Below are 230686 nucleotides of genomic sequence, written 5' to 3' on the forward strand. Positions count from 1 at the left end.
GCGTGCGCCCCGGAGTTTTCGAGGTTCGCGCAAGACTGGCGTGCGTCAGCGTGTTCAACGCGCTGGACTTGCCGGCGTTGGAACGGCCCGCAAAGGCCACTTCAAAGCCTTCATCGTCCGGGCATTGATCGACTTTGGCAGCGCTGAGCATGAAGGTGGACTGTTGGCACAGGCCGAGGATGGGATTCTTGAGTTGCATGGGATTTCCGATGTGGGCGGCGCCGGGAATGGACGCGGCAAGCGGTGTCGTTTCCGTTTCAGTGACGCCAGTATATAATGCCGCAGATTTTGTGTGCGCTTTGTCCCAGCGAAGGATGAAGTTCACGAGAGCGATTGACCATGATTGCGCACTAGAACGCAGCACGCTCTCAACCCTGAAAAGGTCGTTTTATGACGAAATGGCTGCTAGCTGCCGGTGTCTTGATACCGCTTTACAGCGCTCAGGCTACACAGGATCCGGAAGCTGTGTACAACCGTGTTTGTGGTGCCTGTCATTCTGGCCAACTACCCATGGCGCCCCAAAAAGGCGATCAGGAAGCTTGGACGCCGAGGTTGGCGAAAGGTATGGAGACGCTGGTGCAACACGTGACCCAGGGTTTCAAGGCGATGCCGCCGCGTGGTTTGTGCATGGACTGCAGTGCCGAGGATTACCAGGCCATCATCCGGTGGATGAGCGAGTGATCCCGGTCCATAACTCTTTAACCCTTAGCCGTAGTTGGATTAGCTGATGAACAAACTGATCGTGAGTCTGCTGTTGACCGTGGGGATCTCTGGCATTGCCCATGCTGCAGATGGTGCAGTACAGCCCGGTGACGCAAAAGCCGGCCAGGCAAAAGCCGCCGTCTGTGGCGCCTGCCACGGCCCGGATGGCAACAGCATGGCGCCTAACTTTCCAAAACTGGCCGGGCAAGGTGAACGCTACCTGACCAAGCAACTGCACGACATCAAGTCGGGCAAGCGCACCGTTCTGGAAATGACCGGCCTGCTGACCAACCTGAGCGACCAGGACCTGGCCGATATCGCCGCCTACTTCGCCAGCCAGAAAGGCAGCGTTGGCGCCGCCGACCCGAAAGTCGTTTCTCGCGGTGAAGCACTGTTCCGCGGCGGCGACCTGGCCAAGGGCCTGCCAGCCTGCACCGGTTGCCACTCGCCGAATGGCACAGGCAACGCAGCTGCCGGCTTCCCGCACCTGGGCGGCCAACACGCTCAATACATCGCCAAGCAACTGACCGACTTCCGCAAGGAAGAAGCCGGCCGCACCAACGATGGCGACACCAAGCCGATGCAGAGCATCTCCAAAAAGCTGAGCGACGAAGACATCGCGGCAGTGTCCAGTTACATTCAAGGCCTGCACTAAGGCCGGTTGATCGAGCGTTGCGAGCGATGGACACCTCCTGCAACGTTAACGCTCGATTAATCCGTCGATGCAAGCATAAAAAGGGTGGCTTTGGCCGCCCTTTTTTGTGGCCGCTGCCGTTACACTACAGAACTCACGCCCGCCATGACCTGTCTTAAAACAGGTCGCGCGAGGCGACTAAAATTGTCCAGGAGTAAAGCATGCGTAATCTGATCATCAGCGCCGCATTCGTCGCTGCCAGCCTGTTCGGCATGACTGCCCAAGCCGCCGAAGCCCCCGCCGCCCCTTACGTCGAACTGAGCAATCCGGTTCCGGTCGCGGTGCCTGGCAAGATCGAAGTCGTCGAGCTGTTCTGGTATGGCTGCCCACACTGCTACGCTTTTGAACCAGTGATCAATCCATGGGTTGAGAAACTGCCTTCCGACGTCAACTTCGTCCGCATTCCAGCCATGTTCGGCGGCCCTTGGGACGCACACGGCCAGATGTTCCTGACCCTTGAAGCCATGGGCGTCGAGCACAAGGTTCACGCTGCCGTTTTCGAAGCGATCCAGAAAGAACACAAAAAATTGGTTACTCCAGAAGAAATGGCAGAGTTCCTGGCCACTCAGGGCGTCGATAAAGACAAGTTCCTAGCCACCTTCAACTCCTTCGCCATCAAGGGCAAAATCGTTCAGGCCAAAGAGCTGGCCAAGAAGTATGAGATTTCTGGCGTACCCACCATGATCGTCAACGGTAAGTATCGCTTCGACGTGGGCTCTGCCGGCGGTGCCGAGCAAGCCCTGCAACTGGCCGATAAACTGGTCGACAAAGAGCGAGCGGCTAACAAGGCTGCCGCCAACTAAGGGCTGCCTCTGCCATGCGCCGATGGGGTACTGAACGCATCGTTGGCCTGCATGATCCACGGGTCAACGAACATCATCTGGAGTCGACGGGCTTGCCCGCAGACAGTCGTCTGCGCTTGCTCAGTTTTAATATCCAGGTCGGCATCAGTACCGAGCGGTACCGGCATTATCTGACCCGGGGTTGGCAACACGTGTTGCCGCATACCGGGCGTGCCGACAATCTGCAAAAAATCGGCAACCTGCTGGGCGACTTCGATCTGGTCGCCTTGCAGGAAGCCGATGGCGGCAGTCTGCGCTCAGGCTACGTCAATCAAGTCGAACACCTGGCCCAACTCGGCGCCTTTCCTTACTGGTATCAACAACTCAACCGCAATCTCGGACGCCTCGGCCAGCACAGCAATGGCGTGCTCAGCCGCCTGCGCCCATGGGTGATCGAGGACCATCCGCTGCCGGGGCCCAAGGGTCGCGGGGCGATTCTGGTACGTTTCGGCGAAGGTCCGGAAGCGCTGGTGGTGGTCATGATGCACCTGGCGCTCGGTGCCCGCGCCCGCAGCATGCAACTGGCCTATATCCGCGAGTTGATTGGCGGCTATAAACACCAGGTGCTGATGGGCGACATGAACACCCATGCCAGCGACTTGCTGCAAAACTCCCCGTTGCGCGACCTCGGCCTGCTCGCGCCGCAACTGGAAGCGACCTTCCCCAGCTGGCGCCCACAGCGCTGCCTGGACCATATTCTGCTAAGCCCCACGCTGACCCTTGAAAAGGTCGAGGTCTTGGCACAGCCCATTTCCGATCACCTGCCGGTCGCGGTAGAAATTCGTCTGCCGGGTTCGCTCACGGCCGATGCATTGCCCGCGTTGAGTCCTGCCCTTCGCGGATCCCATGAATGAGCGACGAAACACAGCGCTGGAAAGAGAAATACCTTAAAAACATCGAACAACAGGAAAAGCTCGAACGTCGCTGGGACGCCCGGCTCGACCTGTTGCGCCGTGGGCTGGTGCGTAGCACGCTGGCGGCAGAAGGTACGGACCGTGCCGTCGACCAATGCATGAAGGAAATGCGCGAAGTCGTGCGTACCGATGACATGGACGCCGGTTTGGCCGCCCTGCTGCCGCGCCTGGAAAAAGCCGTACTCGATTCCGAGCAGCGCCGGGCAACCCGGGTCAATCAAACCAGCGCCGCACTGACCGCACTGGTCACGCAGCTGCAATCATTGCCGCTGCCCCGGGAAGTGAGTCGACCGCTCAAGAGCTTTGCCAAAAGGCTCGATGGAAGAGTCAGTCAGGCCCGTGAGATTCCGTTACTGCTCAGTGAACTGAGCGGCCTGCAAGGCAAAGCCTTGAACCAATTGGAGAACCCTGCCGAGCCTGAACGCCCCGGTTTTCTGCAGCGACTGTTCGGCGGTCGCGAAGCGGATGAGGACATTCCGCAAGTGGTTGCTCAAGCCGTGCACACACCGGCTGCGCAGCCTGTGGAAACGGCTGCCGAAATCGCGCCCGTCGTTCCCACACCCAACGAGGACACGCAGTCAACCGAGCAGCCGGCAATACATGCTCCTCTCCCCGACGCGGCTGCACCTGAGCCACTGGAAACTGAAGCGTCACCGGTAGTCACTGCTGAAGTGGTGGCGTTTGTCCCGCCCGTCCTTCACCCAGACACCCCATGCGCGTCCGCTGCAGAACCACACACGCCGTCAGACATTGAAGTCCTGGAAGTGCCCGCCCTTCCCGTCCTTGCGCCAGCCACTTCGGCAATCAATCCTGACGAGTTGACCCATACGGAACACACTGAACCAGAGCACTTCCTCTACGTCTTGCCCGACTCACCAGAGCCGTCCTATAGCTCCGTCGCCAAGCACATCGAAGACACGCTGCTGGGTCTTCTCGAGGACCTGACGTTACCGGAACGCCACCGCCCACAAGCTGAAGCGATGCGCGATCGCCTTCAACACGGTTTGAACTGGTACGAATTGATCCCGATCCTCGACGATCTGGCGACCTTGATGCTGGCGATCAACGACAGCGGTCAACACGAATTCGAAGTCTATCTACAGCGACTCAATGAACGCCTGGAGTCCTTCCAGAGTAACTTGCAGGCCGCCAGCGAAGGCCACGCAGACAGCCGTTCAGCGGCGCGCCAGATGGATTCGCAAATCCGCGAACAGGTCGATGGCCTGCAAAGCAGCATGCACGAAGCGGCGGACCTGGACGATCTCAAGCAGGTACTGGAGAGTCACCTTGAAGGCCTGCTCGGCACCATGGACCATCACCAGAAACAACGCGACGAGCGTGAGCAGGAGGTTGCGGCCCGGTTACACAGCCTGGCCGAACGGGTGGCGCACATGGAACAGGAAGCGCTGGGTTACCGTGAACACCTTGAAGAGCAGCGCCAGAAGGCCTTGATCGACCCGCTCACTGGCCTGCCCAATCGCGCCGCCTGGAGCGAACGCCTGGAGCACGAAATCGGCCAGTGGCAGCGGCACGGCAATACCTTGCTGCTGGCCATGCTTGATCTCGATCATTTCAAAAGCATCAACGACAACTATGGCCATCTGGCCGGCGACAAGGTGCTGAAAATCATCGCCAATGTGCTGCGCAAGCGACTGCGCGGGACTGATTTCATCGCACGATTTGGCGGCGAGGAGTTCGTTCTCATGATGCCCGGCACGGTGCCAGCAGTCGGTGCAAAACTGCTGGAAACCTTGCGCGCCGCGATCGAAGCCTGCCCTTTCCACTTCAAAGGTGAGCGAGTCACCATCACTATTTCGATGGGGCTTACAGCATTCAAACCCGGCGAACATAGCGATATGGCGCTGAAAAGAGCCGATCAGGCGCTGTATCGTGCGAAAAACGCCGGGCGCAATCGTGTGGAGGCCGGCTAACGGCCAATTGTTCCATTTTGTTTAAAACCGAGCATTTGCCGTCGGCACACAAGGCAGTACGTTACACTGTTGCATTACTGTCTTGTGTGTACTGTCTCTTGCCATGAAATATCTCGCTCTCATTGTGTCGCTGCTGTTGGCCGGTTGCGCCAGCGGCCCCCGGATCGACACCAGCCATCCTTCGGCCAATTACGACAGCCGTATCCAGTTCGTGGTGGTGCATTACACCAACGCCTCGCTAGAGCGCTCACTGCAGTTGCTGACCCATGGCGAAGTCAGCAGTCATTACCTGATTGGCGACGACAAGGGCGCCACCATCTATAAGCTGATGGATGAAAATTATCGCGCCTGGCATGCGGGTGAAAGCGAATGGCAAGGCCGGACGTGGCTGAACTCCAGCTCCATCGGCATCGAGATCGTCAACCCTGGCTTCAAAGACACTCCCACCGGGCGCCAGTGGTACCCCTACAGCGAAGATCAAGTGCAATCGTTGATCGTCCTGCTCAAGGACATCAGCAAGCGTTACCACATCAATCCCCGCGCCATCATCGGCCACAGCGACATTGCGCCGGGACGCAAGCTCGATCCCGGCCCGCTGTTTCCCTGGAAACGCCTGGCCGCCGAAGGCCTTGGTATCTGGCCAAACCAACAGGCCGTTGCGCGCCAGCAAGTACGGTTTGCCGCACAACTGCCGAGCATCAGCTGGTTTCAGGGGCAACTGGCAACGCTGGGTTATGCCACGCCACAAACCGGTGAGCTGGACGTAGCGACGCGTCAGGTACTGGCGGCTTTTCAGATGCATTTCCGCCCCTCCCGTTTCGATGGCACCCCGGACGCTGAAACCGCGGCGCTCCTGCAAGTCTTGAATCAGACAAAATAATGGCACCCGTCCGACGGTAAGAGCTTTTTCCCCATCAGCAGCTATAACTCATTGGTAATTCTTCGGATATCTATGATGGCTGTAGCTCGAGAGACACTCCGTAGCTGGTTCTATCGCCCCTGGTTTTTGGCGATACTGGCTGCTGCCCTAAGCGCGGCTATTTTGATGGCAGGCAGCCTGTTCGTAGCGATGCATCAGGTCGAACAGAGCGAAAGCGAGGAAATGAACGCTCAGGGCGAGCGTTTCCTCGCCCGCCTGGAACAGCTGTTCGGGCAGCTGCGCGAAAGCCTCGACGACCTGGAAGCCCAGCCACTGAGAGGCTGCGATGATGAAATGATCGCGACCTTGCAACAGGTCAGTTTCAATTACCGCTTTGTCTACGAAGCGGCCTACATCGATGCGTCACGCTTGTGCTCCAACCGTCCTCGCCAGGAAGGCCTTTCGCGCCTGCGACCTCCCGATATCAGAGGCCCCACCTACAGCTACTGGCTGAATACCACGACCGAGCCCGATGAAAACCGGGCCGCGCTGATGCTTGGCAGGGGCAATTTCCGGGTGGCGACGTCTCGCGGGCATTTGACGGATATGGTCGACTTGTCGCCCGGTAGCAGTTTGCTGGTGGTGCTGGACCATGGCACTCGCGCCATTCCCGTCCTGGGTGCCGCCCAAGTCTGGCCGCCGACGGAATCCTGGGCCCCCAAAAGCCGCGACGCACTGCAAGTCACGCAAACTCGTTTGATTTACCGCATGCCGACCGACAATCCGGAATACCAATTGGTCCTGATCACACCGCGCACCGGCATGCACGTGCCGGCGGTGTGGTGGTGGCTTCTTCCTGCCAGTCTCGTGTTGGGCATTATTGTCGGTTTTCTGGTGTTTCTACTGGTGCGTCAGCGCCAGTCGCTGGACGCAGAGCTACACGGAGCCATACGGCGAGGCGAGCTGCAGGTGTTGTACCAACCGATCTTCGATCTCGACAGCCGCAATTGTGTCGGTGCCGAAGCGTTGCTGCGCTGGCGAAGGCCCGACGGCTCACTGACCAGCCCCGATCTGTTTATTCCGATGGCGGAAAACACTGGCCAGATCCGGCAGATGACCGATTTCGTACTGCAGCGCCTGCTCGAGCAACTGGGTCAATTGCTACGCGCAAACCCGCAGTTGTACATCTCGGTTAACCTGGCGGCATGCGATGTGATGGTGCCACGTATTGGCCAGGTGATGGCCCGCCTGCTGTCGCTACACCGCGTCGCTGCCAAACAGATTGCCTTCGAGGTGACCGAACGGGGTTTGATCGACGTGGTGGTGGCCAGGGATAACCTGCAAGCGTTGCGCGATGTCGGGCATCAAGTGCTGATTGATGACTTTGGCACCGGCTATTGCAGCCTCGCGTACCTGCAAACCCTGCCGGTGGACTGCCTGAAGATCGACAAGGCGTTTATCGACGCCCTGGGCCATGACGCCGCCAGCAGCGGCGTGGCACCGCATATCATTCACATGGCACAAGCGCTGCAACTCAGGGTGATCGCCGAAGGCATCGAGCATGAAGCCCAGGCGGCGTTTCTAAGCAGCGAAGGGGTGAAATTCGGTCAGGGCTGGCTATTCGCTCATGCCTTGAGCGCCGTGCAGTTCATAGAACTGATTACCCGTGGGCGCCGAATGTCGGGCCGACGCATGAACGACGAACCGTGAAAACAACTTACACCGCCAGCGCCATGTAGAACTGCGTGCCCTGCCCCGGCCGTGAATAGACGCCCATCCGCCCACCATGCAACTGCACGATTTCCTTGCACAGTGCCAAACCCAACCCGGCCCCGCCCTTCTTGCGGCCGACCTGGACAAAGGGCTCGAAAATCCGCCCTTGCTGGCCATAGGCGATTCCTTCGCCGTTGTCCTCGACACTGATAATCACCCGCTCGCCGTGGCGCCGTGCCTGCAACCGAATCAGCCCTTCCCGTGCGGTATGGCGCAAAGCATTGTCGATCAAGTTGTCGAGCACCCGATCCAATTGCGGTTGATCGGCCTGCAGTCGGGGCAGCGGCCCCTGTACTTCAACCCGCAATTCAATCCCCTGCTCTGCTGCGGCTTCGGCAAAACGCGCCTGAGCCTGCGACAGTAAATCTTCGATGGAACATGGTGCCAAAGTCAGTTTCTGCAATCCGTTCTGGTAGCGAGAGAAATTCAGCAGGTCGTTGATCAATTGCATCAAGCGCTGCATTTCTTCATTCACGGTATCCAGCAAGTCGGCTTCGCGCGAATCCTGCGCAAATTTCGCCCGCTCGCGAAACAGACCGAAGGCCATGTGCATGCCGGTGACCGGCGTTCGCAACTCATGGGACGCGCGCAGGACAAACTCGCTGCGCACCCGTTCAAACGCACGCTGTTCGGTCACGTCATGCAACACCATCACCGCACCAAGGATGTGACCTTGGGTATGGCTGACCGGCGTCAGGCTGTAGGTCAGCAACCTCGACTCGCCATCGACTTCGATGCTCAAGTCTTCCGGTGCACGCTCCAGCGTTCCACCTCGCAGCACCAGTTGCAGCTGTTCATCCAGCTCGGGACGTTCGAGGGCTGCGCCCAGCCCTTGGCCGAGACGATCGGTTTCCCAACCCAACTGGCGCTGAGCCACCGGATTGAGGTGTTCAAGATGACCTTCGCGATCGATCATCAACAAGCCATCGTCGATGCTGTCGAGTACAGCTTGCAGGCGTTGTTGACCGGCGAGCAACTCGTCGACGTTGGTGGCCTGGTGTTCACGCAATGCCTCGGCCATGATCCCGAAACGCTTGGTCAGCAGATTCATTTCCACGGCGGATGAAATCGGCAGGGTCACCTCGAAATTGCCCCGGCCAATATTATCGGCGGCCTGGGCCAAGGCTTCGATCGGAGTCCCGAATCGCCGTGCAATCCCATGGGCTGTCACGAACCCGATGATCAACACGGCCAATCCCACCAACCCGAGAAGCCCGGCGATCAGCAGCGCGCGCTCCCGGGACTGGCGCTCGGTGTCATTGATGTTATCCAGTGCGCGTTTGTGTTCAGTGAGCAGACCATTGCGCAGGGTGTTGAATTTTTCCGTCAGGACGTCATTGCCATTCAATACCTTGGTGGGATCCGTGACGTGGTCGTAGGCCTGAATAAAACTGAGATAGTCATCCTTGGCCTGCCTGAACCCGTACTCACTACCATTACCGGATTGCTCGAGTGCGATACCTTCCTCGAGCAATTCCATATAGTGCTTTCTGGCCGCCTCGAATTTTTCGGCATCAGGCTTCTCGCTGACCATGACCATCAATTGATCGCCCAAGGCCTGGCGTAGTTTGAGTCCCAGGTCCAGGGTGACGAAGTTGTCGCGAACAAGCACTTCCTGAGAGCCGGCCATCTGCATCACGCTGACCAGTCCGAGCAACAGCCCCAGCAGCGCCACGGTGATCAGTGCAGAAATACTCAAAAACAGCCGAGTACGCAGCTTCATCGCCAGTCTCATCGGTCAGCAGCTCACAAGTTGTACTGCTTGCGTTTGCGGTACAGGGTCGAGGCATCAATACCCAGTGTCTTGGCTGCCTGATCCAGTGTATCCGCCGTGGCGAGCACTGCACCGATGTGGGCTTTTTCCAGTTCATCCAGGCTCAACGCCGCACCGATGCGTGGCGCATTGTTGACCGGCGCTTCGGCCATGCCCAAATGGCTGATTTCGACTCGTTCTTGCGGACAGATGATGCTTGCCCGCTCCACCACGTTGCGAAGTTCGCGGATGTTGCCGGGCCAGCGATAACCCAGCAACGCCTCGCGGGCCTCATCGCTGAAGGCCCGGGCCGGGCGCGCGTATTCCTTGACGAAACGGGCCAGGAAACGGTCGGCCAGCGTCAGGATGTCTTCACGGCGTTCGCGCAGCGGCGGCAGGTGCAACGTGATCACGTTCAGGCGATAGAGCAAGTCTTCGCGGAATCGGCCGTCGCGCACCATGTCTTCAAGGTTCTGGTTAGTCGCCGCGAGAATGCGCACATCGGCGCGGCGGGTCACCGGGTCGCCCACCCGCTCGTATTCCTTGTCCTGAATGAATCGCAACAGTTTGGGTTGTAAAACCAACGGAAAATCGCCGATCTCGTCGAGAAACAGCGTGCCACCGTCAGCCTGATTGACGCGCCCCAACGTGCTTTCGCTGGCACCGGTAAAGGCGCCACGACTGTGACCGAAAAGTTCGCTTTCCATGAGCTCGGCGGTCAAGGACGGGCAATTGATCGTGATGCAGGACTTTTTCTGACGCTTGCTCCAGCCGTGGATGGCCTGGGACAGTTCTCCCTTACCGGTGCCGGACTCCCCCAGAATCAGAATGTTGGCATCCGTGTTGGCGACCTGGCGGGCGGTTTCGAGCACCACCTTCATGGCCGGGCTGTGGGAATCCAGACCATCCTTGGGTTTACGCACCTCCCCCTCAAGGGCCTCCAGGCGAGCGGACAGCTGCCGCACTTCCAATTGCTTGGCGGTGGCCAGGCGCAATTGATCGGGGCTGCACGGCTTGACGAGGTAGTCGGCAGCCCCTGCCTGAATCGCATCGACTGCAGTGTCCACGGCTGAGTGCGCAGTGACGATCACCACCCGCATCCATGGCGCCTGGATGCGCATTTGCGCCAGGACATCCAGGCCATTGTCCTCACCGAGGCGCAAATCAAGGAAGCAAAGATCGAACACCTGACGCTGCAACAAGGCGTCGGCCTGGGCCGCGCTGGTCGCGGTGGAGACGCTATAGCCTTCATCTTCGAGGCAGTAACGGAAGGTTCGCAGGATCGCGGACTCATCGTCCACCAGCAGAATGCGGCCTTGATGCACAGTGGCTGATTCCATGTTCCTACGCTCCTTTAGTGATTATCTTGGTTAGTCCCGGATAAATCGGGCAAGTTGCATGGTCGATTCTGATCCATTCCAGCACTGGCAGGGTAGCTATCTACTGTCACCTTGCCTAATCCACTGAATAGTCTGGTTTTTTACCCAAACATCGGGTTCCAGGCGAATGCCCGCCTCCCTCTCTGACATCTGCGCTGGTCGCTCAATTCAAAAATAATCAAAGCGGCGGTGAATCTATCGTGCAATTCGCACGACCCTGCCGGGGTCATCGTGCAGGATGCGTCGCAATCGATTTGCACAAACTTTATAACTAATTGTTTTTGTTGATTTTTATTTGCAAAAAAAGCTGGCATGCCGACTGCAATGGTCTGGGTAATCAGGGCATTTAAATAACCGCCTGACAAGATCACCACCAAAGTGGGAGGAGCTACAGGATGAATAGCCACCGTGCCGCCCAAATGCGTATCTCGCCACTGCACATCCAACAAGGCTTGTTTGTTGTGCTGGCATTGCTGATCACGCTGATCGCCGGCCAACAGTTCCTTCGTTGGGAACAGAGCCAGCAGCCAGAGACGCCGCACGTGTCGATTCAACATGCAGCCCAAACCCACTTCAGCGCCGCCAGCAGCAACCTGGCTGACACCGCTCCCATGCGGATGATGGATGTCGACCAGCCTCAACCGCTGGATGAGCTGCCGCGCCAGGAGCGTTGGGTGTTCTAGGTAAACGAACTTGGCGTGCACCGCGCGCCGGGAAAAGCACCACAAGCGACACTTCTAAATAATGAAGCGTAAGGAGAATCACCATGTTGAGCTGGGCAATCACATTCTTGATCATTGCCATCATCGCTGCAGTACTGGGCTTCGGTGGTATCGCGGGCACCGCCACGGGTATCGCCAAGATTCTCTTTGTCGTGTTCCTGGTGATGTTCATCGCCTCCTTCTTCTTTGGCCGTCGCGGCCGAGGGTGAACTTTAGGGTTATGTCAAAAGACACTGGCAGCCGCCCAGCTTCTGGGCGGTAGTGCCGTCGCAAAAGCGGCGTGGTGAAGGAAGTGCGATCAGGGCATGCAGGACTGATTGATGGAACGGCTCAAAAAAATCCGCACGGGTACCGAATTTGTCATATGAAAGAAGCACCATGCTTCTTTCTACTGCGCTACCCGAGGAAGGTAGACGCATGACCATGGGGCCGGGACGTTTTGACTGTTACAGGGTCGGAGTGACCTACGGGTACAGGGAGTACCTGCGCAAGGGCCGGGTCAGGCAAAAGCTGCGACGCAAGTTCGCCGGGTCATCGGGACTCGGCGAATTTGCGGAGAGCTTCACTCGCTGCACGCATTGTCCCCCAGACAACGGCTTTTATATCCCTATGCTGTTTCCGCTAAATCCTCGCAAAAACATTACGCAGTGTTTCTTATGGTTCTTCGCGACCGTATATCGAGAAAGCTGTGAACAAATAACACTGATTTTTCGCGGCTAAACGTAGGTTTTTTCTGAATTTTTAGCCCGTGATCCTTCGCACGAAAAATACCCAACCTCCTCTGAAATGGCCGGTTCGCGGCACTTATAGCTGCCGAAATGTCGTATTCGAACCGGTTGGGACGCCAGTTTCATTTAGAAAAGCTCATGCCGATTCGGCATAGGGTAGGCGTTTACGGCATTAGACGTCGCCCCCTTGCATCGGAATAGTTGCGCCTTTTTTCGCCTGCCAGAGAGCCATAACAAGCGCTCCGGGGCTCCTTATACGGGGGCAGATGCAAACACTTTTTCGCCACAAGCGTTCCAGTGACCGCGTCTGTCTGAGTCAAACGCAAGTAAGGGTAATGATATGAAGAAGGCAAAGCTTAGCCTCGCCTGGCAGATCCTCATCGGTCTGGTATTGGGGATTGCAATTGGTGCGCTGCTCAACCATTTCAGTGCCGAAAAAGCCTGGTGGATCAGCAACGTCCTGCAACCGGCAGGCGATATCTTTATCCGTCTGATCAAGATGATCGTGATCCCGATCGTGATCTCCTCGCTGATCGTCGGTATCGCTGGCGTCGGCGACGCGAAGAAGCTCGGGCGCATCGGCCTGAAGACCATCGTCTACTTCGAAATCGTCACCACCATCGCCATTCTGGTGGGTCTGGTGCTGGCCAACGTGTTCCATCCGGGCACCGGCATCGACATGAGCACCCTGGGTACCGTGGATATTTCCAAGTACCAGGCCACGGCCGCCGAGGTTCAGCATGAACACGCGTTCGTCGAAACCATCCTCAACCTGATCCCGTCGAACATCTTCGCGGCCATGGCGCGCGGCGAGATGCTGCCGATCATCTTCTTCTCCGTGTTGTTCGGCCTCGGTCTGTCGAGCCTGCAATCGGACCTGCGCGAGCCGCTGGTGAAGATGTTCCAGGGCGTATCGGAAAGCATGTTCAAGGTCACTCACATGATCATGAACTACGCCCCGATCGGCGTGTTCGCCTTGATCGCGGTGACCGTGGCCAACTTCGGCTTCGCGTCCCTGCTGCCGCTGGCCAAGCTGGTGGTGCTGGTGTACTTCGCCATCGCCTTCTTCGCATTTGTGGTGCTGGGCCTGATCGCTCGCCTGTTCGGCTTCTCGGTGATCAAGCTGATCCGCATCTTCAAGGATGAGCTGGTGCTGGCCTACTCCACCGCCAGTTCCGAAACCGTGCTGCCGCGTGTGATCGAGAAAATGGAAGCCTACGGCGCGCCGAAAGCCATTTGCAGCTTCGTGGTTCCAACCGGCTACTCGTTCAACCTCGACGGCTCGACTCTGTACCAAAGCATCGCGGCCATCTTCATTGCCCAGCTGTACGGCATCGACCTGTCGATCAGCCAGCAGTTGTTGCTGGTACTGACCCTGATGGTCACCTCCAAAGGCATCGCCGGCGTTCCAGGCGTGTCCTTCGTGGTGTTGCTGGCCACCTTGGGCAGCGTGGGGATTCCGTTGGAAGGCCTGGCATTCATCGCCGGCGTCGACCGCATCATGGACATGGCCCGTACCGCACTGAACGTCATCGGCAACGCCCTCGCCGTGCTGGTCATCGCACGTTGGGAAGGCATGTATGACGATGCCAAGGGTCAGCGCTACTGGAACTCCCTGCCGCACTGGCGCAGCAAGGAAAAGCTGCCGGCAGGTGAAACCACCCGCAACTGATCACGCCCTCTGTAGGAGCATGGCTTGCCCGCGATGAACGATGACGCGGTTTAACTGATACACCGCGGCGCCCGCATCGCGAGCAAGCTTTGCTCCTACAAGAAGAGCCAAACCAAACCCCGGAGAAATCCGGGGTTTGTCGTTTCTGGCTACCCCGCTATCATTCGCCGCATCTTCCGGGGGATTTGACTGATGCTTAATGGCCTGTGGCTTGGCTTTTTCATCGTGGCGGCCGTTTCGGCGCTGGCGCAATGGCTGATTGGCGGTAACGCCGGGATCTTCGCGGCGATGGTGGAAAGCATTTTCGCCATGGCCAAGCTGTCGGTGGAAGTGATGGTATTGCTGTTCGGCACCCTCACCCTCTGGCTCGGTTTTCTGCGCATTGCCGAGAAAGCCGGGATTGTCGAGTGGCTGGCCAAGGCGCTGGGGCCGTTGTTCCTGCGATTGATGCCGGAAGTGCCGCCCGGTCACCCGGCCATCGGCCTGATCACCCTGAACTTCGCCGCCAACGGCCTGGGCCTGGACAATGCCGCCACACCGATCGGCCTCAAGGCGATGAAGGCGCTGCAAGAGCTCAATCCCAGCGCCACCGTGGCCAGCAACGCACAGATCCTGTTCCTGGTGCTCAACGCCTCCTCCCTGACCCTGCTGCCGGTGACGATCTTCATGTACCGCGCCCAGCAAGGTGCGCCGGACCCGACGCTGGTGTTCTTGCCCATCCTGCTGGCCACCAGTTGTTCGACCATTGTCGGCTTCCTCTCCGTAGCGTTCATGCAACGCCTGCGCATCTGGGACCCGGTGGTGCTGGCGTATCTGATTCCCGGCGCCCTCGTCCTCGGTGGCTTCATGGCGCTGCTGGCGACGATGTCGGCGACGGCGCTGGCCGGTTTGTCGTCCATCCTCGGCAACCTGACGCTATTCGGGCTGATCATGCTGTTCCTGGTGATTGGCGCGTTACGCAAAGTGAAGGTCTACGAAGCGTTCGTCGAAGGCGCCAAAGAAGGCTTCGACGTGGCCAAGAATCTGCTGCCGTACCTGGTGGCGATGCTCTGCGCGGTGGGCGTACTACGGGCGTCCGGCGCGCTGGATTTTGGCCTGGATGGCATTCGTCATCTGGTGGAGTGGGCCGGTTGGGACACGCGGTTCGTCGATGCCTTGCCGACTGCCATGGTCAAACCATTCTCCGGCAGCGCCGCGCGGGCGATGCTGATCGAAACCATGAAGACGTCCGGCGTAGACAGCTTCCCGGCGCTGGTGGCGGCCACGGTCCAGGGCAGCACCGAGACGACGTTCTATGTGCTGGCGGTATACTTCGGCGCGGTAGGCATCCAGCGCGCGCGGCATGCGGTGGGGTGTGCGTTGCTGGCTGAATTGGCCGGGGTGCTTGGCGCCATCGGGGTTTGTTACTGGTTCTTCGGTTAACCGAGATCCCCTGTGGGAGCGAGCTTGCTCGCGATAGCGGCGTGTCAGTCGACTCAGATGTTGCCTGTTAGACCGCAATCGCGAGCAAGCTCGCTCCCACATTTGCTCCGTGCTGGTTTCAGGGTCTCGGTGGCGGGGCGCCTTTCTGCCCTTGCTCAACCGCCCAATTCACCACCTGCACCGTCAATTGGTCACTCGCCTGGCCAAACCCGACCACGACCGCTGGCACCTTCACATCGCTCAACGGCTGGCGCACTTCGAAGCGCCGGCTGGCGAGGATTCGCTGATCGTAGCCACGCACCAGCACGGCATCCAGGCTCACGACCACGCTAGCGGTCGTGCCCTGATATTCGGTCTGAAACGACTGCAAATGGCCACCCAACTCCAGGTCCGCGTGGAAAATACTGTCATCGGTGCTCAGCAGCGGTACCCGGCCGTCCTGCTGGAAGCCGTCCAGCAGACGATTGCGCAGTAGCACCGGTGCCGGGTCACTCCAGCGTGAGCCTTTGTAGGTGCTGATCAAATCGCCTTGAGGAATTACCGCAATGTTCGGGCCGTCCAACGCATCGCTGGCGTGGAGCTTATTCAAGCGCAACGACCAGCGTTGCGGCGTGCCATGACTGGCTGACACGTTGCTCTGGGCCGAAGGCAATCGATACACATCGAACGGCTCTGGCTTGGGCAGAATCGAGCACGAACTGATCAGCGTGAAGCCGGCGAGGAGGGCGATACGAGTCAGTTTCATGGGGTGAATTCCTTATTCTTGTCGCTGCCCAGCAGGTAACCGCTGGGGTTTGCCTCCAGGCGCTGAGAGATGGCGCGCAATGAAGTCAGGGTTTCGCGCAACTCGCGAACCGCCGGGGCCAGGCCGTTGAGGCCCTGCATGCCGTTGTTGAGTGACTCCTGATTGGTGACGAGCAACTTGTTGATCGTCGCCGTGGACTGCTCCAGCGACTTCATTGCCTGTTCGGCGCTGCCGATGGCCTGCTTGCCATGGTCATTGAGCAGGCCATTGGCGTTGCGCATCAGCGCGGTGGTTTGCTCCAGCATGGTGTTGGCTTGCTTGCCCACCGACGCCAGTTGCTGCATCGCCTGACGGATATCGCCACGCTGATCGGCAATGGTGCCGGTGGTCTGTTCCAGATGCTCCAGCGTCTTGCTGATGCGCTCGACGTTTTCCGTGGAGAACAGCTGGTTGGCGTTATGCATCAACGTGTTTACGCCGGCCATCAACTCGTTGCTGTCACTGAGCAGGAGTGCGATGGGCGAGGGTGAGGCGATGATGGTCGGCAGGTTGCCGTCCTTGCCCTTGAGCGCCGAGCTCTGTGGCGTGCCGCCGCTGAGCTGGATGATCGAGGTGCCGGTCACGCCGGTCAGCGCGAGCTTGGCCTTGGTGTCCTCCTTGACCGGGGTGTCACCGCCCAGGCGAATTCGCGCCAGCACCCGGCGTGGGTCTTTGGGGTCCAGGCGCAACGTCACCACGTCGCCAACCTTGATCCCGCTGTACTGCACGGAACTGCCCTTGGACAGGCCGCTGACCGCCTCGTTGAAGACGACTTCGTAATCCTTGAACTCGGTGTCGACGCTGGACTTGGCCAGCCACAAGCCGAAGAGCAGGGCGCCCGCCACCACAATCACGGTGAACAGGCCGATCAAAACATGATGGGCTCGGGTTTCCATGTCAGACCTCATTAAGCTGTTGAGCGGCCGTCAGCGCCGCGCGGCCGCGAGGGCCATGGAAGTATTCGTGAATCCACGGATCGTCGGTTTCCGAGACCTTGTCGATGGCGTCCGCCACCAGCACTTTTTTCTGCGCCAGCACCGCCACGCGGTCGGTGATGGTGTAGAGCGTGTCGAGGTCGTGGGTCACCAGAAAAACACTCAGCCCAAGCGCGTCACGCAGGGTCAGGATCAACTGATCGAATGCCGCCGCGCCAATCGGGTCGAGGCCGGCGGTGGGTTCGTCGAGAAACAGGATGTCCGGGTCCAGCGCCAGCGCACGGGCCAGCGCCGCACGCTTGATCATGCCGCCGGATAGCGCAGCGGGGTACTTGTCAGCTGCCGACAGCGGCAGCCCGGCCAGTGCCAGTTTGACCGCCGCCAGGTGTTCGGCATCTTCACGACTCAGGCCGGCGTGTTCGATCAGGGGCAGGGCGACGTTTTCGGTCACGGTCAGCGAAGTGAACAGGGCGCCTTGCTGGAACAGTACGCCGAAGCGTCGCTCAATCATCGAGCGTTCATGTTCCGACAATGTCGGCAGGTTTTTCCCGAAAACCCTCACCACCCCTTCACTGGGCTGCCGCAAACCGATAATGCTGCGCAGCAGCACCGATTTGCCGCTGCCGGAGCCGCCGACCACGGCGAGAATTTCACCTTTGTACAAATCGAGGTCGAGATTTTCGTGCACGCTCTGACTGCCGAAGCGATTGCACAGCCCGCGGACTTCGATCACCGCCTCAGTAGGCGCTCGGGGTAAACGACTCACCAGCCCATCTCCATGAAAAACAACGCGGCCACGGCGTCAAGCACAATCACCACAAAAATCGACTGGACCACGCTGGACGTGGTGTGAGCCCCCACCGACTCGGCACTGCCGCTGACCTTGAAGCCTTCGAGGCAGCCAATCGCGGCAATCAGGAAAGCGAAAACCGGCGCTTTGACGATCCCGACCAGAAAGTGCTGAACGCCGATGTCGGTTTGCAGCAGCGACAGGAACATCGCCGGCGAAATATCCAGCGCCACCGCACACACCACGCCGCCGCCGACAATCCCCGAGACCATTGCCAGGAAGGTCAGCATCGGCAACGACACCAGCAACGCCAGGACGCGCGGCACCACCAACAATTCCATCGGGTCGAGGCCCAAGGTGCGGATGGCGTCGATTTCTTCGTTGGCCTTCATCGAGCCGATCTGCGCAGTGAACGCACTGGCGGTGCGCCCGGCCATCAGGATGGCTGTGAGCAACACGGCAAATTCACGCAAGAATGAAAAGGCCACCAGGTCCACGGTAAATACCGTCGCGCCGAAATTGGCCAACACGGTCGCCCCGAGAAACGCCACCACCGCGCCCACGAGAAACGTCAGCAGGGCGACGATGGGCGCGGCATCGAGACCGGTTTGTTCGATGTGCGCCACCATCGGCGTGATGCGCCAGCGCTTGGGACGAAACAGCCCGCGAACGATGGTTTCCAGAATCAGCCCGACGAAGCCCAGCAGTTGCAGGGTGTCTTGCCATACCGTGTCCACGGCGCGGCCAATTCGGGTCAACAATTGAATACTGACGCTGACTTCCGGTTCCTTGATCGGTACGCAGAAATTGGTCATTGAGCAGTAGATGGTTTGCAGCAACGCGCGATCGGCAGTGGAGAGCGTGCAATCGGGATGTTCGGCGGAGCGACCGAGCCGCTCGGCCCCCAGCAGCTCCACCAACAACGAGGCGCCGGCCGTATCGAGGGCGCCCAGATGATTGAGGTCGATGTGGGTGTCGTCGTTGTATTGGCCGCGAAGTTTTTCGCACAGGTGCTTGAGATCAGCGTAATGGGCGAGCGTCCAGTCACCCGTAACCCGCAGCTGTGCAGGGGAGTGAGAAGCGTCCAGTTGGACATTGCCGGCCATTGTGCTGCTGGTCATAAACTCCGTGCTTGTTCGGTAAATGCGTAGAGCTACGTAATAGCACGAACCGCGTTACTTTTCTTTGGTCGGTGTGCTGTCCGTTACGGTGAAGCGCAGCACACCGATAACCTGACCGTCTTCGGTCAGCACCCGGACCTGCCATTTACCTGCCGGGTTGCCCGGGAAGTTCTGCTTATGCGTCCAGGCGCGGTAGCCTTCCTTGCGTCCACCGTGGATATCCAGCGGGATGCGGTCAACTTCTTTACCGTTGAACTGCCACACGTGATAAATCCGCTCATCCAGGCCGCGCGGGGCGTTGATCGCGGTGTAGGCGTACAACCCGTCACCACGGATCTGCTCGGCGCTGACTTGATCCAGACTCTTGCCGGGGGTGCGGTCTTGCATTTGCGTGCTGATCGCCACGTCGGTCATCCACAGGGTCGCCGGCGGCACCCACGAACGCATGACCCAGCCGAGGCCACCGATGCCCAGCGTGATACTCAGAATCGCCAAGGCGTTGCGCACTGTACGGATCGGGAAGATCGACGCCAGGCTCGGGAACGACAGCAGCACGGCGATACCCAGCGCCCACTTGAAACTCTGGGACGTGGTGAGGTGCATGATGACAGGCAGGGCGGTCAGCAACGCGGCAAACAGCGTCAGCGTGTGCAGCGCCAGGAACGCCCAACGCCGGGGGGCCAGCCATTTGTAGTAGAGCGGGTCGGTGATGGAAATCAGCGCCGCGATACCCAGCAGACCGGTGAAGAACAATTGGCCGCTGTTCCAGGTGGTGGTGATGAAGAAGAACGGCAGGACAAAGAACAGGCTTTCCTGGTGGATCATCTGCGTGGCGTAACGCAGCAGCGGCTGGGGAATTTCGCGCTTGAAGATTTTGGCGAACAGCTTGGTCAGGCTGTTTTCCAGCATCAGCCAGACCCAACTGAGCACCATGATGATGGTGATCCAGGTCGCCAGGCCTTGCTGGCGATCCACCAGGATGAAGCTGCCGACACCGGAAATGAACCCGCCGAGCGCAATGACCCCAGGATAGCGCTTCATCAATTCCAGGATGCGCTGGACGAAAAGGGTCAGGGTCGGCATTTGGCGGTTCACATTCGTCGTAGGAAAAATCCTCGACAGGTTACCCGCCGGGGGGCGGTGTGGCGAGGCCCGCGGCCGGAGCCGGAGTCCGTGCAGCAGCTGCCGAAGGCTGCGTTCGGCTGCGCAGCAGTCGCAAATCTATTGTGTCAAATATTCCTGATACACCGTGGTGAAGGGTTTAACGACTGCTTCGCAGCCGAACGCAGCCTTCGGCAGCTGCTACTCAGTCGGCGGCGATTTTCGGTGCAAGCGCCAGCTCAGCAGTATCAGCGCAATCAGCGCCAACACCCCGCCAATCACCCAAACCAACTGGTCATCACTCATCAGTGGCTTCTCGATCCGCAAATACCCCGGTTGCAGCAACAACTCGCGCAACGCCTTGTTGGCTTCCTCCAGTGTTACGCCTTGCAGTTCTTTGGCCGGGTCAGCGAAGCGTCCGTCCTCGTAATCTCCAAGGGCACTCCAGTAATAATCGGCCAACGCGCTATTGCCCTGCACGGCCCAGGCCTGGCGGGCAATAGCCGCCTGTTTGAGACGGTTGAACGTGTCGCTGTCGAGGCCGTCCTTGAGCAACCGGGCTTTCAACTCATCGAGGACTTGTTCAGCCTCCGACACATTGTCACGCTCAAGGTCGGCGTTCAGGCTCATGAAGCCCACACCGCCAAACAGCTCGCGCTCGGCGGAAGGCCCGTAGGACAAACTGTGGACCAGGCGCATTTGGCGATACAGCGCCCAGTCCAGATAGTCCTTGAGCAGGTCCAACGTTTCGTCTTGCTGATCGTCCAGTACAGGCTCCGGCACCAGCCAGTGCAGCTTGGCCGCGCCGCCAAGGAAACCGCTACTCAGCGTGCGCTCGTGAGCGGCACTGGCGCGAATTTCCGGCAGGGGCATGTGTTCGCTCGGGTCGACCGCTTTCAACTCACCCCATGCCCGCTCCAGATAGGCCGGCAGCAATCGGTCGAGGTCGCCGACCATGATCAGGGTCATGTTGTTGGGCGCGTACCAAAGCTTGCGTACTTTCTCCAGTTGCTCGCGGGTCAGGTGATCGACTTCGGCGCGCTGCGGGCATTTGAGGCCCAGCTCCACCGCCAGTTGATTACTAGCCGTGTGACCGAGGTCCTGACGATCGAGCCAGCGTTGCAGGTGTGTGTAATGACCGCCATCTTCGCGCTCGACCACTTGCTTGGCAGCGTTGATGGCGTTGTCGTCGATTCGGGTCTGGGTCAACAGCGCCAGCAACAGGTCGAGGACCTTGCGCTGGTTTTTTGCCGGTGCCTCGATGACGAATGTCGTGTCGGCGTTACTGGTGAACGCGTTCCACTCACCCCCCAGCGCTTGCATGCGCTCTTCCAAGCCGCCTTCGCCGGTGGCATCGATACCACTGAACAGCAAGTGCTCCAGCAGGTGGGGCAGTTCTTTGTCTTCGCAGCTGAAATCATCCAGACCGACGCCGACGACCAGACGAATCGCCACATGCCCGCGCTCGGTGCCCGGCTTGAGCAGCAATTGCAGGCCATTGGGCAGCGTATAACCCTCGACCTGAAAGCGATCCAGGGCAAACGAAGGGAGTGAGCCAAGCAACAAACAGGCGAACAACAGGCAACGCATAACGAGCTTCCATACGGCGAGCGCAGTTCAACAGACTTCAGACAACGGTGGACGTTCAGGGTGAATGCGTGATGTCAGCCAAATCGTCGACCGCCAGCGCGCCGGTGTCGGACGTTTCAAGCACCACGTAAGCACTGCTGCAGAACAGCGAATTCAAACGTTTCATGTCGGCGATCAGCTCCAGATGCAACGAGCTGGTCTCGATACTTTGCACAATCTTAAGCTGCAACCGGCTGACATGGGCATGGGCCAGACGCCGCTCCTGTGCGCGAAAACGGCGTTTCTCACGCAGTAACTGGCGAGCACTTTCCTTGTCAGCGCTCAGGAACACCGACAATCCTAGCCGCAAATTGGAGATCAACTGACGTTGCAATCCTGACAACTCCTCCAGCCCGACCTCGGAAAAGGACCGGCGGTGTGAGGTTTTCTGCTGCTGAACCTTGCGCAGCATGCGTTCAATCAGGTCGCTGGCGAGCTTGAGGTTGATCGTCAACTCAATGATTTCTGCCCAGCGCCGGCTGTCCTGGTCGCTGAGGTCTTCGCGGGGCATTTGCGCCAGATAGAGCTTGATCGCGCTGTAGAGCGCGTCGACATCATCGGTCAGACGACGCACTTCCTGGGTAACGGCCGTTTGCTTGCCATTCAACACATCGAGCATCGCTTCCAGCATGTTGTCGATCAGATCGCCCATGCGCAGGGTTTCCCGGGCCGCATTGGCCAGCGCCAGGCTCGGTGTGACCAGCGCGGTGAGATCGAGATGGCGGGGTTTGGCGGTTCCGTTGACTTCCGGCCGCTCTGGCAACAGCCAGGCGCACAGCCTGGCCATCGGACCGACGGTCGGCAGCAGGATCAAGCAGCGGACGCTGTTGTAGAGCAAGTGAAAGCCAATGACTGTTTCCTGGGGACTGAAGTCCAGGCTATCGAGCCAGTGTACCAATGGGTTCAGCACCGGAATGATCAACAACAGGCCGATCAGTTTGTACAACAGGCTGCCCAGCGCCACTTGGCGCCCGGCGGGGTTCTGCATGCTGGTACTGAGGAACGCGAGAACGCCGCTGCCAATGTTGGCGCCAATCACCAGACCGATGGCCACCGGCAAGCTGATCACCTTGGCACCGGCCAGGGTCGCGGTCAGCAGCACGGCGGCCAGGCTCGAGTAGGAGATCATCGCGAACAATGCGCCGACCAGGGCATCGACCAAAATGTCGCCGGTCAGCGAGGCGAAGATCACTTTTACCCCTTTGGCGTGGGTGATCGGCGCAGCAGCCTCCACAATCAGTTGCAACGCCAGAATGATCAGCCCAAGGCCAATCGCCACGCGCCCCATCTGCCCGAGTCGGGTCTGTTTGCGCGACAGAAATAAAATCACCCCGACAAAGATCAGCAGCGGCGACAGCCACGACAGGTCCAGGGTCAGCACCCGCGCCATCAGCGCCGTACCAACATCCGCCCCGAGCATGGTTACCAGTGCCGGAGTCAGCGCCATCAGGCCCTGGCCGACAAACGAGGTGACCAGCATGGCGGTGGCGTTACTGCTCTGGACCATCGCGGTCACCGCGATCCCGGAGAGAAACGCCAGCCAGCGCTTGGACATGTTCTGGCCAATCACATGGCGCAGGTTGGACCCGTAGACCCGCAAAATGCCGGTTCGGACAATGTGCGTGCCCCAGATCAACAAGGCCACGGCCGATAACAAATTGAGCAGGGTGAGCATAAAGGCCCCCTGTGATGGTCGCGCCCCAGCGGGGCAAGTTGACGGTACCGCGCGTTTTTCTACGTTCTGTACTTAAGCTGTAGTTGGCTAACGGTCTGAGCGCCAGCATTACATAGCCAAGGAAGTGATTGAAACAAAAGTGTCATGAAAACGGTTTTATGCAGGCGTGAAAAAGGGGCCCGAAGGCCCCTTTTTCTATCGCATGACAATCGGGTTATTGGCCCGGAATGTCCTTACGCAGTTTCACCGGATCTTGCTGCTTCTTCTTTTTCGCAATCGCGGTGCGCATCTTGATGTTGATCGCTTCAACCGCCAGCGAGAACGCCATGGCGAAGTAGACGTAGCCTTTTGGTACGTGTACGTCCAGGGACTCGGCAATCAGCACGGTACCGACGATCAACAGGAACGACAGCGCCAGCATTTTCAGCGACGGGTGTTTGTCGATGAACTCGCTGATGGTGCCGGAAGCCCACATCATCACCAGTACGGCAACGACGATCGCCGCGACCATGACCGGAACATGGGAGACCATGCCGACAGCGGTGATCACCGAATCCAGCGAGAACACGATGTCGATGATCGCGATCTGCACGATGGTGTAGAGGAAGTTGCCGCCCTTGCCGCTCGGTTCCTCGTTGGTTTCGTCTTCGCCTTCCAGCGCGTGGTACATCTCTTGCGAGCTCTTCCACAGCAGGAACAGACCACCGAAGAACAGAATCAGGTCGCGGCCGGAAATGCCCTGGCCAAACACCACGAACAGGTCCGCCGTGAGGCGCATGACCCAGGTGATCGACAGCAGCAACAGGATCCGCGTGATCATGGCCAGCGCCAGACCGAAAATCCGGGTGCGCGCCTGCATGTGCTTGGGCATGCGGCTGACCAGGATCGAAATCATGATGATGTTATCGATGCCCAGAACGATTTCCAGGGCGGTCAGGGTAAAGAAGGCAACCCAGATTTCAGGGTTGGTCAGCCATTCCATGTGTATTCCTTTGAGCGATTGTTAAACCGCAACGGGCCCAGGCTTCAAACCGCGAAGCCGGGACCCGTTGTGGTGAGTCTTGGGCTTATAGAGTGCTGAAGAGCGGAAAAATCCCCATCAGCAACGCTGCAACCAGTATGCACATGCACACCAACACTGCCCATTTCAGGGTAAAGCGCTGATGGTCACCGAATTCGATACCGGCCAGAGCCACCAACAAGTAGGTCGATGGTACCAGCGGGCTCAACAAGTGGACGGGCTGACCGACGATCGAGGCACGTGCCATTTCAACTGCGGTTATACCGTAATGACTGGCGGCTTCGGCAAGTACTGGTAACACGCCGTAATAAAAAGCGTCGTTCGACATGAAAAACGTGAACGGCATGCTCACCAGCGCAGTAATGACTGCCAGGTACGGACCGAGGAATTCAGGGATGACCGCCAACAGGCTCTTGGACATCGCATCGACCATACCGGTGCCGGTCAGGATACCGGTAAAGATACCGGCCGCGAAGATCAGGCCGACCACCGAGAGAACGCTACCAGCGTGGGCCGCAATGCGATCCTTCTGCTGTTGCAGGCACGGGTAGTTAACGATCATCGCGATACTGAACGCCACCATGAACAGCACTGGCAGCGGCAACAGGCCGGCGATCAGGGTGCACATCAGCGCCAGGGTCAGGAAGCCGTTGAACCAGATCAGCTTCGGACGACGTGCATCCGGGAACTGCGAAACGCTGATTTCACTGTGGTCGATTTCATCGCCGACCAGGTGCAATTCACCCAGGCGAGCACGCTCGCGCTTACCGTAGAAGTAGGCAATCGCCAGGATCGCCACCACACCGGCCAGCATGGCTGGAATCATCGGTACGAAGATATCGGACGGGTCCACATGCAGTGCACTGGCCGCACGTGCGGTCGGGCCACCCCACGGGGTCATGTTCATCACGCCACCGGCGAGGATGATCAGACCGGCCATGATCCGCGGGCTCATGCCGATGCGGCTGTAGAGCGGCAGCATCGCGGCCACGCAGATCATATAAGTGGTCGCGCCGTCACCATCGAGGGAAACAACGAGCGCCAGAACGGCGGTGCCGACCGAAACTTTCAACGGGTCGCCCTTGACCAGTTTGAGGATCTTGCGCACGGCCGGGTCGAACAGGCCGGAGTCGATCATCAGGGCGAAGTACAGAATGGCGAACATCAGCATCACACCGGTCGGCGCGAGCTTGGTGATGCCTTCGAGCATCATCGGACCGATCTTCGGTGCAAAACCGCCAAACAGGGCAAAGAGGATCGGGATGATGATCAGGGCGATCAGCGCGGACAGGCGCTTGGTCATGATCAGGAACATGAACGTGATGACCATGGCAAAGCCAAGGAAAGTCAGCATGGGAATACTCCAGGCGTAGCGCGGCGAGGGGAAATGGGCGAACCGGGTGGGGTCAGCGCAGAACGGGGAGCACGAGGCGTACGGACGGAGTGACAGCGAAGCGGCGGGTAGCAGAGAACATCAGGATCACCATTGTTGTTGTTAAATGGGCCGTGCGAGCGATAAAACACTCATTGGCCAACCGGTCTGTTGCCGGCAGTGGGGCGATCCTAATCGGGGAAGCTTTCAGCCAGCTTTCGCCGATGAAAGCTTTGCGCGGATGTGCGACCGGTCGTCGGACGGGTTCAAAGCCCCTGAATACGGGGCAGGAGGCGAAATATGGGTGAAATTCATACAGGCGGATGCCACTGCGGACACATACGCTACCAATTCAGCGGGCCGCTGCACGACATCGCCCACTGTCATTGTTCGATTTGCCGAAGGGTCAGCGGCGGGATCGTGACCACCTGGATCACTGTGCCGACATCGGCGTTTGAATGGGTGAACGGCACACCGGCGCAGTACGATTCTTCAACAACCGGCGTACGTTACTTCTGCCCGAATTGTGGGGCGCAACTGGCGTTTATGACCCGTCTCAGCCCGCAGAGCATCGACCTGACCATCGCCACCCTCGACCACCCGGAGCAGGCCCCGGCCGAGCGGCATATCTGGATGGACAGCCGCTTGCCCTGGTTGCACCTGGACGAGCACTTGCCGGGCGAAGCCGAAGAAAGCCTCTGATCAAAAAATAGACAGATCCAGCGGCCGGATTGCACCCATCCAGATCGCGTGCTCGGTGTGGTCGAGCAAGTCGTCGCCGGTGTCCGGGTGCAGGAACACCACCAACCCCTTGCGGTTGAGGGCCAGCCACGGCAATACATCGCCGATGAGTTCGGGGCCGAACGCCAATTGGCAGCTCCAGTCCGGGTGCGGGCCGACCAGGCGTTCATGCACGCGGCCCATCTTCAGCGGGAACAACTGCGCCGCCTGCTCGCACAAGGCCCGTGCCTGGTCGACCGTCCCGGCATCGAAATAAACGTGGGCGTGATAACCCTTGATCGGTTGCATCTGAATCCCTCAAATCCTGTTCGAACCCTCGACGATCCCCGCAGGTCACACGTCATATACTCAAGGGAGGAGGAGTCTCAGCCATGAAAAACGCGGAAACCCCGGTGGTCAAAGTAGTGCTTTATGGTGCCATGAGTAGCTTGGGCAGTGCGCTGATTGCGCAAATGCTGCGCCGCCAACATGAAGTGATCGCCATTCTGGATGACCTGACGGCGCTGGCGCCGCGCCCGGGCCTTCGAACTAAAACCGGTGACCTGTTCGAGGCACAACGCGTTAAACAAAGTGTGGCGGGCTGCTCGGCCGTCATCTGCCTGTTAGACGCACCCGGGTTGCCTTTCAACAGCGAATACGTGGAAAAAACCATCGTGGTGGGCCCGGTCGAACAAGTGCTGGCGGTGGATGCACTGATCGACGGCATGCAAGCCGCCGGGGTGCACCGGCTGTTTCTGGTGGGCGATTTTGAAGTGCTGGATGATTCAGAAACAGAGGATCAGCTGCAACTCCACGCCGCCGAAGAAATCCGCGAGTCGCTACAAGCCAGTGCCTTGAAGTGGACCCTGGTGAATGCGCCACGCGGGGTGCCCGGGTTGAGCATCGAACATTTCAGCCATGTCTCCAGCCATCTGGAGCCGGGGCTGGCCGAACCGCTGGAGCGTCTGAACCGGGTCGCGGTGGGCATCGCCGATGAGCTAAAGCTGAACCTGCACATCCGTGAACACGTGAACTTCATCGCCACCGATCCTAAATAGCGATGGAAGGCAGCGCCAGGCCATTGAGCGATTGCGCGCTGCTGGCCTGCTCGGCCATCAACCAGTCCACAAACTGGTGAATCAACGCCCCGCGCCGTTTGCGCTGGGGCACGACCACGTAATAGCCGAGGCTGGACATCGCCGATTCCGCGACGGGACGACACAACAAACCCTGCGCCAGCAAGTTATCCACAAGGTGCCGCCAGCCGATCGCCACGCCCTGGCCGCCAATCGCCGCTTGAATCAGCAGCGTGTAATTGTCGAAGCGCAGTTGCCCCGGCGCCGGCGCCGAAGTTATCCCCAATTGACGAAATACACCGCTCCAGTCGAACCAGTTGCTGCTGTGTTCTCCCCGCAAGTGCAGCAAGGGAAATTCCAGCAGCGACTTGGCCGGCAAGGGCAGGGGCCGATCCTTGAGCAACAGCGGGCTGCACACCGGAAAGACTTCTTCGCTGAACAGCCAATGGCTTTCACCCTGTTTGAAACGCCCATCGCCAAACAACACCGCCACATCGATATCCGTGCGCAGCATGTTGTGACTGCGCTCGCTGGTGACCAGGCTCACATCGACGTGCGGATTGGCGGCATGGAAGCGGTGCAGACGTGGCATCAGCCAGTACGCGGCGAAGGCAAAGTCGGTCGCCACTTGCAACACTTCATGTTGCTGTTGTGCGCTGATTGCGCTCAATCCTGCGTCGATATTCTGCAAACCGAGCTGAACCTGATCAAAAAGTATGGCCCCGGCCTCGGTCAGTTCGATACCTCGGTAGATGCGGTCGAACAGCCGCGTGGCGAGTTGCTCCTCCAACCGTTTGATCTGCTGGCTGACCGCCGGCTGCGTCGTGCCAAGCTCCACCGCCGCAGCGGTAAAGCTGCGATGGCGGGCCGCCGCTTCAAAGGCCCGCAGCAGGTCCAACGACAAGTCACCAAGGGCGTCATACATAAGCTGTGCTAATCCTAGTCATTGCCTGGCGTGGGCTTTACCACAATATGCGTGGGTTACATGCTCGATCGCAGCACTCTCGCATAAATATTCACTATGGAATGCCGCGATCACATGAAGCGCAAGAACATTCTTTTCATCATGGCCGATCAAATGGCCGCGCCAATGTTGCCGTTCTACGGTCCTTCGCCCATCAAACTGCCGAATCTGAGCCGCCTCGCCGCCGAAGGCGTGGTGTTCGACGCTGCTTACTGCAACAGCCCGCTGTGCGCGCCGTCGCGTTTTACCCTGGTCAGCGGCCAATTGCCGAGCAAGATCGGCGCGTACGACAACGCGGCCGATTTCCCCGCCGATGTGCCGACCTATGCCCACTACCTGCGTCGACTCGGTTATCGCACGGCGCTGTCCGGCAAAATGCACTTTTGCGGCCCGGACCAACTCCACGGCTACGAAGAGCGCCTGACCAGCGATATTTACCCGGCTGATTACGGCTGGGCAGTGAATTGGGATGAACCGGACGTGCGTCCTAGCTGGTATCACAACATGTCGTCGGTGCTGCAAGCCGGGCCGTGCGTGCGCACCAATCAGCTGGATTTCGATGAGGAAGTGGTGTTCAAGGCCCAGCAATACTTGTTCGACCACATCCGCGAGGACGGCGACCAACCGTTCTGCCTGACCGTTTCGATGACCCACCCACACGATCCGTACACGATTCCCAAGGCTTTTTGGGATATGTACGACGACGCCGACATCCCGCTGCCCGAAACACCGGCGCAAACAGAACTCGATCCGCACGCCCAGCGTTTGCTCAAGGTTTACGACCTGTGGGACAAGCCATTGCCTGTGGATAAAATTCGCGATGCGCGCCGCGCCTACTTTGGTGCTTGCAGCTATATCGACAGCAACGTCGGCAAACTCCTGCAAACGCTTGAAGAAACGGGGCTGATCGACGACACGATCATCGTCTTCTCCGGTGACCATGGCGACATGCTCGGCGAACGCGGGCTCTGGTACAAAATGCACTGGTACGAAATGGCTGCACGAGTACCGCTGCTGATCAGCGCGCCAGGGCAGTTCGGGGCAGGGCGAGTCAGCGCGGCTGTTTCCACCGCCGATCTGCTGCCCACCTTCGTAGAACTGGCTGGCGGCTCACTGGAACCTGGCTTGCCGCTGGACGGTCGTTCGCTGGTTTCGCACCTGCAAGGGCAGGGCGGTCACGACGAAGTGTTCGGCGAATACATGGCCGAAGGCACCATCAGTCCATTGATGATGATCCGTCGCGGCGCCTACAAATTCATCTACAGCGAAGACGACCCTTGCCTGCTCTTCGACGTACACAACGACCCGCGAGAACAGGAAGAACTCAGCCAGTCACCGCAACATCGTTCTTTTTTCGAAGAATTTCTTGCCGAAGCCCGGGCCAAATGGAACATCCCGGCGATTCACCAACAGGTGCTCGCCAGCCAGCGACGCCGGCGTTTCGTTGCCGATGCGCTGACCCTCGGCAAGCTGAAGAGCTGGGATCACCAGCCGCTGGTGGACGCCAGTCAGCAGTACATGCGCAACCACATCAACCTCGATGATCTGGAGCGCAAAGCACGTTATCCACAACCCTGCCAAAACCAATAATCTCAAGGGGAAGTCCATGCAAAAGTTATCCACAGCACTGACGGTCGGGCTGCTGGCTCTGGGCAGTGCATCGGCGTTCGCCGATCAGAGTTGCGAGACGGTAAAAATGGCCGACCCGGGCTGGAGCGACATCGCCGCGACCAACGCCATCACCGGGTTTCTGCTGGATGGCATGGGCTACAAGGCAAAAGTCGACACCCTCGCGGTGCCCATCACCTTCGGCGGCCTGAAGGATGGCCAGGTCGATGTGTTCCTGGGTAACTGGATGCCGGCCCAGCAGGGTTTTTACGACAAGTTCGTGGCCACCGGTGATGTCACGCAATTGGCGAAAAACCTCGACGGCACCGAATTTACCCTCGCGGTTCCGGATTATGTGTGGGACGCGGGTGTGCATAACTTTGCCGACCTGAATAAATACGCCGACAAGTTCGACCATAAAATCTACGGCATCGGCTCCGGCGCCCCGGCGAACATTTCGCTACAGGAAATCATCAAGAAGAATGATTTCGACTTGGGCCAATGGAAACTGGTGGAGTCCAGCGAGCAGGCGATGCTGGCCGAAGTGTCTCGCGCCGTGAAAAAGCAGAAATTCGTGACCTTCCTCGGCTGGACCCCGCACCCGATGAACGTGCAGTTGAAAATGCACTACCTCAAGGGTGGCGAAAAGTATTTCGGTGACACCGGCAGCGTCCATACCCTGACCCGCAAGGGCTACGCCGAAGCCTGTCCGAATGTGGGTAAGTTGCTGACCAACCTGAGCTTCACCCAGGACATGGAGAACAGCATCATGGCCGAGGTGGTGAACAAGAAGGTCAGCAATGCGGAGGCGGTCAAGGCGTGGATCAAGGCCAATCCAGCGGTGCTGGATAAATGGCTCGATGGCGTGAAAACCGCCGATGGCAAGGACGCGTTGCCGGCGGTAAAAGCCAAACTCTGAACCCCCGCCACCGATCGTTCCCACGCTCTGCGTGGGAATGCATCCCGTGACGCTCCGCGTCACATCTCCAAGCGGACGCAGAGCGTCCATGGCGGCGTTCCCACGCGGAGCGTGGGAACGATCGGCGGCTAGTCCTGCTACCCTTGCGCAAAAACCCACCCGAGAGGACCCATGGCCTTCCCCAGCCGCCATTCACTCTTTCCCTTTCTCAGTTGGTTGCCCCGGCAAACCCGCGCCAGCGTTGGTCGTGACCTGATCGTCGGCCTCAGCGGCGCGATTCTCGCGTTGCCGCAGTCCATTGCCTACGCACTGATCGCCGGTCTCCCACCTGAATACGGGTTGTACGCGGCCATCATCCCCGTGTTGATCGCCTGCTTGTGGGGTTCCTCGTGGCATTTGATCTGCGGTCCTACAGCGGCGATCTCCATTGTCCTGTTCGCCAGCGTCAGTCCTCTGGCCGTCCCCGCGTCACAGGACTACATCACGCTGATTTTGCTGCTGACACTCCTGGCCGGCGTTTTCCAGTGGCTGTTGGGCCTGCTGCGTTTCGGCGCCTTGGTGAATTTTGTCTCGCATTCCGTGGTGCTGGGTTTCACCCTCGGTGCGGCGGTGGTAATTGCCATCGGCCAGTTGCCGAACCTGTTGGGCCTGGACTTGCCCAGCCAGGCCACGGCGCTCGACAGTTTCCTGATGCTGTTCAAGCACCTCGGCGCCCTGGATAAACCGTCGTTGGCGCTGGGGCTGGCGACGGTTGTTGTCGGCGCGGTGCTGAAATCATTGCTGCCTCGCTGGCCGACGCTGTTGATCACGCTGGTCCTCGCCGGGCTGCTGGTGTGGCTATGGCCCTCCATGTTCGGCCATGTGAAATTGGTCAGCGCATTTGTCGGGCGCTTGCCACCCTTGAGCCCCCTGCCGCTGGATCTGGACCTTATCCTGCGTTTGCTGCCGAGCGCGGTGGCAGTGGGCATGCTGGGGCTGGTGACCAGCCTGTCGATTGCCCGCTCGTTGTCGGCCCGCTCCCAGCAGTTGCTCGACGCCAATCAAGAAGTTCGCGCCCAGGGCTTGTCCAACATTGTCGGTGCGTTTTTTTCCGGTTCGCTGTCCGCCGGCTCCTTCACCCGCTCGGGCCTGAGCTATGAAGCCGGCGCCTGCTCACCCATGGCCGGGGTGTTCTCGGCGGTGTGGGTCGCGCTGTTCGCCATCTTCGGCGCCGGGTTGATCGCCCACATCCCGATCCCGGCCATGGCCGGCAGCATTTTGCTGATCGCCTGGGGATTGGTGGACCATCGCGGGATTCGTGCCCTGTTGCGCGTCAGCCGTGCCGAATTCGCGGTCATGGCCCTGACCTGTGTCGCCACGTTGCTGCTGGAGTTGCAGACGGCGATTTATGCCGGGGTGCTCGCCTCGTTGTTCTTCTACCTCAAACGAACCTCGCAACCGCGCGTGCAGCATTCGCGCGATGGGGATGAAGACATTCTGCGGGTGGGCGGTTCGATTTTTTTCGGCGCCAGCCATTACCTGCAGGTGCGCCTGCAACGCCTGCACGGTGCGCGCGTCGTGATCGAGGCGCAGCAGATCAACTTCATCGATTACTCAGGGGTGGAAATGCTGCATCAGGAAGCGCGGCGGCTGCTCAAGCAGGATCGCAGCCTGACCCTGCGACGCGCGCGGCCGCAGGTGGTGGACGAATTGAGGAAGCTGGAAGGGGCCGACAAGTGCCCGATCCGGTTTGAAGACTGAAACACGCCTTTGTAGGAGCAAGGCTTGCCCGCGATAAACGATAACGCGGTATGCCTGAGACACCGCGGCGCCTGAATCGCGGGCAAGCCTTGCTCCTACAAAGTTATATGGCGAGCTGGCGGCGCAGTTCGGCCAGCACTGGCGCCGTATCCGGGCGCACACCGCGCCATAGGAAGAAGGCTTCTGCCGCCTGTTCAGCGAGCATGCCCAAACCATCCATCGACACCGCCGCGCCATGCTCCGTGGCCCAACGGCAGAACGAAGTCGGCTCCTTGCCATACATCATGTCGTAGCAAACGGTTTTGCCCGGCTCAATCAAACTGCCGGAAATCGGCGGCACGTCACCCGACAGGCTCGCCGACGTCGCATTGATGATCAGGTCCACCGACTCTTTCAACCAGTCGAAACTACTGGCCGAGACCGGGCCCAGGTCTGCGAACAACTCCGCCAGTAACTCGGCTTTTTCCACGGTGCGGTTGGCGATCACCAAAGAGGCCGGTTGTTCGGCCAGCAACGGTTCCAGAGCGCCGCGCACTGCGCCACCCGCCCCCAGCAACAGGATGCGTTTGCCCTTGAGGCTGAAACTGGCGTTGACCGTCAGGTCCCGCACCAGACCGGCGCCGTCGGTGTTATCACCCAGCAGGCTGCCATCGACGAGCTTGCTCAAGGTGTTTACCGCACCGGCCCGCTGTGCCCGCGCCGTCAGGCTATTCGCCAGCCGATAAGCCTCTTCTTTGAACGGTACGGTCACGTTGGCGCCGCGACCTTCGAGGAAAAATGTCCGGGCGCAGGTGGAGAAGTCGTCAAGTGGCGCCAGCAGCGTGTTGTAGTCCAGCTTTTGCGCGGTCTGCTCGGCGAACAGGCGATGGATCAGAGGCGACTTGCTATGGCCAATCGGGTTACCGAATACAACGTAACGGTCCATAAGAACTCCTCGTTCAGGCCTCGGCCAACCAATCGCGGTCTTGCAGGAAGTACTCGGTCAGGCGGGCTTCTTCGCTGCCTGGTTCGGCTTTCCAGTCATAGCCCCAGCGCACTTGCGGCGGCAGGGACATGAGGATCGACTCGGTACGCCCGCCCGATTGCAGGCCGAACAAGGTGCCACGGTCGTAGACCAGGTTGAACTCAACGTAACGGCCACGACGGAATTCCTGGAATTCACGCTGCTGGGCGGTGAACGCATCGTGTTTGCGGCGCTGCACGATCGGCAGATAAGCGTCGATGTACGCATCACCGATGGCGCGCATGAACGCGAAGCTGGTGTCGAAGTCCCACTCGTTCAAGTCATCGAAGAACAGGCCGCCGATGCCGCGCGGCTCGTGACGATGCTTGATGTGGAAATAGCTGTCGCACCAGGCTTTGTAGCGCGAATAGACGTCCGGGCCGAACGGCGCGCAGGCCTGCTCGGCGACGCGGTGCCAATGCACGCAATCGTCTTCATTGCCGTAATAAGGGGTCAGGTCGAAGCCGCCGCCGAACCACCAGACCGGTTCTTCACCTTCTTTTTCAGCGATGAAAAAGCGCACGTTGGCGTGGGAAGTGGGTACGTGCGGGTTGTGCGGATGAATCACCAGCGACACGCCGAGGGCTTCGAAGCCACGCCCGGCCAGTTCTGGCCGATGAGCGCTGGCAGAAGGCGGGAGGCCGCTGCCGAAAACGTGGGAAAAGTTGACACCACCCTTTTCGATCACTGCACCGTTTTCGATCACTCGCGTGCGACCGCCGCCACCGGCAGGCCGGGTCCAGGCGTCTTCGACGAAGCGTGTGCCGCCGTCTTCAGCTTCGAGGGCCGCGCAAATGCGGTCTTGCAGGTCGAGCAGGTAGGCTTTTACGGCCTCGGTGCGGGTCGTCATGTCATCACCTTGAATCGGGCAAAACTACGCGGCGCTCCATCAGAGCGGGGACCGGCGCAAATGGGCGCGTAGCATAACATCGCAGACAGGCCTGCCGCAGTTGACGAAGATCAGGGTTAGGAGTTCGATAGGGCGCTTCGCGCTACAACCCCAGTAGCTAAGACCTAAGGAGAGTTCTGATGGCCAAGCGTATCCAGTTCCGCGCCCATGGCGGCCCCGAAGTGCTCGAGTATGTCGATTACCAACCCGCCGAGCCCGGCCCGCATCAGGTCCGCGTCACCAACAAGGCCATCGGCCTGAATTTCATCGATACCTATTACCGCAGCGGCCTCTATGCACCACCCGCCCTGCCATCGGGTGTGGGTTCGGAAGGCGCGGGCGTGGTCGAGGCAGTGGGCAGCGAAGTCACACGCTTCAAGGTCGGTGATCGCGTGGCTTACGGCAGCGGTCCGTTGGGCGCCTACAGCGACGTTCATGTGTTGCCCGAGGCCAATCTGGTGCTTCTGCCGGACGCCATCAGCTTCGAAACGGCGGCCGGGGTCATGCTCAAGGGCCTGACCGTGCAGTACCTGCTGCGTCAGACCTATGAACTCAAGGGTGGCGAAACCATTTTGTTCCACGCTGCCGCCGGTGGCGTTGGCTCCCTGGCTTGCCAATGGGCGAAGGCGTTGGGCGTGAAGTTGATCGGTACGGTCAGCTCGCCCGAGAAAGCCGCGCTGGCCAAGGCCAATGGCGCCTGGGCGACCATCGATTACAGCCATGAAAACGTCGCACAACGCGTACTGGAATTGACTGACGGGAAGAAAGTGCCGGTGGTGTATGACGGCGTTGGTAAAGACACCTGGCTGACATCGCTCGATAGCGTTTCGCCAAGGGGGTTGGTGGTGAGCTTCGGCAATGCGTCCGGCGCGGTGGACGGGGTAAACCTGGGGATTTTGTCGGCCAAAGGCTCGCTGTACGTAACCCGGCCAACGCTGGCGACTTACGCCAACAATGCCGAGAACTTGCAGCGCATGGCCGATGAACTGTTCGAGATGATCATCAGCGGGAAGCTGAAGGTGGACATCAGCCAGACGTTTGCCTTGGAAGACGCGGCGAAGGCGCAGACCGAATTGTCGGCGCGGCGCACGACGGGTTCGATAGTGCTGCGGCCATAAGACATTCGATGTCAGTCAGGACCTCATCGCGGGCAAGCCCGCTCCCACAGGTCCGAGTCGTACACAACTTATGTGAACGACCGAAACCTTGTGGGAGCGGGCTTGCCCGCGATGAGCGATGACGCGATCTTAGTCCGGGCGCACAACGTGCCCGGTCGCGAGATCTCGAATCACGCTCGGGTTCTTTCGCCCCCCCAGATTCCCGCCCAACACCAAATCCAGCTCTCCGCGGAAGTACTGCTCCACGCGAAGCCGCGTGCGCGCCGCTGGCCGGCCCTGCGGGTTGGCCGAGGTTGATACCAGAGGCCCTACCAGCGCGCATAAATCGCGCACCAGCGGATGATCGCTGACCCTGAGCGCCACCGTTTCATGCACCCCGGTGATCCACTGCGGCAACAGATTCTGATGCGGCACCAGCCAGGTGTTCGGCCCCGGCCAGGTACTGGCCATGCGGTCCATCCACAGTTCCGGGAAGTCTTCGAAGAGGAAGTCGAACTGACGAATGTTGTCGGCAACCAGAATCAGGCCCTTCTCCATAGACCGACCCTTGAGCATCAGCAGACGATACACCGCTTCTTCGTCCCACGGATCGCAACCCAGCCCCCAGACCGCTTCGGTCGGATAGGCAATGACCGCCCCTGCGCGAACGGCTTGCGCGGCTTGTTGCACACGCCAACTGTTGACCATGAAAAACTCTCCAGAATAAGGCTCTGCGCAGTTTACCGATCTTCCTTATAAAACCTAGCTCACCCGCGCAAACCAACGCCCGCTTTCGCAGATTGCGCGACCGTCCATCTCCAGCTCCGTCAGCGCGGCCAGCACTTTGGACAACGCCCAGCCGCTGGAGACGGACAACGCCTCACTGGTGTGCGGCGCGGCGTGCAACAGTATGAGCAACGGATGGGTCACCGAGGGTTTCTCGCTGGATAACGGCAACCGTTGCCAGCCACGCAAGGCTTCGAGGATATGTTCGACAGTTTCCACCAGTATCGCACCGTCACGGATCAGCCGATGGCAGCCCTTGGCGCCTGGGTGATGAATCGACCCGGGAATCGCATAAACCTCCCGACCTTGCTCCCCTGCCAGTCTCGCCGTAATCAACGAACCACTGGCAACGCTGGCCTCGACCACCAGCACGCCGAGCGACAAACCGCTGATGATTCGATTGCGCCGGGGGAAGTTGCTGGCGGTAGGGCCGGCGTCCAGCGGGAACTCCGAAAGCACTGCGCTCCCCGACGCAATCATGGCGTCAGCCAGACGTCTGTTGCGCTGTGGATAAAACTTTTCAAGTCCCGTGCCAAGCACCCCGACCGTTCGCCCGCCCACATCCAGAGCGGCTTGATGCGCGGCGGCATCAATACCCAGCGCCAGACCGCTGGTGATGACAAAACCGGCCCCCGCCAGGCTGCGGGAAAACGCGGCGGCGGTGTCCATGCCCGGACGCGAGGCGCGACGACTGCCGACCATCGCCAGCTGCGGTTTCTCCAGAATCCCGGGGGCACCTGCAACGAACAACAATGGCGGCGCATCACTGATTTCTGCGAGCAGCGCCGGGTAGTCAGGTTGGTCCCACATCAATAAATGCTGGCCCGGACGCTCTAGCCAGGCCAATGCGTGGCTGGCGCCATCACGTACTTCATTGGTACGGCGAGCTTCGGCGCACGCCAATGGCAAGCCCAGCGAACGCCAGGCACTGGCCGGCGCGCTGATGGCTTTTGAGGCCGAGCCGAAGGCTTCGAGCAGTTTTTTGAAACGCGCCGGGCCGAGTTCAGGCAAACGGTGCAAACGTAAACGAGCTTCCAGCTCCGCAGGGGACACCGGTGTAACAGCAGGCAGCGACATGGATCATCCTTGATCGTTATGAGCCCCGTCGAAACGGGAATAAGCTGTGGATAACTCTGTTGGTAACTTGTGGAGCAGGTTAAGGATTTCGCACCTTGTCCATGACGGCCAGTGAGCGCGAAGCGTTGAGCACAAGCCCGTAGCTGAGCTTGTCGTAAGTGCGGAAAACCATCAGCAGACCGGCACGCTCATCGGGAATTTTCAGTGGCTGACCGGTGATCCGGTCGCGTACGGTTTCGCCGGTTTTCATCACCACCAGCACGTTGCCTTCGGCCAGGCCATCACGTTGCCCCTTGTTCAGCGTGACCACGTCCAGCGCGCCGATCTGCGTCACCCCTCGCGGCACATCGATGATCACCCCGTTGACCTGGGTTTTCGGTGCACTGGGCATAAAGGTCGAGTTGATCGAGCGTTCTTCGCCACTGAACAAGCGGTCACCGAGACGCACCTCTTGAGTCGTGCGTTGTAGCGCCAATGTCGCGACGTCGCCTTCGGTGGCGACAATTTCGCCGCCGCCGATGTCGTCGGCGTTGATCCCCAGGAACTCCTTGCTCTCGGGATCGGTGTAGACCTTGCCTTGGCGGAAAATGCCGTAGACCGGCTGGTTCGGGTCAAAGTGGCCACGGGCGAAGATGCGGTCGCCCATGCCGCTGAGCACGCGCTCCGCATCGCCGGCGACGATGTAAGGCGCCTTGTCGAAATCCTCGACCTTGTCGACGATGCGGTTGCTCAACAGAAAGCTGTTGATCGATCGCAGCGCAATGCTCGGGATGGCCTCGGCCACTGGCGAGCTGCGCACCTGTGGCGAGAGTTTGATGGTGCCGCGCGATGCCCCGCGATTGAGGGTCAGACGGGGCTGGCCGTTGACGTAGACCAGCGACAGTGAGTCGCCGGGGAATATCAGATTGGGGTTTTCGATTTGCGGATTAACCTGCCACAGCTCGGGCCATTGCCACGGCTGGCGCAGAAATTTTCCCGAGATGTCCCAGAGTGTGTCCCCCGCAACCACTGTGTATTGCTGTGGAAAACCTTCCTTGAGTTGCACTTGCCCGTGCGCCAAACCGGCCGAGGCCAGAAGGAGCAAGGCGAGTAGTGATTTCCTCATGCGGTGAATCCCTTTATTATGTGCGTTCGCGTAAAACGCCAGAGCCTTCGTGGCTCGCTCCCTTTTTCTTTCCTGAACAGAAAAAGAGAGCTACGTTTTACAACGGTAGCCTGCATCTTCGGACCCGCCAGGCCATCGACCCGACTTCCCTCACACGTGCAGCAATTGAGCTTATGGCCATTTTAAACATCCTCGAATTCCCCGATTCGCGCCTGCGCACTATCGCCAAACCTGTGGCCGTAGTGGACGACGAAGTGCGTCAGTTGGTCGATGACATGTTTGAAACAATGTATGAAGCGCCAGGCATCGGCCTCGCCGCGACCCAGGTCAACGTGCACAAACGCATCGTGGTGATGGACCTCTCCGAAGACCGCACCGAACCACGGGTGTTCATCAACCCCGAGTTCGAAACCCTGACTGACGAGATGGAGCAGTATCAGGAAGGCTGTCTCTCGGTGCCGGGCTTCTACGAAAACGTCGATCGCCCGCAGAAGGTCAAGATCAAGGCCCTGGACCGCGACGGCCAGCCTTACGAACTGATCGCCGAAGGCCTGCTCGCGGTGTGCATCCAGCATGAATGCGACCACCTGAACGGCAAATTGTTCGTCGACTATCTGTCCAGTCTCAAACGCGACCGAATCAAGAAGAAACTGGAAAAGCTCCATCGCCAGAACGCTTGATGCCCTCCTTTCAAAGGCTTGCTGCGGCAAGCCTTTTTCTTTTGCGAGACCTTCTATATGACTGAGCCACTGCGCATCGTCTTTGCCGGCACCCCGGAATTCGCCGCCGAACACCTCAAGGCCCTGCTCGACAGCCCTTACGAGATCGTCGCGGTTTACACCCAGCCGGACCGTCCGGCGGGCCGTGGGCAAAAGCTGATGCCTAGCCCGGTCAAACAGTTGGCTCAGGAAAACAACATCCCGGTGTTGCAACCGCCAACCCTGCGCAACGAAGAGGCTCAGGCTGAACTGGCCGCGCTCAAGCCGGACTTGCTGGTGGTGGTCGCCTACGGCCTGATCCTGCCGCAAGTGGTGCTGGATATTCCGCGCCTGGGTTGCATCAACAGCCACGCCTCGCTGCTGCCACGCTGGCGCGGGGCGGCGCCGATCCAGCGCGCCGTCGAAGCAGGCGATGCTGAAAGTGGCGTGACCGTGATGCGCATGGAACTGGGCCTGGACACTGGCCCGATGCTGCTGAAAGTCACCACGCCGATCACCGCTGAAGACACCGGCGGCAGCCTCCACGACCGTCTGGCAGAGATGGGCCCACCGGCAGTGATTCAGGCGATTGCCGGTCTGGCTGCCGGCACGCTTGAAGGCGAAGTGCAGAACGACGAACTCGCCACCTACGCGCACAAATTGAACAAAAGTGAAGCTCGTATCGACTGGAGTCGGCCAGCTGTAGAGCTGGAACGCATGATACGAGCCTTCAACCCTTGGCCTGTTGCGCATTGTCAGCTTAATGGTGAAACGTTGAAGGTCTACGAGGCAGAGGTCATTCCTGAGCTGGAACATCCCTGTGAACCGGGTCGACTTTTGGGCATGGGTGCATTCGGTGCAGTGGTTTCCTGTGGTCAAGGAGCATTGAAATTGCGCTTTCTGCAACTGCCGGGGGGTAAACCGATGAAGTTCTCCGACATGTATAACAGTCGTAAGGACAAATTCATTGAAGGCACATCGCTCATCGATCCGGCGGACGCTCAATGAACCCGCGCCTGGCCGCCGCCAAGGCACTTGCCGCTGTTCTTAACGGAAAAGCCTCACTCAACAGTTCTCTGCCCACGCAAATGGACAAGGTGGAAGACCGCGACCGCGGTTTCACCCAGGACCTGGCGTTCGGCACCGCGCGCTGGCAGCCGCGTTTGTCGGCGCTGGCGGCCAAGTTGCTGCAAAAACCCTTCAAGGCTGCGGATGCCGACGTCGAGGCGCTGTTGCTGGTCGGCCTCTATCAACTGCTCTACACCCGCGTTCCGGCCCACGCCGCCATCGGTGAAACGGTCGGTTGCGCTGACAAACTGAAAAAGCCTTGGGCCAAAGCCTTGCTCAACGCTGTGCTGCGCCGCGCCCAGCGGGAAAGCGAAGCGTTGCTGGCCGAGCTGGAGCACGACCCGGTGGTGCGCACCGCCCACCCGCGCTGGCTGCAAAAGTCTCTGAAAGCGTTCTGGCCGCAGCAATGGGAAGCCATTTGCGCGGCGAACAATGCGCATCCACCGATGATTCTGCGGGTCAACCGTCGTCATCACACTCGCGATACTTACCTTGGGTTGCTGACCGAGGCCGGGATCGCCGCGACGCCGTGCGTGTACAGTCAGGACGGCATCATCCTGGAGTCCGCCGCCGATGTGCGCAACCTGCCGGGGTTCGCCGAAGGCTGGATCAGCGTGCAGGATGAAGCGGCGCAACTGGCTGCCGACCTGCTCGATCTGGCGCCGGGCCAACGGGTACTGGACGCTTGCTGCGCACCGGGCGGCAAGACCTGCCACATCCTTGAAGCCGAACCGAAGCTGGCGGGCGTGGTAGCGGTGGACCTTGAAGCCAAGCGTCTGGTGCGGGTGCGGGAAAACCTCGAACGCCTGAAACTCAGCGCCGAGCTGATCGCCGCCGATGGCCGTGACACCGCCACCTGGTGGGATGGCAAACCGTTTCAACGCATCCTGCTGGACGCGCCATGCTCGGCGACGGGGGTCATCCGTCGTCATCCGGACATCAAGTTGACCCGCCAACCCGACGACATTGCCGCGCTGGCGGTGCTGCAAGGTGAACTGCTCGACGCCCTGTGGATAACTCTGGAAGTGGGTGGCATTCTGCTGTACGCCACCTGTTCCACACTGCCGACCGAAAACACCGAAGTCATCGAAGCCTTCCTCGCCCGCACGCCGGGCGCTCGTGAACTGGACCTCGCCACGACGGCCGGGATCAAACAACCGCATGGTCGCCAATTGCTGGCCCAGGAAGGCGGGCACGACGGGTTCTACTACGCCAAGCTGATCAAGATTGCCGCCGCGCGGTGATAAACGGATTTAATGGAGTGACTGGATGAAAATCATCATCCTCGGTGCAGGGCAGGTTGGCGGTTCGCTGGCAGAACATTTGGCGAGCGAAGCCAATGACATCACGGTGGTCGACACCGACGGCGAACGCTTGCGCGACCTCGGTGATCGCCTGGACATCCGCACGGTGCACGGCCGCGGCTCGCTGCCGACGGTACTGCGCCAGGCCGGCGCAGACGATGCCGACATGCTGGTGGCCGTGACCAACAGCGATGAAACCAACATGGTTGCCTGTCAGGTCGCACACACGCTGTTTCATACGCCGACCAAGATCGCTCGCGTACGCGAAGCCTCCTACCTTACGCGCGCCGACGAGTTGTTCGACAACGACGCGATCCCGGTGGATGTGCTGATCAGTCCCGAACAAGTGGTGACCAACTACATCAAGCGCCTGATCCAGCATCCAGGCGCCTTGCAGGTGATCGACTTCGCCGAAGGCAAAGCACAATTGGTGGCCGTGAAGGCGTATTACGGCGGGCCGCTGGTGGGTCAGCAACTGCGGCAATTGCGCGAACACATGCCGAATGTCGAAACCCGTGTCGCTGCGATTTTCCGCCGTGACCGGCCGATCCTGCCGCAGGGCGACACAGTCATCGAGGCGGACGACGAAGTGTTTTTCATCGCGGCCAAGGCGAATATTCGCGCCGTGATGAGCGAAATGCGCCGGTTGGATGAAACCTACAAACGCATCGTGATTGCCGGGGGCGGGCAGATCGGCGAGCGCCTGGCCGAGGCCATCGAAAGCCGTTATCAGGTGAAAATCATCGAGATGAACCCGGCACGCTGCCGTCATCTCTCGGACACCCTCGACAGCACCGTGGTGTTGCAGGGCAGTGCCTCCGACCGCGACTTGTTGATGGAAGAGAACATCGCCGACGCCGATATCTTCCTGGCCCTGACCAACGATGACGAAGCCAACATCATGTCCTCGTTGCTGGCCAAGCGCCTGGGCGCGAAGAAGGTGATGACCATCATCAACAACCCGGCGTATGTGGACCTGATTCAGGGCGGTGACATCGACATCGCCATCAGCCCGCAATTGGCGACCATCGGCACGTTGCTGGCCCACGTGCGCCGCGGCGATATCGTCAGCGTGCACTCATTGCGCCGGGGCGCGGCAGAGGCGATTGAAGCGATTGCCCACGGTGATGCGAAATCGAGCAAGGTGATCGGCAAGGCCATCGAGAACATCGGTTTGCCGCCGGGCACCACCATCGGCGCGATTATTCGTGATGAAGAAGTGATCATCGCGCATGACAACACCGTGATTGAAACGGGCGACCATGTGATTTTGTTCCTTGTGGATAAAAAGCATATTCGCGATGTGGAGAAGCTGTTCCATGTGGGGCTGAGTTTCTTCTGAGGTTTTAACTGATCGTTCCCACGCTCTGCGTGGGAATGCAGCCCGGAACGCTTCGCGTCCCTGCCGAAGCGGACGCCGAGCATCCATTGAGGCATTCCCACGCGGAACGTGGGAACGATCACTGACTGAGGGGTAGTGCTGATGATCGAATCCCTGGAAAAAATGCTCGCCAAGGGTGTGGATAACTCATTGCTGCGCTTTGGCCTGGGCAAGGGTTATCTGGATCTTGGGGAAAACGCCAAGGCTGCCGAGCATTTCCAGCGCTGTGTCGAGTTCGATCCGAAGTATTCGGCGGCCTGGAAACTATTGGGCAAGGCCTGGCTGGCGCAGGAGGATTTCGCGGCGGCCCGGCAGGCGTGGGAACAAGGTCTGGATGCCGCTCGCGCCCATGGCGACAAGCAGGCAGAGAAGGAGATGACGGTGTTTCTGAAGAAGCTTGAGCGCAAGGCTCACTGATCAGAGATAACGCAGGCCGATCCCATCGGCATCCACCTGAATCACTTCCATGCGCACACGCGGCGCGCCTGTGGGTAAGTCCTGCACCTGCCCATAGACCACCGCGCCCTTAGGTAGCGACGACAGCCCCGGGTGCTTGACGTAGACACCCGTGGTCGAAAGGTTGCGTGTCTGGCCCAGGCATTCACCGAAGCTTTCATGACTGATTTTGATGCGAAACGATTTGCGGTGTTCGGACATCTGCTGCGCCCTTTAATGAACAGTTGTGGATAACCCAGGCTCGGGAATTATCCACAGATCATGCCAATCAACTCAATACCAGCGTTCTTCACCCGGTGGACGCTTCTTGAAGCGCTTCATACTCCACATGTACTGGCTCGGGTACGCCCCGACATAACGCTCGACCACTTTACTCATGGCCGCACAGGACTCCGCTGTGTCGGTGCTGTACATGGCCTCTGGCGCGGCTTCCAGGATCACTTTGTAGCCCGAACCGTCCGGCAACCGCAGGGCATGCAGGAACACGCCGACCGCTTTGCCGCCGGCGAGCATGTTCGGAACGAACTTGCTGGTCAGCGCCTGGGTCGCGAAGAAGGGCACGAAAATTCCGGCGGATTCGGCCGGTTCCGGGTCAGCGGGAATGCCCACTGCACCACCTTTGCGCACTTCTTTGATGACGCTGAGGATGCCTTCCTTGGTGGAAGCGGCCACTTTGTTGCCAAGCTGTACCCGTTGCTTTTGCAGCAATTCATCCACAGCCTTCAACTTCGGTGGACGATAAAAAATGATCGGTTTGCACTGGCTGCAATAGAAGTGATTGAGCACTTCCCAGTTGCCCAGGTGGCTGGTGATGCCGACCACGCCTTTGCCGGAGGCGAGGGCGTCCTTCAATATGTCGAGGCCTTCGACTTCGCGCACCAGGTCAATGGAGCGCTGGGCCGGCCAGATCCACGCGCAGGCGCTTTCGGTCAGGGACTTGCCGATGTCCTTCAAGCTCTGGCCCACCAGGCGCTCACGCTCGGCCGGGTCCATCTGTGGAAAACATTTGGCGAGGTTGATCCGCACCACGTCGCGGGATCTGTTCGGGGTTTTCCACATGACCCAGCCAATCGCCGAGCCCACGGCCTGTACGGCCCGCCACGGAAGCAGGGCAAACAGCCGCAGAGCGCCTACCAGCAAGGCGCCTTTCAACTTATCCACAGGTCACTCCTGAATTTGTGCTGTGCGCGAGGCGGCTATTCTAACCGCCGTTCGCTAAAGTCGCGTAGCGATCGCAATCGCGGGTGTGGTCCATGACCATGCCCGACGCCTGCATCAGCGCGTAGCAAATCGTCGGGCCGACGAACGTGAAGCCGGCCTTTTTCAGGCCTTTGCTCATTTCCACGGCGGTCGGCGTGACGGCCGGAACTTCGCTGCGATCCTTGAAATGATTGATCACCGGCGTACCGCCGACGAACGACCAGAGAAACGCCACCGGGTCCTCCAGCGCCAGCCAGGCCTGCGCATTACGCCGGGCCGCGTTGAGCTTGAGGCGGTTGCGGATGATGCCCGGGTCGAGCATCAATTCATCGATTTCCGCGTCGCTCATTTGCGCCACGCGCTGTACATCAAACCCAAACATCACCTGGCGATAATGCTCGCGTTTGCGCAACACAGTGATCCAGGAAAGACCGGCCTGGAACCCTTCGAGCAAAAGCAACTCGAACAATCCCTGCGCATCGCGTAGCGGCGTGCCCCACTCCTGATCGTGATAAGCCATGTACAGCGGATCTTCGGAACACCAAAAGCAGCGTGGCATAAGGCTCCAGGGGGCGTGCGCAGCAACGAATCGGGTATACTCCCGCTCTTTAAATCGCAGCCCAAGAAACAGGTGAATTTCGTGAGCCAGCCTACGCCAGCCGTGCGTACCTTCCAAGACTTGATCCTCGCCCTCCAGCAATACTGGGCCGAGCAAGGTTGTGTGGTACTTCAGCCCTACGATATGGAAGTAGGCGCCGGCACTTTCCACACCGCGACCTTCCTGCGCGCCATTGGCCCGGAAACCTGGAACGCCGCCTACGTGCAACCAAGTCGCCGTCCGACTGACGGCCGCTACGGTGAAAACCCGAACCGTCTGCAGCACTACTACCAGTTCCAGGTTGTGCTGAAGCCGAACCCGGACAACTTCCAGGAACTGTACCTGGGCTCCCTCAAGCATGTCGGCCTGGACCCGCTGGTCCACGACATTCGCTTCGTCGAAGACAACTGGGAATCGCCAACCCTCGGCGCCTGGGGTCTGGGCTGGGAAGTCTGGCTCAACGGCATGGAAGTGACCCAGTTCACTTACTTCCAGCAAGCGGGCGGCATCGAATGCTACCCGGTGACCGGCGAGATCACGTACGGTCTGGAGCGTCTGGCCATGTACCTGCAAGGCGTGGACTCGGTCTACGACCTGGTCTGGGCTGACGGTCCGTTCGGCAAAGTGACCTACGGCGACGTGTTCCACCAGAACGAAGTGGAGCAGTCCACTTACAACTTCGAACACGCCAACGTCGAGAAACTGTTCGAACTGTTCGATTTCTACGAAAGCGAAGCCAAGCGCCTGATCGAACTCGACCAGCCGCTGCCGTTGCCGAGCTACGAAATGGTGTTGAAGGCCTCCCATACCTTCAACCTGCTGGATGCACGCCGGGCGATCTCGGTGACCGCGCGTCAGCAATACATTCTGCGAGTACGCACCCTGGCGCGTTCCGTTGCGCAAGCCTACCTGCTGGCTCGCGCCAAGCTGGGCTTCCCGATGGCGACCCCGGACCTGCGTGACGAAGTACTGGCCAAGCTGGAGGCTGCACAATGAGTGCTCTGGATTTTCTGGTTGAACTGGGCACTGAAGAACTGCCACCCAAAGCCCTGAACACCCTGGCCGAGGCGTTCCTCGCCGGTATCGACAAGGGCCTGCAAGCCGCCGGTCTGAACTACGAGACCAAAACCGTCTACGCCGCGCCGCGTCGCCTGGCCGTGCTGATCACGTCGCTGGCCACCCAGCAACCGGATCGCAGCATCAACCTCGATGGCCCGCCACGTCAGGCGGCGTTCGATGCCGAAGGCAACCCGACCCAGGCAGCCCTGGGTTTTGCCAAGAAGTGCGGCGTCGAGTTGAGCGAAATCGATCAGAGCGGCCCGAAACTGCGTTACAGCCAAAGCATCGCCGGCAAGCCGACCGCGAGCCTGCTGCCGACCATCGTCGAAGATTCGTTGAACGACCTGCCGATCCCGAAACGCATGCGTTGGGGCGCTCGCAAGGAAGAATTCGTTCGTCCGACCCAATGGCTGGTGATGCTGCTCGGTGACGAAGTCATCGATTGCACCATCCTCGCCCAGAAGGCTGGCCGCGATTCCCGTGGCCACCGCTTCCATCACCCGGAAAATGTACGCATCACCTCGCCGGCCAATTACCTGGCCGACTTGCGTGCCGCTTACGTCCTGGCCGATGCCAACGAACGTCGCGAGATCATCAGCAAGCGCACCGAAGAACTGGCCACCCGTCAGGAAGGCACGGCGATTGTTCCGCCGGCGCTGCTCGACGAAGTGACCGCGCTGGTCGAATGGCCGGTGCCGCTGGTGTGCTCGTTCGAGGAACGTTTCCTCGACGTGCCGCAAGAAGCGCTGATCACCACCATGCAGGACAACCAGAAGTATTTCTGCCTGCTGGATGCCGACGGCAAGTTGCTGCCACGTTTCATTACCGTGGCCAACATCGAAAGCAAAGACCCGCAGCAGATCATCGCCGGTAACGAGAAAGTGGTTCGCCCACGACTGACCGACGCCGAGTTCTTCTTCAAGCAAGACAAGAAGCAAAAACTCGAAGACTTCAACCTGCGCCTGCAGAACGTGGTGTTCCAGGAAAAACTCGGCAGCGTCTATGACAAGGCCGAGCGTGTTTCCAGACTCGCTGCGTTCATCGCCCAGCGTATTGGCGGCAATGCAGCCTGGGCGTCCCGCGCCGGCCTGCTGTCCAAGTGCGACCTGTCGACCGAGATGGTCGGTGAGTTCCCGGAGATGCAAGGTGTTGCCGGTTACTACTACGCCCTCAACGACGGCGAGCCGGAAGAAGTCGCCCTGGCACTGAACGAGCAGTACATGCCGCGCGGTGCTGGCGCTGAACTGCCGTCCACCCTGACCGGTGCGGCCGTGGCCATCGCGGACAAGCTCGACACGCTGGTGGGTATCTTCGGTATCGGCATGTTGCCAACCGGCAGCAAAGACCCGTATGCCCTGCGCCGTGCAGCGCTGGGTGTGTTGCGCATCCTGATCGACAAGAAGCTGGATCTGGACCTGACCGACGCCGTGGCCTTTGCCGTCGATGCGTTCGGTGCCAAGGTCAAGGCTACTGGCCTGAATGACGCGGTGCTGGAATTCATCTTCGACCGCCTGCGTGCCCGTTACGAAGACGAAGGCGTCGACGTCGCGACTTACCTGTCGGTTCGTGCCCTGAAGCCGGGCTCGGCGCTGGATTTCGACCAGCGTGTGCAAGCGGTAGAAGCCTTCCGCAAACTGCCGGAAGCCGCTGCCCTGGCCGCGGTGAACAAGCGTGTGTCGAACTTGCTGAGCAAGGTAGAAGGCTCTGTGCCGACCGTAGTTGAAGCGAAATACTTCGATAACGCCAACGAGTTCTCCCTGTACTCGGCGATCCAGCAGGCGGACCAGGCTGTTCAGCCGATGGCCGCGGCCCGTCAGTACAGCGAATCGCTGGCACGCCTGGCCGCATTGCGCGAGCCGGTGGATGCCTTCTTCGAAGCCGTGATGGTCAACGCGGAAGATGCCAAGGTGCGCGCCAACCGTTATGCGTTGCTGGCACGTCTGCGCGGTCTGTTCCTGGGCGTCGCTGATATCTCGCTGCTGAGCTAAGGGGCTGCTGTTGAAACTGCTGATTCTCGATCGCGACGGGGTGATCAATTACGACTCCGACGCTTACATCAAGTCGGTGGAGGAGTGGATTCCACTTCCCGGTTCGATCGAAGCCATCGCGCAGTTGAGCAAGGCCGGCTGGACGGTAGCCGTGGCTACCAACCAGTCGGGCATCGCTCGCGGCTATTACGACATTGCCACCCTGGACGCCATGCACGAGCGCTTGCGCTCATTGGTGGCGGAGCAGGGCGGTGAAGTCGGGCTGATCGTCTACTGCCCGCACGGGCCGGACGAAGGCTGCGATTGCCGCAAGCCGAAACCCGGGATGTTGAAAACCATCGCCGGGCATTACAACGTGTCGCTGACCAATCTCTGGTTCGTCGGCGACAGCCTTGGTGACCTGGAAGCCGCCAAAGCCGTCGATTCACAACCAGTTTTGGTAAAGACCGGGAAAGGCGAAAAGACTCTGGGCAAGTCCCTACCGGTGGGCACCTTGATTTTTGACGATCTGGCGGCGATTGCCGCAGAACTTATCCACAATTAAAGTGCTTCGATTGTTCCGATTAAGGACTGATCGGGAGTGCGCTTATAGACGGGCAGAGCCCGCACGGTAAACGTCACCATGTCGATACTGCAGGCCATCAGAACGTTCCTCTTTTATCTGTTGCTGGGCACCAGCTCTTTGCTTTGGTGCAGCCTGAGCTTTTTCATCGCGCCTTTTCTGCCGTTCAAGGCGCGATATCGCTTCATTAATGTGTACTGGTGCCGCTGCGCCTTGTGGCTGAGCAAAGTGTTCCTGGGCATCAGCTACGAGGTGAAGGGCGCCAAGAACGTGCCTGACCAACCCTGCGTGATCCAATCGAACCACCAGAGCACGTGGGAGACGTTCTTTCTCTCCGCTTACTTCGAGCCGTTGAGCCAGGTGCTCAAGCGTTCATTGCTGTATGTACCGTTCTTCGGCTGGGCCATGGCCATGCTGCGACCGATTGCTATCGACCGCGACAATCCAAAAGCCGCGCTCAAGCATGTGGCGAAGAAGGGCGACGAATTGCTCAAGGATGGCGTCTGGGTCCTGATCTTTCCGGAAGGGACACGGGTTCCGTTTGGCACCATCGGGAAATTTTCTCGCGGTGGTACCGCCTTGGCCGTCAACGCTGAGCTTCCCGTGTTGCCGATTGCGCACAATGCCGGCAAGTTCTGGCCAAAAACCGGTTGGGCGAAGAAGCAGGGTGTCATCACGGTGATCATAGGGGAACCGATGTACGCAGAGGGTAGCGGGCCTCGCGCCATTGCCGATCTGAACGACCGGGTGCAAGCCTGGAACGAGCAGATGCAGCGGGAAATGGGTTCACTTCCGGCAACCCCGGCGGCGCCGACTGCCAGTGATCAAGTGACTGTCTGAGATTCTGTGGATAACCTGTGTACCGTTTTGTCGAAAAGCAGCCTTATTATTTTATAAGCTTATGATTTATATACATATTTCTTAAACACATAAAACGCAGAAAATGGTGCATAAGTTTTTTTCGGGCGCAAAAAAACCGGCTGATATAGCCGGTTTTTTTATGCCTCGGATTTGCGGTTTTCCACTCTATGAACTATGGGAGTGGACGACCTGAATCGAGGTGTTTTTAGTCCATAAAAAAGGCCAACGCTAAGCGTTGGCCTTTTTGGTTTGGCAGGTTCGCTGGATCAGAAATCCAGGTTGGAAACCGCCAGGGCGTTGCTTTCGATGAAGTCACGGCGAGGTTCGACCGCATCACCCATCAGGGTGTTGAAGATCTGGTCTGCGCCAATGGCGTCTTCGATGGTCACTTTGAGCATCCGGCGCTGGCTTGGGTCCATGGTGGTTTCCCACAGCTGATCCGGGTTCATTTCGCCCAGACCTTTGTATCGCTGGATGGTGTGACGCTTGGTGCTTTCAGCCATCAGCCATTCAAGGGCTTCCTTGAACTCGGTCACCGGCTTCTTACGCTCGCCACGCTGGATGTACGCACCGTCGTCCAACAGGGTGCTCAGTTGCGCGCCCAGGGAAACGACAGTCCTGTAATCGTTGCTGCCGAAGAAGTCGCGGTTGAAGGTGACGTAGTTCGACAGGCCGTGGGAGATCAGTTCGACCTCTGGCAGCCAGACGTTACGTTCGCGGTCTTCACGCAGGCTGGCTTTGTAAACCAGGCCGGACTTCTCGACGGTACGCAGGCGAACTTCGTACTGAGCCAGCCAATCCTGCATCGCTGCGTGATCGGACAGTTGCTCCATGCTCACCGCGGGCAGGTAGATGAAGTGCTCGGTCAGCTCCTGTGGGTACAGGCGCGACAGACGCTTGAGGGTCTTCATCACCAGACGGAAGTCATTCACCAGACGCTCAAGCGCCTCGCCGGAGATACCTGGGGCTTCTTCGTTCAGGTGCAGGCTCGCATCTTCAAGGGCCGACTGCGTCATGTACTCTTCCATGGCGTCGTCGTCTTTGATGTATTGCTCTTGCTTGCCTTTCTTGACCTTGTACAGCGGTGGCTGAGCGATGTAGATGTAGCCGCGTTCGATCAGCTCTGGCAACTGACGGAAGAAGAAGGTCAGCAGCAGGGTACGGATGTGCGAACCGTCGACGTCAGCATCGGTCATGATGATGATGTTGTGGTAGCGCAGCTTGTCGATGTTGTACTCGTCGCGGCCGATGCCGCAGCCCAGTGCAGTGATCAAGGTGCCCACTTCTTGCGAAGAGATCATCTTGTCGAAGCGCGCCTTCTCGACGTTCAGGATCTTGCCCTTGAGCGGCAGGATGGCCTGGGTGCGACGGTTACGCCCCTGCTTGGCGGAGCCGCCAGCAGAGTCACCTTCCACGAGGTACAGTTCGGAAAGGGCAGGGTCTTTTTCCTGGCAGTCAGCCAGTTTGCCCGGCAGGCCGGCGATATCCAGCGCGCCTTTACGACGGGTCATTTCACGGGCTTTACGCGCCGCTTCACGCGCACGCGCTGCGTCGATCATCTTGCCGACGACCAGTTTGGCTTCGTTCGGGTTTTCCAGCAGGAAGTCGGAGAAGTACTTGCCCATTTCCTGTTCGACCGCGGTCTTCACTTCGGAAGAAACCAGCTTGTCTTTGGTCTGAGAGCTGAACTTCGGATCCGGTACTTTCACCGAAATGATCGCGGTCAGGCCTTCACGGGCATCGTCACCGGTAGTCGCGACTTTGTGCTTCTTCGCCAGGCCTTCAGCTTCGATGTAGGTGTTCAGGTTACGCGTCAGTGCGGAACGGAAACCCACCAGGTGAGTACCGCCATCGCGCTGTGGAATGTTGTTGGTGAAGCACAACAGGTTCTCGTTGAAGCTGTCGTTCCACTGCAGGGCGATTTCCACGCCGATGCCGTCTTCACGCTGAATGTTGAAGTGGAACACCTGGTTGACCGCAGTCTTGTTGGTGTTCAGGTATTCAACGAACGCACGCAGGCCGCCTTCGTACTTGAACAGCTCTTCCTTGCCGCTGCGCTCATCCTTGAGGACGATGCCGACACCGGAGTTGAGGAAGGACAGTTCACGAATCCGCTTGGCCAGGATGTCCCAGCTGAAGTGGATGTTCTTGAAGGTGTCTTCTGAAGGCTTGAAGTGAATCTGGGTACCGGTGGTTTCGCTTTCGCCAACGATTTTCATCGGCTCTTTCGGAACACCATGGATGTAAGTCTGTTCCCAGATTTTGCCACTGCGGCGAACGGTCAGGACCAGTTCTTTGGACAGGGCGTTCACCACCGACACACCTACACCGTGCAGACCGCCGGATACTTTGTAGGAGTTGTCATCGAACTTACCGCCGGCGTGCAGCACGGTCATGATGACCTCGGCTGCCGAAACGCCTTCTTCTTTGTGCACGTCTACCGGGATGCCACGACCGTTGTCGCGAACGGTGATGGACTCATCCGGGTGAATGATGATGCTGATGTCGTCGCAGTGGCCGGCGAGAGCTTCGTCGATCGAGTTATCGACCACTTCGAACACCATGTGGTGCAGACCGCTGCCATCGTCGGTGTCACCAATGTACATACCGGGACGTTTGCGTACGGCATCCAGGCCTTTCAGCACTTTAATGCTCGTTGAGTCGTACGTATTTTCTTCGCTCAATGCCTTCACTCCCGATGGTCGTGGGTCTGGGTGATACGGCCCTGTTCCACGTGGAACAAAGCGACTGGCGTTTCCGTCTGCCAGCCTTCCCTCAATAATTCGTGATCTACACAGGTGATAAAGACCTGGCAGCGTAAGTCTTCCAGCAAGCGGCAAAGCGCGCGTCGGTGGTGCTCGTCCAGTTCGGACGGCAAGTCATCCACCAGATAAATACACTGTCCGCGTCGGGCCTGGCTTACCAGGTGCCCTTGGGCAATCCGCAAAGCACAGACCACCAACTTCTGCTGACCCCTGGACAAGATGTCCGCGGCATTATGTGCGCCCAGTCTGAGACGCAAATCAGCGCGTTGTGGTCCGGCCTGGGTGTGACCCATTTGCTGGTCCCGTTGAAGGGACCCAGCGAGTACGGCACTCAGTTCGCGGTCTTTGTCCCAGCCTCGGTAATAGCTGAGGGTCAAGCCTTCAAGCTCGACCAATTCGCTCAAGGTCTGTTCAAAGACTGGTTTCAAGGCTTTGATATAGGCGCGGCGGTATTCATCGATTTCAGCGCTGGCCTGGCACAGTTCCCTGTCCCAAACCGCTTGCGAAACGGCGTCAAGTGTACCATGTCGCAGCCAAGAGTTTCTCTGGCGCAGAGCCTTCTGCAAGCGCTGCCAGGTGGACATGAATCGCGGTTCCACATGGAACACGCCCCAGTCTAGAAACTGTCGGCGAATCTTCGGCGCGCCTTCAAGCAAGCGGAAACTGTCAGGGTTGATCAGCTGCAGTGGCAGGATCTCCGCCAGTTGCGCCGCGCTGCGGGCGTTCTGACCGTCGATGCGGATCTGAAATTCCCCCTGACGGTCGCGCGAGATGCCTAGCGCGCTGTGTCCACCCTCGGCCAATTCAACCTGGCCAAACACCGTGCACGCCAATTGCTCGTACTGGATGACCGGCAACAGACGGCTGCTACGGAACGAACGGGCAAGCCCCAGCAGATGAATGGCTTCCAGAACACTGGTTTTACCGCTGCCGTTGGCGCCGTAAAGAATGTTGATTCGGGGGGAGGGGGAGAAGGTCACCGGGTGCAAATTGCGCACCGCGGTGACCGAGACGCGACTTAGCGACATCTAGCTTCTGCTGAACATGATTACAGGCGCATCGGCATGACAACGTAAGCCGAGTCGTCGTTGTCGGATTCCTGCACCAGCGCACTGCTGTTGGAATCGGACAGGATCAGGCGAACTTGCTCGGTGGTCATCACGCCCAGTACGTCGAGCAGATAGCTGACGTTGAAGCCGATTTCCAGATTGCCGCCGTTGTATTCAACGCCCACTTCTTCTTCCGCTTCTTCCTGCTCCGGGTTGTTCGCCTGGATTTTCAGCTGACCGTTGGCCAGTTGCAGACGGATACCACGGTACTTCTCGTTGGACAGAATCGCGGTACGGCTGAAGGCTTCACGCAGCGCTTGACGGTCGCCCAGTACAAGTTTGTCGCCACCTTTAGGCAGAACGCGCTCGTAATCCGGGAATTTACCGTCGACCAGTTTCGAGGTGAACGTGAACTCGCCGGTGGTCGCGCGGATGTGGTGCTGGCCCAGGACGATGCTGACGATGCCGTCCGGCTCGGTCAGCAGGCGCGCCAGCTCAAGGATGCCCTTGCGCGGAACAATGACCTGATGGCGATCCGGCTGACCGATATCGGCCTTCATCGAGCACATGGCCAGACGGTGACCGTCGGTGGCCACGGCGCGGATGATGCCGGCCGACACTTCCAGCAGCATGCCGTTCAGGTAGTAACGAACGTCCTGCTGAGCCATGGCGAAGCTGGTGCGTTCGATCAGGCGACGCAGTTTGCTTTGCTCCAGGCTGCACGTCAGCGAGCCCGGGCCTTCTTCCACTGTAGGGAAATCGTTGGCGGGCAGCGTCGACAGGGTGAAGCGGCTACGGCCAGCTTTCACCACCAGCTTCTGCTCGTCGACCTTGATGTCGATCAGCGCGTCATTCGGTAAGCTCTTGCAGATGTCCATCAGCTTGCGCGCCGGCACGGTGATGGAGCCTGGGTCTGCCGGCTCTTCGAGTTGCACACGACCAACCAGCTCGACTTCCAGGTCGGTACCGGTCAGCGACAGTTGCTGGCCTTCGACAACCAGCAGCACGTTGGAGAGCACCGGCAAGGTCTGTCGGCGTTCGACGACGCCTGCGACCAGTTGCAGGGGTTTCAACAGGGCTTCGCGTTGAATGGTGAAATGCATGGTCTAGTCCCTTGCCTTAATAAGCTGCGCTGGTGTTCATCATGTGGTCAGTGTACGCAGCAGGTTCTTGTAGTCCTCGCGGATGTCCGCGTCGGATTCCTTAAGCTCGTTGATCTTGCGGCAGGCGTGCAAAACCGTCGTGTGGTCGCGGCCGCCAAACACATCGCCGATTTCCGGCAGGCTGTGGTTAGTCAACTCTTTGGACAATGCCATTGCAACCTGACGCGGACGTGCGACCGAACGTGAACGACGCTTGGACAGCAGGTCGGAGATCTTGATCTTGTAGTACTCGGCGACCGTGCGCTGAATGTTATCCACAGAGACCAGTTTGTCTTGCAGCGCCAACAGGTCTTTCAGGGATTCGCGAATCAGCTCGATGGTGATGTCGCGGCCCATGAAGTGCGAGTGGGCGATCACGCGTTTCAGCGCGCCTTCCAGCTCACGGACGTTGGAGCGAATACGCTGGGCAATGAAGAACGCCGCGTCATGTGGCAGATCGACTTTGGCCTGGTCGGCCTTTTTCATCAAGATCGCCACGCGGGTTTCCAGCTCTGGCGGCTCGACGGCAACCGTCAGGCCCCAGCCGAAGCGGGATTTGAGACGCTCTTCAAGGCCTTCGATCTCTTTCGGGTAGCGGTCACTGGTGAGAATGACCTGCTGGCCACCTTCAAGCAGGGCGTTGAAAGTGTGGAAAAATTCTTCCTGCGAACGCTCCTTGCGGGCGAAGAATTGAATGTCATCGATCAGCAACGCATCCACCGAACGGTAGAAGCGCTTGAACTCGTTGATGGCGTTCAGTTGCAGCGCCTTGACCATGTCGGCCACGAAACGCTCCGAATGCAGGTAAACGACCTTGGCATTCGGGTTCTTCTTTAATAGGTGGTTACCCACAGCGTGCATCAAGTGGGTTTTACCCAAGCCGACGCCACCATAAAGGAATAGCGGGTTGTAACCGTGCTTGGGATTGTCCGCCACCTGCCAGGCCGCGGCCCGGGCCAGTTGGTTCGACTTACCTTCGACGAAGTTTTCGAAAGTGAAGGTGCGGTTCAGGTAACTGGTGTGCTTGAGCGCGCCTTCAACCTGAACAGTACGCTGTTCGGCACGAACCGGAGCCTGTTGAGAACTGGCGCCGGCCATCGGGTCGAAACTGTCGCGGGACGGCTCTTCACTGACCTCGGCAACCTTTTGGGTAGCCCGCTTGGTCGGTGCAGCTGTCGGAGCGGGTGCCGGTGCGCTAATCGGCGCTTGAGCAGCCTGAGCCTGGGACGCTGCAGCAGCCAGCGGAGCATTGGGTGCGGCGCGCGGTGCTGAACTGCGTTTACTGCCTATTAATAAGGACAGCGCCGGCGCCATGCCGTTGCCATGCTCATCCAGCAGTTCGAGGACGCGGCCCAGGTACTTTTCGTTGACCCAGTCGAGAACAAAACGATTCGGTGCGTAGACACGCAACTCGTCGCCTTCGGCTTCGACCTGTAGTGGACGGATCCAAGTGTTGAATTGTTGGGCAGGCAGCTCTTCGCGCAAAAGCTCCACGCACTGCTGCCAAAGTTCCACTGACACGGATATCCCCTAAGTTGAAAGCCGGTGAGGCAAAAACAAGCCGCCATTGTAACGACCAGACGCCCACTTATCCACATGCAGGTTGCGCACAGGGCATGAATTATCAACGCCTTAACCGACAAAAAGCAGACCAATGGTCTGTGCATAAGCTCTGTGGATAACCGGTCCTGAGGGCATTGGACAAGTGGGGGCGAAACTCGGTGGATAACAAGCCTGTGGATAACAAGCCCTTTCACACACAGCTTATCCGACAGCGCAGCACAGGCTTACCACCGTTTTCCACCGTAGTTGTCATTCTCTGTACATCACGGATTAGAAGGCTTAAAGCTAGTTATCCACAGATGATCGCCCCCCTAGCTTTTATAAGCTTTACAGAAAAGCTTTAAATAATTCCCTTCTTTATTCTTATATCTGGCGAATGACCATCGATGAACAAAACGCCTGGAGATCTATTTATAAGGAAACGCTGGTTGGAAATTGACCTAGAGGCTTGCTTTCTCTAGAATCCCCGGTCTCTTAAAACGGGGGCCATTCCGGCCCGTTGTGGACGAACCAGGTAACACGACAATGAAACGTACTTTCCAACCAAGCACTATCAAACGCGCTCGTACCCACGGTTTCCGTGCTCGCATGGCTACCAAGAACGGCCGTGCCGTTCTGTCGCGTCGTCGCGCCAAAGGTCGTGCGCGTCTGGCAGTTTGATAAGCCGGCACTGGAGGTGAGTCAGGACTTCAGTCGGGAAAAGCGTCTGCTTACTCCCCGGCATTTCAAGGCAGTCTTTGACTCCCCTACCGGCAAGGTTCCGGGGAAAAATCTCCTGCTCCTTGCGCGCAACAACGATCTTGATCACCCCCGTCTCGGGTTGGTTATCGGGAAAAAGAGCGTAAAGCTCTCCGTTGAGCGCAATCGCCTCAAACGTCTGATGCGCGAATCGTTCCGTCTGCACCAGGATTCACTGGTCGGCTGGGACATCGTTATCGTCGCGCGCAAAGGTTTGGGTGACGTAGAAAACCCCGAATTGATTCAGCATTTCGGCAAACTCTGGAAGCGTCTGGCACGCAGCACGCCAGTACCAGCAGTCAAAACCGAAACTGTAGGGGTAGACAGTCCCGATGCGTAAACTGGCACTCGTTCCGATCCAGTTTTATCGCTATGCCATTAGTCCCCTGATGGCCAACCACTGTCGCTTCTACCCCAGTTGTTCCTGCTACGCGTTAGAGGCCATAGAAAATCATGGTCTTCTGCGCGGTGGCTGGCTGGCCTTTCGTCGTTTAGGTCGCTGTCATCCGTGGAATCCCGGTGGTTATGACCCGGTTCCACCTATCCCTACCTCCCGTTCTTCTTCGATGGCCGAGTAATCATGGATATCAAACGCACGATCCTGATCGTCGCCCTGGCAATCGTGTCCTACGTTATGGTTCTTAAATGGAACCAGGACTATGGCCAGGCTGCCCTGCCGACTCAGAATGTTGCTTCCAGTACGACCGCACCGGGCCTACCGGATACGGCTACTGGCAATAATGCTTCTGTCAGTGACGACATTCCACGCGCTGCAAGCGATACCAGTGCCACTGCACCTGCTGAAACACCAGTAGCTGCAAGCAAAGACCTCATCCAGATCAAAACGGATGTGCTCAACCTGGCTATCGATCCACAAGGTGGTGATGTTGCCCAGCTGACGCTGCCGCTGTATCCACGTCGCCAGGACCATCCGGAAATTCCGTTCCAGTTGTTCGATAACGGCAATGAGCGGACTTATCTGGCTCAAAGCGGTTTGATTGGCACTGATGGGCCGGACGCAAGTCCAGCCGGTCGTCCGGTTTATTCCTCGGAGAAGAAGGTTTATCAACTGGCTGACGGTCAGGACCAATTGGTCGTAGACCTGAAGTTCAGCAAGGATGGCGTCAACTACATCAAGCGTTTCACCCTGAAACGTGGCCTGTATGACGTAACCGTCTCCTACTTGATCGACAACGAAAGCGCCAAGCCTTGGTCGGGTGCGATGTTCGCCCAACTTAAGCGTGACGCCAGCTCCGATCCTTCTTCCAGCACTGCCACCGGCACCGCGACTTACCTGGGCGCCGCCCTGTGGACAAGTAACGAGCCGTACAAAAAAGTGTCGATGAAGGACATGGACAAGGCTCAGCTGAAAGAAACCGTCAACGGTGGTTGGGTTGCCTGGTTGCAACACTACTTTGTGACCGCGTGGATTCCGGCGAAGGGCGAAAACAATGTCGTCCAGACCCGTAAAGACAGCAAAGGCAACTACATCATCGGCTATACCGCCCCGGCAATGACTGTTGCGCCAGGTGCGAAAGCTGAAGTCAGCGCTGTTCTGTACGCCGGCCCGAAAAGCCAGGCTGTGCTGAAAGAGTTGTCCCCAGGTCTGGAACTGACCGTCGACTACGGCATTCTGTGGTTCATTGCCCAGCCTATCTTCTGGCTGCTGCAACACATCCACGCACTGGTCGGTAACTGGGGCTGGTCGATCATCTTCCTGACCATGCTGATCAAAGGGCTTTTCTTCCCTCTGTCGGCCGCCAGCTACAAATCCATGGCGCGCATGCGTGCAGTGGCACCGAAACTGGCCGCACTGAAAGAGCAACATGGCGATGACCGGCAGAAAATGTCGCAAGCCATGATGGAGCTGTACAAGAAGGAAAAAATCAATCCGCTGGGTGGTTGCTTGCCAATCCTCGTGCAGATGCCGGTTTTCCTTTCTCTGTACTGGGTTCTGCTGGAAAGCGTTGAAATGCGTCAAGCGCCTTTCATGCTGTGGATTACTGACCTGTCGATCAAGGATCCGTTCTTCATTCTGCCGATCATCATGGGTGCAACCATGTTTATCCAGCAGCAGTTGAACCCGACACCTCCGGACCCGATGCAGGCCAAGGTGATGAAGCTGATGCCAATCATCTTCACCTTCTTCTTCCTGTGGTTCCCGGCTGGTCTGGTGCTGTACTGGGTTGTGAACAACTGCCTGTCCATCGCCCAACAGTGGTACATCACTCGTAAAATCGAAGCGGCTACTAAAGCAGCTGCCTGATTTACACTGTGGATATCCACTCAAAACGCCCCCTAGTGGGGCGTTTTGCTATCTGTCACTTTTGTCTGGATACCGGTGTATGAGCGTTCCTCGTGAAACCATTGCAGCCGTTGCCACCGCCCAAGGTCGTGGTGGTGTAGGCATCGTCCGTATTTCCGGGCCGTTGGCGAGCCTTGCGGCCAAGGCCATCAGCGGTCGGGAACTGAAACCCCGGTTTGCCCATTACGGCCCGTTCCTCAGCGAAAACGAGGAGGTACTGGATGAGGGGATCGCGCTGTATTTCCCGGGACCCAACTCCTTCACCGGCGAAGACGTGCTTGAGCTGCAGGGCCATGGCGGACCGATCGTTCTGGATATGTTGCTCAAACGGTGCCTGGAACTGGGTTGCCGTCTCGCCCGTCCCGGTGAATTCAGTGAGCGCGCCTTCCTGAATGACAAACTCGACCTGGCTCAGGCTGAAGCCATTGCCGACTTGATCGAGGCGAGTTCTACACAAGCAGCGCGAAACGCCCTTCGGTCCTTGCAAGGCGCATTTTCCCAGCGTGTGCATAACCTCACCGAGCAACTGATAGGCCTGCGCATCTATGTCGAGGCCGCCATCGACTTTCCAGAGGAGGAAATCGACTTCCTTGCTGACGGTCATGTATTGGCCATGCTCGACAAAGTGCGCAATGAATTATCCACAGTGCTCCATGAAGCAGGGCAAGGCGCCTTGCTTCGAGATGGGATGACGGTGGTGATTGCCGGTCGGCCAAATGCCGGTAAATCCAGTCTGTTGAATGCTCTGGCGGGTCGAGAAGCCGCGATCGTGACCGAGATTGCCGGCACAACCCGGGACATTCTTCGTGAACATATCCACATTGATGGCATGCCGCTGCACGTGGTCGATACCGCTGGTCTGCGAGATACCGATGATCAGGTGGAAAAAATCGGCGTCGAACGCGCGTTGAAAGCCATCGGCGAAGCGGATCGTGTGTTGTTGGTGGTCGATGCTACGGCACCGGAAGCGCTTGATCCGTTCGCGCTGTGGCCCGAGTTTCTGGAAGTGCGTCCCGATCCCGCCAACGTCACGCTGATTCGTAACAAGGCGGATCTGACGGGCGAAGCCATTGCCCTGGAAGTCAGCGAAGATGGCCACGTCACCATCAGCCTGAGTGCCAAATCTGCTGGTGATGGCCTGGAATTACTGCGCGACCACCTCAAGGCCTGTATGGGTTACGAGCAAACGTCGGAAAGCAGCTTCAGTGCCCGCAGGCGTCACCTCGAGGCACTTCGTCATGCCAGCGCATCCCTTGAGCATGGCCGCGCACAATTGACCCTGGCAGGTGCTGGCGAGTTGCTGGCCGAAGATTTGCGTCAGGCACAGCACTCTCTTGGTGAAATCACCGGCGCATTCAGCTCCGATGACCTGTTGGGACGAATCTTTTCCAGCTTCTGCATCGGCAAATAGTCCTTCCGTTGTCCACAGACAGGCCATTCGTGCCTGTCTGTTCCCTCCCTTTTCAACAATCTTCCCTTAGTACCGAGCAGATTCTTTCTGCTTGAGCGGTTTTCCCGCGCCCCGAATTCACTCGATCGAGCCTTTTCTGTGGATTAAGCCCTGTGAATAACTGCCACTGAGGGCAGTTGATAACAGGGCCTCAAAACTGAAGATAACCGCCCCTGTGGATAACCACCTCTTTCATCCACAGGCTTACACCGGTTATCCAAGGGCCTCATTGGCACATGACCACAGGGTTTTGAATCTCTGTACATATTGAACATAAAGGCCTGTAGAGATCTATCCACAGAAAGGTGTCTCAGTAGAAATAAACATAAAAACAAAGATTTAATAAATTTCTTTCTTTTTAATTTCTATAACCCCGACTTCTCCACAGCTGGTTAAATTTTGTGCAGAGGGTTCTTTAGGAAGGGCGAAGTCCCTATACTTGTCGACCAGGTCCAGAAACCTGAGCTCAAACTATTCCTGATTACCTAACTGAAGCAGGCACGAGGTGCGTGGTGGATTTCCCTTCCCGTTTTGAAGTGATCGTCATCGGCGGCGGTCATGCCGGTACCGAGGCAGCACTGGCCTCAGCACGTATGGGTGCGAAAACCCTGTTGCTGACGCATAACGTGGAAACCCTCGGAGCAATGAGTTGCAACCCCGCCATTGGTGGGATCGGTAAAAGCCATCTGGTTAAAGAAATCGACGCCCTTGGCGGCGCGATGGCCATGGCTACCGACAAAGGTGGTATTCAATTTCGCGTGTTGAACAGCCGCAAAGGCCCGGCCGTGCGTGCAACTCGCGCTCAGGCAGACCGGGTTCTGTACAAGGCCGCTGTCCGCGAAGCATTGGAAAACCAGCCGAACCTGTGGATATTTCAACAAGCCGCTGACGACCTGATCGTCGAGCAGGAACAAGTGCGCGGTGTTGTTACCCAAATGGGTCTGCGTTTCTTCGCTGATTCCGTGGTGTTGACCACTGGCACATTCCTCGGTGGACTTATCCACATCGGTTTGCAGAATTTCTCCGGCGGTCGCGCCGGTGATCCGCCATCAATCGCTCTGGCTCACCGTCTGCGTGAATTGCCACTGCGTGTGGGTCGTTTGAAAACCGGTACTCCGCCGCGTATCGACGGCCGGTCTGTGGATTTCTCGGTGATGACCGAGCAAGCGGGCGATACGCCGATCCCGGTGATGTCGTTCATGGGGTCCAAAGAGCAGCATCCGAAACAGGTCAGCTGCTGGATTACCCACACCAACGCCCGTACCCACGAAATCATTGCAGCGAACCTCGACCGTTCGCCGATGTATTCCGCTGCCGGCGAAATCGAAGGCATCGGCCCGCGTTACTGCCCTTCGATCGAAGACAAGATTCACCGCTTTGCCGATAAGGAAAGCCATCAGGTCTTTATCGAACCGGAAGGCTTGACCACCAACGAGCTGTACCCGAACGGGATATCCACATCCCTGCCGTTCGATGTGCAATTGCAGATCGTGCAATCGATCCGAGGCATGGAAAACGCCCACATCGTGCGGCCGGGCTACGCCATCGAATACGACTATTTCGATCCGCGTGATCTGAAGTACAGCCTGGAAACCAAAGTCATTGGCGGGCTGTTTTTCGCCGGGCAAATCAACGGCACCACCGGTTACGAAGAAGCCGGCGCCCAGGGTTTGCTGGCCGGCGCCAACGCTGCGCTGCGCGCCCAGGGCAAAGACGCCTGGTGTCCGCGTCGCGACGAAGCGTACATCGGCGTATTGGTCGACGACCTGATTACGCTCGGAACCCAAGAGCCGTACCGGATGTTCACGTCCCGTGCCGAGTACCGTCTGATCCTGCGCGAAGACAACGCCGACCTGCGTTTGACCGAAAAAGGTCGCGAACTGGGTCTGGTCGATGACGCGCGTTGGGCGGCGTTCTGCAAGAAGCGCGAAAGCATCGACCTGGAAGAACAACGCCTGAAAAGTACCTGGGTTCGCCCGGGCACCGAGCAGGGCGATGCGATTTCCGAGAAGTTCGGTACGCCGCTGACCCACGAATACAATTTGCTCAACCTGCTGAGCCGTCCGGAAATCGACTACGCTGGTCTGATTGCCGTGACTGGTGGGGGCGCAGAAGATCCACAAGTCGCCGAACAGGTCGAAATCAAGACCAAGTACGCCGGTTACATCGACCGTCAGCAGGATGAAATCGCACGCCTGCGGGCCAGCGAAGACACCAAACTGCCTGTGGATATCGATTACACGAATATTTCCGGACTCTCCAAAGAGATCCAGAGCAAGCTCGGCGCGACCCGACCTGAAACCCTGGGCCAGGCGTCACGTATCCCGGGCGTCACCCCGGCAGCCATTTCGCTGTTGATGATTCATTTGAAAAAACGCGGCGCGGGCCGTCAGTTGGAGCAAAGCGCTTGAGTTCGTTGGTAACCTCGCAACACGCAGAAGAGTTATCCACAGGTGCTCGCCAGCTCGGTGTCACGCTGACAGAAACCCAGCATGCCCAGCTGCTGGGTTATCTGGCCCTGTTGATCAAATGGAACAAGGCCTACAACCTGACCGCCGTGCGCGATCCGGACGAAATGGTTTCCCGTCATTTGCTCGATAGTTTGAGCGTGATGTCGTTCGTCGAAAACGGTCGCTGGCTGGACGTTGGCAGCGGTGGCGGCATGCCGGGCATTCCGTTGGCCATCCTGTTCCCAGAGTCCCAAGTGACCTGTCTCGACAGCAATGGCAAGAAAACCCGCTTCCTGACTCAGGTCAAACTCGAACTCAAACTGGATAACCTGCAAGTTATCCACAGTCGCGTCGAAGCCTTCCAGCCTGCCCAGCCATTCAACGGGATCATTTCCCGGGCGTTCAGCAGCATGGAAAACTTCAGCAACTGGACTCGCCACCTCGGCGACGCCGATACACGCTGGCTGGCAATGAAGGGCGTTCATCCGGCCGATGAGCTGGTAGCATTGCCGGCAGACTTCCACCTCGATAGCGAACACGCCCTGGCCGTACCTGGTTGCCAAGGCCAACGCCATCTGCTGATACTGCGCCGCACGGCATGATTGGGAACACAAGCAAGAATGGCTAAGGTATTCGCGATAGCGAACCAAAAGGGTGGTGTGGGTAAAACCACCACCTGCATCAACCTCGCAGCTTCCCTGGTCGCTACCAAGCGTCGGGTGCTGCTGATCGATCTCGATCCACAGGGCAACGCCACCATGGGTAGCGGTGTGGATAAACACGGTCTGGAAAACTCGGTCTACGACCTGCTGATCGGCGAATGCGACCTGGCCCAGGCCATGCATTTCTCCGAGCACGGTGGTTACCAGTTGTTGCCGGCCAACCGCGACCTGACGGCAGCCGAAGTGGTTCTGCTGGAAATGCAGATGAAGGAAAGCCGCCTGCGCAGTGCGTTGGCGCCGATCCGTGAAAACTACGATTACATTTTGATCGACTGCCCGCCGTCGTTGTCGATGCTCACATTGAACGCACTGGTTGCCGCCGATGGGGTGATTATCCCCATGCAGTGCGAGTACTTTGCGCTCGAAGGTCTGAGCGACCTTGTGGATAACATCAAGCGCATTGCCGAATTGCTGAACCCGAACCTGAAAGTCGAAGGGCTGTTGCGCACCATGTACGACCCGCGCCTGAGCCTGATGAACGACGTATCTGCCCAGCTCAAGGAACACTTCGGCGAGCAGCTCTACGACACTGTGATTCCGCGCAACATTCGCCTGGCCGAAGCGCCTAGTTATGGCATGCCGGCGTTGGCGTACGACAAGACATCGCGGGGTGCCATTGCCTACTTGGCACTGGCGGGCGAAATGGTTCGCCGTCAACGCAAAAACTCACGCACCACCGCTGCTCAGGCAACTTAAGGAATCCCCATGGCCGTCAAGAAACGAGGTCTCGGACGTGGACTGGATGCACTGCTGAGTGGTCCGACTGTCAGCTCGCTTGAAGAACAAGCGGTACAAGCTGATCAGCGTGAGCTGCAGCATCTGCCTCTGGACCTGATCCAGCGGGGCAAATACCAACCGCGTCGGGACATGGATCCGCAGGCGCTGGAAGAATTGGCGCAATCGATCAAGGCCCAAGGTGTGATGCAGCCGATCGTGGTTCGCCCGATTGGCAGCGGTCGCTTCGAAATCATCGCCGGTGAACGCCGCTGGCGTGCAAGCCAGCAGGCGGGCCAGGAAACCATCCCGGCGATGGTTCGCGATGTTCCGGATGAAACGGCCATTGCGATGGCGCTGATCGAGAACATCCAGCGTGAAGACCTCAATCCGATCGAAGAAGCCGTGGCGTTGCAGCGTTTGCAGCAGGAATTCCAGCTGACTCAACAGCAAGTTGCCGAGGCCGTGGGCAAATCCCGCGTAACTGTGGCCAACCTGCTACGCTTGATCGCGTTGCCGGAAGTTATCAAAACCATGCTGTCACACGGCGACCTGGAAATGGGTCACGCACGTGCTTTGCTCGGTTTACCGGAGAATCAACAGGTAGAAGGGGCGCGACATGTTGTCGCACGGGGGCTGACTGTGCGCCAAACTGAAGCACTGGTTCGCCAGTGGTTGAGTGGTAAACAGGAGCCTGCCGAACCGGTAAAACCGGACCCGGATATTGCCCGACTCGAGCAGCGCCTGGCTGAACGCCTAGGCTCTGCGGTGCAGATTCGCCACGGTAAGAAGGGGAAAGGGCAGTTGGTCATTGGTTACAACTCCCTCGACGAATTACAAGGTGTGCTCGCACACATTTGTTGAAACATTTCCTCATGTAGCGTGCAGTCGGAAATCACTACCTGACAGTTGAATAGGGGCCGAACCGCCCCTATACTCTGCGCGCATTTTGTCGGCACAAATTATGCCAAGTTATTGATTTCTGGCAGCCGACCATTGGAGAGTAAACGTGATGGAAACCCGCACGCCAAACCGCTTGCCGTTCCATCGCCTGGCAGTTTTTCCGGTGTTAATGGCTCAATTTGTCGTTCTGCTGATCGCTGCTTTGGCGCTTTGGCAATGGCGTGGAGTCGTTGCCGGGTACTCGGGACTTTGCGGAGGCCTGATAGCCTTGCTTCCCAATGTTTATTTCGCTCACAGGGCATTTCGGTTTTCCGGCGCCCGAGCAGCTCAAGCCATCGTCCGGTCATTTTATGCCGGTGAGGCGGGCAAACTGATTTTGACGGCAGCGCTCTTTGCGCTGACGTTTGCAGGTGTGAAGCCATTGGCGCCGCTAGCTGTATTCGGCGTCTTCGTGTTGACCCAACTGGTCAGCTGGTTCGCGCCCCTGCTGATGAGAACAAGACTTTCGAGACCTTAGGGCGTTTGAGGCAACCATGGCAGAAACAACCGCTTCGGGCTATATCCAGCACCACTTGCAAAACCTGACTTTCGGTCAGCACCCAACTGGCGGGTGGGGTTTTGCCCACACCGCAGCAGAAGCCAAAGAAATGGGCTTCTGGGCTTTCCACGTCGATACTCTCGGCTGGTCGGTCGCGTTGGGTTTGATCTTCGTTCTTCTTTTCCGTATGGCGGCAAAGAAAGCGACTTCCGGTCAGCCTGGTGCTTTGCAGAACTTCGTTGAAGTATTGGTCGAATTCGTCGATGGCAGCGTGAAAGACAGCTTCCATGGCCGTAGCCCGGTGATTGCACCGTTGGCACTGACCATCTTCGTCTGGGTGTTCATGATGAACGCCGTCGACCTGATCCCGGTCGACTGGATTCCTCAACTGGCCATCCTGATCACCGGCGACCATCACATTCCGTTCCGCGCCGTGTCGACCACTGACCCGAACGCAACGCTGGGCATGGCCCTGTCGGTGTTCGCGCTGATCATTTTCTACAGCATCAAGGTCAAGGGCATTGGCGGCTTCGTCGGCGAACTGACCCTGCACCCGTTCGGCAGCAAGAACATCTTCGTTCAAGCCCTGCTGATTCCGGTGAACTTCCTGCTGGAGTTCGTGACACTGGTTGCCAAGCCAATCTCCCTGGCACTGCGTCTGTTCGGCAACATGTACGCCGGCGAACTGGTCTTCATTCTGATTGCTGTGATGTTCGGCAGCGGTCTGCTCTGGCTTAGCGGCCTGGGCGTTGTTCTGCAGTGGGCGTGGGCAGTGTTCCACATCCTGATCATCACCCTGCAGGCGTTTATCTTCATGATGCTGACCATCGTTTACTTGTCGATGGCGCACGAAGAGAACCATTAAGACCAGTTTCGACTAGTCTGATGTCCCACTCGGTAAAACGAGTGGGTGCCCGAACAGGGCTATGAAACGATTTGTTTTACCGCTTTAAAATCTAAAAAACCTAAACCATACGACGTAAAAGTCGGGAGGAAAGATGGAAACTGTAGTTGGTCTAACCGCTATCGCTGTTGCACTGTTGATCGGCCTGGGCGCACTGGGTACCGCAATTGGTTTCGGCCTGTTGGGTGGCAAGTTCCTGGAAGGCGCAGCGCGTCAGCCAGAGATGGTTCCAATGCTGCAAGTTAAAATGTTCATCGTTGCCGGTCTGCTCGACGCCGTAACCATGATCGGTGTTGGTATCGCTCTGTTCTTCACCTTCGCGAACCCATTCGTTGGTCAACTCGCTGGCTAATTACTCGAACCTTCGAGTAATTGGTGTGATGTGTAACGAACGAGCGAGGTGTTGGCGTGAACATTAATGCAACCCTGATTGGCCAGTCCGTTGCGTTCTTCATTTTTGTGCTGTTCTGCATGAAGTTCGTGTGGCCTCCGGTCATCGCGGCTTTGCACGAACGTCAGAAGAAGATCGCGGATGGACTGGACGCTGCCGCCCGAGCAGCTCGCGACCTGGAATTGGCCCACGACAAAGTGGGTCAACAACTGCGCGAAGCTAAAGCTCAGGCAGCCGAAATCATTGAGCAGGCCAAGAAACGCGGTAATCAGATCGTTGAAGAGGCTGTTGAAAAAGCCCGTATCGACGCTGACCGTGTGAAGGTTCAGGCTCAGGCCGAGATCGAGCAGGAACTGAACAGTGTCAAAGACGCGCTGCGTGCCCAATTGGGTGCTCTGGCCGTTGGCGGCGCCGAGAAGATCCTGGGTGCCACAATCGATCAAAACGCGCACGCGGAGCTGGTAAACAAACTGGCTGCTGAAATTTAAGCGAGGGCGATCATGGCAGAATTGACCACGTTGGCCCGACCTTACGCTAAGGCAGCCTTCGAGCACGCCCAGGCCCACCAGCAACTGGCCTCTTGGTCAGCCATGCTCGGCCTGGCTGCAGCAGTGTCGCAAGACGACACTATGCAGCGCGTGCTCAAGGCCCCGCGACTGACGAGCGCAGACAAGGCCGCCACGTTTATTGACGTGTGCGGCGACAAGTTTGATGTCAAGGCACAGAACTTCATCAACGTCGTTGCCGAAAACGACCGTCTCCCGCTGTTGCCGGAGATATCCGCTCTGTTCGACCTGTACAAGGCCGAACAAGAGAAGTCGGTAGACGTTGAAGTGACCAGTGCTTTTGCATTGAACCAAGAACAGCAAGACAAACTCGCCAAGGTTCTCAGTGCACGACTCAACCGGGAAGTGCGCCTGCAAGTCGAGGAAGACAAATCCCTTATTGGGGGCATTGTCATCCGCGCCGGCGACCTGGTTATCGATGGCTCGGTTCGCGGCAAACTCGCGAGCCTTGCCGAAGCATTGAAATCTTGAGTTTGAAGGGGCAGCAGAGCAATGCAGCAACTCAATCCTTCCGAAATAAGTGAAATTATCAAGGGCCGCATCGACAAGCTCGATGTGACCTCCCAAGCCCGTAACGAAGGCACTGTCGTCAGCGTATCTGACGGTATCGTGCGGATTCACGGTCTGGCCGACGTAATGTACGGCGAGATGATCGAGTTTCCGGGCGGCGTCTTCGGTATGGCCCTCAACCTTGAGCAAGACTCTGTAGGCGCTGTTGTATTGGGCTCCTACCAGTCTCTGGCTGAAGGCATGAGCGCCAAGTGCACTGGCCGCATCCTCGAAGTTCCGGTTGGTAAGGAACTGCTGGGTCGCGTAGTCGACGCACTGGGTAACCCGATTGATGGCAAAGGTCCACTGAACAACACCTTGACCGATGCGGTCGAGAAAGTTGCTCCAGGCGTGATCTGGCGTAAGTCGGTAGACCAGCCTGTACAGACTGGCTACAAGGCTGTCGATGCCATGATCCCTGTCGGCCGTGGCCAGCGTGAGCTGATCATCGGTGACCGTCAGATCGGTAAAACCGCTCTGGCGATCGACGCGATCATCAATCAGAAAGACAGCGGCATTTTCTGCGTCTATGTAGCCATCGGTCAGAAACAATCGACCATCGCTAACATTGTTCGCAAGCTGGAAGAAAACGGCGCACTGGCTAACACGATCATCGTGGCAGCGAGCGCTTCGGAATCTGCAGCACTGCAATACCTGGCACCTTATGCCGGTTGCACCATGGGTGAATTCTTCCGCGACCGCGGTGAAGACGCGCTGATCGTTTATGACGATCTGTCCAAGCAAGCAGTGGCTTATCGCCAGATTTCCCTGCTGCTGCGCCGTCCACCAGGCCGTGAAGCTTACCCAGGCGACGTGTTCTATCTCCACTCCCGTCTGCTGGAGCGCGCATCCCGCGTTTCGGAAGAATACGTTGAGAAGTTCACCAACGGCGCAGTGACCGGCAAAACCGGCTCCCTGACCGCACTGCCGATCATCGAAACCCAGGCTGGCGACGTTTCCGCGTTCGTTCCGACCAACGTGATTTCCATCACTGACGGTCAGATCTTCCTGGAATCGGCCATTTTCAACTCCGGGATCCGTCCTGCAGTGAACGCCGGTGTTTCGGTATCCCGTGTGGGTGGTGCCGCTCAGACCAAGATCATCAAGAAGCTCTCCGGTGGTATCCGTACCGCTCTGGCTCAGTACCGTGAACTGGCGGCATTCGCCCAGTTTGCATCTGACCTGGACGAAGCGACCCGTAAGCAACTTGACCATGGTCAGCGTGTTACCGAGCTGATGAAGCAGAAGCAATACGCACCAATGTCGATTGCTGACATGGCGCTGTCGCTGTATGCCGCTGAGCGTGGGTTCCTGACTGACGTCGCAATCGCCAAGATCGGTAGCTTTGAACAAGCGCTGATTTCCTTCTTCAACCGCGATCACGCCGATTTGATGGCGAAGATCAACGTGAAGGGCGACTTCAACGACGAAATCGATGCGGGCATGAAAGCCGGTATCGAGAAGTTTAAGGCGACCCAAACCTGGTAAGCCGCAGCGGGAGCCGCAAGGCTCCCGCTTGCTAACCTGATAGGTGTTACATGGCAGGCGCAAAAGAGATTCGCAGTAAGATTGCGAGCATCAAAAGCACGCAAAAGATTACCAGCGCCATGGAAAAAGTGGCGGTCAGTAAAATGCGCAGGGCACAAATGCGCATGGCTGCTAGCCGTCCTTACGCGGAGCGCATCCGCCAGGTTATTGGTCATTTGGCCAACGCCAACCCGGAATATCGCCACCCGTTCATGATCGAGCGTGAAGTAAAGCGCGTCGGTTACGTTGTGGTGAGCTCTGACCGTGGTTTGTGTGGTGGTTTGAACACCAACCTGTTCAAGGCCCTGGTCAAGGACATGGCGGTAAACCGCGAAAACGGCGTCGAGATTGATCTGTGTGTAGTGGGTAGCAAGGGTGCGGCTTTCTTCCGCAACTTCGGCGGTAACGTCGTAGCAGCTATCAGCCACCTGGGTGAAGAGCCGTCGATCAATGATCTGATCGGCAGCGTCAAGGTGATGCTGGATGCCTACCTGGACGGCCGTATTGACCGCCTGTCCGTGGTGTCCAACAAGTTCATCAACACCATGACGCAATCGCCTACCGTGGAGCAGTTGATTCCACTGGTGGCAACCCCGGATCAAGGACTCAAGCACCACTGGGACTATCTCTACGAACCGGACGCCAAAGAGCTGCTTGACGGCTTGATGGTTCGTTACGTGGAGTCGCAGGTCTACCAGTCGGTGGTCGAGAACAACGCGGCTGAACAAGCTGCGCGGATGATCGCGATGAAGAACGCTACCGACAACGCCGGTGATTTGATCAGCGATTTGCAGCTGATCTACAACAAGGCGCGTCAGGCTGCGATCACCCAAGAGATCTCGGAAATCGTCGGCGGCGCTGCCGCGGTTTAACGGTTCAAATATTCAGAGGATCCAGCTATGAGTAGCGGACGTATCGTTCAAATCATCGGCGCCGTTATCGACGTGGAATTCCCACGCGACAGCGTACCGAGCATCTACAACGCGCTGACTGTACAAAGCGCGGCCGCAACCACTCTGGAAGTTCAGCAACAGCTGGGCGACGGCGTGGTTCGTACCATTGCGATGGGCTCCACCGAGGGCTTGAAGCGTGGTCTGGACGTCATCGACTCCGGTTCCGCCATCTCCGTACCGGTCGGTAAAGCGACGCTGGGCCGGATCATGGACGTACTGGGCAACCCGATCGACGAAGCTGGCCCGATCGACACCGAAGAGCGCTGGGGCATTCACCGTCCTGCGCCAACCTTCGCTGAACAAGCGGGCGGCAACGACCTGCTGGAAACCGGCATCAAGGCTATTGACCTGGTTTGCCCGTTCACCAAGGGTGGTAAAGTCGGTCTGTTCGGTGGTGCCGGTGTAGGCAAAACCGTAAACATGATGGAACTGATCCGTAACATCGCCATCGAGCACAGCGGTTATTCCGTGTTCGCCGGTGTGGGTGAGCGTACTCGTGAGGGTAACGACTTCTACCACGAGATGAAGGATTCCAACGTTCTGGACAAAGTGGCACTGGTTTACGGTCAGATGAACGAGCCGCCGGGTAACCGTCTGCGCGTAGCACTGACCGGCCTGACCATGGCCGAGAAGTTCCGTGACGAAGGTAACGACGTTCTGCTGTTCGTCGACAACATCTATCGTTACACCCTGGCCGGTACTGAAGTATCCGCACTGCTGGGCCGTATGCCTTCCGCAGTAGGTTACCAGCCGACCCTGGCCGAAGAGATGGGTACTCTGCAAGAGCGTATCACTTCGACCAAGAACGGTTCGATCACCTCGATCCAGGCGGTATACGTACCTGCGGATGACTTGACCGACCCGTCGCCAGCGACCACTTTCGCCCACTTGGACGCGACCGTCGTTCTGTCCCGTGACATCGCTTCCCTGGGTATCTACCCAGCAATCGATCCACTCGACTCGACTTCGCGCCAGCTGGATCCGAACGTAATCGGCCAGGACCACTACGACACTGCTCGCGGTGTACAGTATGTTCTGCAGCGTTACAAAGAACTGAAGGACATCATTGCGATCCTGGGTATGGACGAGCTGTCGGAAGAAGACAAGCAGTTGGTAAACCGTGCTCGTAAGATCCAGCGTTTCTTGTCGCAGCCGTTCTTCGTGGCTGAAGTCTTCACCGGTTCTTCGGGTAAATACGTTTCCCTGAAAGACACCATTGCTGGCTTCAAAGGCATCCTCAACGGTGACTACGACCACCTGCCAGAACAAGCGTTCTACATGGTCGGCGGCATCGAAGAAGCGATCGAGAAAGCCAAGAAACTGTAATCCCGGCGCCCGGAAACGGGCGCTAATTTAGGTTGAGGCAATCAGATGGCTATGACAGTCCATTGCGATATCGTCAGCGCGGAAGGAGAAATCTTTTCCGGTCTGGTCGAGATGGTGATTGCGCACGGTGCACTGGGTGATCTTGGTATCGCCCTGGGTCACGCGCCGCTGATCACTAATCTCAAGCCGGGCCCGATCCGCCTGATCAAGCAGGGCGGGGAAACCGAGGTGTTTTACATCTCCGGTGGTTTCCTCGAGGTTCAGCCGAATATGGTCAAAGTACTTGCCGATACCGTGCAACGTGCTGCCGACCTGGATGAAGCCTCTGCTCAGGAAGCCGTCAAGGCTGCCGAGAGGGCCTTGCATGACCGTGGTTCGGAATTCGACTACGGTGCTGCTTCTGCACGTTTGGCCGAGGCTGCAGCTCAGCTGCGCACCGTCCAGCAGATCCGCAAAAAGTTCGGCGGTTAATCCGTCATCGACTTGTTGCGCGATTGATTAAAAAGGGTAGCCTCGGCTACCCTTTTTTCTTTTCCGACTTTCTTAACCTGGTCGCAGCCGCTGACCACCCAGGATTGGTAGCCAGTCATGTCTCTTGAAATCGTTATCCTCGCTGCTGGCCAAGGCACGCGCATGCGTTCGGCATTGCCGAAAGTTCTGCACCCGATTGCCGGCAACTCGATGCTTGGCCATGTTATCCACAGCGCCCGACAACTTGATCCACAGCGCATTCATGTGGTGATTGGTCATGGCGCCGAAGCCGTGCGTGAGCGCCTGGCGGCGGACGACCTGAATTTCGTCCTTCAGGACAAACAATTGGGTACCGGTCATGCGGTGGCTCAGGCTGTGCCGTTCATTGAGTCCGATACCGTACTTATTCTCTACGGTGACGTGCCGCTGATTGAAGTCGAAACCCTGCAACGCCTGCTCAAGAAAGTCGCACCGCAGCAACTGGGTTTGCTCACCGTTGAACTGGACGACCCCACCGGTTATGGCCGCATCGTCCGCGATGCCGGCGGCAAGGTCACGGCCATCGTCGAGCAAAAGGACGCCAACGAAGCCGAGCGCGCGATCACTGAAGGCAACACCGGCATTCTCGCTATGCCGTTTGAACGCCTGGGCAACTGGATGAGCCGTCTCTCCAACAACAATGCCCAGGGCGAGTATTACCTGACAGACGTGATCGCCATGGCGGTCAGCGATGGTCTGATCGTGGCCACCGAGCAACCTCATGACGCCATGGAAGTGCAGGGCGCCAATGATCGCAAGCAACTCTCCGAACTGGAGCGCCATTATCAACTGCGCGCCGGTCGTCGTTTAATGGCTCAAGGCGTGACCCTGCGTGACCCGGCCCGTTTCGATGTGCGCGGTGAAGTCACTGTTGGCCGCGACGTGCTGATCGATATCAACGTGATCCTCGAAGGCAACGTCGTCATCGAAGATGACGTGGTGATCGGCCCGAACTGCGTGATCAAGGACAGCACCCTGCGTAAAGGTGTCGTGATCAAGGCCAACAGCCACATTGAAGGCGCCATTCTGGGTGAAGGCAGCGATGCCGGCCCATTCGCCCGCCTGCGGCCAGGCACTGTGCTTGAAGCTCGCGCGCATGTGGGTAACTTTGTTGAACTGAAGAACGCTCACTTGGGCGAAGGCGCCAAGGCGGGTCATTTGAGCTATCTGGGTGACGCCGAGATCGGTGCGCGGACCAACATTGGCGCGGGCACCATTACGTGCAACTACGATGGCGCCAACAAGTGGAAGACGGTGCTGGGTGAAGATGTGTTCATCGGTTCCAACAACTCGTTGGTGGCACCTGTGGATATCTTGTCAGGTGCGACCACGGCGGCCGGTTCGACGATTACCTCGACTGTGGATAAATCCCAGTTGGCGGTAGGGCGAGCTCGTCAGAAGAACATCGATGGCTGGAAACGGCCGGAGAAGATCAAGAAGAGCTGAGTTATCCACATACCTGTTGTCAGCCTGATTTATTCACAGGCTGCACAACTGCATTCGCGGGCCAGCCCGCTCCCACAAGGATCTCCCAATTCCTGTGGGAGCGGGCTGGCCCGCGATGCTTTTATCCATAGACATTTTATCGCTATCCGCTTGACGAACTTTCGCTGATAGGTTTTGATTGCTTCCGTTATCTTTCGAATCGAAACTTACAAACCCATGTCGAAGCGCAATACACCCCAACGCCGGCACAATATTCTCACCTTGCTCAATGAGCAGGGTGAAGTCAGTGTGGATGAGCTGGCGAAGCGTTTCGAAACGTCTGAAGTTACGATTCGCAAGGACTTGGCAGCGCTTGAAAGTAACGGCCTGCTGCTGCGCCGTTATGGCGGAGCGATCACCATGCCTCAGGAACTGGTAGCCGACATCGGCCAACCGGTCTCCAAATACAAACAAGCCATTGCTCGCGCCGCCGTCCTGCGCATTCGCGAGCATGCACGCATCATCATCGACAGCGGCAGCACTACGGCGGCCATGATTCCGGAACTCGGTCAGCAGCCGGGTCTTGTGGTGATGACCAACTCGCTGCACGTTGCCAATGCCTTGAGCGAACTTGAACACGAGCCGGTGCTGTTGATGACCGGCGGCACGTGGGACCCGCATTCCGAGTCCTTCCAGGGGCAAGTCGCCGAGCAAGTATTACGCTCTTACGACTTTGACCAATTGTTCATCGGTGCCGACGGCATCGATCTGGTTCGCGGTACGACCACCTTCAATGAATTGCTGGGTTTGAGCCGAGTCATGGCCGAAGTCGCCCGCGAAGTCGTCGTGATGGTGGAGGCCGACAAGATCGGCCGCAAAATTCCCAACCTGGAGCTGCCATGGAGCAGTGTCCATACCCTTATCACCGATGATCGCCTGCCCCTGGAGGCACGCAATCAGATTCAGGCGCGCGGAATCAATTTGATTTGCGCAGCTATCAGTCAGGAGAAATAGCCATGTGTGGAATTGTCGGCGCAGTCGCAGAACGTAACATCACCGCCATCCTGCTCGAAGGCCTCAAGCGCCTGGAATACCGTGGCTATGACAGCGCCGGTGTGGCGGTCTTCACCCACGATGAAAAACTCGAACGTATGCGTCGTCCGGGCAAGGTCAGTGAGCTGGAACTGGCGCTCGAAGCCGAGCCACTGGTCGGTCGCCTCGGCATCGCCCACACTCGTTGGGCCACACACGGCGCGCCATGCGAGCGCAACGCGCACCCGCATTTCTCTGGCGATCTGGCCGTGGTGCACAACGGGATCATCGAAAACCACGAAGCCTTGCGTGAGCAGCTCAAAGCCTTGGGTTATGTGTTCACCTCGGACACCGACACCGAAGTCATCGCTCACCTGCTGAACCATAAACTCAAGGATCTGCACGATCTGACAGCCGCCCTCAAGGCGACCGTCAAAGAGTTGCACGGTGCTTACGGTCTGTCGGTTATCAGCGCTCATCAACCTGATCGCCTGGTTGCGGCCCGCAGCGGCAGTCCGTTGGTGATTGGCCTGGGCCTGGGTGAGAACTTCCTGGCTTCCGACCAACTGGCACTGCGTCAGGTCACCGACCGTTTCATGTACCTGGAAGAAGGCGATATTGCTGAAATTCGCCGTGACAGCGTGCAGATCTGGGACGTGGATGGCAAAGCCGTCGAGCGTGAAACCGTACAGTACCGCGACGGTGCCGAAGCCGCGGACAAAGGCGAGTTTCGCCACTTCATGCTCAAGGAAATTCACGAGCAACCTGCCGTAGTTCAGCGCACCCTCGAAGGTCGTCTGAGCCCGAACGGCGTGTTGGTACAGGCATTCGGCCCACAGGCCGCCGAGCTATTCGCCAAAGTACGCAACGTACAGATCGTTGCCTGCGGCACCAGCTATCACGCCGGCATGGTTGCCCGTTACTGGCTCGAAGAACTGGCCGGTATCCCGTGCCAGGTTGAAGTCGCCAGCGAATTCCGCTACCGCAAGGTGGTGGTGCAGCCAGACACCCTGTTCGTGACCATCTCGCAGTCCGGTGAGACGGCCGATACCCTGGCCGCGTTGCGCAACGCCAAGGAATTGGGCTTCCTCGCCAGTCTGGCGATCTGCAACGTCGGTATCAGTTCGCTGGTGCGTGAGTCCGACCTGACCCTGCTGACCCAGGCCGGTCGTGAGATTGGCGTGGCGTCGACCAAAGCCTTCACCACCCAACTGGTAGGCTTGCTATTGCTCACCCTGTCCTTGGGTCAGGTACGTGGCACATTGGCCAAAGGCGTCGAAGCCACGCTGGTCGAAGAATTGCGTCGCCTGCCAACCCGCTTGGGCGAAGCCCTCGCCATGGACAGCACCGTGGAGAAAATCGCCGAACTGTTCGCCGAGAAAAACCACACGCTGTTCCTCGGCCGTGGTGCGCAATTCCCGGTAGCGATGGAAGGGGCCCTGAAACTCAAGGAAATCTCCTACATCCACGCTGAAGCCTACCCGGCTGGCGAACTGAAACACGGCCCGTTGGCACTTGTGGATAACGACATGCCAGTGGTGACCGTGGCGCCGAACAACGAGCTGCTGGAGAAGTTGAAATCCAACCTCCAGGAAGTCCGCGCCCGGGGTGGCCAACTGATTGTCTTTGCAGACGAAAAGGCTGGCATGACCAACGGCGAAGGCACGCACGTTGTCCACATGCCGCACATCCACGACATCCTGTCGCCGATCCTCTACACCATCCCGCTGCAATTGCTGTCGTACTACGTGGCTGTCTTGAAAGGCACGGACGTTGACCAGCCGCGTAACCTGGCGAAGTCGGTGACGGTGGAATAAGTTATCCACAGGTGATCGAAACGGCTGTTTTTGAACGTCCGGTCACGCATCAGTAGAACGCCGGTCAGCCATCGTCTGGCTCGACCGGCGGTCAGGTGCAAGTCAGTTGTTCACCAGCAGTTCCGGGCCAAGATAGTCGTTGATCTGGTCGATATCGTCGTCGCCCAGACTGCCCACCGAAGAGGCCAGGCGCAGACGCGACATCAAATAGCGCAACTTGGCTTCGAACAGATCGTGGCGTGCAACGAAGAGCAATTCTTCGGCATTGAGCACGTCCGAGTTGGTACTGGTACCCCCCTCTTTGAAGCCCTTGCGGGTCGAAGCCAGTGAGCGTTCGTTGGATTCCACAGCCTTCTCCAGTGCACGAACACGTTTGGCGCCGCTCTGTATGCCGTAATACTCACGGGTCGTACCGGAGATGACTTCCTGTCGTGTGGCGTCGAGTTCGTCTATGGCCTTATCGCTATTGGCACTGGCCTGGCGTGTCAGCGCGCTGACGCCGCCACCACTGAACAGGGGGAAATTGACCTCCAGCCCGATCGAGCCGTATTGGTTGCGTTGATTCAACTCGGAGAGTGATTGGCTCTTGCCCGCGGTGTAGCCGGCAATGAAATCCAGTGTTGGCCAGTGGCCGGCCCTGGCGCGTTTCACTTCTTCTGCTGCGAGGTCACTGCTATAGCGGCGTGCATGGATCAGCGGGCTGTCGACCTGGGCTTTGACCAGCCAGTCCTGCAGGTTGCTCGGTAGCAGCGGTGGTGTATTGAAGCCCGGACGCAGGGTGGTCAGCGATTCGGGAGTTTCACCGATAAATTCCACAAGCTTGCGGCGCGAGTTGATCAAGTTGTCCTGTGCTTCGATCAGCTCAGCCTCGGCGAGGTCGCGACGAGCGACTGATTCGTCGATGTCTGTGACGGTGCCGGCCCCTAGTTCCATGCGCCGTTTCGCCGAGGCGAGTTGCTCCTCGAAGGCGTTCAGCTTGGACTTGGCCAGGACGATGGTTTCGCTGGCCAGGAGCACGTCAAAATAGCTTTCGGCCAGGCGCACGGCGGCGTCCTGAGTCTTGGCATCGAACACCGCGACACTGTAGTCGGCACGCTGTTGGCCCTGACGGTACTCGGCCATCTTCTGTTTGTTGAACAGTGGCTGGCGCAGGCGCACGTTAGCGCCCTTGGAGTCATAGTCGAGATCTCTGTCGATGCCGTTCTGGCGTTGGGTGCCATTGACCTTGTTGTCATAGGCCGAGGCATTGATCTGCGGTAGCAGGCCGGCCAGGCCGATGGCACGGTTTTCCCCTCCAGCCTTTTTTTCATGCACGGCAGCCTGGTAGATAGGGCCCTGGAATTGCAACAGGTCCCAGGCTTCTTTCAGGTCCATGGCGCTAGCCGGCAGGGACAACCCCAGCAGGCAGAAGAACAGGCAATGACGGTCCATTTCATTGTTCCTTGAATGAGCTGTCCACACGTTCGAGCATTGGTTTGAGAAGATAGCTCATCAGGTTGCGCTCGCCAGTCTTGATGGTGACGCTGGCGGGCATGCCGGGGCGAATGTGATTGCTACCCAGCAGGCCCATGCCATCGGGCGTGACTTCCACCTGAGCCAGATAGAACGGCTGCTTGCTTTCTTCGTCCATCAGGCGGTCGGCGGAGATGGTTTTCACGCGACCGGGGATGTTGGGCGTCTGGGCATGGTTGAAAGCCGGGAATGAAATGTCCACGGGCAAGCCGGGAACCATCTTGTCGATGGCCTGTACTGGAATCATCGCGTCGACCTGCAGCGGTTCGTTGACCGGAACGATTTCCATGATCTTGAAGCCGGGCTGAATGATCCCGCCGACCGTGGCGATGCTCAGGGACTGGACCATGCCATCGATGGGCGAGCGAATCACCGTGTGCGTCACTTCATAGTCCAGCGCGCGCAAGCGGTCGGCCAGGGTGGTGTTTTCCTTGGCGGTGTCGGTCAGCATCGATTCCACTTCCTTCAGGTAGTCGTGCTGGCGTTGCAGGATGCGCAGCTTGATTTCCGTGGTCTGGCTGCGTGTGCGAGCGATGTTGTTGAGGTTCTCGGCCTGTCCGGCGGAAAGGTCGGCATTGCTGCGTTCCAGCTCAAGCAGGCGGTTGCGCGGGATGTAGCCTTCGGCCGCCAGAATGCGTGTGCCTTGCAGTTCCTGGTTGAGGAAGTTGATCTGCGAGGCGCGGGCGCTATAGACCTGTTGCAAGCCCTTGAGCTGCACAGCCGACGCTGCCAGGTTTTCCTGCAGGATGCTGATTTCGCCGGCGAGACCGGCGCGGCGGGTGTCCAGCAGGCGCTGTTGCAGGTCCATGGCAGCCGTCAGGCGGTGGTCATTGCCGAAGCGCTTGAGCAACTCAGGGTCGTAGGCCACCACATCGCGGTTGTCCCGTTCCGCTTCCAGGCGGTTTTCCACGGTCTTGCTGACGATGTATTGGGCGCTGACCGCACCCTGTTCGGCAACGGCGCGCAACGAGTCGAGGCGGACCACTTCCTGGCCTTTGGTCACCAATTCGCCTTCGCGAACGAGAATGGCCTCCACGGTGCCGCCACTGAGATGCTGCACGGCTTTGCGATTGCTGGTGATTTTGACCGTGCCTGTCGCGACCACGCCAGCATCCAGCGGCGCCAGCCAGGACCACAGGAGAAAGCCGCCGAACCCGGCGAGTACCAGCCACATGCCCCAGTGCGCGGGTCTGCCGACGTCCAGATCGACCACGCTCTTGGATTCGTTGAGAATCATCTCGGTGTGTTGGCTCATTTGCATGATCGATCACTCCCGTGCTTTGACGGAGGCCAGCGGGGTCGGCGCGTTTGCAGGCATCACACTGGCCTTGCGCAACGCGGTGAATACTTCTTCGCGCGTGCCGAGCATTTGCACGCCTCCGTCACGCAGCATCAGCACCTTGTCGACGGCGCAGAGCACGTTGGGGCGGTGGGAAATCAGTATGACGGTGGCGCCACGGCCCTTGAGTTCGGCCAGCGCATCGACCAAGGCCTTTTCGCCGACGTCGTCGAGGTTGGCGTTCGGCTCATCCAGCACGATCAGATTGGGGTCGCCATACAGCGCGCGGGCCAAGGCAATGCGTTGCTTCTGTCCCCCGGAAAGCGGGCTGCCATCGGTGGCCAGGCGGGTGTCGTAACCCTGAGGGAAACGCAGGATCATCTCGTGCACCCCAGTGCTCTTGGCGGCACGGATGACTGCGTCGCTGTCCACTTCGCCAAAGCGCGCAATGTTGTCGGCGATGGTGCCTTCGAACAGCTCCACATCCTGTGGCAGGTAGCCGAGCCATGGGCCCAGTTCGCCCTTGTTCCAGGTGAACATGTCCGCGCCGTCCAGGCGCACCTTGCCGGCCTGTGCCGGCCAGACGCCCACCAGCAGGCGGGCGAGGGTGGATTTGCCAGAGGCGGACGGACCGATAATGCCAAGGCTTTCGCCGGGGACAAGGCTGAAGCTCACCCCGCGCAGAATCGTGTTGTTGGTACCGGGGGAACCGGCGTACACATTCTCCACGGCCAGCATGCCCATCGGCCGCTGCAGCGACATGCTCGGTGGCCGGCGCGGATAATCGCTCAGCATCTCGTTGAGTCGACCCCAGGCCGAGCGGCAGCCGAGCAGTTGCTTCCACGACGCGATGACCTGTTCCACCGGACCCAGCGCGCGGCCGGTGAGGATTGAGCAGGCAATCATCATCCCCGGAGTGATCTTGCCTTCGATCGCCAGCAGTGCGCCGGCGCCCAGGATCAGCGATTGCAACGTGATCCGCACGAAGCGTCCGGTGCTGCTGATCATGGCGGCGCGATCGGAGGCCAGGGTCTGCATTTCCAGAATGCGCAAATGACTTTGGTACCAGCGCTTGCTGATCGACGGCAGCATGCCCATGGCCTCGATGACCTCGGCATTGCGCAGGTTGTTGTTGGCGTACAGGGCGGAGGAGATGGCGGCCTGATTGGCTTCGGCCAGCGGCTTCTGCGTCGCCTTTTCAGTGAGATAAGCCAGGCCCACCAGAATCATCGAGCCGATCAGCGTGACCAGTCCGAGCAGCGGGTGGATCAGGTAGGAGACCAACAGATAGATCGGCGTCCACGGCGCATCGAAGAACGCAAACAGGGCATTGCCGGTGAGGAACTGGCGAACCTGCGCGAGATCTTGCAGGGCCTGGGCCGGATTACCACCGGCGCGGCTCAGGTTGCGCTCGAATGCAGCGGTGAAGATGCGTCGGTTGAGGTCCATGTCGAGGCAGTTTCCGACCCGGATCAGCATGCGGGTGCGGACCATTTCCAGCGAGGACATCAGCAAGAACAGGCCTATCACCAGAAAGGTCAGCATTGTCAGCGTCGTGACGTTGCGACTGACCAAGGCTCGATCATAGACCTGCAGCATGTACACGGCGGGAGTCAACATCATGACGTTGATGACGCCGCTGAACCCTGCCAGCAAGTAAAAACTGCGGCGCAGGCGAAAGAGCGTGTCGGCGATTTCGGAGCGGGTGCTCGATTGCTTTTGCATTTGGGTCACCCCTCGTCGAAAAACCGATAGCCCTTGCGGCGCACCAGCTAGTAGTAGATGTCGTTCTGGAGGTAGCTAGTCGACGCAGGCTGGTCGCTCTATAGGCGGCGAGTCTTCCGAAAACTCTGCGTTGCTCTCCTATGCAGGAGAGTAGGTGGCGGTGAAACACTCTGAAATATCATTTCGCTCTATAGCTGAGTCTGTATATCTATATATCCATTAAAAACAGCTAGTTGGACGGCCTGACACCGATCGTCTGTTTTAGCGACGCAAAATTGACATTCTTTTGCTATGGAACTTTAGTCTTACTTGTGGGGGGTCACCCGCCAGAAATTTGCCATCAGTTTGGCAACGCGAGGCTCGGTGATTTTCCTGAGGAGCAGAACATGTCGATCATTTCGATCCTTTGCAGAGTGAAGGGGCTGTTTAGCAAGTTTGCCTTTACGTCCCGTTTCCATGGCCCGCCTAAGTAGGGTCCGGATTCGCTTTGCCTGATCGCTCAGCGAGCCATTCAATTCGCGAATTCCAGGTGCGCACCCGGGGAACGGCTTTGCCTTTCCCGCGCCTGCTCTCGCCAAAAAAATGCACCAACAAACCGCGTTAGCCAGCACCTGACTGGGCGTGGGAGGATTTCTATCGTCCCGTGCTCTCCCCCCAGATACAGCGAGGACAACCGAAATGGCCAATTTCAACAAGGCGGACCTGGAATTCATCCTCAAGCAAATATTTATTGCAGAAGCCCATTCCAATGGCGCCAGCCTCAGTGATTTGCTCCCCAATAGTCAGGTGCCCTTTGGCCTGCGAACCGTCGATGGCAGCTACAACAACCTGGTTGCCGGGCAAAGCGAGTTTGGCGCGGCGGACAATTCGTTCCTGCGCCTGCTTGATGCCCAGTATCGAGCGGCATACGCCGCGTCAGGGAATGTGGTCGATCCGCAGCCTCGGATCATCAGTAACCTGATCGTCGACCAGACCGCCAACAACCCGGCCGCGGTGGCGGCGAACGGCGGTGCAGCCCCGGTAATCAGCCCCGGTCTGGATGGTGTGTTTGGCACGGCTGACGACAAAGAAGTGTTCTTCATTCCCAATGAATCACCGGACGTCGGTTTGACCGCTGGCTTCAACGCGTGGATGACCTTCTTCGGCCAGTTCTTCGACCACGGCCTGGACCTGGTTACCAAGAGCAGTACCGACGTTGTGTTTATTCCGCTGCAACCGGACGATCCGTTGTACGTACCGGGCGGCCCGACCAACTTCATGGTGCTGCCACGAGCAGTGCATACCCCCGGCGCGGACGGAATACTCGGCACTGCCGATGATGGCCAGCCCAACACCACCTCGCCGTTCGTGGACCAAAGCCAGACTTACAGCTCGCACCCCTCGCATCAGGTGTTCCTGCGCGAGTACGTCATCAACGCAGCAGGTGACCCGATTGCAACGGGGCGCTTGATTACCAACCGCGATCTTGGCGGCGATGGCAAATTCGGCACGGCCGATGATGGCGACGGCACCAATGGCGGCATGGCGACCTGGGCCGTGGTCAAGGCCCAGGCCCGTGACATTCTCGGCATCAACCTGACCGACGCCGATGTGCACAACGTGCCGCTGCTGGCCACCGATGCCTATGGCAACTTCATCCGGGGACCGAGCGGAATGCCCCAGGTGGTGATGAAAGGGCTTGATGGTATTGGCGGCACGGCGGATGACGTCCTGGTCGAAGGCAACCGGGATGCTCCGATCAGCCTCGCCAACGCCGTCAGCGCCGGGCATGGCTTCCTCGACGACATCGCCCACAATGCTGCACCGGTCGTCGTCGGCGGGGTTCTGCAGGCGGATGCTGATGCGCTTGTCGGTAATGCGCAGCCGGCTGATGGAGCCGGCAACAACCTGACCTATGACAACGAGCTGCTCGACGCCCACTACATTGCCGGCGACGGCCGGGTGAACGAGAACATCGGCCTGACCACCGTGCACCATGTGTTCCACTCCGAGCACAACCGCCTGGTCCAGCAAACCAAGGACACCCTCCTGGCTGCTGGCGATCTGGCCTTCCTCAATGAGTGGCTGGTGGACGACGTGGCCGCGATACCCACCACACCCGCCGAAATCGCGGCGTTGGTGTGGGACGGCGAACGCCTGTTCCAGGCCGCCAAGTTCGGCACCGAGATGCAGTACCAGCACCTGGTGTTCGAGGAGTTCGCTCGGACCGTTCAGCCTCAGATCGACGAGTTTCTTGCACCCAACGGGTATGACACCTCGATCAACCCGGCCATCCTCGCCGAGTTCGCCCACGTGGTGTACCGCTTCGGTCACTCGATGTTGACCGAGACTGTCGATCGTTTCGACCCCGAGTTCAATCCGCTCCTCACTGACCCGAACAACCCGGACGCACAACTCGGTCTGATCGCGGCCTTCCTCAACCCGCTGGCGTTCGCCGGTAGCGGGGCGACGGCGGACGAAGCGGCAGGGGCGATTATTCGCGGTGTGACCCGTCAGCTCGGTAACGAGATCGACGAGTTCGTCACCGAAGCCTTGCGCAACAATCTGCTCGGCCTGCCGCTCGATTTGCCGGCCTTGAACCTGGCCCGTGGTCGCGACACGGGCATCCCCACGCTGAATGAAGCACGCCGTGAGATGTACCACTCAACCGGCGACAGCCAACTCAAGCCTTACATCAGTTGGGCTGACTTTGCCGACCACCTCAAACACCCCGAGTCGTTGGTCAACTTCATTGCGGCCTTTGGCACGCATGCCACGATTACGTCGGTGACCTCGTTGGCAGACAAACGCGCTGCAGCCCTGGCGCTGGTATTCGGCGGCGCGGGCTCGCCGGCTGACCGCCTGGACTTCCTGAACAGCACCGGTGCCTATGCCAACATGACGCTGGCCGGCGCGGACGGGCTGTTGGGCACTGCCGACGACGTGACGGGTGTGACGATCACGGGCCTGGACGATGTCGACTTCTGGGTCGGTGGCCTCGCCGAGCAGAAAATGCCGTTCGGCGGCATGCTCGGCTCGACGTTCAACTTCGTGTTTGAAACCCAGCTGGAGGCGTTGCAGAACGGCGACCGCTTCTACTACCTGTCGCGTACTGCGGGCCTGAACTTCGGCACCGAGTTGGAGAACAACTCCTTTGCCAAGCTGATCATGCTCAACTCCGATGTTACCCACCTGTCGAACACCGTGTTCCTGACACCGACATTCACTCTCGAAGTGAATCAGGCCAATCAGTTCACGAACCTTGGCGTGGACGGCAAAGCAGATCCGACGGGCGGCATCATGATCAACGGCGTGGAAGTCGTGCCGCTGGTGATCCGCGACAACCCCAACACCCCGGGGGCGGACAGTAACTATCTGCAATACACCGGTGAAGACCATGTCGTCCTGGGCGGCACGGCCGGCAATGACATCATCATCTCCGGTGACGGCGATGACACCGTTTACGGCGATGGAGGCAACGACCGCCTCGAAGGTGGCGCCGGCAACGATGCGGTACTCGGCGGCGCGGGCGATGACATCATCACCGACTCGTTCGGCGACAACCGTCTGGAAGGTAATGCCGGTAACGATGTGATCGTGGCCGGTAGCATGCTGGCTTTAGGTAACCTGATCCTGGGGGGCGATGGCCAGGACTTCATCGTCACCACCGAAGACATCACCACGACCTTCGGCGGTCAGGGTGACGACTTCATCCTCGGTGCCAAGACCAACCTGCCGCCTACCGGCAACGAAGGGGATGACTGGATCGAGAAGGGCGCCCAGGACGGTGCGCCTGGCGATAACTTCGCGCCGTTGCTCACTGACGATGTGGTCGGCAACGACATCTTTGTCGGTGGCGGTGGCTTCGACGAAATGATCGGCGAGGGTGGCGATGACATCTTTGTCGGCAGCGATGCCCAGGACAAGATGGACGGCATGTCCGGCTTCGACTGGGTGACCTACAAAAATGACAAGGTCGGCGTGACCGTTGACCTGAGCCTGGCCGCGCTGGCGCAGCCACATGGCAACGCGCCAAACCAGAACGCCGGGGTGTTCAATCCGGTCGGCGCCTCGCCGGCCTCGATTCTCGACCGTTTTGCCGAGGTCGAAGGCCTGTCGGGTTCGCAATTTGGCGATGTGCTCAAAGGCGATGATGTGGATGCGGTCACCATCGTCAACCACGGCGGCGCCACGGGCAGTGCGCTGACCAATGTGGCGTTGATCCGCGGACTGGACCAGTTCCTGGCCGATGCCGGTTTGCCAACCACAGGCTTTGCCACCGGCAACATCATCCTCGGTGGCAATGGCAGTGACCTGATCGAGGGCCGCGGTGGCGATGATCTGATCGACGGCGACAAATGGATCAACGTCAGAATTGCCGTTTATGCTCCCGGCGACGTCAACCATACCGGCCCAGAGATCGCCACCTTCGACAGCATGGTCGATATGATCCCGTTCATGCTGGATGGCACCTATAACCCGGGTCAGCTCAAGGCCGTGCGGGAAATCCTGCCCGGTACCTCAACGGGCGGGGCGGCCTTCGACACTGCCATTTACTCCGGGGTTCAGTCCGAATATACGGTGGTTCAAGACACGCGCGGCACGGCCAATCTGGCGGATGATGTCTGGACGGTGACCGATACCGTCGCCGGTCGCGACGGCACCGATACGCTGTTGCATATCGAACGCCTGCAGTTCGCCGATAGCCAGCGAGTGCTGGTGCCTGGGCTGAATCTACAGCCGACGGGCAGTCCGACCGTCACGGATGGAAACGGCGGAGCGATCACGGTGGGCGACACGCTGACGGTCAGCTCGGCCCTGGTGCGCGATGGCAACAACATCGCACCGGGTAATCCGCTGGGTACTCTCAACAACACCTCGGTGTCCTACTACTGGCAGTTCGAAGCCAGTCCAGGCAGCGGTGTATTCGAGGACATCATCCTGTTGCCGGCCGGCGACCTGGCGTTCCAGAGTGCCGACGGCACCGCGTTCAAGGTCTCTCCTGACCTCGTCGGGTTGTCGTTGCGGGTCAAGGCGATCTACCAGGATGGTCATGGCACGACCGAAATCGTGTTCTCGGCGCCGACTACTGTGGTGGCTCCCGGTGCGCCGGTTGTGCCAACGGCGCAGGTGCCTGTCGTCGATGCCACGGCGGGTGGCGAAGGCCTGCACATGGTTCGCTCCGACCTCAACTTCATCCTTGATCAGATCAAGATTGCCGAGGCAGACGCGAACGGGCAGGACATCCTCTCGCTGATCCCGAACATCCGCGCGCCGTTGGGCCTGCGTTCGGTCGATGGGTCGAACAACAACCTGATGAACCTCAACGGCAACAACCACACCGAGTTTGGTGCTGCCGATAACATCTTTCCGCGCTTGACCGATCCGGTCTTCAATCCAGCGGAATTGGGAACGACGTATGCGAGCAACGGCGGCCTTGTGATTGACTCGCAGCCTCGTACCATCAGTAATCTGATCGTTGACCAGACGGCGAACAACCCGGCGGCCTATGCCACGGCTTACGACCCGGGTGTGGACGGAGTGCTCAACTTCGGCCTGGCTGGTAATGACGATGTGCTCAAGGATGGCGTACGGATAGTCGCCAGCCCTGGCCTGGATGGTCAGTTCGGTACGGGCGACGACCATGATGTGTACCTGTTCGAGAACACCGCGGCGGATGCGGGGCTGTCTGCGCCGTTCAACGCCTGGATGACCTTTTTCGGGCAGTTCTTCGATCATGGTCTCGATCTCGTGACCAAGGGCGGTTCGGGCACGGTCTTCATCCCGTTGAAACCGGATGATCCGCTGTATGTGCCAGGCGGCAACACTAACTTCATGGTGTTGAGCCGCGCGACCAACCTGCCAGGGGCGGATGGCGTTCTCGGCACGGCAGACGACATCCATGAGCAAACCAACACCACGACGCCATTCGTGGACCAAAACCAGACCTACAGCTCGCACCCCTCGCATCAGGTGTTCCTGCGCGGTTATGTAATGACCGACGACGGCCCCATAGCGACCGGTAGGCTGATCACTAACGTTGACCTGGGGGTGGATGGCAAGTATGGCGGCGGAGATGACACCGAAATCGGTGGCATGGCGACCTGGAAAGTGGTCAAGGCGCAAGCCAACGACATCCTGGGTATCCACCTGACCGATGCCGACGTCGATAACGCCCCGCTATTGGCGACCGACGCCTATGGCAATTTCATCAAGGGGCCGAACGGCTTCCCGATGGTCGTGATGAAAGGGCTTGATGGTATTGGCGGCACGGCGGATGACGTCCTGGTCGAAGGCAATCCGAATGCCCCGATCAGCCTGACCAACGCAGTGCGCACCGGTCACCAGTTCCTCGTCGACATCAACAACAATGCCGTGCCGGTAATCGTCGGCGGGGTTCTGCAGGCGGATACTGACACTGATGTCGGCAATTCGCAGCCAACTGGCCCAGGCGGCAACAACCTGACCTATGACAACGAACTGCTCGACGCTCACTACATCGCTGGCGACGGCCGGGTCAACGAAAACATCGGCCTGACCGCGGTGCATGCGATCTTCCACGCCGAGCACAATCGGCTGGTCGCGCAGACCAAGGATACGGTGCTCGATTCCAATGACGTGGCCTTCCTCAACGAGTGGCTGCTCACTCCGGTGAGTGCATTGCCAGTCAACCAGGCGGAGATCGATGCGCTGGTGTGGAATGGCGAGCGCTTGTTCCAGGCGGCCAAGTTCGGCACCGAGATGCAGTATCAACACCTGGTGTTCGAGGAATTTGCGCGGACCATCCAGCCTCGGGTCGACCTGTTCTTTGCACCGACCCAAGTCTATGACGTCGACCTCGATGCTTCGATCGTCGCCGAGTTCGCCCACACCGTGTACCGGTTTGGGCACTCGATGCTGACCGAGACCGTCGATCGCTTCGACGTCAATTTCAACGTGGTGGGCGATCCGAACAGTGCTGATCCCAATCAGCAACTGGGCTTGATCGCGGCGTTCCTCAACCCGTTGGCGTATGCCGCCAGTGGTGTGACGCCTGAGGATGCGACCAGCGCGATCATCCGCGGGGTGACTCGCCAGGCCGGTAACGAAATCGACGAGTTCGTCACCGAGGCGCTGCGCAATAACCTGCTCGGTTTGCCGCTCGACCTGCCGGCGATCAACATCGCCCGTGGCCGCGATGTGGGGATTCCCTCGCTCAACGCGATCCGCCGCGACATCTACAGCCAAACCGGTGATACCCAACTCAAGCCGTACAACAGCTGGGTCGATCTGGTGCAGCACCTCAAACATCCGGAGTCGTTGATCAACTTCATCGCAGCCTATGGCACGCATGACACGATCACGTCGGCGCTCACTCTGCTAGACAAACGAGCTGCAGCCATGGCGCTGGTGTTCGGTGGTGCGGGTGCGCCGGCTGACCGCCTGGACTTCCTCAACGGCAGCGGTACCTGGGCCAACATAACGCTGGCCGGCAAGGATGGCGTGCTGGGCACTGCTGATGATCTGAAGGGTGTGACGATCACAGGCGTCGATGCCATCGACCTCTGGATCGGTGGCCTGGCCGAAGAGAAAACCCCGTTCGGCGGCATGCTCGGCACGACCTTCAACTTCGTGTTCGAGAACCAGCTGGAGAAACTGCAGGACGGCGACCGCTTCTATTACCTGGAGCGCACCTCTGGCCTGTCGATGAATGCGGAACTTGAAAGCAACTCGTTCGCCAAGCTGATCATGGCCAACACCTCGGCCACGCACTTGCCGGGCCTGGTGTTCTCGGACCCTGGGTACTATCTGGAAGTGGACCAGTCCAAGCAGTACAACGATGGCCTGGGCAACGCCGATCCGCTGAGCGACAACAACCAGCAAGTGGTGTTCCGCGACAACCCGCTGACGGTGGGACCGGACACCAACTACATCCGCTACTCGGGTGATCAGCACATCGTGATGGGCGGCACCAACGGCGCAGACATTCTCATTGCCAGTGAAGGCGATGACACGGTCTGGGGCGATGGTGGCAACGATCGCATCGAAGGCGGTGACGGCAACGACCAGCTGCGGGGTGGCACCGGTGACGACATCATCACCGACACCGGCGGCGACGATAACATCCAGGGTGGCGACGGCAACGACGTGCTGCACGGAGGCAACGGCATCAACCTGATCATTGGCGGCTTCGGCAACGACTTCATCGTGACCGGTGAGGACGCCTCCGAAGCCATTGGTGGCCAGGGCAATGACTTCATCTTGGGCAGCAAAGCCAACGAACAGGACATGGGTAACGAAGGCGACGACTGGATCGAGAAGGGCACATCTGACGGTGCGCCTGGCGACAACTTCGACCCGCTCGGCAACGACCCGGTGATCGGCCACGATGTCTTCATCGGCGGTAACGAGAACGATAAGTTCAACGGCGAAGGCGGCGACGACATCATGGTCGGCAGTCTCGGCATGGGTGACCGCTATATCGGCGGCTCCGGCTATGACTGGGCGACCTTCAAGGATCTGGCACAAGGCGTGACCATCGATTACAGCGACCGCTTTTTCGATGTACCGCCAGTACCGGGTTCGGGTGCCTCGGCGCTCGTGCGTTTCGACATCATGGAAGGTCTGTCGGGTTCCTCGCACGGCGACTTCCTGCGTGGTGATAACGAAGATGCAACTTCGCTGCCTACCGCGGGTGCAACCGGCAGCGTGCTGACCAACATCAGCCTGATCAACGGCCTGTCCGATCTGCTGGCAGCCGGAGCGACGTTCTACGACGGTGGCAACATCATCCTCGGTGGCAGCGGCAGCGACCTCCTCGAAGGTCGCGGTGGTGACGACATCCTCGACGGTGACAAGTGGCTGAACGTACGCATCAGCGTGCGGCAGAACGCTGATGGCACTGGCCCGGAAATCGCCTCGTTCAACAGCATGGAGCCCATGGTGCCGTTCATGTTGAACGGTACTTACAACCCGGGCCAACTGGTCATCGTGCGGGAGATCCTGGCCGGCGATAACAGCTTCGACACCGCTGTGTTCTCCGGTGTTTCGACGGACTACAGCGTCGTTGTCGATGGCGACACTGTCATTGTGACCGACTCGGTGGTGGGGCGAGATGGCGTCGATCGGCTGACGGGCATCGAGCGTCTGCAGTTCTCTGATGTTTCGCAGGCGTCCGGCGTTGGCACTGCCGTCAACAGCGACCCATCAGGTCACCTGGCGATCCTCGATGATCTCACCGGTGTGCGTGACGATACGCCTGTCGCCGGTCAGCTGCTGCGCGTGAGCAATCTGGCGGTACACGACGCGGACAACACGAGTGTTGGCAATCCGACCGGTGCGGTTAACGGTGCGGTTGCCTACTACTGGCAGGTTGAAAACCTTCCTGGCTCGGGCGTCTATGAAGACATCACCTTTGTCGCCGCCGGCGAAGTATCGCGGGCGATCGGCACCACCTACCGGGTGGCGGATGATGTGGCGGGCCTGAACATCCGCGTTCGGGCGGTGTATCAGGATGCCAAGGGCACGCTGGAAATCGTCGACTCGTCGGCGAACAGCGCACCGACCACAGGGCCGACCGTTAACGGGCTTCTGGTGCAGAACCAGGTGTTGACCGCTGACGCGTCGACCATCGTCGATGCCGATGGCCTCAGCAATCCGCAGTTCACCTACCAGTGGCAGGCGACCAACGGAGTCAGCTTCGTCGACATCGTCGGAGCCACCGGTAGCACGTTCACGCTGACTCAGGATCAGGTCGACGATCAGGTGCGCGTGGTGGTCAGTTACGTGGATAACTTCGGTGTGCACGAAAGCATTGCGTCCGATCCTTCGGACCCGGTGGCTAACGTCAACGATGCACCGACAGGCGCGTTGCTGATCAGCGATACGACACCGGATCAAGGACAGGTGTTGACCGCGCTGACTGGCGGGATTGCCGATGCGGATGGGCTGGGCACCTTCAGCTTCCAATGGCAGCAAGGTGTCGGTGCTTCCTTCACCAACATCAACGGCGCGACCGCTGCGACCTTCACCCCTGGCGTGGCGCAGGGCAACCTGCAACTGCGGGTGATCGTGACCTACACCGATGGCTTCGGCGCATTGGAAACGGTGACCTCTGCGGCAACCGCAGCGGTTACGGTACCGGCTGGCGTGGTGCTGCAAGGCACCCCTGGGGCGAATACCCTCACCGGTGGCGCGGGTAACGATGTGCTGTTTGGCCTGGGCGGCAACGATACGTTGAATGGCCTGGCCGGTAATGACCAGTTGTTTGGCGGCACCGGCAACGACACGCTCAACGGCGGAAACGATGACGACATCCTCAATGGCGAGGACGGAACCGACACCCTCAACGGTGGGCTCGGCGCGGATGTCATGACCGGCGGCTCCGGCAACGACACCTTTGTGGTCGACAACGTCGGTGACACCGTAATCGAGGCGCTGAATGGCGGTACCGATCTGGTGCAAACCAGCCTGGCGACCTACCTGCTCGGTGCCAACGTCGAGAACCTGACCTATACCGGTGTCGCTAACTTCACCGGTAATGGTAACGCGCTGGCCAACACCCTCACCGGCGGGGTCGGTAACGACGTCCTCAATGGCGGTGCAGGCGGTGACCGGATGGTGGGGCTCGCCGGCAACGATACCTACGTCGTCGATGCCGCCGGGGATGTGGTGGTCGAAGTGGCGGGTGGCGGTGTGGATAGCGTGCAAACGTCGCTGGGCAACTACACCCTGGATGGTAACGTCGAGAACCTGACCTACACCGGAGCCGGCAACTTCGTCGGCAACGGCAACGGGTTGAACAACACCATCACCTCAGGGGGAGGCAATGACAACCTCAGTGGTGGCGGCGGCAACGACATTCTCATCGGCAACGGCGGTAACGACACGCTCAATGGCGATGCCGGTAACGACCAACTGTTGGGTGGCCTTGGCACCGATACCCTGAACGGCGGAACGGGCGATGACAGCCTCGACGGCGGTGACGGGGACGATGTCATGAATGGCGGCACAGGCAACGACACGCTGCTCGGCGGGTTGGGTAATGACAGCCTGGATGGCGGTAACGGCAGCGATCTGCTCCAGGGAGGCGATGGCAACGACAGCCTGCTCGGTGGTGGCGATAACGACACCTTGCTGGGTGGCATCGGCAATGACTTTATCGATGGCGGCAATGGCAACGATACGGTCACTGGCGGTGCTGGCAACGACTTGATGGTTGCCAGCGGTGGCAACGATGTCTTCATGTTCGCAGCGGGCTTCGGGACCGATCAGATTACCGGCTTCGATGCCAACCCGAATGGAGGAGGCCAGGACCGGCTCGATATCACCGCGTTGAACATCACGGCGGTGAACTTTGCCGCCAGCGTCACCATCACCGACGTCGGTGCGGATACCCTGCTCAGCTTCGCAGGAGCTGACTCCATCCGCCTGGTCGGTGTGGCCGACGCAACAACCGTCACTGCTAACGACTTCATTCTGGCCACTTGAGGAACTGGTCAGTAATGCCGCAACAAGCGTGAAAAATGAACGGAGGGCAATGGATGCCCTCCCTTTTTTTTGAAAAAAAACTGGACGCGTGTTCGGGTGAAAATGTCTAGTACAGGCTGTCGATGAGCGAAGTCTCGTCAACTGATTTTTATCCGGATAAAGGGCATGCCCGATGGACCGATTCCAGGAAATGCAGGTCTTCGCCGCGGTTGCCCAAGAGCAGGGGTTCTCGGCGGCGGCGCGACGTCTGGGCCTGTCGGCGGCCAGCGTCACCCGAGCGGTGGCGGCGCTGGAGAAGCGCATTGGCACCTTGTTGCTGACACGCACCACCCGCAGCGTGCACTTGAGCGAGGCCGGGCAGCGTTACCTGGAGGATTGTCGGAGAATTCTGGCCGAGGTGCAGGAAGCGGAGGATTCGGCAGCCGGCAGTCACGCCCAGCCGCGTGGGCAACTGACAATCACGGCGCCGGTGTTGTTTGGTGAGTTATTCGTCACACCGGTCATGGTCGGTTATCTCACTCAATTTCCAGAAGTCGGCATCAATGCCTTGCTGCTCGACCGGGTGGTGAGCATGGTCGAAGAGGGCATTGATGTCGCGGTGCGTATCGGTGAGCTGCCTGACAGCAATCAACACGCGATTCGCGTGGGCGAAGTACGGCGGGTGATCTGTGCGTCGCCGGCGTTTTTGGCCGCCCGTGGCAGGCCACGTCACCCGGATGAGCTCAATGGCGCCCCCATCATTGCGACCTCGTCGATTGGGCAGCTCAGGACCTGGCCATTTCTTGACGCGGGCGAGCCGCTGAACGTTCGTCCGGAACCGCGCCTTGTGGTCACCGCCAATCAAGCGGCGATCACGGCGGCCTGCCTGGGCCTGGGATACACCCGGGTCCTGTCTTATCAAGTGGCGGGCAAGGTGGCGGCCGGTGAGCTGGAAATCGTGCTGGCCGACTTCGAACTGCCGGCACTGCCCATTCATGTGGTCTACCAAGGGGGACGCAAGGCTCCGGTGCGGGTCCGTAGTTTTGTGGACTTTGCGGTGAAGGCGCTGCGCGAACATCCGGCGCTGAGCGGCTAAAGGATTGTTTCGCTGGTTGAAATAATGGATTGCGTTTGCTGGTTATTCTGATGTTTTGGTTGCGGGTGGAAGATAGCGGCCATTGGTGCTGATCTTTCCCTGAACGGCGCCCCACTCGACGGAGTCGACCATGCAAGCGATCAAACTCTACAACTTCCCTCGTTCCGGCCATGCTCACCGCGTGGAGCTGATGCTGTCCTTGCTGCACCTGCCGACCGAGTTGATCTTTGTCGATTTGGCCAAGGGCGCGCACAAGCAAGCGGATTACCTGGCGCTCAACGCATTTGGTCAGGTGCCGGTCATCGATGATCAAGGTGTGGTGCTGGCCGATTCGAACGCCATCCTGGTCTATCTGGCACATAAATATGGCAATGGTCGCTGGCTGCCCACCGATCCGGTCGGCGCGGCGAAGGTTCAGCGCTGGCTGTCGGCGGCCGCCGGGCCGATTGCCTTTGGTGTGGCCAGAGCACGATTGATCACGGTGTTTGGCGCGCCATACAACGCGCAAGAGGTGATCGCTTATTCCCACACCGTGCTCAAGGTAATCGACCACGAGTTGGCGTCGACGCCCTACCTGGCCGGCAGTGAGCCGACCATCGCCGATGTCGCCGCCTACAGTTACATCGCCCATGCGCCGGAAGGCAATGTCTCGCTGGACGACTACGCCAACATCCGCGCCTGGCTGGCGCGTATTGAAGCCTTGCCGGGGTTTGTCGGCATGCCGCGCACGGTGGCCGGTTTGCAAAAAACCGCCTGATGCTCACGGCCCGACTCACTCGGGCCGTTCACTGTGCGCGATAGGCGCAGGGGAGAAACCGTTATGGAACATTCACCTTGGCACGTCGGCGAGAAACAGTTGCAGGCTCATGTTGGGGTTGCCGAGCGAATGGAGGCGTTCGGTCGGCGGGTGATTCGCAGTCAAATGCCGGATCAGCACCGCACGTTCTATCAGCAACTGCCGTTCATGCTGTACGGCGCCGTCGATGCCGAGGGCAATCCCTGGGCGAGCATTCTTGAAGGGCCTCCAGGCTTTGCACATTCCCCCGACCCCGCACTGTTGCAGTTCGACCGTTTGCCGGGCGCCGATGACCCCGCACAACTGCAAGACGGTGCCGCCATCGGGCTGCTGGGTATCGAGTTGCACACCCGGCGTCGCAATCGCCTCAATGGTCGAGTGGGCGCTGTAACGGCCAACGGATTCGGGGTGACGGTGGAACAATCCTTCGGCAACTGCCCGCAGTACATTCAGTTGCGCCAGTTTCGCTCGGTGCCATTGGCGGATCCCTCAAGCCGCGTTGCGCAGCAATTGAATGATCTGGATGACGCCGCCAGAACCATGATCGTCGACGCGGACACGTTCTTTGTCGCCAGTTACGTGGACGTCGATGGTCAGCGCTCGGTGGATGTATCTCACCGAGGCGGGCAGGCCGGTTTCGTACAGGTAGACGGTAATCGCCTGACCATCCCGGACTTCGCCGGCAACCTGCATTTCAATACGCTGGGCAATCTGCTGATCAATCCTCGCGCCGGTCTGTTGTTCATCGATTTCAATACAGGCGACCTGCTGCACCTCAGCGGGCGCACCGACATCATCCTCGACGGTCCGCAGATCGAAGCCTTCCAAGGCGCCGAGCGGCTATGGACCTTCGAAGTCGAACACGTGGTACGTCGGCCGGCAGCGCTGGCCTTGCGCTGGCGCTTTGACGGCGTGTCGCCCACCAGTCTGCTGACCGGCACCTGGGCGCAGGCCAACGCGCGTTTGCAAGCCCAGGCCTTGGGGGATCGCTGGCGCCCACTGCAGGTGGTGCGTATCGAGGCGGAAAGCCAAAACATCCGCTCGATCTACCTGCAGGCCGCCGATGGCGCCGGGTTGCCGGTGTTCCAAGCCGGGCAGCATTTGCCGCTGCGGTTCAACATCGGTGGTGAGGTGCATATCCGCACTTATAGTTTGTCGAGTGCGCCGTCGGATGATTTTTTCCGCATCAGTGTGAAACGTGACGGGTTGGTGTCATCACACCTGCATGACCGGATTAAGGTCGGGGATGTGCTGGAAGCCCGCGCCCCCCAAGGGCATTTCACCGTGGCGCCGCATGAGCGGCGGCCGCTGGTGTTGCTGGCCGCTGGCGTGGGCATTACGCCGCTGCTGTCGATGGTGCGCGAGGTGGTTTATCAAGGCCTGCGTACGCGAAGCATCCGCCCGACGTGGTTCTTCCAAAGCTCGCGGACCTTGGCCGATCAACCGTTTCGCCCGGAGCTGAACCGTTTGCTCGACGGCCTCGGCGACTCGGTGCGAGTGCTGCGTCTGCTCAGTCAGCCAGAGCCCGATGCCCGCGAGGGTGAAGATTTCGACCTGACCGGGCGAATCGATGCCGATTTGCTCACGAGCATCGTTGAGGTGGAAGACTACGATCAGCTGGATTTTGTCCTCTGCGGCCCGGGCAGTTTTACCCAGGCGATGTACGACAGCCTGCGGGAAATGGACATTCGTGATTCAAGGATTCACGCCGAAACCTTTGGCCCGTCGACGTTGCGCCGGATACCCGACCCGGATGCCGTGGTCATCGAACAACCTCCGGTCGCCACCACGTCAGTGCCGGTGGTATTCGAGCGCTCGGCCAAAGAGGCGCGCTGGAAACCCGACAGCGGCAGCCTGCTGGAATTGGCGGAAAGCCGTGGATTGCGTCCGGAGTTCAGTTGCCGCGGCGGTTCCTGCGGGACCTGCAAGACTCGCCTGATCAGCGGCGAGGTGACTTATCCACAGGCGCCGGCAGAAATCCCCGGTGTGGGGGAAGTGCTGATTTGTTGTGCCGTGCCGGCGCAGGGTTCGCAGCCGCTGGTGCTGGATATTTAACCCGTCAATCCCTGTAGGAGCTGAGCTTGCTCGCGATGGCGGTGTGTCTGTGGACATCAATGTTGACTGACACTCCGCCATCGCGAGCAAGCTCAGCTCCTACAAGGGATCGAGGCCAGTCTGAAAAATCCATGCTCGTCCTACAGCTGTGGCGTTTTTTGAGGAGGATTCCGACAGGTTCTAGCGGTTGTTGCGTCGGAAGCCGGAGGGGTAGGCTTTGTGGGTCGCTGCATATCAGCGACCGGGCTTCGCGGCCCGAATTAGCTTACTTGGTGCATAATCACCGCCCTCAACCGACTCTCCTTCGTAGTTTGTCGATTGATTTCATGGTGGCTGTGCGCGGGATACCTTTGGGTATGCCGGGTTTCCAAGTAGCTCGGTCCGCGAACCCGTGCACAGCTGCCACCTTCCTTCGTTTCGCGGCGACTAGTGGCAGCTCCATTACTTACTTGGAGTGTCACCATGATCAAAGAAACCCCAAATCCCCCGGAAACCGACGACGTTTCCCCCTACGAATCCATCGACTCCAAAAAACTCAACGAAGCCGCCGAACGCGCGCTGAATCACTACCTCAATCCCGCCGCCCTCAAATCACCGACCACGCGCAAACCCAGCACGATGTTCATGCTGGCACCCGATATCAAAGACGAAGACTTGCTGGCCCACACTTGTGAATCGTTGGCCCAGGCCAACGTGATGGCCAGCGATTTTGCCGGCTATCTGGAAGGCCCGCACCGAAATACGGCGATGGCTATCCAACAGATCGTCATGCTGGCGGAGCTGGCAGCGAACCGGATGCTCGATAACCTCGAAATCCCCAAAGCCGCGCCACACCGCTGATCCCACTGATACAGCAAATTCTTGTGGGAGCCGGGCTTGCCTGCGATGACGGAGTGTCAGTCAACATCAATGTTGAATGTTAAACCGCCATCGCGGGCAAGCCCGGCTCCCACAACAGCAATCAGCAATCAGGCGTAGGACAGGGACTTTTCTTCCAGCAGCTCTTCGTACAACTCGGTCCACTTGCGGCCCATTTCGTCCGCGGTGAACAGCTGCCGATAACGCGCCTCAGCCTTCACGCCCATTTCTGCTGCACGCGTCGGGTTTTCCCACAGCGTGCGCATCGCCTCGCGGAATGCCTGTGGATGACTCGGCGGGACCACCAGCCCGGTTTCGTTGTGAATGTTGATGTAGCTGGTGCCAGTGCCGATCTCGCTGGAGATCATCGGTTTGCCATACATCGCGCCTTCGAGCAGCGAGATGCCGAACGCTTCGGAACGCAGGTGGGACGGGAACACGATGGCGTAGCTCAGTTGCAGCAGCGCCACTTTGTCTTCGTCGCCCAGACGCCCAAGAAAATGAATATTGCGCAAACCCAGCGCGGCGGCCTGGGCGTGAAGTTCTGTTTCCAGTGGGCCGGCGCCGACAATCACCGTCGGGTAATCCAGGTCCTTCAAGGCGTCGAGCAGGATGTGCAAACCTTTGTAGTAGCGCATCACCCCCACAAACAGAAAAAACTTATCCCCAAGCTTTTGCCGCCAATGGTCCATTCGACGGCTGTCAGGCTGTGGATAACCTGCCTTGTTCAGGCCATAGGGGATCACGCGGGTCTTGTCCTGAAACTGTTGCAACACATCGCTGGTGTGCAAGTAGTTAGGCGACGCCGCGACGATCCGGTCAGCGCTGTTCAGGAAGCGGTTCATCAAGGGGCGGTAAAGTTTGAGCAGGTGTTTCTGGCGAATGATGTCCGAGTGGTACGTCACCACGCTCGGTTTGTTCAGGCCGCTGGCGAAATGCACCAGGTCCATGAACGGCCATGGGAAGTGGTAATTGACCACGTCGGCCTCGGCCGCCAACTCGCGAAACTGTTTGAAGACGCTCCAGGAAAATCCCGTGGAGGCGAACTGAATGTCGAGCTTCGCCCGATGAACCTCGTGATGACCAAGCTGCACCACCGGCGTGGTCGGATCGGCACTGAGTGTCAGCACCTTGCCTTCAACGCCGTGCTGGGCACCGCTTTCGCACAACTGGAATATCACTTGTTCGATCCCGCCGACCGAGTCAGGCAGGTATGTCTTGAAAAAATGCAGAACTCGCATTCAACCTCCCATAGCCTGGCGGTAGGCGCTGGCCGTGACGTGCGCGCAGCGTTTCCAGGTAAAAAGCCTCGCTTGTCGCAATCCGGCGTCCGAGCATGCTTGCCAATGCGCTTGATCGTCGATCAGACGGCTCATTGCATCGCGCAAGCCGTCGGGATCATCAGGCTCAATATAGTTGCCCGCGGTTTCTGCCACTTCGGGCATGGCCGAACGTCGCGTCAGAATGACCGGCGTGCCACAGGCCATGGCCTCCAGTACCGGCAGGCCAAAACCTTCGTAAAGCGACGGAAAAATCAACGCCCGAGCGCCGGCCAATAGCTGCGCGACATGCTCGTCAGGCAGATAGCCCAGCAAACAGACATGCCCGCAGGCCAGGGACTGATGCAGTTCTTCGCTGAACTGCTCGCGCTGCCAGCCGGCCATGCCGACGATCAGCAGCGGAAAATGCTGACGCACCGATTCGGGTAGTCGGGCGTGGGCGCGCAGGGCCAGGGTCAGGTTCTTGCGCGGCTCCAGGGTGCCAACACAGAGGAAGTATTCCCGCGCCTCGACGCCATGGGCCTTGAGTACGGTGTCGATGTCTTCGGGGGACCGGGGGTGAAAGCGTGCAGCTACACCGAGTGGGGCGACGACAAATCGCTCGGCCGGTAACCCGAAATGTGCCTGGGCTTCGTCAGCAATGTACTGCGAGTCGGTCAGAATCAGACTCGCCTGGCGTACACCGTCGGCCAGGCGCCGTTCGATTTCCCGCAAACGCGCGGGTGGCTGCGTGTCGGGGTAGTGCAGGTGCGTCAGGTCATGCAGGGTGATGACCGTCGGCCCGTCGAACGACAGTGGCCACAAACTCGGTTCGTGGTAGAGGTCGATTTCTTGCGCGCGACCTTGATCGAAGCGCTTCTGCTCCAGCCAGCGCCGAGCCTGATAGGCCCCTGGAATCTGGCGCAGAAGCGGCGTCAGTCGGGAATAACCGGGCATGGCCGCCTCAGGCAGCACCGAGCTCCAACCCCAGCCATGAAACAACGCCAGTTCAACATCCGGCTCACTCGCAAGGGCGTTTGCCAGTTCGGCGACGTAGTGGCCGATACCGGTACGCGGTGCCTGAAGAATTCGGGCATTAAGGGCAATTCGCATGTTGCCTCTCTTGCACGAGCGGCACGTCAATAAGATTGCGCAGGGTGTGTTCGGCCAATTGCGCGCTGGCTTCACACCAGCCGATCCAGTGCCAATCCGCCACGTCGCGGGCAGCCGGGAACTGGCCGCTGCTTTCGAAGCGTGCGACCAGATCGGCCAGCGTTTGCGGCTCGGCCAGGTCGAAATACGCCATGAACTCACCACCAATTTCGCGGAAGATCGGAATATCGCTGCCCATGGCCGGCAGTCCGCGCTGCATGGCTTCCACCAATGGCAAACCGAAACCTTCGACCCAGGATGGAAACACCAGGGCGCTGGCGTTGGAGTACGCGTGTTCGAGGCTGGTGTCGCTCAGGTCATTGAACATGAACAGGCGTTGATTAAGTTGCGGATGGTTGCGTACCCGGGCGAGCAGAGCGTCGCATTTCCAGCCAATTCGCCCGGCAATGCACAGCTGTGCTTTTGAACCCGCCGCCCATGCCAGTTCGAAAGCGTCCAGCAGGTAATCGTGGTTTTTGCGCGGTTCGATGGTGCTGACCATCAGGAACACTGGTTCCGGCGTTTTGAACAGGCGCGTCAGGCGCGGCTCGACGGCGGCCGTGGCTTCGCTCAGGTCCAGCTCGGAGCCGAGGTGGAAATAATCGAACCACAACTCACTGGCCTTGGCCGGACCCAGGCGGCGCTGCAATTCTTCACGCACCTGATCGCGCACCGTGGCGGAAATGGCCACGTAGCCATCGGCAGTTTTGCTGATCCAGTCGAACCACTCGTTGAACACCTGCACCAGCCGCGCGTCGTAAAACTGCGGATGCGTCACGGGAATCAGGTCGTAAATCACCGAAACGATGCCCACGCCTTCACGTTTGAGCTGTTCGGCAAACGGGAAAAAGTCGGTGTGCCAGGACGAATCCAGCAGCACCAGTTGATCCCCGGGCTGGTGCTGCAGCGGTGTGCAACGCTTGGGCAGTTGATATTGGTTGATGCCCTCGATCACACGCAGCGGAAGGCTGAAACAGGTGACCGCTGTCACCCGGTAGGCCACGTGCAGCAAACGCTTGATCACCCGCGAGTGGCTGCGGTTGTGCAGGCGTTGATGCAGTTGCCAGAAACGGTGAGCCAGGCGCCCGAGCCGTCCGCCAAAGATCATCAAGGCATCGAAAAACGGGATGTTCAGCGCACCGAGCATCAGCACTCGGTAGAGTTTTCCGTTGAGCATCACCACCGGAATGCATTCAACACCGTCGACCGATTCCGGTAGCTGATTGATGACGTTGCGAACCACCCGCTGGATGCCCGAATTGACCTTGGGGTGCTGGAATACATGGGTACATTCAACCAGTAGGCGCGTCATGGTGTGTTTTCCGAAATCAGCGACGCGGCGGACCGGGTGATGGTCGTTTTCGCCCCCAGCCACGAGCACCCAACGAAGTCTTCGTGGCGGTTATTGATCACGTGGAACACCAATCCGTAGTCCCGCCATTCGAAATTGCGGTCCAGGTGCGAATCCAGCCGGGACAGGCTCAGGGCTACCGAGTAGTTACCCTTGCCCAGTCCCATGATGAAGGCAAAACGGTAGGTCACACGCTCCCCGGCCTTCAGGTCATTGAGTGCCTGATCCTGACGATGGGTATTGATCCCGTACATGGCCTGGCCCAGGCGATCCTTGATCATGAAGCCCAGCACCAGCCGTTCGATGTCCTGGCGGACTTCGACGTCCACCTCCAGCACCACCGGCTGGCCGACTTCGGCCGCATCGATGGAGCGGCCGTGTTCGTCCAGCAGGCGCACCTTCAAAATCCCGGCTTCGCCAGTTCCTGAAATGGTACTGACCTGGCCGCCTGAGAGCATTTCCTGACGTACCGTCTGGCCTTCACGCTCGGCGAGCAGGGCGTTGTAGTAATCCATGACTGCTTCGGGCGTGCCGTGCATGGCCATGCGGCCATTTTCCAGAAGGATCGCCGAGTCGCAGATCGACTGAATCGCCGAGCGGTCGTGGGACACGATCAACAGCGTGGTGCCGGCTTTGCGAAAGTTGCGGATGCGGTCGAAACTCTTGTGCTGGAAATAGGCGTCACCCACCGACAGCGCCTCATCGACGATCAGAATGTCGGGGCGCCGAGCAGTGGCCACGCTGAATGCCAGGCGCATTTGCATGCCGCTGGAATAGGTGCGCACCGGGTGATCGATGGCTTCGCCGATTTCCGCGAAGTGTTCGATTTCGGGCATCAATGCTTCGATTTCTTCGACCTGCATGCCCAGCAATTGCCCGGCCATGACCGCATTCTGCCGGCCGGTAAAATCCGCATGAAAGCCCATGCCCAGCTCCAGCAGGGCGGCGACGCGGCCTTCGAGCTGAATGGTGCCGCAGGTGGGCTGGGTGGTGCCGGTGATCATCTTCAGCAAGGTGCTTTTGCCCGCGCCGTTGACCCCGACGATGCCCACCGATTGGCCGGGAGCAATCTCGAAGGCCACGTCTTGCAGTACCCAGTGCTGGCGATGACGGATCGGCGAAAACGGTATCAGCCACTCGGCCAGTCGGCTCCAGCGATTGGGGTATTGCTTGTAGGCCTTGCCCAGGCCTGTGACGCGTATGTGCCCCATCAGAGTTCATCCACCATTTCGCCGACCCGCTGTCGAAACAGGCGCAGCCCGATGACGAAGAACACGACGCTGGCGATCATGATCGGCAGCAGCGAACTCCAGACGGGCCATTGGCCGTAAAGAAACAGGTTCTGGTAGCTGGTCATCAGGTTGGTCAGCGGGTTGAGTTGCAGCAGGCGCTGCACCCATTCGGGCAGGATGCTTATCGGGTACACGATCGGTGTCAGCCAGAACCAGAATTGCAGGCAAATGGCGAAAAATTGCCCGACATCACGAAAGAACACATTCAATACGCCAAGAATCATCCCCAACCCGGCACAAAACATCACTTGCAACGCCAACAGGGGAATGAGCGCCAGCAGCGCCATGCCCGGCAGTCGCCCGGTGATCAACAGAAAGCCGAGGAACAGCCCGATGATGATCGCGAAGTTGATGCCGGCGTTGAACAGCACGATGACCGGCAGGCAGATCCGCGGGAAGCTGATTTTCTTCAGCAGGTTGGCGTTGTCCAGAAACATGTTCTGACTGCGCACAGTGATTTCTGCGAACAAACCCCACGTCAGCAACCCGGCGCAGAGGTAGACGCTGTAAGCCAGGCCGTCATCCACCCCGGGCAAACGGGCGCGCATGATGTGGGAGAAGATCACGGTGTAGACGATGATCATCGACAGCGGGTTAAGCACGGTCCACAAGGCACCGAACAGCGAATTGCGATAACGCGCCTGGAACTCTCGCTTGACGCTACCGAGGATGAACCCTCGATAGCCCCACAGCGAGCGGTACAAAGAAAGCAGCATTCAAACCGTCCTGCCGTATTGGTCTTCGAAGCGAACGATATCGTCCTCTCCCAGGTATTCGCCGCTTTGCACTTCGATGATCACCAAGTCGATCACGCCGGGGTTTTCCAGGCGATGCTTGTGACCGGCGGCAATGAACGTCGACTCGTTCTTGGCCACCAGATGCGTGCCGGTGCCGTTGTTGGTGACCTTGGCCATGCCTTCGACCACCACCCAATGTTCATTGCGATGGTGGTGCATCTGCAGCGACAACTTGGCGCCGGGTTTGACCACGATGCGTTTGATTTTGAAGCGCGGGCCTTCTTCGAGCACGGTGTAGGTGCCCCAGGGGCGGCTGACCGTTCGATGCAGGCGATAGGCTTCGTGTTTTTTGTCCTTGAGCTGCTTGGCCACCCGGCGCACGTCCTGCGCGCGATCGGCATGGGCCACCAAGACCGCGTCGGCGGTGTCGATAATGATCAAATTATCCACACCCACGGCAGCCACTAGCCGGTCTTCGCTCTGGATAAAGTTGTTGTGGCTGTCGACGAACACTGCATCGCCGCTGGCGCGGTTGTTTTGCGCATCCGCCGGTACCAATGCCGCCACTGCGCCCCAAGAGCCGATGTCACTCCAGTCGAATCCGGCGGGCACCACGACCACTTTGTCGGAGCGCTCCATCAAGGCGTAATCGATGGAGATGTCGGTAATTTCGGCGAACAGCGTCGGGCACAGTTCCTGTTGCAGATACCCGACTGTTTCTACCGGGCGACTCGCTGTCATGCAGGACTGTGTCTGCGCCAGTAACTCGGGGGCGTGAAGCTGCAATTGCGCCAGCACACTCCCGACCGAGAAGCAGAACATCCCGGAATTCCACAGGAAGTTGCCGCTTTCCAGGTAATGAGTCGCGGTTTGCAGGTCAGGCTTTTCGACGAAGCGTTGCACCTTGGCGGCGCCTTTGCCGTCCAGCGCCGCGCCCGTTTCGATGTAGCCGAAACCGGTTTCTGGCGCCGTCGGCACCACGCCGAACGTCACCAGGAAACCATCCTTGGCAAGCGCCACCGCGTGTTCGACGGCGCTCTGGAAGGCGGTTTCATTGACGATCAAATGGTCGGCGGGCATCACCACCATAATGGCCTGGTCGCCGTGCAGCGCTTGCAGGGAAAGTGCTGCCGCCGCGATCGCCGGGGCGGTGTTGCGACCTGTCGGTTCGAGCATGAAGTGGCCGCGATGACGACTTAGCTGCGCGTCCTGATAGTGATCCCTGCTCTGGAAGTAATAGTCGCGGTTGGTCACCGTGACGATGTCGCCCCGGCCATCGAGCAAGCCTGCTGCACGCCGGTAGGTTTTACCCAGCAACGACTGCCCGTCGGGCAAGGTCATGAACGGCTTGGGATGGCCCTCGCGGGACACCGGCCACAAACGGGTTCCGGCACCGCCGGAGAGGATCACAGGAATCAGCATGGCCTACTCCTTGGCAACGCGTTTCATGTCCGCATCCATCATCATGCGGATCAAGGTATCCAGATCGGTTTTTGGCTTCCAGCCCAATACGCGCTGAGCTTTGGCCGGGTTGCCCAACAGCACCTCCACTTCGGCCGGGCGGAAGAATGCCGGGTCGATTTTCACAAAGTCGCGGTAGTTCAGGTCAACGTGCTCGAAGGCGATCCGGCACATTTCGCGCACCGTGGTGGTGATGCCGGTGGCGACCACGAAATCATCGGGTTTGTCTTGCTGCAGCATCAGCCACATGGCTTCGACGTAGTCGCCGGCAAAACCCCAATCGCGTTTGGCGTCGATGTTGCCCAAGCGCAGTTCCTGCTGTTTGCCCTGCTTGATGCGTGCGGCGGCGTCGGTGACTTTGCGGGTCACGAACTCGATGCCGCGCAGGGGGGATTCGTGGTTGAACAGGATCCCGCTGCTGGCATGCAGGTTGAAGCTTTCGCGGTAGTTCACGGTGATCCAGTGGCCGTACAGCTTGGCCACGCCGTATGGGCTGCGCGGGTAGAACGGAGTGTTTTCGTCCTGCTGCTCGGCCTGGATCAGGCCAAACATTTCGCTGGTGGACGCTTGATAAAAACGCGTGTGCGGACTGAATTGACGAATGGCTTCGAGCAGGTGCGTCACGCCCAGACCGTCGACGATGCCGGTGGTGACCGGTTGGTCCCAGGAGGCAGCGACGAAGCTTTGCGCTGCCAGGTTGTAGACTTCGTCCGGGGCGGACTTGATGACCGCGCGTTGCACTGAGCAGGCGTCGGCCATGTCGCCGTCCAGGTAAACGATGTCGCCCTCGATCCCCATCTCACGCAGGCGCCAGCGCGAATCGCTGCTGCGCCGCGCGACCAGGCCGTGGACTTTATAACCCTTGTCGAGCAGCAGTTTGGCCAGATAAGCGCCGTCCTGGCCGGTGATCCCTGTGATCAGTGCACTTTTAGTCATTCTTGTCGTACTCGTGTCTCCCAGTCGGACAGGATCGCCCGCAGGGATTGTTGTGTTGTGGTTTCAGGCGTCCATCCTGTGGTCTGGGCAAGCTTGGCAGAGCTGCCACAAACGCGACGCTGATCCGCGCGGCGAAGGCGCGCTGGGTCTTGAATCAATTCCATGTCGACCTGGGCGAGGTCCCCCATTTGCTCGATCAAACTGCGAATGCTTTGCTCGCGCCCCGAGCAAATGTTGTAGACCTGTCCCAGCGTGCCTTTTTCCAGCAACGCCAGGTAAGCCGAAATCACGTCGTTTACATCCAGGAAGTCGCGCGTGACGTCGATGTCGCCGACTTCCAGTTGCGGGGCTTGCAGGCCTTGCTTGATGCGGTTGATTTGCCGCGCAGCGCTGGCGATCACGAAGCTTTCGTTCTGGCCTGTGCCAATGTGGTTGAACGGGCGGGCGACCAGTACGGGCCAACCTTCGCTCAAGCCCCATTGCAGGCTGAGGAATTCTGCCGACAGTTTGCTCACGGCATAAGGATTGCGAGGGCAGGGTGGCTGGAGCTCGGTAATCGGCAAATCGGATTCGATGACCTGGCCGTAAACGTCGCCGGAGCTGACGTACAAAAACGTACCCGTGAAACCTCGGGCCTTCAGGGCTTGCAGCAGATTCAGGGTGCCGAGCAGATTGATGTTGAGCGTGCGTGCCGGATCGCGAAAGGCTTCGGGGACGAAGGTCTGGCCGGCCAGGTGAATGACCGCATCGGGCATCTCGGGCCACAGGCCTTCGAGACTGCCAGGTTCACCGAGATCGTAACGGGTGGCGACAGGCAGAAGCTCCCATTCCGAGGCCTCAGCGTTCAGGCGGGATTGGATGTGTTGTCCTACGAATCCACTGAGACCCGTAACGAACAGACGCTTTTTCAAACAGCGGCCCCTTGGTCATTCATTTCGTCCATTCCCCCACAGGCTTTGCGGAGATGTCTGACAGACCGGTTGGATTGCAGGGTCGAAAGACAGGCGAAACACATTGTTGTAGTTGTTTGGTAGCCAATCTGTGCCAATTGCTCGGCAATTTCAACAGGTCCAACCGTGACCGGTCAGTTCTCGTTAGCGTAGCCCGATTTATTCTCGCCGGGCGGTTCACGAATCCTCAATGGATGTGTTTAGAATGCCCCTCGTCACGATTAACCGGCGTTCGTGTGGGTTGCTTCGAGACCCCGCGAATCCGACCATTAAAACAAGAACGTAGACGGGCAAGAAGACGATGGGCGAGGACTGGCGAACGCCGCTCGATCCGTGGCTTCGCCGTCATAGAGTGGAGCTGCCGGGATGGCGGTTTCATCGTGGGATGCCATGAATTTCATTCTTTACTCGGACGTTAACGGTAGCTCGATCAGTCAGAGCCTCGGTCGTCCTGAATACAGTTACTACTTCGTGCTCAAGGCGTATCGCCCTGTGCTCGAAAGCCTTGGGCGGGTGCATGTGGTGTCCTCCACCGCTGAGGTCGATCCCCTCTACAAGCAACTGTTGGCTGCGGGTGAAGACTGCCTGTTCCTGTCTTTTACGCCGCCGCAGAAAACCCCGAACGACCTTGAGTGCCCGACAATCTGCGTGGTGGCCTGGGAGTTCGATTCGATTCCCGATGAACAGTGGGATAACGATCCGCGTCAGGACTGGACGCACATGTTGGCACGGCAGGGGCGGGTTATTACGCTCTCCAGCCACACGGCCCGGGCCATTCGTCGGGCCATGGGTGAAGACTTCCCGGTGTTGGTATTACCGACGCCATTGTGGGAAAACTTCGCCGACATCCGTAGTCGCCATACCAGCGTCCCGATCAACGCCGGCTCGACCCTGGACATCAAGGGCTGCATCTTCGATACGCGCACCCTCGGGCTTAACGCCGATGCACTGATTCCTGTCGAGCCGACCGCCGAGGAACTGGCCGCACGTGAAGCGGAACTGGAGGCATTGAAACCTCCGCCGCTGACGCTCAAGCGCCGCTTTGTGATTGCTCGCCATTACCTGCATATGTGGCGCCTGGACAAAGGTCAATCGCTGCCGGTCCCGGTGCATCGCACTCAACTTCTAAGCCAATGGTATTGGGAAGGAATTCGCGACCTGCTGTCGGATGCTGCTCATGCACGTTTGGCCGACTGGTTGCCGGCCATCGCCGGCCCGCAGACCATTGCAGTGCCCGAGCCAGAACCGCGACAGTGGCCGGACACCACCGCCCAGGTCGAAACGCAGGTTGAGGGTGTGGTGTACGTCACCGTGTTCAACCCGCGTGACGGTCGCAAGAACTGGCATCAACTGATCACCGCGTTCTGCTGGGCGTTCCGCGAAACGGCTGACGCGACGCTGGTGCTGAAGATTACCCAAAGCGACCTGTCGTCCTACTACGACGAATTGATGACGTTGCTCGCGCAGCTCTCGCCGTTCGCCTGTCGGGTCGTGGTCATGCACGGCTACCTGGATGATCCGCAATACGCACGGCTGTACGAAGCCGCCAGTTACTACGTCAATGCCTCGCGCTGTGAAGGGCTGTGCCTGCCGTTGATGGAGTTCATGGCCAGTGGTAAACCGGTGATCGCACCGGACCACACGGCCATGGAGGACTACATCGATGAGCGCGTGGCGTTTGTGGTCAAGTCCAGTGAAGAGCTGACCATCTGGCCGCAGGACACCCGGATCATCTACCGCACCCTGCGCCACCGACCGGATTGGGGGTCGCTGAAAATCGCTTACGAAAACAGTTACCGCCTGGCCAAGGAACAACCGCAGGAATACCAGCGCATGTCTTTCGCCGCGGTCGAGCGCATGCACGATTACTGCGCTTTCGCCCCGGTTCAGCAACGCATGGCGGATTTTTTCGGGCTGGCGCCGCAGGTCTTGCCGACAGCAACCGTGACGGATAACGCCTCATGCTGATCATCATTCATTCGGAAACCAACCAGCACACCATTGCCCAGAACCTTGGCCGCTCGGAGTACAGCTATTACTTTGTGCTCAAGGAATACCGACCCGTGCTGGAACGGCTGGGGCGAGTGGTGGAAGTGAGCGACCCGCAGACCGAAGTCGATGCCTTGTACCTGGACTGTTTGTCCCGTGGTGAAGCGTGCGTGTTCCTGTCGTTCTCGCCGCCGCATCGCACGCCAGTCAATTTCACTTGCCCGACGCTGCCGGTATTCGCGTGGGAGTTCAGCACCATCCCCAATGAACCTTTTGCCGGTGACCCGCTCAATGACTGGCGCACCGTGTTGCGCGCCTGCGGTGCGGCGATTACGCATTCCAGCTACACCGTGAATGCGGTGCGCGAGGCAATGGGCGCCGACTATCCGATCATTGCAGTACCGGCCCCGGTGTGGGACCGGTTTTCCGAGCGCGGCGCCCACTTGCAACGTCAGCCCCTGGCCAGCCAGGTGCGGTTGAAGCTCAGGGGGTTGCTGGCAGACAGCCGTGAACTCGACTTGCGAGCCTTCGGCCCCGCGCAATTGCGTGAAGGTGTGGGGATTGATTTCGAGGCCCCTGCGAGTGAACACGAACTGGTCCTCGACGGCGTGATTTACACCTCGGTGTTCAACCCCGGTGACGGGCGCAAGAACTGGGAAGACATGCTCAGTGCCTTTTGCGTGACGTTTCGCGAGGTGGACGATGCAACGCTGGTGCTCAAACTCACGCACCACGATGCTGAAGCAGCGCTGACCGACATCCTTCACCACTTGTACAAAAACCAGTCTTACCGCTGCCGGGTCGTGCTGATTTACGGCTATCTGGCTGACGCGGACTATGAGCAGTTGGTGCAAGCTACGAGTTATGTGGTCAACACGTCCTACGGTGAAGGCCAGTGCCTGCCGCTGATGGAGTTCATGTCCTGTGGCAAACCGGCGGTGGCGCCACGGACCACTGCGATGATCGATTACCTGGATGCCGAGAATGCATTCCTGATCGACTCCACCGATGAGCTGACGGCCTGGCCTCATGACCCGCGCAGGGCGTTCCGGACTTTGCGTTACGTCACCCATTGGGCGTCGCTGTGCCGGGCTTATCAATCAAGCTATGACGTGGCCAAGGGGGATTCCGAGCGTTATGCACAGATGTCCGTGCATGCCGTGGCCAGTCTCAAGAAATTCTGCAGCCAGGCCACTGCCGAGCAGCGGTTGAAAGGGTTTTTTGATCGGCTGTTCGAATCCCGCACCGTGGAAATCCCCGAAACATGATTCGCGCATTGGTCAGACGTTTCTTTGCAGAGACGAAACCCGAGCCCGCGCCGTTGCCGATTGAGCCATCCCGTGTTTCGCCCAGAGAAGTGGGCTTGCACGATGCCATGCATGACGGCTGGTTTTCGGGTGACAGCGGTGAATTGCTCAAGGGCTTTGCCATTACTGCCGACGACACCGTGCTGGATGTCGGTTGCGGCGAAGGTGTCGCGACCTTGTTTGCGGTGCGTCAAGGCGCGTCGGTGATCTTCACCGACAGTGAACACGACAAGGTCCGCGATTTGGCGCGGCAAGTGGACGCGCAGTCGGAAAAAGCAAATCTCGGTCTGGTCAGCAACAGCTTGCCACTTCCGCTTGCCGATGGTTGCGCGAGCAAAGTCGTGTGCATGGAGGTGCTGGAGCATATCGAGCAACCGGAACCGTTCATGGCCGAGTTGGTGCGTATGGGCCGGCCCGGTGCGCTGTATCTGCTAAGCGTTCCTGCGCCGGTCGGTGAGCATTTGCAGAAGGGTATCGCCCCTGCGGGCTACTTCCAGGCGCCCAATCACGTACAGATTTTTACCGCTGAACGCTTCGCCGCGTTAGTCGAGGACGCCGGTCTTGTGATCGAACATCGTCAGGCCACCGGATTTTTCTGGGTGATGGGCATGATCTTTTTCTGGGCCAGTGAGCGGGCCGCCGGTCGGGATCTGGGTGGCGCGGTGCGTGACCGGATCCAGGCACCTTACCCGCCCCTGATGGAAAGCTGGGCGAAAACCTGGCAGGACTTGCTGGCGCAACCCAACGGCCTGGCGATCAAGCAAATGCTGGATCAGTTCATGCCCAAGAGCCAAGTGATCATCGCGCGCAAACCGGTTGAGGCCGATGCGACGTCCAGGAGGACGGCATGAACAATGACAAGCGCATCATGGACATCGAGTTATTGCGCGGCATTGCGGTGCTCGGCGTGCTGTTTCATCACCTGCAAGACAGCCTGTTCGCCGCCTCGGTGCCGTTGCTGCAAACCATCACCGCATTGGGTCAACCCTGGTGGGGCGTCGATCTGTTTTTCGCGATCTCGGGGTTTGTTATCGCCCGCAGTTTGATCCCGGCGTTGCAAGGTTGCAGCACGCGTCAGGAATACTGGCAGCAGACGCGTAATTTCTGGCTGCGCCGCGCCTTTCGATTGCTGCCGTCAGCCTGGTTGTGGCTGGCGTTGATGCTGCTGGCCTGTCTCTTTTTAAATCGTTCCGGGGCGTTTGGAACGCTGCACGCCAACCTGCAGGCGACGCTTGCGGGCGTGGCGCAATACGCCAACTTTCGCTTCGCCGACAGCTTCTTTCACTATGAATATGGCACCAGTTTTGTGTATTGGAGCCTGTCGCTGGAAGAGCAGTTCTACTTGCTGTTTCCGCTGTTGATTCTGGTCTGCCGCAAGCACCTGGTGTGGGCCTTGCTGGCGCTGGTCGCGGTGCAATTGTTCACCCTGCGCACACCGATTCTGATGGTGGTTCGCACCGATGCACTGGCCCTTGGCGTGCTGTTGGCGATGTGGAGTGCGCAACCTTCCTACCTGCGCTGGGAGCCAACATTCTTGCGTCGTCCATGGGCGGGTGTTGCCGCACTGATCGCGGTGTCGCTGCTGCTCAGCTTCATGGCCACTGATCGCTTCACCTTCACCCATTATCGGATCGGCGCGATTGCAGTGTTGTGTGCGGTGCTGGTCTGGATCGCCTCTTACAACCGCGATTACCTGTTGCCGCGCAGCGTGTTCAAGAACCTGATGACGTGGGTCGGCAGCCGTTCCTACGGGATTTACCTGATCCATATCCCGGCCTACTTGCTGGTTCGTGAGTTCATTTTTCGTCTACAGGCTGCCGGGCTGCCCAGTCCGGCTGGCCATCCGATTCTGATGTTGCTGATGGCTGGCGGCCTGATCGTGCTGCTGAGCGAACTCAACTATCGCTACATCGAAATGCCCATGCGCAACCGTGGTGCCTCGCTGGTCAAACGCCTGGGCACCGCCCGAACCGCCGTCCCATCCTCTGGAGCTACCTCATGCTGAGCCTTTTGAAGAAACTCACGGCGGCCACACCCGCTCCCGCGCAGCCGGTGGCGGACAAGATCGAGAAGGTCGACCCTTACATGCTCGGCCTGCACGACGCGATGCTCAGCGGCTGGTTCAATCAGCAAACCGGCGAGCTGTTCACCGGCTTCCCGGTAACCGCTGAAGACACGTTGCTGGACGTGGGCTGTGGTGACGGTGGCAACGTGCATTTCTGCGGCATGCGCGGGGCGAAAATCATCATCGCCGACATCGACGCGGCCAAGGTCGAAGCCACCCGCCAGCGCCTCGGCGACACCCCGGCGCGGGATGTCGAATGCCACGTCACCGACTGCAACCCGCTGCCGATTGCCGACGCGACGGCCACGCGCGTGGTGTCCACCGAGGTCATCGAGCATGTGGACGACCCGGCGCAGTTCCTTGCTGAGCTGGTGCGTGTCGGCAAGCCGGGCGCGCTGTATTTGCTGAGCGTTCCACACCCCAGCTCCGAAGACCTGCAGAAGGACATCGCCGCACCGGAGTATTTCCAGAAGCCCAACCACATTCGCATCATCAGCGAAGAACAGTTCAAGACGATGGTCAGCGATTCTGGCCTGGAAGTGCTCAGCCACAGCCAGTACGGTTTTTACTGGTCGATGTGGATGCTGCTGTTCTGGGAGGCCAAGGTCGATTTCAGCAATGCCGACCATCCGCTGCTCAACCACTGGGCCGACACTTGGCAAGCCGTTCTGAATTCGCCTCGCGGCGCACAGATCAAGCAGGCACTGGATGCAGTCGTGGCGAAAAGTCAGGTGATCATTGCCCGTAAGCCGATAGCATAAAGGCCCCTGTAGCAGCTGCCGGAGGCTGCGTTCGGCTGCGAAGCAGTCGTAAAATCAGGCGCTGCGGTTTTTCAGATAGACCGTACACTCAGGATTTACGACTGCTACGCAGCCGAACGCAGCCTTCGGCAGCTGCTACAAAGGTTCGCTTTGGCTCAAAGGTTTCTCATATTGTTTTTCACTCGATTGATCGCCTTGCTGGCGGCGTTGGTGCTACTCAACGGTTGCGAGCATCAAGACGCGCCACCGCTCGATCAACAACTCTACGTCTGGCAACGGCAATGGACGCCAGCCCATGACGCCGCCCTGCAGGACAGTCGCGCGGATTTTTCGACCCTTCGGGTGTTGGCCTTGCAGGCGTTTCCTCAAGCCGGCTGGCGTCGGGCGCGAATCGATCCGGACCTGCTCAAGCGCGATGGTCGGCCGCTGATTGCGGTGATTCGCCTTGACGGTCAATTGAAGGCGCTGGATCAGGACGAAGTCACGGCGCAAATCCAGCAAGTGCTTGGCGACTGGCAAGGCCAGGGGCTGACGCTGTCCGGTGTGGAGATTGACCACGATGCGGGCGTGGCCCGGCTCCCGGCCTATCGAGAATTTCTGACGCATCTTCGTGCGGTTTTACCCGCGACATTATCCCTGAGCATCACGGCGTTACCGGCCTGGCTGGACAGCGCTGAGCTGCCGGCGCTTTTATCGGCCGTCGACAGCAGCGTGTTACAAGTGCACGCCGTGAGCGATCCACGGCTTGGGCTGTTCGATCCGGACCAGGCACGAAAGTGGGCCAGGGGCTGGAGTCGCATCACCATCAAGCCTTTTTATCTGGCGCTGCCGGCCTATGGCGTGGCGCTGTTGCCCGGCGCCAGTGGCGCACCCGTGGTGGAAAGCGAGGTTCCTTTGGAGCAGGGAGGCGAGCGTCGGGAACTGCTGGCTGATCCGCTGCAACTGCGCACACTCGCCACGGATTTGCGCGCCGATCCGCCCGCGCATCTGGCTGGCCTGATCTGGTTTCGCCTGCCGTTGGCGGGTGACCGTCGGGCCTGGAGCCTGACGACGCTTGGCGCTGTGGCACGCGGGGACACGCTCGACAGTCGCTTGAGTGTGAAACTTAGTGCGCAAGATGCCCTCTATGACATCAGCGTCAGCAACCAAGGCAACCTCGACAGCGCCTGGCCCGAACGCGTGACCCTGGCCGTTCAAGGGTGTGAGGGGGCCGATGCGCTGGCCGGTTATGCGTTGCATCAGAGCGCGGATCTGCTTACCTTCACCCGCCTGCGCGACGGCCGGATAGCGGCCGGTGGGCAGCGAGCCATCGGTTGGGCGCGCTGCACAAAAATTGATCAAGGAGGTTCGAATGTTTACCCGTAACTGGCCCCGCCATCTGCTCTGCCTGAGCTTGAGCTTGCCGCTGGGTACGGCGCTGGCCTGCGGGCCGGACTTCCCGATGCGTTTGCTGGACAACCGAAGCCAGTCGCTGGCGGAGCTGCCGGAAGGTAACTTTCAGTTTGAGATCAATCGTCTCGGGCACGCTATTGCAGGGCTGAAGAACGTCGCGCAATCGCCCTACCCCATGGAAGCGGCCGACTACGCAGAACAGCGCGATTCGGCCGAGCAGGCCGGGCTGACGCCGGAGCAGCAAGCGCTGGTGAAACAACTGCGCAGCCTGACGGATGCACAGCAGGTCGAAGAGCAAGGCGCGAGCCTGCCAGCCGAGCTCAAACTTTATCTGGCGGGGGCTGTGGCGTTCAGTGCGGGCGATCATGGATTGGCTGCCGATTACTTCCAGAAAGTGCTGGCGCTGCCGGCCGACCAACGCGCCTTGCGCAGCACCTGGGCTGCCTATTCGCTGGGGCGGGCGCTGTTTGCCAGGAGCAGCGAAGCAGGGGCACCGTCCGATCTGCTGGCACCGTCGAAAAAGGCGTTCGAACAGACCCGTCAGTTGAGCATCGACGGTTTCAGCGACCCGCTGGAGCTGGGGGTCGCCAGCCTTGGCGAAGAAGCGCGCGTGGCCCGAACCATGGGTGACTGGAACAGCGCCATCGAACTCTACGCCACGCAAAATCTTCACGGTTCGGCGGTGGGTTACAGCTCGTTGAAGTTGCTGATGGCGGACCTGCTGGCAATGCCTGACGATCAACTGGGCACCTTGCTTCAGGGTAAACCGGTGCAACAACTGGTTACCGCGTCGTTGATCAGTCGCCTGGGCTGGTCATTTGGTGATCAACCGCCGAACGAGTTGAAGCTGATCAAACTGCTGCAAAGCAGCACGCGCGGCAGCCTGGATAACGCGGATCGACTGGCCGCGATGAATTATCAACAAGGTGATTACGCCAGCGCCAAGACGTTCCTTGAACACGCCGGTGACGGCGGCCTGGCGTGGTGGCTGCGGGCGAAACTGGCGTTGCGCGAGGGCGATAAAAACGCGGCGGCTACCGCGTATGCCAAGGCGGCGAAGGCGTTCCCGCAGAATGAATCATGGGGTGAGCGCCGCACGCCAGACTACGATTACGAAACGCTTCAACCCAAGTGCCGGGTCGAGGGTGAAAGTGCGATTCTTGCGCTGCAACGCGGGGATTATCTGCAAGCCTTCGATCAGCTCTATCGCAGCCAAAGTATCTATTGGTTCGATGCCGCGACGGTTGCTGAACGGGTGCTGACTGTCGATGAACTCAAGCATTACGTCGACACGCAAGTGCCCGCGCCACCACCGTTAACCCAGCAGGAACGCGACAACTACGTGCCGTTGCCGGTAGCGGCACAATTGCGCAATCTGTTGGGGCGGCGTTTGTTGCGCGAAGAGCGCTATGACGAAGCGCTGGGGTACTTCGACAATACCGATCTACAGAAAAAAGCCCGACTGTATGCGCAACAACGACAGCTGGCTGATGCGGCGTGGTGGCCGACCAAACGTGCCTCCGCCCTGTTCAATGCCGCCTGGACGGCGCGCGAATGGGGGATGGATATCCTTGGTTATGAAATGGCCCCGGACTACGCCACGTTTGGAGGCAGTTACAGCCTCGAAAACACTGAGCTGAAGGTCGGACCGTTGGTGGCCGAAGGTGAAGTCCAGCGCCAACAGGCCAGCGCCGCCAAACCCGATGAGCGCTATCACTATCGATTTGTGGCCACGTCTTTGGCCAGTCGCGCCGCCCATAATTTGCCTCACACCAGCCAGGCCTTTGCGGCGGTGCTGTGCGCGGCGGCGGGCTGGAACAGTAGCGTTGAAGAGCAACGTGCTCTGTACCAACGCTATGTGAAAGAAGGGCCTTACGTGGATTGGGCGGTGGATTTCGGTCACCAGTGCCCTTATCCCGACTTCGAAAACGCCAGCAAACGCTATGTCACCCAGGCGACTGACGCGACACGTTCGGTTCTGCGGCCCTATAAGTGGCCGTTGCAAATCGGCGGTGTCGTCGCTGTCTCGGCGGTGGCGTTGCTGTTGATCAACCGCCGCCGTCGTCGGGGGCAGTAAGGCTCAAGCCTGTTGCACAAAGGTCAGCCGCACCGCGAAGCCGATCAACAGGCTGCCAAACAGCCATTGCTGGAGCCGCTGGGCCGAAGGACTGCGTTGCAGCCAACGGCCCAGCGCCGCGCCGACCAGCGCATAAGCGCTGTCGAAGAGAAAGCCGACACAGACCAGCACCATGCCCAGGATCGCGAATTGCGTGAGGACTGATCCGGCGTGTGGATTGATGAACTGTGGCAGCAGCACCGAGCAGAACAGCAGCGCCTTGGGATTGAGCAGATTGGTGAGCAAGCCGCGCTGGATGGCATTCGACCAGCGTGTTTTCTGTGGCGTGGCGTCTTCGCCATTCAGGCTCGGCAGCATCGTGGTCCGCAGGCACTGAATACCAATCCACAGCAGGTACGCGGCCCCGGCCAGTCGCACCACATCGAAGGTCCACGGCGCGGCTTTGAACAACGCCGCCAGCCCCAACGCGGCCAATGCCACATGACAACCCCGAGCGATGCCCAGGCCTACTGCGGTGGCCAACGCAGCCCCTTTCCCCTGACGGGCGCCGGTTTGCAGCAGCAGGATCATGTCTGGCCCGGGTAACAAATACACCACGGCCAGCGCTATGAAAAACAGCCAGAGTCCTTCCACATTGCACCCCTTCGATGTCGATTTGGTAGGGCCAGTCTAGGCCGCAAGGGCAGGGCAGGTGGTTGCGTAGTCAGCTTCTAAAGCCAATGAATTTGGCATAACCTGCTGCTTTACGATGTACCAACCATCAGGATCTGCCAAATCATGAAACTGGATGCCTACGACCGCAAAATCCTCGCGGCCCTGCAACGGGACGGTCGACTGAGCAATGTGCAATTGGCAGAAGAAATCGGCTTGTCCGCCTCACCTTGCTTGCGGCGGGTGCGGATGCTGGAAGAGGCGGGTGTGATTCGGGGTTATCAGGCCAATCTGGATCGCGACGAGGTGGGGCTTGGGTTGACCGTGTTTGTCGGGGTCAAGGTGGAGCGCCACAACGACGAACAGGCTGAAGCTTTCCGTGTGGCCGTAACGGCGTTACCGGAAGTGATTTCGGCGTTTCTGGTGTCGGGAGAATCAGATTTTCTGCTGCAAGTGGTGGTGCCGGATTTGCGCGGGTACGACCGTTTTCTCACGGAGCGGCTGTTGAAGTTGCCGGGTGTGAGCGATATCCGCAGCAACTTCGCGATTCACACGGTGAAGACGCCGGGGGCGTTGCCGTTGGGGCATTTGCCGCTTTAGACCGAGTCGCCGCTATCGCGAGCAAGCTCCCACAATGATTTGCGGTGTAGTACAAATCGCGTGCCCACCCAAGAACCTGTGGGAGCGAGCTTGCTCGCGATAGCGGCAGACCCGACAACAAGAATTTTAAGGCCTACATCTGCGTCGCCATCCCCTCCACATTCATCGCCGCCTGGCGCAACGCCTCGGACCGGGTCGGATGCGGATGGCAGGTCAACGCAATGTCTTCAGCCGAGGCGCTGAATTCCATCGCCACGCAATACTCGCCAATCATTTCACTGACGCTGGGCCCCACCAGGTGGACGCCGAGGATTTCGTCGGTACGCTCATCGGCCAGCACTTTGGCGAAGCCTTCGGTCTCGTGGTTGATCTTGGCCCGGCTGTTGGCGGTAAACGGGAATTTACCGACCTTGTACGCGCGACCTTCGGCCTTGAGTTGCTCCTCGGTCATGCCGACGCTGGCCAGCTCCGGTTTGGTGTAGATCACGCTGGGAATCAGGTCGTAATTCACCTCACCTGCCTTGCCGACGATCTGTTCGATGCAGGCCATGGCTTCGTCTTCGGCCTTGTGGGCGAGCATCGGCCCAGACGTCACGTCGCCAATCACCCACACGCCAGCCGCTTCGGTACGGTGGCCCTGGTTGGCGAGCATGCCGCGTTTGTCGGTGGCGAGGCCGACATTTTCCAGCCCAAGGCCCTGGGTATAAGGCCGGCGACCGATAGACACCAGCACGTAATCAGCCTCCAGCAACTCAGGCGTGCCACCCGCCGCCGGTTCAATGCTGAGTTGAACGCCGGTAGTCGAGGACGCGGCGCTGGTGACTTTTGAACTTAACTTGAAGCTGATGCCTTGCTTACTTAACGAGCGCTGCAGGGTTTTGCCGGCCTCAACATCGACACCGGGACAGATGCGGTCGAGAAATTCGACGACCGTGACCTGAGCGCCCAGGCGTCGCCAAACAGAACCCAGCTCCAGGCCGATGACGCCGGCACCGATCACCACCAGATGTTTTGGCACTTCGGTCAGCGACAGCGCGCCGGTGGAGTCAAGGATACGTTTGTTGTCGATGTCGACGCCTGGAAGGGGAGTGGGCTCGGAGCCGGTGGCGATGATGATGTCTTTGGCACTCAGCTCGGTCTTGCTGCCCGCATTATCGGTCACCGTGACTTTGCCCGGCCCGTCGATGTGGCCCCAGCCCTTGATCCAGTCGACTTTGTTTTTGCGAAACAGAAACTCGATGCCTTTGGTCAGCCCGGTCACGCTTTCATCTTTTTGTTTCATCATCTGAGCGAGGTTGAGCGTGGGTTTGACCTCGATGCCCAGGTTGGCGAATTCCGAACCCATGGCCGCCTCGTAGAGTTCGGAGGCGTGCAACAACGCCTTGGACGGCATGCAGCCGACGTTCAGGCAGGTGCCGCCCAGGGTGGCGCGACCTTCGACGCACGCTGCTTTCAAACCCAGCTGGCCGGCTCGGATCGCTGCGTTATAACCGCCGGGGCCACCGCCCAGAATCACGACGTCGTAGCTGCTCATGGATGTACTCCTGAAGTGAAGGGATCGGGCTGATTGAAGGTAGTCTTTGATAAAAATTACGAACGTAATATGTGCGTTTCCGGCTGTTTCGGTCAAGGCTTCAGCTTGGCGACAGGTTCAGCGCCTTTAGATGTTGCGATTTACGACGAAAATTTCATGGTTTTCGTTATATCGTAACGAAATGTGATGTCCGCATTGAATAAACACTGGGGTGGTATGCAAGTCGATCTCGAAGTCGATGGGGCGCAGGTAGCAGGGCTGCCGCGCTTTCAGCAGGCGGTTTTTCAGGGGCGGCGATTACGACAATTCGCCATCGGCCTTGGTGCTCTTTCGGCGGCCGGGCTGGTGTTGGCATTATTTGTCGGATTGTTCGCGCCGCTGTCGCTGTGGGCGCCCTTGCTGGTGAACCAGAGTGCCGCGTTGCTGGTGCTGGTGGCGGGTTTGCAATCAGCGGGGTGGATAACCCGGTGGCGCGCAGAAGCCATGAACCCGACGCTGCCGGTGGTCATTGTCGCTGACGACACCGTTGCACCTGAAGGTTGGTATGAACGACTGCTGGAGCGACTCAGTCAGCGCTCGGTGCGAATGCTCGGTCAGATCGGCGCACCGACACTCTGGCTCGGCGCCTGGGCGCTGTTGGCGGCGTTCAGTGTGAGTCAGTTCTGGAACCTCGCGTTACCGCCCGCCGCTCTGGGTTTGTCCGCCAGCGTCGGCGCGGCGCTGGCCTTGCTGCTGGCGTTCGGTCTGCTGGTGGTTGAACGACAACTGGCCCAGGAAAACGTCGCCCAATGGCCGGAAGCAGGTGCACTGGCGCAATTGACTCGGGTCGCGATTATTTGCCTGGTGCTTGGTGCGTTGTGTCTGTTGTTTGCCAGCGAAGAGTCGATCTGGCCGGTGCGTTTGGCGGTGCTGATCGGTTTGTTGCCAGGCCTGGTCGCGGTCGAGTTGCTGCTGCGTGCGGTGTTGTCGCTGTTCAGCCCACAGCGTGAACAACTAGAGCCTGCATTGCTGGCCCGCAGTTTTGTCGCCGACATGCTGCGCTGGCCACCGCAGCCGCTCCTCGCCTTGCAGCACGAATTGCACAACCGCTTCGGTATCGACCTGCGACAAATCTGGGCGTTCACCTATATGCGCCGGGCGTTTTTTCCGGTGCTGGCAGTGGTTGCGATTGTCGGCTGGTCGCTCACTGGCATTCACGAAATACCGTTGCAGGGGCGGGGTATCTACGAGCGATTTGGCAAACCGGTGGCGGTGTTTGGCCCTGGTTTGCACGCCGGTTTACCGTGGCCGTTGGGTCGTGTGCTGAATGTCGAGAACGGCGTGGTTCACGAGTTGGCCACCAGCGTTGGCGAAGCCTCTGCCCCCGTCGTACTTGAACCAGCCGAAGGCCCCGCGCCGGCGATTGCCAATCGGCTGTGGGATGCCAGCCATGTGAATGACAAATCCCAAGTCATCGCCAGCAGCCGCGCCGACAAGCAGAGCTTCCAGATCGTCAACATGGACGTGCGCTTCGTCTATCGCATCGGCCTGACCGATCAAGCGGCGTTGGCGGCCACCTACAACAGTGCTGACGTGCCGACGCTGATTCGCAGCACCGCCAGCCGGATTCTGGTGCACGACTTCGCCTCGCGAACCCTTGATGGTTTGCTCGGCGAGGACAGGGTAGGTCTGGCTGATGAGATCGGTCGCGCGGTGCAGGCGGACTTGAACACGCTCGATAGCGGTGTGGAAATTCTCGCGACCGTGGTGGAAGCGATTCACCCACCGGCCGGCGCCGCCAACGCTTATCACGGCGTGCAGGCAGCGCAGATTGGTGCTCAAGCATTGATCTCACGAGAGCGCGGTGCTGCGGCGGAGGCGACCAATCAGGCGCAACTGCAAGCCAGCATTGCCCGCGATCAAGCGACCGCCAGCGCCCATGAAATCAATGCCACAGCGCAGGCGACGGACCTCAAGTTCAGCGCTGAACAGAAAGCCTATGCCAGTGCTGGCCAGGCCTTTGTGCTGGAGCAATACCTTGGCCAACTGACCCAAGGCCTGGCCAACGCCAAGCTGCTGATTCTTGATCATCGTCTGGGTGGCAGCAGTAATGCGCCGACCATCGACCTCCGTACTTTCACGCTGCCGGCCGATCCTGCGTCGCCGCGTACCAGCGCCCAACCAGGAGCTGCCCATTGAGCCAGTCGCATACACACGATCACGATGACCACGCCGGCCACGATCACAGCCATGGCGGACACGGGCATCATCACGGTCACCATCATCACCACCATGGCGATCCGCAAGAAGCCGGCCCTTTTCCATGGCGGCGCATGGGTTGGGCGGCGTTGCTCGTGGCATTTGCCATTGCCGCCGCGAGTCTTGTTCAAGTGCGCTCGGGGGAGGCGACAGTGATCACGCGCTTTGGTAATCCATCGCGGGTTCTACTGGAGCCGGGGCTTGGCTGGCGTTGGCCGGCACCTTTTGAGGCAGCCATACCCGTCGACTTGCGGCTGCGCACAACCTCCAGTGGTTTGCAGGATGTCGGTACCCGCGACGGTTTGCGCATTATCGTTCAGGCGTATGTGGCGTGGCAGGTGCAGGGCGACCCGGACAACGTGCAACGCTTTATGCGTGCGGTGCAGAACCAGCCGGATGAAGCGGCGCGACAGATTCGCACGTTTGTCGGCTCGGCACTGGAAACCACCGCCAGCAGTTTTGACTTGGCAAACCTGGTCAACACCGATGCCAATCAAGTTCACATTGCCGACTTTGAGGCGCAGCTGCGTCAGCAGATCGATCAGCAATTGCTCACCACTTATGGCGTGCGCGTGCTGCAAGTCGGCATCGAACGCCTGACCTTGCCCTCCGTCACTTTGACCGCCACGGTCGATCGCATGCGCGCCGAGCGTGAAACCATTGCGACGGAACGAACGGCCATCGGCAAACGTGAAGCGGCGCAAATTCGTTCCGCCGCTGAGCGTGATGCGCGAATCGTGCAAGCCGATGCGACGGTCAAAGCGGCTGACATCGAAGCTCAATCGCGTGTCGAGGCGGCGCAGATTTACGGCCGTGCTTATGCCGGCTCGCCGCAGTTGTACAACTTGCTGCGCTCACTCGACACCTTGGGCACCATTGTTTCGCCGGGTACAAAACTGATATTGCGCACAGATGCGGCGCCATTTCGGGTGTTGGTGGATGGACCGCCCGCTCTCGAAAACAAGTCCGGATCGCAGCCATGAAATTAGTTCCACGTGGAACACAGGCATTAAGCAGTCCCTGGATTCAGGCCGGGCGCTTGGCTTTTCTGGCGCTGTACGCCGTGACCGTTCTCGCGGCATTAGCGTGGGCGTTCTCGAACGTAAGGCAGATTGATCCACAGAATCGCGCAGTGGTTTTGCATTTCGGTGCACTGGATCGCATCCAGAACGCCGGGTTGCTATTGGCATGGCCGCGACCGTTTGAGCAGGTGGTTTTATTACCGGCCGCAGATCGGGTGATCGAACGTCGAGTGGGAAATCTGTTGCGCAGCGACGTCGCCTTGCAGGCTGATCGCGCGGCGACGTTTGCCACACCCATCAGTGATGCACTCGCCGGTTCCGGCTATTTACTGACGGGTGACGCCGGTGTGGTGCAACTCGATGTGCGAGTCTTCTACAAAGTCACCGAGCCCTATGCCTTCGTGCTGCAAGGTGAACATGTATTGCCAGCGCTGGATCGGTTGGTGACCCGAAGTGCCGTTGCCCTGACTGCGGCGCGAGACCTGGACACTATTCTGGTGGCGCGTCCTGAACTGATCGGCGCGGACAATCAGGCCGCCGAACGCCGTGAACGTCTGCGCGGCGATCTGGTGCAGAGCATCAATCAACGTCTGACCGAACTGGCGGCGACGGGGCAGGGGCTGGGTATCGAAGTCGCGCGTGTCGACGTGCAGTCGAGCTTGCCCGGTCCTGCGGTGAACGCTTTCAACGCGGTATTGACCGCGAGCCAGCAGGCCGACAAAGCGGTGGCGAACGCCCGCACCGAAGCCGAGAAGGCGACTCAGGCCGCCAACGAACAAGCAGATCGAACGCTGCAAGTGGCCCATGCCCAAGCCAGCGAACGGCTGGCGAAAGCGTCTGCCGACACCGCCACCGTATTGAGCCTGGCCAAGGCGCAGCAACAGGGCACCGATCCGCAAATGCTGCTGCGCATTTACCGTGAGCGGATGCCGAAAATTCTTGGTCAGGCCGGTTCCGTGACCACGGTTGATCCCAAAGACGATTCCCGCCTGATCATTCAGGGAGCTGCCCAATGACCGCGCCAACCGCCGCAGCACCGAGCATGTTGTCCTCGGCCGAACAACGCAGCGCTGCCCGCCAACTGACGCTGGCCATGCTCGCACTGGGCCTGCTCGGGCTCGGCCTGGTCTGGCGCTGGCTGTCGCCGGAGCAGACCGGTGTCAGTCAGTTACTGCTCGGTTTTGCCTCGCTTCTGGTGGCTGTGCCGGTGATGCGTTCGGCGTGGTACAGCCTGCGCTACCCGAGCTTGCACGGAATCACTGACCAGTTGATCGCGCTTGCCATGCTCGGCGCTTGGGCCACGGGAGATCTGCTGACGGCGGCGTTGTTGCCGATCATCATGATCTTCGGCCATGTGCTGGAAGAGCGCAGCGTGATCGGTTCTCAGGAAGCGATTCATGCTCTTGGCAAGCTGACCCGCAGTCATGCGCGCAAGGTTCAGGCCGATGGCTCGATCCTCGAAGTCGACAATCGCACACTCAAACCCGGGGACCTGGTCGAGGTGCGTGCCGGCGATCGCGTGCCGGCGGATGGTCGCGTGTTGTCCGGTCAGGCGAGTCTCGATACGGCTTCGATTACCGGTGAGTCAGTGCCGATGGAAGCCGGAGTTGGTATGCAGGTGTTTGGCGGGGCGATCAATCTCGATGGTCTGCTGCGCATTGAAGTGACCCGCACCGGCGACGAATCGACCTTGGGCAAAGTCATCGCGCTGATGCAAAGCGCCGAGCGCTCCAAGCCGCCAATTACTCGCTTGTTGGAGCGTTATGCCGGCAGCTACATGGTGCTGGTGTTGTTGCTGGCCGCGGTCACCTGGTTCGTGACCAATGATGCTCAGGCGATGCTTGCGGTGTTGGTCGCCGCGTGCCCTTGTGCGCTGGTGCTGTCGGCGCCGGCGACGGCAATTGCCGGCGTGGCGGTGGCTGCGCGCCACGGCATTCTGATTCGCAGTTCGGCTTTTCTTGAGGAACTGGCGGACCTGACGTCGCTGGTGGTCGACAAAACCGGCACGCTGACGTTCGGTACCTTGCGCTTGCAGTCGATCGACAGTCCGCTGGAAGACCGCAGCCATGTGCTCAAACTGGCCGCCAGCCTCGGTTCGGCCAGCAGTCATCCGGTCAGTCGTGCGCTCGCCGGGCTGGTCACGCAGGAGCACTTTCTGCTGCTGTCTGATATCCACGAGCGTCAGGGGTTGGGGGTGGTGGCAATGACCGAACAGGGCGAGGCCGCACTCGGTCGGCCCGAGTTGTTCGCGCAGTTGGGTATTGTGACGTCGGCGGTTCCTGAACACGACGGACCGATTGCCGGACTGGCGCTGGATGGTGAATTTCTCGCCTGGCTGTTGTTGGCCGACAGCGTCAAACCCGAGGCGCGATTTGCCTTGAGTGAGTTGCGTGAATTGGGCTTGGGTCGACAACTGCTGCTCACCGGGGATCGGCAGAGCGTTGCCCACACGTTGGCCCGCGATGTCGGCATCAGCGATGTCGAGGCCCAGGCGTTGCCTGAGGACAAATTGAATCGAGTGCTCAAGGAAATTGGCAGCGGCTTCCGGCCGATGGTGGTCGGGGACGGGATCAACGACTCCCTGGCGCTCAAGGCGGGTGTCGTGGGTGTGGCCATGGGCGCGGGCGGGGCCGACATTGCGTTGGCCTCGGCAGACATCGTGCTGATCGGCAGCGACCTGCGTCGGCTCGGCACCTGTGTGCGTTTGAGCCGCCAATGCCGCCAAACCTTGCAGGTCAATGTGATCATCGGTTTGGGCTGGACACTGGCGATTGTCGCATTCGCGGCGTTTGGCTGGCTTGGCGCGGCAGGGGCAATGATCGCGGCGTTGCTGCATAACTTGAGCACGTTGCTGGTGTTGGGCAACGCCGGACGTTTGCTGCGGTTCCAGGAGCCGTTACTCAAGCTCAAAGAAGACAGTTGAGTGAATCGAAAACTTTTTTGGATGCCTCTGTAACGCCATTGGGGGGGCGCTCTCTAGTGCTGTGTCGGGACTGAACAACATTCCAGCCGACAACCCTGACGATGACTGAGGATACAAAAATGAACTTCAAAACTGCTTCCACCGGTGCCGCTCTCGCTTTCGCTGCTGCGACTCTGTTTGCCGGTGTTGCGACGACGGCTCAGGCTGCCGACGCTGCTCAGGTTCACTGCTACGGCGTGACCTCGTGCAAAGGCATGAACGATTGCAAAACCGCGGAAAACGCCTGTAAGGGTCAGGCTGTTTGCAAAGGTCACGGCTTCAAGGCCATGACTCAGGCTCAGTGCATGAAGGAAGGTGGCAAGGTCGGCGAGTAACCGACTACCGTTTGGCGCCGCAGTGGCTTCCCCCAGCCACTGCGGCCATTTTGCGAGGAGCCCGCCAATGTCTGCATCCCTTCCTTGTCTGGGCTATGGCCTGGGTTTGCGCAGTGCTTACTACCAGGACATTCTTGATCAGTCGCCGGCCGTGGACTGGTTCGAAGTCGTCTCCGAAAATTTCATGGTGCAGGGCGGCAAAGCCCTCTATTACCTTGACGCCATCGCCGAGCGTTATCCGCTGGTGATGCATGGCGTATCGTTGTCCATCGGCGGGCCGCATGCCCTCGATCAGGGCTATCTGCAACAACTCAAGGTGTTGGCCGATCGGGTCAAACCGGCGTGGGTTTCCGATCACTTGTGCTGGAGCCGTGGCAACGCCCATCAGCTTCATGATTTGTTACCGCTGCCTTACACCGAAGAAAGCCTTTATTACGTCGCTGATCGGGTGCGCCAGGTACAAGACGTTTTGCAGCGGCCACTGGTGCTGGAAAATGTCTCCAGTTATGTGCGCAGCGCTGACGATGATTTCAGCGAGTGGGCGTTTCTCGAAGCGTTGAGCCGGTTGAGCGATTGCGAATTGTTGCTGGACGTCAACAATGTCTATGTCAGCTCACGCAATCATGGTTTCGACCCCTGGACCTTCATTCAAGGTTTGCCGGCAAACAAGGTTCGCCAACTGCATCTGGCGGGCCACAGCGACTACGGCGATTACGTCATCGACACCCATGACCATCCCGTCAGCGATCCGGTCTGGGCGTTTTATCAACGCACACTCGATTACCTCGGCCCGGTTGCCACGCTGCTGGAGCGCGATGACCATTTCCCGCCGTTTGAAGAACTGCTCAATGAATTGCAAAAAGCCCGGGAGTTGGGTGCGAGCGTGCTGAACCGGAGGCAGAAATGCGCCTGATCGATTGGCAACTGGCCTTTGAACGCTACCTGTTGGGAGCGCCGGTAGCGGCTGATGTCGCGTTTGGCTCCAGCCTTAAGGGTGGCCCGACGCTGGATGTCAGCACAGGGTTGGCGATTTATCACAATGCTTATCAGGCCCGGCTACAGGAAGTGCTGCGCGCAGACTTTCCCGCCATCCACGATTGGCTGGGTGACGATGAATTCGAACAACTCACCGCGGCTTACATCCGCCAGAATCCTTCGGATCATTACAACCTTCGTTGGCTCGGCAAAGGCTTCGAAATGTTTATTCGTCAGCATCTGGTGCCTGAACAGAGTGCGCCGCTGGCAGAGCTTGCAGCACTTGAGTGGGCCTTTACGCTGGCATTCGACGCGCCTCCCGGAACGCCCCTGACGATGCAGGACATGGCGCAACTGGCACCCCAAGACTGGCCGACGCTGCAAGTCAGCCCCAGTCCCTCGCTGCAATGGCTTGAGTGTGCCTTCAACAGTGTGGCGATCTGGCGATCGGTAAAGGATCAAGCGCAGTTTCCTGGCAGCACGCCACTCGACAGTTCCCACACGGTGGTGATTTGTCGAAATGATCTCGTTTGCCAGTATCGAAGCCTGGAGCCTGGAGAGGCCAATGCGCTAAAAGGCCTGTTTGAGCGTGAATGGAGTTTTGCTGAACTGTGCTCCGAATTGACAGTCATCTGTGGAGAGGGTGCGCCATTTCAAGCTGTGACCTGGCTCAAGCAGTGGGTTCACGACGGTTGGTTGCAGCGTCACAAATCATAGAAATTGGCTATTATTTCGATAGCCAGCTAATTTTCTAAGATGGTCTACCCTCACATCAGACGTCTGAAACAAGGGGGACTTTCCATGCTCGCGCAACTTCCACCGGCCTTACAGAATCTGCAGCTACCGCTACGCCTGCGACTCTGGGACGGCCATGAATTCAATCTGGGGCCGACGCCCAGCGTCACGATTGTGGTCAAGGACCCACAAATGGTTACCCAGTTCACCCACCCAAGCCTGGATGCGCTCGGTGCGGCATTTGTCGAGGGCAAGCTTGAGCTGGAAGGCTCCATCAGCGACGTCATCCGCGTCTGCGATGAATGGAGTCAGGCGTTGTTAAACGAGGACGATAGCAATCAACCGGTTCGTACCGTCCACGACAAGGAAACCGACGCCAAGGCCATCTCCTACCATTACGACCTCTCCAACGAGTTTTATCAGCTGTGGCTCGACAGCGACATGGCGTATTCCTGTGCGTATTTCGAGACCGGCAGTGAAACCCTGGAGCAGGCCCAACAGGCCAAGTTCAGGCACCTGTGCCGCAAGCTGCGGTTGCAGCCGGGCGAGTATTTGTTGGACGTCGGTTGCGGTTGGGGCGGACTGGCCCGGTATGCGGCGAGGGAGTTCGGTGCGAAGGTATTTGGCATTACGCTCAGCGAAAAACAACTGGCCCTGGCCCGTGAACGCGTTAAAGAGGAAGGTCTGGAGGATTTGGTCGAGCTGCAACTGCTCGACTATCGCGACCTGCCTCAAGACGGTCGCTTCGACAAAGTGGTCAGTGTCGGCATGTTCGAACACGTGGGCCACGCCAACCTGGCTGAATACTGCAAAACCTTGTTCGGCGCGGTGAAAGAGGGCGGCCTGGTGATGAACCATGGGATCACCGCCAAACACAACGACGGTCGTCCTGTGGGGCGCGGTGCTGGCGACTTCATTGGAAAATATGTATTCCCCAACGGCGAGTTGCCGCACCTGTCGATGATCTCTGCCGAGATCAGTGACGCGGGGCTGGAGATCGTCGATGTCGAAAGCCTGCGCCTGCATTACGCGCGTACCCTCGACCACTGGAGCGAGCGCCTCGAAGACAACCTTGAGGCGGCGTCCAGGCAAGTGCCGGAGCAAGCCTTGCGGATCTGGCGGCTGTACCTGGCAGGATGCGCTTATGCGTTTGCCCGGGGCTGGATCAACCTGCACCAGATCCTCGCGGTTAAAGCCCACCCCGATGGCAGCCACGAATTGCCATGGACGCGCGACGACATCTACAACCCTTAGAGAATCGGTGAGATAAGCCGGGCGACCCGCATGCCAATTTGTTGCAGGCGATGGGTCTCCCGGCTTTCTTCTTTGGCGATTTCGTGGGCCTGGGAAAAGTCGTCGTTGAGCATCTGTTCCACTTCGGCGGCAAAGGCGCTGTCGACCGTCAGCAACATCACTTCGAAATTGAGCCGGAACGAGCGGTTGTCCAGGTTGGCACTGCCGATGGCGCTGATTTCACTGTCGATCAACACCACTTTCTGATGCAGGAAACCAGGCTCATAGCGGAACACGCGTACACCGGCGCGTACGGCCTCGAAGGCGTAAAGGCTGGAGGCTGCGTAGACGATTCGGTGGTCTGGACGCGAGGGCAGCAGCAGTCGCACATCGACGCCTCGCAGCGCCGCAAGCCTGAGTGCCGCGAACACAGCTTCGTCGGGGATGAAATAGGGGCTGGTGATCCACACGCGCTCAGTTGCGGCATGAATAGCTTCGACGAAGAACAACGAACAGGTTTCGTAGGAATCTGCCGGGCCGCTCGCAAGCAATTGGCACAGAACACCGTCATCCGGATACACATCCGGCAAAATCAGTGGCGGTAGCGATCGTGCTGCCCAGAACCAGTCTTCGGCAAAAGACTCCTGCATACAGGCCACCACCGGTCCGCGCACTCGAACATGAGTGTCTCGCCATGGCGCCAGCGGAGGTTTCTCGCCCATGTATTCGTCGCCAACGTTATGCCCGCCCACGAACCCCAGCACCCCATCGACCACCACGATCTTGCGGTGGTTGCGGAAGTTGACCTGGAAGCGATTGAGCCAGCCACTGCGGGTGGCGAACGCCTTGACCTCGACGCCGCCGTCGCGCAACGCCTGCACATAGCTGTGGGGCAGGGAGTGGCTGCCAATACGGTCATACAGCAGGTAAATCGCGACGCCTTCGGCGGCTTTCTTCAAAAGAAGTTGGTGCAGGCGTTGGCCGAGACGATCATCGTGGATGATAAAGAACTGAATCAATACAGCTTCTTTTGCCTTGCTGATGGCCTCGAAAATTGAATCAAACGTGGCTTGGCCATTGATCAGTAAATGGACTTCGTTGTTCGCCAGGCAAGGCATTCGGCCCAGCTTTGGCATCGCCCGCAGCGACGCGTAGGCGTTGGAGGCGCGAGCGGTCAGCGCCTCTTCGACCCAAGGGCGCCAGTTGAGCTCGGAGATGGCTTTGCGCATTTCTTCGTTGGCCTGTCGCCGGGCCTTGATGTAACCATCGAACGTGCTGCTACCGAAAACCAGGTACGGAATAAGCGTGAGGTAGGGCATGAATACCAACGACAGGGCCCAGGCGATTGAACCCTGAGCGGTCCGGACGGTGAGTACGGCGTGTATCGCCGCAATCGTGCCCAGCGAGTGAAGCAGTGCAATGGTGTAGCCGAAAATGTGCGGTCCGAAGTAATCCATGGGGGGCAGCCCTGCTCCTGAAGATACAGTGCTTAACAGACCATGTTCCGTGCAGAATGTCGCTATTTAATTGGCCCATGAACCGAAGCCGAAGGCTGGCGTCTAACGGCCACTACTGATCAGGAGTTTGTCGATGAACGTTCGTCTGCTGGGTTTGGCCATGGCCATTGGTGTGTCACTTCCTGTGGTTGCTCAGGCGCAGATGCTGCAACCCGGGTTGTGGGAAATGACCACAAGCAACATGAAGGTCGATGACCAGAACCTGCCGGACTTGCAGCTGATCCTCGGTCAGTTGCAGAGCCAGATGACGCCGGAGCAACGTGCTCAACTCGAGAAGCAGGGCATCACCATGGGCGGCAAAGGGATTCGGGCTTGCCTGACCCCGGAGCAAGTGAAGACCGACAACATTCCACTGACCGACCCGCAATCGGGCTGCAAGCAGGAAATCACCGACCGCAGCGGTAACCAGTGGAAATTCCGTTTCAGCTGCCCCAAAGCGCAAGGTGCCGGTGTTGCCACGTTCCTCAGCGACCGTGAGTTCACGACCAAGGTCAACGGTACCTTCAATGCCACCGGTATCCAGCAAAAGGGCAGTCTCGAAAGTCGCGCCGTGTGGCTGGGGCAGGACTGCGGAACGGTCAAGCCTCGAGCCTGACACCTTTGCCAGTACAGCCGCTCCCTACATGATCGTGTGGGGGCGGACCCGATTCAGCCACTGACACGCAGCCTCAACATCCATCCTGCCCAGGTCCTCACCGGCACCGCTGCGCACACTGACGAATTCCCCTTCCTGTTCTTTCTCGCCCACGACCATCAGGTACGGCACTCTTTGACTGTGTTCGCGAATCTTGTGGCGGACCTTTTCATGCCGCAGATCCGCATGAGCATGCACACCGCTACGACGCAATGTCTCGGTCACCGACTGGGCATAACTCGCTTGGCGTTCAGCCATGCTGACAATGATGACAAGCGGAGGGGCTCGCCAGTTGTCCAGTTCCTGTTGGCAAGACCAACACGTGCCGTAGATTCGTTGCTCAGACGTTCCGCTAATGGAGTCGAGGGAGAAAGCCTGCAACACCTTCGTGGCTGGAACGTGCGGGCCAGTCGTCAACTGTTCGAAGTCCCCCAGGCGGTATAACGACAGTTGCTCTGTCGACTTCATTGTTCGTCGACGGATCGAGTGGTTGGTCGCCGCGAGTATCTGCATGCGAGCTTCGATCAGTGGCAGGTCGTCGCGGGTTAACGATTGCTCGAGGGTAAAACCGTAAAAGAATCCGTCCCCCAACGCCGATCCAGACTGCAGCTGCACATTGGGATGAAGCTGCTTGACCGCCATTGCCAGGATCAACGCGCAGGACCGCCGAAGGATTTCCAGGCCATCGGGTTCCTGAGGTGTGACGATGCTGACCCGCGCATCGCTCCTGATCATGTATTCACAATCCACCAACACACCCTCCACCCGACCGGCCACCGCCGCTTTCGCCAACCCGGGGCTGATACTGGCAGCGAGTTCGGACACGGACAGCGGTTGGTTGTATTCACGCAGTGAACCATCAGGCAGGCGGATTTGAATCATGGGTGATGCTCTCGAGTGCTTCTATTATTCGCGCTAACGCATTAACCGTAGAGAACTGCGCTGACGGGTCTTCGCTATGAGGGGTGGTTATCGGCAGGACTTCGTCTGCCATTAATTCCAACAAGGTGGATAGTGCGAATCAGCGCGCTGCTCATCGTCAGAACTCGTTTTGCAGCACTTTGTAACCGCGCACCAGATCGACATTGGTCCGGGCCACGTCCTCGGAAAACTCCGAGGCACTGACGCTGACCGGCGGGAATTGCGACAGGTCCGTGTTCGGTCCGATACGGGTAGTGGAGGGCACGTAGAACCCTTCGGGCAAATCGCGTCCGTCGACCACCGAGTTATGCCGCACCACGCAGCCATCGCCGACCACGCAGTTGAACAGCACACTGTTGAAACCGACGAACACTCGATCACCGACCGTGCAGGGGCCGTGGACAATGGAGCGGTGGGCGATCGAACTGAACTCGCCGATAGTGACTGCCGCGCCGGACTTGGAGTGAATCACCACGCCATCCTGAATGTTCGAGTTGGCGCCGATGGTGATCGGTTCCATTTCGCCAGCGGTGTCTACTTCGTCGGCGCGAATCACCGCGTAAGGGCCGACGAAAACGTTCTCGCCGATCACCACTTTGCCGCAGATGATTGCGGTCTTGTCCACATAGGCGGACTGCGCAATCAGCGGTAAATCACCTGAAGGGTTCTTGCGGATCATGGCTTGCTCAACGCCTCGTACAGAGTATTGAGGTTGTACTCGAACAGCCCGGCAAAGGTGCTGGCCGGCCCGGTGGCGGCGAGGGCATCGGAGTACAACGTGCCGCCGATGTGCGCGCCGCTTTCATCGGCAATCTGCTTCAGCAGGCGGGCGTCCTTGATATTTTCCATGAACACCGCTTTGACCTTGGCCTGACGAATCTGAGTGATCAGCGCGGCTACTTCGGCAGCTGAAGGTTCGCGTTCGGTGGACAGGCCCTGAGGTGCCATGAAGTCGATTCCGTAGGCCTGACCGAGATACCCGAAGGCGTCATGGGAGGTCACGATTTTGCGATTGCCCGGCGGCAGTGAACCGAGCTTGGCCTTGGCTTCGGCAAGCAGCGCGTAGATCTGTTTCAGGTACGCCTGGCTGTTACGTTGGTAGTCAGCCTTGTTCGCCGGATCCGCAGCGATCAGCGCCTTGGTGATGTTGGCGATGTACAGCTCGGTGTTCGCCAGGTTGTGCCAGGCGTGAGGGTCGGGAACGGTTTCGCCGTCTTCATCCAGGGCGCGCGGGATGACGCCGTGACTTGCGCTAATGATCGGCGCCTTGGTCTCGGTGCTGGTGACCAGGCGGTCCAGCCAGGGTTCGAAACCCAACCCGTTTTTGATGATCAGCTTGGCACTGAGCAACGCTTTGGCATCGTCCGGCGTCGGCTCGTAAGTGTGGGCATCGGCGTCGGGGCCGACCATGTTGGTGATCTGGATATGGTCGCCGCCGACCTGATGGGTCATGTCGGCGAGGATGCTGAAGCTGGTGACTACCTGAAGTTTTTCCGCAGCAGACAGTGACATCGATAGCATCAAACTGAACAGCACGAGTAGAGCGCGCATCGGAAAACACCTCATTGGGATGTGAGTACAGGAGGGCGGCGCAGCAGGCCATGCACCGGTCCGAACACCACGGACAGCAGATAGAGACCACCCGCGACCAATACGATGGCCGGGCCGCTGGGTAGCGAGTAGTAGAACGACAGCAGCAATCCAAGCCATACCGAGAGACAACCCAGCAACGCGGCGATACCCATCAAGACCGGCAAGCGACGGCTCCAGAAGCGCGACGCGGCGGCAGGCAACATCATCAAACCGACCACCATCAGCGCGCCGATGGCCTGGAAACCGATCACCAGATTCAACACCACGAGCATCAGGAACACGCCATGGGCCAGCGGTCCGAGTCGGCTGACGGTTTGCAGAAAGAGCGGATCGAGGGTGTCCAGCAACAGTGGTTTGTAGATGAGGGCCATGGCGAACAGGCTGAAGCCCGAGACCCACAACATGCCGGTCAGCGTCGGACCATCGACGGCCAGCGCGGAGCCAAATAGCAGGTGCAACAGGTCCAGGCGTTTGCCGGCGATTCCAAGAATCAGCACGCCACTGGCCAACGAGATCGGATAGATCGCGGCAAGGCTGGCGTCTTCTCGCAGGCCTGTGCGACGGGTGATCCATGCTGCCAGCCCGGCCATGGACAACCCAGCACCTAAACCGCCGATAGTCAGTGCCGGCAGGCTCAACCCGGCGAACCAGAAGCCGAGTGCGGCACCGGGCAAGATGCCGTGGGCGACTGCATCGCCGATCAGGCTCATGCGTCGCAAGATCAGAAACACCCCCAGCGGTGCCGTGCTGCCCGCCAGCAAGAGCCCGCCGAGCAGGGCCCGGCGCATGAACACAAACTCGTGGAACGGTTGCCAAAGTTGAGCGGTGGCGAGCATCAGGCCACCTGCGTTTGAGGTTGTTGGCGGATCAACTCGGTGCTCGATCCAAGCACGCAGCCAGTGTTTTTGATCAGCAGTGTCTGTGGAATGTGTTGGCGAACGGCGGCCAGGTCATGGCACACCACAACCAGGGTTCGACCTTGGGCGTGCCATTCGTGGATGTGTTTCCAGAGCAGCGACTGACCGAGTTCATCGAGTGCTGCGTGCGGCTCATCCAGCAACACCAGTGGCGTTTGTGCAAGGCTTAGTCGGGCGAGCAGGGCACGTTGCAGTTCCCCGCCCGACAATGCCATTAACGGGCGTTGTTCCAGACCGCTCAGGCACCAATCCTCCAGCACGGTATTGAGGCGTTGGCGGCGTAATTCAGGCGATAGCTTGATGCCCCAAAAACCGGTAGCCACCAACTCCTGGAGGCTGATGGGAAATTGCCGGTCCAAGTGTTGTTGCTGGGGGAGGAAGGAGAGGGCGCCCTTACGTGGAACATTGAGGATGACGTTGCCTGCCAGAGGTCTTTGCAGTCCGGCGATGACTTTCAGCAAGCTGCTTTTACCCGAGCCGTTGGCGCCGATGACGGCGGTCAGGCTTCCCTTCGGCAAATAGACATCCAGCGCAGGTGTGAGCGGTTGTCCGGGTGCGCCCCAACGCAATGCCTGACAGCGAATCATGCCGCCTCCCAGTTCCATCGGCTTTCGGCGACGGCATCGTGGGCATGAAGGCTTTCGGCATGGACCACGCGAATGTGAAATGCGTGAATGCCCGGGGAGCGTTTCAGGGCAAGGTTCAAACGTCGTGCAGCGTCCTCACAGAACATCAGGTTCTGACCATTGGCCAAGGCGAAGGCTTGTTCATCGGCGCGCTTTACCGCGGTTTGGACGGCAGTGCCGAGGGCTGCTTCGGCGTCATTGATGAGAGCGATCAGCGGCAGGTCATCCAGATAATCGTCGAGACGCAGGCGTAACTCCGCGTTGCTGCGTTGGCTATGGGGCGTCGCAACGATGCCTTTTGTGGAACCGAGCCATGCCAATACTTCGGCGTGTTGCAGCGACTTGTTGGCGAAATCATCGACGAATTGTTGCTGAATCAACTGCCGGGAAAGTGCGGCTGAACAGGGGCAGGTGGAGGAATAAGCAACGTCGATTTTTAGTTCCACGTGGAACATCGCGTTTTTCAGCCGCGCTTCGATGCTCACTGGATACGTTTTCCAGCCGGCCAATGGGCTGATCAACGCCGGCCTTTTTAGCAGTAGATCGCCATGAATTCTTAAGTACGCGCAAGTAGACAGTCCTTGGTGAGTGTCGAGAAAGCACTGCAAGACTCGTCGCAACAGTGCGGGGCTCAGGTCTTGCTGCTCGAGCATCTCCAGTGCCAGATACAACCGCGACATATGAATCCCGCGAGCTGCGCCATCATCGAGGCTCACGCCCGCGTCCACTTTCGCGCTTATGCGTTGGCCATCGAATACAACAGGAAGAGCAATGCCGCACATGCCTACCCAGTCGAGTGGCAGGGCTTGGCGAGAAGCTTGCGCGGCGATATCGGGCAAGGTCAGCGCATTCATGAGCAGGTCCGTCGAGGGGAATCGATTTTATATGTTATGTTATGTTATTACATAAAATTCGACTACGCCTTTTTCACGACGCTTGGTCACTTCAGGCCTAGCAACCGGTCATCCTGCTACAGGTGAATGTGGCGCTACTGCCTCCAGAACTGGAAAAGCGGTTGATCGTTGTCCAGCCAACCCGACGGTTGTAGCCAACCCAGGCTTCGCCGTCGGAAGCGATACCGGTGAAGAACGTCAGCTGCCCATAGCGACTGTTGGTCTGCGCCCAGTAGCGGTTGCCCGCCATTTCGAAGCCGCGCAGATAGATCGTGCTACCGACGGTGTTGACGCTGTACGCATTGCCATCGGCATCCACGCAGGCGAGCAGATTGGCGCTGCGTGTGCATTTAGCCAGGCTCGGAATCTGCGCCAGGACTTGTGTAGCAGCCATCAGCGAAACGCACATCAGCGCCAATCTCAGGGCGATACGCATAGGATTTCTCGGGGATTGAATGGGGTTCAGCATCGGACGCTTTGTCGTCACGAGCAATAGGAGGGTGGCTTGATTGCATTGTTATACTATAACATTAAATTAAGCCCGACACTGCGACCGGGCATCCCTGTGAGGAAACCCTGATGCCCAATCGACTTCCCGTGACCGTCCTGTCGGGCTTTCTCGGTGCCGGAAAAAGTACGCTGCTCAACTACGTGCTGCGTAATCGCGACAACCTGCGAGTCGCCGTCATCGTCAACGATATGAGTGAAATCAATATCGATGGCAGCGAAGTCCAGCGTGATGTCAGCCTAAATCGTGCGCAAGAGAAGCTCATTGAAATGAGCAACGGCTGCATTTGCTGCACCTTGCGCGAAGACTTGCTCGAAGAGGTCAGCAAGCTCGCCAAGGACGGGCGATTTGACTATCTGCTGATCGAATCCACCGGCATTTCCGAACCGCTGCCCGTGGCCGAAACGTTCACCTTTCGTGATGAACAAGGGCAAAGCCTGGCCGACATCGCGCGGCTCGACACCATGGTCACCGTGGTCGATGGCATGAATTTCTTGCTCGACTATCAAGCCGCCGAAAGCCTCGCCACCCGTGGAGAAACCCTGGGTGAGGAGGACGAGCGCTCGATCACCGACCTGTTGATCGAGCAGGTCGAGTTCGCTGACGTCATCCTGATCAGCAAAATCGATTTGATCAGCAGTCGTGAGCGCCAGGAGCTGATCGTGATTCTTCAGCGCCTCAATGCACAGGCGCAGATCATCCCGATGGTCATGGGTGAAGTTCCACTGCAGAGCATCCTCAACACCGGTCGCTTCGATTTCGAAAAAGCGGCTCAGGCGCCAGGCTGGTTGCAGGAGTTACGTGGCGAGCACGTGCCGGAAACCGAGGAATACGGGATCGCTTCGACCGCTTATCGAGCCCGTCGCCCCTTTCACCCGCAGCGTTTTTTCAGCTTCATCGACCGTCCATGGACGAATGGAAAGCTGCTGCGCTCCAAGGGTTTTTTCTGGCTGGCCAGCAAACCTTTGGACGCCGGCAGTTGGTCTCAGGCCGGCGGCTTGATGCGTCACGGTTTCGCCGGGCGCTGGTGGCGGTTTGTGCCGAAAACCCAGTGGCCGCAAGATGAAGAAAGCACCGCTGGAATCATGGAAAACTGGAGCGCCGCCACCGGCGATTGCCGCCAGGAACTGGTGTTCATCGGCCAAAACATCGACTTCGCACAACTCACCGCTGAACTAGACGATTGCCTGCTGACCGACGCGGAGATGGCTTTGGGAGCCGAGGGTTGGCGAGCGCTGCACGATCCGTTTGGTCCATGGCATGACGAGGCGGCTGCCTGATGCTGGCGCCGACTCTGAAGCGGCGTTCTGTCGTTCAACAAGTCCAGGGTGAAACGCCGAAAACGCTAACCCGAATTCTTGATGACGGGGTCAATCTAGCCACTTGGCAGCGTCAATTACCGGTACATATCGCCGATTTCGGCCACTTGCTGCTGTCGCAGAATCAGCCGCTGGCCGAATCACGGGTTCTGGAATTACTCGACGATGAGACTGAACCCGATCTGCGAGGATTAGCTTCAGGCTTCAGCGATCTGGAAGGGTATGGAGCGTTCGTCGCCGACGTGTCCTGGCTGGTCAGCGCGTTTGCCTGTTTGTTGGGCGCCAAGCGCATCGGCCTGCGTTTACGGGCACTGGACAAGGCCATGTGCCCGCGTTTCCACGTCGATCATGTGCCGGTGCGGTTAATCATTACGTATTCCGGCATCGGCAGTCAGTGGCTGCGAGAGGGTGTTATGGATCGTCGCCAATTGAGCCAACCTCAGGCTGAGCCTGTACAGGATTCGCTGATCGAGCAAATCGCCAGCGGGCATGTGGCGCTGTTTAAGGGCGAGAAGTGGCACGGCAACGAAGGTTTCGGCCTGATTCACCGCTCGCCGCAACCCGCATTGGGCGAGCGTCGTTTGATCCTGACCCTTGACTGGCTGAGCTGATGCCTCACGGCTTGAGCCAGTTTCCCTGGCTCTGTGTTTCGCAAAAAGGCTTCAGATACGCCGCATCGGTGGCCACGCCGTAATAGTGAATATCCTGACGGTAAGGCATATTGGCGACTTGGGCGTTGCTGCATACGCCGAAACTGCCACTGGGGCATTGGTCTACGTACTGCACGTCGACCTTCTGGCCCGGAAGGTTGGGCTGGCAGAAACCGTCGGCGAAGAGTTTTTCCGGGATGGTGCGGTTTTGCTGGCACACTTTTACGTCGAGTCTCTCAGCTGTGCTATGTACTACGCAGGCTTGAGCCAATGCTTCACCTGAACTGAGCGCCAGCAGTAACGACAATCCCATCAAACGCATCATTTACCTCCTCTTCAGAAAACGTCGACCATGTTGCAGAACATTCCCACTCATGTCATTGCAGGCCCTTTGGGTGCCGGCAAAACCAGCCTGATCAAGCACCTGCTGATGCAGCGGCCGCTCAATGAGCGTTGGGCGGTGTTGATCAACGAGTTCGGCCAGATTGGCCTGGATGCTGCGCTACTGACCTCGGATGCCGATGGTATCGCACTGGGTGAAGTGGCCGGCGGCTGTTTGTGCTGCGTCAATGGTGCACCGTTTCAGATCGGACTCGGGCGGTTGTTGCGCAAGGCGAAGCCGGATCGGTTGTTCATAGAACCCTCTGGCCTGGGACATCCGGCCCGGTTGCTTGAGCAGTTGAGTGAGGCTCCGTGGACCGGTGTACTGTCGGTACAGCGTTGCGTACTGGTGCTGGATGCCCAATCGCTCGCCGCCGGTAAACCGCTGCCTGCGGCGCAACAGGAGGCGTTAAACAGCGCCGGTTTGCTGTTGCTGAACAAGGCGGAAGGTCTCGACAACAATGATCGCCAGCGAATTACAGCGCAGTTACCTGCCCTTCCTCTGTACTGGACGCAGCAGGCGCAATTGCCGTTGAGCCAATTGCCCGGTCTCAAGGCCCAGGCTGTAGAGGGTGTGGATAACTTCGTTTTACCCAAGGGATTGGCGCAGATGCCGGCTATCTGGACTGATCCTGCGCTACCGATTTGTTTGAGTCAGGAACAGGCTGGGGGGTGGAGTATTGGTTGGCGTTGGCACCCTAGCCAGACGTTTGATAAGGCACTCATTGGCCAGTGGCTTGAGCGTTCTGCCTGGCGGCGGGCGAAGCTGGTTATCCACAGCATCGACGGGTGGGTATCGGCGAACGCCTTGGATAATTCGGCGCTGCAATGGCAGCCCAGCGAATGGCGCGGTGATTCGCGGATCGAGCTGATTTTCAGTGAGCAGCAAGATGTGGAAGTGCTGCAAAAAAACCTGAATGACTGCCGGGCGCGTTAAGGCCTTTGATTCAAGGACGCCACTTGGTGTGTTCCTGCCGCCATTGGCTCAACTCGATGACCTCTGCGCGCGGCTTCGCTACATCGACTACGACAGGCGTGTCATCGAACGGCATCGGATAGGGCGCCAATTCGATCTGCGCGCTATGGGCGCCGAATTGAGTGATGGTGCCGTTGTGACGGGTTTCGCCGGTCACGGTAAATTCGAAGTTATACACCCGGGCCAGGCGCCGACGGCCATTGGCGTCTTTGATGAACGCAATCTTTTTCAAGGCCACGTTGCCGTCCAGCAACTCGATGCCGAGCTTGGCACAATGCTGTTTGACCCGCTCCAGCGCACGCTCGCGCAGGCCGTGGTTGTGCCACAGCCACGCGCCACCGGTGGCGAGCAACATAAGCACGAAGATATTTCCGAGGGTCAGCATCAACAGGTTGCTCCAACTTGAGAGTGCCAGCTTAACTGCGTCGCCGGTCTGTCGTACAGGCTGTGTTTCGTCGCATACTGCGCGGCTCGAATTTCAATCGTTTTACGGAAAACTCACCGCATGAAACGTACGCCCCATCTGCTCGCCATTCAGTCCCACGTGGTGTTCGGCCACGCTGGCAACAGCGCCGCGGTTTTCCCGATGCAGCGGGTCGGGGTGAATGTCTGGCCGCTCAACACCGTGCAGTTCTCCAACCACACCCAGTACGGTCAGTGGGCCGGCGAAGTGTTGGCACCGCACCAGATTCCCGATCTGGTAGAAGGCATTGCCGCGATTGGCGAATTGGGTAATTGCGATGCCGTGCTGTCCGGCTACCTCGGCAGTGCGGCTCAGGGGCGGGCGATCCTGACCGGCGTGGCGCGCATCAAGTCGATGAATCCAAAAGCGCTGTATTTGTGCGATCCCGTGATGGGGCATCCCGAGAAAGGCTGCAGCGTACCGGCGGAAGTGAGCGATTTTCTACTGGAAGAGGCGGCCTCGGTGGCTGACTTCATGTGCCCGAACCAGTTGGAGTTGGACAGCTTTTCGGGGCGCAAACCGCAATCGTTGTTCGATTGCCTGGCCATGGCGCGAGCGCTGTTGGCGCGTGGGCCGAAGGCGATACTGGTCAAGCATCTGGACTATCCCGGCAAACCGGCGGATGGCTTCGAGATGTTGCTGGTGACAAACGAAGGCAGTTGGCACCTGCGCCGTCCATTGTTGGCGTTTCCGCGCCAGCCGGTGGGTGTGGGCGACCTGACTTCCGGGTTGTTCCTGGCGCGTGTGTTGTTGGGCGACAGTCTGGTTGCCGCCTTCGAATTCACAGCGGCGGCGGTGCATGAAGTGCTGCTGGAGACTCAGGCCTGTGCCAGCTATGAACTGGAACTGGTGCGGGCGCAGGACCGGATTGCGCATCCGCGAGTGCGTTTCGAAGCGGCAGCGATCAGCCTCTGATTCCGCGTTGACCTCATCGCGAGCAGGCTCACTCCCAGATTGAATGTGTGAACGACACAGATCAAATGTGGGAGCGTGCTCGCGATGGCTATCTAAAGCAGGTCACAGACCTCAGGCATCACCCTTGATTTCCTGATACCGCTTTTCCAGCTCCTGACGAATCTGCCGACGCTGCTGCGCCTGGATGTAGCGGCGTTTTTCTTCGCTGTTGTGCGGTTGCAGCGGCGGGACGGCTGCGGGCTTGCGGTTGTCATCCACCGCGACCATGGTGAAAAAGCAGCTATTGGTGTGGCGCACCGAGCGCTCGCGAATGTTCTCGGTCACCACCTTGATGCCCACCTCCATGGAAGTGTTGCCGGTGTAGTTGACCGAAGCCAGAAAGGTCACCAGTTCGCCGACATGAATCGGCTCGCGGAAAATCACCTGGTCCACTGACAGGGTCACCACGTACCGGCCGGCATAACGGCTGGCGCACGCGTAGGCCACTTCGTCGAGGTATTTGAGCAGGGTGCCTCCGTGGACATTGCCAGAGAAGTTGGCCATGTCGGGGGTCATCAATACCGTCATCGACAGTTGTGCGTTTCCGGGTTCCATAGCGCTCTCACGGTTCAAGGCAGAATTTCAGGGGCGCACCTCTGCGGGTGCCTTGTCAGCTTTTTCAAACCAACAGTTATCGGGACGCCGGGCAAGCGGCTGCCGTCACGCCAGCATCCATCTGTTTCCATATATTGCACCGCCTTTGCAGCGCAAGTCGTGGTGTTAACCTCCAAAAAGCCCAGCTCAAGGAGGCCTACCCATGCATGCCATCAGTTTCATTCAGGATCTGGCAGTGATCATGCTGATCGCGGGCGTGGTGACCGTGCTGTTCCATCGGCTCAAGCAACCGGTAGTGCTGGGCTATATCGTCGCCGGCTTCATCATCGGTCCGCACACACCGCCCTTCGGCCTGATCCACGACGAAGAAACCATCAAGACCCTGGCGGAGCTGGGGGTGATTTTCCTGATGTTCTGCCTCGGCCTGGAGTTCAGCCTGCGCAAGCTGTTCAAAGTGGGCGCCACTGCATTCATCGCTGCGTTCCTGGAAATCGTGCTGATGATCTGGATCGGCTACGAGATCGGCCGATGGTTTGACTGGAACACCATGGATTCGTTGTTTCTCGGCGCGATCCTGGCGATTTCCTCGACCACCATCATCGTCAAGGCGCTCAACGACCTGAAGATGAAAAACGAGCGTTTCGCCCAGCTTATTTTCGGTGTGCTGATTGTCGAAGACATCCTGGGCATTGGCATCATTGCGTTGCTGTCGAGCATCGCGGTCAGTGGCACAGTCAGCTCCGGTGAAGTGTTTTCCACGGTCGGCAAGCTCTCGCTGTTCATGATTGTCGCCCTGGTCATCGGGATTCTGCTAGTGCCGCGGCTGCTGGCTTACGTGGCCAGGTTTGAAAGCAACGAGATGCTGCTGATCACCGTGTTGGGGCTGTGTTTCGGGTTCTGTCTGCTGGTAGTGAAGCTGGAATACAGCATGGTGCTGGGTGCATTTTTGATTGGCGCGATCATGGCCGAATCTCGGCAATTGCTGAAAATAGAGCGCTTGATCGAGCCGGTTCGCGACTTGTTCAGTGCGATCTTTTTTGTCGCCATCGGCCTGATGCTTGATCCGATGATCCTCCTGCAATACGCCTGGCCGATCGCCGTGATTACCGTGGCGGTGGTCCTCGGCAAGATGCTGTCCTGCGGCCTCGGTGCTTTTATCGCCGGGAATGACGGACGCACCTCACTGCGCGTGGGGATGGGACTTTCGCAGATTGGCGAATTTTCTTTCATCATCGCCGCGCTGGGGATGACGCTGCAGGTCACCAGCAACTTTCTCTATCCGGTCGCTGTGGCTGTTTCGGTGATTACCACACTGCTGACACCGTATCTGATTCGCGCAGCCGATCCGCTGTCGCTCAAGTTGGCTGCCGTAATGCCACAACGGCTGGGCAGAGTGATGGGGATGTACGGCGAATGGCTGCGCAGCATCCAGCCGCAAGGAGAGGGTGCATTGCTGGCGTCGATGATTCGGCGGATTTTGTTGCAGGTGGGAGTCAATCTGGCGCTGGTGGTTGCGATCTTCTTCTCTGGCGCGTATTTCGCCGGGCACATGTCCACCTGGCTGCAAGACTGGATCATCGACCCGAGTTGGCAAAAAGCATTGATCTGGGGTGGAGCGCTGCTGTTGTCGCTGCCGTTTCTGATTGCCGCCTATCGCAAGCTCAAGGCGCTGTCGATGCTATTGGCAGAGATGGGAGTGAAACCGGAGATGGCCGGCCGCCACACACAGCGAGTGCGTCGGGTGATCGCCGAAGTGATTCCGATCCTCTCGCTGCTGGTGATTTTCCTGCTACTGGCAGCCTTGTCGGCCAGCATTTTGCCGACCAACAAGTTGCTGGTATTGATCATCGTGGTGGCTGCCGCCGTAGCTGCACTGCTTTGGCGCTGGTTCATCCGCGTCCACACGCGCATGCAAGTGGCCTTGCTTGAAACCCTGGACAACCACAGCGATGCATCTGGCCACTGACATTTGACCTGTAGCAGCCTGCGTCCGGCTGCGAAGCAGTCGTAAACCCGGATGACTCGGTTTTCCTGCAGCACCTCGTTGTCTGATATTGCGGCCGCTGCGCAGCCGAACGCAGGCTACGCCAGCTGCTACAAAGTCGGGATAGGCTAAATCAGCTTTCCAGCCAGACGTCTCGCGCCCAGTGCCATACCGATTCCCAAGTCTCTTCGGCGATCAGTTCTTCTTCGGCTTGCCACAGCACCACGGTGCCGTCTTCTTCGACGAGGTAATAGTCATCACCGTCCTGGCAGATCGGGATCATGCTGCGGTCAACGCCAGCGTCCCAGGCGTTGGCGGCAACGTCCGGCAGATAGGTGTGGGATTGTGGGTCGGTGACGGTCACCGGCTCCAGGCTGCCGTAGACCACGTCGCTGACGGTCAGCAAAAATTCTCTGAAGACGAAAGGAATGTCGATGAACAGCTGTTCTTCGATTTCAACCAGCAGGTCTTCGTCAGGTAGCTCCAAGGGGACCGGTACCGGTTCGTTGGCTTCACGCAGTTGTTCGATGATTTCTTCCACGTCCGGGATCCTCTTGCTTGATGGCGCGGTTTAGTTGGGGCGGTTTATACAGTAGCTCGCTATAGATGCAACCGCGAAATAGAAAACCCCAGCCGAAGCTGGGGTTTTTTTATGCCGCATGCTTAACGCAGAGGAGATCAGCCGTTCTGGCGGATACCGGCCACCAGCCAAGGCTGGTTTTCGCCCTGTGGACGCTCCATGTTCCAGCTTTCGCTGAACACTTCACCCTGGTCGAAACGCGAGGTCTTCGACACACCACTGAAGGTCAGGGTGGCGATGGTCTTGTCGGCACGATCATCCACGCCGTCCAGCTGAACATTGAGGTTATCAATGTAAGTGGACTGGAAGCCGTCGCCCAGGTCCGCACGTTCGCGCTTGAGGAACTCGAGCATTTGCGGGGTCACGAACTCGGCGATCTTGTCCATTTCGTTGGCGTCCCAGTGCTGCTGCAGGGACTGGAAGTGGTTGCGTGCCGCTTCAATGAAGTTCTTTTCATTGAACCAGGCCGGCGCGTTGATCACTGGACGAGCGGCGGCAGGTGCTGCCGAGCCACCGAAGATCGAACCGCCCGCAGGCTTGTTCTCGAATACTTCACGCTGCATCGGCGCGTGGCCAGCCGGCGCCATGTGCTCCTGCTGCTTGCGACGACGAGCGGCGATGAAGCGGAAGACCAGGAAGGCGATGACCGCCATGATCAGGATGTCGAAGATCTGCATGCCCTGGAAGCCGCCGCCCATGAACATGGAGGCCAGCAGGCCACCGGCGGCGATGCCGGCCAGAGGGCCGAGCCAGCGCGAAGCACCGCCAGCCTTGGCAGCTGCGCCCGCGGCGCCGGCAGCACCAGCGGTCGCCGCAGCGCCGCCCATGCCTGGAGAAGAAGGCGCCATTTGGCTGGTTTGGTGGGTCGGCGCAGCGCCGACGCTTTTGCCGCCACCAAAGCGCTTGGCGTTGGCGTCGAGGCTCATCGTCAGGCCGATGCACAACGCCATGGCGATGCTAAGAAAACGTTTCATAAAGGGTAATCCCATTTGTGGATGGCACGCGCGCCATGTTGCACAGCTGAAGTGTTACTGGCTAGCGGCAGAGTGTTTCGGGCTTTTGCCTGACAGGTTGCGTTCAGCTTCGGTCAGCGCAATAAGGCCTTTTGATGTCGGTCCGTCGGACGAGTGGATAGGGTCTGTTGGAGATTTGCCTAGCGTCGCAGCGCCAGCATGACCACACCGGCCGTGATCAGGCCGATTCCGCCGCATTGGCGCAGGTCGAGTTTTTCGCCCAGCAGGATCACGCCGAGCACCGCCACCAGCACCACACTGAGCTTGTCCACCGGAGCGACCAGTGAGGCTGGCCCCAGTTTCAGCGCGCGGAAGTAGCAGATCCACGAGGCGCCGGTGGCCAGTCCCGACAGCAGCAAGAACAGGTAGCTCTTCGCCGAGATCGATCCTAATGACTGATATTGGCCCGTGGCGTACAAAATCAAGGCCAGGCTGACCAATACCACTACGGTGCGCAGCAGGGTGGCGAAGTCGGAATTAACGTTTTCGATGCCGATTTTGGCGAAGATCGCGGTCATGGCGGCAAACGCCGCCGACATCAGGGCCCAGAACGTCCAGGAAGAAAAGAAGCCTGAGCCCATGATTTACGCCTTATGTCAGATCAACCCGTTGAGGCAGGCTCAACACAAAACCCTGTGGGAGCGAGCTTGCTCGCGATAGCCACACCGCGATTTAACAGATACACCGCAGCGATCTCAATCGCGAGCAAGCTCGCTCCCACAGAAAAGCTATTAGATAGCTTCCAGCTTCGCGTAACCCAGCATCAGCCACTTGCTGCCTTCGCTGAAGTTCACCTGCACCCGTGCCTGCGCGCCGGAACCCTCGAAGTTGAGGATCACGCCGTCACCAAAGATCGAGTGCCTTACAGTCTGACCCAGGCTGAAGCCGGTTTCCGGAATCTCGCTGCCGCTGAACAGGTTGCTGCCGCTCATCGATTGATTGCCACCGAACGGACGGCTGACACTGTTGGACAGCCGCACTTCCTGGATCAGGCCTTTCGGTACTTCCCGTACGAAACGCGAGACCTTGTTGTAAGTCTCGCTGCCGTACAGGCGTCGGGTTTCAGCGTAGGTCATCACCAGGTTTTGCATCGCACGGGTGATGCCCACGTAAGCCAGGCGACGTTCTTCCTCGAGACGGCCAGGCTCTTCCAGGCTCATCTTGTGCGGGAACAGGCCTTCTTCCATGCCCACCAGGAACACGTAAGGGAATTCCAGGCCCTTGGCGCTGTGCAGCGTCATCAACTGAATACTGTCTTCGTGCTCGTCGGCCTGAGTATCCCCGGCTTCCAGCGACGCATGGCCGAGGAACGCCGCCAGAGGCGTGAGCTCTTCATCTTCTTCAGCGTTTTCGAAGTTGCGCGCGGCGCTGACCAGTTCCTCAAGGTTTTCTACCCGAGCCTGGCCCTTTTCGCCTTTTTCCGCCTGGTGATAAGCAATCAGTCCCGATTGCTCAATGACCGTCTGAGTCATCAGGTGCAGGGGCATTTCCATGCACTTGGCAGCGAGGTTTTCGATCAGCTCGATAAAGGCGCCGAGTGCGCCAGCGGCACGACCGGTCAGGCCCTTGTTCGCCACCAGCAGGCGCATGGCTTCCCACATCGACACATCACTGTGCCGCGCATGGTCGCGGATCGCTTCGACCGTTTTCTCGCCGATGCCTCGGGCCGGCACGTTGATCACCCGTTCCAGCGCCGCATCGTTACCCCGGCCTTCCAGCAAACGCAGGTAGGCCATGGCGTTCTTGATTTCTGCCCGTTCGAAGAAGCGCTGACCGCCATAGATGCGGTACGGAATGCGCTCGCGCAACAAGGCTTCTTCCAAAACGCGCGATTGGGCGTTAGAGCGGTATAAAATCGCGATATCGCTGCGGGCCAAGCCGGTTTTCAGCGCGCTTTCGATGGTTTCCACCACGTAGCGTGCTTCGTCGTGTTCGTTGAACGCCGCGTACAGATTGATCGCTTCGCCTTCGCCGCCATCGGTCCACAGCTCTTTGCCCATGCGCCCGGTGTTGTTGGCGATCAGGGCGTTGGCGGCTTTGAGAATGCCTGCGGTGGAGCGGTAGTTCTGCTCCAGACGAATGGTTTGGGCATCCGGAAAGTCATCGGAATACTGATAAATGTTCTCGATTTTCGCGCCACGCCAGCCGTAGATCGACTGATCGTCGTCGCCCACCACCATCAGGCTGTCGCCGCCCTTGGCCAGCAAACGCAACCAGGCGTACTGCACGGCGTTGGTGTCCTGGAACTCGTCCACCAGAATGTGGCGGAAACGCTTCTGATAGTGAGCCAGCAAGCCCGGATGGTCGCGCCACAGGTCGAGTGCACGCAGCAGCAGTTCCGAGAAATCGATCACGCCAGCGCGCAGGCACGCGGCCTCATAGGCCTCATAAATGCTGCGCATGGTCGCCAGAAACAGGTCGCCGCTGGCTTGAATGTGTTGCGGACGCAGACCTTCGTCTTTCTGCCCGTTGATGAACCACTGGGCCTGCCGGGCCGGCCAGCGTTGTTCGTCCAGCCCCAGCTCGCGGATCACGCGCTTGACCAGTCGTTGCTGATCGTCGCTGTCGAGAATCTGGAACGTCTGGCTCAGCCCGGCCTCCTGCCAATGCGCCCGCAGCAAGCGGTGCGCCAGGCCGTGGAAGGTACCTACCCACATGCCGGCCGGGTTGATACCCATCAGCTGCTCGATGCGATGACGCATCTCGGCCGCGGCCTTGTTGGTGAAGGTCACCGACAGGATTGAGTGGGGCGAGGCGTTTTCGACCTGGATCAACCAGGCGATACGGTGCACCAGCACTCGGGTTTTACCGGAGCCAGCACCGGCCAGGACCAACTGACGACCCACGGAGGCAGCTACGGCCTGGCGTTGGGCATCGTTGAGGGAGTTCAGCAGAAGGGAGAGATCATCGCGCATCGGGGCATTCTAGGGTGCGCCGTCACACCGGGCAAACCGAGCTTTGCATTAGCCGATGAAAGATGCACGAAGGACGACCGGTCAGTCACTGGCTGCAGGCGTTGGCGGGCCGCGCTCCAAGGGTTTTGGAGGGGTGGCGGGGTGCGTAAATATTGTCGAATTTATGATCTGGAGCAGTTTGGCAAGTGCATCGGCTTGTGTATGCTCCGTCGACGTTTCGGGCCCATGCTCATCATTATAAGAACAAGAACATTGCCTATGACCCTCAGCACCGACCTGTCGGGCCCCACAGTGGAGCCTCGGGTTATCCGCAAGCAGTACGCAATGGAAATGGCGGTCGAACGCACGCGACTGCTTTACCAGGGGTCGCTGCTGCCCACGTTGTTCATGTTAATCAATGGTCTGGTCTGTGCCGGTTTGCTCTGGAGCCCACAGCGCTATTTCCTGGTCAGCATCTGGCTGGTGTGGCTGTTGTCGCTGGTGGCGTTGCGGGTAATTCAAGTGGCAGCCTTCGATTCGGCGATTCCAGACCGGCAGGCACATCCGATTTGGTGGCGTATGTTTTTGCTGGGCTCTGGCCTCACCGGCCTGACCCTGGCCGGGGCCGGGATTGCGTTGGTGCCCGCCGACAACTTCATGCAGCAAGCGTGGGTGTTTGGCCTGATCGGTGCCGCCGCCCTTTCCGCCAGCGTTGCGTACGCCGTCAGCCTGCCAGCATTCCTGTCCTTTACCTTGCCCTGCCTGTTGCCGGCCATCGCCTATCTATTCTGGGGCGGTGATAAACAGGACCAGGGCTGGGGTTGGTTCGGGTTGATTTTATTGGGCGCGTTGAGCGTGATCGCCTGGCAGGTCAATCGGCTGATCGACAGCGGGTTGCTGCGCCGCTTCCAGAATCAGGCGCTGATCGAGCACTTGCAGCAAGCGCAAAGCCGCAGCGATCAACTCAATCACGAACTGGCCAAGGAAATCGACCAGCGCCGCTGCGCCGAAGACCGATTGCGTGAAGCCCAGGTCGAGTTGGAAAACCGTGTGGCCCAGCGCAGCATGGAGCTGGACGCCGCGAATCAGGCCCTGAGCAAGAGTGAAGCGCGCCTGGCATTGGCGCTGAAGGCCAGCGAACTGGGTCTGTGGGACTGGAACCTGCAAACCGATGAAGTCCACCACACGCAGATTCAGGAATTGTTCGGCCTGGCGCCGGAGTATGTAACGGCCATGCTGCGCCATCTCAAGCCGCGCCTGCACCCGGAAGACCTGCCGGTGTTGAAGCACACACTGGTCGAGCATTTGAAAGGCCGCACCGAGGATTACCAGATCGAGTACCGCGTGCGGCATGGCGACGGTCATTGGGTATGGATCGAAGACCGTGGCCGGGCCGTCGAGCGCAGTAAAAGCGGCCGGGTGATCCGCATGGTCGGCACCCGTCGCGACATCAGCGCAACCAAAGGTCAGGAAGAGCAGCGCCAACTGGCGGCGACGGTGTTCGAAGCCGCCAGCGAAGGCATCATGATTTTCGATCCGAATTACGCCTTGATCGCTGTGAATCAGGCGTTCAGCCGCCTCACCGGTTATGACATCGGCGACATGCTGGGGCGCAATGTTGTCGAACTCCCGTGCAGTCGCGATGCTCGCCGGCACTACGGCGCGATTCATCAGGCGCTGGAGCAGCACGGGACGTGGCAAGGCGAGTTGGTGGAGACCAGGAAAAACGGCGAACTCTATCCGCAGTGGCTGCAACTGAACGCAGTGCGCGATTCGCGGGGAAATGTGAGTCATATCGTCGGCTTCTTCGCCGATCTGTCGGCCCGCCGCGAATCCGAAGAACGCATGCGCTATCTGACTCACTACGACGAATTGACGGGCCTGGCGAACCGCTCGCTGTTCCGGGAACGGCTGCACGAAGCCCATCAACGGGTGCGTCAGGGCGGACGTAGCCTGGCATTGCTGCACATCAATCTGGATCGCTTCAAACTACTCAATGACAGCCTGGGGCATGACGTCGCCGACCAATTGCTGCAGAAAATGTCCCGGCGCCTGGTCAACGCGTTGCCAGAGGCTGACACGATCGCCAGGCTTTCCGGCGACGAATTTGCGGTGCTGTTCGATGCTTACGGCAACTTGTCCAGCCTGGCGCGAGTGGCGACGCGTTTGTCGACCAAACTGCGGTTGCCCGTCACCATTGATGGCCACGAGTTGGTGGTGAGTGCGTCCATGGGCATTAGCATGCTGCCGGACAACGCACGGGAAATATCCGCGTTGGTCAGTCAGTCGAACATGGCCATGCAGCACGCCAAGCACTTGGGCGGAGACAACTTCCAGTTCTATACCGAAAGCCTGCAAGCCAGCACCCTTGAGCGCTTGCAGCTTGAAAACCAGCTGCGCAAAGCCATCGACGAAAAGCAGCTGAAGGTCTTTTACCAACCCAAACTCTGCCTCGCCACGGGTCGCTTGAATGCCGCTGAAGCGCTGGTTCGCTGGGATCACCCGACCATGGGCCGGGTACCGCCGGGAGACTTTATCGGCCTGGCCGAGGAAACCGGCCTGATCGGCCCGATCGGCGAATTTGTCTTGCGTCAGGCCTGTTGGCAAGCCTGCGAGTGGCAGCGGCAGGGGCTGGACCCGATTCGCGTGTCAGTCAATCTGTCCGTGCATCAATTGCGCCAGGGCAAGCTGGTCAGCCTGGTGCGTCAAGTGTTGGAAGAAACCGGCCTGGCGCCGCACTACCTGGAACTCGAACTTACTGAAAGCCAGTTGCTGGACAGCGTCGAGCACATCATCGCGACCTTCCAGCAACTGCGAAATCTGGGCGTGAAGCTGGCGATTGATGATTTCGGCACCGGGTATTCGTCCCTGAGCTACCTCAAACGCATCCCGGTGGACTACGTGAAGATCGATCAGGCGTTTATCCGCGGCCTGGGGGAGGGCAGCGAGGATGCGGCGATTACCCGGGCGATCATTGCGATGGCGCACGGTTTGTCGCTCAAAGTGGTGGCCGAAGGCGTGGAGCGGCAGGAACAGTTGGAGTTTCTGAAAACCGAGCACTGCGATGAAGTGCAAGGTTATCTGATCAGTCGCCCAGTCGAGGCCGACGACCTGGCTACGCTTTTACGCAACGACACAAATTCCCAGTAGCAGCTCCGAAACTCGGGCCACAGTGCTACATGGAACGCATGTCGCGTGGAATGGGGGCATCGAGTTACGCATTGAGCAGGCAAAAAGCCAATTCTTGTAGTATAACTACAAGCTTGCTACATCCCCGGCACCTGCCAATAACAAAGAGTCCAGCCCTTTGAATCTGCTGCAACACATCGCCCAGTCACGCCACCTCTTACGCAAGTCGGAGCTCAAGGTCGCAGACCACGTGCTGCTTGATCCTGCGGCGGTGATGCACAGTTCCATGGCCGACCTGGCCCACAGCGTTGGCATCAGCGAGCCGACCATCGTGCGCTTTTGCCGCGCCATCGGTTGCTCCGGGTTCCAGGACTTGAAACTGAAGCTGGCGCAGAGTCTGGCGGCCGGTGCGAGCTTCGGCCAGTTCGCGATCCATGAAGACGACTCCGTCGCTGACTACAGCCTGAAAATTTTCGACACCACCCTGCACACCTTGATGGAGGTTCGCGAGAAACTCGATCCGGTGGAGTTGCAGCGTGCGGTCACGCTCATGTCCCAGGCCCAGCGTGTCGAGTTCTATGGCTTTGGCGCATCGGGTGCAGTGGCGGCGGATGCCCAGCACAAGTTCTTCCGTTTGCTGCTGACAGCGGCGGCGTATTCCGACCCGCATATGCAGGCGATGTCGGCAGTGACGTTGAAGCCCTCGGACGTGGCGATCTGTATTTCCCAGTCGGGGCGCTCCAAAGACCTGCTGATCACGGCCAACATCGTGCGTGAAAGTGGCGCCTCGCTCATCACCTTGTGCCCGAGCCAGACACCGTTGGCTGAGCTGTCGACCGTCAACCTGGCGATCGATGTGCACGAAGACACCGAAATCTATACGCCGCTGACCTCGCGTATCGCTCACCTGGTGGTGATCGATGTGTTGGCGATGGGCGTGGCCATGGCGCGCGGGCCGAGCCTGGTCAATCACCTCAAGAGCGTCAAGCGCAGCCTTCGCAGCTTGCGGCTGTCACCCAAGTCGGTGAAAGCGCTGGACGACTGACGTCGTCGTAAGGTCGTTCCGACCTTAATCGCGAGCAAGCTCGCTCCCACAGGTTTTGTGGTGGGCTCGCGCTTTGTGCAACGCCGTCGATCCATTGTGGGAGCGAGCTTGCTCGCGATGGCGTCCTCGAATCCTGCGCACCAAACCTTCAATGTTCACGCCTCTGTAACGTGCGAGCCGCCAAACCGTCATCCCCCGCGCCTATCTTGAAACTCCCGTAATCGCCTTGGGAGACTCGAAATGGCCCAGCCCTACGAAGAACGCAACAGCGCTGCCAAAACTCGCCGTCAGCAAGAAGATCAACGCCGCATGGAATTTCGCCGCGCGATCGAAGATCGCTGCGAGCGCCGCCAGTTGCTGGCTGAGATTGGTGATTTTCCTGAGCTGGAGCTCAACTACTGGCAGGCCGCGCCGACAGCTTCCCGTCGAAACGCTCAACCAGGGCGCTGATCTGTATCCGCTCGCTGCGGATAAACGCAAGGAATGCGTGCGCCACCGGTGACAGCCGTTTGGCCTTGGCCTGCACCAGGCACCAACTGCGGTACAGCGGCAGCTCTTCGACCGGCAACTCAATCAGTCCGCCGGTCGCCAACTCAAGGTTCAGGGCGTGACGCGTCAACAGCGCTACGCCCAGACCCGCCAACACACATTCACGCTGGGCTTCGGCTGACGAGACTTCCTGGGTCTGGTTGAAGTGCACGCGCTTTTCCTTGAAATACTCTTCGCACGCCAGTCGCGTTCCGGAACCGGGTTCGCGCAGCAAGAGGGTGTAAGGCTCAAGGTCCTGCAGGCGTAGAGGCCCCATGTGGCTGAGCGGATGATCCGGTGGCGCCACGGCCACGATCGGATTGTTGAGGAAGGGCAGAAACTCCAGCCCCATGTCCTGGGGCACCATGGACATGATCACCAGGTCGTCGCGGTTATCGGACAGTCGACGAATCACCTGTCCTCGGTTGACCACTGTCAGTTGCAGATTCACTTCTGGATGCTGGCGCTTGAACGCGGCAAACAGGTGCGGGACGAAATACTTGGCGCTGGATTCCACCGCCAGCTTCAACTGCCCTTGAAGAGATCCCTGCATGTCCGAGAGTTGCATGTCGAGGTTTTCCAGGCGCCCGAAAATGTCCCGGCTGGCACGTTGGAGTGCTTCGGCGGCCTCGGTCATGTAGAGTTTTTTGCCGACATAATCGAACAAGGGCTGACCAATCAGCTCCTCAAGTTGCCGAATCTGTAGGCTGACGGCCGGTTGTGTGAGTGACATTTCGTCGGCTGCTCGGCTGTAGGACCTCAGGTCGCAGACTTCATTGAAAATCTGCAACTGACGCAATGTCATACGCATCAAGGACTTACGCATATCTAAGAACTCTCGCCAAAGGCTAATGCCTTAACTATAAGTCTTTACTTATGCCTAACCCAATTATTAATCATTTTTGTTAATCCCTTGTGGGGGCTAGTGTGGGGCCGCGACTGAATTGAAACATTTGGTCACGCGTCGACCTGGTCTAGCAGGTCGTGGGTACCACAGGCTCAAGGGAACCTCCAAAAGTGATAAAAAAGATCCTGATCGCCAACCGTGGTGAGATTGCCGTACGAATCGTACGTGCCTGCGCCGAGATGGGCATTCGCTCGGTCGCGATCTATTCAGACGCCGACCGTCATGCCTTGCATGTGAAGCGTGCGGATGAGGCCCACAGCATTGGTGCCGAGCCATTGGCCGGCTACCTGAATGCGCGAAAATTGGTGAACCTGGCCGTGGAAACCGGTTGTGATGCGTTGCATCCCGGTTACGGCTTCCTCTCGGAAAACGCTGAACTGGCCGATATCTGCGCAGAGCGCGGCATCAAGTTCATTGGTCCATCGGCTGAAGTCATACGCCGTATGGGCGACAAGACAGAAGCCCGCCGCAGCATGATCAAGGCCGGTGTACCGGTCACACCGGGCACCGAAGGCAACGTCGCGGACATCGCCGAGGCTTTGGTCGAAGGCGACCGTATTGGTTACCCGGTGATGCTCAAGGCAACCTCCGGTGGTGGTGGTCGTGGTATCCGTCGCTGCGACAGCCGCGAAGAACTTGAACAAGCCTTCCCGCGCGTGATCTCTGAAGCCACCAAGGCCTTCGGTTCGGCGGAAGTGTTCCTGGAAAAATGCATCGTCAATCCAAAGCACATCGAAGCGCAGATTCTCGGCGACAGCTTCGGCAACGTGGTTCACCTGTTCGAGCGCGACTGTTCGATCCAGCGTCGTAACCAGAAGCTGATCGAGATCGCCCCGAGCCCGCAACTGACCCCGGAACAGCGCGCCTACATCGGCGACCTGTCGGTGCGTGCAGCCAAGGCCGTGGGTTACGAGAACGCCGGCACCGTGGAGTTCCTGCTCGCCGAGGGCGAGGTGTACTTCATGGAAATGAACACCCGGGTGCAGGTGGAACACACCATCACCGAAGAAATCACCGGCATCGATATCGTGCGTGAGCAGATCCGCATCGCATCGGGCCTGCCGCTTTCGGTGAAACAGGAAGACATCCAGCACCGCGGTTTCGCGCTGCAGTTCCGGATCAACGCCGAAGACCCGAAAAACAACTTCCTGCCGAGCTTCGGCAAGATTACCCGTTACTACGCACCCGGCGGCCCCGGTGTGCGTACCGACACGGCGATCTACACCGGTTACACCATTCCGCCGTTCTACGACTCCATGTGCCTGAAACTGGTGGTGTGGGCGTTGACCTGGGAAGAAGCGATGGACCGTGGCTTGCGTGCCCTGGACGACATGCGTCTGCAAGGGGTCAAGACCACCGCCGCGTACTACCAGGAAATCCTGCGTAACCCGGAATTCCGTAGCGGCCAGTTCAATACCAGCTTCGTTGAAAGCCATCCTGAACTGACCAACTACTCGATCAAGCGCAAACCCGAAGAGCTGGCCCTGGCCATCGCCGCCGCCATCGCCGCCCACGCAGGCCTGTGAGGAATATAACAATGACTAAGAAGATTCACGTAACCGACACCATCCTGCGCGACGCCCACCAATCGCTGCTCGCCACCCGCATGCGCACCGAAGACATGCTGCCGATCTGCGACAAGCTCGACAAAGTCGGCTACTGGTCGCTGGAATGCTGGGGCGGCGCGACCTTCGACGCCTGCGTACGCTTTCTGAAAGAAGACCCGTGGGAGCGTCTGCGCCAGCTGCGCGCGGCACTGCCTAACACTCGTCTGCAAATGCTCCTGCGTGGCCAGAACCTGCTGGGCTACCGCCACTACAGCGACGACGTGGTCAAAGCCTTCGTCGCCAAAGCCGCGGTCAACGGTATCGACGTGTTCCGTATCTTCGATGCAATGAACGACGTGCGTAACCTGCGCGTGGCCATCGAAGCGGTGAAAGCGTCGGGCAAACACGCTCAAGGCACCATCGCTTACACCACCAGCCCAGTGCACACCATCGAGGCGTTCGTGGCGCAAGCCAAGCAAATGGAAGCCATGGGTTGCGACTCGGTGGCGATCAAGGACATGGCCGGCCTGCTAACACCGTACGCGACCGGTGAGCTGGTCAAGGCATTGAAATCCGAGCAGTCGCTGCCAGTGTTCATCCACTCGCACGACACGGCCGGTCTGGCCGCGATGTGCCAAATGAAGGCCATCGAAAACGGTGCCGACCACATCGACACCGCGATCTCCAGCTTCGCCTGGGGCACCAGCCACCCTGGCACCGAATCGATGGTCGCCGCCCTTAAAGGCAGCGAGTTCGATACCGGCCTGAACCTGGAGCTGCTGCAAGAGATCGGTCTGTACTTCTACGCCGTGCGCAAGAAGTACCACCAGTTCGAAAGTGAGTTCACCGCCGTCGACACCCGCGTTCAAGTCAACCAGGTACCGGGCGGGATGATTTCCAACCTGGCCAACCAGTTGAAAGAGCAGGGCGCGCTGAATCGGATGAGCGAAGTGCTGGCTGAAATCCCGCGCGTTCGCGAAGACCTCGGCTTCCCGCCGCTGGTAACGCCGACCTCGCAAATCGTCGGCACCCAGGCGTTCTTCAACGTGCTGGCTGGCGAGCGCTACAAAACCATCACCAACGAAGTGAAGCTCTATCTGCAAGGCGGCTACGGCAAGGCGCCGGGCACTGTTAACGAACAACTGCGTCGCCAGGCAATCGGTAGCGAAGAAGTGATCGACGTTCGTCCAGCCGATCTGCTAAAGCCGGAAATGACCAAACTGCGTGCTGAAATTGGCGCCGTAGCCAAATCCGAAGAAGACGTGCTGACCTACGCCATGTTCCCGGACATCGGTCGCAAGTTCCTCGAAGAACGCGCCGCCGGCACCCTGACCCCTGAAGTGCTGCTACCGATTCCTGAAGCCGGTCGCGTGGCCTCGGCCGGTGGCGAAGGCGTGCCGACCGAGTTCGTCATCGACGTTCACGGCGAGACCTACCGCGTCGACATCACCGGTGTCGGCGTCAAGGCAGAAGGCAAGCGTCACTTCTACCTGTCCATCGACGGCATGCCGGAAGAAGTGGTGTTCGAGCCGCTCAACGAATTCGTCGGCGGCGGCAGCAGCAAGCGCAAGCAAGCCACTGCGCCGGGCCACGTCAGCACCACCATGCCGGGCAACATCGTCGATGTGCTGGTCAAGGAAGGCGACACCGTGAAAGCCGGCCAGGCCGTGCTGATCACCGAAGCGATGAAGATGGAAACCGAAGTCCAATCGGCCATCGCTGGCAAAGTCACCGCCATTCACGTGGCCAAGGGCGACCGGGTCAATCCGGGCGAAATCCTGATCGAAATCGAAGGCTGATTTAACAGCCTCGATTGACCGCTTTAAACCTCGGGGGGGCATGTGCTCCCCTTTTTTTTCGCCGCTAATTTGTGGTGGTCAGAAATTCATCCGCCATTGGCCGGTGACACCATGGCTTCGACTGTCGGTGCCCATCTCGCCGTTAACGCCGACACCCAGCGTATGTCTTGCTGATAATCCAAGGTCCAGTCCTGCATCGACTGCCAGGTTGTTACGGTCCAGCGGCGCACCGGAAACGGTGTAGTTTCTACCGCCCGTTGCCAGTCGTTGACGGGTATCGCTGGCGACATCACCGTAGGTGTGTTTCCAGCTGGCACTGAATCGCGGCGTCAGTTGCATGCCGTTATTCAGCACATTGAGTTTTGCCAGGCGCAGGCCGAACGTGCTGCTCACATTGTTCTGGGTCTGGCCCTGAACTTTCAGCGCCGCTGCGCCACCTTTTTCCGTGTAGCTGTCGCGCTGATAGCGTTCGTAGCCAAGGCTGGCGAACGGTTCGATGCTGACGTTGGCACGCCCCACGTTGTACCCCACTTCAGCGAAGGCTTGCTGGGTGTTGGCGTTGTAACGGCCTTCCGGGCGGTCGCTGAAACCTTTGAAGGCCACCCGGCGTTTGGTATTGCCGTCGTGATTGCCATAGGTCGCGCCCAATCGCAGCGACATGGGGCCGTTCTGGCGCAGGGCATAGGCGCCCAGGTACCAGCTGTCGAGATCGCCATCGAGGTCGCGGCTATCGAGGCGTGTTTCGGATTTGCCACCCATCATCCCGATACGCCATTCATCATCGATGCCCCAATCGGCGCCCAGGACCAAGCCTTGGGTGGCGTGTTTCAAGGGGTCAGCGTCACGATCCAGTGTTCCGCCATGACCTAACGCTTGAAGCCAGACCCTGCCGTTGTCTTCGCTGCCAGCCGCCAACCGTGGAGCGTTGTTGCGGTTTCTGCCGGTGTTGTAGTTGCTCGCGCTGTCCAGTTGGCGCATGGCCGAAAGCATGGTTGTGCTCACGGGGTTGGCGCTGGAGAGCGTTGCCTTGGCGAGATTGGCGGTGGTGCCGCCGGCCAGTTGCTCGATGGCATGGGATGCGGTTGTTTTGTCGCTGGCCAGCAGGGCCACGACTGCGGTGTTTGTAGGGCTGGATGGCGTTGAGGTCGAAGGTGATTCATTGGCAGTAACGGGGGAGGCGTTTACAGGCGGTGCCTGAGTTAGCTCAACGCCCCTCGGCTCCTTAACGCTTGCTCCAAATTCCCGTCCGTTGTCCGAGGTCGCGACGCTATCGATAGGCACATCGTTTCGGGTCAAGACCAAGTCGACTTTCTTTTCATCGTATTCGACATGGGGCGTCAAAAAGGCAAGGTTGTTGATCACATTGCCAAATTGGCCTTCGATTTTATCGGCCACAAGAATGCTGTTTGCGCTGACTAACGGGTAGTCACCGGGTGCTGCAGTTATGTTCAGCGTGGCGCCACCGAGCGTGGCGGTGCCATTGACCAATATCGTTTCACTTTTGCGATCAGCGTGGACTTCGTAGACCAGTTCGGCAGTACTGGAAAGCTTCAGGTCACCATTAACTTTTGGGGCTCCGTGCACCTCACCCACCAAAAACGTTCCGTTTACCTCCAGCGAACCCGTGCGACCACTGCCCGCAAATACTCCTTTTTCGTGAATAAAGACGTCGCCTTCGATCGTACCCGGGTTGTTCAGGATGCCACTTGATTGCACCGTCACTGCGCCGCCAATCCTGCCATTGTTGACGAGCGTGCCTTGGGTCAATGCATCTCCCAGGACGTCACCGTTATTTACCAGCGTCGCTTTGGGGCGCACCAAGGCGCCGGAGTTGAAGTCACCATCGGCACCATTCAATGTCCAGGTGCCACGCTTGAGCTCAAGTCCTTCAAAACGTCGACTGTCGCCTAACGTGCCACCGCTCGCCGTATCCAGTTGCAGAAAATTGGTGCCGCCACCGCCGTCAACAAAGCCGGTGATGCTCCCACGGCCGGATACGATGACCAGATCATTGTCGTCACTGAAGATTCGATCGATACCGTCCGCTGTTTTGCCGATGGTGACCTTATTGGTGTCAGGGGCACTGATGAACACATCAAGCGCTGCCAAGACCTGATCCGGCGTTTCAAGCGCGGGGGCCGTGTTTTCGACAGGACTTTGTTGGGCAAAAACTTCAGTGCAACCCAGCGCAAGTGCGATGGCCAGCGCCAAGTGATGGGGTCGGTATTTGTGCTGAACAGACATTGAATTTAGCCTTCATGAAAAGAAGACCAAACTCTATGGAGAGCGCCTGGATACCGATGTCAGCCGCTTCCGGCGGGTATGCAGGCGGTGTCAGATAGATCGGTAGAAAATTACCCACCGTTGGAATTCGGCAATTTTTAGCCGTTTGAAATGAAGACCTTTCTTACAGCTAATCGAGACGTGGCTGGCTTTCGCAATGTAGAAACTTATCCGCCACGGTCCTATCAGCCCATGATTACGGCTTGCCATAGCCGCCGATGGCTTACAGCCAGAGTCGGCCTGGCGCATTTTTGGTCATTGAGGTTGCGTGCTTCGGATGGCATGCCGGAGGGTTTTTTACAGAATGATGTATGCAGTTGAAATCTGCATTATTCTGCGGTTTTTAACCATCCGCCGTCCTTTATGCGCAATTTAATGCATTTTACAAAGTGCTTTTGAGAAGTTGAATGCACTTTGCAGTTGAGTCGATCTACTCTCTGGCACAAATAACCACGCCCGGTAGCCTGATGGACCACATGGACGTCATCCGGATGCTTGCCGGACTCTGGCGTGATGCTGGGCAGATGGACCAAATCCCGAATCTCGTGGCTGACTATCTGCGACGTGATCTGCTCAATAAAATCCTTGGTAACTCAGATAACCACGGGCGCAACACCGCGATCATTCGCGACACCACCTCGTTCCGCTTGGCACCTATCTATGACCTGGCACCGATGGCAATGGACGACGAGGGTGTCACACGAACCACCAAGTGGCCAAAAGAGTTGGAGAGAGCGGGTGATGTTGATTGGCGAGGAGTATGTCGAGCACTGGCTGACATCGCCGATCCGAATGATCCGCTGGCCGCATTGAGTGACCTGTCGGAACCCTTCGCACGATTGCGCGAGGATGCCAAACGCCTGGCGGCACTCCCCGATATTTTGACTGCCAGTGGCTTGCCCGACGCGACAATGAATCACCCGGCGATTGCCTTGAAAAATCTGGAGCAGCGTTTGAAAGAGTGGGACCTGACATGAGCATGACCGTTGCAGAGCGCACCGTGCTCATCGAAAGTATTCAAGAAGGGTTGGCTCAAGGCACTCTTGAAATAGGCGAGGCGGTTCGTCGATTACGGGTAGAAGTCACAGGCCTGCACCAGACTCAATGTGCAAAAATGTGCAAAATCTCAGTGCGCACGCTGGTGCATATCGAACATGGGGAAGGGAATCAAACGCTGAAATCGCTGAATGCAGTGTTTCGTCCATTTGGGCTGAAGATGGGCGTCGTGCGGATTCGGCGCGATTTGAGCTGATACTTACGCACATCAAAAGCTTCGCGGGCTAGCGTGCCCGCGAAGGCGTTCTGGCAGACACGAGGATTACGCGCGGCACTCCACCAACGTTTTCAGCTGCCCCGAATCCGTCTGGTTTTCATCGCTCAACCAGCGCTCGAACCCGGCGCCAATCGCCGGCCATTCCGAGTCCAGAATCGAATACCAGGCGGTATCCCGGTTCTGTCCTTTCACCACCATGTGCTGGCGGAAGACCCCCTCAAAACTGAACCCCAGTCGCTCGGCGGCGTACTTCGAGCGGGCATTGCCGTTGTTGCATTTCCACTCCAGCCGTCGGTATCCCAGTGCAAACGACTCCTTGGCCAGCAGGTAAATCGCCTCGGTACTTTTCGGCGAGCGCTGCATGGGGGCGCCGAAGGTCACGTGGCCGATTTCGATGCGTCCTTGCGCCGGGACGATCGACATCAGGCTGAGAATGCCCTGCACCTCACCGCTGGCACGGTCGATCACGCTGAAGAAATACGGATCGCTATGGGCCGCATGGTTGTTCAGCCAATCGTTAAACACGCTCCGTTCCGGGAACGGTCCGTAGGGTAAATAGTCCCAGAGCTTCGGGTCGGCACCGGGGCCTTGCAAGGCCTTGAACAAACCCTCGGCATGACGCGCCGGGTCGAGTTTTTCCAGGCGAATGAAGCGCCCTTCGAGAGCTTTAACGGTGGGCGCCGGGACGCCTTTCCAGTCTGCGAGTGAAGTCGACATGGTGTTCTCCTTGAACCTTAAAGGGCTTTGCGAAACTGAATGAAACCGGGGCGCTCGGCGATGCGCTCGTAGAGCTGGATCGCGGTGGCGTTGGTTTCGTGTGTCAGCCAGTGGACTTTGCAGCAACCGTCCACTTTGGCAGTGGCGTAGACGAATTCAATGAGCTGGCGGCCGACCCCGGTGCCACGGGTTTCAGGCGACACCATCAAGTCTTGCAGGTAGCAGGAGTTTTCGATGCTCCAGTTCGAGCGATGGTAGATGAAATGCACCATGCCGACGGCTTTGCCATCGGCCCAGGCCAGTGCGGCGTGGGTCGGTTCGCTCGGGTCAAGCAAGCGCTGCCAAGTGCTGTCAGTGACCGCCTCGGGTAACTCGGTGTTATAGAAACGCAGGTAGGCTTGCCACAGCGGCAGCCAGGCGGCGTGATCGTCGGCGCTGACCTGGCGGATTTCAATCTGACTCATGTTTATTCCTTAACGCATCAAGTGGGCGAGGGCCTGGTCGTGTACATCAGGGCTGGCGGTGAGCCCCTCGCGCACGCCGGCAATGTCTTCAGGGCTGCGGTTCTGGCTGAGTTTGCGTTTGCCTTCCAGGCGCTGGATCGGCAGGGCAAACCCGACAATGGCTTTGAGCATGCCGTCGATGTAATCAGCGGGGGCGTCGGCGACTTTCCAGGGCTGCGCGCGGCTGGCTTCGTGGCGATCGGTCAGCGCGCTGACCAGGTCGAGCAGGCGATCCGTATCGCTGAACACTTCGGCGGTACCGTAAGCATGCACGGCGACGTAGTTCCAGGTCGGCACGACTTTGCCGTGTTCGGCTTTGGCCGGATAAAACCCGGGGCTGACATACGCATCGGCACCGGCAAAAATCACCAGGGCTTCAGCGTCGTCCTGCAATGCCTTCCACTGTGGATTGGCCCGGGCGAAGTGGCCGTAGAGGGTGCCGTTCGGGCCTTGGTCAGGTTTGAACAACAGCGGCAGATGACTGGCTTGCAGGCCTTGCTCGCCGTGGGTAACCACCATGGCGAGGCGGGTGCCGAGGATCTGCTGGCGCAGTTCATCCAAATCTTTGATGGCAAAGCTGCTGGGGTTGTACATGGAAAAATTCCTTGGCGAATGTCTCCATCCTAGGCAGGCTATTGGTCTGTTGTAAGAGCCATTACCGGCCAATTTCATAGGTCCATTACCATGACGGACGCGCCGCTTTCCCTCTCATTCAACCCGGCAGGCATCGAACTCGATCGTCGCCAGGGCCTCAGTCGCCAGCTGTATCAGGCGTTACGGGTGCGAGTGCTCGACGGGCGACTGGCCAGCGGCACGCGACTGCCGGCCAGTCGGGATCTGGCGGCGGCGCTGGCGATTTCCCGAAACAGTGTGGTCCGCGCTTACGATCAACTCTATGCCGAAGGCTTTATCGAAGGCCGAGTGGGCGACGGGACTTACGTCGCGCAACTGCCCCAGGCCGCGTTACCGTCGAAAAAATTATCCACAAAAGTATCCACAGGGTTTTCAACAGGGTTACCCACAGCCTTATCCACAAATTGGCTGGATTTACCTGTGATTCCATCCAGTAAAGTTATCCACAGCGGCGCATTGGGGCGCGTTGAAAAGAACCATTTAGCCCTGCCGCCGAGTGGACCGCCGCGTGCCTTCCGGGTCGGTGTTCCGGCATTTGATCTGTTTCCTTTCGAAGTCTGGGCCAAGCTGAACGCGGCTTTCTGGCGCAAACCGGATTTACAGCAGTTGTGTTACGGCGATCCGGCGGGCGATGCGCGTTTGCGCGGTCTGATTGCTGCGTATTTACGCAGTTCGCGGGGCATGCAGTGTTCGGCTGAGCAAATAGTGATCACCAGTGGCGCGCAACAGGGAATTAGCCTTTGTGCACAGCTGCTGGTGGAGCCGGGTGATGGGGTGGCGATCGAGAATCCGGGGTATCGGGCAGCGGGCCATGCGTTCGCCGTGGCCGGTGCGCGATTGCACGGTGTGGCGGTGGACAGCGAGGGTATCGATTGTCGCGAATTGGCAGGGCTCAAGGATTGTCGCCTCGCTTATGTCACGCCGTCGCATCAATACCCGACCGGTGTGGTGATGAGCCTGGCACGGCGCCTGGAATTATTGGCATGGGCCGAACGCACCCAAGGCTGGATCGTCGAGGACGATTACGATGGTGAGTACCGATACAGCGGTGCGCCGCTGGCGCCGCTGGCGGCACTCGATCGGCAGGGACGGGTTTTGTACGTCGGGACGTTTGGCAAAGTCGCTTTCCCGGCACTGCGTCTGGGTTATCTGGTGTTGCCGCCGACCCTGGTGCAGGCATTCTCTCAACGGCGCGCTGTGGACGTGCGGCATTCCGAAGTGAGCACTCAAGCGGTGATGGCCGAATTCATGGCTGCCGGGCACTTTCAGCGTCATATCCGCCGCATGCGCCGTGCCGCCCTGAGCCGGCGTAATACGTTGCTGGCCGGTTGGCCGCAGAACATTCCCGGGATTGGCAGCCTGCCGAGCGTCGCGGCAGGGCTGCATTTGACGGTGGCGGTCGACTCTCAAGCCCGGGAGCAAGAACTGGTGGAAAAAGCGGCCAGCGCCGATGTCGAGATCAACGCATTAAGCAATTACTGGCTGCCGGATTCGCAAACACCGGTGGACCAGCGCGCAGGGCTGGTCCTGGGGTTTGCGGCAGTGCCGGAATCGGCGATCAGCGCTGCACTCGGGCGTTTGGAAGCGATCTGGCGTCCATAAGCAGTGCCTGGGTTCCCGGGTTTACTTGAAGAACAATGCAGCAGCCAGTCGTTGGTTGATTTCAGAGCGATAGATGGCAATGGACTGATGAGCGTTCAACTCATCACGCTTTTCGTGCGATCCCCCTAAACCGCGCTGTTCGATGGTCTTCAAGTGCGCAGCAGAGAAGGCAGCTCTTGGGCTGTCAGACGCCGGGTAGTGAAAGTGCGCGTACCAAAGGACTTTGCGGGTTTCGTGATCGCGAATCTCATATTCGTCCAGATAGTCTTTGCGTGGTCCTTTCAAACGTTGATGTTCCGGCAGTGGTTTACCGATCCTATGGATGGTCACCTGGCCCATGCTGTGCAGCCATTCAACGCGGCCTGCGGTGGGCGGCTGTCGCTTGGTCATGCTGATACGGACATCGGTGCCTTTTTTGTAAAGCGCGACCGCCTCATCGTTTAGCCTTTTGGCCACGGTGACCGCCGATCCCGGGCCGCCTTCGGTGGAGTTGCTATCGGTCAGGGCATTTTCGATGGTGTCCGCTGCCGCATCCATTCGGCGGGCCTGCTGATGAAACATCTCCTCGATTTCCAGCGGAATACGTCGATCGGCTTTTGAGTGGGCCTCGGTACGTCGGATGAAAGATTCCAGCTGTGTCAGTAACGATTCACCGTTTTGCACGCTGACCGTCAGCGTTGGAGGTATGACGGGGGGTACGGCCGTTTTTACCGACTCATGCTCGACCCAGACACCGGGCGTTTTCTCATGGAATGTAGCGATCACTTTCCCGGTGAGTGGGGAGGTCACGTCGACCAGATCGGTGTCGGTAGAGTTTGCGCGCGTTCGGGACTTGCCGACGACGGCGCCTTTGAAACGCGTTTTGATGAGGCGATGCGGGGCCATTGCCGGTCGCGATGGGCCAGGCACCGGTTCGAGGGTCTTGCGTTCAAGCAGCAACCCCGACAGGTGATTCACGGCGCGTTCATTGAACGCTTCGATACGCTGACGCATCAGGTCCACTGACGGTTGCAGCAATTGCCCGGGGTACTCGTCGGGCAAGTCGAGAATACGTTGGTCGATGGTTGCGAACTGCTCCACCAGATCGCTGAAGCCCTCAATCCGTTCGGGTAGCGACAGGGGATTTTCCTGGGCGAGGTCCAGCGACGACTGGATGGTGAGGCCCGCGTCTTCGACAAGGCTTGCCAGTGCCCGACGGGCAGGTTCGGTGGTGACTGTGCCGGTGTCATTAAGACAGAGCTCTTGAGCGAGGCTGACCTGAAACAGCTTCAGGTCGTGCAGGTCGAAGCTGGGTAGTCCTCGCGTGTATTCCCTGGCGGTTTCGGTGGCTTCTCTGCCCAGCCGTTTCAACTCGTCGATCCGGGCCTGGGCAAATTCGATTTTGTCGATAAACCTCTGGGTCAGGTCGCTGGTCTGTTGATGAGTCTGGTGTCGTGTCAGGGTGGATTCGTTCATTGGCTCTGCGTCAAGCAGGGCCAATGAGCGACGCATGCAGGTGCCAAACACCGTGTTTTGTCGATGGAACCACATCTGCGTCAGCAACAACTGTTGATCCAGGCAACTGACCAGGACCGCGCGGTAGTTGATGATGGACTCCAGTGTGTTGAATGCCTTGAGCTGTTCAATGTAGACGCCGTAGACGGCGATCTGTTTTTCCAGTGTTTCTATCAGTCTGCGTCCATTGGGATCATCGATTCCCGCAGGGAGAGAGACAGCCGCTTTCTCTGCGGTTTCGAGTGCAGTCCTCAATACCGCTTTGTTCGAATCGAAGGTTTCCAGCTGCTTTCGCAATTCGTTTTTTCGCCGGGTATTTTCCTGCATCAGCGCTTTTCGGCTACGGCCTCCGCCGCGCAACCTCAGACGTGTGTCGACGACCCACTGTCCCGTCGCGGTACGGGTCAGCAGGGGGCCAGTCCCTGATGGGGACTGACGGGTATCGATGATTTGCACGAATTCGTTGTCGTCGACCATGACTTCGAACCAGCGCTGGCCAACCTGTGCGTACCATTTTTGGTTGAACGGGCTCAAAAAACGATGGGGGCCGATTTGGGTCGAGGGGGCTGAAAGGCCTTCAGGTTTTGCAATGGACAGCCCGTCCAGCAGGGTCACCAGGCTCGTTCGCGCCAGGGCGCCTTGGGTGTAAACGCTGGACTTGTGATTCGCTGGCAGCCGCTGAGCGGTGATATCGGGTAGCCGGATCACGGTGATTGTCGGCCTTGGTATGGGCTGTTGCTTCAGCGTCAAAGCCTGCTTTTCAATGGCGCGACTTGTCGTGTGGCGCGTCGCGGCGTAATGGGCCAGGACCATACCCAATGACAGGAACAGGTCGGTCAATGCCGTCCATGCATCGCCACTGTCACCTTTCTGGCTGGCTTCATTTGCTTGATCCAGGTCGCTCATGATTTGCCAGATCCAGGCCGCACTGGCAGCCGTTTTGCCCAGAAATGGCAGTGCAATGTTGAATAGCACCCACGCCCCTTGCTTGAGGGTCTGCCAACGACTTTGTGCATTGGAGACCGACTGCCGGTCTGCCAGGGTGATCATCGCGTTGGCATTGGCGGTGAACACGGCTGACAGGGAGAGTGGCGCCAGTGGCACTGCCGCCAACCTGACGGCCCTAATCATGCCGAGGACCGATGCTGGATCAACCAGCCATTGCGACAGTGTCCAGACGGAAGGCAACTGGCCGGGAAATACGTACTGTGAGTAGTTGAAGCGCACATCGTCCGGCAACCAGGCCAGCACGGATTGGCGAAGCGTCTGGTTATGTTTGATTGCATACAGCAGGTTGGTTTCGCGGGGATATTGCAACAGCGGGGGATCAAGCAGCGGACGAAAGAGCAGGCAGGGCCCCTTGTCGGCGAGACGTGGGCCGATGACGAACATGTTGGCAACCTCGTCAGCCTTGTTGCCCGTGCGCCCCCCCGGAATGAACGCCAGCGGACGAATGATGATTTCCTGGCCGTCCACAAAGCGGTCGCCGGGCTTTTCCTGCATCGCCGCGACCACGAATCGGTACCCCTGATCATCGATGCCTGCTTCACCACGAATTTTGTGCTGCAGCGCCTGAAGTGGCAGCTGGATGCGCAGATGGCTGGCGAACAGGTTTTGCCGACGTTGTGTTTCCTTCGCGTCACCGAGTAGTTTTTGCTTGATCAGCGCGGGATAGGTTTCACCGATGTCGACCTCGGTGACCAGCTTTTCCAGGTAGTCCGGTGTCATCCAGGACTCAACGGCGCTGCCATCGGTACGGCGCACGGTCTTGTTGCCCAACGGCACGGCAATCAGGTTCTGCAGGGCCAGATCGATCAACGACAGGGTGACGGTTTCGGTTTTTCCCGGTACCGCGATGGCGCTCAGGATCACTTGGCTGGTAATGCTGAGTTCGATCGTTTCGAGCCTGGCGTCCGTCGCCTCCGGGTGATCTTTCAGCACCTGGTCTTTCAGTGCTTGCAGCGTAAATACCGGGAGCGGTGGAATGTCATCCAGAAAGGATTTGCCGCCGTGTTGCTCCCGAAGTTGAGCCAGGTCCATCAAGTGTCGGCTATAGCAGGTCAGGTCCGCCGGTTGAGCACTGAGCAGCCACTCAGGCAGCAAGCGCTCGATCCGGCTGAAGCGCCCTTCGTCAACGTTTTTGCGGTTTCTGGCAGCCGTCATGGCTTGATGCGCAAGACCACCGTTGGTGACGGTGCCTTGAAGCTGGCCGATAGCGGCGACTTCGAGAGCAATCAGCGCACAGGCTTGATGGTCGAAAAAGTGGCCAGTGGGTTCATACAAACGCCATTGAAAAGTACGCGAACCCGATGTGGATGCAACGCGTGCGGACAACGTTTCACTGAATGCTTGTAGTGAGTCGTAACGCTTGAAGCCCTCGGTGATCGAGTGGCTGATCACCAGCGTGCGCGTACCCAGCGTACCCACCAGCACGGCCACATCCAGTACCCACAGATGTTTGTCCGGCTCATCGATGTCGATCAGGCAGGCCCTCGATGTATAGGCGTCGTTGCGGTTTCGGCTGGTTTTATCCGGGTTGTTGAACAAGGCGAGCGCCATGGCCTTTTCATCCTCATCCCAGTCTGAAACCTGCTCGATGTTCCAGAGGTTGCGCAGTGAGCCTGAAAGTTGATGCCAGCGTGGTGTTTCGTCTTCTGTTGGCTGGTTCCAGTAATCAAGCTGCTGCTCTTGATAGGACACGAACAGTAGCGGGATCAATTTGTTGATCAACAGGCCAATGTCGTCGATCTTGACGGGCAACTGGATCGCCGATTCCACCCCTGGTTGCAGGGTCAGGAAGTGTTCCCCGTCGATGTAGGTCGCGGTCTGCGCCGACAGCGTGAGCCGCACCAGTGCGTCGGTCAGTGACTCGTATCGATGTGGGCCGGACGTGACCTGGTCGCCGCTGACCGTCCAGGTTGGCGTCACGACCATGGCCTGGACCGGGTCGATATCAAGGCTTGGGTACGCGGCGTCGAGCACGGTGCGCAGTGCGTTCGACGCCACTTCCCTGAGCGAGGGGCCAGTGACCAGTTGGGTCAATACATCTTCGGGGCAGGTGGACGAGGTGTCGGGCATGGCCATTTCCTTTGTGCCGATGAGGACGCGGGCCACTGGGCCGCGTTGTATCGGGGCAAGGTAGAGGGCTGTCGAAGGTGAAAGGTGGTAGATAGTTATTGCAGGCAAAAAAAGACCCGCTTATTGGCGGGTCTTCCATTTCATCAATGTGTCAGGTGCCTGACTTGATCTTGGTCCAGGCCCGTGTCCGCGCACGTTCGGCATCGCGCGGCAGGGGTTGCAGGGTGTACAGCGTGCTCATCGCCGTTTCGGTCGGGTACAGGTTCGGATTGTTGCGAATCGCCGGGTCGACCAATTCCGTGGCGTCCTTGTTCGGGTTCGGGTAGCCGACGAAGTCGCTGACCGGCGCAATCACTTGCGGCTGCAGCAAGTAGTTGATGAAGGTGTAGGCGTCTTCCGGATTCTTCGCACCTTTGGGGATGGCGAGCATGTCGAACCAGATCGGCGCACCTTCCTTGGGCAAGCGCATGTCAACGATCACACCGTTCTTGGCTTCCTTGGCGCGGTTGGCGGCCTGGGAGAAGCTGCCGGAATAACCGACCGCGACGCAGATGTCGCCGTTGGCAATGTCGGCCATGTACTTGGACGAGTGGAAGTAAGTGACGTACGGGCGGATCTTCATCAGCAGCGCTTCAGCCTTGTCGTAGTCCGCAGGCTTTTTGCTGTTGGGGTCCAGACCGAGGTGTTGCAGGGCCAGCGGCAGGATCTCCGACGGTGAGTCGAGCAGGGCGACGCCGCATTGCTTGAGCTTGCTGATGTTCTCTTCCTTGAAGATCAGATCCCAGCTGTCCACCGGCGCGTCGGCGCCCAGTGCAGCCTTGACCTTGTCCGGGTTGAAACCGATCAGGATGGTGCCGTACATGTACGGCACGGCGAACTTGTTGCCCGGATCGTTGGCCTCAATCAGCTTCATCAGCTTCGGATCGAGGTGGTTCCAGTTCGGCAACTTGCTGCGATCCACTGGCTGGAACACACCGGCTTCGATCTGCTTGGCGAGGAACACGTTGGACGGCACCACGACGTCATAGCCGGAGTTGCCGGTCAGCAGCTTGGCCTCCAGTGCTTCGTTGGTGTCGAAAATGTCGTAGACCAGTTTGGTCTGGGTGTTCTGTGCCTTGAAGTCTTCCAGCGCCTTGGGGGTGATGTAGTCGAACCAGTTGTAGACGCGCAACGTTCGTTCTTCAGCATGAACCGCACCGCTGAGCACCGTGGCGCACAGAGTGGGGATGATAAAACGCTTGAGTCTGTTCATTGTTCTAATTCCTCAGTGGGCGCTTTCAAAACCTTCGAGAACGTTGACGGCATTGATGCCGATTTCTTCTACCGCGTAACCGCCTTCCATCACGAACAGAGTCGGCTTGCCGAGGCGCGCGATGCGCTCGCCCATGGCCAGGTAATCCGGGCTGTCGAGTTTGAATTGGGAGATGGGGTCGTCCTTGAACGTATCGACGCCCAGGGAAACCACGACAATGTCAGCGCCGTACTTTTCGATCTCTTGGCAGGCCTGATCCAGGGCTGCGCTCCAGGTGTCCCAGCCGCTGCCGGCGGGCAACGGGTAGTTGAAGTTGAAGCCTTCCCCCGGGCCTTCGCCGAATTCGTCTTCATAGCCGAGGAAGAATGGAAATTCCGCTTCCGGGTGGCCGTGAATCGAGGCGAACAGCACGTCGCTGCGCCCGTAGAAAATCGATTGGGTACCGTTGCCGTGGTGGTAATCGACGTCGAGGATCGCGACCTTCCTGTGGCCCTGATCGAGGAACGCTTGAGCGGCGATGGCGGCGTTGTTGAGGTAGCAATAACCACCCATCAAATCGCTGGCAGCGTGATGTCCCGGTGGGCGGCACAGCGCGAAGGCACTGCGCGCTCCACGCTGGATTTCGGCTTGAGCGGTCAACGCCACTTGCGCTGCGCTGTACGCCGCTTGCCAGGTACCGGCCGTGATCGGTGCGCCGCCGTCGAAGCTGTAATAACCGAGCTGGCCGTGCAGGCTGGTGGGGATGATCCGGCGCAAGGTGCGGGCCGGCCAGGTGTAGGGCAGCAAATCGCCGTCGGTGTTGAACTCGGTCCAGCGTGCCCAGGCACCTTTGAAAAAATCGAGGTAGTCGCGACTGTGAATGCGCGCGATCGGCTCAAGGCCGAAATCTTGCGGTGCTTCGACCGGGCCCAGATTCTGCTTTTGCACGCGTTGCAACACATGGTCGGCGCGCGACGGCATCTCAAAGCACGGCTTGAGTTGCCCGTCGATCAATTCGCAACGGCCATGGTGAAGGTGGTGATCGTCTGAGTAGATCGTCAGCATTTTCTTGTTCTCCGCAGGCTGATTCGGTTGATCACAGTCTTGCGGGAGGCGGGGTTTGAGAGAACGGCAGGAAAGGCCAAAAGGGGATAAATATGGCCAAAAGGTTTGACCGAAATTCGCCCCTTAATGGCGCGACGACGCTTCAACATTGGGCTTGGAATGCCAAATCTGTGGGAGCGGGCTTGCCCGCGAAAGCGGTGGTCCAGTCAATGGAGATGCGTCGAATGTACTGGCCTCTTCGCGGGCAAGCCCGCTCCCACAGGGGTTATCGGTGTGGCCTGAACTGACTCGGCGCCACGCCGCTCCAGCGCACAAACGCATGGCGGAAACTCGCGGTCTCGCTGAACCCCAATGCCTCGGCAATCCGGTAGATCGGTAGTTGATCCTCGCAGAGCATTCGCTTGGCCTGTTCGAACCGCAGCTCATCGAGCAGTTCCTGATAGCTGCATCCCAGGTCCTTGAGATGTCGTCGCAAAGTACGCGCCGAACAATTCAACTGTTCGGCCAGACCGTCCAGGCCCGGTGCCGCGCTCAACTGGGTGGCGAGGAGTTGGCGGATACGCCCCAGCCAGGCCTGACGCCCGGTGAATTCGGTGTTTTGCTTGCGGCAGCGTTCGGCCATGGCCTGGTGGGTAATGGCGTCGGCCAGCGGCAGGGGCTGATCCAGCCAGCTTTTGTCGAAAGCAAAGGCGTTGGACGCGGCGTCGAACTGCAAGGGGCAGTCGAAACGTTCGGTGTAGCGTGCCTGATAGTCCGGTGCCGAGTACTCGAAGCGTGCGCCCAGTAGCGGCAAAGGTCGGCCGAGCAGGTCTTCGCAGGTGACTTTCATCGACACCAGGCAAAATTCCACATTGAAGGGTGCCAGTGCCGGGTTTTCCCGATAGTCGCCAGCGGTGAGCCAGATGCGTTCGTTATCTTCTTCCAGGCTCAGTTCGAACAGTGTTCCCAGCAGCGCCGGATAGTGCAGTGCCAGTTGCAAGGCGTCACCTAAAGTGGCGCTGGTGAGTAAGGCGTACCCGAGCATGCCGTAGGACGAAACGTGCATTCTCCGGCCCAGCTCCAGGCCAATGTCGTGGCGTAACGCGACAGCATTGGCGCACACCAGCATCTCTTGGTTGGTCGTGATACGCGTGTCCGCCCGACTCAGGTCTGCCGCGCTGATACCGCTGCCGGCCAGTAATGCCTCGCTGGAAAGGCCTTCGGCCTTGAAGGTGTTGAGCACCAGAGAGACAGCGTTGAGGGTGGTGAGGTGGGAGTGGAGCATGGGGGGCGTCCAGCCGTGGAATGGCTGGAACGCAGCAAGTTATATGCCGAGCGAAGGACCTGTAGGAGCCGAGCTTGCTCGCGATAGCGGTATTTCAGTCGAGTTCAATGGTGACTGACATACCGCTATCGCGAGCAAGCTCGGCTCCTACAGGGGTGTGTGTGGTGTCAGATGAGTTCGCCGCAGAGGTCGAGTTCTACAAGGCGCCGCACTTCAGCGGTGTCGAGCCCGGCACCCAGTAAGCCATGCAACTTGCCGAACGCCGCTTCACGGGTCATGCCGCCACCTGAAAGCACACCCACACCACGCAACCGACTGCCAGCCTCGTAAACATCCAGCTCGACGCCACCTTCATGGCATTGGGTGACGGCTACAACCACAACACCCTTGTCCCGCGCCCGTTCCAGGCTGGCGAGGAACTCTGGATTGTCGCTCGGCCCGGTGCCGCTGCCGTAGCACTCCAGCACCAGGCCTTGAATGCCGCTGTCGAGCAGGCCGTCCAGTATCTCGGCGCCGATGCCGGGGAACAGCGGCAGCACAGCGACTTTCGCCAATTGCTTGGGTTGGTTGTAGGTCAGCGGCGCCGGTATGGAAGAAGCCTTCTCACCGCCACCCTGACGCGCCAGCCGCTTGAACGGATGACGCCCGAAACTACGCACCTTCGCGCATCGGGTCGGGTCCAGCAGTTCGCCATGGAAGTACAGATGAACGCCCGGTGCCAGGCCATGACCGAGGGCAACCAGCGCACCGCTGAGGTTTTCCCAGGCATCGCTGTCGGTCACACCGGCTGGCAGCATCGAGCCGGTAAAGCACACGCGGGCATGCAGGCCGAGCAGCTGAAAACTCATGGCCGCCGCACTGTACGCGAGGGTGTCGGTGCCGTGCAGGATCAGCACGCTGTCACAGCCCAGCACATCCACTGCCTCCACCACGGCTTCGCGCAGCTGCTGCCAATACGCGGGAGTCATGTTGGCGCTGTCGATCAGCGGCGACATCTCGCGAAAGCGCCACTGCGGCACCACCAGCTCAGGCTGGCTGTGCAGGTATTCACGCATCCGCGCTTCGAAACCGGACGCCGGGGCAAGGCCGTGGGCGCTGGCTTGCATACCGATGGTGCCACCGGTGTAGAGCACCATGACGTGTTGGGCGGCAGGGTAGGTCGAGGAATTCATGGCGGTTCTCCGAAAACGGTAACGGTGTGGGAGTGAGCCTGCTCGCGAAGGCCGCGACGCGGTCTGGCCGGCTCAGCACCCAAACAACATACGACCGAGCATGACGCCGGTCGCACGTTGTGTCACGTCGGGCGCAGGGGATGCGCCCGGTTTTTTTACCGGTCAGCGTTGCGCTGCGAGTACGCCTTGCGGCTCGGTTGTTGCTGTCGGCGCTGGCGCTGGCGGGTTGGCTGGCCAGGCTTTCAGGTCGAGGTCCAGGTCGGCGAATTTGCTCGAATCGAACACTGGCGTCTTGATCCCGGCAGCACGCTGGTCGTCATAGTCACGCAGGATGCGCATGCCGACCTTGAACAGCAGGAACAACGCGATCAGGTTCACGAACGCGAGCATCGTCATGGTGATGTCGGCGAAGGCGAACACCGTGCCCAGGTTTTCGATGGCGCCCCAGAAGATCAACGCCAACACCAATGCACGATAGCCAATCAGTGCCTTGCGGTTTTCACCGATCAAAAAGCGCAGGTTGCTCTCGCCCAGGTAGTAGTTGTAGAGGATCGAGGTGAACACGAACAACGACAAGGCCACGGAGATGAAAATCCGCCCCCAGTCACCGACGACGGCGGCCAGCGAGTTCTGGGTCAGGGCAATGCCATCGCCTTCGAAGCCCGGGGTGTAGAAACCCGAGAGCAGGATCAGCAACGCGGTGCAGGTGCAGATCACGAAGGTGTCGAGGAACACGCTGAACGCCTGGACCACGCCTTGTGCCACCGGGTGCTCGACCGAGGCCACGGCCGCCACGTTCGGCGCACTGCCCAGGCCCGCTTCGTTGGCGAACACGCCACGCTTCACGCCCATGACGATGGCGCTGCCGATCAGGCCGCCAAACGCCTGGTCGAGACCGAAAGCGCTTTTGACAATGGTGATCAACATGCCGGGTACTTGATCGAATTGCAGCACGATCACATAGATAGTCACGCCGATGTACACCAGGGTTTTCACCGGTACCAGCAAGTCGGCGACCTTGGCGATGCGTTTGATCCCGCCGACGAACACCAGCCCCAGCAAAACGGCCAGCGCAATGCCGGTGTAAGTGGTGTCGAAGCCGAAAGCGTTGTTCAGCGAGTGAGTCACGGCGTGGGATTGCAGGCCGTTGAAGGCAAACCCGAAGGTCACCAGCAACAGGAACGCCATGATCATGCCCAACCAGCGTTTTTGCAGGCCATGCTGAATGTAGTAGGACGGGCCGCCACGGTAGGTGCCGTCGGAGTCGCAGCGCTTGTAGAGCTGGCCGAGGGAACATTCGAAGAAGCTGCTGGACATGCCGACCAGCGCGGTCACCCACATCCAGAACACCGCACCGGGGCCACCCAGGGTCACGGCAATGCCGACACCGGCGATGTTACCTGCGCCGACGCGGCCGGCGAGGCTGAGCATCAGGGCCTGGAACGAACTGAGTTGCCCGGCGCTGCTTTTGAGGCTGTCGCGGAACACCGCGAACATGTGGAAGAAGTGACGCAATTGAACGAAACGCGAGCGGATCGTGAAGTAGCTACCGAGCCCGACAATGAGCACGATCAGTACTTTCCCTGAGAGGAAGTCGTTAATGACTTCGAGCATGGATTATTCCTCGCTGTTTTTTATGTAGGCAAATGTTGGGCAGGCAGCAACATCGAGTTACACCGCTGTGCGCGTGGCACAACAGGTGAGGCACGTGTTCGTCCCGGTCCCCTATCGCAGGTTTGTTATTAGTTCGGGTTTCGCATGGGTTTGGGCCTCGTTACCGACGACCGCTCATGCGAAGAGGGGCGGCACTATACCGATGAGTGTGCCGTCCGTCTGCACAGTTGTGGTGCAAGCGATCACGCGAAGCCTTTGAAACACCTGACATTTTTGCGCCAGGTTATGTGGGAACTGCTTTTCTGTGGGAGCAAGCTCGCTCCCACATTTCTCAGTCTCCAGACATTCATTTGCTGCCAAAAAGTTAAAAAAAAGGGCCTGGGGATTAAATCCCCAAGCCCTCAAAAGGTGAGAGGTGTCTAGTCCCTCGACCTGGTGAGCGGTGCTACAAGTAACGCGTCGGTTCAGGCTTTAAGCGGAACCAGACGCGGAGCAATCATGTTTTCCGGGCGCAGGATGTCGGCGAGCATGGCGTCGTCGAGCAAGCCTTCTTCGCGCACCAGTTCCAGTACGCCACGGCCGCTTTCGAGGGCGATACGGGCGATACGGGTGGCGTTTTCATAGCCGATGTACGGGTTCAGCGCAGTCACCAGGCCGATCGAGTGCTCGACCAGTTCGCGGCAACGTTCTTCGTTGGCCGTGATGCCGGTGATGCAGTGCTCGCGCAGCATGTCCATGGCGCGTTGCAGCAGACGGATCGAGTCGAAGATCTTGAAGGCGATCAGCGGCTCCATCACGTTCAGTTGCAGTTGGCCGCCTTCGGCCGCGATGGTCAGGGCCAGGTCGTTGCCGATGATCTGGAACGCCACTTGGTTGACCGCTTCCGGGATAACCGGGTTGACCTTGCCTGGCATGATCGAGCTGCCTGGCTGACGCGCCGGCAGGTTGATTTCGTTGATGCCGGTGCGTGGGCCGCTGGACAGCAGACGCAGGTCGTTGCAGATCTTCGACAGTTTGACCGCGGTGCGCTTGAGCATGCCGGAGAACAGTACGAAGGCGCCCATGTCGGACGTGGCTTCGATCAGGTCGGCGGCCGGTACCAGCGGTTGACCGCTGATCAGTGCCAGGCGCTGAACGGCCAGGTGCTGGTAACGCGGGTCGGCGTTGATGCCGGTACCGATCGCAGTACCGCCCAGGTTCACTTCGGTCAGCAGTTCAGGCGCCAGCGTTTTAAGGCGCGCCAGGTCTTCGCCCAGGGTCGTGGCGAAGGCACGGAATTCCTGGCCCAGGGTCATCGGCACGGCGTCTTGCAGCTGGGTACGACCCATCTTCAGAACGTGGCTGAATTCTTCACCTTTGGCGGCGAACGACTGGATCAGGCTGTCGAGGCTGGCCAGCAATGCGTCGTGACCCAACAACAGACCCAGGCGGATCGCGGTCGGGTAGGCGTCGTTGGTCGACTGCGCCATGTTCACGTCGTTGTTCGGGTGCAGGTATTGGTACTCGCCCTTCTGGTGACCCATGGCCTCCAGCGCGATGTTGGCGATGACTTCGTTGGCATTCATGTTGGTTGAAGTGCCAGCGCCGCCTTGAATCATGTCGACCACGAACTCTTCGTGGAAATCGCCGCGGATCAAACGTGCACAGGCTTCGCTGATGGCAGCGTGCTTGGCTTCGCTCAGGTGACCCAGTTCGCGGTTGGCGTCAGCGGCGGCCTGTTTGACCATGGCCAGGCCGACAACCAGCTTCGGGTAATGCGAAATCGGAACGCCCGAGAGGCGGAAGTTGTTCACCGCTCGCAGGGTCTGGATGCCGTAATACGCTTGAGCAGGTACTTCGAGTACGCCAAGCAGGTCTTTTTCTGTGCGGAAAGATGCAGCGGAGGACATGATAGAAATCATCTCGATATGGACCCGGTCTGTGCCGGAACACTGCAAATGCTAGGCTTGTGGAGAATTTTGGGCCAATGCTGTTAAACACTAGCCTATGCACATTCGGCATAATGCCCATGTGACGCCGCGTGTGCGGCGAGCGTGTGACCTAAATTGGTGCGTGTCCGGGAGGGCGTGATGAACCTTGAAAGTAAATGGCTGGAGGACTTCAGCGCCCTGGCCGCCACCCGCAGCTTCTCCCAGGCTGCGGAACGACGCTTCGTGACACAACCGGCGTTCAGCCGGCGAATCCGCAGCCTTGAAGCCGCGCTGGGGCTGCAACTGGTCAATCGCTCGCGCACGCCCGTCGAGCTGACGGCGGCGGGGCAATTGTTTCTGGTGACCGCGCGGACTGTGGTCGAACAACTGGGCGAAGTGCTGCGTCATCTTCATCACCTGGAAGGTGGGCAGGGCGAGGTGATGCAGGTCGCCGCCGCTCACTCCCTGGCGCTGGGTTTCTTTCCGCGCTGGATCGCGCAATTGCGCAATGAGGGGCTGAACATCGCCACGCGATTGGTGGCGACCAACGTTGGCGACGCAGTGCACGCATTGCGTGAAGGTGGCTGCGATTTGATGCTGGCGTTCTATGACCCCGACGCTGCCTTGCAGATGGACCCGGAGATCTTTCCATCCCTGCACCTGGGTCACACCGAGATGCTCCCGGTGTGCGCGGCCGATGCGGACGGCAAACCGCTGTTCGACCTGGAAGGCGAGGGCAGTGTGCCGCTGTTGGCCTACAGCGCCGGCGCCTTTCTCGGTCGCTCGGTCAACATGCTGCTGCGCCAGCGGGCGCTGCGGTTTACCACGATCTACGAAACGGCCATGGCCGACAGCCTGAAAAGCATGGCGCTGGAAGGACTGGGCATTGCCTGGGTGCCGCAACTCAGCGTGCGCGCCGAACTGGCTCGCGGCGAACTGGTGGTCTGCGGCGGCCCGCAATGGCATGTACCACTGGAGATTCGCCTGTACCGTTGCGCCTTGGTGCGCAAGGCCAACGTGCGATTGTTGTGGCGCAAGCTTGAAAGTGGCGCAGCCCAAGGGACAACCAGCTAACGATGCCTTTGTAGGAGCACAGCTTGCTGGCGATGGCGACTTACAGGACGCCATCGCCAGCAAGCTGTGCTCCTACAGGGGCGGGGTTTATGGCAAGTCTGTCTGCTGACCTGAAAGTCAATAAAACCGGGCTTTTGCGCCGTATGACAGATGGTCGTAACAGGGGCTGTTTATCTGCGTCATTGCGGTATACTGCGCGGCCTTCGGCCGGTTCGCCCGGCCATAATTCGTACATCAAGCCACGCATTTTGCGTGGCTTGTTGTTTTTTGACGCGCCTGCGGGCGCCCAGAGAGAAGAGGCACGACGATGAGTGCACTGGTTGGCGTGATCATGGGCTCCAAGTCCGATTGGTCCACCCTTAGCCACACCGCCGATATGCTGGAAAAGCTCGGCATTCCTTACGAGGTGAAAGTGGTCTCTGCCCACCGCACCCCGGACCTGCTGTTCCAGTACGCCGAAGAGGCCGAGGCCCGTGGCATCGAGGTGATTATCGCCGGTGCCGGTGGCGCGGCCCACTTGCCAGGCATGTGTGCGGCCAAGACCCACCTGCCGGTGCTGGGCGTGCCGGTGCAGTCGGCGATGCTTTCGGGCGTCGATTCGCTGCTCTCCATCGTGCAGATGCCAGCGGGTATCCCGGTGGCGACCCTGGCCATCGGCAAAGCTGGCGCGATCAACGCCGCGCTGCTGTCGGCGAGTATCCTGGGCGCCAAGCACCCGCAGTTCCACGACGTGCTGAAAACGTTCCGTGCTGAACAGACAGACAGCGTCCTGGACAATCCAGACCCACGCATCGCCTGAGGTTGTTGACGATGAAGATCGGTGTAATCGGTGGCGGCCAGTTGGGTCGCATGTTGGCGCTGGCGGGCACCCCGCTGGGTATGAATTTCGCTTTCCTGGACCCCGCGCCGGATGCTTGCGCAGCCGCGTTGGGCGAACACCTGCGAGCCGATTACGGCGACCAGGACCACCTGCGTCAGCTGGCCGATGAAGTCGATCTGGTGACCTTCGAGTTCGAAAGCGTCCCGGCTGAAACCGTGGCGTTCCTGTCGCAATTCGTCCCGGTCTACCCAAGCGCCGAAGCCCTGCGCATTGCGCGGGATCGCTGGTTCGAGAAGAGCATGTTCAAGGACCTGGGGATTCCAACCCCGGCGTTCGCCGACATTCAGTCGCAAGCCGACCTGGACGCCGCCGTGGCCTCCATCGGCCTGCCTGCCGTGCTGAAAACCCGCACCCTGGGTTACGACGGCAAGGGCCAGAAAGTCCTGCGCAAACCTGAAGACGTTGTCGGCACGTTCGCGGAACTTGGCAGCGTTGCTTGCCTGCTGGAAGGCTTCGTGCCGTTCACCGGCGAAGTCTCGCTGATCGCTGTGCGTGCCCGCGATGGTGAAACCAGGTTCTACCCGCTGGTTCACAACACCCACGACAGCGGCATCCTCAAACTGTCCGTGGCCAGCACCGACCACGCGCTGCAAGCCTTGGCTGAAGACTACTCCAGCCGCGTGCTCAAACAGTTGGATTATGTCGGCGTGATGGCGTTCGAATTCTTTGAAGTCGACGGTGGCCTCAAGGCCAACGAAATTGCCCCGCGCGTACACAACTCCGGGCACTGGACCACTGAAGGCGCCGAGTGCAGCCAGTTCGAAAACCATCTGCGGGCCGTTGCCGGCCTGCCGCTGGGTTCGACGGCCAAAATCGGTGAGAGCGCGATGCTCAACTTCATCGGCGTTGTACCACCGGTTGAGAAGGTGATCGCGATTGCCGATTGCCATCTGCACCACTACGGCAAGGCGTTCAAGACCGGTCGCAAGGTCGGTCACGCCAACCTGCGCTGTGCGGACCGCGAGACGCTGGCGGCACAGATCCTCAAGGTCGAAGCGCTCATCGCCGAATAGTTTCATGTGGCCGCGGCGGAACCATTCAGGGGCCGCCGTTCTCTCATGGCAGGATGCCAAAGTCTGACTAGGCTTTGGGCATATCCAAATCATTCAGAGGGAAATGCCATGGGAATTATCGGAACCATCTTTATCGGCTTGATTGTCGGCCTGCTGGCTCGGTTCCTGAAACCAGGCGATGACAGCATGGGCTGGATCATGACCATCCTGCTCGGTATCGGCGGTTCACTGGCGGCCACTTACGGCGGCCAGGCTCTGGGCATCTATCAGGCCGGCCAAGGCGCGGGCTTCATTGGTGCGCTGGTCGGCGCCGTGGTGTTGCTGGTGATCTACGGCCTGATCAAAAAGAACTGATCCAAAGCGACAAAGCCCCCTCTGCGCCGCACGCAGAGAGGGCTAGAATGCTCGGCGACTTATCACCCTTCCTTTACCGAGCACCTCAATGCGCCGTCTTCTGTTGACTCTCCTTTTTCTGGGCAGTGGTTTGGCCCATGCCGGCGAACTGCCGGAAACCGACTGGCTCGAACTGATGCCCAAGTCGGACCAGAAAGCCCTCGAGGCCATGCCCGAAATCGACCACAACTCCCCGGAAGGCGACGGCACGTTTACCGCCAAGGGTGGCATGAAACAGAGCAAAGGCTTGCCGGCGGTGATGTATTCGACCAAAACCGTGCCGTCCATGAATGACAAGAACATCCGTATCGGTGGTTACCCGGTGCCGCTGGAGTCCGATGCCAAGGGTCGCAGCACGCTGTTCTTCCTCGTGCCGTACCCGGGCGCCTGCATCCACGTGCCGCCACCGCCACCCAATCAGTTGGTGCTGGTGCGTTATCCGAAGGGGCTGAAGCTGGATGACATCTACACACCGCTGTGGGTAACCGGCACGCTGAAGATCGAGACGGTCAACAACGACCTGGCCGACGCGGCGTATGCGCTGGATGCGGCGAAAGTGCGGGTGGTCAAAGAGTCGGATTTGTAACGCGCCAGTAAGCCTGACAACGATCAACTGTGGGAGCGAGCTTGCTCGCGATGAGGCCATAACATCCAACATCAATGTTGCCTGTTATATCGCCATCGCGAGCAAGCTCGCTCCCACATTGGTTTTGCAGTGTTAGAGGGATTTGCTAGCGATGCTCACGCCGAGGGTATGACTGGCACCCGGCGCCAGTGTCACCACATCATCCATCACATTCGCTGTCTCGATGCACAACATGCGCTGCCAGCCATCGTCGGCCATGTCGCTGAACGCTGCCGCGCGTTCAATCCAGGGATTCCAGATTACTGCGTTGCGCGAGTTTTGGCTGGTCAGCTCGATGCGACGTTCCCAGGCCGGGTCGACGATACTCAGCAGAGGCGGGGTGTCGAGGTAAATGCGATCGGTCTCGCCGGTAAAGCGAAGATCACCGTGCTGTTCCTTGGTTTTCCAGTCTTCCAGCGTTTCTATGTAGCTCAAGCCAGCCACCCCTTCGACCTGCACGTTGCGCACATCGCTGACCGCGAAATAGCTGTGCAGTGCCTGGCTGAGGGTGACGGTGTCAGTGCCCTGGTTATGGCTGGTCAGGTTGATGTGCAGTTGCTCATCCAGGCGAATGCTCAGCTTCAAGTCCACCTGGTGAGGCCACTCCGCAAAGCCACCTTCAGGGTAGGGCAGCAGGAATTCCACCTTCAGGCTTTCGCCCTCGGTTTCGATGCCGCCCAGTTCCCAATCCATCGCCCGGACAAATCCGTGGGCCGCGGGCGGCTCGCTGCTGACGCGCATCGCCTGGACGCTCTGCGGGTTGCGTGCAAGGTTACCGAACCACGGCCAGCACACCGGCACGCCGGCGCGGATGCTTTTGCCGGTCTTGAACACAGCCTCGTCGTTGAGCCAGATCAGCGGCGGTTGGCCGGCCAATTGATAACTGAGGATGTGCGCACCTTGCTGGGCAACCAGCAATTCGGCCTGACCGTGGCGGATACGCCAGCAGTTCAGTTCATCCAGTTTCACGGCTTCAACGTTGGGCGTGTTCATGGGACAACTCTCGATCGGGAACAATGACTGCAATGGACCGCAAAACCGCCGCAGCGTTTAACGCGCGCGGGGCGGAACCGAGCGAGTGCGGCCGCTGCCGTCGATGGCGACGAACACGAACACCGCTTCAGTCACTTTACGCCACTCACTGGACAGCGGGTCGTCGCTCCAGACTTCGACCATCATCTTGATCGAGCTGCGGCCGATTTCCAGGGCCTGGGTATAAAAGGAGAGCTGAGCGCCCACCGCCACTGGAACCAGGAACGCCATACGATCAATCGCAACGGTGGCAACGCGTCCACCAGCAACCTTGCTGGCCATGGCGGTGCCGGCCAAATCCATCTGCGCCACCAGCCAGCCGCCGAAAATATCGCCGAAGCCGTTGGTTTCGCGAGGAAGCGCGGTGATTTGCAGGGCCAGGTCGCCTTGCGGGATTGGATCTTCTTGTTCGAGCTCTATCATGCCGGGGGTGCCTCTGACCCGTGACTCTTCATTGGTACTTCAGGTGAATAGCCGCTTTCAAGAAAAACGATTCAGCCCCGAACATACTACGTTCGTCACGTTTTTCGTAAGGCGCCTAAAGGGAAACTCTGCGAAATCGACTGGTAGAGCCAGCAGCGTCTTCGCACAGCAACCCTTTCAAATTGTTGCCAGATCGCGAGTATATCGGTCGGTAGACTCCGAGACGACCGTCCGGTTCTCATTTTGGCGGTCAAAACCGCACCTCTATGTGCTTTTTCGAACAATTTGCTATCGTGCCGGACCTGTCCAAGCCTCGGCCAGCGTTGTTGAGGTCGCAGATCCGACTATAAGAGAAGCCTTGCCATGACCACAGCGCCTTCGAGCATCGCGCAGCCAGCTCAACCCGCACGACCGTTGACCCGCAATGATTACAAGACTTTATCGCTGTCTGCCCTGGGCGGTGCGCTGGAGTTCTACGACTTCATCATCTTTGTGTTCTTCGCCACGGTGGTCGGCAAACTGTTCTTCCCCGCTGACATGCCCGAGTGGCTGCGTTTGATGCAGACCTTCGGCATTTTCGCCGCCGGCTACCTGGCGCGGCCGTTGGGCGGCATTGTCATGGCGCATTTCGGTGACCTGCTGGGGCGCAAGAAAATGTTCACCCTGAGCATTTTCATGATGGCGGTACCGACCCTGATCATGGGGCTGCTGCCGACCTATGCGCAGATTGGTCTGTGGGCACCGATCCTGTTGCTGCTGATGCGGGTCATTCAGGGCGCGGCGATTGGTGGTGAAGTGCCAGGCGCCTGGGTATTTGTTTCCGAACACGTACCGCAGCGCCATATCGGTTACGCCTGCGGCACCCTGACCAGCGGCCTGACGGCGGGCATTTTGCTGGGCTCCCTGGTCGCCACGGCCATTAACAGCATTTATACCCCGGGCGAAGTGGCCGATTACGCCTGGCGGATCCCGTTCCTGCTGGGCGGTGTGTTTGGCCTGTTCTCGGTGTACCTGCGCCGCTGGCTGCACGAGACCCCGGTATTCGCCGAGCTGCAGTTGCGCAAGGCGCTGGCTGAAGAAGTGCCGCTGCGGGCGGTGTTGCGCGACCATCGTGGGGCGATCCTGATCTCCATGCTGCTGACCTGGCTGCTGTCCGCCGGCATCATCGTGGTCATCCTCATGACCCCGACCGTGCTGCAGACCGTCTACCACTTCGCGCCGACCACTGCATTGCAAGCCAATAGCGTGGCGATCGTGTTCCTGAGCCTTGGGTGTGTGGCGTCTGGCGCCTTGGCTGACCGCTTCGGCGCAGGCCGGGTGTTTGTGTTTGGCAGCGCCTTGCTGTTGATGAGTTCGTGGACCTTCTATCACAGCCTGTTCAATCATCCGGACTGGTTGTTCCCGATGTATGCCCTGACCGGTCTGCTGGTCGGCACCATCGGCGCGGTGCCGTATGTGATGGTCAAAGCCTTCCCGGCGGTGGTGCGCTTCAGCGGGCTGTCGTTCTCGTACAACCTGGCCTACGCGATTTTCGGTGGCTTGACGCCGATGGTGGTGACGTTGCTGCTGAAGGAGAGCCCGATGGGGCCGGCCTATTATGTGGCGATCATTTGCGGGGTCGGGATTCTGGTGGGTGGGTATCTTTGGAAGAAGGGGCGTTAAGCCGACTTTTTTATCGACTGGACTGGCCTCATCGCGAGCAAGCTCGCACACACAGTGGATCTTCGGTGACCACAGAACCAATGTGGGAGCGAGCCTGCTCGCGATTGGGGACAACTCGAATCATCCAGTTAAAACTCAGATGCTGGCCTTTCATCCAATTGTCATATTTCAGCCATAGAGTGTTCACACGGCCTGCTGATACTTGGCCCCGACTAACAACTCTATCTGCTAGGAGTAAGGCATGAAACTGAAGCGTTTGATGGCGGCAATGACTTTTGTCGCTGCTGGCGTTGCGACTGCCAACGCGTTCGCCGCTGTTGACCCGTCGATCCCGAGCTACACCAAGACCACTGGTGTGTCGGGCAACCTGTCCAGCGTCGGCTCCGATACCCTGGCCAACCTCATGACCCTGTGGGCTGAGAACTACAAGAAAGAATACCCGAACGTAAACATCCAGATTCAGGCCGCTGGCTCCGCCACCGCGCCACCTGCGCTGACCGAAGGCACCTCTAACCTGGGCCCGATGAGCCGCAAGATGAAGGACACCGAACTGGCTGCCTTCGAGCAGAAGTACGGCTACAAGCCAACCGCTATCCCGGTTGCCGTGGACGCCCTGGCGGTGTTCGTGCACAAGGACAACCCGATCCAGCACCTGACCATGGAACAAGTCGACGCGATCTTCTCGTCCACTCGTCTGTGCGGCGCTAAAACCGACGTGAAAACCTGGGGCGACCTGGGTGTGACCGGCGACCTGGCCAACAAGCCGGTTCAACTGTTCGGTCGTAACTCGGTATCCGGCACCTACGGCTACTTCAAAGAAGAAGCCCTGTGCAAAGGCGACTACAAGCCAAACGTGAACGAACAACCAGGTTCGGCTTCGGTCGTACAGTCGATCAGCTCCTCGCTGAACGGCATCGGTTACTCGGGCATCGGCTACAAAACTGCTTCCGTGAAGACTGTGGCCCTGGCCAAGAAAGGCAGCACTGACTTCATCGAAGACACCGAAGAAAACGCACTGAACGGCAAATACCCGCTGTCGCGTTTCCTCTACGTTTACGTCAACAAAGCTCCGAACAAGCCTCTGGCCCCGCTGGAAGCCGAGTTCGTGAAACTGGTTCTGTCCAAACAGGGCCAGGAAGTTGTCGTGAAAGACGGTTACATCCCACTGCCAGCCAAAGTCGCAGCCAAAGCTCTGGCTGACCTGGGTCTGTCGGAAGGCGGCGCTGAAGTCGCAAAAAAGTAACACCCTGATCCGGGGCTAGCCCCGGATCTGTAGGAGCAAGGCTTGCCCGCGATGGCGTCGACACATTCAGCAATGATGTGACTGGAAAGACCGCTATCGCGAGCAAGCTCTGCTCCTACAACGGCTCAGGGTTACCACGCAGGTGACCCGGCCCCCCCAAATTCCCGGTCTGCTGCCAGTTCCCACAGGCAGCGGATTTGTCGCGTCACTGCGCTGTCATCTTTCTGTCATACAGGATCGCTAGGGTGTGCGAATGAATGATCTGGCCAATTCCACCATGACTAATAATCCCCCCAAGCGAATTGATTTCAATACGCCTGAGCTGCAACGCAAGCGTCGCATTCGCGCGCTCAAAGATCGCCTGACACGTTGGTACGTCCTGATTGGCGGCCTCGCTGTCCTCGGCGCGATCACGCTGATTTTCTTCTTCCTTGGCTACGTCGTCTTGCCCCTGTTCCAGGGTGCCAACCTGACGACCAAGGACGCCATCACGCCTGCCTGGATGCAAGATGCCGGCAAGCCGTTGATGATCTCCCTCGAAGAACAGAACCAGGTCGCCATGCGGGTTTCCGACAAGGGCCAGGCACTGTTCTTTGATATCGACAATGGCGCTGAACTCAAGCGCGTCGATCTGCCGATCCCGGCCGGTGTCAGCGTAACGTCCATCGGTGAAGACCAGCCAGGTCACCCGTTGGTCGCCGTGGGCCTGTCCGACGGTAAGGCACTGGTGTTCCGTCACACCTATAAAGTCAGCTACCCGGATGGCAAGAAAACCATCACGCCAGCGGTTGAATACCCGTACGGCGAGACGCCGATTGCACTGAACGAAGCCGGTGGCGCGCTGGAACACATCAGCCTCAACGCCAACGATTCGACGCTGATGCTGGTGGGCGCAACCGGTTCACAACTCAATGTTTTGTCGCTGACCAGCGAAGAAAACATGATGACCGGTGAAATCACCAACGAGCAGAAGCGCATCGACCTGCCACAGATGAACGAGCCGGTGAAGAACATCTTCGTCGACCCGCGCCAGCAGTGGCTGTATGTGATCAACGGGCGTGCCCAGGCCGACGTGTTCAGCCTGCGCGACAAGAGCCTCAACGGTCGCTACAAGTTGCTTGAAGACGGTGAAGCGCAAATCACTGCCAGTACTCAACTGGTGGGCGGTATTTCGCTGATCCTCGGCGACTCCAAAGGTGGTCTGGCCCAGTGGTTCATGGCGCGCGACCCCGATGGCGAGCTGCGTCTGAAGCAGATCCGTACTTTCCAGATGGGCACCACGCCTATCGTTGAAATCAGCGCTGAAGAGCGTCGCAAAGGCTTCGTTGCCCTCGACGCCTCCGGCAAGCTCGGCGTGTTCCACAGCACCGCCCACCGCACCTTGCTGGTGGACCAGGTCGTGGAAGGCCAAGGCCTTTTCGGTCTGTCGCCACGCGCCAACCGCATCATCGTCGAAGAGGGCGGCAAGATTCAGCCGCTGTTGCTCGACAACCCGCACCCGGAAGTATCGTGGAGCGCGCTGTGGAGCAAGGTCTGGTACGAGAACTACGACGAACCTAAATACGTCTGGCAATCGACCGCCGCCAACACTGACTTCGAACCGAAGATGAGCTTGTCTCCGTTGACCTTCGGTACTTTGAAGGCCGCGTTTTACGCGATGCTGTTGGCCGCACCACTGGCCGTCGCCGCTGCGATCTACACCGCGTACTTCATGGCACCAAGCCTGCGTCGCAAGGTCAAGCCGGTGATCGAGCTGATGGAAGCGATGCCGACGGTGATCCTCGGTTTCTTCGCCGGCCTGTTCCTCGCACCGTATGTAGAAGGGCATTTACCGGGTATCTTCAGCCTGCTGATGCTCCTGCCGATCGGCATTCTGGTGGCGGGCTTCGTCTTCAGCCGCCTGCCTGAGTCGATCCGCCTGAAAGTGCCGGACGGCTGGGAAAGCGCGATTCTGATCCCGGTGATCCTGTTTGTGGGCTGGCTCTCGCTGTACATGAGCCCGTACATGGAAACCTGGTTCTTCGGCGGCGACATGCGCATGTGGATCTCCCACGACCTGGGCATCACCTACGACCAGCGCAACGCACTGGTGGTCGGCCTGGCCATGGGCTTCGCGGTCATCCCGAACATCTACTCCATCGCCGAAGACGCCGTGTTCAGCGTGCCTCGCGGGTTGACCCTCGGCTCCCTGGCCCTCGGTGCTACGCCGTGGCAGACCATGACTCGCGTGGTGATCCTCACCGCCAGCCCGGGTATTTTCTCGGCGCTGATGATCGGCATGGGGCGTGCGGTCGGTGAAACCATGATCGTGTTGATGGCCACCGGTAACACCCCGGTCATGGAAATGAACCTGTTCGAAGGTCTGCGCACACTGGCCGCCAACGTCGCGGTGGAAATGCCGGAGTCGGAAGTCGGCGGCAGCCACTACCGCGTGCTGTTCCTCTCGGCGCTGGTGCTGCTGTTGTTCACCTTCGTCATGAACACCCTCGCAGAACTGATTCGTCAGCGTCTGCGCAAGAAATACTCGTCGCTTTAAGCAAAGGTAGAAGTCTGTGAAACAGAACTCCCTGAATGGATGGTTCAAGAGCGGCGCCCCCGGCGTCTGGATCAGCGGTGGCGCGGTGTCCATCGCTGTCATCATGACCATTGGCCTGCTGGCCGTGATTGCCGTGCGCGGTCTGGGGCACTTCTGGCCGGCGGACCTGATCCACGCCAGCTACGACGTACCGGGCCAGGCCAATCACCTGGTCATTGGTGAAGTGGTACAGAAGGAAGAAGTTCCACGCGAGCGCCTGAAAAGTGCTGGCCTGCCGGTGCCCGATCAGGGCCCGGAGTTCATGACGCGGGAGCTGATCAAGGTCGGCAACCGTGACTTGAACGGCAACGACTTCACCTGGGTCGTCGGCGAGTGGCTGACCAATCAGAAGACGCCGCCTGAGCTGATGACCATCGAGCGTCGCGAGTGGGGCAACTTCTACGGTTACCTGGTCAACGTCAAACAAGACGGCAAAGTCATCGCTGAAGGCGAAGCGGGCTGGCCTGAGCTGCAAGCGCGTGTTGATCGCGTGAATAAACTCGCGGCACAGCTCAAGACCCTGGAAAAGGTCGACATCGGCGCGATCAACTCGGGTCTGGAACGCATTCGTTTGCACGGTCGCAAACTGGAACTGGCCGGCAAGCTGGACGCCGCTGCGCAAGCCGACATGGACGCCGAGCGCGCTGAGCTCAATGCACGTTATCAAGACATTGAAGCCCGTCTGAATGACTTGCACGCCCAGTTCAACCGCGACAGCCTCACCGCCCGCGACGCGAACGGCAAGGAAATCGAAATCAGCATCGGCAAAGTGGTTCACGCCTACCAGCCGAACGCCATGGGCACTACCACCAAAATTGGCTTCTACTTCAGCAAGGTCTGGGAATTCCTGTCCGACGACCCACGTGAAGCGAACACCGAAGGCGGGATTTTCCCGGCGATTTTCGGCACCGTGATGATGACATTGATCATGGCGATGATCGTGACGCCGTTCGGCGTACTGGCGGCGGTTTACCTGCGTGAATACGCCAAGCAGAACACGTTGACCCGGATTATCCGGATCGCCGTGAACAACCTGGCCGGTGTACCGGCGATCGTCTACGGCGTGTTCGGCCTGGGCTTCTTCGTCTATGTGCTGGGTGGCTCGGTTGACCGGCTGTTCTTCCCTGAAGCCTTGCCGGCACCGACCTTCGGTACGCCGGGCCTGCTGTGGGCCTCGCTGACCCTGGCGTTGCTGGCGGTGCCAGTGGTGATCGTGGCAACCGAAGAAGGCCTGGCGCGAATCCCTCGCACTGTGCGTGAAGGCTCGTTGGCCCTTGGCGCAACCAAGGCAGAAACCTTGTGGAAGATCGTGCTGCCGATGGCCAGCCCGGCGATGATGACCGGCATGATCCTCGCCGTGGCACGCGCCGCCGGTGAAGTGGCGCCGCTGATGCTGGTGGGTGTGGTGAAACTGGCGCCGTCGCTGCCACTGGATGGCAACTATCCGTACCTGCACCTGGACCAGAAGATCATGCACCTGGGCTTCCACATTTATGACGTCGGCTTCCAGAGCCCGAACGTCGAAGCCGCGCGGCCGCTGGTGTACGCCACGGCGCTGCTGCTGGTGCTGGTGATCGCGACATTGAACCTGTCGGCGGTGTACATCCGTAACCACCTGCGCGAGAAATACAAAGCGCTGGACAGCTGATCGCCGTCACAAAAATTGAAAGTGCTGCTGGCCTCGGTGCCAGCAGCTCACTGAACCGAATTTGTTAGCACAGGGAGCCTCCCATGCAGCACGAAGCACACACCCACGGCATAAACATGTCGGCACTGGGTCGCGACAAACAGAGCCTGAACCTCGAGCAGGAAACCGTGGCCATTGAAGTGCCGGGCCTGAGCCTGTTCTACGGCGAAAAACAAGCGCTGTACGACGTCAGCATGAACATCCCGAAACAGCGCGTGACCGCCTTCATCGGCCCGTCCGGCTGCGGCAAGTCCACGCTGCTGCGTACTTTCAACCGCATGAACGATCTGGTTGACGGCTGCCGTGTCGAAGGCGCGATCAACCTCTACGGCAGCAACATCTACCGTAAAGGCGAAGACGTGGCCGAGCTGCGTCGCCGTGTCGGCATGGTGTTCCAGAAGCCGAACCCGTTCCCGAAGACCATCTACGAAAACGTGGTTTACGGCTTGCGCATCCAGGGCATCAACAAGAAGCGTGTACTCGACGAAGCCGTCGAGTGGGCATTGAAAGGCGCTGCCCTGTGGGACGAAGTCAAAGACCGTCTGCATGAATCGGCACTCGGCCTGTCCGGTGGTCAACAGCAACGTCTGGTCATCGCTCGCACCATCGCCGTGGAACCGGAAGTGCTGCTGCTCGATGAACCGTGCTCGGCACTCGACCCGATCTCCACGCTGAAAGTCGAAGAGCTGATCTACGAACTGAAATCGAAATTCACCATCGTGATCGTGACCCACAACATGCAGCAAGCCGCGCGGGTTTCCGACTACACGGCGTTCATGTACATGGGCAAACTGGTGGAATTCGGCGACACCGATACCCTGTTCACCAATCCGGCGAAGAAGCAGACCGAAGACTACATCACCGGTCGTTACGGCTAGGAAGCCTGTGGTTGCTCACTGAACTGACGCTGCGGCCCACCGCACCTTACCGGACGCTCCAAGGACGCCAACATGATTAGTAAAGAAGGCCTTACCCACCACATTTCCGCGCAGTTCAACGCCGAGCTTGAGGAAGTGCGCAGCCACCTCCTGGCCATGGGCGGGCTGGTGGAAAAGCAGGTCAACGACGCGGTCACCGCGCTGATCGAAGCCGACTCCGGTCTGGCCCAGCAGGTTCGCGAGATCGACGACCAGATCAACCAGATGGAACGCAACATCGACGAAGAATGCCTGCGCATTCTGGCTCGTCGTCAGCCGGCGGCGTCTGACTTGCGTTTGATCATCAGCATCTCCAAATCGGTGATCGACCTGGAGCGCATCGGCGACGAAGCGACCAAAATCGCCCGTCGTGCCATCCAATTGTGCGAAGAAGGTGAAGCGCCGCGCGGTTACGTCGAGGTTCGTCACATCGGCGACCAGGTGCGCAACATGGTTCGCGACGCACTGGACGCGTTTGCCCGCTTCGACGCCGACCTGGCGTTGTCGGTGGCGCAGTACGACAAGATCATCGACCGCGAATACAAGACCGCCCTGCGTGAGCTGGCGACCTACATGATGGAAGACCCACGCTCTATCTCGCGGGTCTTGAGCATCATTTGGGTGTTGCGTTCGCTGGAGCGGATCGGCGACCACGCGCGCAACATTTCGGAATTGGTGATCTACCTGGTACGCGGCACCGACGTGCGTCACTTGGGTCTCAAGCGCATGAAGGAAGAAGTTGAAGGAACAAGCGGTGAAACCGCTAATGTTCCGGGCAAAGCTGACGATAAGTAAGACTGCCCAAGAAAAACGCCCGGTCCTTTGGCCGGGCGTTTTTGCAGGTGGTTTTCGACGTTAGAAGCAGCACCCGCGAACGAAAAGTCCCGGCGTGACTGAAGGTTTTTGGCAATGTGCCATCAGCAAGACGGTATGCTTGCCGGGATTTTTTCGAGGGGTGATGGATGAGCAAGATCAGCATATTGGTGGTGGACGATGCAGCGTTCATTCGTGACCTGGTAAAAAAGTGCCTGCGTAACTACTTCCCGGGTATTCGCACCGAAGATGCCATCAACGGCAAGAAGGCTCAGGCCATGTTGGCCAGGGAAGCGTTCGACCTGGTCCTGTGCGACTGGGAGATGCCGGAAATGTCTGGCCTGGAACTGCTGACCTGGTGCCGCGAGCAGGACAATCTCAAGACCATGCCCTTCGTGATGGTCACCAGCCGTGGCGACAAAGAGAACGTGGTCCAGGCGATTCAGGCCGGCGTTTCCGGCTATGTCAGCAAGCCGTTCACCAACGAGCAACTGTTGACCAAGGTCAAGCAGGCCCTGAACAAGGTCGGCAAACTTGATGCCTTGATGAGCGGCGCGCCGACCAAGATGAACTCGGCCTTCGGTAACGACTCCCTGAGCGCATTGACCGGTGGCAAGGCTGCCGTGGTCGCACCGACTCCGGCTGCCGCACCGTCTAAAGGTCTGCTCAACAGCCCACCGGTCAAGGCACCGGCTGCTTCCGCAGCGCCTGCCGGCGGTCGCGGTCAAGGTCAGCTGCGTTTGCCCAGCGGCATTCAGCAATGCGTGATCAAAGCCTTGAGCATCAAGGAAGCTCTGCTGGTGATCAAACGCACCGAAACGCTGCCACAGATCCTCGACAGCGCGGTACTCGACCTGGAGCAGGGTGAGAACGCTGAAATCGCCCGCCTCAACGGATACCTGCACGCGGTCGTCGCCCACGAGCCAAAACCCGACAGCGACTGGTTGCAACTGACCTTCCGCTTCGTCGACCAGGATGCTCAGAAGCTCGATTACATCTCCCGCCTGATTGCTCGTGGTACCGCGCAGAAGCATTTCATACCGGGCGCGTGATCTTCGCCGCCTGACAGTCCGCCATCGCGAGCAGGCTCGCTCCTACATGATCGTTCCCACGCTCTGCGTGGGAAGGCCTCCCCGGACGCTCCGCATCTGCTTCGCTGCATCCCCGCACGAAGCGTGGGAGCGATCATTTGAAACATCTGTCGACTAGCCGGGTCCATTGCACCTGCTAGGCTCCATTTGATGCCTTACTCGACAGAATCCTGCCCATGTTCACGCGACTGCTGTTTTTTTGTGGGCTGTTTATGGCCGCCACCTCGGCGATGGCCGTGACGGTCTACAAGTCCACCGATGCCAATGGCGTGGTCTCCTACAGTGACCGTCCCACCAAAGGCTCGAAGGTGTTCGTTTTTCAGGATCGGATGGAAGAGCACCTTGAACGTCAGGTGTACCTCGTGTTCATGAAGAAGGACGGTGTGCACAGTGTGTACGTGCGCAATAACCTGTATGCGCCGGTTGAGGTCGGGTTGGGTTTCACCGGGTTGAAGAACGTCAGCGGCGCCCCGAGTCGACCTATTCGCAAGGTGTTGCCGGCGCGCAGCAGCATTCGTGTCGCAGTGCTCACGGCGGCGCAGGCCGGAAGACCGCTCGTGTACACCCCGAAGTTCGAATATTCCCTGGGCGACCCTTCAGGGGCCGCCATGGTGGGCTATCGCTACCCGCTGCCTTGGCGGGGCGGTCCGTTTCGCGTGAGTCAGGGCGCCAATGGCCAATACAGTCACTTCGGGCCGAAGAATCGCTACGCCATGGACATCGTCATGCCGGAGGGCACGCCGATCATTGCGGCGCGTGGCGGCGTGGTGGTGAAAACCGAGAGCGGGCAGAGCGGGCGCGGCACGGATCCATCGGGCAATTTCGTGCGAGTACTGCACAACGACGGGACCATGGGCGTGTATTTGCACCTCAAGCGAGGCTCGGTCTGTGTTCGCGAGGGGCAACAAGTGACGGTGGGCAGTGCGCTGGGGTTGTCGGGCAATACCGGCAACAGCAGCGGGCCGCACCTGCACTTTGTGGTGCAACGCAATACCGGGCTGGGGCTGGTATCAATTCCGTACCAGTTCAAGCAACCGGTCGGGGTGTTGCCCAACTTTGCGTTGGGCAAGAAGTGAAGGCGACACCGATCCCTGTAGGAGCCGAGCTTGCTCGCGATAGCGGTGTGTCAGATTCGGTGATGTTGGTTATTACGCCGTCATCGCGAGCCAGCTCGGCTCCCACAGGTTTTGGGCTTAATCGAGCATCAACACCTTGGCCAGAATGATCTTCGGCCCTTTCATCTTCTTGATGATGATCCGCAGGCCTTCGACTTCCAGTACTTCTTCCTCTTCCGGCACCCGCTTCAGGCTTTCGTAGACCAGCCCGGCGAGGGTTTCAGCTTCGACGTGATCCAGATCGATGCCCAACAGGCGTTCGACCTTGAACAGCGGCGTATCGCCACGCACCAGCAGTTTGCCCGGCTGGTAGGCGAGGATCCCGCGCTCGGCCTTGCGGTGTTCGTCCTGAATGTCGCCGACCAGTACTTCCAGCACGTCTTCCATGGTCAGGTAGCCGATGATGTTGCCGTCGGCTTCCTCAACCACCGCGAAGTGCGAGCCGCCCTTGCGGAACTGCTCCAGCAATTGCGACAGCGGCATGTGCCGCGAAACGCGCTCCAGTGGACGGGTCAGTTCGGCCAGGTTGAACGACTCGGGGATATGGTCCAGCGCCGCCAGTTCCAGCAGCAGGTCCTTGATGTGCAGCAGACCGACGAACTCCTGACGATCGCTGTCGTACACCGGGTAACGGCTGAACTTGTGGCGACGGAACATCGCCAGGATTTCCTTGAGTGGCGCATTGAACTCCAGCGTCACCAGGTCTTCGCGGGAGTTGGCCCAGTCGACCACTTCCAGCTCGCCCATTTCCACCGCCGAAGCCAAAACGCGCATGCCTTGGTCGCTCGGGTCCTGGCCACGACTGGAGTGCAGGATCAGCTTCAACTCTTCGCGGCTGTAATGGTGCTCGTGATGCGGGCCGGGTTCACCCTGGCCGGCGATACGCAGAATCGTGTTGGCGCTGGCGTTCAACAGGTAGATGGCCGGGTACATGGCCCAGTAGAACAGGTACAGCGGCACCGCGGTCCAGAGCGACAGCAGCTCGGGTTTGCGAATGGCCCAGGATTTGGGGGCCAGTTCACCGACCACGATGTGCAGGTACGAAATGATGAAGAACGCGGTGAAGAACGACACGCCCTTGACCACTTCGGCGGACTCAACACCAACGGCGCTCAGCAGCGGTTCCAGAATGTGCGCGAACGCCGGTTCACCGACCCAGCCAAGGCCGAGGGAGGCGAGGGTGATACCCAATTGGCACGCCGACAGGTAGGCATCGAGCTGACTGTGAACGGTGCGCAGGATATGCCCGCGCCAGCCGTTTTTATCGGCGATGGCCTCGACCCGGGTCGAGCGCAATTTGACCATGGCAAATTCGGCCGCAACGAAAAATCCGTTGAGCAAAACCAGGATCAGAGCAAAAAGAATCATGCCGAAATCGGCGAAGAGTGTTGCGAGGGTCAAGCCAGGGGAAGGGTCCATGATGGAGTTTTGCGGGTTCCGTGTATTCAAGAGGAATTGAAAAAGTGCACCTGAAAGGCAGGCACAAGTCAGCCAATGTAGCGGCTGACTCGGTAATTGCCTAGTGGCCAGTGCTGGCCGGTATCAGTCGGCGGTCTTGAGGACCTGCAATTTGGCCACCTGCGCCGGCGCAAAGTGGCAGGTAAAGGTACTGCCATGCCCCGGCACACTGCTGATTTCCATCCGCGCACGGTGGCGCAGCAACACGTGTTTGACGATGGCCAGGCCCAGGCCGGTGCCGCCGGTGTTGGAATTGCGGCTAGAGTCGACGCGGTAGAAACGTTCGGTCAGGCGCGGCAGGTGTTTGCTGTCGATGCCGATCCCGGAGTCCTGCACGCTCAGGTGCGCGCCTTGCTCGTCAGCCCACCAGCGAATGCGGATAGAGCCTTCGGCCGGGGTGTATTTCACCGCGTTGAACACCAGGTTGGAAAACGCACTGCGCAGTTCTGCTTCACTGCCCTTGAGCAAAATCCTCGGGTCGGCTTCAAGCGTGATGTGCTGGTTTTTCTGGGCGGACAACTGCTGGGCGTCGCTCTTGATTGACTGCAACAAGCCGTCAATTACCACGGGTTGGTTGTCCGACGGGTAATCGGTGGCTTCCAGTTTGGCCAGCAGCAGCAAGTCATTGAGCAATGTCTGCATGCGCCCGCCTTGTTGCTGCATCTGCTGCAAGGCGCGGGTCCAGCGCGGATTCACTTCCTCGGCGTTGTCGAGCAGGGTTTCCAGATAGCCGCAGATCACCGTCAGCGGCGTGCGCAACTCATGGGAGACGTTGGCGATGAAGTCTTTACGCATTTGTTCCAGCTGATGAATGCGTGTGACGTCGCGCACCAGCATCAAGTGTTCGTTGTTGCCGTAGCGTGTGATGTATAGCTGAATGCGCACGCGATCATTGGTCGGCGACGGGATTTCCAGCGGTTCGGCGTAGCTGCTCTGCTCGAAATACTCCTTGAAGCGCGGGTGGCGCACCAGGTTGGTCACCGGCTGGCCGCTGTCTTGCGGGGTCTTGAGGCCGAGCAGGGTTTCGGCGGCGCGGTTCCACCATTCCAGGTTGCCATCGCTGTCGAGCATGATCACCGCGTCTTTGAGCGCGGCGGTGGACTCCTGGACCCGGTCGATCACCGCTTGCAGACGCCCGCGTACCCGTTGGTCGCGGCGTTGCAGGTGATAAATGCTGTCGAATACCTCGCCCCACAGGCCATAGCCGTCGGGCGGTGCTTCATCGGGTGTGTGCAGGCGCAGCCATTCGTGCAGGCGCAGCAGTTGCTTGAGGGTCCAGGCCAGATAAATGCCCAGCCCTGCGGCGAGGCTCCAGCCGTAGTAGCCGGTAATCAGGCCGATCACCAGGCAACCGGTGACCAGTAACAGCATGTGGCGAATCAGGGTGCCATGCCAGTTTTGGTTCACGGAAACATGCGTCCTTGTCGGCTTGTCGGGCGGGTAAGGGCAGTATCAGGCCTTGGTGGAAAACCGGTAGCCTGTACCGCGCACGGTTTGTACCAGATTTTCATAAGCATCGCCGAGGGCTTTGCGCAGACGACGGATGTGCACGTCGACGGTGCGTTCTTCGACGTAGACATTGCCGCCCCAGACCTGATCCAGCAATTGCCCACGAGTGTAGGCACGTTCCTGGTGGGTCATGAAAAACTGCAGCAGGCGGTATTCGGTCGGGCCCATCTCGGCAGGTTTGCCGTCGATGGTCACGCGGTGGCTGATCGGGTCCAGCAGCAAGCCGCCGACTTCAATCGGCGCCTCGCCATCGGTGGGGCCGGCACGGCGCAGCACGGCTTTGAGGCGGGCTACCAGTTCGCGTGGGGAAAACGGCTTGGTGATGTAGTCGTCAGCGCCGACTTCCAGGCCCTGGATCTTGTTGTCCTCTTCGCCCTTGGCGGTAAGCATGATGATCGGGATGTCCCCGGTCAGCTCATCACGCTTGAGACGGCGGGCCAACTCGATACCGGAGGTGCCGGGCAGCATCCAGTCGAGCAGGATCAAGTCCGGCTTGCGGTCGACGATGATGGCATGGGCCTGCTGAGAGTTCTCGGCCTCCAGGCAGTCATAGCCGGCCATTTCCAACGCAACGGCGATCATTTCGCGAATGGGCGCTTCGTCGTCGACGATCAGAATGCTCCTGCCAACCATGCCTTAATCCTCTTGTCATTTAACTGTCTTGCGCCGCATTAGATAACGGAATTATTGCAGTCGTGTGACAGTATTTTAGTCGCCCGGCGATTGTCATGATCCTGAACTAAGCTCTAAGTCCGAATCCTGACAACCACAAAAGGAAGGTTTCCATGAAGCAATACTCGTATTCCTTTAAGGCCCTGATGCTTAGCGCGGTCCTGGCTTTGCCAACGATGGCCTTCGCAGCTGATCCTGTGATGATGAAAGATGGCATGATGGTCGACCATAAAGGCATGACCCTGTACACGTTCGACAAGGACACTGCCGGCAAGTCCTCGTGCACCGGTGAGTGTTTGGAGTACTGGCCACCGTTCATTGCAGAGGCGGGCGCCAAGCCTGAAGGCAAATGGTCAATCATCAAGCGTGACGATGGCAGAATGCAATGGGCCTACGGCGGCAAGCCCCTTTACTACTTCCAGAAGGACAAGGCACCTGGAGAAATGAAGGGTGACAAGATGAAAGACGTCTGGCACGTCGTTCGCGAGCATATGTAACGGAAGTTGCGAACCTTAACGGATCGTAGCCCGGTAGCAGCNCTGGCCACCGTTCATTGCAGAGGCGGGCGCCAAGCCTGAAGGCAAATGGTCAATCATCAAGCGTGACGATGGCAGAATGCAATGGGCCTACGGCGGCAAGCCCCTTTACTACTTCCAGAAGGACAAGGCACCTGGAGAAATGAAGGGTGACAAGATGAAAGACGTCTGGCACGTCGTTCGCGAGCATATGTAACGGAAGTTGCGAACCTTAACGGATCGTAGCCCGGTAGCAGCTGGCGTAGCCTGCGTCCGGCTGCGCAGCAGTCGTAAAGTCTGCTCACGCGGTGCATCAGATGAACCGCGGGCTCAGGATTTACGACTGCTGCGCAGCCGGACGCAGCCTTCGGCAGCTGCTACATAAAGCGTGTCCATCAGCGAAACGCGTAATCCAGCACAATCCCGACAAAAATCGCCAATCCGGCCCAATGGTTGTGCAAGAACGCCTTGAAACAACGCATCCGGTCACGGTCGCGGGTGTACCAGAACTCCCACGCAAAACAGCCCGCCGCCGCCAGCAAGCCTAGATGGAACCAGCCCCCGAGCTCGAACTTCGACCCGGCCAGCAACAAGCAACCCAGCGCCAACCCTTGCAAGGTCAGGATGATCACCCGGTCTGCATCGCCAAACAGAATCGCTGTGGATTTCACCCCGAACTTCAGGTCGTCATCGCGGTCAGTCATCGCGTAATACGTGTCATAACCCACGGTCCACAGCAGGTTGGCGATCCACAACAGCCACGCCACGGCCGGCAGTTCCCCGGTTTCTGCGGTGAACGCCATCGGCATCCCCCAGGAAAACGCGGCGCCCAGCACCACTTGCGGGTAATAGGTGTAGCGCTTCATGAACGGATAGGTGAACGCCAGCGCCAGCCCGCCCAGCGACAACCAGATCGTCGGCGCGTTGGTGCACAGCACCAACAGGAAACTCACGCCCATCAACAGCGCAAAGAACACCAACGCTTCTTTCGAACTGATCTTGCCGCTGGCCAGTGGTCGTTGCGCGGTGCGTTTCACGTGGCCGTCGACCTTGCGGTCCGCCCAGTCGTTGATCACACAACCACCGGCGCGGGTCAGCACCACGCCGAGGACGAAAATCACCACGTTGGCCAAGGAGGGCGAACCTTTACCGGCAATCCACAACGCCCACAAGGTCGGCCACAGCAGCAGGTAAATGCCGATGGGCTTGTCCATGCGCGTGAGTTGAATGAAATCCCAGGCCCGAGGATTCAAGCGGTTCAGGGACTTGAGCAGGCTCTGGTACATCAACAGTTCTCCGGATGGGCGCGGGTGGCGCTCCATAAGGTCGGCAGGAAGATCTCGGCCACCAACACACTCAAGGCGCCGCGGTCGAATCGCGAACGCCGGCCCCACAGCTCAGGTGCCCGGCATTCCTGCGGCAGCCATGCTTGAGGATAGTGACAAACCTCGATGGCGCGGCGCTGGAACGCATGATCGCAAAACAGCAATTCCCCCAGGGAGCGGCTGCCCAATTCGTCCATGTGCAAACCATCGCCCTGCAGCGCGCTGCGTGCCGCCACGCTGCGGGCAAACACCCATGCCTCGCCGTGACCGCGCAGATACACCTCGCGAACCCAGCCCTCGCTGCCTTCGGCCAGGTCCAGCGCAGCACATTCGTCGGTGCGCAGCAGTTGCCAGCCTTCGAACAGCGGCGTGACGCTGAAGCGGTCATTCGACAAACGGATCAAACGTCGGGTCAGGGAGCCTTCGTCGAACAGCCAGTCGAGAATAGAGGCGTCGGGGCGGGGAGTGAGTTGGCCTTGGGTGAGCCACAGCGGGGATTTTGAGTGCGGCACAGTGAGTCATTATTGGCAGCAAATGAGGCGGCGAGCTTACCATGTCAGCCGGCGATTTTGATTGACCGCGGCCACCGTCGCGCCGAACAGGCTTGCATCTGACGGGCCCGATCAGTACAAAACGCCCTGAGCCGGACGGCAGCGCTGCAACCATCGACCGTTCGCGCCGGCAATACGCCTGAATCCTGAGGATGAACCAAATGAAAAAATGGCAATGTGTGGTCTGTGGCCTTATCTATAACGAAGCCGACGGCTGGCCGGACGACGGCATTGCGCCGGGCACACTGTGGCAAGACGTGCCGGAAGACTGGCTGTGCCCGGACTGCGGCGTGGGCAAGATGGATTTCGAAATGATCGAAATCGCTGCTTAAAACAATTAGAGGAGTAAGGAATGAACGCACCTGTCGTGATCGTCGGTACCGGGCTGGCCGGCTACAACCTGGCCCGGGAGTTTCGCAAGCTCGACAGCGAAACCCCGTTGCTCCTGATTACCGCCGATGACGGGCGTTCCTACTCCAAGCCGATGCTTTCCACCGGTTTCGGCAAAAACAAAGACGCCGACGGCCTGAGCATGGCCGAACCCGGCACCATGGCCGAGACGCTGAAGGCCGAAGTGCGCACGCACACGCGCATCAGTGGCATCGACCCGGGCCACAAGCGCTTGTGGATCGGTGAGGAGGCGGTGATCTACCGTGACCTGATTCTGGCCTGGGGCGCCGAAACTGTGCGGGTGCCAATTGACGGCGACGCAGCGGACTGCGTGTTCCCGATCAACGATCTGGAAGATTACGCCCGCTTTCGTGCGGCGGCGGCCGGCAAGCGCCGCGTGTTGCTGCTCGGCGCCGGCCTGATCGGTTGCGAGTTCGCCAATGACCTGAGCCTTGGCGGCTACCAGGTGCAACTGGTCGCACCGTGCGAGCAAGTGATGCCGACCCTGCTGCACCCGGCCGCCGCGTCTGCCGTCCAGGCCGGTCTGGAAAGCCTTGGCGCTCGCTTCCACCTCGGGCCGGTGCTCAATCGCTTGCAGCGAGTGGCTGACGGTCTGGAAGCGCATCTGTCCGATGGTCAGGTGATTCCTTGTGACGTCGTGGTCTCGGCCATCGGTCTGCGCCCGCGTATCGATCTGGCGGCTGCGGCCGGCGTGCAAGTCAATCGAGGCGTGGTGGTCGACCGTCACCTGAAAACCTCCCATGACAATATCTACGCACTGGGCGACTGCGCCGAAGTTGACGGGCTGAACTTGCTGTACGTCATGCCGTTGATGAGCTGCGCCCGAGCGCTGGCCCAGACTCTGGCCGGAACCCCTACGGCGGTGAGTTACGGCCCGATGCCAATCACCGTGAAAACCCCGGTGTGCCCATTGGTGGTCTCGCCGCCACCACGCGGTACCGAGGGCGTCTGGACGGTCGAAGGGCAGGGCGCCGACATCAAGGTCTTATGCCGCGATGCGGGCGGAAAACTGCTCGGTTATGCCCTGACAGGCGCCGCGGTGATGGAAAAACTGGCCCTCAACAAAGAGCTTCCGGCACTGCTGGCGTAAATGCCGGTCGTTCTGTCGGAATCACCCCTGTTTTGCCCCTACAAACCGCGTGCCGACACTGGCGCGGCTCCTCCGTGCGTGCCATTCTCACTCCCGTCTGCCGCAGAGTAGAGCACCTGCGGCGCTTTGGGCGCTGCTCCGCAGAGAGCAGCACGGACATAACAACAAAAAACCGTCAAAGGGGCTTCACTAATATGCGTAAACCAGAACTCGCCGCAGCAATTGCTGAAAAAGCAGATCTCACCAAAGAGCAGGCCAACCGCGTTCTCAACGCCGTTCTCGAAGAAATCACCGGCGCTCTGCATCGCAAGGACAGCGTCACGCTGGTGGGCTTCGGTACCTTCCTGCAACGCCACCGCGGTGCCCGCACCGGCAAAAACCCGCAAACCGGTGAGCCCGTCAAAATCAAGGCCAGCAACACCGTTGCCTTCAAGCCAGGCAAATCGTTGAAAGACAGCGTTAATCCATAATTGCGGCGAACTCCCTGAATAACGGGGAGAACCGTACTGAAAAATGGGCATGCCGATTAATTCGCATGCCCATTTTTTATGGGCGCAGACAAGAGAGTTGTATGCAGTTTGTGGACTGATAAATACATTCTGGAACTATAGTTTTGACATTCGGATTAATGCCTTGCCCATCCATTGAAAGCGTCGGGGATATATAGGGCGCCATCATGGCAATGGCACTTTCTTAACTGTCCATTGTCCCGCTTCGATTTGTTCAATATCGATCTCTGTGTTTCAGACGAATCCTACATTAATTGTCTTCTATTGTTGGCATGCTGCACGACCGCCAATGCAAGGCGTTGCTTCGGATTCCGAAGATGTTTAACGCGAGGCTCTAGCTCAGTGCTTTCGGGGGCTTCTGATGAAGGCGGTAATATTAAAAGGCCGTCAGGGTAACCCCTGTCTCATATAGGGAAATCTCCTACGCGTAACAAAGAACACTTCATCTTGTTGTTTAATCAGGTGCTTGCTAGTGGCCATCATTGTGATTACGATGCGCCCACTTGAAAGAGCACGAACTCAATTGGATGAGACTTCTCGCAGCTCTTTGATACTGTCCATGCCCCCTGAAATCTTCATTGGGCGTACGACCGTAATCCTAATTAAAGGCCATGGATGTCCTACTCAAGCAAACTTTCCGCGCATTATCTCGAACTCGCAAAAGTCTCTGTTTCCAAAGAGAATTTCGCGGGCGAGGACGTTCGCTTTTCGGGCGAATTTGAAGCACTGGAAAGTGAGCTGGCGAAAGCCTCGTCCATGCACGAAAGCGGTCAGATCGACTGGCTGAAAATCCGTGAAAACAGCGAAAACCTGCTGCGAACCCAGTCCAAGGACTTGCGGGTTGGCGCCTGGCTGACCTGGGCGTTGTACCAGCGCGAATCCTTCCAGGGCCTGTTGGCCGGCCTCGGCTTGTTGCACTACCTGTGCGAAAGCCACTGGGCCGAAGTCCACCCGAACAAGGCCCGCACCCGCTCCGCTGCCATCAGTTGGCTGGTGCCGCGTCTGGAGCAGGTGCTCACCGAAAACGTCGCGATCAAAGAGCAGTTGCCGATGTTCCGGCGGCTGGTCGAACACCTTGAAGGCCTCGACGCCGCTTGCACCGAGCACCTGGGCGACGATGCGCCGCTGTTGCTGCCGATCTCCCGTCGCCTGAAAAGCATGGTGCAGCGCGCTGCCGACAATCAGCCGGAACCCGGTGTGGTCGGCGCCGCAGTCGCTCAGGTCAAACAAGCCGCCACGCAGTTGTTCACCCCCGGCGCACCGATCGACAACGAAAAAGAAGCCCACAAGGCCTTGCGCGCTCAGCAAGAGAGCGCGCGGCCGTTGTGTGTCTGGTGGCTCAAGCAGAAAGCCACCGACTTGCGCGCCTTGCGCCTCAATCGCACGTTGCTTTGGTTGCCGATCGATGCCGTCCCCGAGCGCAATGCCGAGCAAATCACCGTGCTGCGCGGCTTGCCGGCGGACAAGCTCAAGGTCTATCAGGACCGCTACGATCAGGGCAAATACGCTGACCTGTTGGTGGAACTGGAGGCGAGCCTGGCGAAGGCGCCGTTCTGGTTCGATGGCCAGCGGATGGTCTGGGAATGCCTTCAGGCCCTGAACGCCGAGATGGCCATGCGCGAAGTGGAAATCCACTTCGCGCTTTTGATTCAGCGCCTGCCTGGCATCGTCGAGTTGCGTTACCACGATGGCGCCCCGTTTGCCGATCCGTCCACCCGGGCGTGGATCGCCGCCAATGTCATGCCGCACCTGCAAAGCGCCAGTGCGCCGCGCAAAGTCGAAACCGACGTCGAAACCCAGCCGGCCTGGGAACTGGCCTTGGAAGAAGTCCTGCCGATTCTGCGCAAGGACGGCCTCAAGGCCGCCGTGCAGATCCTCAAGCAGGGCCTGCAAAGCGCCCAGGGTGGGCGCGTTCGATTTTTCTGGCAGTTCGCCCTCGCGCGGTTGTGCTTCATGGCCAAGAAATACGAACTGGCCAAGACCCAACTCGAAACACTGGACCAAACATTACAGGACTCAGGCCTGAACGCCTGGGAGCCCGATCTTGCGCTGGAAGTGCTGCATTTACTGCATAGCTGCTGCGAGTTGTTGCCGCAGAACCATGCCGTACGTGAACGCAAGGAAGAGATTTATCGCAGGCTGTGCCACCTCGATCTCGAAGTGGTACTCGAATAGGCCCCCGGGCCACAACCGCAAGGAGAAAAGCCATGGCCAAAGAAGGCTCGGTAGCCCCCAAGGAACGCATCAACGTCACTTTCAAACCTGCCACCGGTGGTGCACAGGAAGAGATCGAACTGCCGTTGAAACTACTGGCAATCGGTGACTACACCCACCGCAAGGACGAACGCAAAGTCGAAGATCGCAAGCCGATCAGCATCGACAAGATGACCTTCGACGAGGTGCTGGCCAAGCAAGAGCTGAGCCTGACACTGAGCGTACCGAACCGTCTTCAGGAAGAAAGCGACACTGAAGAACTGGCCGTGAAACTGCGCGTCAACTCGATGAAGGACTTCAACCCGGCCAGCCTGGTCGAGCAAGTGCCTGAGCTGAAAAAACTGATGGAACTGCGCGACGCGCTGGTGGCCCTCAAAGGCCCGCTGGGTAACGCGCCTGCGTTCCGCAAAGCCATCGAAGGCGTGCTCGCCGACGACGAATCCCGCGGTCGCGTACTGGGTGAGCTGGGCCTGAACGCCGCAGCCCAGGAAGCCTGAGCCCCCATCAGCCAAGGAAGCCAAGACAATGAGCACTAGCGCAGCACAGCAAAAGAGCAACGAGAACGGCGAATACAGCATTCTCGACAGCATCATCGCCGAAACCCGCCTGACCCCGGACGACGAAGCCTACGACATCGCCAAGCGCGGTGTGTCGGCCTTCATCGAAGAGCTGCTCAAGCCGCAGAACAACGGTGAGCCGGTCAAGAAAGCCATGGTTGACCGCATGATCGCCGAGATCGATGCCAAGCTCAGCCGTCAGATGGACGAAATCCTGCACCACCCGGACTTCCAGTCCCTGGAATCGTCGTGGCGTGGCCTGCAGTTGCTGGTCGACCGCACCAACTTCCGCGAAAACATCAAGATCGAAATCCTCAACGTCTCCAAGGACGACCTGCTGGACGACTTCGAAGATTCGCCGGAAGTGATGCAGTCGGGCCTGTACAAGCACATCTACACCGCTGAATACGGCCAGTTCGGTGGTCAGCCTGTGGGCGCGATCATCGCCAACTACTTCATGTCCCCAAGCTCGCCGGACGTGAAACTGATGCAGTACGTGTCCAGCGTTGCCTGCATGTCCCACGCGCCGTTCATTGCCGCGGCCGGCCCGAAATTCTTCGGCCTGGAAAGCTTCACTGGCCTGCCAGACCTGAAGGATCTGAAAGATCACTTCGAAGGCCCGCAATTCGCCAAATGGCAGAGCTTCCGCCAGTCGGAAGACTCCCGTTACGTTGGCCTGACCGTGCCGCGTTTCCTGCTGCGTAACCCGTACGACCCGGAAGACAACCCGGTCAAGTCGTTCGTGTACAAAGAAACCGTCGCCAACAGCCACGAACACTACCTGTGGGGCAACACGGCCTACGCGTTCGGCACCAAATTGACCGACAGCTTCGCCAAGTTCCGCTGGTGCCCGAACATCATCGGCCCGCAAAGCGGTGGCGCGGTGGAAGACCTGCCGTTGCACCACTTCGAAAGCATGGGCGAAATCGAAACCAAGATTCCTACGGAAGTATTGGTTAGCGACCGTCGTGAATACGAACTGGCCGAGGAAGGCTTCATCTCCCTGACCATGCGCAAAGGCTCCGACAACGCAGCGTTCTTCTCCGCAAGCTCGGTGCAGAAGCCGAAGTTCTTCGGCATCAGCGCAGAAGGCAAGGCCGCAGAGCTGAACTACAAGCTCGGCACCCAACTGCCGTACATGATGATCGTCAACCGCCTGGCTCACTACTTGAAAGTGCTGCAGCGCGAGCAACTCGGTTCGTGGAAAGAACGTACCGACCTCGAGCTGGAACTCAACAAGTGGATTCGCCAATACGTGGCCGACCAGGAAAACCCGAGCGCCGAAGTACGTGGCCGTCGTCCACTGCGCGCTGCCCAGATCATCGTCAGCGATGTCGAAGGCGAGCCTGGCTGGTACCGCGTCAGCCTGAACGTGCGCCCGCACTTCAAGTACATGGGTGCCGATTTCACCCTGTCGCTGGTTGGCAAGCTGGACAAAGAGTAAGCGGAGCTAACTCATGACTGGATACGGCAGCCTTTTCGAACGCCTGGGTGGCGACGCGGACAAACGCGTCGGCTGGAGCCGCGAGGTTTCCGCCATGGCGTCCGTGGCTGCCCATCTGGCCAAGATGCTCAGCACCCGTGCGGGCAGCGTGCAAACGCTGTCCGATTACGGGCTACCCGATCTCAATGACATGCGTCTGAGCCTGCACGACTCCCTGAGTCAGGCCCGTCTGGCCATCGAAAATTTCATCGAAGCCTACGAGCCACGCCTGAGCAATGTGCGTGTCATTTCCCTGCCGCGTGACCACGATCAGCTTCGCCTGTCCTTCAGCATCGAAGGGCTGCTGGAAGTTGATGGTTTCAAGCGTCAGGTCAGTTTCGCCGCGCGCCTGGATGGCAGCGGTCAAGTGAAGGTCAACTAAGGAGATTCGTATGTCCGGCAAACCCGCAGCACGTGTATCCGACCCCACCGCTTGCCCGCTCCCCGGCCACGGCACCAACCCGATTGCCGCCGGCTCCGGCGACGTGTTCTTCGACGGCCTCGCGGCCGCCCGCCAAGGCGATGCCTCGGCGTGTGGTGGTGCGATGTCGGGCGGGTTGGCGACGACGGTTTTGATTAACGGCAAACCGGCTGCCACGGTGGATTCCGTTGGGACTCATGGCAACAAGGTTACGGCCGGGTCCGGGACAGTGATTATCGGGAATTCGCATTCGGCGGTGCCGTTTGTTCCTCCGTTGCCGGTGGAAATTCAGTGGCCGTTTACCGAACACTTCGTTGTGACTGATCCCGAGACAGGCGCGCCGATAGCGGATCGCGGATACACAATCCGCACGGACTCAGGAAAAGAAATAACAGGTGTCACGGATAGTGAAGGAAAAACTTCGGTAATTGGCTCCTCAATTGCTGAAGGGGTTACGTTGCTTTTAGAACCTCAAAACTCTATTGCCATTTGCTGAGGTTTATTCCATGCCCGCGCCGATCAAAGCTCCTCTGACTCCAGCTCAGAATAAAGAAGGTCAAAGCGTTCAAGCTAAGGTTTTTCAGCTTTCTTCAATTCCTAAAGTTATGGATAAATTGGGTTGGACGGTGGCCGCTCGTGTCATGCGGAAGTGGTTCGCTGGTGAGCCCTATGAGTTGCCAAAATCTGTTAAGCAAGGTGACATAGCAGCGAGTACCTTGAGTGCGGATAAGCTTATAACTGATATACCGTTTGAGTGGTTGTTTACTGGGTCGAAGCGTGTAAAGCCAAAAGTTGATGAGTATATTGCTGAGCTATCATCAACATCAGAATTTAACGGAAGTGCCGGTAGAGTAAAAGGTTCGCTCGACGAGCTTTCTAAAGGGCTGATCGTATTGATGACGCGACTCCAGCGACTTGGCTTGCTGGATGCAAAGTCAAAGAAGCTAAAAAGCGCATACCTGGATTACAGTGATAAAACAGCTATTGAGTTGGAGGATATATCCCAGTTTAATTTGATTAGGTTCGGGGCTAAAGATTGGGAAAAGGCTACGGATGCGTTGGATGATGTATATGGCGCTTTAGGGACTTTCGTCGTAAAAGTCGCGGCAACTAAATTTCGCACTATTCAAAACGATCATGGCTTTCCGGCAATAGAAATAGAGCAGGTTGGCCTTTACGTTCGGGATACTTACGACTTTCTCAATGCCGGGGACGATCAATTATTGGGCTATTGGGCGCCTGAAGGGGTAACCCGGCCCGGTCCGATTGACTATTTTGCCGAGCCTGCGTTGATTGAAAAAGCCGGAGTCGAATATCACAAAGTGACGAATGGGCACTTTAATAAATATCGGCAAGTGAACGGGAAGGGTGGAGATATGATGATTTATACGACGGTCAAGTTGTATGACGTGTCTTTTATAATTCATCTTGGTCCTATCGATTTTGAAGAGTACCTATCTCGCTCTGGGTCTAAGTGATTATGAAAAAAATGTCGTATTTGTTGGTGCTGATATTGCTTGTAGTAGGCGCGCCTGTTTCCGTTTGGCTATACATTAAGCATGGGGCTGCCGTTACGGCGGAAGTTTATTCCACGACTTGGAATGAAGCTAAAACTTGTTATATTAATTCGTATATACCGAAGTATTCTAATTTTGGCGTCGCTGGGAAATTTGTAAAGCTTTTCACTAGTGAAGCGTTTTTTCGAGTGTATAGCGTTGACGGTGAGTTGCTGAAGTCGTCTGAGTGGCTGCTTTGGCAGAATGAATTCACGACAGATGAGCGCTCGCAATGGGTTAATGGTCATGCGATTTATCCAACTTCAACCGGGTACGAAGGGTGGAGTATTACAGCGTGCGCGCCGTTAGATGACGGAAAAGAATAAGCAAACTGTCGGATTGGAGGGGAAGTGTATTGAGCATATTTATCAGCAACACCCCACACAAGGTTCTGGAGACCTGATGTCCAGGCTCACTAGGGAGGGGGAGTTGTGCCAGTGCACGGATAAAAAGCGCCTGTCCATTACTTTGCTTATCGCTTTCCTGAGCTCCATTGGGCTGCTGGCGATTTTGGTTTTGTTTGCTGTGCTGTTGCGTATGGAACGGTCCGTCGCCCCGACTTTGATTGCTCATCCCAATGCGCTTTGGGTGGGTGGCGAAGATGGTGGGGTATTTATCGAAGTCTCCAAGGCCGAAGCACCAAATTACTACGTACAGGTTCGTCACGAGAATGGCGATATGTGGTCGCAAGGCTGGGTTCGATACAGCACGAAAGACGGTTTTCCTCTGAGCGCTGCCGGTATTACAGGGTTTGACGGCGAACAACTTTATCTACACACCAGCACGGCGATGACGTCTGAAAAAGCGAGAGACCGGTAATCATGGACGAGCAAAAAGAACAGCAAAAAGAGGTCGGGCCTCATCTCCATTTCTACGCCCTGCAATCCGTCAAACGTGAACGTGATGGTTATCAGCGCAGCTGGACCCTCAAGGATGGAGCCTTTTGCCCATGATCGACGTATCGGACGAGATGCGCATGTATCTGATGTTCATCGCCGACAGCAATCTGTTCGGCGGCATCGCGATCTTGAGTTTTCTGCTGATTGTCACGGCGATCAGCAAGCGACTGCGTCAGTCATGGCTGCATCGCTCGCTGACGTTCATGGTCCTGATTTCATTGGTGGCCATCGAAATCGTGGGCAGCTGTTACTCCTCGGTGCGTCCCGCATGAACATGCTGGCCCGCATCGTCTGCTGCCTGTTGATCCACAGTGTTTTCTGTGTGGGTTACACGTTTCTGAATAACTTCGCGGCCGACTGGTACATCTCGACCTACGGCGGCTTGACCTCCCGTGGCGTGAACATTCGTCTTACCAGCAAATTCCTCTACGAGTTTTTCCTTGTCTTCAACGCGGTGCTGGCGCTGATTCCTGTGCTACGTGTGAAGTTGATCCTGTGGGCGATCTGGGTAGGACTAATTCTCCTGTGGATGCTGCCGCATCATCCGCTACGGGCGCTGCTCTATGGCATCGGCCAAGGAATATTCACCTTGACGGCGATCCTTCTCAGCACCGGCCTGGATGGCTGGTACAAGCGCAAAGTAGTTGGCGCAAAAGCCTCGAAGCTCGCGTCGGGGGCCGACCATGCTTAGCCGAGCGCAACTGAGTTTCTTCATGGTTGCCTTGTGGTGGCCATTGCTGGCGGTGCTGGCGATTTTTTCCTATGGCCTGTGGATTGGCGAGTACTCCACGTTCGATTCATCCGAGACCCATTGGGTGTACCTGTTGTGGTGGGGCATCCCCGGTCTGTTGATGTTTTCGCTGTGGACTTCTCGATCCGCCAAGAACCGTAGCGAGCAACAAGCGCTGCGGATGGTCTGGTTGGCGCCGTTGAAGTTCATTCCGTTCTACGCCGTGCCATGGATGCTTTATGGCTTGTTCAGTCTGGTCGCCGGGCAGCTCAGTGACTCTTACATGGCCTACGGCTGGATCCTGATCGTGCCGTACCTCCTGATCGCCGGCTACGTCTGTGCGGGTCTGACGGTAGCGCTCTACTGGACGTTTTATTCATGAGATTCAATACCAGGCAGGTACCCCGTGTCCTTTAACCACTACTACCAAAGCGAACTCACCGCACTGCGCCAGTTAGGCCGCCGTTTCGCCGAGCGTAGTCCCGCGTTGGCACCTTTCCTCGGCCAGGCTGGGCGGGATCCGGACGTGGAGCGGTTGCTGGAAGGTTTTGCGTTCCTGACCGGTCGCCTGCGTCAGAAGCTCGACGACGAATTGCCAGAGCTCAGCCATTCGCTGATGCAGCTGCTGTGGCCCAACTACATGCGCCCGCTGCCGGCGTTCAGCATTTTGCAGTTCGACCCGCTCAAGCGCTCCGGGCCTGCGTTGAAAGTCGAGCGCGATACGCCGATTGAAAGCGTGCCCATCGTAGACGTGCGCTGCCGTTTCCGCACGTGCTACCCGACCGAAGTCCAGGCGCTGGATCTGGCCGCGCTGACCTATTCGGTGAAAGGCGACGGTTCGCTGTTGAGCCTGCGTTTGGAGATGAGCGCTGACGGTCACCTCGGTGAATTAGAGCTAAGTCGCCTGCGTTTGCACTTCGCTGGCGAGCGTTACATCAGCCAGATGCTGTACCTCAGCCTGTTGCGCAACCTCGAAGGCATCGAACTGATCCCGCTGGATGGCGCAGGCAAACCCATCAACGGTGTCAGCGGTAAACCGATGGCGTTCAAGCTGCCCGGCGACCGTGTGCAGCCGGTGGGCTTTGCCGAAGAAGAGGCATTGATTCCGTATCCGCTGAACACCTTCCGTGGCTATCGCTACCTGCAAGAGTATTTCGCCTTCCAGGACAAGTTCCTGTTCGTCGACGTCAACGGTCTGGACCTGCTCAAGGCGCTGCCGGAAGACACGCTGAAGCAGATGCGCGGCCTGGAATTGCGCTTCGATATTCGCAAGAGCGGCATCATGCGCATGCGTCCGACGCTGGACAACGTGAAGCTCTATTGCACGCCGATCGTCAACCTGTTCAAGCACGATGCGCTGCCGATCCGCCTCGATGGAAAACAGGACGAATACCTGCTGCTGCCCGCCGAATACGACCTGGAAAACTGCGGCGTGTTTTCGGTGGAAACCGTCACCGGCTGGAAGCCCGGCGGCCTCGGTTATCAGGAATACGTGCCGTTCGAATCCTTCGAGCACGACCCGAGTTTCGACGTGCCCACCAGCCGTCCGCATTACAGCATTCGCCAGCGTTCGTCCCTGCTGCACGACGGTCTCGACACTTACCTGAGCTTCGGCATCCGCCACACCGAAGCCCACGAAACCCTGTCGATCGAGCTGACGTGCACCAACCAGAACCTGCCGCGCAAGCTCAAGCTCGGCGACATTTGCGTGGCCTGCGAAGAGACGCCGGAGTTCCTGAGTTTCCGCAACATCACCCCGGCCACTTCCAGTTTCGCGCCGCCGCTGAACCGTGACTTCCTGTGGAAGCTGATCAGCAACATGTCGCTTAACTATCTGTCGCTGGCCGACGTCAATGCGTTGAAGGTGATTCTCGAAACCTACGACCTGCCGCGCTACTACGACCAACACGCGGAGAAGGTCAGCAAACGCCTGCTCGGCGGGCTCAAGTCGATCAAGCATCACCACGTCGACCGTTTGCATCGCGGCTTGCCGGTGCGCGGGTTGCGCACCGAGCTGACCATCGACCCGGAAGGCTATATCGGCGAAGGCGACCTGTTCGTGTTCGCTTCTGTTCTTAACGAGTTTTTCGCGCTTTACGCCAGTCTCAATTCGTTCCACGAGCTGCGGGTAAAAAGCACACAGGGAGAGGTGTACCAATGGACACCACGTATGGGCCTGCAGCCCCTGCTTTAAGCGGGCTGACCCGGGTAATACGCGAGTACTCGCTGTTTCAGGCCGTGCTGCTGGTGATCGACCGGCTGCGCGCGGCGCACCCGTACCTGAGCGAAGACGATCTGTACGACCAGCTGGAATTCCAGGCCAATCCGAGCCTGGGTTTCCCTGGCAGTGACGTCGATCGCGTGGAGTTTTTCGAAGAGCACGGGCAGATGCGCGCGCGCCTGCGGTTCAACCTGATCGGCCTGGTCGGTTCCGGTTCGCCGCTGCCGGCGTTCTATGGCGAACAGGCCTTGGGCGACAGCGAAGACGGCAACCCGACACGCAATTTCCTCGACCTGTTTCACCATCGCCTGCAACGGCTGATGCTGCCGATCTGGCGCAAGTATCGCTACCGCGCGAGCTTCCAGAGCGGCGCGCTCGACCCGTTTTCCTCGCAGCTGTTTGCCTTGATCGGCCTGGGTGGCGAAGAGATCCGCAAGGCCCAGGAACTGAACTGGAAACGCCTGCTGCCGTACCTCGGCTTGCTCAGCTTGCGGGCACACTCGGCGGCGCTGATCGAAGCGGTGTTGCGTTACTACTTCAAGCACGAAGACCTGGTCATCGAGCAGTGCATCGAGCGTCGCGTGGAAATTCTCGACGAGCAGCGCAATCGTTTGGGCCGAGCCAACAGCCTGCTGGGCGAAGACCTGGTGCTGGGCGAGCACGTGCGCGACCGCAGCGGCAAATTCCGTATCCACATCACCCAACTCGACTGGCAGCGATTCCATGAATTCCTGCCGATCGGTTTCGGCTACCAGCCTCTGTGCGCGCTGGTGCGGTTCACCCTGCGTGACCCGCTCGACTACGACATTCGCCTGGTGTTGCGCCAGGAAGAAATCCCCGAACTGCGCATCGGTGAGCAGAACGCCTGTCGCCTGGGATGGACCAGTTGGCTGGGCCGCGAAAAAGCGGACGGCGTGGTGACCCTGGGCAGCAAAATTCATTAAGGACAGATGACCAATGATCAACGTAGACCTGCAACAACTTATCCAGGCGCTGGACGCCGAAACCCGTCGTGATCTGGAAAGTTCGGCCGAGCGTTGCGTCGCTCGTGGCGGCAGCAAAATCCTCGTCGAAGACTTGCTGCTGGGCCTGCTGGAGCGCCCGCAAGGCTTGCTCGCACGCGCGCTGCAAGATGCCGAAGTGGATGCCGGTGAACTGAGCGCCGCCCTGCAATCGCGGGTCGAGCACAGCGCGTCGCGCAACCCGGTGTTTGCCCCAGAGCTGGTGCAATGGCTGCAGGATGCCTTGCTGGTGGCCAACCTCGAACTGGGCCAGACCCAGGTCGAACAGGCCGCGCTGATTCTCGCCCTGCTGCGCAACCCGATGCGTTACGCCGGCAGCCGCTACCAGGCGTTGCTGGCCAAGTTGAACATTGATCGCCTCAAAGAATTTGCCCTGTCGCAGAAAGAACAACCGGCCACCGGCAAACCCGCCGTGCCGGGCGAATCGCTGCTGCAGCGCTTCACGCACAACCTGACCCAACAGGCCCGCGACGGCAAACTCGACCCGGTGCTGTGCCGCGATGGCGCGATCCGGCAGATGGTCGACATCCTTGCCCGTCGCCGCAAGAACAACCCGATTGTGGTCGGTGAAGCCGGTGTGGGTAAAACCGCGATCGTCGAAGGTCTGGCCTCGCGCATCGCCGCCGGGGAAGTGCCGCAAGTCCTGAAAGGCGTCGAATTGCTGTCGCTGGACATGGGCCTGTTGCAGGCGGGCGCCAGCGTCAAAGGTGAATTCGAACGTCGCCTCAAGGGCGTGATCGACGAAGTCAAAGCTTCGCCGAAACCGATCATCCTGTTCATCGACGAAGCCCACACGCTGATCGGCGCAGGCGGCAATGCCGGTGGTTCCGACGCGGCCAACCTGCTCAAACCCGCACTGGCTCGTGGCGAACTGCGCACCATCGCGGCGACCACTTGGGCGGAGTACAAAAAATACTTCGAGAAAGACCCGGCGCTGGCCCGTCGTTTCCAACCGGTGCAACTGCACGAACCGACCGTCAGCGAAGCGGTGACCATCCTTCGTGGTCTGGCTCAGGTGTATGAGAAGAGTCACGGCATTTACCTGCGCGATGACGCCGTCGTCTCCGCTGCCGAACTGTCTGCCCGTTACCTCGCCGGTCGCCAACTGCCGGACAAAGCCGTCGACGTACTCGACACCGCGTGCGCCCGCGTGCGCATCAGCCTCGCCGCCGCCCCGGAAAGCCTTGAACGCCTGCGTGGCGAACTGGCTGAAGGTGGCCGTCAGCGTCAGGCCCTGCGCCGTGACGCCGAAGCCGGTTTGCTGATCGATCACGAAGCGCTGGACGCGTTGGAAGATCGCCTCGATGAAGCCGAGAGCGAAATGATCGCGCTGGAAACTCTGTGGACTGAACAGAAAGAATTGGCCGAGCGCCTGCTGGACCTGCGCCAGCAGCTGGCCAAGGCCCGTGAAGCTGCTGCCGTCGAGCCGACCGTCACGGTTGAAGAAGACGCTGAAGGCACCGTGATCGAAACGCTGCCGGTCGACGAGGCGCAAAGCGTCGCGTCTCTGGAATCCGCACTCAACGACACGCACAAAGCCCTGACCGAACTGCAAGTCAAAGAACGACTGGTGAGCTTCGAAGTCTGCCCGCGTCTGGTCGCCGAAGTGATCAGTGCCTGGACCGGTGTGCCCCTGGCGCAACTGGCCCGTGAGCACAACGCCAAGGTCGCCAGTTTCGCCACCGACCTGCGCACGCGCATCCGGGGTCAGGAGCAAGCCGTTCATGCACTGGACCGCTCGATGCGCGCCACGGCGGCGGGCCTGAACAAACCGGACGCGCCGGTCGGCGTGTTCCTGCTGGTTGGCCCGAGCGGCGTTGGCAAGACTGAAACCGCGCTGGCCCTCGCCGACTTGCTGTACGGCGGTGATCGTTTCATCACCACCATCAACATGTCCGAGTTCCAGGAGAAGCACACCGTCTCGCGCCTGATCGGTGCGCCACCGGGCTACGTCGGTTACGGCGAGGGCGGCATGCTCACCGAAGCCGTGCGTCAGAAGCCGTACTCCGTCGTCTTGCTCGATGAAGTCGAAAAGGCTGACCCGGACGTGCTCAATCTGTTCTATCAAATCTTCGACAAAGGCGTGGCCAACGACGGCGAAGGGCGCGAGATCGATTTCCGCAACACGCTGATCCTGATGACCTCGAACCTGGGCAGCGACCGCATCAGCGAGCTCTGCGAAAATGGCGCGCGGCCGACCGCCGAAGTGCTTGAAGAAACCATTCGCCCGGTCCTCAGCAAACACTTCAAGCCAGCGCTGTTGGCGCGCATGCGTGTAGTGCCTTACTACCCGGTCGGCGGCCCGGTGCTGCGCGAGCTGATCGAAATCAAACTCGGCCGTCTGGGCGAACGCCTGAACCGTCGTCAGCTGGATTTCACGTACTGCCAGAACCTCGTCGATCACCTGGCCGAGCGCTGCACGCAAAGCGACAGTGGCGCACGCCTGATCGACCATTTGCTCGACCTGCACGTGCTGCCGCTGGTGGCCGACCGCTTGCTCGATGCGATGGCCACCGGTGAAAGCCTCAAGCGTGTGCATGCCACGCTCGACGGTGACGCCAGCGTGATCTGCGAGTTCGCCTGAGGTGGGTGTGATGTTCACTCAAGTGCCGCAACCGCTGGTCTATGCCGAAGCCTTGCTGGCGCAGTTCGCCAGCCTGTCGCGGGCGGCGGACGGTGCTGCGCTGCTGGGTGACTTCGTGCGTGGGGTGGCCGAGCTCAGCGGTTGCGAACTGACGCAGCTGTACTTGCTGGACGCGACCCACACCTGCCTGGGGATGAACGCCGAGTGCCTGAACGGCATTCTGCAACCCCGGGAAGCGGCGAGCCTGCCGGCGGATTACAACGGTGAACAACTGCTGCAATTTGCCTTGTGCCAGAACCGCGTGGTGAGCCTCGGCGAGTTGAGTGGCAGCCTGCACGAAACCAGTTTCCTGCCGCCGCAGGCCACGCCTTGGCAGTCGCTGTTGTGCGTGCCACTGGTCAATCAACAGAAAGCGGTTGAAGGCTTGCTGCTGTGCGCCAGTCGCCAGCACATCGACCTGCAAGGGTTCGCCGATTCGCTCGGGCAGTTGGGCTCTTTCGTGCTCGGTCAGTTGCATTTGCTGCAACGCTTGCGTCGTCCAGCGGGTGACTCAAAACCAGCGCCAGTCAGTGTGCCGAGCGCCAGCGGTTACGGCTTGATCGGCAAGAGTTCGGCCATGCGCCAGACCTATTCGCTGATCAGCAAAGTCCTGCACAGCCCTTACACCGTGCTGTTGCGCGGCGAGACCGGCACCGGCAAGGAAGTGGTCGCGCGGGCGATTCACGATTGCGGCCCGCGCCGTTCCCAGGCGTTCATCGTGCAGAACTGCGCGGCGTTCCCCGAGAACCTGTTGGAAAGCGAGCTGTTCGGCTACCGCAAAGGCGCCTTCACCGGCGCTGACCGCGACCGCGCCGGGCTGTTCGACGCAGCCAACGGCGGCACTTTGTTGCTCGATGAAATCGGCGACATGCCGTTGTCGCTGCAAGCCAAGTTGCTGCGCGTGTTGCAGGAAGGCGAGATCCGCCCGCTCGGTTCCAACGACACCCACAAGATCGACGTGCGCATCATTGCCGCGACGCACCGGGATTTGTCGGTGCTGGTGAGCGAAGGCAAATTCCGCGAGGACTTGTACTACCGCCTCGCGCAATTCCCGATCGAGTTGCCGGCCCTGCGCCAGCGTGAAGGCGACATCCTCGACCTGGCCCGGCACTTTGCTGAAAAGGCCTGCTCGTTCTTGCAGCGCGACGCGGTGCGCTGGTCCGATGCCGCGCTGGATCACCTGTCCGGTTATGCCTTCCCCGGCAACGTGCGCGAACTCAAAGGCCTGGTCGAACGTGCGGTGTTGCTGTGCGAGGGCGGCGAGTTGCTGGCCGAGCATTTCTCCCTGCGCATGGAAGCCATCCCGGAGGACAACAGCCTGAACCTGCGCGAACGCCTGGAGCAGGTCGAACGCAGTCTGCTGCTCGATTGCCTGCGCAAAAACGACGGCAACCAGACCCTCGCCGCCCGCGAACTCGGCCTGCCACGCCGCACGCTGCTCTACCGCCTCGGGCGCCTGAATATCAATTTGGGTGACTTCGATGGGTAGGCAAAAGACCTTCGATTCCCCCTCATTTGCTTTTAACAGCGCCGCCCAAACGGGTCGGCGCTTTGTGCTTTGTCTACCCCTGGAGACCCTCTGATGCCTGTTCGTCACTGGCAAGCCGTCCTGCTGACCTTCGTCGTTCTATGCGGCCTCGGCGGCTGTAGCGGCAATTACAAATACAACGACAACACCTATCGCCCATTGGGTGATCCGCAGGCGGTCAATCGCGGCAAGTGACCGCAAGGAGTATCACCATGGAACTGGTTTTCGAAATGCTCAACACCAAGCAGTTCGTGCCCACCGATTTATGCCAGAAGACCTTCAAACAGGCCGGTGGCGTGATTGGTCGTGGCGAGGATTGCGACTGGATCATCCCGGACCGCAAGCGGCACCTGTCCAATCACCACGTGAACATCAGCTACCGCGAAGGTACGTTTTTCCTCACCGACACCAGCAGCAACGGTGTCCAGGACGGCGAAAGCGGTGCACGCCTGCGCAAAGGCGAAGCGGTGCGCATCGAACACGGCAGTACCTACGTGTTGGGTGACTTCGAGATTCGTGCGCGGCTGGTGCGTGACCCGGCGACGTTCGACGGCGAAGTCGGGCGTCCGCGTGCGGCGGGCAGCATTATTCCGGACGATGCCTTCCTCGATCTCGATCCGCTGAATGCCCTCGAACAGCAAGAGCGTGTGTACTCGGAAATCGAGGAACTGATCTCCCCGAGCACCACCCTCTCAGACACCCGCCAGCGTGCCGATTACGCCCGCATCGACATGGAAAGCCTGCTGGTCCCGGAGCTGATCAAGGCCCCGGCAGAACCCGCACCGGCCCCGGTGCCGAAAGCGGTCGAGCGTCAGAGCGAAGGCTTCTGGGAGCATTTCGGTGCTGCGCTGGGCGTGGACCTCAAAGGTCTCGACCACGACGCCCGTGAGGCCTTGGCGCTGAACGCGGCACGCTTGCTCAAGCAAAGCGTTGGCGGTTTGCAGCAGAGCCTGCGCACCCGCAGCGAACTGAAGAATGAACTGCGTCTGGCCCAGACCACCGTGCAGGGCACTCAGAAAAACCCGCTGAAATTTGCCGTCGATGTCGGTGAAGCACTGGGCATTTTGTTGCAGCCGAACAAGCCGGGCCAATTGCCGGCCGAGCAAGCCATCTCCCGCGCGTTCCGCGATTTGCAGGCCCATCAAGTGGCTTTGCTGACCGCCAGCCGCGCCGCCGTTCGCGGCACGCTGGAGCACTTCTCGCCGCAGCAATTGACCCTGCGTTTCGAGCGCGACAACAAGCCGCTGCTGGCCACGTCCGGCAGTCGCTGGAGAGCCTACGGCCGTTATCACCAGGCCCTGCGTCAGGACGATGACTGGAGCGAACGCCTGCTGGCCCGCGACTTTGCCCAGGCCTACGAAGAGCAGATTCGCCTGATTTCCACCCTACACACCGACCACCAAGGATGATGCGCATGTCTCGCTGTTCGACCGCTTTTTTCAAGACGCTGACAACGGTCGTGGCCCTGGTGCTACTGGCCGGTTGCTCGTCGCTGTCGCCGTATTCGAAAGTGACCAAGCTCAACCTGAAACTGACCGCCAGCGATCAGTTGAACCCGGACCTCAACGGGCGTCCGTCGCCGATTGTTGTGCGTCTGTTCGAGCTCAAGCACCCGGTGACCTTCGAAAACGCCGACTTCTTCAGCTTGTATGAACGCGCCAAGGAATCCCTGGCCCCAGACCTGGTGGCCAGCGAAGAACTCGAGCTGCGTCCGGGCGAAACCGTCGAGCTGAAACTCAGCGTGGAGGAGGGCAGCCGCTACGTCGGCGTACTCGCCGCGTACCGCGACCTGCCGGAATCCAAATGGCGCTACACCGTGCAAATCACCCCGGTGGAAGTCACCGACGCTGACCTGACGCTGGACTCGGCCGGTATCCGCAACAGCCACGAAGCGCTCGCCAAGGTAGATGACTGATCATGAATACCCATAAAGTCATTTGGCAGGAAGGCATGCTGCTGCGTCCGCAGCACTTCCAGCACAACGATCGCTACTACGACCACCAGATGAAAACCCGCACCCAATTGCTGGGCGGTTACACCTGGGGCTTCCTCAACCTGGACATCGACTTGCAGTTCCTCAACATGGGCAAACTGGTGATCAGCCAGGCCTCGGGGATTCTGCCGGACGGCAGCCTGTTTGAACTCGGCGGCAACACCGAGCCGCTGGCGCTGGACGTGCCGCCGAACACCGGCAACACGCCGATCTACCTGGCGTTGCCGCTGGTCACCGGCAACCACATCGAGTCGCGCCGCCCGGAGCAATCCGACGTGCTGGCGCGCTACACCGCGTACGAAGCCGAAGTCGCCGATTCCAACGCCGGCGACGATTCCGCCAGCCAGGTGCGCTGCGGTCGCCCGGATTTCAAACTGTTGCTCGGCGAGCAGCAAAGCGATCAGGCCTACGTGAAGCTGAAAATCTGCGACGTGCTCGACACCACGCCCGACGGTGTGATCAGCCTCGATCCGGATTTCGTGCCGACCTACATTCAGGCGCATTCGTCCGGCTACCTGCTGTCGTGCCTGAAGGAAGTGATCAGCATGCTCGGTCACCGCGGCGACACCATCGCTGACCGGATTCGCTCCAACGGCAAGGTCGGCGGCGCGGAAGTCGGCGACTTCATGATGCTGCAACTGATCAACCGCACCGAACTGCTGCTGCGTCACTACCTGGGACTTGAGCAGGTGCATCCGGAAGAGTTGTACCGCACGCTGCTGACCATGCTCGGCGATTTGGCGACGTTTTCCAGCGAGAGCAAACGCCCGCGCCTGGACAGCCGTTACCAGCACAGCGATCAGGGCGCGAGCTTTCGCAAACTGATGGAAGCGATCCGTCAGGTGCTGTCGATGGTGCTGGAACAGCACGCCATCGAACTGATCCTGCAAGAGCGTCAGTACGGGATCATCGTTTCGCCGTTGCACGACCACAAGTTGCTGGGCTCGGCCTCGTTCGTGCTGGCGGCCAGTGCCAACTGCGACTCCGAAGAACTGCGCCACCGCTTGCCGGCGCACCTCAAGGTCGGCCCGGTGGAGCGCATCCGCCAACTGGTCAACCTGGCCCTGCCGGGTATCAAGGTCAAACCGTTGCCGGTGGCCCCGCGGCAGATCGCGTTCCACTCCAACAAAACTTATTTCATCCTCGAACTCAGTTCCGAAGACCTGGCACAACTGGAGCGCTCCGGCGGCTTCGCGTTCCATGTGTCCGGCGAATTTGCCGAGCTTGAGCTGAAATTCTGGGCCATCAGGAACTGACAGACATGATCAAGGACATGGAACACCATCAGGACGATAAAACCGTCTTGCTCGACCGCCAGGGCCACGGCCCGGCGCAAAGTCCGCTGACCGACTTCGCCGCGCCACCGCGCTTCGAACAACTGGAAGAACGCATGATCTACGCCGCGCGCCTGCGCCCGGCCGAAGCGTTCAACATCAGCCTCAATTCGCTGGTGGCCGCTGCGTCCGAGCTGTTGTCGGAAGTGGTGCGGCTCAAGCACAGCGACACCCGCGAAGACCTGTACGCGCTCAACGAGCGGCTAACCGCCGGGCTCAAGCTGTTTGAAGTGCGCGCACTGCACAACGGCGCCGAAAGCAGTCAGGTAATGGCTGCGCGTTACGTGCTGTGCACCGTGGTCGACGAAGCCGTCGTGACCACGCCATGGGGCAACGAAAGCGAGTGGTCGCAGATGAGCCTGCTCAGCAGCTTCCACAACGAAACCTTCGGTGGCGAGAAGTTCTTCCAGCTGCTGGATCGCCTGTCGAAAAACCCGGTCAAGCACCTGCCGATGCTGGAATTGATGTACCTGTGCCTGTCCCTCGGTTTCGAAGGCAAGTACCGCGTACAAACGCGCGGCATGCTCGAACTCGAAGGCATCCGCGACGCCTTGTACCGGCAGATCCGACAATTGCGCGGCGACGTGCCACGCGAACTGTCGCCGCACTGGGAAGGCCTGAACGATCAGCGCCGCAGCCTGGTGCGCATCGTGCCTGCGTGGATGGTGGTGCTGTTCACGTTCGTCTGCCTGGTGGTGATGTATTCGGGTTTCGCCTGGGTCTTGGGCGAGCAACGCGACACCGTTCTGCAACCTTATCAGCCGCTTGATCCGGCCGCGGTCCAGCCGCAGTCGCAGCCGTAAACAGGGACGTGTGATGAAAAAGTTTTTCAAGAAAGTCGGCGCATTCTTGCGCAAGACCTGGGTCTGGACCTTGCTGGTGGTGCTGTTTGTCGCGCTGCTGGTGTGGTTCGTCGGGCCGCTGCTGGCGGTGGATGACTACAAGTTCTGGGAAGGTTCGACCTCCCGCTTGCTGACCATCAGCGTGCTGTTCCTGATCTGGGGCCTGACCATGGTCTTTGTCAGCTGGCGCGCCGGTGTGCGTAAAAAAGCCGTCGAAGAAACCGAAGACGGCCAGGACCGTATCCGCCGTGAAGAGCTGATCGACGAAGAGCAGAAAGAGCTGAAGGTGCGTTTCAAGGAAGCCTTGAAAACCCTCAAGACGTCGAGCCTGTATCGCGGTCGCAGCGAGCGCTGGCGCAGTGACTTGCCGTGGTACCTACTGATCGGCCCGCAGGGCAGTGGCAAGACCAGCCTGCTGGACTTCTCGGGCCTTGAGTTTCCGATCAACAAGATCGACCGCAAGCTGACCCGCGACACCCTCGGCACCCGTCATTGCGACTGGTACTTCGCCGACCATGGTGTGCTGATCGACACCGCCGGGCGTTACCTGACCCAGCCGGATGCCGAAGTCGACGGCAGCGCCTGGAGCACTCTGCTCGACCTGCTGCGCAAGCGTCGCCGTAACCGTCCGTTGAACGGCGTGCTGGTGACCATTCCGGTGGAAACCCTGCTGGGCGGCAGCGAGCAAGACCTCGACACCCTGGCCCGCCAGGTGCGAGCGCGCTTGCAGGACGTGCATCAAAAACTCCACGTCGATGTGCCGATTTACCTGGTGTTGAGCAAGGCTGATCGCCTGCTCGGTTTCGACGAGTTCTTCGATCAACTGACCCGCGAAGAAAGCGATCAGGTGCTCGGCACCAGCTTCCGTAAAGAGCAGAGCGGCACCGACGTGGCCGTCCTGCGCGCCGAGTTCGAAGAGCTGCTGCGTCGCTTGAACAGCCAAGTGATCATGCGCATGCACCAGGAGCGCGACACCCAGCGCCGTGGCCGCATCCTCGATTTCCCGCATCAGCTGGGGCAGATCGGCGAGCGCCTGTGCCTGTTCGTCGACATGGCGTTCACCGGCAACCGCTACCAGCGTGTCAGCCAGTTGCGCGGTTTCTACCTGACCAGCGCACCGCACCTGACCCAGGAAATGGACCAGACCACCGCCGGTATCGGCGCCAATCTGGGCATGAACGCGGGCGTGCTGCCAACCTTGCGCAGCGGCCGTTCACGGTTCATTCACCATTTGCTTAGCCGGGTGATTTTCCCCGAGGCCGATCTGGCCGGTCTGGACAAGCGCGAACGCAGCCGCATCCATTGGGGCCAACGTGCGCTGTATGTGGGCGCGCTGGCGGCCTTGGCGTTGTTCGGCATGCTGTGGGCGGGTGGTTTCTCGGCCAACTACGAGCGCCTGGAAAACCTGCGCAACCTCGCCACTAATTGGACACAACAACGCGCGGCCCTGACCGCGCGCGATGATTCCATGGCGGTGCTCAAGCCGCTCGACACGGCCTACGCGGCGACTCAGGTCTTCCCGAAAAAAGGTGACGTGGGTTACCACGAGCGCGGCGGTCTGTACCAAGGCGAAGACGTCAACCCAGTGGTCAAGAGCGCCTACGAGCGTGAGCTCGAAGCGCAACTGCTGCCGAAAGTCGCGACCCTGCTGGAAGGGCAGATCCGCGCCAACATGCGCGACCGCGAGCGTCTGCTCAACAGCCTGCGCGCGTACCTGATGCTGAACATGAAAGACCGTCGCGACGGTCCGTGGCTCAAGGATTGGGTCGCCACCGAATGGTCCCAGCGTTATGCCGGCAACACCGCCGTGCAGAACGGTCTTAACACGCACTTCGAACGTTTGCTGCAGCAGCCGTTTATCTACCCGTTGAACGATCAGCTGGTGGCTCAGGCCCGTCAGGTCCTGCGCAGCGAATCGCTGGCCAACGTGGTTTACCGGATGCTGCGCGAGCAGGCCCGCAACCTGCCGGAGTACCGTCTCAGCCAACACCTGGGCCCACAGGGCTCGCTGTTTGTCGGCACCGATTACGTGATCCCGGGCTTCTACACCCAACAGGGTTATCAGCAGTATTTCTCGGTCCAGGGTTCTGCGCTGGTCACCGACATCCTGCGTGACAACTGGGTGCTGGGCGAAGGTTCGGGCATCAGCGGCATGGACTTGCGCCGCCTGATGGTCGAACTGGAGCAACTGTACTTCCGCGACTACGCCAACTTCTGGAGTGAAGCGGTGGGCCAGGTTGCACTGCCTGCGATCAGCGACTTCAGTGAGGGCGCCGAGCAACTGGCGGGCCTGACCTCGGCCAACTCGCCAGTGCTGCAACTGCTGGTGGAAGTGCGCGAGAACACCCGTTTTCCAGTGATCGCCGAGAGCGCCGATGACGCTGCTGCTGCGGCCGAAAAACTCGCGGAGAAGGGCGGCAAGCTCGGCAAACTGGCCTCTGCTGCGGCGGACAAGGCCGCGGACATGGCGAAGAACTTGCCGGACACCGCGAAGAAATCCCTGCAACGTCGCTTCGAACCGCTGCACCGTTTGCTGGATGACAACAACGGCCCGGCCGCTGATTTGACCCCGGCCCTGACGGCGCTCAACGACTTGCAAATGCAGCTGGCGAGCCTGGCGCGTGCCAGTTCCCCGGAGCAGGCCGCGTTCGAAATGGCCAAGACCCGCATGAGCGGCCAGCGTGATGCGCTGAGCGCCCTGCGCAATGCCTCCAACCGCTTGCCGCGTCCGGTCAGCGTGTGGTTCAACGTGCTGGCCGAAGACACCTGGCGCCTGGTGCTCAACGATTCCTACCAGTACCTGAACCAGCGTTATCAGAGCGAGCTGTACAGCTTCTATGGCAAGGCGATCAACAAGCGTTATCCGTTCAGCGCCCACAGCACCAGCGACGTGGCGATCAGCGACTTCCGCGAGTTCTTCAAGGCCCAGGGCATCAACGACCGCTTCTTCGACACCTACATGCGTCCGTTCGTGAGCGGTGATCCGGGCAACTTCCGTCTGCGTGTCATCGACGGTCACAGCCTGCCGATCTCCAAGGTCTACCTCGACCAGATGGCCGCGGCACAAGTGATACGCCAGAGCTTCTTCTCGATCAACCCGGCCGAGCCGCAAGTGCAGTTCAAACTGGAGCCGTACACCCTCGACCCGGCCGTCAGCCGTTCCGAGTTCAAGTTTGGCGACAAGACCATCGAGTACCGTCACGGCCCGATCGTGCCGGTGTCGTTCAAATGGCCGACCGACGCTGAAGACGGTCGCACCAGCCTGGTCCTCGACAAAATGGCCGGCCGCCCGATCGGTATCGAAAAGAACACCGGCCCATGGTCGCTGTTCCGTCTGTTCGACCTGATGCAGACCGAGTACCTGAGCGGTCGTGACGTGCTGGTGTTGAAGGCTGACGTAGGCGGCCTGCGCGCCAATTACCTGCTCAGCAGCCAGCGCACGCCGAACCCGTTCGACATGGGCGTGCTGCGCACCTTCCGTATGCCGGTGCAGCTCTGATGCTGGTGGCCAGCCCCTGGCGCAGCGCTGCGCGTACCGACGCCGGCAAGGTGCGGGCGCGCAACGAAGATGCTTTCCTGGACTGTCCACAGCAGGGGCTGTGGGTGGTCGCGGACGGCATGGGCGGTCATCAGGGTGGCGATGTCGCCAGCCAGTTGATCGTCGCCAGCCTGGCGGAACTGCCGGTGCAGGACGATTTCGACGAACGCCTCAAAGGCATTCGCCAGTGCCTGCACTGGTTGAACCGCCGCTTGGGTCAGGAGTTGACCGTCACTGCCGGGCGCCACGACAGCATCATGGGCAGCACCGTGGTGGCGCTACTGGTGGACGGCAATCGCGCGGCCTGCATCTGGGCCGGCGACAGCCGTTGCTACCTGTGGCGTGGCCAGCGTTTGTATCAACTGTCCAAGGACCACTCGTTGCAACAGCAACTCATCGACGAGCAAAACATGAGCATCGAAGACGCCAAGGCTCATCCTGCCGCCCATGCCCTGACCCGAGCGGTCGGGGCGGCCGAGCAATTGACCCTGGACGTGCTCGAACTCGAGGTTTATCCCGGCGATGCGTTTCTGTTGTGCAGCGATGGTTTGTACAACGGGCTGAGCAGCGATGCCTTGGGCAATGCCCTGAGCCTGACTGCGCCGCACGTTGCGTTGGAGCGTCTGTTCGACGGCGCCCTGCGTGGCTCGGCGCGGGACAACCTGACTGCCGTGGTGATCCGCCAATGACCCAACTCATGCCGCCGCTCGACGACCTGCTGGTGAGCGACGAAGAAGTCAGCAACCTGACTTATTTCGCGTTCGCCAAGCCGAATAAAGCTGAGCCCGCGCTGGCGCCGACCAAGGCCAGCATTGGCGAAATGCCGGACGTACTCGCGGGCCGTTACCGCATCGAGCGCCTGCTCGGTGCCGGCGGCATGGGCGCGGTTTACCGCGCACGGGATTTGCTGAGCGAACAGTTCGGCGATCCCGACCCTTACATTGCGCTGAAAATCCTCAGCGAAGAATTTGCCGAATCGCCGGACGCCAGCGCCTTGCTCTACAGCGAGTTCGCCCTGACCCGGCGCCTGCGCCACGACAACGTGCTGCGTTTACACAGCTTTGACGTGGACACCGACTGCCAGCGTGCCTTCATCACCATGGAACTCATGCGTGGGCTGACCCTGGACAAATTACTCTGCGAGCGGCCCCTGGGCCTGCCGTGGAAAGAACTGCGAGACATCGCGCTGCCGCTGCTCGACGCGCTGGCCTACGCCCACTCGCGCGGCGTGCTGCACGGCGACATGAAACCGAGCAACGTGATGCTCAGCGAAGAAGGCGTGCGCCTGTTCGACTTCGGCCTCGGCCGAGCCGTGGAAGGCATTCTCCCCGGCCTGCCGCATCTGAGCCGTGACCGCTTCAACGCCTGGACCCCCGGCTACGCCGCCCCGGAACTGCTTGAAGGCCAACCGCTGACCGCCAGCGCCGATGTGTACGGCGTGGCCTGCGTGCTCTACGAACTGGCCGGCGGCAAACACCCGTTCCGCCGCTTGCCCTCGACCGAGGCCCGCGACGGCCAGCTCGAACGCGAGCTGCACCCGCCGCGCAACCTACCGAAACACTGCTGGCCAGCCCTGCGAACGGCGCTGGCTTTCGACGCGGCCAAGCGCACCATCACCGCCGCCCAACTGCGTGACGCCCTGGGCGCCACTTCGTCTTTGCTGCAACGCCTGCGATTTGGGGCGTAACGGATGACCACCGAACAGGGAGCAAGCAATGTTCAACCCGTCTAACGAAACGCATTTCAGCCTGACCGTTGAAGACTACGTCGGCGACCTGCAAGTGCTGTCGTTCACCGGCACCGAAGGCATCAGCCAACCGTATCGCTTCGACCTCGAACTGGTCAGCGAAAACCCCGATCTGGACCTGGAAAAGCTCCTGCACAAGCAAGCCTTCCTGGCCCTTGATCCACAAGGCAGCGGCATTCACGGCCAGATCTACCGCGTCGCCCAAGGCGATACCGGCAAGCGCCTGACCCGCTACAAAGTGTCCCTGGTGCCGCAACTGCAATACCTGCATCACCGCACCAACCAGCGCATCTACCAGCAGATGTCGGCGCCGAAAATCATCGCGCTGATCCTCGAAGAGCACGGCATCAAAGGCAACGCCTACCGCTTCCAACTGAGCCAGCCGTGCCCGGACCGCGACTACTGCGTGCAGTACGACGAAACCGACCTGCACTTCGTCCAGCGGTTGTGCGAAGAAGAAGGCATTCACTACCACTTCCAGCACAGCGCAAAAGCCCACCTGCTGATGTTCGGCGACGACCAGACCGTGTTCCCGAAACTCGGGCAGCCAACGGCGTACGTGCAAGGCAGCGGCATGGTCGCCGACGAACCGGTGATCAAAGGCTTCAAACTGCGCCTGGAAACCCGCACCAGCCGCACCACACGTCGCGACTACGACTTCGAAAAACCGCGCCTGCAACTCGAAGCGGCGTATAAACCCGACGGCGAAAGCACCGAACCGGATCTGGAAGACTACGACTACCCCGGCCGCTTCCTCGACCGCGCACGCGGCAAGTTCCTCAGCCAGCGAGCACTGGAACGCCACCGCGCCGACTACCAGCAAGCCGAAGGCCACGGCGACCAGACCCGGCTCATCAGCGGCCACTTCCTGGAAATGTCCGACCACCCGCGCACCGAGTGGAACGACCTCTGGCTGCTCACCGAAATCTTCCACGAAGGCAAACAGCCGCAAGTCCTCGAAGAATCGGTGACCAGCGACACCACCGACAACAAAGACGACTTCCACCAGGGCTACCGCAACCGCTTCCTCGCCACCCCGTGGAACGTCTTCTACCGCCCCGCGCTGGAACACCCAAAACCGCGCGTCCTCGGCAGCCAGACCGCCATGGTCACCGGCCCCAAAGGTGAAGAAATCCACTGCGACCAATACGGCCGCATCAAAGTGCAATTCCACTGGGACCGCGAAGGGTTGGCGGATGACAAAACCAGCTGCTGGATGCGCGTTTCATCGAGCTGGGCCGGCGACCGCTACGGCGCCATTGTCATCCCGCGCATTGGTATGGAAGTGCTGATCACCTTCCTCGAAGGCGACCCCGACCAACCGCTGGTGACGGGTTGCCTGTACCACAAGGAAAACCAGGTCCCCTACGAACTGCCGGCGAACAAAACCCGCACCGTGTTCAAAACCCTCAGCTCACCGGGGGGCGGTGGGTTTAATGAATTGCGGATTGAAGACAAGAAGGGAGCGGAGCAGATCTTTATTCATGCCCAGCGGGATTGGGATGAAAACATTGAGCATGATCAGAAGATTCGCGTCGGCAACGAACGCCACGACACCGTGGTGAAGAACACCTACACCGAACTCAAGGCCGAAGAACATCGCACCACGGTTGCCGACCGCAAGGTTGAAACGCGGCTGGATGATCACCTGACGATTGGGCAGAACCAGCATGTGAAGTTGGGGACTGCGCAGCTGACGAGTGTTGGGCAAGAGATACATGTGAAGGCTGGGGCGAAGATTGTTATAGAGGCGGGCAGCGAACTCACCATTTTGGGGGGAGGGAGCTTTATCAAGCTGGATGCCGGTGGGGTGACGGTTGTTGGGCCGGTGGTGAAGATTAATGCGGGTGGTTCGGCGGGGAGCGGGACAGGGATTGGGATAAAGCCGCCGGTGCTGCCGGGGGCGGCGGATAAGGATAAGGCGGGGAGTTTGATGGATCAGGCGTTGGGGAATGCGCCAAGTCCGCCGCCGTTAGAAGCACCTAAGAAAAGTTTCAGAATCCAAATGAAGCGCCCGTACGAGAAGAAAGGTATTTCGGGACAGCCATATGTGTTGGAAGTCGATGGAGTGACTTATCAAGGTACGACGTCTGCTGAAGGCTTTGTAGATCAACCAGTTCCGCCAAGTGCAAAAAAGGGAAAGCTTACTTTCTACCCATTTGGAACTGAATCGCAACCGTGGACTTGGGAACTCGATTTAAGCGCGCAATCAGATGCTTCGAATATTAAAGGGCTTCAATCACGATTAAAGAATCTCGGTTTTTATTACGGGAAAATCGATGGCGAGAACGGTCCGAAAACCAAACATGCCGCCCGCTGTTTTCATCGGTCTTGTGAGTTAACAGATAAAGATTATCTATCAGCCACTGATATAAAACGGCTGCAAGAGCAGCACATTGCGTGAGGGAGTAAGTGATGATTTATGGAAGTTTTGACCTCCGCCGTGGTGATCACGATGGGAAACCGGCGCAGAACACACCTCCACGATGGGGAGGCAACGATAATCCAGTGTTAACGGTAGTTAGCGCCGAGACGGCAGCGGCATTTTTGGGCAGTAGTGCTGCACTTGCTGTTCCTGAACATGTGAGAAAGCTGCAAGAAGATCTCGTTACGTTAGGATTTTCAGTGGCTGGTAAGCCGGATGGCGGATTTGGGATTCGCACTAGTTGGGCAGTGAGAGAGTTTCAAATATATGCATCTATGAACCGGGTGGCATGTGTTAGACCAGAAAAGCAGGGTCAACTTTTGCTAGATCAATCAGGAGCGCCCGTAAAAGTAAACAACCTGGACGTATATTTTGATAGCTCTGCAGCCATTGTAGCTAAAGCGGGTAAAGCTCCCTCGGTAAGTGGTTCTACTACTGCTCCTGCCAGTTATTATGTTGATAGTCTCCAGTCTGTAGTTAACGCAGTGAAGTATGATGGTCCAATAAGCGGTGTTGTAAACGAGAAGACTAGAATAGCCATTGAACATTGGTTGGATAATGATTACAGGTGCCCAGTTGTGTTTGAAGCATGGGCGATGAGTCAGGGTGTAAGAAGTAATTTGGCCCCGGCAGGTTGTAATATATGGGCTCATGACAGTTTCACTCCCGGAGCGCCCAGAATTCTAGTTAGAGATTTTTCAGATTGTTTTGAGTTTCCTGCCGAGCGAACTCAAATTGATTATCAGTCCGTAGGATATTATCAGTCAGGTAGCTTTGGCGGACCCAATGCTACTAAGGCACATAGTTGGTCCCCTGAAGCTGATATGTCGGTTAAAAATATAACGGGCGCAGCAATCAATCCTTCACAGCTTAATACTCCTGCGTTATCAACATATCGCACGATCCGAGTGGTAGCAGAGGCAGAATGCTTTGGACGTTTTGATGTGTTGAACGCGTGGGATAATGCTTTGATCTCCGCTGGGCCATGCCACTGGACTATGGGGCTTTTTAACAATGGAAAGTATGGGAAAGGGGAGTTTGTTGGATTTATTGCGTATTTAAAGCATAAAAGCAACGAGACGTTCAATAAAGTTTTTGGAAATTTTGGCTTGTATCCGATATATGATTGGGGCGACTCCAGATTGTACGCGGATGATTTGAAGACTTATTCCGGGTGGGTTAAGCTGACAAACGACACTTTTGTTCAGGCCCAGCAAAGTCATGCGGATACAGAGTTTGACGAGTTGTTGAAAACCAAAGAAGAAGCACATTACTTAAAAACATGGCACTGGTTTTATAGAATGGGAATGGCCGGCAGAACATTACAAGATTACAAAACAACTATGTGGTCGATGGCCAAGGTCAGGGTTGCAGATATCATGAAAAAAGAAATTACTTTTCATGTTGGAGCCGCGACCGTAACCAGTACCTTAGGTAAAGTTTTTACTTCGGAAAAATCGGTAGCAATTCTTCTAAGGTGGCATGTCTATCGCCCATCTCATGTCGTAAATGATGACTATGAGAAAATCACGCCAATCGTACAGCAGGCGGTAAATGGAACAGCCGGTGTAAATTGGCAGTCTGCGGTGGCTAGTTGGGGGGACGCGCATGAGGTGGCGCTGACAGAAAAATTGTTGTCGGCTGCTGCTGCTATCAACTCGACGATTACCACAAGTATCGCTTTCGGTGCAACTCAGCCTCAGGGCTCGGTTAGAACTG

197 protein-coding genes and 2 pseudogenes (2 of these 199 only partly in view) are annotated in these 230686 nt (G+C 59.1%); 126 read left to right on the forward strand and 73 right to left on the reverse strand.

The features are described from left to right. Window positions 1-199: the beginning of a ribosome biogenesis GTP-binding protein YihA/YsxC gene (gene yihA, locus BMS17_RS11550; protein WP_033049579.1), read on the reverse strand. The gene continues 443 nt to the left of window position 1, outside the view; only the first 199 of its 642 coding nucleotides appear in the window; the start codon lies at window positions 197-199; its stop codon lies off the left edge, out of view. A 191-nt stretch (window positions 200-390) separates the two neighbouring features. On the opposite strand from yihA, the gene BMS17_RS11555 reads away from it, so the two are divergent. The 7 genes from BMS17_RS11555 to BMS17_RS11585 all read left to right on the forward strand — a co-directional run bounded on the left by BMS17_RS11555 (window position 391) and on the right by BMS17_RS11585 (window position 7652). Continuing rightward, on the forward strand, window positions 391-681 hold the full coding sequence (locus BMS17_RS11555; RefSeq protein WP_077430966.1) for a cytochrome c5 family protein: 291 nt from the start codon (window positions 391-393) through the stop codon (window positions 679-681). 46 nt (window positions 682-727) lie between these two features. Next, a complete protein-coding gene (locus tag BMS17_RS11560; protein WP_077430967.1) occupies window positions 728-1357 on the forward strand; it encodes a cytochrome c in 630 nt (209 codons plus the stop codon). Window positions 1358-1557: 200 nt separating this feature from the next. Further along, the gene (locus tag BMS17_RS11565; RefSeq protein ID WP_046031053.1) at window positions 1558-2199 is read left to right on the forward strand and encodes a thiol:disulfide interchange protein DsbA/DsbL; all 642 of its coding nucleotides are present in this window, start codon (window positions 1558-1560) and stop codon (window positions 2197-2199) included. 14 nt (window positions 2200-2213) lie between these two features. Next, window positions 2214-3092 carry an endonuclease/exonuclease/phosphatase family protein gene (locus BMS17_RS11570; protein WP_046031052.1) on the forward strand — a complete coding sequence of 293 codons (879 nt, stop codon included), beginning with the start codon at window positions 2214-2216 and terminating at the stop codon, window positions 3090-3092. After that, window positions 3089-5083, forward strand: a complete 1995-nt coding sequence (locus BMS17_RS11575; protein ID WP_046031051.1) for a GGDEF domain-containing protein — start codon at window positions 3089-3091, stop codon at window positions 5081-5083. The genes BMS17_RS11570 and BMS17_RS11575 overlap by 4 nt, the downstream gene beginning before the upstream one ends. A gap of 103 nt (window positions 5084-5186) precedes the next feature. Then, a complete protein-coding gene (locus tag BMS17_RS11580) occupies window positions 5187-5963 on the forward strand; it encodes an N-acetylmuramoyl-L-alanine amidase (RefSeq protein WP_046031050.1) in 777 nt (258 codons plus the stop codon). A 75-nt stretch (window positions 5964-6038) separates the two neighbouring features. Then, window positions 6039-7652: an EAL domain-containing protein gene (locus BMS17_RS11585; RefSeq protein ID WP_046031049.1), complete on the forward strand. Its 1614-nt coding sequence runs from the start codon at window positions 6039-6041 to the stop codon at window positions 7650-7652. A 7-nt stretch (window positions 7653-7659) separates the two neighbouring features. Here the strand turns inward: BMS17_RS11585 and BMS17_RS11590 are convergent, their stop codons facing one another. Next, window positions 7660-9450 carry an ATP-binding protein gene (locus BMS17_RS11590; protein ID WP_046031048.1) on the reverse strand — a complete coding sequence of 597 codons (1791 nt, stop codon included), beginning with the start codon at window positions 9448-9450 and terminating at the stop codon, window positions 7660-7662. 11 nt (window positions 9451-9461) lie between these two features. Further along, window positions 9462-10808 carry a sigma-54-dependent response regulator transcription factor AlgB gene (algB, locus tag BMS17_RS11595; RefSeq protein WP_046031047.1) on the reverse strand — a complete coding sequence of 449 codons (1347 nt, stop codon included), beginning with the start codon at window positions 10806-10808 and terminating at the stop codon, window positions 9462-9464. A 434-nt stretch (window positions 10809-11242) separates the two neighbouring features. Here algB and BMS17_RS11600 point away from each other — a divergent pair, with 434 nt between their 5' ends. The 4 genes from BMS17_RS11600 to BMS17_RS11620 all read left to right on the forward strand — a co-directional run bounded on the left by BMS17_RS11600 (window position 11243) and on the right by BMS17_RS11620 (window position 15391). Continuing rightward, window positions 11243-11530, forward strand: a complete 288-nt coding sequence (locus BMS17_RS11600; protein ID WP_077430968.1) for a hypothetical protein — start codon at window positions 11243-11245, stop codon at window positions 11528-11530. A gap of 83 nt (window positions 11531-11613) precedes the next feature. Then, window positions 11614-11778, forward strand: coding sequence for a DUF1328 domain-containing protein (locus BMS17_RS11605; RefSeq protein ID WP_003177151.1), 165 nt, complete (start codon window positions 11614-11616; stop codon window positions 11776-11778). 859 nt (window positions 11779-12637) lie between these two features. After that, a complete protein-coding gene (gltP, locus tag BMS17_RS11615; RefSeq protein WP_046031045.1) occupies window positions 12638-13969 on the forward strand; it encodes a glutamate/aspartate:proton symporter GltP in 1332 nt (443 codons plus the stop codon). Between the two features lie 192 nt (window positions 13970-14161). Continuing rightward, window positions 14162-15391: a nucleoside recognition domain-containing protein gene (locus tag BMS17_RS11620; protein ID WP_046031044.1), complete on the forward strand. Its 1230-nt coding sequence runs from the start codon at window positions 14162-14164 to the stop codon at window positions 15389-15391. A gap of 118 nt (window positions 15392-15509) precedes the next feature. On the opposite strand, the gene BMS17_RS11625 is transcribed toward BMS17_RS11620, so the two are convergent. The 9 genes from BMS17_RS11625 to BMS17_RS11665 form a co-directional block, all read right to left on the reverse strand. Then, on the reverse strand, window positions 15510-16136 hold the full coding sequence (locus BMS17_RS11625) for an ABC-type transport auxiliary lipoprotein family protein (protein ID WP_046031043.1): 627 nt from the start codon (window positions 16134-16136) through the stop codon (window positions 15510-15512). Further along, complete coding sequence (locus tag BMS17_RS11630; RefSeq protein ID WP_046031042.1) at window positions 16133-17071, reverse strand: MlaD family protein; 939 nt, start codon at window positions 17069-17071, stop codon at window positions 16133-16135. The genes BMS17_RS11625 and BMS17_RS11630 overlap by 4 nt, the downstream gene beginning before the upstream one ends. A gap of 1 nt (window position 17072) precedes the next feature. Next, window positions 17073-17876, reverse strand: coding sequence for an ABC transporter ATP-binding protein (locus BMS17_RS11635; RefSeq protein WP_046031041.1), 804 nt, complete (start codon window positions 17874-17876; stop codon window positions 17073-17075). Continuing rightward, on the reverse strand, window positions 17873-19021 hold the full coding sequence (locus BMS17_RS11640) for an ABC transporter permease (RefSeq protein WP_077430969.1): 1149 nt from the start codon (window positions 19019-19021) through the stop codon (window positions 17873-17875). The genes BMS17_RS11635 and BMS17_RS11640 overlap by 4 nt, the downstream gene beginning before the upstream one ends. A gap of 54 nt (window positions 19022-19075) precedes the next feature. Continuing rightward, entirely contained in the window at window positions 19076-20104 is a 1029-nt protein-coding gene (locus BMS17_RS11645; RefSeq protein WP_077430970.1) for a DUF5924 family protein, read from the reverse strand. Window positions 20105-20323: 219 nt separating this feature from the next. Continuing rightward, on the reverse strand, window positions 20324-21712 hold the full coding sequence (locus BMS17_RS11650) for a pitrilysin family protein (RefSeq protein WP_077430971.1): 1389 nt from the start codon (window positions 21710-21712) through the stop codon (window positions 20324-20326). A gap of 55 nt (window positions 21713-21767) precedes the next feature. Then, entirely contained in the window at window positions 21768-23426 is a 1659-nt protein-coding gene (locus BMS17_RS11655) for a Na/Pi cotransporter family protein (protein ID WP_046031036.1), read from the reverse strand. 214 nt (window positions 23427-23640) lie between these two features. Next, complete coding sequence (locus BMS17_RS11660) at window positions 23641-24408, reverse strand: TerC family protein (RefSeq protein ID WP_046031033.1); 768 nt, start codon at window positions 24406-24408, stop codon at window positions 23641-23643. 85 nt (window positions 24409-24493) lie between these two features. Next, on the reverse strand, window positions 24494-25801 hold the full coding sequence (locus tag BMS17_RS11665; protein WP_046031030.1) for a CitMHS family transporter: 1308 nt from the start codon (window positions 25799-25801) through the stop codon (window positions 24494-24496). Window positions 25802-26119: 318 nt separating this feature from the next. Here BMS17_RS11665 and BMS17_RS11670 point away from each other — a divergent pair, with 318 nt between their 5' ends. Further along, window positions 26120-26521 carry a GFA family protein gene (locus tag BMS17_RS11670; protein ID WP_046031028.1) on the forward strand — a complete coding sequence of 134 codons (402 nt, stop codon included), beginning with the start codon at window positions 26120-26122 and terminating at the stop codon, window positions 26519-26521. Here BMS17_RS11670 and BMS17_RS11675 read toward each other — a convergent pair whose 3' ends face one another. After that, entirely contained in the window at window positions 26522-26848 is a 327-nt protein-coding gene (locus BMS17_RS11675) for a DOPA 4,5-dioxygenase family protein (RefSeq protein WP_046031026.1), read from the reverse strand. Between the two features lie 83 nt (window positions 26849-26931). On the opposite strand from BMS17_RS11675, the gene BMS17_RS11680 reads away from it, so the two are divergent. After that, complete coding sequence (locus tag BMS17_RS11680) at window positions 26932-27597, forward strand: NAD(P)-dependent oxidoreductase (RefSeq protein ID WP_046031025.1); 666 nt, start codon at window positions 26932-26934, stop codon at window positions 27595-27597. On the opposite strand, the gene BMS17_RS11685 is transcribed toward BMS17_RS11680, so the two are convergent. Beyond that, window positions 27590-28540 (reverse strand): LysR family transcriptional regulator, encoded by a 951-nt coding sequence (locus BMS17_RS11685; RefSeq protein ID WP_077430972.1) that lies wholly within the window; start codon window positions 28538-28540, stop codon window positions 27590-27592. The two genes, BMS17_RS11680 and BMS17_RS11685, sit on opposite strands and share 8 nt — an antisense overlap. Window positions 28541-28654: 114 nt before the next feature. On the opposite strand from BMS17_RS11685, the gene betC reads away from it, so the two are divergent. From betC to BMS17_RS11700, 3 genes are all read left to right on the forward strand, one after another. Then, window positions 28655-30169, forward strand: a complete 1515-nt coding sequence (gene betC / locus BMS17_RS11690) for a choline-sulfatase (protein WP_046031017.1) — start codon at window positions 28655-28657, stop codon at window positions 30167-30169. 16 nt (window positions 30170-30185) lie between these two features. Beyond that, window positions 30186-31106, forward strand: coding sequence for a choline ABC transporter substrate-binding protein (gene choX / locus BMS17_RS11695; protein ID WP_077430973.1), 921 nt, complete (start codon window positions 30186-30188; stop codon window positions 31104-31106). A 171-nt stretch (window positions 31107-31277) separates the two neighbouring features. Further along, window positions 31278-32846, forward strand: a complete 1569-nt coding sequence (locus BMS17_RS11700; protein ID WP_077430974.1) for a SulP family inorganic anion transporter — start codon at window positions 31278-31280, stop codon at window positions 32844-32846. Between the two features lie 103 nt (window positions 32847-32949). On the opposite strand, the gene aroE is transcribed toward BMS17_RS11700, so the two are convergent. Both aroE and hemF read right to left on the reverse strand, forming a co-directional pair. Further along, complete coding sequence (gene aroE, locus BMS17_RS11705; protein ID WP_046031011.1) at window positions 32950-33771, reverse strand: shikimate dehydrogenase; 822 nt, start codon at window positions 33769-33771, stop codon at window positions 32950-32952. Window positions 33772-33784: 13 nt separating this feature from the next. Then, window positions 33785-34699, reverse strand: coding sequence for an oxygen-dependent coproporphyrinogen oxidase (gene hemF, locus BMS17_RS11710; protein WP_046031009.1), 915 nt, complete (start codon window positions 34697-34699; stop codon window positions 33785-33787). A gap of 179 nt (window positions 34700-34878) precedes the next feature. Here hemF and BMS17_RS11715 point away from each other — a divergent pair, with 179 nt between their 5' ends. Further along, window positions 34879-35856 (forward strand): NADPH:quinone reductase, encoded by a 978-nt coding sequence (locus tag BMS17_RS11715; RefSeq protein ID WP_046031007.1) that lies wholly within the window; start codon window positions 34879-34881, stop codon window positions 35854-35856. A gap of 129 nt (window positions 35857-35985) precedes the next feature. On the opposite strand, the gene BMS17_RS11720 is transcribed toward BMS17_RS11715, so the two are convergent. The 3 genes from BMS17_RS11720 to BMS17_RS11730 all read right to left on the reverse strand — a co-directional run bounded on the left by BMS17_RS11720 (window position 35986) and on the right by BMS17_RS11730 (window position 38803). Beyond that, window positions 35986-36543: an L-threonylcarbamoyladenylate synthase gene (locus tag BMS17_RS11720; protein WP_046031005.1), complete on the reverse strand. Its 558-nt coding sequence runs from the start codon at window positions 36541-36543 to the stop codon at window positions 35986-35988. 54 nt (window positions 36544-36597) lie between these two features. After that, on the reverse strand, window positions 36598-37698 hold the full coding sequence (gene dprA, locus BMS17_RS11725) for a DNA-processing protein DprA (RefSeq protein ID WP_046031003.1): 1101 nt from the start codon (window positions 37696-37698) through the stop codon (window positions 36598-36600). 79 nt (window positions 37699-37777) lie between these two features. Continuing rightward, complete coding sequence (locus tag BMS17_RS11730) at window positions 37778-38803, reverse strand: LysM peptidoglycan-binding domain-containing protein (protein ID WP_046031000.1); 1026 nt, start codon at window positions 38801-38803, stop codon at window positions 37778-37780. A 173-nt stretch (window positions 38804-38976) separates the two neighbouring features. On the opposite strand from BMS17_RS11730, the gene def reads away from it, so the two are divergent. From def to BMS17_RS11760, 5 genes are all read left to right on the forward strand, one after another. Continuing rightward, window positions 38977-39483, forward strand: coding sequence for a peptide deformylase (def, locus tag BMS17_RS11735; RefSeq protein WP_046030998.1), 507 nt, complete (start codon window positions 38977-38979; stop codon window positions 39481-39483). Between the two features lie 57 nt (window positions 39484-39540). Further along, window positions 39541-40509, forward strand: a complete 969-nt coding sequence (gene fmt, locus BMS17_RS11740) for a methionyl-tRNA formyltransferase (protein ID WP_046030996.1) — start codon at window positions 39541-39543, stop codon at window positions 40507-40509. Continuing rightward, window positions 40506-41813, forward strand: a complete 1308-nt coding sequence (gene rsmB / locus BMS17_RS11745; protein ID WP_077430975.1) for a 16S rRNA (cytosine(967)-C(5))-methyltransferase RsmB — start codon at window positions 40506-40508, stop codon at window positions 41811-41813. Before fmt ends, rsmB begins: the two co-directional genes overlap by 4 nt. Window positions 41814-41838: 25 nt before the next feature. Next, window positions 41839-43215 carry a Trk system potassium transporter TrkA gene (trkA, locus tag BMS17_RS11750; protein ID WP_077430976.1) on the forward strand — a complete coding sequence of 459 codons (1377 nt, stop codon included), beginning with the start codon at window positions 41839-41841 and terminating at the stop codon, window positions 43213-43215. Window positions 43216-43353: 138 nt separating this feature from the next. Continuing rightward, a complete protein-coding gene (locus BMS17_RS11760) occupies window positions 43354-43671 on the forward strand; it encodes a tetratricopeptide repeat protein (protein WP_175649023.1) in 318 nt (105 codons plus the stop codon). On the opposite strand, the gene BMS17_RS11765 is transcribed toward BMS17_RS11760, so the two are convergent. From BMS17_RS11765 to BMS17_RS11775, 3 genes are all read right to left on the reverse strand, one after another. Then, window positions 43672-43911 carry a PilZ domain-containing protein gene (locus tag BMS17_RS11765; protein WP_046030984.1) on the reverse strand — a complete coding sequence of 80 codons (240 nt, stop codon included), beginning with the start codon at window positions 43909-43911 and terminating at the stop codon, window positions 43672-43674. It abuts the gene before it with no gap. A gap of 72 nt (window positions 43912-43983) precedes the next feature. Next, a complete protein-coding gene (locus tag BMS17_RS11770; RefSeq protein WP_046030983.1) occupies window positions 43984-44871 on the reverse strand; it encodes a lysophospholipid acyltransferase in 888 nt (295 codons plus the stop codon). A gap of 40 nt (window positions 44872-44911) precedes the next feature. Beyond that, window positions 44912-45469, reverse strand: a complete 558-nt coding sequence (locus tag BMS17_RS11775; RefSeq protein ID WP_046030982.1) for a DNA-3-methyladenine glycosylase I — start codon at window positions 45467-45469, stop codon at window positions 44912-44914. 81 nt (window positions 45470-45550) lie between these two features. Here BMS17_RS11775 and glyQ point away from each other — a divergent pair, with 81 nt between their 5' ends. From glyQ to BMS17_RS11795, 4 genes are all read left to right on the forward strand, one after another. Beyond that, window positions 45551-46504: a glycine--tRNA ligase subunit alpha gene (glyQ, locus tag BMS17_RS11780; protein WP_003213601.1), complete on the forward strand. Its 954-nt coding sequence runs from the start codon at window positions 45551-45553 to the stop codon at window positions 46502-46504. Next, window positions 46501-48555, forward strand: a complete 2055-nt coding sequence (glyS, locus tag BMS17_RS11785; protein WP_077430977.1) for a glycine--tRNA ligase subunit beta — start codon at window positions 46501-46503, stop codon at window positions 48553-48555. The genes glyQ and glyS overlap by 4 nt, the downstream gene beginning before the upstream one ends. A 4-nt stretch (window positions 48556-48559) precedes the next feature. After that, entirely contained in the window at window positions 48560-49099 is a 540-nt protein-coding gene (gmhB, locus tag BMS17_RS11790; RefSeq protein WP_175649024.1) for a D-glycero-beta-D-manno-heptose 1,7-bisphosphate 7-phosphatase, read from the forward strand. Between the two features lie 78 nt (window positions 49100-49177). Next, complete coding sequence (locus tag BMS17_RS11795; protein WP_046030975.1) at window positions 49178-49957, forward strand: 1-acyl-sn-glycerol-3-phosphate acyltransferase; 780 nt, start codon at window positions 49178-49180, stop codon at window positions 49955-49957. Window positions 49958-50244: 287 nt separating this feature from the next. Here the strand turns inward: BMS17_RS11795 and gyrB are convergent, their stop codons facing one another. From gyrB to dnaA, 4 genes are read right to left on the reverse strand one after another with little or no spacing between them, the layout of a single operon-like run. After that, window positions 50245-52662 (reverse strand): DNA topoisomerase (ATP-hydrolyzing) subunit B, encoded by a 2418-nt coding sequence (gyrB, locus tag BMS17_RS11800; RefSeq protein WP_046031112.1) that lies wholly within the window; start codon window positions 52660-52662, stop codon window positions 50245-50247. 5 nt (window positions 52663-52667) lie between these two features. Continuing rightward, window positions 52668-53771, reverse strand: coding sequence for a DNA replication/repair protein RecF (gene recF, locus BMS17_RS11805; RefSeq protein ID WP_008007898.1), 1104 nt, complete (start codon window positions 53769-53771; stop codon window positions 52668-52670). A 20-nt stretch (window positions 53772-53791) separates the two neighbouring features. Beyond that, window positions 53792-54895, reverse strand: coding sequence for a DNA polymerase III subunit beta (gene dnaN, locus BMS17_RS11810; RefSeq protein WP_077430978.1), 1104 nt, complete (start codon window positions 54893-54895; stop codon window positions 53792-53794). 39 nt (window positions 54896-54934) lie between these two features. Then, the gene (gene dnaA, locus BMS17_RS11815) at window positions 54935-56455 is read right to left on the reverse strand and encodes a chromosomal replication initiator protein DnaA (protein ID WP_046030917.1); all 1521 of its coding nucleotides are present in this window, start codon (window positions 56453-56455) and stop codon (window positions 54935-54937) included. A gap of 567 nt (window positions 56456-57022) precedes the next feature. Here dnaA and rpmH point away from each other — a divergent pair. The 21 genes from rpmH (at window position 57023) to glmS (ending at window position 77317) form a co-directional block, all read left to right on the forward strand. After that, on the forward strand, window positions 57023-57157 hold the full coding sequence (gene rpmH / locus BMS17_RS11820; RefSeq protein ID WP_003213577.1) for a 50S ribosomal protein L34: 135 nt from the start codon (window positions 57023-57025) through the stop codon (window positions 57155-57157). 16 nt (window positions 57158-57173) lie between these two features. Continuing rightward, on the forward strand, window positions 57174-57575 hold the full coding sequence (rnpA, locus tag BMS17_RS11825) for a ribonuclease P protein component (protein WP_027926203.1): 402 nt from the start codon (window positions 57174-57176) through the stop codon (window positions 57573-57575). After that, on the forward strand, window positions 57568-57813 hold the full coding sequence (gene yidD / locus BMS17_RS11830; protein ID WP_077430980.1) for a membrane protein insertion efficiency factor YidD: 246 nt from the start codon (window positions 57568-57570) through the stop codon (window positions 57811-57813). The genes rnpA and yidD overlap by 8 nt, the downstream gene beginning before the upstream one ends. A gap of 2 nt (window positions 57814-57815) precedes the next feature. Further along, window positions 57816-59501: a membrane protein insertase YidC gene (gene yidC / locus BMS17_RS11835; RefSeq protein ID WP_046030916.1), complete on the forward strand. Its 1686-nt coding sequence runs from the start codon at window positions 57816-57818 to the stop codon at window positions 59499-59501. A gap of 79 nt (window positions 59502-59580) precedes the next feature. Further along, entirely contained in the window at window positions 59581-60951 is a 1371-nt protein-coding gene (gene mnmE / locus BMS17_RS11840) for a tRNA uridine-5-carboxymethylaminomethyl(34) synthesis GTPase MnmE (RefSeq protein ID WP_077430981.1), read from the forward strand. A 551-nt stretch (window positions 60952-61502) separates the two neighbouring features. Beyond that, complete coding sequence (gene mnmG, locus BMS17_RS11850; protein ID WP_046030913.1) at window positions 61503-63401, forward strand: tRNA uridine-5-carboxymethylaminomethyl(34) synthesis enzyme MnmG; 1899 nt, start codon at window positions 61503-61505, stop codon at window positions 63399-63401. Then, a complete protein-coding gene (gene rsmG, locus BMS17_RS11855) occupies window positions 63398-64042 on the forward strand; it encodes a 16S rRNA (guanine(527)-N(7))-methyltransferase RsmG (RefSeq protein WP_046030911.1) in 645 nt (214 codons plus the stop codon). The genes mnmG and rsmG overlap by 4 nt, the downstream gene beginning before the upstream one ends. 18 nt (window positions 64043-64060) lie before the next feature. Further along, window positions 64061-64858, forward strand: a complete 798-nt coding sequence (locus BMS17_RS11860; protein WP_046030909.1) for a ParA family protein — start codon at window positions 64061-64063, stop codon at window positions 64856-64858. 9 nt (window positions 64859-64867) lie between these two features. Beyond that, complete coding sequence (locus BMS17_RS11865) at window positions 64868-65740, forward strand: ParB/RepB/Spo0J family partition protein (protein ID WP_077430982.1); 873 nt, start codon at window positions 64868-64870, stop codon at window positions 65738-65740. A gap of 148 nt (window positions 65741-65888) precedes the next feature. After that, entirely contained in the window at window positions 65889-66296 is a 408-nt protein-coding gene (locus BMS17_RS11870; RefSeq protein WP_046030905.1) for a F0F1 ATP synthase subunit I, read from the forward strand. Between the two features lie 16 nt (window positions 66297-66312). Beyond that, entirely contained in the window at window positions 66313-67182 is an 870-nt protein-coding gene (gene atpB, locus BMS17_RS11875; protein ID WP_046030903.1) for a F0F1 ATP synthase subunit A, read from the forward strand. A 133-nt stretch (window positions 67183-67315) separates the two neighbouring features. Further along, window positions 67316-67573, forward strand: a complete 258-nt coding sequence (gene atpE / locus BMS17_RS11880) for a F0F1 ATP synthase subunit C (RefSeq protein WP_002555987.1) — start codon at window positions 67316-67318, stop codon at window positions 67571-67573. 56 nt (window positions 67574-67629) lie between these two features. Further along, window positions 67630-68100, forward strand: coding sequence for a F0F1 ATP synthase subunit B (locus tag BMS17_RS11885; protein ID WP_046030898.1), 471 nt, complete (start codon window positions 67630-67632; stop codon window positions 68098-68100). Between the two features lie 12 nt (window positions 68101-68112). Beyond that, the gene (locus BMS17_RS11890) at window positions 68113-68649 is read left to right on the forward strand and encodes a F0F1 ATP synthase subunit delta (RefSeq protein WP_077430983.1); all 537 of its coding nucleotides are present in this window, start codon (window positions 68113-68115) and stop codon (window positions 68647-68649) included. Between the two features lie 21 nt (window positions 68650-68670). Next, the gene (atpA, locus tag BMS17_RS11895; protein WP_046030894.1) at window positions 68671-70215 is read left to right on the forward strand and encodes a F0F1 ATP synthase subunit alpha; all 1545 of its coding nucleotides are present in this window, start codon (window positions 68671-68673) and stop codon (window positions 70213-70215) included. Window positions 70216-70265: 50 nt separating this feature from the next. Beyond that, window positions 70266-71126: a F0F1 ATP synthase subunit gamma gene (gene atpG / locus BMS17_RS11900; protein WP_046030892.1), complete on the forward strand. Its 861-nt coding sequence runs from the start codon at window positions 70266-70268 to the stop codon at window positions 71124-71126. Between the two features lie 27 nt (window positions 71127-71153). Further along, the gene (atpD, locus tag BMS17_RS11905; RefSeq protein WP_007948086.1) at window positions 71154-72533 is read left to right on the forward strand and encodes a F0F1 ATP synthase subunit beta; all 1380 of its coding nucleotides are present in this window, start codon (window positions 71154-71156) and stop codon (window positions 72531-72533) included. A 45-nt stretch (window positions 72534-72578) separates the two neighbouring features. Further along, the gene (locus tag BMS17_RS11910; RefSeq protein ID WP_046030891.1) at window positions 72579-73004 is read left to right on the forward strand and encodes a F0F1 ATP synthase subunit epsilon; all 426 of its coding nucleotides are present in this window, start codon (window positions 72579-72581) and stop codon (window positions 73002-73004) included. Between the two features lie 117 nt (window positions 73005-73121). Then, window positions 73122-74489: a bifunctional UDP-N-acetylglucosamine diphosphorylase/glucosamine-1-phosphate N-acetyltransferase GlmU gene (gene glmU / locus BMS17_RS11915; RefSeq protein WP_046030890.1), complete on the forward strand. Its 1368-nt coding sequence runs from the start codon at window positions 73122-73124 to the stop codon at window positions 74487-74489. Window positions 74490-74705: 216 nt separating this feature from the next. After that, window positions 74706-75482, forward strand: a complete 777-nt coding sequence (locus BMS17_RS11920) for a DeoR/GlpR family DNA-binding transcription regulator (protein ID WP_046030887.1) — start codon at window positions 74706-74708, stop codon at window positions 75480-75482. 2 nt (window positions 75483-75484) lie between these two features. After that, window positions 75485-77317 carry a glutamine--fructose-6-phosphate transaminase (isomerizing) gene (glmS, locus tag BMS17_RS11925; RefSeq protein ID WP_046030886.1) on the forward strand — a complete coding sequence of 611 codons (1833 nt, stop codon included), beginning with the start codon at window positions 75485-75487 and terminating at the stop codon, window positions 77315-77317. Between the two features lie 102 nt (window positions 77318-77419). Here the strand turns inward: glmS and BMS17_RS11930 are convergent, their stop codons facing one another. Genes BMS17_RS11930 through BMS17_RS11940 form a run of 3 tightly spaced genes read right to left on the reverse strand, consistent with a single transcriptional unit; the run spans window position 77420 to window position 81833 of the window. Next, window positions 77420-78748 (reverse strand): TolC family outer membrane protein, encoded by a 1329-nt coding sequence (locus BMS17_RS11930; RefSeq protein WP_046030883.1) that lies wholly within the window; start codon window positions 78746-78748, stop codon window positions 77420-77422. 1 nt (window position 78749) lies between these two features. Then, window positions 78750-80090 (reverse strand): HlyD family type I secretion periplasmic adaptor subunit, encoded by a 1341-nt coding sequence (locus BMS17_RS11935; RefSeq protein WP_046030881.1) that lies wholly within the window; start codon window positions 80088-80090, stop codon window positions 78750-78752. Window positions 80091-80096: 6 nt separating this feature from the next. After that, window positions 80097-81833: a type I secretion system permease/ATPase gene (locus tag BMS17_RS11940; protein WP_046030880.1), complete on the reverse strand. Its 1737-nt coding sequence runs from the start codon at window positions 81831-81833 to the stop codon at window positions 80097-80099. Window positions 81834-82511: 678 nt separating this feature from the next. Here BMS17_RS11940 and BMS17_RS11945 point away from each other — a divergent pair. From BMS17_RS11945 to BMS17_RS11965, 5 genes are all read left to right on the forward strand, one after another. After that, complete coding sequence (locus BMS17_RS11945; protein WP_077430984.1) at window positions 82512-93281, forward strand: peroxidase family protein; 10770 nt, start codon at window positions 82512-82514, stop codon at window positions 93279-93281. A 172-nt stretch (window positions 93282-93453) separates the two neighbouring features. Further along, on the forward strand, window positions 93454-94356 hold the full coding sequence (locus BMS17_RS11950; protein ID WP_046030877.1) for a LysR family transcriptional regulator: 903 nt from the start codon (window positions 93454-93456) through the stop codon (window positions 94354-94356). 130 nt (window positions 94357-94486) lie between these two features. Continuing rightward, window positions 94487-95113, forward strand: coding sequence for a glutathione S-transferase family protein (locus tag BMS17_RS11955; RefSeq protein ID WP_046030876.1), 627 nt, complete (start codon window positions 94487-94489; stop codon window positions 95111-95113). 63 nt (window positions 95114-95176) lie between these two features. Beyond that, window positions 95177-97207 carry a pyridoxamine 5'-phosphate oxidase family protein gene (locus tag BMS17_RS11960; RefSeq protein WP_046030874.1) on the forward strand — a complete coding sequence of 677 codons (2031 nt, stop codon included), beginning with the start codon at window positions 95177-95179 and terminating at the stop codon, window positions 97205-97207. Window positions 97208-97669: 462 nt separating this feature from the next. After that, window positions 97670-98047 (forward strand): DUF6124 family protein, encoded by a 378-nt coding sequence (locus BMS17_RS11965; RefSeq protein WP_046030873.1) that lies wholly within the window; start codon window positions 97670-97672, stop codon window positions 98045-98047. A gap of 128 nt (window positions 98048-98175) precedes the next feature. Here the strand turns inward: BMS17_RS11965 and BMS17_RS11970 are convergent, their stop codons facing one another. From BMS17_RS11970 to BMS17_RS12005, 8 genes are read right to left on the reverse strand one after another with little or no spacing between them, the layout of a single operon-like run. Further along, complete coding sequence (locus tag BMS17_RS11970) at window positions 98176-99306, reverse strand: glycosyltransferase family 4 protein (RefSeq protein WP_046030872.1); 1131 nt, start codon at window positions 99304-99306, stop codon at window positions 98176-98178. Next, on the reverse strand, window positions 99307-100437 hold the full coding sequence (locus BMS17_RS11975; protein ID WP_046030870.1) for a glycosyltransferase family 1 protein: 1131 nt from the start codon (window positions 100435-100437) through the stop codon (window positions 99307-99309). Beyond that, complete coding sequence (locus tag BMS17_RS11980) at window positions 100421-101788, reverse strand: glycosyltransferase family 1 protein (protein WP_046030869.1); 1368 nt, start codon at window positions 101786-101788, stop codon at window positions 100421-100423. Before BMS17_RS11980 ends, BMS17_RS11975 begins: the two co-directional genes overlap by 17 nt. Next, window positions 101785-103038 (reverse strand): ABC transporter ATP-binding protein, encoded by a 1254-nt coding sequence (locus tag BMS17_RS11985; RefSeq protein ID WP_046030867.1) that lies wholly within the window; start codon window positions 103036-103038, stop codon window positions 101785-101787. The genes BMS17_RS11980 and BMS17_RS11985 overlap by 4 nt, the downstream gene beginning before the upstream one ends. Beyond that, window positions 103038-103835, reverse strand: coding sequence for an ABC transporter permease (locus BMS17_RS11990; protein ID WP_046030866.1), 798 nt, complete (start codon window positions 103833-103835; stop codon window positions 103038-103040). The genes BMS17_RS11985 and BMS17_RS11990 overlap by 1 nt, the downstream gene beginning before the upstream one ends. Beyond that, window positions 103836-105278, reverse strand: coding sequence for a mannose-1-phosphate guanylyltransferase/mannose-6-phosphate isomerase (locus BMS17_RS11995; RefSeq protein ID WP_046030864.1), 1443 nt, complete (start codon window positions 105276-105278; stop codon window positions 103836-103838). It abuts the gene before it with no gap. 3 nt (window positions 105279-105281) lie between these two features. Then, window positions 105282-106253, reverse strand: coding sequence for a GDP-mannose 4,6-dehydratase (gene gmd, locus BMS17_RS12000; RefSeq protein ID WP_046030862.1), 972 nt, complete (start codon window positions 106251-106253; stop codon window positions 105282-105284). Then, window positions 106250-107164, reverse strand: coding sequence for a GDP-mannose 4,6-dehydratase (locus tag BMS17_RS12005; RefSeq protein ID WP_077430985.1), 915 nt, complete (start codon window positions 107162-107164; stop codon window positions 106250-106252). Before BMS17_RS12005 ends, gmd begins: the two co-directional genes overlap by 4 nt. Window positions 107165-107569: 405 nt before the next feature. Between BMS17_RS12005 and BMS17_RS12010 the strand changes: the two genes are divergently transcribed. From BMS17_RS12010 to BMS17_RS12040, 7 genes are all read left to right on the forward strand, one after another. After that, window positions 107570-109171 carry a glycosyltransferase gene (locus tag BMS17_RS12010; RefSeq protein ID WP_046030856.1) on the forward strand — a complete coding sequence of 534 codons (1602 nt, stop codon included), beginning with the start codon at window positions 107570-107572 and terminating at the stop codon, window positions 109169-109171. After that, the gene (locus BMS17_RS12015) at window positions 109165-110460 is read left to right on the forward strand and encodes a glycosyltransferase (protein ID WP_077430986.1); all 1296 of its coding nucleotides are present in this window, start codon (window positions 109165-109167) and stop codon (window positions 110458-110460) included. Before BMS17_RS12010 ends, BMS17_RS12015 begins: the two co-directional genes overlap by 7 nt. Beyond that, window positions 110457-111350, forward strand: a complete 894-nt coding sequence (locus tag BMS17_RS12020; protein WP_046030851.1) for a class I SAM-dependent methyltransferase — start codon at window positions 110457-110459, stop codon at window positions 111348-111350. Before BMS17_RS12015 ends, BMS17_RS12020 begins: the two co-directional genes overlap by 4 nt. Further along, window positions 111347-112504 carry an acyltransferase gene (locus BMS17_RS12025; RefSeq protein ID WP_046030849.1) on the forward strand — a complete coding sequence of 386 codons (1158 nt, stop codon included), beginning with the start codon at window positions 111347-111349 and terminating at the stop codon, window positions 112502-112504. Before BMS17_RS12020 ends, BMS17_RS12025 begins: the two co-directional genes overlap by 4 nt. After that, the gene (locus BMS17_RS12030; RefSeq protein ID WP_046030847.1) at window positions 112498-113325 is read left to right on the forward strand and encodes a class I SAM-dependent methyltransferase; all 828 of its coding nucleotides are present in this window, start codon (window positions 112498-112500) and stop codon (window positions 113323-113325) included. The genes BMS17_RS12025 and BMS17_RS12030 overlap by 7 nt, the downstream gene beginning before the upstream one ends. 168 nt (window positions 113326-113493) lie before the next feature. Continuing rightward, on the forward strand, window positions 113494-114690 hold the full coding sequence (locus BMS17_RS12035) for a DUF3142 domain-containing protein (RefSeq protein WP_077432180.1): 1197 nt from the start codon (window positions 113494-113496) through the stop codon (window positions 114688-114690). Then, the gene (locus BMS17_RS12040) at window positions 114677-116794 is read left to right on the forward strand and encodes a hypothetical protein (protein WP_077430987.1); all 2118 of its coding nucleotides are present in this window, start codon (window positions 114677-114679) and stop codon (window positions 116792-116794) included. Before BMS17_RS12035 ends, BMS17_RS12040 begins: the two co-directional genes overlap by 14 nt. Before the next feature lie 3 nt (window positions 116795-116797). Here the strand turns inward: BMS17_RS12040 and BMS17_RS12045 are convergent, their stop codons facing one another. After that, window positions 116798-117427 (reverse strand): LysE family translocator, encoded by a 630-nt coding sequence (locus tag BMS17_RS12045; protein WP_046030844.1) that lies wholly within the window; start codon window positions 117425-117427, stop codon window positions 116798-116800. Between the two features lie 144 nt (window positions 117428-117571). Here BMS17_RS12045 and BMS17_RS12050 point away from each other — a divergent pair, with 144 nt between their 5' ends. Beyond that, on the forward strand, window positions 117572-118045 hold the full coding sequence (locus tag BMS17_RS12050) for an Lrp/AsnC family transcriptional regulator (RefSeq protein ID WP_046030842.1): 474 nt from the start codon (window positions 117572-117574) through the stop codon (window positions 118043-118045). Window positions 118046-118178: 133 nt separating this feature from the next. On the opposite strand, the gene lpdA is transcribed toward BMS17_RS12050, so the two are convergent. Further along, entirely contained in the window at window positions 118179-119579 is a 1401-nt protein-coding gene (lpdA, locus tag BMS17_RS12055; protein WP_046030841.1) for a dihydrolipoyl dehydrogenase, read from the reverse strand. A gap of 216 nt (window positions 119580-119795) precedes the next feature. On the opposite strand from lpdA, the gene hflK (BMS17_RS12060) reads away from it, so the two are divergent. From hflK (BMS17_RS12060) to cfaB, 8 genes are all read left to right on the forward strand, one after another. After that, window positions 119796-121757 (forward strand): protease modulator HflK, encoded by a 1962-nt coding sequence (hflK, locus tag BMS17_RS12060; protein WP_046031110.1) that lies wholly within the window; start codon window positions 119796-119798, stop codon window positions 121755-121757. Beyond that, window positions 121754-122800: a protease modulator HflC gene (hflC, locus tag BMS17_RS12065; RefSeq protein ID WP_046030840.1), complete on the forward strand. Its 1047-nt coding sequence runs from the start codon at window positions 121754-121756 to the stop codon at window positions 122798-122800. Before hflK (BMS17_RS12060) ends, hflC begins: the two co-directional genes overlap by 4 nt. After that, the gene (gene hflK / locus BMS17_RS12070; protein WP_077430988.1) at window positions 122797-123855 is read left to right on the forward strand and encodes a protease modulator HflK; all 1059 of its coding nucleotides are present in this window, start codon (window positions 122797-122799) and stop codon (window positions 123853-123855) included. Before hflC ends, hflK (BMS17_RS12070) begins: the two co-directional genes overlap by 4 nt. Then, window positions 123852-125762, forward strand: a complete 1911-nt coding sequence (locus BMS17_RS12075) for a cation-translocating P-type ATPase (protein WP_077430989.1) — start codon at window positions 123852-123854, stop codon at window positions 125760-125762. Before hflK (BMS17_RS12070) ends, BMS17_RS12075 begins: the two co-directional genes overlap by 4 nt. A 119-nt stretch (window positions 125763-125881) precedes the next feature. Further along, window positions 125882-126136, forward strand: a complete 255-nt coding sequence (locus BMS17_RS12080) for a membrane protein (RefSeq protein WP_046030837.1) — start codon at window positions 125882-125884, stop codon at window positions 126134-126136. Window positions 126137-126203: 67 nt separating this feature from the next. Continuing rightward, complete coding sequence (locus tag BMS17_RS12085) at window positions 126204-127049, forward strand: DUF692 domain-containing protein (protein ID WP_077430990.1); 846 nt, start codon at window positions 126204-126206, stop codon at window positions 127047-127049. Continuing rightward, a complete protein-coding gene (locus BMS17_RS12090) occupies window positions 127040-127828 on the forward strand; it encodes a DNA-binding domain-containing protein (protein WP_046030834.1) in 789 nt (262 codons plus the stop codon). Before BMS17_RS12085 ends, BMS17_RS12090 begins: the two co-directional genes overlap by 10 nt. An 84-nt stretch (window positions 127829-127912) precedes the next feature. After that, window positions 127913-129100 (forward strand): C17 cyclopropane fatty acid synthase CfaB, encoded by a 1188-nt coding sequence (cfaB, locus tag BMS17_RS12095; protein ID WP_046030833.1) that lies wholly within the window; start codon window positions 127913-127915, stop codon window positions 129098-129100. Here the strand turns inward: cfaB and cls are convergent. Further along, the gene (gene cls, locus BMS17_RS12100) at window positions 129097-130536 is read right to left on the reverse strand and encodes a cardiolipin synthase (RefSeq protein ID WP_077430991.1); all 1440 of its coding nucleotides are present in this window, start codon (window positions 130534-130536) and stop codon (window positions 129097-129099) included. The two genes, cfaB and cls, sit on opposite strands and share 4 nt — an antisense overlap. Window positions 130537-130669: 133 nt before the next feature. Between cls and BMS17_RS12105 the strand changes: the two genes are divergently transcribed. Then, window positions 130670-131191: a DUF3617 domain-containing protein gene (locus tag BMS17_RS12105; protein WP_046030831.1), complete on the forward strand. Its 522-nt coding sequence runs from the start codon at window positions 130670-130672 to the stop codon at window positions 131189-131191. A 24-nt stretch (window positions 131192-131215) separates the two neighbouring features. On the opposite strand, the gene BMS17_RS12110 is transcribed toward BMS17_RS12105, so the two are convergent. The 7 genes from BMS17_RS12110 to BMS17_RS12140 form a co-directional block, all read right to left on the reverse strand. Next, window positions 131216-132112 (reverse strand): His/Gly/Thr/Pro-type tRNA ligase C-terminal domain-containing protein, encoded by an 897-nt coding sequence (locus tag BMS17_RS12110; RefSeq protein ID WP_046030830.1) that lies wholly within the window; start codon window positions 132110-132112, stop codon window positions 131216-131218. A 157-nt stretch (window positions 132113-132269) separates the two neighbouring features. Beyond that, window positions 132270-132830, reverse strand: a complete 561-nt coding sequence (locus BMS17_RS12115; protein WP_077430992.1) for a DapH/DapD/GlmU-related protein — start codon at window positions 132828-132830, stop codon at window positions 132270-132272. Further along, entirely contained in the window at window positions 132827-133702 is an 876-nt protein-coding gene (locus BMS17_RS12120) for a metal ABC transporter substrate-binding protein (RefSeq protein WP_046030828.1), read from the reverse strand. Before BMS17_RS12120 ends, BMS17_RS12115 begins: the two co-directional genes overlap by 4 nt. A gap of 11 nt (window positions 133703-133713) precedes the next feature. Next, window positions 133714-134580, reverse strand: coding sequence for a metal ABC transporter permease (locus tag BMS17_RS12125; RefSeq protein ID WP_046030826.1), 867 nt, complete (start codon window positions 134578-134580; stop codon window positions 133714-133716). Further along, a complete protein-coding gene (locus BMS17_RS12130; RefSeq protein WP_046030825.1) occupies window positions 134580-135248 on the reverse strand; it encodes a metal ABC transporter ATP-binding protein in 669 nt (222 codons plus the stop codon). Before BMS17_RS12130 ends, BMS17_RS12125 begins: the two co-directional genes overlap by 1 nt. Further along, complete coding sequence (folE2, locus tag BMS17_RS12135) at window positions 135245-136141, reverse strand: GTP cyclohydrolase FolE2 (RefSeq protein WP_046030824.1); 897 nt, start codon at window positions 136139-136141, stop codon at window positions 135245-135247. The genes BMS17_RS12130 and folE2 overlap by 4 nt, the downstream gene beginning before the upstream one ends. Before the next feature lie 97 nt (window positions 136142-136238). Then, window positions 136239-136616: a glutamine synthetase gene (locus BMS17_RS12140; protein WP_077430993.1), complete on the reverse strand. Its 378-nt coding sequence runs from the start codon at window positions 136614-136616 to the stop codon at window positions 136239-136241. A 143-nt stretch (window positions 136617-136759) separates the two neighbouring features. Here BMS17_RS12140 and zigA point away from each other — a divergent pair, with 143 nt between their 5' ends. Continuing rightward, on the forward strand, window positions 136760-137968 hold the full coding sequence (zigA, locus tag BMS17_RS12145; RefSeq protein WP_046030818.1) for a zinc metallochaperone GTPase ZigA: 1209 nt from the start codon (window positions 136760-136762) through the stop codon (window positions 137966-137968). Continuing rightward, a complete protein-coding gene (locus BMS17_RS12150) occupies window positions 137968-138618 on the forward strand; it encodes a DUF1826 domain-containing protein (protein ID WP_077430994.1) in 651 nt (216 codons plus the stop codon). The genes zigA and BMS17_RS12150 overlap by 1 nt, the downstream gene beginning before the upstream one ends. Before the next feature lie 4 nt (window positions 138619-138622). On the opposite strand, the gene BMS17_RS12155 is transcribed toward BMS17_RS12150, so the two are convergent. Continuing rightward, window positions 138623-138979, reverse strand: coding sequence for a hypothetical protein (locus BMS17_RS12155; protein ID WP_046030815.1), 357 nt, complete (start codon window positions 138977-138979; stop codon window positions 138623-138625). Between the two features lie 30 nt (window positions 138980-139009). Here BMS17_RS12155 and BMS17_RS12160 point away from each other — a divergent pair, with 30 nt between their 5' ends. After that, complete coding sequence (locus BMS17_RS12160; RefSeq protein WP_077430995.1) at window positions 139010-139975, forward strand: GTP-binding protein; 966 nt, start codon at window positions 139010-139012, stop codon at window positions 139973-139975. Between the two features lie 10 nt (window positions 139976-139985). Here the strand turns inward: BMS17_RS12160 and BMS17_RS12165 are convergent, their stop codons facing one another. Further along, the gene (locus tag BMS17_RS12165; RefSeq protein WP_046030812.1) at window positions 139986-140399 is read right to left on the reverse strand and encodes a DUF3301 domain-containing protein; all 414 of its coding nucleotides are present in this window, start codon (window positions 140397-140399) and stop codon (window positions 139986-139988) included. A 120-nt stretch (window positions 140400-140519) separates the two neighbouring features. Between BMS17_RS12165 and pdxY the strand changes: the two genes are divergently transcribed. Beyond that, on the forward strand, window positions 140520-141392 hold the full coding sequence (gene pdxY / locus BMS17_RS12170; RefSeq protein WP_046030811.1) for a pyridoxal kinase PdxY: 873 nt from the start codon (window positions 140520-140522) through the stop codon (window positions 141390-141392). A 111-nt stretch (window positions 141393-141503) separates the two neighbouring features. On the opposite strand, the gene BMS17_RS12175 is transcribed toward pdxY, so the two are convergent. Next, the gene (locus tag BMS17_RS12175) at window positions 141504-141986 is read right to left on the reverse strand and encodes an acyl-CoA thioesterase (RefSeq protein WP_046030810.1); all 483 of its coding nucleotides are present in this window, start codon (window positions 141984-141986) and stop codon (window positions 141504-141506) included. A gap of 202 nt (window positions 141987-142188) precedes the next feature. Here BMS17_RS12175 and BMS17_RS12180 point away from each other — a divergent pair, with 202 nt between their 5' ends. Beyond that, window positions 142189-143952: a cation:proton antiporter gene (locus tag BMS17_RS12180; protein ID WP_046030809.1), complete on the forward strand. Its 1764-nt coding sequence runs from the start codon at window positions 142189-142191 to the stop codon at window positions 143950-143952. Window positions 143953-144103: 151 nt separating this feature from the next. On the opposite strand, the gene BMS17_RS12185 is transcribed toward BMS17_RS12180, so the two are convergent. The 4 genes from BMS17_RS12185 to uvrD form a co-directional block, all read right to left on the reverse strand. Then, on the reverse strand, window positions 144104-144511 hold the full coding sequence (locus BMS17_RS12185; RefSeq protein ID WP_077430996.1) for an SMI1/KNR4 family protein: 408 nt from the start codon (window positions 144509-144511) through the stop codon (window positions 144104-144106). Window positions 144512-144648: 137 nt separating this feature from the next. After that, a complete protein-coding gene (locus BMS17_RS12190; RefSeq protein ID WP_046030807.1) occupies window positions 144649-145524 on the reverse strand; it encodes a Tim44 domain-containing protein in 876 nt (291 codons plus the stop codon). Window positions 145525-145703: 179 nt separating this feature from the next. Next, window positions 145704-146144, reverse strand: a complete 441-nt coding sequence (locus tag BMS17_RS12195; RefSeq protein WP_077430997.1) for an EamA family transporter — start codon at window positions 146142-146144, stop codon at window positions 145704-145706. A 150-nt stretch (window positions 146145-146294) separates the two neighbouring features. Further along, window positions 146295-148478 (reverse strand): DNA helicase II, encoded by a 2184-nt coding sequence (uvrD, locus tag BMS17_RS12200; RefSeq protein WP_046030804.1) that lies wholly within the window; start codon window positions 148476-148478, stop codon window positions 146295-146297. Between the two features lie 258 nt (window positions 148479-148736). On the opposite strand from uvrD, the gene BMS17_RS12205 reads away from it, so the two are divergent. The 3 genes from BMS17_RS12205 to BMS17_RS12215 all read left to right on the forward strand — a co-directional run bounded on the left by BMS17_RS12205 (window position 148737) and on the right by BMS17_RS12215 (window position 153081). Further along, window positions 148737-151607, forward strand: coding sequence for an EAL domain-containing protein (locus BMS17_RS12205; RefSeq protein WP_077430998.1), 2871 nt, complete (start codon window positions 148737-148739; stop codon window positions 151605-151607). A gap of 157 nt (window positions 151608-151764) precedes the next feature. Continuing rightward, window positions 151765-152631, forward strand: coding sequence for a transcriptional regulator HexR (hexR, locus tag BMS17_RS12210; protein ID WP_077430999.1), 867 nt, complete (start codon window positions 151765-151767; stop codon window positions 152629-152631). A 240-nt stretch (window positions 152632-152871) separates the two neighbouring features. After that, window positions 152872-153081 (forward strand): PA3496 family putative envelope integrity protein, encoded by a 210-nt coding sequence (locus BMS17_RS12215; RefSeq protein WP_077431000.1) that lies wholly within the window; start codon window positions 152872-152874, stop codon window positions 153079-153081. On the opposite strand, the gene BMS17_RS12220 is transcribed toward BMS17_RS12215, so the two are convergent. Continuing rightward, complete coding sequence (locus BMS17_RS12220) at window positions 153023-153985, reverse strand: LysR family transcriptional regulator (protein ID WP_046030800.1); 963 nt, start codon at window positions 153983-153985, stop codon at window positions 153023-153025. The two genes, BMS17_RS12215 and BMS17_RS12220, sit on opposite strands and share 59 nt — an antisense overlap. 191 nt (window positions 153986-154176) lie before the next feature. Here BMS17_RS12220 and BMS17_RS12225 point away from each other — a divergent pair, with 191 nt between their 5' ends. Further along, window positions 154177-155592, forward strand: coding sequence for an acetyl-CoA carboxylase biotin carboxylase subunit (locus BMS17_RS12225; RefSeq protein WP_046030798.1), 1416 nt, complete (start codon window positions 154177-154179; stop codon window positions 155590-155592). A gap of 11 nt (window positions 155593-155603) precedes the next feature. Next, the gene (oadA, locus tag BMS17_RS12230; protein WP_077431001.1) at window positions 155604-157412 is read left to right on the forward strand and encodes a sodium-extruding oxaloacetate decarboxylase subunit alpha; all 1809 of its coding nucleotides are present in this window, start codon (window positions 155604-155606) and stop codon (window positions 157410-157412) included. A 78-nt stretch (window positions 157413-157490) separates the two neighbouring features. Here oadA and BMS17_RS12235 read toward each other — a convergent pair whose 3' ends face one another. After that, complete coding sequence (locus BMS17_RS12235) at window positions 157491-159656, reverse strand: autotransporter outer membrane beta-barrel domain-containing protein (RefSeq protein ID WP_077431002.1); 2166 nt, start codon at window positions 159654-159656, stop codon at window positions 157491-157493. A 452-nt stretch (window positions 159657-160108) separates the two neighbouring features. On the opposite strand from BMS17_RS12235, the pseudogene BMS17_RS12240 reads away from it, so the two are divergent. After that, window positions 160109-160672, forward strand: a pseudogene (locus BMS17_RS12240) (HipA domain-containing protein); the annotation flags it as partial. Beyond that, window positions 160669-160947, forward strand: a complete 279-nt coding sequence (locus tag BMS17_RS12245; protein ID WP_046030792.1) for a DNA-binding protein — start codon at window positions 160669-160671, stop codon at window positions 160945-160947. The pseudogene BMS17_RS12240 and the gene BMS17_RS12245, both read left to right, overlap by 4 nt. A 66-nt stretch (window positions 160948-161013) precedes the next feature. Here BMS17_RS12245 and BMS17_RS12250 read toward each other — a convergent pair whose 3' ends face one another. From BMS17_RS12250 to BMS17_RS12260, 3 genes are read right to left on the reverse strand one after another with little or no spacing between them, the layout of a single operon-like run. Continuing rightward, window positions 161014-161685 (reverse strand): GNAT family N-acetyltransferase, encoded by a 672-nt coding sequence (locus BMS17_RS12250; protein WP_046030790.1) that lies wholly within the window; start codon window positions 161683-161685, stop codon window positions 161014-161016. A gap of 17 nt (window positions 161686-161702) precedes the next feature. Further along, window positions 161703-162149, reverse strand: coding sequence for a GNAT family N-acetyltransferase (locus BMS17_RS12255; protein WP_046030787.1), 447 nt, complete (start codon window positions 162147-162149; stop codon window positions 161703-161705). Between the two features lie 9 nt (window positions 162150-162158). Next, complete coding sequence (locus BMS17_RS12260) at window positions 162159-162782, reverse strand: FMN-binding negative transcriptional regulator (RefSeq protein ID WP_077431003.1); 624 nt, start codon at window positions 162780-162782, stop codon at window positions 162159-162161. A 90-nt stretch (window positions 162783-162872) separates the two neighbouring features. Here BMS17_RS12260 and BMS17_RS12265 point away from each other — a divergent pair, with 90 nt between their 5' ends. Beyond that, the gene (locus tag BMS17_RS12265; RefSeq protein WP_046030783.1) at window positions 162873-164423 is read left to right on the forward strand and encodes a PLP-dependent aminotransferase family protein; all 1551 of its coding nucleotides are present in this window, start codon (window positions 162873-162875) and stop codon (window positions 164421-164423) included. Window positions 164424-164444: 21 nt separating this feature from the next. On the opposite strand, the gene BMS17_RS12270 is transcribed toward BMS17_RS12265, so the two are convergent. The 7 genes from BMS17_RS12270 to aspA all read right to left on the reverse strand — a co-directional run bounded on the left by BMS17_RS12270 (window position 164445) and on the right by aspA (window position 177230). Further along, complete coding sequence (locus BMS17_RS12270; RefSeq protein ID WP_077431004.1) at window positions 164445-168995, reverse strand: dermonecrotic toxin domain-containing protein; 4551 nt, start codon at window positions 168993-168995, stop codon at window positions 164445-164447. Window positions 168996-169146: 151 nt separating this feature from the next. After that, on the reverse strand, window positions 169147-170247 hold the full coding sequence (locus BMS17_RS12275) for a polyamine ABC transporter substrate-binding protein (protein ID WP_046030780.1): 1101 nt from the start codon (window positions 170245-170247) through the stop codon (window positions 169147-169149). A 12-nt stretch (window positions 170248-170259) separates the two neighbouring features. Next, window positions 170260-171291 carry a histone deacetylase family protein gene (locus BMS17_RS12280; RefSeq protein ID WP_077431005.1) on the reverse strand — a complete coding sequence of 344 codons (1032 nt, stop codon included), beginning with the start codon at window positions 171289-171291 and terminating at the stop codon, window positions 170260-170262. 265 nt (window positions 171292-171556) lie between these two features. Then, window positions 171557-172555: an AraC family transcriptional regulator gene (locus tag BMS17_RS12285; protein WP_077431006.1), complete on the reverse strand. Its 999-nt coding sequence runs from the start codon at window positions 172553-172555 to the stop codon at window positions 171557-171559. A 167-nt stretch (window positions 172556-172722) separates the two neighbouring features. Then, entirely contained in the window at window positions 172723-173727 is a 1005-nt protein-coding gene (locus BMS17_RS12290; RefSeq protein ID WP_077431007.1) for an asparaginase, read from the reverse strand. 162 nt (window positions 173728-173889) lie between these two features. Next, window positions 173890-175341 carry a sodium:alanine symporter family protein gene (locus tag BMS17_RS12295; protein ID WP_077431008.1) on the reverse strand — a complete coding sequence of 484 codons (1452 nt, stop codon included), beginning with the start codon at window positions 175339-175341 and terminating at the stop codon, window positions 173890-173892. 464 nt (window positions 175342-175805) lie between these two features. After that, window positions 175806-177230, reverse strand: coding sequence for an aspartate ammonia-lyase (aspA, locus tag BMS17_RS12300; protein WP_027926288.1), 1425 nt, complete (start codon window positions 177228-177230; stop codon window positions 175806-175808). Window positions 177231-177410: 180 nt separating this feature from the next. On the opposite strand from aspA, the gene BMS17_RS12305 reads away from it, so the two are divergent. From BMS17_RS12305 to BMS17_RS12325, 5 genes are all read left to right on the forward strand, one after another. Continuing rightward, window positions 177411-178325 (forward strand): LysR substrate-binding domain-containing protein, encoded by a 915-nt coding sequence (locus BMS17_RS12305; protein WP_046030769.1) that lies wholly within the window; start codon window positions 177411-177413, stop codon window positions 178323-178325. A 307-nt stretch (window positions 178326-178632) separates the two neighbouring features. Further along, window positions 178633-179124 (forward strand): 5-(carboxyamino)imidazole ribonucleotide mutase, encoded by a 492-nt coding sequence (gene purE, locus BMS17_RS12310; protein ID WP_007942709.1) that lies wholly within the window; start codon window positions 178633-178635, stop codon window positions 179122-179124. Window positions 179125-179135: 11 nt separating this feature from the next. Next, a complete protein-coding gene (locus tag BMS17_RS12315) occupies window positions 179136-180218 on the forward strand; it encodes a 5-(carboxyamino)imidazole ribonucleotide synthase (RefSeq protein WP_077431009.1) in 1083 nt (360 codons plus the stop codon). A 108-nt stretch (window positions 180219-180326) separates the two neighbouring features. Continuing rightward, window positions 180327-180572, forward strand: coding sequence for a GlsB/YeaQ/YmgE family stress response membrane protein (locus BMS17_RS12320; protein ID WP_008030708.1), 246 nt, complete (start codon window positions 180327-180329; stop codon window positions 180570-180572). Window positions 180573-180660: 88 nt separating this feature from the next. Continuing rightward, window positions 180661-181197, forward strand: a complete 537-nt coding sequence (locus BMS17_RS12325; RefSeq protein WP_046030764.1) for a DUF3299 domain-containing protein — start codon at window positions 180661-180663, stop codon at window positions 181195-181197. Window positions 181198-181329: 132 nt separating this feature from the next. On the opposite strand, the gene BMS17_RS12330 is transcribed toward BMS17_RS12325, so the two are convergent. After that, window positions 181330-182229, reverse strand: coding sequence for a D-hexose-6-phosphate mutarotase (locus BMS17_RS12330; protein ID WP_077431010.1), 900 nt, complete (start codon window positions 182227-182229; stop codon window positions 181330-181332). Between the two features lie 57 nt (window positions 182230-182286). Beyond that, window positions 182287-182691 carry an acyl-CoA thioesterase gene (locus BMS17_RS12335; protein ID WP_007942704.1) on the reverse strand — a complete coding sequence of 135 codons (405 nt, stop codon included), beginning with the start codon at window positions 182689-182691 and terminating at the stop codon, window positions 182287-182289. Window positions 182692-183054: 363 nt separating this feature from the next. Between BMS17_RS12335 and BMS17_RS12340 the strand changes: the two genes are divergently transcribed. From BMS17_RS12340 to BMS17_RS12375, 8 genes are all read left to right on the forward strand, one after another. After that, the gene (locus BMS17_RS12340) at window positions 183055-184353 is read left to right on the forward strand and encodes an MFS transporter (protein ID WP_046030760.1); all 1299 of its coding nucleotides are present in this window, start codon (window positions 183055-183057) and stop codon (window positions 184351-184353) included. Window positions 184354-184594: 241 nt separating this feature from the next. Continuing rightward, window positions 184595-185596 (forward strand): phosphate ABC transporter substrate-binding protein PstS, encoded by a 1002-nt coding sequence (locus BMS17_RS12345; RefSeq protein WP_046030758.1) that lies wholly within the window; start codon window positions 184595-184597, stop codon window positions 185594-185596. A 253-nt stretch (window positions 185597-185849) separates the two neighbouring features. Next, window positions 185850-188132, forward strand: coding sequence for an ABC transporter permease subunit (locus tag BMS17_RS12350; RefSeq protein WP_046030756.1), 2283 nt, complete (start codon window positions 185850-185852; stop codon window positions 188130-188132). Window positions 188133-188148: 16 nt separating this feature from the next. After that, window positions 188149-189819: a phosphate ABC transporter permease PstA gene (pstA, locus tag BMS17_RS12355; protein ID WP_046030754.1), complete on the forward strand. Its 1671-nt coding sequence runs from the start codon at window positions 188149-188151 to the stop codon at window positions 189817-189819. A gap of 83 nt (window positions 189820-189902) precedes the next feature. Beyond that, window positions 189903-190736: a phosphate ABC transporter ATP-binding protein PstB gene (pstB, locus tag BMS17_RS12360; protein ID WP_008018291.1), complete on the forward strand. Its 834-nt coding sequence runs from the start codon at window positions 189903-189905 to the stop codon at window positions 190734-190736. Window positions 190737-190808: 72 nt separating this feature from the next. Then, on the forward strand, window positions 190809-191570 hold the full coding sequence (phoU, locus tag BMS17_RS12365; protein ID WP_008150055.1) for a phosphate signaling complex protein PhoU: 762 nt from the start codon (window positions 190809-190811) through the stop codon (window positions 191568-191570). Window positions 191571-191737: 167 nt separating this feature from the next. Next, window positions 191738-192640, forward strand: coding sequence for a response regulator (locus BMS17_RS12370; RefSeq protein ID WP_077431011.1), 903 nt, complete (start codon window positions 191738-191740; stop codon window positions 192638-192640). A 215-nt stretch (window positions 192641-192855) separates the two neighbouring features. Further along, on the forward strand, window positions 192856-193755 hold the full coding sequence (locus BMS17_RS12375) for a peptidoglycan DD-metalloendopeptidase family protein (protein WP_046030750.1): 900 nt from the start codon (window positions 192856-192858) through the stop codon (window positions 193753-193755). A gap of 117 nt (window positions 193756-193872) precedes the next feature. Here BMS17_RS12375 and BMS17_RS12380 read toward each other — a convergent pair whose 3' ends face one another. The 3 genes from BMS17_RS12380 to phoB form a co-directional block, all read right to left on the reverse strand. Then, the gene (locus BMS17_RS12380; RefSeq protein ID WP_046030749.1) at window positions 193873-195213 is read right to left on the reverse strand and encodes a hemolysin family protein; all 1341 of its coding nucleotides are present in this window, start codon (window positions 195211-195213) and stop codon (window positions 193873-193875) included. Window positions 195214-195336: 123 nt separating this feature from the next. Continuing rightward, window positions 195337-196623, reverse strand: a complete 1287-nt coding sequence (gene phoR / locus BMS17_RS12385; protein ID WP_256577246.1) for a phosphate regulon sensor histidine kinase PhoR — start codon at window positions 196621-196623, stop codon at window positions 195337-195339. A gap of 81 nt (window positions 196624-196704) precedes the next feature. Continuing rightward, window positions 196705-197394 (reverse strand): phosphate regulon transcriptional regulator PhoB, encoded by a 690-nt coding sequence (gene phoB / locus BMS17_RS12390; RefSeq protein ID WP_007896474.1) that lies wholly within the window; start codon window positions 197392-197394, stop codon window positions 196705-196707. Window positions 197395-197546: 152 nt separating this feature from the next. Here phoB and BMS17_RS12395 point away from each other — a divergent pair, with 152 nt between their 5' ends. Then, window positions 197547-197930, forward strand: a complete 384-nt coding sequence (locus BMS17_RS12395; protein ID WP_046030742.1) for a hypothetical protein — start codon at window positions 197547-197549, stop codon at window positions 197928-197930. A gap of 55 nt (window positions 197931-197985) precedes the next feature. Next, window positions 197986-198165: pseudogene (locus tag BMS17_RS12400) on the forward strand (hypothetical protein); the annotation flags it as partial. A gap of 178 nt (window positions 198166-198343) precedes the next feature. Here the strand turns inward: BMS17_RS12400 and ubiA are convergent. After that, the gene (gene ubiA, locus BMS17_RS12405; protein ID WP_077431014.1) at window positions 198344-199234 is read right to left on the reverse strand and encodes a 4-hydroxybenzoate octaprenyltransferase; all 891 of its coding nucleotides are present in this window, start codon (window positions 199232-199234) and stop codon (window positions 198344-198346) included. Beyond that, the gene (locus BMS17_RS12410) at window positions 199234-199785 is read right to left on the reverse strand and encodes a chorismate lyase (protein WP_046030738.1); all 552 of its coding nucleotides are present in this window, start codon (window positions 199783-199785) and stop codon (window positions 199234-199236) included. Before BMS17_RS12410 ends, ubiA begins: the two co-directional genes overlap by 1 nt. A gap of 200 nt (window positions 199786-199985) precedes the next feature. On the opposite strand from BMS17_RS12410, the gene BMS17_RS12415 reads away from it, so the two are divergent. The 29 genes from BMS17_RS12415 to BMS17_RS29785 all read left to right on the forward strand — a co-directional run. Beyond that, window positions 199986-200156 (forward strand): rubredoxin, encoded by a 171-nt coding sequence (locus tag BMS17_RS12415; RefSeq protein ID WP_007942683.1) that lies wholly within the window; start codon window positions 199986-199988, stop codon window positions 200154-200156. A 20-nt stretch (window positions 200157-200176) separates the two neighbouring features. After that, window positions 200177-201325 (forward strand): NAD(P)/FAD-dependent oxidoreductase, encoded by a 1149-nt coding sequence (locus BMS17_RS12420; RefSeq protein WP_046030737.1) that lies wholly within the window; start codon window positions 200177-200179, stop codon window positions 201323-201325. A 194-nt stretch (window positions 201326-201519) separates the two neighbouring features. Continuing rightward, the gene (locus BMS17_RS12425) at window positions 201520-201795 is read left to right on the forward strand and encodes an HU family DNA-binding protein (protein WP_003213368.1); all 276 of its coding nucleotides are present in this window, start codon (window positions 201520-201522) and stop codon (window positions 201793-201795) included. Window positions 201796-202449: 654 nt separating this feature from the next. Continuing rightward, window positions 202450-204009 (forward strand): type VI secretion system protein TssA, encoded by a 1560-nt coding sequence (gene tssA / locus BMS17_RS12430; RefSeq protein WP_077431015.1) that lies wholly within the window; start codon window positions 202450-202452, stop codon window positions 204007-204009. Between the two features lie 32 nt (window positions 204010-204041). Then, window positions 204042-204545 carry a type VI secretion system contractile sheath small subunit gene (gene tssB / locus BMS17_RS12435; protein WP_077431016.1) on the forward strand — a complete coding sequence of 168 codons (504 nt, stop codon included), beginning with the start codon at window positions 204042-204044 and terminating at the stop codon, window positions 204543-204545. Window positions 204546-204573: 28 nt separating this feature from the next. Continuing rightward, a complete protein-coding gene (gene tssC, locus BMS17_RS12440) occupies window positions 204574-206049 on the forward strand; it encodes a type VI secretion system contractile sheath large subunit (protein ID WP_027926312.1) in 1476 nt (491 codons plus the stop codon). Window positions 206050-206062: 13 nt separating this feature from the next. Further along, on the forward strand, window positions 206063-206470 hold the full coding sequence (gene tssE, locus BMS17_RS12445) for a type VI secretion system baseplate subunit TssE (RefSeq protein ID WP_008150080.1): 408 nt from the start codon (window positions 206063-206065) through the stop codon (window positions 206468-206470). Window positions 206471-206480: 10 nt separating this feature from the next. Beyond that, window positions 206481-207005, forward strand: a complete 525-nt coding sequence (locus BMS17_RS12450) for a PAAR domain-containing protein (RefSeq protein ID WP_046030733.1) — start codon at window positions 206481-206483, stop codon at window positions 207003-207005. A gap of 10 nt (window positions 207006-207015) precedes the next feature. Next, window positions 207016-207987, forward strand: coding sequence for a DUF6402 family protein (locus BMS17_RS12455; protein WP_046030731.1), 972 nt, complete (start codon window positions 207016-207018; stop codon window positions 207985-207987). Between the two features lie 2 nt (window positions 207988-207989). Next, the gene (locus tag BMS17_RS12460) at window positions 207990-208391 is read left to right on the forward strand and encodes a hypothetical protein (RefSeq protein WP_046030730.1); all 402 of its coding nucleotides are present in this window, start codon (window positions 207990-207992) and stop codon (window positions 208389-208391) included. Next, window positions 208375-208884 (forward strand): hypothetical protein, encoded by a 510-nt coding sequence (locus tag BMS17_RS12465; protein WP_256577172.1) that lies wholly within the window; start codon window positions 208375-208377, stop codon window positions 208882-208884. Before BMS17_RS12460 ends, BMS17_RS12465 begins: the two co-directional genes overlap by 17 nt. A 2-nt stretch (window positions 208885-208886) precedes the next feature. Further along, complete coding sequence (locus BMS17_RS30660) at window positions 208887-209018, forward strand: hypothetical protein (protein ID WP_256577173.1); 132 nt, start codon at window positions 208887-208889, stop codon at window positions 209016-209018. Beyond that, complete coding sequence (locus tag BMS17_RS12470) at window positions 209015-209236, forward strand: hypothetical protein (RefSeq protein ID WP_046030729.1); 222 nt, start codon at window positions 209015-209017, stop codon at window positions 209234-209236. The genes BMS17_RS30660 and BMS17_RS12470 overlap by 4 nt, the downstream gene beginning before the upstream one ends. Continuing rightward, window positions 209233-209655, forward strand: a complete 423-nt coding sequence (locus BMS17_RS12475; protein WP_077431017.1) for a hypothetical protein — start codon at window positions 209233-209235, stop codon at window positions 209653-209655. Before BMS17_RS12470 ends, BMS17_RS12475 begins: the two co-directional genes overlap by 4 nt. Continuing rightward, on the forward strand, window positions 209648-210076 hold the full coding sequence (locus BMS17_RS12480; protein ID WP_077431018.1) for a hypothetical protein: 429 nt from the start codon (window positions 209648-209650) through the stop codon (window positions 210074-210076). Before BMS17_RS12475 ends, BMS17_RS12480 begins: the two co-directional genes overlap by 8 nt. 24 nt (window positions 210077-210100) lie before the next feature. Then, complete coding sequence (tssF, locus tag BMS17_RS12485; RefSeq protein WP_077431019.1) at window positions 210101-211888, forward strand: type VI secretion system baseplate subunit TssF; 1788 nt, start codon at window positions 210101-210103, stop codon at window positions 211886-211888. Further along, window positions 211852-212859, forward strand: a complete 1008-nt coding sequence (gene tssG, locus BMS17_RS12490) for a type VI secretion system baseplate subunit TssG (RefSeq protein ID WP_046030724.1) — start codon at window positions 211852-211854, stop codon at window positions 212857-212859. The genes tssF and tssG overlap by 37 nt, the downstream gene beginning before the upstream one ends. A 13-nt stretch (window positions 212860-212872) precedes the next feature. Beyond that, window positions 212873-215521: a type VI secretion system ATPase TssH gene (gene tssH / locus BMS17_RS12495; protein WP_077431020.1), complete on the forward strand. Its 2649-nt coding sequence runs from the start codon at window positions 212873-212875 to the stop codon at window positions 215519-215521. 10 nt (window positions 215522-215531) lie between these two features. Further along, window positions 215532-217049: a sigma-54-dependent Fis family transcriptional regulator gene (locus tag BMS17_RS12500; protein ID WP_077431021.1), complete on the forward strand. Its 1518-nt coding sequence runs from the start codon at window positions 215532-215534 to the stop codon at window positions 217047-217049. Window positions 217050-217142: 93 nt separating this feature from the next. After that, window positions 217143-217283: a hypothetical protein gene (locus tag BMS17_RS12505; RefSeq protein WP_018927443.1), complete on the forward strand. Its 141-nt coding sequence runs from the start codon at window positions 217143-217145 to the stop codon at window positions 217281-217283. Window positions 217284-217300: 17 nt separating this feature from the next. Then, window positions 217301-218497 (forward strand): type VI secretion system-associated FHA domain protein TagH, encoded by a 1197-nt coding sequence (tagH, locus tag BMS17_RS12510; protein ID WP_077431022.1) that lies wholly within the window; start codon window positions 217301-217303, stop codon window positions 218495-218497. A gap of 5 nt (window positions 218498-218502) precedes the next feature. Further along, window positions 218503-219003: a type VI secretion system lipoprotein TssJ gene (gene tssJ, locus BMS17_RS12515; protein ID WP_046030715.1), complete on the forward strand. Its 501-nt coding sequence runs from the start codon at window positions 218503-218505 to the stop codon at window positions 219001-219003. A 2-nt stretch (window positions 219004-219005) separates the two neighbouring features. After that, window positions 219006-220337, forward strand: coding sequence for a type VI secretion system baseplate subunit TssK (gene tssK / locus BMS17_RS12520; protein WP_046030714.1), 1332 nt, complete (start codon window positions 219006-219008; stop codon window positions 220335-220337). Window positions 220338-220342: 5 nt separating this feature from the next. Beyond that, on the forward strand, window positions 220343-221218 hold the full coding sequence (icmH, locus tag BMS17_RS12525) for a type IVB secretion system protein IcmH/DotU (RefSeq protein WP_046030713.1): 876 nt from the start codon (window positions 220343-220345) through the stop codon (window positions 221216-221218). A gap of 13 nt (window positions 221219-221231) precedes the next feature. After that, the gene (gene tssM / locus BMS17_RS12530) at window positions 221232-224756 is read left to right on the forward strand and encodes a type VI secretion system membrane subunit TssM (protein ID WP_077431023.1); all 3525 of its coding nucleotides are present in this window, start codon (window positions 221232-221234) and stop codon (window positions 224754-224756) included. Further along, on the forward strand, window positions 224756-225484 hold the full coding sequence (locus tag BMS17_RS12535; protein WP_046030711.1) for a PP2C family serine/threonine-protein phosphatase: 729 nt from the start codon (window positions 224756-224758) through the stop codon (window positions 225482-225484). Before tssM ends, BMS17_RS12535 begins: the two co-directional genes overlap by 1 nt. Beyond that, window positions 225481-226482 (forward strand): serine/threonine-protein kinase, encoded by a 1002-nt coding sequence (locus tag BMS17_RS12540; RefSeq protein ID WP_046030709.1) that lies wholly within the window; start codon window positions 225481-225483, stop codon window positions 226480-226482. The genes BMS17_RS12535 and BMS17_RS12540 overlap by 4 nt, the downstream gene beginning before the upstream one ends. Before the next feature lie 28 nt (window positions 226483-226510). Further along, the gene (gene tssI / locus BMS17_RS12545) at window positions 226511-228946 is read left to right on the forward strand and encodes a type VI secretion system tip protein TssI/VgrG (RefSeq protein WP_077431024.1); all 2436 of its coding nucleotides are present in this window, start codon (window positions 226511-226513) and stop codon (window positions 228944-228946) included. 11 nt (window positions 228947-228957) lie between these two features. Next, window positions 228958-230686 carry the 5' portion of a peptidoglycan-binding protein gene (locus BMS17_RS29785; protein ID WP_139348085.1) on the forward strand. It continues 29 nt past the right edge of the window, so only the first 1729 of its 1758 coding nucleotides appear in the window; it begins with the start codon at window positions 228958-228960; the stop codon falls past the right edge of the window.

Origin of the sequence: Pseudomonas sp. C9, from assembly GCF_002000165.1 — a bacterium.
GTDB lineage: Bacteria > Pseudomonadota > Gammaproteobacteria > Pseudomonadales > Pseudomonadaceae > Aquipseudomonas.

Excerpts from the sequence above, each read along its gene's own strand:
- BMS17_RS11765 (WP_046030984.1), bottom strand. The coding sequence starts at position 43,911 with ATGTCCGAACACCGCAAATCGTTTCGCATCAAAATCAGTCATGAAAGC.
- BMS17_RS11580 (WP_046031050.1), top strand. The coding sequence starts at position 5,187 with ATGAAATATCTCGCTCTCATTGTGTCGCTGCTGTTGGCCGGTTGCGCC.
- BMS17_RS12325 (WP_046030764.1), top strand. The coding sequence starts at position 180,661 with ATGCGCCGTCTTCTGTTGACTCTCCTTTTTCTGGGCAGTGGTTTGGCC.
- BMS17_RS11920 (WP_046030887.1), top strand. The coding sequence starts at position 74,706 with ATGTCGAAGCGCAATACACCCCAACGCCGGCACAATATTCTCACCTTG.
- BMS17_RS11980 (WP_046030869.1), bottom strand. The coding sequence starts at position 101,788 with ATGACGCGCCTACTGGTTGAATGTACCCATGTATTCCAGCACCCCAAG.
- tssM (WP_077431023.1), top strand. The coding sequence starts at position 221,232 with ATGAAAAAGTTTTTCAAGAAAGTCGGCGCATTCTTGCGCAAGACCTGG.
- atpE (WP_002555987.1), top strand. The coding sequence starts at position 67,316 with ATGGAAACTGTAGTTGGTCTAACCGCTATCGCTGTTGCACTGTTGATC.
- atpB (WP_046030903.1), top strand. The coding sequence starts at position 66,313 with ATGGCAGAAACAACCGCTTCGGGCTATATCCAGCACCACTTGCAAAAC.
- tssH (WP_077431020.1), top strand. The coding sequence starts at position 212,873 with ATGATCAACGTAGACCTGCAACAACTTATCCAGGCGCTGGACGCCGAA.
- tssG (WP_046030724.1), top strand. The coding sequence starts at position 211,852 with ATGGACACCACGTATGGGCCTGCAGCCCCTGCTTTAAGCGGGCTGACC.
- BMS17_RS12370 (WP_077431011.1), top strand. The coding sequence starts at position 191,738 with ATGAGCAAGATCAGCATATTGGTGGTGGACGATGCAGCGTTCATTCGT.
- BMS17_RS12150 (WP_077430994.1), top strand. The coding sequence starts at position 137,968 with ATGCTGGCGCCGACTCTGAAGCGGCGTTCTGTCGTTCAACAAGTCCAG.
- BMS17_RS12255 (WP_046030787.1), bottom strand. The coding sequence starts at position 162,149 with ATGAGTCAGATTGAAATCCGCCAGGTCAGCGCCGACGATCACGCCGCC.
- BMS17_RS11590 (WP_046031048.1), bottom strand. The coding sequence starts at position 9,450 with ATGAGACTGGCGATGAAGCTGCGTACTCGGCTGTTTTTGAGTATTTCT.
- zigA (WP_046030818.1), top strand. The coding sequence starts at position 136,760 with ATGCCCAATCGACTTCCCGTGACCGTCCTGTCGGGCTTTCTCGGTGCC.
- BMS17_RS12315 (WP_077431009.1), top strand. The coding sequence starts at position 179,136 with ATGAAGATCGGTGTAATCGGTGGCGGCCAGTTGGGTCGCATGTTGGCG.
- dnaN (WP_077430978.1), bottom strand. The coding sequence starts at position 54,895 with ATGCATTTCACCATTCAACGCGAAGCCCTGTTGAAACCCCTGCAACTG.
- BMS17_RS11990 (WP_046030866.1), bottom strand. The coding sequence starts at position 103,835 with ATGCTGCTTTCTTTGTACCGCTCGCTGTGGGGCTATCGAGGGTTCATC.
- phoR (WP_256577246.1), bottom strand. The coding sequence starts at position 196,623 with ATGCTGTTACTGGTCACCGGTTGCCTGGTGATCGGCCTGATTACCGGC.
- BMS17_RS11600 (WP_077430968.1), top strand. The coding sequence starts at position 11,243 with ATGAATAGCCACCGTGCCGCCCAAATGCGTATCTCGCCACTGCACATC.
- BMS17_RS12245 (WP_046030792.1), top strand. The coding sequence starts at position 160,669 with ATGAGCATGACCGTTGCAGAGCGCACCGTGCTCATCGAAAGTATTCAA.
- BMS17_RS11700 (WP_077430974.1), top strand. The coding sequence starts at position 31,278 with ATGGCCTTCCCCAGCCGCCATTCACTCTTTCCCTTTCTCAGTTGGTTG.
- atpD (WP_007948086.1), top strand. The coding sequence starts at position 71,154 with ATGAGTAGCGGACGTATCGTTCAAATCATCGGCGCCGTTATCGACGTG.
- tssK (WP_046030714.1), top strand. The coding sequence starts at position 219,006 with ATGAATACCCATAAAGTCATTTGGCAGGAAGGCATGCTGCTGCGTCCG.
- BMS17_RS12085 (WP_077430990.1), top strand. The coding sequence starts at position 126,204 with ATGTCTGCATCCCTTCCTTGTCTGGGCTATGGCCTGGGTTTGCGCAGT.
- atpG (WP_046030892.1), top strand. The coding sequence starts at position 70,266 with ATGGCAGGCGCAAAAGAGATTCGCAGTAAGATTGCGAGCATCAAAAGC.
- phoB (WP_007896474.1), bottom strand. The coding sequence starts at position 197,394 with ATGGTTGGCAGGAGCATTCTGATCGTCGACGACGAAGCGCCCATTCGC.
- BMS17_RS12305 (WP_046030769.1), top strand. The coding sequence starts at position 177,411 with ATGAACCTTGAAAGTAAATGGCTGGAGGACTTCAGCGCCCTGGCCGCC.
- BMS17_RS12340 (WP_046030760.1), top strand. The coding sequence starts at position 183,055 with ATGACCACAGCGCCTTCGAGCATCGCGCAGCCAGCTCAACCCGCACGA.
- hemF (WP_046031009.1), bottom strand. The coding sequence starts at position 34,699 with ATGACGACCCGCACCGAGGCCGTAAAAGCCTACCTGCTCGACCTGCAA.
- mnmE (WP_077430981.1), top strand. The coding sequence starts at position 59,581 with ATGAGCGTTCCTCGTGAAACCATTGCAGCCGTTGCCACCGCCCAAGGT.
- recF (WP_008007898.1), bottom strand. The coding sequence starts at position 53,771 with ATGTCGCTAAGTCGCGTCTCGGTCACCGCGGTGCGCAATTTGCACCCG.
- cfaB (WP_046030833.1), top strand. The coding sequence starts at position 127,913 with ATGCTCGCGCAACTTCCACCGGCCTTACAGAATCTGCAGCTACCGCTA.
- tssJ (WP_046030715.1), top strand. The coding sequence starts at position 218,503 with ATGTCTCGCTGTTCGACCGCTTTTTTCAAGACGCTGACAACGGTCGTG.
- BMS17_RS11660 (WP_046031033.1), bottom strand. The coding sequence starts at position 24,408 with ATGGAATGGCTGACCAACCCTGAAATCTGGGTTGCCTTCTTTACCCTG.
- BMS17_RS11665 (WP_046031030.1), bottom strand. The coding sequence starts at position 25,801 with ATGCTGACTTTCCTTGGCTTTGCCATGGTCATCACGTTCATGTTCCTG.
- BMS17_RS11995 (WP_046030864.1), bottom strand. The coding sequence starts at position 105,278 with ATGCTGATTCCTGTGATCCTCTCCGGCGGTGCCGGAACCCGTTTGTGG.
- BMS17_RS12235 (WP_077431002.1), bottom strand. The coding sequence starts at position 159,656 with ATGTCTGTTCAGCACAAATACCGACCCCATCACTTGGCGCTGGCCATC.
- BMS17_RS11620 (WP_046031044.1), top strand. The coding sequence starts at position 14,162 with ATGCTTAATGGCCTGTGGCTTGGCTTTTTCATCGTGGCGGCCGTTTCG.
- BMS17_RS12265 (WP_046030783.1), top strand. The coding sequence starts at position 162,873 with ATGACGGACGCGCCGCTTTCCCTCTCATTCAACCCGGCAGGCATCGAA.
- BMS17_RS12505 (WP_018927443.1), top strand. The coding sequence starts at position 217,143 with ATGCCTGTTCGTCACTGGCAAGCCGTCCTGCTGACCTTCGTCGTTCTA.
- BMS17_RS12540 (WP_046030709.1), top strand. The coding sequence starts at position 225,481 with ATGACCCAACTCATGCCGCCGCTCGACGACCTGCTGGTGAGCGACGAA.
- BMS17_RS12295 (WP_077431008.1), bottom strand. The coding sequence starts at position 175,341 with ATGCTCGAAGTCATTAACGACTTCCTCTCAGGGAAAGTACTGATCGTG.
- BMS17_RS12460 (WP_046030730.1), top strand. The coding sequence starts at position 207,990 with ATGAAAAAAATGTCGTATTTGTTGGTGCTGATATTGCTTGTAGTAGGC.
- BMS17_RS11930 (WP_046030883.1), bottom strand. The coding sequence starts at position 78,748 with ATGGACCGTCATTGCCTGTTCTTCTGCCTGCTGGGGTTGTCCCTGCCG.
- betC (WP_046031017.1), top strand. The coding sequence starts at position 28,655 with ATGAAGCGCAAGAACATTCTTTTCATCATGGCCGATCAAATGGCCGCG.
- hflK (WP_077430988.1), top strand. The coding sequence starts at position 122,797 with ATGAAATTAGTTCCACGTGGAACACAGGCATTAAGCAGTCCCTGGATT.
- BMS17_RS11720 (WP_046031005.1), bottom strand. The coding sequence starts at position 36,543 with ATGGTCAACAGTTGGCGTGTGCAACAAGCCGCGCAAGCCGTTCGCGCA.
- BMS17_RS11865 (WP_077430982.1), top strand. The coding sequence starts at position 64,868 with ATGGCCGTCAAGAAACGAGGTCTCGGACGTGGACTGGATGCACTGCTG.
- BMS17_RS12175 (WP_046030810.1), bottom strand. The coding sequence starts at position 141,986 with ATGGAACCCGGAAACGCACAACTGTCGATGACGGTATTGATGACCCCC.
- BMS17_RS11890 (WP_077430983.1), top strand. The coding sequence starts at position 68,113 with ATGGCAGAATTGACCACGTTGGCCCGACCTTACGCTAAGGCAGCCTTC.
- BMS17_RS11565 (WP_046031053.1), top strand. The coding sequence starts at position 1,558 with ATGCGTAATCTGATCATCAGCGCCGCATTCGTCGCTGCCAGCCTGTTC.
- BMS17_RS11795 (WP_046030975.1), top strand. The coding sequence starts at position 49,178 with ATGTCGATACTGCAGGCCATCAGAACGTTCCTCTTTTATCTGTTGCTG.
- gltP (WP_046031045.1), top strand. The coding sequence starts at position 12,638 with ATGAAGAAGGCAAAGCTTAGCCTCGCCTGGCAGATCCTCATCGGTCTG.
- BMS17_RS11555 (WP_077430966.1), top strand. The coding sequence starts at position 391 with ATGACGAAATGGCTGCTAGCTGCCGGTGTCTTGATACCGCTTTACAGC.
- dprA (WP_046031003.1), bottom strand. The coding sequence starts at position 37,698 with ATGTCGCTGCCTGCTGTTACACCGGTGTCCCCTGCGGAGCTGGAAGCT.
- aroE (WP_046031011.1), bottom strand. The coding sequence starts at position 33,771 with ATGGACCGTTACGTTGTATTCGGTAACCCGATTGGCCATAGCAAGTCG.
- BMS17_RS12395 (WP_046030742.1), top strand. The coding sequence starts at position 197,547 with ATGAAGCAATACTCGTATTCCTTTAAGGCCCTGATGCTTAGCGCGGTC.
- hflK (WP_046031110.1), top strand. The coding sequence starts at position 119,796 with ATGCAAGTCGATCTCGAAGTCGATGGGGCGCAGGTAGCAGGGCTGCCG.
- BMS17_RS11605 (WP_003177151.1), top strand. The coding sequence starts at position 11,614 with ATGTTGAGCTGGGCAATCACATTCTTGATCATTGCCATCATCGCTGCA.
- yidC (WP_046030916.1), top strand. The coding sequence starts at position 57,816 with ATGGATATCAAACGCACGATCCTGATCGTCGCCCTGGCAATCGTGTCC.
- BMS17_RS12375 (WP_046030750.1), top strand. The coding sequence starts at position 192,856 with ATGTTCACGCGACTGCTGTTTTTTTGTGGGCTGTTTATGGCCGCCACC.
- BMS17_RS12025 (WP_046030849.1), top strand. The coding sequence starts at position 111,347 with ATGAACAATGACAAGCGCATCATGGACATCGAGTTATTGCGCGGCATT.
- BMS17_RS12075 (WP_077430989.1), top strand. The coding sequence starts at position 123,852 with ATGACCGCGCCAACCGCCGCAGCACCGAGCATGTTGTCCTCGGCCGAA.
- BMS17_RS12105 (WP_046030831.1), top strand. The coding sequence starts at position 130,670 with ATGAACGTTCGTCTGCTGGGTTTGGCCATGGCCATTGGTGTGTCACTT.
- BMS17_RS11940 (WP_046030880.1), bottom strand. The coding sequence starts at position 81,833 with ATGCAAAAGCAATCGAGCACCCGCTCCGAAATCGCCGACACGCTCTTT.
- ubiA (WP_077431014.1), bottom strand. The coding sequence starts at position 199,234 with ATGTACCAGAGCCTGCTCAAGTCCCTGAACCGCTTGAATCCTCGGGCC.
- BMS17_RS12010 (WP_046030856.1), top strand. The coding sequence starts at position 107,570 with ATGGCGGTTTCATCGTGGGATGCCATGAATTTCATTCTTTACTCGGAC.
- BMS17_RS11560 (WP_077430967.1), top strand. The coding sequence starts at position 728 with ATGAACAAACTGATCGTGAGTCTGCTGTTGACCGTGGGGATCTCTGGC.
- trkA (WP_077430976.1), top strand. The coding sequence starts at position 41,839 with ATGAAAATCATCATCCTCGGTGCAGGGCAGGTTGGCGGTTCGCTGGCA.
- BMS17_RS12190 (WP_046030807.1), bottom strand. The coding sequence starts at position 145,524 with ATGAAACGTTTTCTTAGCATCGCCATGGCGTTGTGCATCGGCCTGACG.
- gmd (WP_046030862.1), bottom strand. The coding sequence starts at position 106,253 with ATGACTAAAAGTGCACTGATCACAGGGATCACCGGCCAGGACGGCGCT.
- BMS17_RS12040 (WP_077430987.1), top strand. The coding sequence starts at position 114,677 with ATGTTTACCCGTAACTGGCCCCGCCATCTGCTCTGCCTGAGCTTGAGC.
- BMS17_RS11640 (WP_077430969.1), bottom strand. The coding sequence starts at position 19,021 with ATGACCAGCAGCACAATGGCCGGCAATGTCCAACTGGACGCTTCTCAC.
- BMS17_RS12335 (WP_007942704.1), bottom strand. The coding sequence starts at position 182,691 with ATGATAGAGCTCGAACAAGAAGATCCAATCCCGCAAGGCGACCTGGCC.
- BMS17_RS11585 (WP_046031049.1), top strand. The coding sequence starts at position 6,039 with ATGGCTGTAGCTCGAGAGACACTCCGTAGCTGGTTCTATCGCCCCTGG.
- BMS17_RS12380 (WP_046030749.1), bottom strand. The coding sequence starts at position 195,213 with ATGGACCCTTCCCCTGGCTTGACCCTCGCAACACTCTTCGCCGATTTC.
- BMS17_RS12125 (WP_046030826.1), bottom strand. The coding sequence starts at position 134,580 with ATGCTCGCCACCGCTCAACTTTGGCAACCGTTCCACGAGTTTGTGTTC.
- BMS17_RS11675 (WP_046031026.1), bottom strand. The coding sequence starts at position 26,848 with ATGCAACCGATCAAGGGTTATCACGCCCACGTTTATTTCGATGCCGGG.
- BMS17_RS12465 (WP_256577172.1), top strand. The coding sequence starts at position 208,375 with ATGACGGAAAAGAATAAGCAAACTGTCGGATTGGAGGGGAAGTGTATT.
- fmt (WP_046030996.1), top strand. The coding sequence starts at position 39,541 with ATGACTGAGCCACTGCGCATCGTCTTTGCCGGCACCCCGGAATTCGCC.
- folE2 (WP_046030824.1), bottom strand. The coding sequence starts at position 136,141 with ATGAATGCGCTGACCTTGCCCGATATCGCCGCGCAAGCTTCTCGCCAA.
- pstB (WP_008018291.1), top strand. The coding sequence starts at position 189,903 with ATGCAGCACGAAGCACACACCCACGGCATAAACATGTCGGCACTGGGT.
- BMS17_RS12165 (WP_046030812.1), bottom strand. The coding sequence starts at position 140,399 with ATGCTGACCCTCGGAAATATCTTCGTGCTTATGTTGCTCGCCACCGGT.
- BMS17_RS12090 (WP_046030834.1), top strand. The coding sequence starts at position 127,040 with ATGCGCCTGATCGATTGGCAACTGGCCTTTGAACGCTACCTGTTGGGA.
- BMS17_RS12260 (WP_077431003.1), bottom strand. The coding sequence starts at position 162,782 with ATGTACAACCCCAGCAGCTTTGCCATCAAAGATTTGGATGAACTGCGC.
- BMS17_RS12535 (WP_046030711.1), top strand. The coding sequence starts at position 224,756 with ATGCTGGTGGCCAGCCCCTGGCGCAGCGCTGCGCGTACCGACGCCGGC.
- def (WP_046030998.1), top strand. The coding sequence starts at position 38,977 with ATGGCCATTTTAAACATCCTCGAATTCCCCGATTCGCGCCTGCGCACT.
- tssE (WP_008150080.1), top strand. The coding sequence starts at position 206,063 with ATGACTGGATACGGCAGCCTTTTCGAACGCCTGGGTGGCGACGCGGAC.
- tagH (WP_077431022.1), top strand. The coding sequence starts at position 217,301 with ATGGAACTGGTTTTCGAAATGCTCAACACCAAGCAGTTCGTGCCCACC.
- BMS17_RS12275 (WP_046030780.1), bottom strand. The coding sequence starts at position 170,247 with ATGAACAGACTCAAGCGTTTTATCATCCCCACTCTGTGCGCCACGGTG.
- BMS17_RS12180 (WP_046030809.1), top strand. The coding sequence starts at position 142,189 with ATGCATGCCATCAGTTTCATTCAGGATCTGGCAGTGATCATGCTGATC.
- tssB (WP_077431016.1), top strand. The coding sequence starts at position 204,042 with ATGGCCAAAGAAGGCTCGGTAGCCCCCAAGGAACGCATCAACGTCACT.
- BMS17_RS11970 (WP_046030872.1), bottom strand. The coding sequence starts at position 99,306 with ATGCGAGTTCTGCATTTTTTCAAGACATACCTGCCTGACTCGGTCGGC.
- algB (WP_046031047.1), bottom strand. The coding sequence starts at position 10,808 with ATGGAATCAGCCACTGTGCATCAAGGCCGCATTCTGCTGGTGGACGAT.
- BMS17_RS12215 (WP_077431000.1), top strand. The coding sequence starts at position 152,872 with ATGGCCCAGCCCTACGAAGAACGCAACAGCGCTGCCAAAACTCGCCGT.
- glyS (WP_077430977.1), top strand. The coding sequence starts at position 46,501 with ATGAGTGCTCTGGATTTTCTGGTTGAACTGGGCACTGAAGAACTGCCA.
- BMS17_RS11965 (WP_046030873.1), top strand. The coding sequence starts at position 97,670 with ATGATCAAAGAAACCCCAAATCCCCCGGAAACCGACGACGTTTCCCCC.
- BMS17_RS11945 (WP_077430984.1), top strand. The coding sequence starts at position 82,512 with ATGGCCAATTTCAACAAGGCGGACCTGGAATTCATCCTCAAGCAAATA.
- BMS17_RS12330 (WP_077431010.1), bottom strand. The coding sequence starts at position 182,229 with ATGAACACGCCCAACGTTGAAGCCGTGAAACTGGATGAACTGAACTGC.
- BMS17_RS12130 (WP_046030825.1), bottom strand. The coding sequence starts at position 135,248 with ATGATTCGCTGTCAGGCATTGCGTTGGGGCGCACCCGGACAACCGCTC.
- BMS17_RS12455 (WP_046030731.1), top strand. The coding sequence starts at position 207,016 with ATGCCCGCGCCGATCAAAGCTCCTCTGACTCCAGCTCAGAATAAAGAA.
- BMS17_RS30660 (WP_256577173.1), top strand. The coding sequence starts at position 208,887 with ATGGACGAGCAAAAAGAACAGCAAAAAGAGGTCGGGCCTCATCTCCAT.
- purE (WP_007942709.1), top strand. The coding sequence starts at position 178,633 with ATGAGTGCACTGGTTGGCGTGATCATGGGCTCCAAGTCCGATTGGTCC.
- cls (WP_077430991.1), bottom strand. The coding sequence starts at position 130,536 with ATGGATTACTTCGGACCGCACATTTTCGGCTACACCATTGCACTGCTT.
- BMS17_RS11775 (WP_046030982.1), bottom strand. The coding sequence starts at position 45,469 with ATGCCACGCTGCTTTTGGTGTTCCGAAGATCCGCTGTACATGGCTTAT.
- tssI (WP_077431024.1), top strand. The coding sequence starts at position 226,511 with ATGTTCAACCCGTCTAACGAAACGCATTTCAGCCTGACCGTTGAAGAC.
- BMS17_RS11985 (WP_046030867.1), bottom strand. The coding sequence starts at position 103,038 with ATGGGGCACATACGCGTCACAGGCCTGGGCAAGGCCTACAAGCAATAC.
- oadA (WP_077431001.1), top strand. The coding sequence starts at position 155,604 with ATGACTAAGAAGATTCACGTAACCGACACCATCCTGCGCGACGCCCAC.
- BMS17_RS12420 (WP_046030737.1), top strand. The coding sequence starts at position 200,177 with ATGAACGCACCTGTCGTGATCGTCGGTACCGGGCTGGCCGGCTACAAC.
- BMS17_RS12050 (WP_046030842.1), top strand. The coding sequence starts at position 117,572 with ATGAAACTGGATGCCTACGACCGCAAAATCCTCGCGGCCCTGCAACGG.
- BMS17_RS12195 (WP_077430997.1), bottom strand. The coding sequence starts at position 146,144 with ATGGGCTCAGGCTTCTTTTCTTCCTGGACGTTCTGGGCCCTGATGTCG.
- lpdA (WP_046030841.1), bottom strand. The coding sequence starts at position 119,579 with ATGAGCAGCTACGACGTCGTGATTCTGGGCGGTGGCCCCGGCGGTTAT.
- BMS17_RS11570 (WP_046031052.1), top strand. The coding sequence starts at position 2,214 with ATGCGCCGATGGGGTACTGAACGCATCGTTGGCCTGCATGATCCACGG.
- rpmH (WP_003213577.1), top strand. The coding sequence starts at position 57,023 with ATGAAACGTACTTTCCAACCAAGCACTATCAAACGCGCTCGTACCCAC.
- BMS17_RS11625 (WP_046031043.1), bottom strand. The coding sequence starts at position 16,136 with ATGAAACTGACTCGTATCGCCCTCCTCGCCGGCTTCACGCTGATCAGT.
- BMS17_RS12110 (WP_046030830.1), bottom strand. The coding sequence starts at position 132,112 with ATGATTCAAATCCGCCTGCCTGATGGTTCACTGCGTGAATACAACCAA.
- uvrD (WP_046030804.1), bottom strand. The coding sequence starts at position 148,478 with ATGCGCGATGATCTCTCCCTTCTGCTGAACTCCCTCAACGATGCCCAA.
- tssC (WP_027926312.1), top strand. The coding sequence starts at position 204,574 with ATGAGCACTAGCGCAGCACAGCAAAAGAGCAACGAGAACGGCGAATAC.
- BMS17_RS11955 (WP_046030876.1), top strand. The coding sequence starts at position 94,487 with ATGCAAGCGATCAAACTCTACAACTTCCCTCGTTCCGGCCATGCTCAC.
- BMS17_RS12280 (WP_077431005.1), bottom strand. The coding sequence starts at position 171,291 with ATGCTGACGATCTACTCAGACGATCACCACCTTCACCATGGCCGTTGC.
- BMS17_RS11575 (WP_046031051.1), top strand. The coding sequence starts at position 3,089 with ATGAGCGACGAAACACAGCGCTGGAAAGAGAAATACCTTAAAAACATC.
- rsmB (WP_077430975.1), top strand. The coding sequence starts at position 40,506 with ATGAACCCGCGCCTGGCCGCCGCCAAGGCACTTGCCGCTGTTCTTAAC.
- BMS17_RS11670 (WP_046031028.1), top strand. The coding sequence starts at position 26,120 with ATGGGTGAAATTCATACAGGCGGATGCCACTGCGGACACATACGCTAC.
- choX (WP_077430973.1), top strand. The coding sequence starts at position 30,186 with ATGCAAAAGTTATCCACAGCACTGACGGTCGGGCTGCTGGCTCTGGGC.
- BMS17_RS12120 (WP_046030828.1), bottom strand. The coding sequence starts at position 133,702 with ATGCGCGCTCTACTCGTGCTGTTCAGTTTGATGCTATCGATGTCACTG.
- BMS17_RS12115 (WP_077430992.1), bottom strand. The coding sequence starts at position 132,830 with ATGATCCGCAAGAACCCTTCAGGTGATTTACCGCTGATTGCGCAGTCC.
- icmH (WP_046030713.1), top strand. The coding sequence starts at position 220,343 with ATGATCAAGGACATGGAACACCATCAGGACGATAAAACCGTCTTGCTC.
- BMS17_RS12320 (WP_008030708.1), top strand. The coding sequence starts at position 180,327 with ATGGGAATTATCGGAACCATCTTTATCGGCTTGATTGTCGGCCTGCTG.
- BMS17_RS12470 (WP_046030729.1), top strand. The coding sequence starts at position 209,015 with ATGATCGACGTATCGGACGAGATGCGCATGTATCTGATGTTCATCGCC.
- glmS (WP_046030886.1), top strand. The coding sequence starts at position 75,485 with ATGTGTGGAATTGTCGGCGCAGTCGCAGAACGTAACATCACCGCCATC.
- BMS17_RS11910 (WP_046030891.1), top strand. The coding sequence starts at position 72,579 with ATGGCTATGACAGTCCATTGCGATATCGTCAGCGCGGAAGGAGAAATC.
- BMS17_RS12155 (WP_046030815.1), bottom strand. The coding sequence starts at position 138,979 with ATGCGTTTGATGGGATTGTCGTTACTGCTGGCGCTCAGTTCAGGTGAA.
- BMS17_RS12080 (WP_046030837.1), top strand. The coding sequence starts at position 125,882 with ATGAACTTCAAAACTGCTTCCACCGGTGCCGCTCTCGCTTTCGCTGCT.
- BMS17_RS11680 (WP_046031025.1), top strand. The coding sequence starts at position 26,932 with ATGAAAAACGCGGAAACCCCGGTGGTCAAAGTAGTGCTTTATGGTGCC.
- BMS17_RS12250 (WP_046030790.1), bottom strand. The coding sequence starts at position 161,685 with ATGTCGACTTCACTCGCAGACTGGAAAGGCGTCCCGGCGCCCACCGTT.
- aspA (WP_027926288.1), bottom strand. The coding sequence starts at position 177,230 with ATGTCCTCCGCTGCATCTTTCCGCACAGAAAAAGACCTGCTTGGCGTA.
- phoU (WP_008150055.1), top strand. The coding sequence starts at position 190,809 with ATGATTAGTAAAGAAGGCCTTACCCACCACATTTCCGCGCAGTTCAAC.
- BMS17_RS11730 (WP_046031000.1), bottom strand. The coding sequence starts at position 38,803 with ATGAGGAAATCACTACTCGCCTTGCTCCTTCTGGCCTCGGCCGGTTTG.
- BMS17_RS12475 (WP_077431017.1), top strand. The coding sequence starts at position 209,233 with ATGAACATGCTGGCCCGCATCGTCTGCTGCCTGTTGATCCACAGTGTT.
- BMS17_RS11975 (WP_046030870.1), bottom strand. The coding sequence starts at position 100,437 with ATGCGAATTGCCCTTAATGCCCGAATTCTTCAGGCACCGCGTACCGGT.
- pdxY (WP_046030811.1), top strand. The coding sequence starts at position 140,520 with ATGAAACGTACGCCCCATCTGCTCGCCATTCAGTCCCACGTGGTGTTC.
- yidD (WP_077430980.1), top strand. The coding sequence starts at position 57,568 with ATGCGTAAACTGGCACTCGTTCCGATCCAGTTTTATCGCTATGCCATT.
- BMS17_RS11630 (WP_046031042.1), bottom strand. The coding sequence starts at position 17,071 with ATGGAAACCCGAGCCCATCATGTTTTGATCGGCCTGTTCACCGTGATT.
- tssA (WP_077431015.1), top strand. The coding sequence starts at position 202,450 with ATGTCCTACTCAAGCAAACTTTCCGCGCATTATCTCGAACTCGCAAAA.
- BMS17_RS12425 (WP_003213368.1), top strand. The coding sequence starts at position 201,520 with ATGCGTAAACCAGAACTCGCCGCAGCAATTGCTGAAAAAGCAGATCTC.
- BMS17_RS12450 (WP_046030733.1), top strand. The coding sequence starts at position 206,481 with ATGTCCGGCAAACCCGCAGCACGTGTATCCGACCCCACCGCTTGCCCG.
- BMS17_RS11950 (WP_046030877.1), top strand. The coding sequence starts at position 93,454 with ATGGACCGATTCCAGGAAATGCAGGTCTTCGCCGCGGTTGCCCAAGAG.
- BMS17_RS11685 (WP_077430972.1), bottom strand. The coding sequence starts at position 28,540 with ATGTATGACGCCCTTGGTGACTTGTCGTTGGACCTGCTGCGGGCCTTT.
- BMS17_RS11870 (WP_046030905.1), top strand. The coding sequence starts at position 65,889 with ATGGAAACCCGCACGCCAAACCGCTTGCCGTTCCATCGCCTGGCAGTT.
- BMS17_RS11960 (WP_046030874.1), top strand. The coding sequence starts at position 95,177 with ATGGAACATTCACCTTGGCACGTCGGCGAGAAACAGTTGCAGGCTCAT.
- BMS17_RS12015 (WP_077430986.1), top strand. The coding sequence starts at position 109,165 with ATGCTGATCATCATTCATTCGGAAACCAACCAGCACACCATTGCCCAG.
- BMS17_RS11645 (WP_077430970.1), bottom strand. The coding sequence starts at position 20,104 with ATGCCGACCCTGACCCTTTTCGTCCAGCGCATCCTGGAATTGATGAAG.
- BMS17_RS12030 (WP_046030847.1), top strand. The coding sequence starts at position 112,498 with ATGCTGAGCCTTTTGAAGAAACTCACGGCGGCCACACCCGCTCCCGCG.
- BMS17_RS11935 (WP_046030881.1), bottom strand. The coding sequence starts at position 80,090 with ATGCAAATGAGCCAACACACCGAGATGATTCTCAACGAATCCAAGAGC.
- BMS17_RS11860 (WP_046030909.1), top strand. The coding sequence starts at position 64,061 with ATGGCTAAGGTATTCGCGATAGCGAACCAAAAGGGTGGTGTGGGTAAA.
- BMS17_RS12345 (WP_046030758.1), top strand. The coding sequence starts at position 184,595 with ATGAAACTGAAGCGTTTGATGGCGGCAATGACTTTTGTCGCTGCTGGC.
- BMS17_RS12220 (WP_046030800.1), bottom strand. The coding sequence starts at position 153,985 with ATGCGTAAGTCCTTGATGCGTATGACATTGCGTCAGTTGCAGATTTTC.
- BMS17_RS12270 (WP_077431004.1), bottom strand. The coding sequence starts at position 168,995 with ATGCCCGACACCTCGTCCACCTGCCCCGAAGATGTATTGACCCAACTG.
- BMS17_RS12480 (WP_077431018.1), top strand. The coding sequence starts at position 209,648 with ATGCTTAGCCGAGCGCAACTGAGTTTCTTCATGGTTGCCTTGTGGTGG.
- BMS17_RS12415 (WP_007942683.1), top strand. The coding sequence starts at position 199,986 with ATGAAAAAATGGCAATGTGTGGTCTGTGGCCTTATCTATAACGAAGCC.
- BMS17_RS12285 (WP_077431006.1), bottom strand. The coding sequence starts at position 172,555 with ATGCTCCACTCCCACCTCACCACCCTCAACGCTGTCTCTCTGGTGCTC.
- atpA (WP_046030894.1), top strand. The coding sequence starts at position 68,671 with ATGCAGCAACTCAATCCTTCCGAAATAAGTGAAATTATCAAGGGCCGC.
- BMS17_RS11715 (WP_046031007.1), top strand. The coding sequence starts at position 34,879 with ATGGCCAAGCGTATCCAGTTCCGCGCCCATGGCGGCCCCGAAGTGCTC.
- BMS17_RS12160 (WP_077430995.1), top strand. The coding sequence starts at position 139,010 with ATGTTGCAGAACATTCCCACTCATGTCATTGCAGGCCCTTTGGGTGCC.
- BMS17_RS12500 (WP_077431021.1), top strand. The coding sequence starts at position 215,532 with ATGTTCACTCAAGTGCCGCAACCGCTGGTCTATGCCGAAGCCTTGCTG.
- BMS17_RS12020 (WP_046030851.1), top strand. The coding sequence starts at position 110,457 with ATGATTCGCGCATTGGTCAGACGTTTCTTTGCAGAGACGAAACCCGAG.
- BMS17_RS12140 (WP_077430993.1), bottom strand. The coding sequence starts at position 136,616 with ATGCGTATCGCCCTGAGATTGGCGCTGATGTGCGTTTCGCTGATGGCT.
- BMS17_RS12290 (WP_077431007.1), bottom strand. The coding sequence starts at position 173,727 with ATGAATTCCTCGACCTACCCTGCCGCCCAACACGTCATGGTGCTCTAC.
- glmU (WP_046030890.1), top strand. The coding sequence starts at position 73,122 with ATGTCTCTTGAAATCGTTATCCTCGCTGCTGGCCAAGGCACGCGCATG.
- BMS17_RS12350 (WP_046030756.1), top strand. The coding sequence starts at position 185,850 with ATGAATGATCTGGCCAATTCCACCATGACTAATAATCCCCCCAAGCGA.
- BMS17_RS12205 (WP_077430998.1), top strand. The coding sequence starts at position 148,737 with ATGACCCTCAGCACCGACCTGTCGGGCCCCACAGTGGAGCCTCGGGTT.
- BMS17_RS11655 (WP_046031036.1), bottom strand. The coding sequence starts at position 23,426 with ATGCTCACCCTGCTCAATTTGTTATCGGCCGTGGCCTTGTTGATCTGG.
- BMS17_RS11650 (WP_077430971.1), bottom strand. The coding sequence starts at position 21,712 with ATGCGTTGCCTGTTGTTCGCCTGTTTGTTGCTTGGCTCACTCCCTTCG.